The 230,002-nt window shown below is 56.7% G+C and carries 203 protein-coding genes, 2 tRNA genes, 1 pseudogene and 1 riboswitch; of the genes and pseudogenes, 119 read left to right on the top strand and 87 right to left on the bottom strand.

Annotation, left to right across the window (positions count from 1 at the left end):
* The first annotated feature begins 538 nt into the window (after nt 1-538).
* Nucleotides 539-1,357, top strand: coding sequence for a phosphatase PAP2 family protein (locus ACYVHC_RS01030; RefSeq protein WP_460611801.1), 819 nt, complete (start codon nt 539-541; stop codon nt 1,355-1,357).
* Between the two features lie 51 nt (nt 1,358-1,408).
* Here the strand turns inward: ACYVHC_RS01030 and ACYVHC_RS01025 are convergent, their stop codons facing one another.
* The 6 genes from ACYVHC_RS01025 to sdaAB all read right to left on the bottom strand — a co-directional run bounded on the left by ACYVHC_RS01025 (nt 1,409) and on the right by sdaAB (nt 7,498).
* On the bottom strand, nt 1,409-1,837 hold the full coding sequence (locus tag ACYVHC_RS01025; RefSeq protein WP_460611800.1) for an EamA family transporter: 429 nt from the start codon (nt 1,835-1,837) through the stop codon (nt 1,409-1,411).
* A gap of 27 nt (nt 1,838-1,864) precedes the next feature.
* Nucleotides 1,865-2,260, bottom strand: a complete 396-nt coding sequence (locus ACYVHC_RS01020; RefSeq protein WP_460611799.1) for a DUF4259 domain-containing protein — start codon at nt 2,258-2,260, stop codon at nt 1,865-1,867.
* A 151-nt stretch (nt 2,261-2,411) separates the two neighbouring features.
* Nucleotides 2,412-3,401: an NAD(P)H-dependent glycerol-3-phosphate dehydrogenase gene (locus ACYVHC_RS01015; protein ID WP_460611798.1), complete on the bottom strand. Its 990-nt coding sequence runs from the start codon at nt 3,399-3,401 to the stop codon at nt 2,412-2,414.
* A 230-nt stretch (nt 3,402-3,631) separates the two neighbouring features.
* On the bottom strand, nt 3,632-5,038 hold the full coding sequence (locus ACYVHC_RS01010; RefSeq protein WP_460611797.1) for an efflux RND transporter periplasmic adaptor subunit: 1,407 nt from the start codon (nt 5,036-5,038) through the stop codon (nt 3,632-3,634).
* A gap of 114 nt (nt 5,039-5,152) precedes the next feature.
* Complete coding sequence (locus tag ACYVHC_RS01005; protein ID WP_460611796.1) at nt 5,153-6,667, bottom strand: TolC family protein; 1,515 nt, start codon at nt 6,665-6,667, stop codon at nt 5,153-5,155.
* Between the two features lie 150 nt (nt 6,668-6,817).
* Nucleotides 6,818-7,498 carry an L-serine ammonia-lyase, iron-sulfur-dependent subunit beta gene (sdaAB, locus tag ACYVHC_RS01000; RefSeq protein WP_460611795.1) on the bottom strand — a complete coding sequence of 227 codons (681 nt, stop codon included), beginning with the start codon at nt 7,496-7,498 and terminating at the stop codon, nt 6,818-6,820.
* Nucleotides 7,499-7,785: 287 nt separating this feature from the next.
* On the opposite strand from sdaAB, the gene ACYVHC_RS00995 reads away from it, so the two are divergent.
* Both ACYVHC_RS00995 and ACYVHC_RS00990 read left to right on the top strand, forming a co-directional pair.
* Nucleotides 7,786-8,760 carry a tryptophan 2,3-dioxygenase gene (locus ACYVHC_RS00995; RefSeq protein ID WP_460611794.1) on the top strand — a complete coding sequence of 325 codons (975 nt, stop codon included), beginning with the start codon at nt 7,786-7,788 and terminating at the stop codon, nt 8,758-8,760.
* A gap of 51 nt (nt 8,761-8,811) precedes the next feature.
* Nucleotides 8,812-9,546 (top strand): TonB family protein, encoded by a 735-nt coding sequence (locus ACYVHC_RS00990; RefSeq protein WP_460611793.1) that lies wholly within the window; start codon nt 8,812-8,814, stop codon nt 9,544-9,546.
* A gap of 74 nt (nt 9,547-9,620) precedes the next feature.
* Here ACYVHC_RS00990 and ACYVHC_RS00985 read toward each other — a convergent pair whose 3' ends face one another.
* Together ACYVHC_RS00985 and ACYVHC_RS00980 are read right to left on the bottom strand one after the other, a co-directional pair.
* Nucleotides 9,621-10,148 carry a DUF2911 domain-containing protein gene (locus ACYVHC_RS00985; protein WP_460611792.1) on the bottom strand — a complete coding sequence of 176 codons (528 nt, stop codon included), beginning with the start codon at nt 10,146-10,148 and terminating at the stop codon, nt 9,621-9,623.
* Nucleotides 10,149-10,279: 131 nt separating this feature from the next.
* Nucleotides 10,280-10,843, bottom strand: coding sequence for a DUF2911 domain-containing protein (locus ACYVHC_RS00980; RefSeq protein WP_460611791.1), 564 nt, complete (start codon nt 10,841-10,843; stop codon nt 10,280-10,282).
* 238 nt (nt 10,844-11,081) lie between these two features.
* On the opposite strand from ACYVHC_RS00980, the gene ACYVHC_RS00975 reads away from it, so the two are divergent.
* The gene (locus ACYVHC_RS00975) at nt 11,082-11,462 is read left to right on the top strand and encodes a hypothetical protein (protein WP_460611790.1); all 381 of its coding nucleotides are present in this window, start codon (nt 11,082-11,084) and stop codon (nt 11,460-11,462) included.
* Between the two features lie 9 nt (nt 11,463-11,471).
* Here the strand turns inward: ACYVHC_RS00975 and ACYVHC_RS00970 are convergent, their stop codons facing one another.
* Nucleotides 11,472-12,782, bottom strand: coding sequence for an MFS transporter (locus ACYVHC_RS00970; RefSeq protein ID WP_460611789.1), 1,311 nt, complete (start codon nt 12,780-12,782; stop codon nt 11,472-11,474).
* A 120-nt stretch (nt 12,783-12,902) separates the two neighbouring features.
* A riboswitch (cobalamin riboswitch) is annotated at nt 12,903-13,109 on the top strand.
* Nucleotides 13,110-13,313: 204 nt separating this feature from the next.
* On the opposite strand from ACYVHC_RS00970, the gene ACYVHC_RS00965 reads away from it, so the two are divergent.
* The 5 genes from ACYVHC_RS00965 (at nt 13,314) to ACYVHC_RS00945 (ending at nt 17,015) form a co-directional block, all read left to right on the top strand.
* Nucleotides 13,314-13,721 carry an acyl-CoA thioesterase gene (locus ACYVHC_RS00965; protein ID WP_460611788.1) on the top strand — a complete coding sequence of 136 codons (408 nt, stop codon included), beginning with the start codon at nt 13,314-13,316 and terminating at the stop codon, nt 13,719-13,721.
* A gap of 149 nt (nt 13,722-13,870) precedes the next feature.
* Nucleotides 13,871-14,197 (top strand): hypothetical protein, encoded by a 327-nt coding sequence (locus tag ACYVHC_RS00960; RefSeq protein WP_460611787.1) that lies wholly within the window; start codon nt 13,871-13,873, stop codon nt 14,195-14,197.
* A 154-nt stretch (nt 14,198-14,351) separates the two neighbouring features.
* Nucleotides 14,352-15,926: an NAD(P)/FAD-dependent oxidoreductase gene (locus ACYVHC_RS00955; protein WP_460611786.1), complete on the top strand. Its 1,575-nt coding sequence runs from the start codon at nt 14,352-14,354 to the stop codon at nt 15,924-15,926.
* A 100-nt stretch (nt 15,927-16,026) separates the two neighbouring features.
* Nucleotides 16,027-16,386, top strand: a complete 360-nt coding sequence (locus tag ACYVHC_RS00950) for a CoA-binding protein (RefSeq protein WP_460611785.1) — start codon at nt 16,027-16,029, stop codon at nt 16,384-16,386.
* A 194-nt stretch (nt 16,387-16,580) separates the two neighbouring features.
* The gene (locus ACYVHC_RS00945; protein ID WP_460611784.1) at nt 16,581-17,015 is read left to right on the top strand and encodes a hypothetical protein; all 435 of its coding nucleotides are present in this window, start codon (nt 16,581-16,583) and stop codon (nt 17,013-17,015) included.
* Nucleotides 17,016-17,092: 77 nt separating this feature from the next.
* Here the strand turns inward: ACYVHC_RS00945 and ACYVHC_RS00940 are convergent, their stop codons facing one another.
* Nucleotides 17,093-19,405 (bottom strand): gliding motility-associated C-terminal domain-containing protein, encoded by a 2,313-nt coding sequence (locus ACYVHC_RS00940; protein WP_460611783.1) that lies wholly within the window; start codon nt 19,403-19,405, stop codon nt 17,093-17,095.
* Between the two features lie 357 nt (nt 19,406-19,762).
* On the opposite strand from ACYVHC_RS00940, the gene ACYVHC_RS00935 reads away from it, so the two are divergent.
* From ACYVHC_RS00935 to ACYVHC_RS00925, 3 genes are read left to right on the top strand one after another with little or no spacing between them, the layout of a single operon-like run.
* Nucleotides 19,763-20,341, top strand: a complete 579-nt coding sequence (locus tag ACYVHC_RS00935) for an RNA polymerase sigma factor (protein WP_460611782.1) — start codon at nt 19,763-19,765, stop codon at nt 20,339-20,341.
* Complete coding sequence (locus ACYVHC_RS00930; protein WP_460611781.1) at nt 20,322-21,140, top strand: hypothetical protein; 819 nt, start codon at nt 20,322-20,324, stop codon at nt 21,138-21,140. The genes ACYVHC_RS00935 and ACYVHC_RS00930 overlap by 20 nt, the downstream gene beginning before the upstream one ends.
* Nucleotides 21,141-21,166: 26 nt before the next feature.
* Complete coding sequence (locus ACYVHC_RS00925) at nt 21,167-22,312, top strand: porin family protein (protein WP_460611780.1); 1,146 nt, start codon at nt 21,167-21,169, stop codon at nt 22,310-22,312.
* Nucleotides 22,313-22,478: 166 nt separating this feature from the next.
* On the opposite strand, the gene ACYVHC_RS00920 is transcribed toward ACYVHC_RS00925, so the two are convergent.
* Nucleotides 22,479-23,225 carry a TrmH family RNA methyltransferase gene (locus ACYVHC_RS00920; protein ID WP_460611779.1) on the bottom strand — a complete coding sequence of 249 codons (747 nt, stop codon included), beginning with the start codon at nt 23,223-23,225 and terminating at the stop codon, nt 22,479-22,481.
* On the opposite strand from ACYVHC_RS00920, the gene tamL reads away from it, so the two are divergent.
* Nucleotides 23,216-25,831: a translocation and assembly module lipoprotein TamL gene (gene tamL, locus ACYVHC_RS00915; protein ID WP_460611778.1), complete on the top strand. Its 2,616-nt coding sequence runs from the start codon at nt 23,216-23,218 to the stop codon at nt 25,829-25,831. The genes ACYVHC_RS00920 and tamL overlap by 10 nt on opposite strands.
* 97 nt (nt 25,832-25,928) lie before the next feature.
* On the opposite strand, the gene ACYVHC_RS00910 is transcribed toward tamL, so the two are convergent.
* On the bottom strand, nt 25,929-28,058 hold the full coding sequence (locus ACYVHC_RS00910; RefSeq protein ID WP_460611777.1) for an alpha-ketoacid dehydrogenase subunit alpha/beta: 2,130 nt from the start codon (nt 28,056-28,058) through the stop codon (nt 25,929-25,931).
* Between the two features lie 115 nt (nt 28,059-28,173).
* Between ACYVHC_RS00910 and ACYVHC_RS00905 the strand changes: the two genes are divergently transcribed.
* The 4 genes from ACYVHC_RS00905 (at nt 28,174) to ACYVHC_RS00890 (ending at nt 31,030) form a co-directional block, all read left to right on the top strand.
* Nucleotides 28,174-28,719, top strand: a complete 546-nt coding sequence (locus ACYVHC_RS00905) for a GNAT family N-acetyltransferase (RefSeq protein ID WP_460611776.1) — start codon at nt 28,174-28,176, stop codon at nt 28,717-28,719.
* 27 nt (nt 28,720-28,746) lie between these two features.
* Nucleotides 28,747-29,268 (top strand): hypothetical protein, encoded by a 522-nt coding sequence (locus tag ACYVHC_RS00900; RefSeq protein ID WP_460611775.1) that lies wholly within the window; start codon nt 28,747-28,749, stop codon nt 29,266-29,268.
* A gap of 209 nt (nt 29,269-29,477) precedes the next feature.
* Nucleotides 29,478-30,437, top strand: a complete 960-nt coding sequence (hemF, locus tag ACYVHC_RS00895; protein WP_460611774.1) for an oxygen-dependent coproporphyrinogen-III oxidase — start codon at nt 29,478-29,480, stop codon at nt 30,435-30,437.
* The gene (locus ACYVHC_RS00890) at nt 30,434-31,030 is read left to right on the top strand and encodes a phosphatase PAP2 family protein (RefSeq protein ID WP_460611773.1); all 597 of its coding nucleotides are present in this window, start codon (nt 30,434-30,436) and stop codon (nt 31,028-31,030) included. The genes hemF and ACYVHC_RS00890 overlap by 4 nt, the downstream gene beginning before the upstream one ends.
* Before the next feature lie 58 nt (nt 31,031-31,088).
* Here the strand turns inward: ACYVHC_RS00890 and ACYVHC_RS00885 are convergent, their stop codons facing one another.
* From ACYVHC_RS00885 to ACYVHC_RS00875, 3 genes are all read right to left on the bottom strand, one after another.
* Nucleotides 31,089-31,289, bottom strand: a complete 201-nt coding sequence (locus tag ACYVHC_RS00885; RefSeq protein WP_460611772.1) for a hypothetical protein — start codon at nt 31,287-31,289, stop codon at nt 31,089-31,091.
* Nucleotides 31,290-31,345: 56 nt separating this feature from the next.
* On the bottom strand, nt 31,346-31,936 hold the full coding sequence (locus ACYVHC_RS00880; RefSeq protein WP_460611771.1) for a riboflavin synthase: 591 nt from the start codon (nt 31,934-31,936) through the stop codon (nt 31,346-31,348).
* 126 nt (nt 31,937-32,062) lie between these two features.
* Complete coding sequence (locus ACYVHC_RS00875) at nt 32,063-33,478, bottom strand: sugar transferase (protein WP_460611770.1); 1,416 nt, start codon at nt 33,476-33,478, stop codon at nt 32,063-32,065.
* A 208-nt stretch (nt 33,479-33,686) separates the two neighbouring features.
* Here ACYVHC_RS00875 and ACYVHC_RS00870 point away from each other — a divergent pair, with 208 nt between their 5' ends.
* The 3 genes from ACYVHC_RS00870 (at nt 33,687) to ACYVHC_RS00860 (ending at nt 35,895) form a co-directional block, all read left to right on the top strand.
* Entirely contained in the window at nt 33,687-34,340 is a 654-nt protein-coding gene (locus ACYVHC_RS00870; protein WP_460611769.1) for a protein-L-isoaspartate(D-aspartate) O-methyltransferase, read from the top strand.
* Between the two features lie 94 nt (nt 34,341-34,434).
* Nucleotides 34,435-34,956 (top strand): acyl-CoA thioesterase, encoded by a 522-nt coding sequence (locus tag ACYVHC_RS00865; RefSeq protein ID WP_460611768.1) that lies wholly within the window; start codon nt 34,435-34,437, stop codon nt 34,954-34,956.
* Between the two features lie 72 nt (nt 34,957-35,028).
* Entirely contained in the window at nt 35,029-35,895 is an 867-nt protein-coding gene (locus ACYVHC_RS00860) for a hypothetical protein (protein WP_460611767.1), read from the top strand.
* A 109-nt stretch (nt 35,896-36,004) separates the two neighbouring features.
* Here ACYVHC_RS00860 and ACYVHC_RS00855 read toward each other — a convergent pair whose 3' ends face one another.
* Nucleotides 36,005-37,147 carry a redoxin domain-containing protein gene (locus ACYVHC_RS00855; RefSeq protein ID WP_460611766.1) on the bottom strand — a complete coding sequence of 381 codons (1,143 nt, stop codon included), beginning with the start codon at nt 37,145-37,147 and terminating at the stop codon, nt 36,005-36,007.
* Between the two features lie 358 nt (nt 37,148-37,505).
* On the opposite strand from ACYVHC_RS00855, the gene ACYVHC_RS00850 reads away from it, so the two are divergent.
* Nucleotides 37,506-38,114 (top strand): helix-turn-helix domain-containing protein, encoded by a 609-nt coding sequence (locus ACYVHC_RS00850; RefSeq protein WP_460611765.1) that lies wholly within the window; start codon nt 37,506-37,508, stop codon nt 38,112-38,114.
* A gap of 133 nt (nt 38,115-38,247) precedes the next feature.
* The gene (locus tag ACYVHC_RS00845) at nt 38,248-39,225 is read left to right on the top strand and encodes a hypothetical protein (protein ID WP_460611764.1); all 978 of its coding nucleotides are present in this window, start codon (nt 38,248-38,250) and stop codon (nt 39,223-39,225) included.
* A 160-nt stretch (nt 39,226-39,385) separates the two neighbouring features.
* Here the strand turns inward: ACYVHC_RS00845 and gatB are convergent, their stop codons facing one another.
* The 8 genes from gatB to alaS all read right to left on the bottom strand — a co-directional run bounded on the left by gatB (nt 39,386) and on the right by alaS (nt 48,901).
* Entirely contained in the window at nt 39,386-40,843 is a 1,458-nt protein-coding gene (gene gatB / locus ACYVHC_RS00840) for an Asp-tRNA(Asn)/Glu-tRNA(Gln) amidotransferase subunit GatB (RefSeq protein WP_460611763.1), read from the bottom strand.
* A gap of 115 nt (nt 40,844-40,958) precedes the next feature.
* A complete protein-coding gene (locus ACYVHC_RS00835; RefSeq protein ID WP_460611762.1) occupies nt 40,959-41,684 on the bottom strand; it encodes a hypothetical protein in 726 nt (241 codons plus the stop codon).
* A gap of 415 nt (nt 41,685-42,099) precedes the next feature.
* Nucleotides 42,100-42,432 carry a hypothetical protein gene (locus tag ACYVHC_RS00830; protein ID WP_460611761.1) on the bottom strand — a complete coding sequence of 111 codons (333 nt, stop codon included), beginning with the start codon at nt 42,430-42,432 and terminating at the stop codon, nt 42,100-42,102.
* A 293-nt stretch (nt 42,433-42,725) separates the two neighbouring features.
* A complete protein-coding gene (locus ACYVHC_RS00825; protein ID WP_460611760.1) occupies nt 42,726-43,547 on the bottom strand; it encodes a universal stress protein in 822 nt (273 codons plus the stop codon).
* A gap of 494 nt (nt 43,548-44,041) precedes the next feature.
* On the bottom strand, nt 44,042-44,293 hold the full coding sequence (locus ACYVHC_RS00820; RefSeq protein ID WP_460611759.1) for a hypothetical protein: 252 nt from the start codon (nt 44,291-44,293) through the stop codon (nt 44,042-44,044).
* Nucleotides 44,294-44,335: 42 nt separating this feature from the next.
* Nucleotides 44,336-45,304 (bottom strand): LIC11966 family surface protein, encoded by a 969-nt coding sequence (locus tag ACYVHC_RS00815; RefSeq protein WP_460611758.1) that lies wholly within the window; start codon nt 45,302-45,304, stop codon nt 44,336-44,338.
* A 27-nt stretch (nt 45,305-45,331) separates the two neighbouring features.
* Complete coding sequence (locus tag ACYVHC_RS00810; RefSeq protein ID WP_460611757.1) at nt 45,332-46,081, bottom strand: energy transducer TonB; 750 nt, start codon at nt 46,079-46,081, stop codon at nt 45,332-45,334.
* Nucleotides 46,082-46,216: 135 nt separating this feature from the next.
* On the bottom strand, nt 46,217-48,901 hold the full coding sequence (alaS, locus tag ACYVHC_RS00805; RefSeq protein ID WP_460611756.1) for an alanine--tRNA ligase: 2,685 nt from the start codon (nt 48,899-48,901) through the stop codon (nt 46,217-46,219).
* Nucleotides 48,902-49,167: 266 nt separating this feature from the next.
* On the opposite strand from alaS, the gene ACYVHC_RS00800 reads away from it, so the two are divergent.
* The 3 genes from ACYVHC_RS00800 to ACYVHC_RS00790 all read left to right on the top strand — a co-directional run bounded on the left by ACYVHC_RS00800 (nt 49,168) and on the right by ACYVHC_RS00790 (nt 51,892).
* Entirely contained in the window at nt 49,168-49,527 is a 360-nt protein-coding gene (locus ACYVHC_RS00800; RefSeq protein WP_460611755.1) for a MerR family transcriptional regulator, read from the top strand.
* A 335-nt stretch (nt 49,528-49,862) separates the two neighbouring features.
* On the top strand, nt 49,863-50,990 hold the full coding sequence (gene dprA, locus ACYVHC_RS00795) for a DNA-processing protein DprA (protein WP_460611754.1): 1,128 nt from the start codon (nt 49,863-49,865) through the stop codon (nt 50,988-50,990).
* A gap of 65 nt (nt 50,991-51,055) precedes the next feature.
* A complete protein-coding gene (locus ACYVHC_RS00790) occupies nt 51,056-51,892 on the top strand; it encodes an aminotransferase class IV (protein WP_460611753.1) in 837 nt (278 codons plus the stop codon).
* Between the two features lie 809 nt (nt 51,893-52,701).
* Here ACYVHC_RS00790 and ACYVHC_RS00785 read toward each other — a convergent pair.
* From ACYVHC_RS00785 to ACYVHC_RS00765, 5 genes are all read right to left on the bottom strand, one after another.
* Entirely contained in the window at nt 52,702-52,989 is a 288-nt protein-coding gene (locus ACYVHC_RS00785) for a hypothetical protein (RefSeq protein WP_460611752.1), read from the bottom strand.
* 15 nt (nt 52,990-53,004) lie between these two features.
* Nucleotides 53,005-53,799: a thymidylate synthase gene (locus ACYVHC_RS00780; protein WP_460611751.1), complete on the bottom strand. Its 795-nt coding sequence runs from the start codon at nt 53,797-53,799 to the stop codon at nt 53,005-53,007.
* Nucleotides 53,800-53,872: 73 nt separating this feature from the next.
* On the bottom strand, nt 53,873-54,355 hold the full coding sequence (locus ACYVHC_RS00775; RefSeq protein WP_460611750.1) for an SRPBCC family protein: 483 nt from the start codon (nt 54,353-54,355) through the stop codon (nt 53,873-53,875).
* Nucleotides 54,356-54,373: 18 nt separating this feature from the next.
* Nucleotides 54,374-54,817 (bottom strand): DUF4265 domain-containing protein, encoded by a 444-nt coding sequence (locus ACYVHC_RS00770; RefSeq protein ID WP_460611749.1) that lies wholly within the window; start codon nt 54,815-54,817, stop codon nt 54,374-54,376.
* 75 nt (nt 54,818-54,892) lie between these two features.
* A complete protein-coding gene (locus ACYVHC_RS00765) occupies nt 54,893-55,132 on the bottom strand; it encodes a hypothetical protein (RefSeq protein ID WP_460611748.1) in 240 nt (79 codons plus the stop codon).
* A gap of 206 nt (nt 55,133-55,338) precedes the next feature.
* Here ACYVHC_RS00765 and ACYVHC_RS00760 point away from each other — a divergent pair, with 206 nt between their 5' ends.
* Nucleotides 55,339-57,639: an efflux RND transporter permease subunit gene (locus ACYVHC_RS00760; protein ID WP_460611747.1), complete on the top strand. Its 2,301-nt coding sequence runs from the start codon at nt 55,339-55,341 to the stop codon at nt 57,637-57,639.
* A 114-nt stretch (nt 57,640-57,753) separates the two neighbouring features.
* Nucleotides 57,754-58,332 (top strand): hypothetical protein, encoded by a 579-nt coding sequence (locus ACYVHC_RS00755; protein WP_460611746.1) that lies wholly within the window; start codon nt 57,754-57,756, stop codon nt 58,330-58,332.
* 121 nt (nt 58,333-58,453) lie between these two features.
* Here the strand turns inward: ACYVHC_RS00755 and ACYVHC_RS00750 are convergent, their stop codons facing one another.
* Nucleotides 58,454-59,281, bottom strand: coding sequence for a sterol desaturase family protein (locus tag ACYVHC_RS00750; protein WP_460611745.1), 828 nt, complete (start codon nt 59,279-59,281; stop codon nt 58,454-58,456).
* Nucleotides 59,282-59,372: 91 nt separating this feature from the next.
* Here ACYVHC_RS00750 and ACYVHC_RS00745 point away from each other — a divergent pair, with 91 nt between their 5' ends.
* The gene (locus ACYVHC_RS00745) at nt 59,373-59,723 is read left to right on the top strand and encodes a hypothetical protein (RefSeq protein ID WP_460611744.1); all 351 of its coding nucleotides are present in this window, start codon (nt 59,373-59,375) and stop codon (nt 59,721-59,723) included.
* A gap of 139 nt (nt 59,724-59,862) precedes the next feature.
* On the opposite strand, the gene ACYVHC_RS00740 is transcribed toward ACYVHC_RS00745, so the two are convergent.
* Nucleotides 59,863-61,470, bottom strand: a complete 1,608-nt coding sequence (locus ACYVHC_RS00740; protein WP_460611743.1) for a T9SS type A sorting domain-containing protein — start codon at nt 61,468-61,470, stop codon at nt 59,863-59,865.
* 493 nt (nt 61,471-61,963) lie between these two features.
* A complete protein-coding gene (locus ACYVHC_RS00735; RefSeq protein ID WP_460611742.1) occupies nt 61,964-64,570 on the bottom strand; it encodes a M1 family metallopeptidase in 2,607 nt (868 codons plus the stop codon).
* Between the two features lie 49 nt (nt 64,571-64,619).
* On the opposite strand from ACYVHC_RS00735, the gene pxpB reads away from it, so the two are divergent.
* The 5 genes from pxpB to ACYVHC_RS00710 all read left to right on the top strand — a co-directional run bounded on the left by pxpB (nt 64,620) and on the right by ACYVHC_RS00710 (nt 69,972).
* Nucleotides 64,620-65,354: a 5-oxoprolinase subunit B family protein gene (pxpB, locus tag ACYVHC_RS00730; protein WP_460611741.1), complete on the top strand. Its 735-nt coding sequence runs from the start codon at nt 64,620-64,622 to the stop codon at nt 65,352-65,354.
* Nucleotides 65,344-66,351, top strand: coding sequence for a 5-oxoprolinase subunit C family protein (locus ACYVHC_RS00725; protein WP_460611740.1), 1,008 nt, complete (start codon nt 65,344-65,346; stop codon nt 66,349-66,351). The genes pxpB and ACYVHC_RS00725 overlap by 11 nt, the downstream gene beginning before the upstream one ends.
* Entirely contained in the window at nt 66,348-67,127 is a 780-nt protein-coding gene (locus ACYVHC_RS00720; protein ID WP_460611739.1) for a LamB/YcsF family protein, read from the top strand. The genes ACYVHC_RS00725 and ACYVHC_RS00720 overlap by 4 nt, the downstream gene beginning before the upstream one ends.
* Nucleotides 67,124-68,317, top strand: coding sequence for an NRAMP family divalent metal transporter (locus tag ACYVHC_RS00715; RefSeq protein WP_460611738.1), 1,194 nt, complete (start codon nt 67,124-67,126; stop codon nt 68,315-68,317). The genes ACYVHC_RS00720 and ACYVHC_RS00715 overlap by 4 nt, the downstream gene beginning before the upstream one ends.
* A gap of 221 nt (nt 68,318-68,538) precedes the next feature.
* Complete coding sequence (locus tag ACYVHC_RS00710) at nt 68,539-69,972, top strand: amidohydrolase family protein (protein ID WP_460611737.1); 1,434 nt, start codon at nt 68,539-68,541, stop codon at nt 69,970-69,972.
* Nucleotides 69,973-70,177: 205 nt separating this feature from the next.
* Here the strand turns inward: ACYVHC_RS00710 and ACYVHC_RS00705 are convergent, their stop codons facing one another.
* Entirely contained in the window at nt 70,178-71,209 is a 1,032-nt protein-coding gene (locus ACYVHC_RS00705) for an LLM class flavin-dependent oxidoreductase (protein ID WP_460611736.1), read from the bottom strand.
* A 165-nt stretch (nt 71,210-71,374) separates the two neighbouring features.
* On the opposite strand from ACYVHC_RS00705, the gene ACYVHC_RS00700 reads away from it, so the two are divergent.
* Together ACYVHC_RS00700 and ACYVHC_RS00695 are read left to right on the top strand one after the other, a co-directional pair.
* Nucleotides 71,375-71,911, top strand: coding sequence for a peptide deformylase (locus ACYVHC_RS00700; RefSeq protein WP_460611735.1), 537 nt, complete (start codon nt 71,375-71,377; stop codon nt 71,909-71,911).
* 226 nt (nt 71,912-72,137) lie between these two features.
* Nucleotides 72,138-72,500: an Imm51 family immunity protein gene (locus ACYVHC_RS00695; RefSeq protein WP_460611734.1), complete on the top strand. Its 363-nt coding sequence runs from the start codon at nt 72,138-72,140 to the stop codon at nt 72,498-72,500.
* Between the two features lie 171 nt (nt 72,501-72,671).
* On the opposite strand, the gene ACYVHC_RS00690 is transcribed toward ACYVHC_RS00695, so the two are convergent.
* Nucleotides 72,672-75,107: a zinc-dependent metalloprotease gene (locus ACYVHC_RS00690; RefSeq protein WP_460611733.1), complete on the bottom strand. Its 2,436-nt coding sequence runs from the start codon at nt 75,105-75,107 to the stop codon at nt 72,672-72,674.
* A 451-nt stretch (nt 75,108-75,558) separates the two neighbouring features.
* On the opposite strand from ACYVHC_RS00690, the gene ACYVHC_RS00685 reads away from it, so the two are divergent.
* The 4 genes from ACYVHC_RS00685 to ACYVHC_RS00670 all read left to right on the top strand — a co-directional run bounded on the left by ACYVHC_RS00685 (nt 75,559) and on the right by ACYVHC_RS00670 (nt 80,575).
* Nucleotides 75,559-77,991 carry a glycoside hydrolase family 2 TIM barrel-domain containing protein gene (locus ACYVHC_RS00685; protein WP_460611732.1) on the top strand — a complete coding sequence of 811 codons (2,433 nt, stop codon included), beginning with the start codon at nt 75,559-75,561 and terminating at the stop codon, nt 77,989-77,991.
* Between the two features lie 192 nt (nt 77,992-78,183).
* A complete protein-coding gene (locus ACYVHC_RS00680) occupies nt 78,184-79,050 on the top strand; it encodes an aldo/keto reductase (protein ID WP_460611731.1) in 867 nt (288 codons plus the stop codon).
* Nucleotides 79,051-79,279: 229 nt separating this feature from the next.
* Nucleotides 79,280-80,011: a M48 family metallopeptidase gene (locus tag ACYVHC_RS00675; RefSeq protein ID WP_460611730.1), complete on the top strand. Its 732-nt coding sequence runs from the start codon at nt 79,280-79,282 to the stop codon at nt 80,009-80,011.
* Between the two features lie 135 nt (nt 80,012-80,146).
* Nucleotides 80,147-80,575, top strand: coding sequence for a DUF1810 domain-containing protein (locus ACYVHC_RS00670; RefSeq protein WP_460611729.1), 429 nt, complete (start codon nt 80,147-80,149; stop codon nt 80,573-80,575).
* 306 nt (nt 80,576-80,881) lie between these two features.
* On the opposite strand, the gene mgrA is transcribed toward ACYVHC_RS00670, so the two are convergent.
* Nucleotides 80,882-81,874, bottom strand: a complete 993-nt coding sequence (mgrA, locus tag ACYVHC_RS00665; protein WP_460611728.1) for an aldo-keto reductase family protein — start codon at nt 81,872-81,874, stop codon at nt 80,882-80,884.
* Between the two features lie 562 nt (nt 81,875-82,436).
* On the opposite strand from mgrA, the gene ACYVHC_RS00660 reads away from it, so the two are divergent.
* Complete coding sequence (locus tag ACYVHC_RS00660; RefSeq protein ID WP_460611727.1) at nt 82,437-82,979, top strand: hypothetical protein; 543 nt, start codon at nt 82,437-82,439, stop codon at nt 82,977-82,979.
* A gap of 12 nt (nt 82,980-82,991) precedes the next feature.
* On the opposite strand, the gene ACYVHC_RS00655 is transcribed toward ACYVHC_RS00660, so the two are convergent.
* Nucleotides 82,992-83,351 carry a hypothetical protein gene (locus ACYVHC_RS00655; protein ID WP_460611726.1) on the bottom strand — a complete coding sequence of 120 codons (360 nt, stop codon included), beginning with the start codon at nt 83,349-83,351 and terminating at the stop codon, nt 82,992-82,994.
* 109 nt (nt 83,352-83,460) lie between these two features.
* Here ACYVHC_RS00655 and ACYVHC_RS00650 point away from each other — a divergent pair, with 109 nt between their 5' ends.
* Nucleotides 83,461-85,443: a DEAD/DEAH box helicase gene (locus ACYVHC_RS00650; RefSeq protein WP_460611725.1), complete on the top strand. Its 1,983-nt coding sequence runs from the start codon at nt 83,461-83,463 to the stop codon at nt 85,441-85,443.
* Nucleotides 85,444-85,622: 179 nt separating this feature from the next.
* On the top strand, nt 85,623-86,543 hold the full coding sequence (locus ACYVHC_RS00645) for an isoaspartyl peptidase/L-asparaginase family protein (protein WP_460611724.1): 921 nt from the start codon (nt 85,623-85,625) through the stop codon (nt 86,541-86,543).
* Nucleotides 86,544-87,018: 475 nt separating this feature from the next.
* On the opposite strand, the gene ACYVHC_RS00640 is transcribed toward ACYVHC_RS00645, so the two are convergent.
* Nucleotides 87,019-88,155 (bottom strand): SMP-30/gluconolactonase/LRE family protein, encoded by a 1,137-nt coding sequence (locus ACYVHC_RS00640; RefSeq protein WP_460611723.1) that lies wholly within the window; start codon nt 88,153-88,155, stop codon nt 87,019-87,021.
* A 233-nt stretch (nt 88,156-88,388) separates the two neighbouring features.
* Between ACYVHC_RS00640 and ACYVHC_RS00635 the strand changes: the two genes are divergently transcribed.
* Nucleotides 88,389-88,904 (top strand): FKBP-type peptidyl-prolyl cis-trans isomerase, encoded by a 516-nt coding sequence (locus ACYVHC_RS00635; RefSeq protein ID WP_460611722.1) that lies wholly within the window; start codon nt 88,389-88,391, stop codon nt 88,902-88,904.
* A gap of 280 nt (nt 88,905-89,184) precedes the next feature.
* On the top strand, nt 89,185-89,817 hold the full coding sequence (locus ACYVHC_RS00630) for a hypothetical protein (protein WP_460611721.1): 633 nt from the start codon (nt 89,185-89,187) through the stop codon (nt 89,815-89,817).
* A 100-nt stretch (nt 89,818-89,917) separates the two neighbouring features.
* Here the strand turns inward: ACYVHC_RS00630 and ACYVHC_RS00625 are convergent, their stop codons facing one another.
* Nucleotides 89,918-90,526 carry an acyl carrier protein phosphodiesterase gene (locus ACYVHC_RS00625; protein WP_460611720.1) on the bottom strand — a complete coding sequence of 203 codons (609 nt, stop codon included), beginning with the start codon at nt 90,524-90,526 and terminating at the stop codon, nt 89,918-89,920.
* Nucleotides 90,527-90,622: 96 nt separating this feature from the next.
* Here ACYVHC_RS00625 and ACYVHC_RS00620 point away from each other — a divergent pair, with 96 nt between their 5' ends.
* From ACYVHC_RS00620 to leuS, 3 genes are all read left to right on the top strand, one after another.
* The gene (locus ACYVHC_RS00620) at nt 90,623-91,132 is read left to right on the top strand and encodes a pyridoxamine 5'-phosphate oxidase family protein (protein WP_460611719.1); all 510 of its coding nucleotides are present in this window, start codon (nt 90,623-90,625) and stop codon (nt 91,130-91,132) included.
* A gap of 97 nt (nt 91,133-91,229) precedes the next feature.
* Nucleotides 91,230-91,913, top strand: coding sequence for a spheroidene monooxygenase (locus ACYVHC_RS00615; protein ID WP_460611718.1), 684 nt, complete (start codon nt 91,230-91,232; stop codon nt 91,911-91,913).
* 96 nt (nt 91,914-92,009) lie between these two features.
* Nucleotides 92,010-94,790 (top strand): leucine--tRNA ligase, encoded by a 2,781-nt coding sequence (gene leuS, locus ACYVHC_RS00610; protein ID WP_460611717.1) that lies wholly within the window; start codon nt 92,010-92,012, stop codon nt 94,788-94,790.
* Between the two features lie 229 nt (nt 94,791-95,019).
* Here the strand turns inward: leuS and ACYVHC_RS00605 are convergent, their stop codons facing one another.
* The 5 genes from ACYVHC_RS00605 to ACYVHC_RS00585 all read right to left on the bottom strand — a co-directional run bounded on the left by ACYVHC_RS00605 (nt 95,020) and on the right by ACYVHC_RS00585 (nt 98,805).
* Nucleotides 95,020-95,670, bottom strand: a complete 651-nt coding sequence (locus ACYVHC_RS00605; protein ID WP_460611716.1) for an NAD(P)-dependent oxidoreductase — start codon at nt 95,668-95,670, stop codon at nt 95,020-95,022.
* A gap of 66 nt (nt 95,671-95,736) precedes the next feature.
* A complete protein-coding gene (locus ACYVHC_RS00600; protein WP_460611715.1) occupies nt 95,737-96,180 on the bottom strand; it encodes an Rrf2 family transcriptional regulator in 444 nt (147 codons plus the stop codon).
* 98 nt (nt 96,181-96,278) lie between these two features.
* The gene (locus ACYVHC_RS00595) at nt 96,279-96,650 is read right to left on the bottom strand and encodes an MmcQ/YjbR family DNA-binding protein (protein ID WP_460611714.1); all 372 of its coding nucleotides are present in this window, start codon (nt 96,648-96,650) and stop codon (nt 96,279-96,281) included.
* Between the two features lie 86 nt (nt 96,651-96,736).
* Complete coding sequence (locus tag ACYVHC_RS00590; protein WP_460611713.1) at nt 96,737-96,910, bottom strand: DUF6728 family protein; 174 nt, start codon at nt 96,908-96,910, stop codon at nt 96,737-96,739.
* A gap of 128 nt (nt 96,911-97,038) precedes the next feature.
* Nucleotides 97,039-98,805 (bottom strand): AMP-dependent synthetase/ligase, encoded by a 1,767-nt coding sequence (locus tag ACYVHC_RS00585; protein ID WP_460611712.1) that lies wholly within the window; start codon nt 98,803-98,805, stop codon nt 97,039-97,041.
* 224 nt (nt 98,806-99,029) lie between these two features.
* On the opposite strand from ACYVHC_RS00585, the gene ACYVHC_RS00580 reads away from it, so the two are divergent.
* Nucleotides 99,030-99,485, top strand: a complete 456-nt coding sequence (locus tag ACYVHC_RS00580) for a hypothetical protein (RefSeq protein WP_460611711.1) — start codon at nt 99,030-99,032, stop codon at nt 99,483-99,485.
* Nucleotides 99,486-99,495: 10 nt separating this feature from the next.
* Here ACYVHC_RS00580 and ACYVHC_RS00575 read toward each other — a convergent pair whose 3' ends face one another.
* The 4 genes from ACYVHC_RS00575 to ispG form a co-directional block, all read right to left on the bottom strand.
* Nucleotides 99,496-99,816: a DUF6984 family protein gene (locus tag ACYVHC_RS00575; RefSeq protein ID WP_460611710.1), complete on the bottom strand. Its 321-nt coding sequence runs from the start codon at nt 99,814-99,816 to the stop codon at nt 99,496-99,498.
* Between the two features lie 172 nt (nt 99,817-99,988).
* Nucleotides 99,989-100,651: a Rossmann-fold NAD(P)-binding domain-containing protein gene (locus tag ACYVHC_RS00570; RefSeq protein ID WP_460611709.1), complete on the bottom strand. Its 663-nt coding sequence runs from the start codon at nt 100,649-100,651 to the stop codon at nt 99,989-99,991.
* A 32-nt stretch (nt 100,652-100,683) separates the two neighbouring features.
* A complete protein-coding gene (locus ACYVHC_RS00565) occupies nt 100,684-101,199 on the bottom strand; it encodes a hypothetical protein (protein ID WP_460611708.1) in 516 nt (171 codons plus the stop codon).
* Nucleotides 101,200-101,220: 21 nt separating this feature from the next.
* Nucleotides 101,221-103,206: a (E)-4-hydroxy-3-methylbut-2-enyl-diphosphate synthase gene (gene ispG, locus ACYVHC_RS00560; RefSeq protein ID WP_460611707.1), complete on the bottom strand. Its 1,986-nt coding sequence runs from the start codon at nt 103,204-103,206 to the stop codon at nt 101,221-101,223.
* Nucleotides 103,207-103,395: 189 nt separating this feature from the next.
* On the opposite strand from ispG, the gene ACYVHC_RS00555 reads away from it, so the two are divergent.
* The gene (locus tag ACYVHC_RS00555) at nt 103,396-103,884 is read left to right on the top strand and encodes a TlpA disulfide reductase family protein (protein ID WP_460611706.1); all 489 of its coding nucleotides are present in this window, start codon (nt 103,396-103,398) and stop codon (nt 103,882-103,884) included.
* A 185-nt stretch (nt 103,885-104,069) separates the two neighbouring features.
* Nucleotides 104,070-104,696 carry a thioredoxin family protein gene (locus tag ACYVHC_RS00550; protein WP_460611705.1) on the top strand — a complete coding sequence of 209 codons (627 nt, stop codon included), beginning with the start codon at nt 104,070-104,072 and terminating at the stop codon, nt 104,694-104,696.
* Between the two features lie 71 nt (nt 104,697-104,767).
* On the opposite strand, the gene ACYVHC_RS00545 is transcribed toward ACYVHC_RS00550, so the two are convergent.
* Nucleotides 104,768-105,427, bottom strand: coding sequence for a Rossmann-fold NAD(P)-binding domain-containing protein (locus ACYVHC_RS00545; RefSeq protein ID WP_460611704.1), 660 nt, complete (start codon nt 105,425-105,427; stop codon nt 104,768-104,770).
* A 145-nt stretch (nt 105,428-105,572) separates the two neighbouring features.
* Complete coding sequence (locus ACYVHC_RS00540) at nt 105,573-106,547, bottom strand: NAD(P)H-quinone oxidoreductase (protein ID WP_460611703.1); 975 nt, start codon at nt 106,545-106,547, stop codon at nt 105,573-105,575.
* Nucleotides 106,548-106,647: 100 nt separating this feature from the next.
* Between ACYVHC_RS00540 and ACYVHC_RS00535 the strand changes: the two genes are divergently transcribed.
* Complete coding sequence (locus ACYVHC_RS00535; RefSeq protein WP_460611702.1) at nt 106,648-107,148, top strand: hypothetical protein; 501 nt, start codon at nt 106,648-106,650, stop codon at nt 107,146-107,148.
* A gap of 119 nt (nt 107,149-107,267) precedes the next feature.
* Nucleotides 107,268-107,630: a hypothetical protein gene (locus tag ACYVHC_RS00530; protein WP_460611701.1), complete on the top strand. Its 363-nt coding sequence runs from the start codon at nt 107,268-107,270 to the stop codon at nt 107,628-107,630.
* Between the two features lie 202 nt (nt 107,631-107,832).
* On the opposite strand, the gene ACYVHC_RS00525 is transcribed toward ACYVHC_RS00530, so the two are convergent.
* Complete coding sequence (locus ACYVHC_RS00525; RefSeq protein WP_460611700.1) at nt 107,833-110,022, bottom strand: glutamine synthetase III family protein; 2,190 nt, start codon at nt 110,020-110,022, stop codon at nt 107,833-107,835.
* A gap of 294 nt (nt 110,023-110,316) precedes the next feature.
* Here ACYVHC_RS00525 and ACYVHC_RS00520 point away from each other — a divergent pair, with 294 nt between their 5' ends.
* The 3 genes from ACYVHC_RS00520 to mtaB all read left to right on the top strand — a co-directional run bounded on the left by ACYVHC_RS00520 (nt 110,317) and on the right by mtaB (nt 114,121).
* The gene (locus tag ACYVHC_RS00520) at nt 110,317-112,176 is read left to right on the top strand and encodes an LTA synthase family protein (protein WP_460611699.1); all 1,860 of its coding nucleotides are present in this window, start codon (nt 110,317-110,319) and stop codon (nt 112,174-112,176) included.
* Nucleotides 112,177-112,248: 72 nt separating this feature from the next.
* Nucleotides 112,249-112,605: a hypothetical protein gene (locus tag ACYVHC_RS00515; protein ID WP_460611698.1), complete on the top strand. Its 357-nt coding sequence runs from the start codon at nt 112,249-112,251 to the stop codon at nt 112,603-112,605.
* 175 nt (nt 112,606-112,780) lie between these two features.
* Nucleotides 112,781-114,121, top strand: coding sequence for a tRNA (N(6)-L-threonylcarbamoyladenosine(37)-C(2))-methylthiotransferase MtaB (gene mtaB, locus ACYVHC_RS00510; protein ID WP_460611697.1), 1,341 nt, complete (start codon nt 112,781-112,783; stop codon nt 114,119-114,121).
* 91 nt (nt 114,122-114,212) lie between these two features.
* Here the strand turns inward: mtaB and ACYVHC_RS00505 are convergent, their stop codons facing one another.
* Together ACYVHC_RS00505 and ACYVHC_RS00500 are read right to left on the bottom strand one after the other, a co-directional pair.
* Complete coding sequence (locus ACYVHC_RS00505) at nt 114,213-114,872, bottom strand: hypothetical protein (protein ID WP_460611696.1); 660 nt, start codon at nt 114,870-114,872, stop codon at nt 114,213-114,215.
* 903 nt (nt 114,873-115,775) lie between these two features.
* A complete protein-coding gene (locus ACYVHC_RS00500) occupies nt 115,776-117,014 on the bottom strand; it encodes an ABC transporter permease (RefSeq protein ID WP_460611695.1) in 1,239 nt (412 codons plus the stop codon).
* Between the two features lie 263 nt (nt 117,015-117,277).
* Here ACYVHC_RS00500 and ACYVHC_RS00495 point away from each other — a divergent pair, with 263 nt between their 5' ends.
* Together ACYVHC_RS00495 and ACYVHC_RS00490 are read left to right on the top strand one after the other, a co-directional pair.
* Nucleotides 117,278-118,555 (top strand): asparagine synthetase B, encoded by a 1,278-nt coding sequence (locus ACYVHC_RS00495; RefSeq protein ID WP_460611694.1) that lies wholly within the window; start codon nt 117,278-117,280, stop codon nt 118,553-118,555.
* Between the two features lie 147 nt (nt 118,556-118,702).
* A complete protein-coding gene (locus ACYVHC_RS00490; RefSeq protein ID WP_460611693.1) occupies nt 118,703-120,547 on the top strand; it encodes a glycoside hydrolase family 2 protein in 1,845 nt (614 codons plus the stop codon).
* Nucleotides 120,548-120,577: 30 nt separating this feature from the next.
* Here the strand turns inward: ACYVHC_RS00490 and ACYVHC_RS00485 are convergent, their stop codons facing one another.
* The 4 genes from ACYVHC_RS00485 to lpxK form a co-directional block, all read right to left on the bottom strand.
* Nucleotides 120,578-121,054, bottom strand: a complete 477-nt coding sequence (locus ACYVHC_RS00485; RefSeq protein WP_460611692.1) for a hypothetical protein — start codon at nt 121,052-121,054, stop codon at nt 120,578-120,580.
* Nucleotides 121,055-121,294: 240 nt separating this feature from the next.
* The gene (locus ACYVHC_RS00480; protein WP_460611691.1) at nt 121,295-121,891 is read right to left on the bottom strand and encodes a MiaE family protein; all 597 of its coding nucleotides are present in this window, start codon (nt 121,889-121,891) and stop codon (nt 121,295-121,297) included.
* A gap of 87 nt (nt 121,892-121,978) precedes the next feature.
* Nucleotides 121,979-124,006 (bottom strand): putative porin, encoded by a 2,028-nt coding sequence (locus tag ACYVHC_RS00475; RefSeq protein ID WP_460611690.1) that lies wholly within the window; start codon nt 124,004-124,006, stop codon nt 121,979-121,981.
* The gene (lpxK, locus tag ACYVHC_RS00470; RefSeq protein ID WP_460611689.1) at nt 123,999-125,057 is read right to left on the bottom strand and encodes a tetraacyldisaccharide 4'-kinase; all 1,059 of its coding nucleotides are present in this window, start codon (nt 125,055-125,057) and stop codon (nt 123,999-124,001) included. The genes ACYVHC_RS00475 and lpxK overlap by 8 nt, the downstream gene beginning before the upstream one ends.
* A 191-nt stretch (nt 125,058-125,248) precedes the next feature.
* Here lpxK and ACYVHC_RS00465 point away from each other — a divergent pair, with 191 nt between their 5' ends.
* From ACYVHC_RS00465 to groL, 12 genes are all read left to right on the top strand, one after another.
* Entirely contained in the window at nt 125,249-125,929 is a 681-nt protein-coding gene (locus ACYVHC_RS00465; RefSeq protein ID WP_460611688.1) for a uracil-DNA glycosylase family protein, read from the top strand.
* An 84-nt stretch (nt 125,930-126,013) separates the two neighbouring features.
* On the top strand, nt 126,014-127,114 hold the full coding sequence (locus tag ACYVHC_RS00460) for a Nif3-like dinuclear metal center hexameric protein (protein ID WP_460611687.1): 1,101 nt from the start codon (nt 126,014-126,016) through the stop codon (nt 127,112-127,114).
* Entirely contained in the window at nt 127,104-127,853 is a 750-nt protein-coding gene (locus tag ACYVHC_RS00455) for a zinc ribbon domain-containing protein (protein WP_460611686.1), read from the top strand. The genes ACYVHC_RS00460 and ACYVHC_RS00455 overlap by 11 nt, the downstream gene beginning before the upstream one ends.
* Before the next feature lie 57 nt (nt 127,854-127,910).
* Entirely contained in the window at nt 127,911-129,473 is a 1,563-nt protein-coding gene (locus ACYVHC_RS00450; RefSeq protein ID WP_460611685.1) for a tetratricopeptide repeat protein, read from the top strand.
* 101 nt (nt 129,474-129,574) lie between these two features.
* Nucleotides 129,575-130,846, top strand: a complete 1,272-nt coding sequence (gene pabB, locus ACYVHC_RS00445) for an aminodeoxychorismate synthase component I (RefSeq protein WP_460611684.1) — start codon at nt 129,575-129,577, stop codon at nt 130,844-130,846.
* Between the two features lie 185 nt (nt 130,847-131,031).
* Complete coding sequence (gene miaB / locus ACYVHC_RS00440) at nt 131,032-132,492, top strand: MiaB/RimO family radical SAM methylthiotransferase (protein ID WP_460611683.1); 1,461 nt, start codon at nt 131,032-131,034, stop codon at nt 132,490-132,492.
* A 183-nt stretch (nt 132,493-132,675) separates the two neighbouring features.
* A complete protein-coding gene (locus ACYVHC_RS00435; protein WP_460611682.1) occupies nt 132,676-134,004 on the top strand; it encodes a sigma-54 interaction domain-containing protein in 1,329 nt (442 codons plus the stop codon).
* Nucleotides 133,985-134,518: an LptE family protein gene (locus ACYVHC_RS00430; RefSeq protein WP_460611681.1), complete on the top strand. Its 534-nt coding sequence runs from the start codon at nt 133,985-133,987 to the stop codon at nt 134,516-134,518. The genes ACYVHC_RS00435 and ACYVHC_RS00430 overlap by 20 nt, the downstream gene beginning before the upstream one ends.
* A 158-nt stretch (nt 134,519-134,676) precedes the next feature.
* Nucleotides 134,677-136,173, top strand: a complete 1,497-nt coding sequence (locus tag ACYVHC_RS00425) for a hypothetical protein (protein ID WP_460611680.1) — start codon at nt 134,677-134,679, stop codon at nt 136,171-136,173.
* On the top strand, nt 136,174-136,593 hold the full coding sequence (gene secG / locus ACYVHC_RS00420) for a preprotein translocase subunit SecG (protein WP_460611679.1): 420 nt from the start codon (nt 136,174-136,176) through the stop codon (nt 136,591-136,593).
* A gap of 343 nt (nt 136,594-136,936) precedes the next feature.
* Nucleotides 136,937-137,227: a co-chaperone GroES gene (gene groES, locus ACYVHC_RS00415; RefSeq protein WP_045687497.1), complete on the top strand. Its 291-nt coding sequence runs from the start codon at nt 136,937-136,939 to the stop codon at nt 137,225-137,227.
* Nucleotides 137,228-137,267: 40 nt separating this feature from the next.
* Nucleotides 137,268-138,914: a chaperonin GroEL gene (groL, locus tag ACYVHC_RS00410; RefSeq protein WP_460611678.1), complete on the top strand. Its 1,647-nt coding sequence runs from the start codon at nt 137,268-137,270 to the stop codon at nt 138,912-138,914.
* A gap of 261 nt (nt 138,915-139,175) precedes the next feature.
* Here the strand turns inward: groL and ACYVHC_RS00405 are convergent, their stop codons facing one another.
* The gene (locus tag ACYVHC_RS00405; RefSeq protein WP_460611677.1) at nt 139,176-140,600 is read right to left on the bottom strand and encodes a peptide MFS transporter; all 1,425 of its coding nucleotides are present in this window, start codon (nt 140,598-140,600) and stop codon (nt 139,176-139,178) included.
* Between the two features lie 258 nt (nt 140,601-140,858).
* On the opposite strand from ACYVHC_RS00405, the gene pckA reads away from it, so the two are divergent.
* Nucleotides 140,859-142,472: a phosphoenolpyruvate carboxykinase (ATP) gene (pckA, locus tag ACYVHC_RS00400; protein WP_460611676.1), complete on the top strand. Its 1,614-nt coding sequence runs from the start codon at nt 140,859-140,861 to the stop codon at nt 142,470-142,472.
* Nucleotides 142,473-142,533: 61 nt separating this feature from the next.
* Here pckA and ACYVHC_RS00395 read toward each other — a convergent pair whose 3' ends face one another.
* Nucleotides 142,534-143,079 (bottom strand): hypothetical protein, encoded by a 546-nt coding sequence (locus ACYVHC_RS00395; RefSeq protein WP_460611675.1) that lies wholly within the window; start codon nt 143,077-143,079, stop codon nt 142,534-142,536.
* Nucleotides 143,080-143,205: 126 nt separating this feature from the next.
* Here ACYVHC_RS00395 and ACYVHC_RS00390 point away from each other — a divergent pair, with 126 nt between their 5' ends.
* Nucleotides 143,206-143,991, top strand: coding sequence for a S1/P1 nuclease (locus ACYVHC_RS00390; RefSeq protein WP_460611674.1), 786 nt, complete (start codon nt 143,206-143,208; stop codon nt 143,989-143,991).
* Nucleotides 143,992-144,175: 184 nt separating this feature from the next.
* On the opposite strand, the gene ACYVHC_RS00385 is transcribed toward ACYVHC_RS00390, so the two are convergent.
* Nucleotides 144,176-145,276 (bottom strand): SDR family oxidoreductase, encoded by a 1,101-nt coding sequence (locus ACYVHC_RS00385; RefSeq protein WP_460611673.1) that lies wholly within the window; start codon nt 145,274-145,276, stop codon nt 144,176-144,178.
* A gap of 306 nt (nt 145,277-145,582) precedes the next feature.
* On the opposite strand from ACYVHC_RS00385, the gene ACYVHC_RS00380 reads away from it, so the two are divergent.
* Together ACYVHC_RS00380 and ACYVHC_RS00375 are read left to right on the top strand one after the other, a co-directional pair.
* The gene (locus tag ACYVHC_RS00380) at nt 145,583-146,290 is read left to right on the top strand and encodes an RsmE family RNA methyltransferase (protein ID WP_460611672.1); all 708 of its coding nucleotides are present in this window, start codon (nt 145,583-145,585) and stop codon (nt 146,288-146,290) included.
* Between the two features lie 212 nt (nt 146,291-146,502).
* Nucleotides 146,503-147,168, top strand: a complete 666-nt coding sequence (locus tag ACYVHC_RS00375; RefSeq protein ID WP_460611671.1) for a DUF4159 domain-containing protein — start codon at nt 146,503-146,505, stop codon at nt 147,166-147,168.
* Nucleotides 147,169-147,243: 75 nt separating this feature from the next.
* On the opposite strand, the gene ACYVHC_RS00370 is transcribed toward ACYVHC_RS00375, so the two are convergent.
* From ACYVHC_RS00370 to ACYVHC_RS00350, 5 genes are all read right to left on the bottom strand, one after another.
* A complete protein-coding gene (locus tag ACYVHC_RS00370; RefSeq protein WP_460611670.1) occupies nt 147,244-147,816 on the bottom strand; it encodes a hypothetical protein in 573 nt (190 codons plus the stop codon).
* An 87-nt stretch (nt 147,817-147,903) separates the two neighbouring features.
* On the bottom strand, nt 147,904-148,476 hold the full coding sequence (locus tag ACYVHC_RS00365; protein WP_460611669.1) for a lysophospholipid acyltransferase family protein: 573 nt from the start codon (nt 148,474-148,476) through the stop codon (nt 147,904-147,906).
* A 79-nt stretch (nt 148,477-148,555) separates the two neighbouring features.
* A complete protein-coding gene (locus tag ACYVHC_RS00360) occupies nt 148,556-149,323 on the bottom strand; it encodes a patatin-like phospholipase family protein (RefSeq protein ID WP_460611668.1) in 768 nt (255 codons plus the stop codon).
* A gap of 93 nt (nt 149,324-149,416) precedes the next feature.
* Entirely contained in the window at nt 149,417-150,265 is an 849-nt protein-coding gene (locus ACYVHC_RS00355) for an MBL fold metallo-hydrolase (RefSeq protein WP_460611667.1), read from the bottom strand.
* A gap of 123 nt (nt 150,266-150,388) precedes the next feature.
* Nucleotides 150,389-151,336 (bottom strand): acetyl-CoA carboxylase carboxyltransferase subunit alpha, encoded by a 948-nt coding sequence (locus ACYVHC_RS00350; RefSeq protein ID WP_460613117.1) that lies wholly within the window; start codon nt 151,334-151,336, stop codon nt 150,389-150,391.
* A gap of 254 nt (nt 151,337-151,590) precedes the next feature.
* Here ACYVHC_RS00350 and ACYVHC_RS00345 point away from each other — a divergent pair.
* Both ACYVHC_RS00345 and ACYVHC_RS00340 read left to right on the top strand, forming a co-directional pair.
* Nucleotides 151,591-151,664 (top strand) — tRNA-Asp (locus tag ACYVHC_RS00345).
* A 408-nt stretch (nt 151,665-152,072) separates the two neighbouring features.
* A tRNA-Asp gene (locus tag ACYVHC_RS00340) sits at nt 152,073-152,146 on the top strand.
* A gap of 114 nt (nt 152,147-152,260) precedes the next feature.
* Here the strand turns inward: ACYVHC_RS00340 and ACYVHC_RS00335 are convergent.
* Nucleotides 152,261-153,214: an ADP-ribosylglycohydrolase family protein gene (locus ACYVHC_RS00335; RefSeq protein ID WP_460611666.1), complete on the bottom strand. Its 954-nt coding sequence runs from the start codon at nt 153,212-153,214 to the stop codon at nt 152,261-152,263.
* Between the two features lie 255 nt (nt 153,215-153,469).
* On the opposite strand from ACYVHC_RS00335, the gene ACYVHC_RS00330 reads away from it, so the two are divergent.
* Nucleotides 153,470-153,751: a hypothetical protein gene (locus ACYVHC_RS00330; RefSeq protein WP_460611665.1), complete on the top strand. Its 282-nt coding sequence runs from the start codon at nt 153,470-153,472 to the stop codon at nt 153,749-153,751.
* A 144-nt stretch (nt 153,752-153,895) separates the two neighbouring features.
* A complete protein-coding gene (locus ACYVHC_RS00325) occupies nt 153,896-154,132 on the top strand; it encodes a hypothetical protein (RefSeq protein WP_460611664.1) in 237 nt (78 codons plus the stop codon).
* Between the two features lie 298 nt (nt 154,133-154,430).
* Here ACYVHC_RS00325 and ACYVHC_RS00320 read toward each other — a convergent pair whose 3' ends face one another.
* Entirely contained in the window at nt 154,431-155,984 is a 1,554-nt protein-coding gene (locus tag ACYVHC_RS00320) for an ArnT family glycosyltransferase (protein ID WP_460611663.1), read from the bottom strand.
* Between the two features lie 332 nt (nt 155,985-156,316).
* Here ACYVHC_RS00320 and ACYVHC_RS00315 point away from each other — a divergent pair, with 332 nt between their 5' ends.
* From ACYVHC_RS00315 to ACYVHC_RS00305, 3 genes are all read left to right on the top strand, one after another.
* A complete protein-coding gene (locus tag ACYVHC_RS00315) occupies nt 156,317-158,050 on the top strand; it encodes a M28 family metallopeptidase (RefSeq protein WP_460611662.1) in 1,734 nt (577 codons plus the stop codon).
* Nucleotides 158,051-158,093: 43 nt separating this feature from the next.
* Nucleotides 158,094-158,936, top strand: coding sequence for a YwqG family protein (locus ACYVHC_RS00310; RefSeq protein ID WP_460611661.1), 843 nt, complete (start codon nt 158,094-158,096; stop codon nt 158,934-158,936).
* 82 nt (nt 158,937-159,018) lie between these two features.
* Entirely contained in the window at nt 159,019-160,032 is a 1,014-nt protein-coding gene (locus ACYVHC_RS00305; protein WP_460611660.1) for a S41 family peptidase, read from the top strand.
* A 50-nt stretch (nt 160,033-160,082) separates the two neighbouring features.
* On the opposite strand, the gene ACYVHC_RS00300 is transcribed toward ACYVHC_RS00305, so the two are convergent.
* Entirely contained in the window at nt 160,083-162,053 is a 1,971-nt protein-coding gene (locus ACYVHC_RS00300; protein ID WP_460611659.1) for an OmpA family protein, read from the bottom strand.
* Between the two features lie 351 nt (nt 162,054-162,404).
* Between ACYVHC_RS00300 and ACYVHC_RS00295 the strand changes: the two genes are divergently transcribed.
* Both ACYVHC_RS00295 and ACYVHC_RS00290 read left to right on the top strand, forming a co-directional pair.
* Nucleotides 162,405-163,490 carry a hypothetical protein gene (locus tag ACYVHC_RS00295; RefSeq protein WP_460611658.1) on the top strand — a complete coding sequence of 362 codons (1,086 nt, stop codon included), beginning with the start codon at nt 162,405-162,407 and terminating at the stop codon, nt 163,488-163,490.
* 395 nt (nt 163,491-163,885) lie between these two features.
* Entirely contained in the window at nt 163,886-164,446 is a 561-nt protein-coding gene (locus ACYVHC_RS00290; RefSeq protein WP_460611657.1) for a hypothetical protein, read from the top strand.
* Between the two features lie 102 nt (nt 164,447-164,548).
* On the opposite strand, the gene ACYVHC_RS00285 is transcribed toward ACYVHC_RS00290, so the two are convergent.
* Nucleotides 164,549-165,064, bottom strand: a complete 516-nt coding sequence (locus tag ACYVHC_RS00285) for an NUDIX hydrolase (RefSeq protein WP_460611656.1) — start codon at nt 165,062-165,064, stop codon at nt 164,549-164,551.
* Nucleotides 165,065-165,374: 310 nt separating this feature from the next.
* Here ACYVHC_RS00285 and ACYVHC_RS00280 point away from each other — a divergent pair, with 310 nt between their 5' ends.
* Together ACYVHC_RS00280 and ACYVHC_RS00275 are read left to right on the top strand one after the other, a co-directional pair.
* The gene (locus tag ACYVHC_RS00280) at nt 165,375-166,811 is read left to right on the top strand and encodes a DEAD/DEAH box helicase (RefSeq protein WP_460611655.1); all 1,437 of its coding nucleotides are present in this window, start codon (nt 165,375-165,377) and stop codon (nt 166,809-166,811) included.
* 176 nt (nt 166,812-166,987) lie between these two features.
* Nucleotides 166,988-167,467 (top strand): hypothetical protein, encoded by a 480-nt coding sequence (locus tag ACYVHC_RS00275; protein WP_460611654.1) that lies wholly within the window; start codon nt 166,988-166,990, stop codon nt 167,465-167,467.
* A 130-nt stretch (nt 167,468-167,597) separates the two neighbouring features.
* Here ACYVHC_RS00275 and ACYVHC_RS00270 read toward each other — a convergent pair whose 3' ends face one another.
* The 3 genes from ACYVHC_RS00270 to ACYVHC_RS00260 all read right to left on the bottom strand — a co-directional run bounded on the left by ACYVHC_RS00270 (nt 167,598) and on the right by ACYVHC_RS00260 (nt 171,441).
* Nucleotides 167,598-167,768: a hypothetical protein gene (locus tag ACYVHC_RS00270; RefSeq protein WP_460611653.1), complete on the bottom strand. Its 171-nt coding sequence runs from the start codon at nt 167,766-167,768 to the stop codon at nt 167,598-167,600.
* Nucleotides 167,769-168,540: 772 nt separating this feature from the next.
* Entirely contained in the window at nt 168,541-169,116 is a 576-nt protein-coding gene (locus tag ACYVHC_RS00265) for a helix-turn-helix domain-containing protein (RefSeq protein ID WP_460611652.1), read from the bottom strand.
* A 555-nt stretch (nt 169,117-169,671) separates the two neighbouring features.
* Complete coding sequence (locus ACYVHC_RS00260; RefSeq protein ID WP_460611651.1) at nt 169,672-171,441, bottom strand: L,D-transpeptidase family protein; 1,770 nt, start codon at nt 171,439-171,441, stop codon at nt 169,672-169,674.
* A 360-nt stretch (nt 171,442-171,801) separates the two neighbouring features.
* Between ACYVHC_RS00260 and ACYVHC_RS00255 the strand changes: the two genes are divergently transcribed.
* Together ACYVHC_RS00255 and ACYVHC_RS00250 are read left to right on the top strand one after the other, a co-directional pair.
* Entirely contained in the window at nt 171,802-173,622 is a 1,821-nt protein-coding gene (locus ACYVHC_RS00255) for a M1 family metallopeptidase (protein ID WP_460611650.1), read from the top strand.
* Nucleotides 173,623-173,772: 150 nt separating this feature from the next.
* Nucleotides 173,773-174,711, top strand: a complete 939-nt coding sequence (locus ACYVHC_RS00250) for a cyanophycinase (protein ID WP_460611649.1) — start codon at nt 173,773-173,775, stop codon at nt 174,709-174,711.
* Nucleotides 174,712-174,957: 246 nt separating this feature from the next.
* Here ACYVHC_RS00250 and ACYVHC_RS00245 read toward each other — a convergent pair whose 3' ends face one another.
* Nucleotides 174,958-175,947, bottom strand: coding sequence for an isoaspartyl peptidase/L-asparaginase family protein (locus tag ACYVHC_RS00245; protein WP_460611648.1), 990 nt, complete (start codon nt 175,945-175,947; stop codon nt 174,958-174,960).
* A 148-nt stretch (nt 175,948-176,095) separates the two neighbouring features.
* Between ACYVHC_RS00245 and ACYVHC_RS00240 the strand changes: the two genes are divergently transcribed.
* From ACYVHC_RS00240 to ACYVHC_RS00230, 3 genes are all read left to right on the top strand, one after another.
* Nucleotides 176,096-176,521 carry a DUF3127 domain-containing protein gene (locus ACYVHC_RS00240; protein ID WP_460611647.1) on the top strand — a complete coding sequence of 142 codons (426 nt, stop codon included), beginning with the start codon at nt 176,096-176,098 and terminating at the stop codon, nt 176,519-176,521.
* Nucleotides 176,522-176,763: 242 nt separating this feature from the next.
* On the top strand, nt 176,764-177,636 hold the full coding sequence (locus tag ACYVHC_RS00235) for an SDR family oxidoreductase (protein WP_460611646.1): 873 nt from the start codon (nt 176,764-176,766) through the stop codon (nt 177,634-177,636).
* A gap of 85 nt (nt 177,637-177,721) precedes the next feature.
* Nucleotides 177,722-178,348 carry an AlbA family DNA-binding domain-containing protein gene (locus ACYVHC_RS00230; protein ID WP_460611645.1) on the top strand — a complete coding sequence of 209 codons (627 nt, stop codon included), beginning with the start codon at nt 177,722-177,724 and terminating at the stop codon, nt 178,346-178,348.
* Here the strand turns inward: ACYVHC_RS00230 and ACYVHC_RS00225 are convergent.
* Both ACYVHC_RS00225 and ACYVHC_RS00220 read right to left on the bottom strand, forming a co-directional pair.
* Nucleotides 178,336-178,734: a VOC family protein gene (locus ACYVHC_RS00225; protein ID WP_460611644.1), complete on the bottom strand. Its 399-nt coding sequence runs from the start codon at nt 178,732-178,734 to the stop codon at nt 178,336-178,338. The genes ACYVHC_RS00230 and ACYVHC_RS00225 overlap by 13 nt on opposite strands.
* A gap of 278 nt (nt 178,735-179,012) precedes the next feature.
* Nucleotides 179,013-179,546 (bottom strand): DinB family protein, encoded by a 534-nt coding sequence (locus ACYVHC_RS00220; protein ID WP_460611643.1) that lies wholly within the window; start codon nt 179,544-179,546, stop codon nt 179,013-179,015.
* Nucleotides 179,547-180,019: 473 nt separating this feature from the next.
* Here ACYVHC_RS00220 and ACYVHC_RS00215 point away from each other — a divergent pair.
* The 4 genes and pseudogenes from ACYVHC_RS00215 to ACYVHC_RS00200 all read left to right on the top strand — a co-directional run.
* A pseudogene (locus ACYVHC_RS00215) lies at nt 180,020-180,118 on the top strand (YkvA family protein); the annotation flags it as partial.
* Nucleotides 180,119-180,508: 390 nt separating this feature from the next.
* Complete coding sequence (locus ACYVHC_RS00210) at nt 180,509-182,770, top strand: S46 family peptidase (RefSeq protein ID WP_460611642.1); 2,262 nt, start codon at nt 180,509-180,511, stop codon at nt 182,768-182,770.
* A 90-nt stretch (nt 182,771-182,860) separates the two neighbouring features.
* Complete coding sequence (locus ACYVHC_RS00205) at nt 182,861-183,727, top strand: hypothetical protein (RefSeq protein ID WP_460611641.1); 867 nt, start codon at nt 182,861-182,863, stop codon at nt 183,725-183,727.
* Nucleotides 183,728-183,779: 52 nt separating this feature from the next.
* Nucleotides 183,780-185,039, top strand: coding sequence for a metal-dependent hydrolase family protein (locus ACYVHC_RS00200; RefSeq protein ID WP_460611640.1), 1,260 nt, complete (start codon nt 183,780-183,782; stop codon nt 185,037-185,039).
* 66 nt (nt 185,040-185,105) lie between these two features.
* On the opposite strand, the gene ACYVHC_RS00195 is transcribed toward ACYVHC_RS00200, so the two are convergent.
* The gene (locus ACYVHC_RS00195; protein ID WP_460611639.1) at nt 185,106-185,870 is read right to left on the bottom strand and encodes a glycosyltransferase family 2 protein; all 765 of its coding nucleotides are present in this window, start codon (nt 185,868-185,870) and stop codon (nt 185,106-185,108) included.
* 98 nt (nt 185,871-185,968) lie between these two features.
* Here ACYVHC_RS00195 and ACYVHC_RS00190 point away from each other — a divergent pair, with 98 nt between their 5' ends.
* Nucleotides 185,969-186,268 carry a hypothetical protein gene (locus tag ACYVHC_RS00190; RefSeq protein ID WP_460611638.1) on the top strand — a complete coding sequence of 100 codons (300 nt, stop codon included), beginning with the start codon at nt 185,969-185,971 and terminating at the stop codon, nt 186,266-186,268.
* A 135-nt stretch (nt 186,269-186,403) separates the two neighbouring features.
* A complete protein-coding gene (locus tag ACYVHC_RS00185; protein ID WP_460611637.1) occupies nt 186,404-187,255 on the top strand; it encodes a LysM peptidoglycan-binding domain-containing protein in 852 nt (283 codons plus the stop codon).
* Between the two features lie 98 nt (nt 187,256-187,353).
* Here ACYVHC_RS00185 and ACYVHC_RS00180 read toward each other — a convergent pair whose 3' ends face one another.
* Nucleotides 187,354-188,235 (bottom strand): SDR family oxidoreductase, encoded by an 882-nt coding sequence (locus tag ACYVHC_RS00180; protein WP_460611636.1) that lies wholly within the window; start codon nt 188,233-188,235, stop codon nt 187,354-187,356.
* A gap of 537 nt (nt 188,236-188,772) precedes the next feature.
* Between ACYVHC_RS00180 and ACYVHC_RS00175 the strand changes: the two genes are divergently transcribed.
* From ACYVHC_RS00175 to ACYVHC_RS00165, 3 genes are all read left to right on the top strand, one after another.
* Nucleotides 188,773-189,618, top strand: a complete 846-nt coding sequence (locus tag ACYVHC_RS00175) for a Rossmann-fold NAD(P)-binding domain-containing protein (protein WP_460611635.1) — start codon at nt 188,773-188,775, stop codon at nt 189,616-189,618.
* Between the two features lie 51 nt (nt 189,619-189,669).
* Nucleotides 189,670-190,926: a BaiN/RdsA family NAD(P)/FAD-dependent oxidoreductase gene (locus ACYVHC_RS00170; RefSeq protein ID WP_460611634.1), complete on the top strand. Its 1,257-nt coding sequence runs from the start codon at nt 189,670-189,672 to the stop codon at nt 190,924-190,926.
* 148 nt (nt 190,927-191,074) lie between these two features.
* A complete protein-coding gene (locus ACYVHC_RS00165; RefSeq protein WP_460611633.1) occupies nt 191,075-191,521 on the top strand; it encodes a ferritin family protein in 447 nt (148 codons plus the stop codon).
* A 417-nt stretch (nt 191,522-191,938) separates the two neighbouring features.
* Here ACYVHC_RS00165 and ACYVHC_RS00160 read toward each other — a convergent pair whose 3' ends face one another.
* Together ACYVHC_RS00160 and ACYVHC_RS00155 are read right to left on the bottom strand one after the other, a co-directional pair.
* Entirely contained in the window at nt 191,939-193,909 is a 1,971-nt protein-coding gene (locus ACYVHC_RS00160; RefSeq protein ID WP_460611632.1) for a DEAD/DEAH box helicase, read from the bottom strand.
* Between the two features lie 401 nt (nt 193,910-194,310).
* Nucleotides 194,311-194,502 carry a cold-shock protein gene (locus tag ACYVHC_RS00155; RefSeq protein WP_044002346.1) on the bottom strand — a complete coding sequence of 64 codons (192 nt, stop codon included), beginning with the start codon at nt 194,500-194,502 and terminating at the stop codon, nt 194,311-194,313.
* 319 nt (nt 194,503-194,821) lie between these two features.
* Between ACYVHC_RS00155 and ACYVHC_RS00150 the strand changes: the two genes are divergently transcribed.
* The 4 genes from ACYVHC_RS00150 (at nt 194,822) to ACYVHC_RS00135 (ending at nt 200,903) form a co-directional block, all read left to right on the top strand.
* The gene (locus tag ACYVHC_RS00150; RefSeq protein WP_460611631.1) at nt 194,822-195,244 is read left to right on the top strand and encodes an acyl-CoA thioesterase; all 423 of its coding nucleotides are present in this window, start codon (nt 194,822-194,824) and stop codon (nt 195,242-195,244) included.
* A gap of 67 nt (nt 195,245-195,311) precedes the next feature.
* Nucleotides 195,312-196,022, top strand: coding sequence for a hypothetical protein (locus ACYVHC_RS00145; protein ID WP_460611630.1), 711 nt, complete (start codon nt 195,312-195,314; stop codon nt 196,020-196,022).
* Nucleotides 196,023-196,091: 69 nt separating this feature from the next.
* Nucleotides 196,092-199,511, top strand: a complete 3,420-nt coding sequence (locus ACYVHC_RS00140) for a UvrD-helicase domain-containing protein (RefSeq protein ID WP_460611629.1) — start codon at nt 196,092-196,094, stop codon at nt 199,509-199,511.
* A 129-nt stretch (nt 199,512-199,640) separates the two neighbouring features.
* Nucleotides 199,641-200,903, top strand: a complete 1,263-nt coding sequence (locus ACYVHC_RS00135) for a TCR/Tet family MFS transporter (RefSeq protein ID WP_460611628.1) — start codon at nt 199,641-199,643, stop codon at nt 200,901-200,903.
* A gap of 74 nt (nt 200,904-200,977) precedes the next feature.
* Here the strand turns inward: ACYVHC_RS00135 and ACYVHC_RS00130 are convergent, their stop codons facing one another.
* The 3 genes from ACYVHC_RS00130 to ACYVHC_RS00120 form a co-directional block, all read right to left on the bottom strand.
* Nucleotides 200,978-201,481 carry a vitamin K epoxide reductase family protein gene (locus ACYVHC_RS00130; RefSeq protein ID WP_460611627.1) on the bottom strand — a complete coding sequence of 168 codons (504 nt, stop codon included), beginning with the start codon at nt 201,479-201,481 and terminating at the stop codon, nt 200,978-200,980.
* A gap of 84 nt (nt 201,482-201,565) precedes the next feature.
* Entirely contained in the window at nt 201,566-202,789 is a 1,224-nt protein-coding gene (locus ACYVHC_RS00125; RefSeq protein WP_460611626.1) for a hypothetical protein, read from the bottom strand.
* A gap of 10 nt (nt 202,790-202,799) precedes the next feature.
* Nucleotides 202,800-203,483: a hypothetical protein gene (locus ACYVHC_RS00120; RefSeq protein WP_460611625.1), complete on the bottom strand. Its 684-nt coding sequence runs from the start codon at nt 203,481-203,483 to the stop codon at nt 202,800-202,802.
* Between the two features lie 93 nt (nt 203,484-203,576).
* Here ACYVHC_RS00120 and ACYVHC_RS00115 point away from each other — a divergent pair, with 93 nt between their 5' ends.
* Nucleotides 203,577-206,579, top strand: coding sequence for a PD-(D/E)XK nuclease family protein (locus ACYVHC_RS00115; RefSeq protein ID WP_460611624.1), 3,003 nt, complete (start codon nt 203,577-203,579; stop codon nt 206,577-206,579).
* Nucleotides 206,580-206,591: 12 nt separating this feature from the next.
* Here the strand turns inward: ACYVHC_RS00115 and ACYVHC_RS00110 are convergent, their stop codons facing one another.
* Nucleotides 206,592-207,125 carry a hypothetical protein gene (locus ACYVHC_RS00110; RefSeq protein WP_460611623.1) on the bottom strand — a complete coding sequence of 178 codons (534 nt, stop codon included), beginning with the start codon at nt 207,123-207,125 and terminating at the stop codon, nt 206,592-206,594.
* Between the two features lie 95 nt (nt 207,126-207,220).
* Here ACYVHC_RS00110 and ACYVHC_RS00105 point away from each other — a divergent pair, with 95 nt between their 5' ends.
* The 6 genes from ACYVHC_RS00105 to ACYVHC_RS00080 all read left to right on the top strand — a co-directional run bounded on the left by ACYVHC_RS00105 (nt 207,221) and on the right by ACYVHC_RS00080 (nt 215,313).
* Nucleotides 207,221-207,655 (top strand): nucleoside deaminase, encoded by a 435-nt coding sequence (locus ACYVHC_RS00105; protein WP_460611622.1) that lies wholly within the window; start codon nt 207,221-207,223, stop codon nt 207,653-207,655.
* Nucleotides 207,656-207,726: 71 nt separating this feature from the next.
* Complete coding sequence (locus tag ACYVHC_RS00100; protein WP_460611621.1) at nt 207,727-211,749, top strand: DUF7619 domain-containing protein; 4,023 nt, start codon at nt 207,727-207,729, stop codon at nt 211,747-211,749.
* 33 nt (nt 211,750-211,782) lie between these two features.
* Entirely contained in the window at nt 211,783-212,073 is a 291-nt protein-coding gene (locus tag ACYVHC_RS00095) for a hypothetical protein (RefSeq protein ID WP_460611620.1), read from the top strand.
* Nucleotides 212,070-212,450 (top strand): hypothetical protein, encoded by a 381-nt coding sequence (locus ACYVHC_RS00090; RefSeq protein WP_460611619.1) that lies wholly within the window; start codon nt 212,070-212,072, stop codon nt 212,448-212,450. Before ACYVHC_RS00095 ends, ACYVHC_RS00090 begins: the two co-directional genes overlap by 4 nt.
* A gap of 103 nt (nt 212,451-212,553) precedes the next feature.
* Complete coding sequence (locus ACYVHC_RS00085; RefSeq protein ID WP_460611618.1) at nt 212,554-213,381, top strand: mechanosensitive ion channel family protein; 828 nt, start codon at nt 212,554-212,556, stop codon at nt 213,379-213,381.
* Between the two features lie 153 nt (nt 213,382-213,534).
* Entirely contained in the window at nt 213,535-215,313 is a 1,779-nt protein-coding gene (locus ACYVHC_RS00080; protein ID WP_460611617.1) for a chloride channel protein, read from the top strand.
* 373 nt (nt 215,314-215,686) lie between these two features.
* Here the strand turns inward: ACYVHC_RS00080 and ACYVHC_RS00075 are convergent, their stop codons facing one another.
* Nucleotides 215,687-216,874: a cation:proton antiporter gene (locus ACYVHC_RS00075; RefSeq protein ID WP_460611616.1), complete on the bottom strand. Its 1,188-nt coding sequence runs from the start codon at nt 216,872-216,874 to the stop codon at nt 215,687-215,689.
* A gap of 164 nt (nt 216,875-217,038) precedes the next feature.
* On the opposite strand from ACYVHC_RS00075, the gene ACYVHC_RS00070 reads away from it, so the two are divergent.
* A complete protein-coding gene (locus ACYVHC_RS00070) occupies nt 217,039-218,292 on the top strand; it encodes a BaiN/RdsA family NAD(P)/FAD-dependent oxidoreductase (RefSeq protein ID WP_460611615.1) in 1,254 nt (417 codons plus the stop codon).
* 8 nt (nt 218,293-218,300) lie between these two features.
* Here the strand turns inward: ACYVHC_RS00070 and ACYVHC_RS00065 are convergent, their stop codons facing one another.
* Nucleotides 218,301-218,558, bottom strand: coding sequence for a hypothetical protein (locus tag ACYVHC_RS00065; RefSeq protein WP_460611614.1), 258 nt, complete (start codon nt 218,556-218,558; stop codon nt 218,301-218,303).
* A 207-nt stretch (nt 218,559-218,765) separates the two neighbouring features.
* On the opposite strand from ACYVHC_RS00065, the gene ACYVHC_RS00060 reads away from it, so the two are divergent.
* Nucleotides 218,766-220,217, top strand: coding sequence for a diadenylate cyclase (locus ACYVHC_RS00060; protein WP_460611613.1), 1,452 nt, complete (start codon nt 218,766-218,768; stop codon nt 220,215-220,217).
* An 86-nt stretch (nt 220,218-220,303) separates the two neighbouring features.
* Here the strand turns inward: ACYVHC_RS00060 and ACYVHC_RS00055 are convergent, their stop codons facing one another.
* Entirely contained in the window at nt 220,304-221,293 is a 990-nt protein-coding gene (locus ACYVHC_RS00055; RefSeq protein WP_460611612.1) for an aldo/keto reductase, read from the bottom strand.
* Between the two features lie 177 nt (nt 221,294-221,470).
* Here ACYVHC_RS00055 and ACYVHC_RS00050 point away from each other — a divergent pair, with 177 nt between their 5' ends.
* The gene (locus ACYVHC_RS00050; protein ID WP_460611611.1) at nt 221,471-221,941 is read left to right on the top strand and encodes a DUF4112 domain-containing protein; all 471 of its coding nucleotides are present in this window, start codon (nt 221,471-221,473) and stop codon (nt 221,939-221,941) included.
* Between the two features lie 161 nt (nt 221,942-222,102).
* Here the strand turns inward: ACYVHC_RS00050 and ACYVHC_RS00045 are convergent, their stop codons facing one another.
* Nucleotides 222,103-222,654 carry a glutathione peroxidase gene (locus tag ACYVHC_RS00045; RefSeq protein WP_460611610.1) on the bottom strand — a complete coding sequence of 184 codons (552 nt, stop codon included), beginning with the start codon at nt 222,652-222,654 and terminating at the stop codon, nt 222,103-222,105.
* Nucleotides 222,655-222,941: 287 nt separating this feature from the next.
* Between ACYVHC_RS00045 and ACYVHC_RS00040 the strand changes: the two genes are divergently transcribed.
* From ACYVHC_RS00040 to ACYVHC_RS00025, 4 genes are all read left to right on the top strand, one after another.
* Complete coding sequence (locus ACYVHC_RS00040; RefSeq protein ID WP_460611609.1) at nt 222,942-223,349, top strand: hypothetical protein; 408 nt, start codon at nt 222,942-222,944, stop codon at nt 223,347-223,349.
* On the top strand, nt 223,346-224,035 hold the full coding sequence (locus ACYVHC_RS00035) for an SCO family protein (protein ID WP_460611608.1): 690 nt from the start codon (nt 223,346-223,348) through the stop codon (nt 224,033-224,035). Before ACYVHC_RS00040 ends, ACYVHC_RS00035 begins: the two co-directional genes overlap by 4 nt.
* Nucleotides 224,032-224,463, top strand: a complete 432-nt coding sequence (locus ACYVHC_RS00030) for a c-type cytochrome (RefSeq protein ID WP_460611607.1) — start codon at nt 224,032-224,034, stop codon at nt 224,461-224,463. Before ACYVHC_RS00035 ends, ACYVHC_RS00030 begins: the two co-directional genes overlap by 4 nt.
* A gap of 443 nt (nt 224,464-224,906) precedes the next feature.
* Nucleotides 224,907-225,905 (top strand): enhanced serine sensitivity protein SseB, encoded by a 999-nt coding sequence (locus ACYVHC_RS00025; RefSeq protein ID WP_460611606.1) that lies wholly within the window; start codon nt 224,907-224,909, stop codon nt 225,903-225,905.
* 72 nt (nt 225,906-225,977) lie between these two features.
* Here ACYVHC_RS00025 and ACYVHC_RS00020 read toward each other — a convergent pair whose 3' ends face one another.
* Complete coding sequence (locus ACYVHC_RS00020; protein WP_460611605.1) at nt 225,978-226,511, bottom strand: DUF2062 domain-containing protein; 534 nt, start codon at nt 226,509-226,511, stop codon at nt 225,978-225,980.
* Between the two features lie 108 nt (nt 226,512-226,619).
* On the opposite strand from ACYVHC_RS00020, the gene ACYVHC_RS00015 reads away from it, so the two are divergent.
* The 3 genes from ACYVHC_RS00015 to ACYVHC_RS00005 form a co-directional block, all read left to right on the top strand.
* Nucleotides 226,620-227,555 (top strand): YihY/virulence factor BrkB family protein, encoded by a 936-nt coding sequence (locus ACYVHC_RS00015; protein WP_460611604.1) that lies wholly within the window; start codon nt 226,620-226,622, stop codon nt 227,553-227,555.
* A gap of 111 nt (nt 227,556-227,666) precedes the next feature.
* On the top strand, nt 227,667-229,061 hold the full coding sequence (locus ACYVHC_RS00010) for a DEAD/DEAH box helicase (RefSeq protein ID WP_460611603.1): 1,395 nt from the start codon (nt 227,667-227,669) through the stop codon (nt 229,059-229,061).
* Between the two features lie 526 nt (nt 229,062-229,587).
* On the top strand, nt 229,588-230,002 hold a 415-nt coding region (locus ACYVHC_RS00005; RefSeq protein ID WP_460611602.1), incomplete at its 3' end, for a hypothetical protein.

The following is a 230,002-nucleotide window of genomic DNA, read 5'->3' as shown; positions in this document are numbered from 1 at the left end:
GGCAGCAAAACCTTACGAGTACCAACTACATGGCAACGGGCAAAGGCTACTGCTTTTCCGCGCCCTAGCGAATGGAGAAACCTGTAAGCATTACAGATTCACCATGTCACACTTGCAGGTATTTTCTGTTTACAATAGCGCAGGCAAAGGCGTATTTCAACCAATTTATGCAGCTTGCTTCTCATTCTGCAGCAATCTGCTTCCGGATTCTTCTGTCACAAATAGCGGGTAGTTTACCTTGGCTTGTGGCCAGTAGCACCGCACTTTTGTATATCCCTCCGGTAGTAGGAGCACATTGCTTCTGCTGCCACACTCGTCCCCGTTCCCCTTTTCCACAACCAAGCTACCTGAAGGCCGGTGCGTACAGCACTGGCCTTTGCGGTTTTATGAGTTTTGCGCTGGTTTCAGCTGAGTATAAACCTAGGGCGGCAACAAGGCAACATCGCGAAATACAAGTAAACTTGTAGCCAGATAGCGGGCTAGTAGCAATGCTAGCGAAGCACGCCTTCGTTGCTTTCACCTCCAGGTTTTTCGTGTAATGTTTGTTTCTATCCGCAGGGCTACGGTGAGCGTGCTGCTGAGTGCTGCTAGTATGGCGCCTCTGGCCGCTCAGGTACTGCCATCCCCCGCTACCCAACCCGCCGACACCACCCGTAAGTACGAAAACCCGGGCGGCATTCCGGCGGAAGCGAAGCGCCCTTGGTACCAGGGCAAGCTAGTACGGGCCACCATTGTGCCCGCGCTTCTTATCGGCTATGGGGCATCTACCATCAACAACAATGGCTTCTACAGCAGCTTCGATGCGCGCCGCGACATTCAAAAGCAGTTTCCCGGCTTTCATACCCGCGTAGATGATGCCCTGATTTTTGTGCCGTACCTGGAGTTAGCCGCCGCCACGCTGGCGGGCGTGGAGTCGCGCAACGACCGGCTTAACACAGTCCTGGTTATCGTGAAGTCGGAGGTAATCATGGGGGCCCTGGTGTTGGGCCTGAAAAACACCACCAACGTGCTTCGGCCTGATGGCAGCACCCGCAACTCCTTTCCTTCGGGCCACACTGCGCAGGCGTTTCTGGCGGCTAGCATTGTGCACACCGAGTTTCGGCACAAAAGCCAATGGTACGGAGTAGGGGCTTACACTGTAGCAACCAGCGTGGCGGCACTACGCATGCTCAATAACCGGCATTGGCAGTCTGATGTGGTGGCCGGTGCGGGCATTGGCATCTTATCGGCCCACCTGGGGTACCTGACGCACCGCAACCGCTGGGGCCGCAAGCCGCGCCTAGCCGGACTACACGCCAGCCCCATGGCCTGGCCGGGCGGCACCACCGGTTTCTCCCTCACGTGGCGGCCACAATAACCGGTTGCCAGCATTAATCGACCTAGCGGCTCTGCTGGTTTGAAGCGGTACTTAGTGCCCGCGGGCCAGCAGTGCTATGCCCACCACTATGCTCACCAGCCCCAGGGCCTGCGACCAGGATAAGGCTTCGCGCAGCACCACCAGGCCCAATACCGCCGTCAGGAGCACCGAGCCGCCTACAATAACCGGCGTACCTACCGAGGATGGCACGCCGCGGCCAAACACAACAAACGTCAGGATTTCGGCCAGGCCCACGCCTAGCCCCGCTAAGGCCGCCAACCCTACGCCCGTACTACTGATATCCAGCGGCTGGCCCTTCAGGCGAAGCCACAGCAGCCATACGCCGCCCAGTGCCGCCGCTACCAACTGCAGAATCACAGCGCCAGCAGCAGCAGAAATATGGCCCGAAGCCAGCTTGATAAAAAAGTTGTATCCGGCCAAGCACAGGGCCGTGAGCAGGGCTAGCAAAAGCCAGGGCATACGTAGTAACTAAGTTGGCTGAGCGACTTACTTCAGCCGTTCGAGAAGTTCTTTCTGCAGGTGCTGCCAATTTTTGGCGTCATCGGTACCAGTCCAGAAGGCCTGCAATTCCGAGTTGAGCAGGATGCTGCTGACAGCCTGCTGGGCCAACTCGCGCATATATTCCCCCCGTCGGCCATCTATTTTCCCGATTACTAGCAGCAAGTCGGCCGGAAAGTCGCGGGAAGGTTTGCCCAGAATAGCGGCCACAATTTCGGCGGCAGCCAGTGCTTCGCTGGTGTCATCGGCCAGAGTCGAGCCATCTTCGGCCGCTACCAATTCCAGAGCCTGGCGTAGTGCACTATCGTCGGGGTTGTCCCGAAAGCTGCCGGCGAAATCCGCAGCGACATCATTGTCGAAGTTAAAGTAGCCCCAGGTGCTCATAGATGGATGGGTTAGAAGTGAAGCAGTATCTAGCAGACGTGAGAACTACCAATTTGTTCCGCGGTGGCGGTTCGTGGGCAAATGCTACCTAGGCATTTTTCAAGACGCAATTCACTCGTTATGGAGTAATTAGCTCGCCATTTCTGAATCGTTACTTAAACTTTTCCTTTAGCAGCTCCAGCTCAATAGCCGGTGAAATTTTCTCATAGAGAATATGATACGCCGCCATGGTAATGGGCATGTTCACCTGCAGCTTCCGGTTGATTTCGTAAATACTTTTGACGGCATAATACCCCTCGGCCACCATGTTCATTTCCATCTGCGCCGACTTGACGCTATAGCCGCGCCCAATCATGTTGCCGAAGGTGCGGTTGCGCGAAAACTGGGAGTAGGCCGTTACCAGCAAGTCGCCTAGGTAGGCGGAGGCCGACAAGTCGCGCGGCTGCGGGTTGAGGGCGTGCACAAACCGGCGGATTTCCTGCACGGCGTTGCTCACCAGCACCGCCTGAAAGTTGTCGCCGTAGCCCAGGCCGTGCGCAATGCCACAGGTGAGGGCAATGATGTTTTTCATCACGGCGCAGTACTCAATGCCATCCAGGTCTTGGGCGGGGTTGGCTTTTACGTAGCGGTTGCGCAGCAGGCGGCAGAAGTCCTCGGCCAACTCCAGGTCCGGCGAGCCAATGGTGAGGTAGCTTTGCTTTTCCAGCGCCACCTCCTCGGCGTGGCACGGCCCGGCCACTACCCCCACGCGGCTATGCGAGAGCCGAAAGCGCTCGGCCACATAATCCGTCACGAGCACATTTTTGCCCGGAATCATGCCCTTAATGGCCGAAATCACGCGCTTGTTTTTCAGCGTGTCACGGTCCAGCTTATCGAGGGTGCTTTGCACAAAGGCGGCCGGCACCGCCAGCACCAGCCAATCAGCATCCTTCACGGCCTCTTCCAGGTCGGTGGTGGGGTGTACACGGTCTAGGTCAACAGCTACGGAGGAGAGGTAGCGCGGATTGTGGCGGGTGCGCAACAGGTGCTGCACGTCGTCCTTGCTGCGCATCCACCAGTGAATGCGGCTGCCATTTTCAGAGAGAATTTTGGTCAGCGCGGTGGCCCAGGAGCCGCCGCCAAGCATGGCTATTTTTTCCAAGGGTGGGAATTGGTAAAGTACGGAATAAGGGCAAATGAGGCGGATAACTTAGGGTAGCGTCCAGGGCGCAGGCCGCGCGGTGGGCACACGCACTCCCCTTTTGCTAGCCGCCGCATTTCACCAACAGGTCAATCTTAGCCAAAAAAAATGAGAGGCCGCCCCTGCGTGCTGCAGCGGCGGCCCCTGGTTATACGTTACGGGCTCAATCTGAACGAGAAGCCGGCGCTTACTTATTTGTCGCCTTCGTCGGAAGCGTCTTCTTTAAGGGCCGCTTTGTCCAAGGTCTTGGCATCCTTGATAACCACTAGCGCGCCATCTTTCAGCGTTTTGGACACGGCCCGGAACGGTCCGCTCACAATCTGGTCGCCGGCCTGAATGCCGCTGATAATTTCCATGTTCTGGAAGTCGCTAATACCGGTTTTTACCGGCGTCATTACGGCCTTGCCATTACGAATCAGGAAAACTACCTCCTGCACCTCGGCTTTTGGAGCGCCAGCCGCAGCGGCCGGAGCGGCTCCTCCCCGATTCACCTGTACGGCGGGAGTACCAGGTTTGGCAGCCGTGGTAGTGCTGTCGGAGCGCGTGGTTACGGCGGCCAGGGGCACGCTTAGCACGTTGGCCTTGCGGTTGGTAATGATATCCACGGAAGCCGTCATGCCGGGGCGGAACGGTACAATGGTGCGGCCTTTTACGGAGCGCTGCAGCTGGCGGTACGACTCGGGTAGCAACCGGATGCGCACTTCAAATTCCGTCACGGCTTCGGCCGTGAGGGCGTCTTTGGCCGTGTTGGCAATGCTGGTTACTAGGCCGCGGAATTTCTGATCCTGGCTGGCGTAGGAGTCCACCTCCACATCCACGGAGTCGCCGAGGTCCACATTGATGATGTCGTTTTCATTCACGCTCACCCGCACCTCCATGTTGTTGAGGTTAGCAATGCGCATAATCTCGGTACCGGCCATCTGGGAGGTACCCACTACCCGCTCGCCCTTCTTCACGTTGAGCTTGCTTACGGTGCCGCTTACTGGCGAGTAGATGGTGGTTTTATCAAGGTTGCGGCGGGCTTCATCGAGGCTGGCCTGAGCGCTGCGCACCGTGCTCTGGGCCGCCCGAATGCTCTGGCGGGCCGAGTTTACTTCTTCCTGCGAGGCATCGTAGGCAGCCTTGCTGGCCTCATAATCAGCCTGCGAAATTACCTTCTGCTTGAACAGCGAGGCATTCCGACGATACACCAACTCGGTTTGCTTGGCGTTAGCCAGCAGCTGCTGCAAGCGGGCCTGGGTCTGGCCTACGTTGGCGCGCTGCGTGTTTACCGTAGCCGACTGCATGTTCACCATGGCCTGGTAGTTATCGGGCCGAATGCGGAGCAGCAGCTGGCCTTTCTTCACAGAATCGCCTTCCTCCACGTACAGCTCCGTGATTTCGCCCGATACGTCGGGGGAAATTTTCACTTCTGTTTCGGGCTGAATTTTGCCCGAGGCACTGACCTTCTCCACAATAGTGGCGGTAGCGGCTTTCGCCGCCAACACCTCCGTGCCAGGTGGCTTGCCAATCCAACCTTTCTTCTTCGCTACCAAAACGCCGCCAACCACTACCAGCAACACTGCTAGCAAGATGTATATAGTGCGGTTATTTTTCATTTAAACAGACTTAGAAACGTAAAACGTAAGAGCTGATAAAGCAACTTCTGGAAGCCAGGTTACTTCAGGAGCCCGACCACGAAAGTACTAGGTCTTCCGACCGGTGAAACCTACCTACAAGCTAAGCGGCCGGCCCTGGTAGAAGTCAAGCACCTTGCTGCGGAAGATAAACTCATACTTGGCCTGAATCATCGTTGACTCGGCTGCCGTCAGGTTGTTTTTGGCAATGTTGAATTCCGTACCGTTCAGCAACCCGTTGTTGAAGCGGATTTCTGAGTTGCGGTAGGCCGTGGTGAGGGCCTCCACTTGGCGCCGCGCCGAGAGGTAGCGGCGCTGGGCGGCAATGGCATCGGCGTACGCCTGCTGAATGCTCTGGCGCAGCTGCAGGCGGGTTTGCTCGGCTCGTAGCTCCTGCTGCTGAATGGTAATTTGGGCGCGCTGCACGCCGGTGCGCGTTTGCAGGCCGTTCAGGATGGGGATTTGCAGCGAGAACTGCAGGCTCTTACCCAAGTTGTCCTTTATCTGATCCGAGAACTTGGAGGGCAGAAAGTCAGGAATAGCCTGGCTGGGCTGCAGCAGGAAATACTGGCTAGGAGCCGGCAATCCGTTAAGCCCCGGCTGAAACACCGGCACCTGCACCGCATCCGTGGAGTCGCCGTTAAACACGCGTGCCAGTCGCGACGAGGAGAAACCCGTGAAAATGCCGGCTCCGAAGGCCAACCGGGGGTAGTAGGCTCCGCGGGCAATATCGAGGTTGCGCTCGGCGGAGCGTACGCGTAAGTCGGCGGCTTTGATTTCGGGCAACAGGCTTTGCGCCGTTTGGTAGGTTCCGTCGGGGTCAGCCGCCAGCAGCGGTTGGTCGTCGGGGTCAGCCAGCGGCGGCACCTCAATCTGGAAGCCCGTCGGCGACGGCAGGTTGAGTAGCTGCGTAAGCGAGAGGCGGGCCAGGTCGCGCTGGTTTTGGGCCGTAATCACGTTGAGCTCGTCGGAGGCTTGCTGAGCCTGAATATCCAGCAGGTTGCTTTCCGGAACCGAGCCGGCCTTCAGCAGCTTCTGGGTGCGCTCTACCTGGCTTTTGGTGCTGCTCAGGCGCACTTCGTTGGTGCGTACTAGCTCCTCAGCCAGCACCAATTGCAGAAAGGCCGACGCCACGTTCAACGACAAATCATTGCGCGCCTTCTCAATATCCAGCACCGTGGCTTCTGACTCCAGGGCGTTGCGTTTCACCGTATTGCGCAGCTGAAACCCCGAAAACAGCGTTAGTTGGGTGTTGGCTGAGAAGTTGTTGGAGCGGATGGTCTGGCTGACGAAGTCGTTGGTAAGCGGGTCAAGGCTGGTACCGTAGTTCCAAGCCTGCGTGCCCGAAAGGTTGGCCGTGGGCAGCAAAGAGGCGCGGCTCTGGCGCAGCGTGGCGTTCTGCAGCTCCGAGGTTAGCTGCTGCTGGCGCACCGTCAGGTTGTTTTGCAGGGCATAATCAATAGCGCGCTGCAGGCTCCAGGGGCCGCTCGGGACGGCCGCGGCTAACGCTCCTGCCGGGGGCTGATTTGGAGCGGTGGGGGTCTGAGCCAGCACCAACGTTGGCAGCAGGCTCGCTGAGGCACTCAGCAACAGCCAATAAAAACGCTTCATAAGGAGAGGTAGTTGGCGTTAGGATACGGGGCCTTTAAGATGCTGGCGGCGGGTGGCCTAGGCCACCAAAGGTATCTGTCTGCTAGCTCCAATGTTGCTGCAAATCAACCAACCAGCCAAAAAACGCCGTTAACCGGATAGATTCCGCCGCTAGTCGATGGTAGGGATATAGGTTACGCGGTGCACCCAGCGCAATTGGCGCAGATACTCCAGGGTAATATCGCGCAGGCCAGAGTCAATTTCGATAAACTGCCGAGCCGCATCGTGCTTGCCTTTCCTCGACACGAACATGGTAGCAATGTTGCACTCATCGTGGGCAATGACCGAGGCAATAAAGGCAATGGAGCCGGGCACGTCGTCGGCATCAATAATGAGTGTGTGCAGAGAAGCAGAGAAATCAGACGGAAATCCATCCACCTCCACAATCCGGATAACGCCCCCGCCCCGGCTCTGGCCAATCACCTCCACGGCCTGGCCCGTACGCTCGTCGCGCAGCTGCAGCCGGATGGTATTGGGGTGCATGGTAGAAGCATTTCCGACCCCCTGAAAAGTATATTGCAAGCCTGCTTCCTGGGCGTGGTCGAAGGCCTCGCGGATGCGCACGTCATCGGTATTCATGCCCAACAGCCCGGCCACAATGGCGCGGTCGGAGCCGTGGCCCTCGTAGGTGCGGGCAAAGGAATTATAGAAGGTGATGGTAGCATGCGTGGGCGTGCTGCCCAAAATGCGAATTGCGGCCCGCGCAATCCGCACTACTCCGGCCGTGTGCGAAGAGCTAGGTCCAATCATCACGGGCCCGATCATGTCGAAAATACTGGATTTTTCTGCCATATACGCGGTAAAGGTATAGGAAATGATGAGATGGTGTAATATAGATAAGAGGCAATATATACAAGAAAAGACGTGCTGGCTTCCGGGGTAGGGCCTGGCCAGGCAGGTTGGGCTCAGGGGAAGACCTAGGGGGCCAAAGCAGCGTAAGGCAACGCACACCGGCGGCAGCAAGCCAGCCCAGCCGAGACAATGTTTTACTACCCCCTCGTAGCCGCTCAACCCATCGTTGGTATTTTGCCATCTTTGCAACGTAGCACCCACTACGCTCCACCCTCCGCCCTTTCCCTATGACCTCTTTGGAAGATGAATTTTCGCCAGCCGTGCTGGCCCAGCTTCGGCGCCTGCAGGAGCGCTATTCCGCCGATGACCAGGACCTGGCCGGCTACCTTGAAGGCCTCTACCACACCCGCTACTTGGGCTACTGGGACTACATTCAGCTGGATACGCTGCTAAGCCTGCAGCGCCCCCTGACCTCTATCCCCGACGAGCGGATTTTTATCATCTACCACCAGATTACGGAGCTGTATTTCCAGCTGTGCTTGTGCGAGTACGAGCAGCTAGGCAACCTGCAGCAGCCAACCGTGGAGGAAATTGTGCTGCGCGTGGGCCGCATTAACCGCTACTTCGAAAACCTGATCGACTCGTTTGATGTGATGGTGGACGGCATGGACAAGCAGCAGTTTCTGCAGTTCCGGATGGCCCTGATGCCGGCTTCCGGCTTTCAGAGCGTGCAGTACCGCATGATCGAGCTGGCCAGCACCAGCCTCAGCAACCTAGTACCCGAGGAGCGCCGCCGCCTGCTAGGCGAAGCCGCCGCCCACGATGAGCTAATGGGCTGCATCTATTGGAAATCGGGCGCGACGGTAGTTGAAACCGGAGCCAAAGCGCTTACCCTCGTAGAGTTCGAGAAGAAATACGGCGAAAAGCTACTGGAGCACGCCCGCCACTTTGAAGGCCGCAACGTGTGGGCCGTGGTGCAGCGCCTGCCGCCCGGGCCCGAGGGCCAGCAGCACCCGCGCCTGCTGCGCCAGCTTAAGCAGCTGGATGTGTGCGTAAACGTAAACTGGCCCCTGATGCATTACAAGTCGGCGGTGCGCTACCTCGAGCGCCGCCCCGATGCCATTGCTGCTACCGGTGGCACTAACTGGAAGCAGTATCTGCCTCCCAAGTTCCAGCGCCGCATTTTCTATCCTCAGCTCTGGACCCAAGAGGACCTTGCTGACTGGGGCAAAGCCTGGGTAGAAAGCGTGCTGGGCGGATAATAGTTCTTTGCTATTACACTACATACACTTTACTTGATATACGTACCTAGTATGAAAATACCCGGCTTGCTTGCCTCCTTGCTTCTGGTTGCCACTGCGGGAGTGGCCCAGGAAACCAAAAAAGTGGAAACCCAGCTGGGGCGCTACGAAAAGGAAACATACTACGTATTGCGCAGCAAGCCCAACGTAAAACACGGGCCTTTCACCCGAATGCGGGGAGCTCAACCTAGCCTTACCGGGTTTTATAAGCTAGGGCTCCCCGACAGTACCTGGACTGAATACAACCGAGATGGTACGCGGGCGGCCAAGGGCACATTTTCGCGGGGCCAGAAAGTAGGCGCCTGGGACTATTACTCGCGCGGTGATACCCTTATCCAGACCTACGACTACACTAGCCAGCAACTGCGCTATGCCCTCGTAACTCCCAAAGAGCGGGCCACCTTGTACACAGTAGTAAGCGGCTCTGAAACCCAACAGTCGTTGCTGGATCGGCCGGCTATGTACGTGGGCGGGCAGGCGGCCATGCATGCCGCCATGGGCTCCCAGATGAGGTATCCGGTGCAGGCTATGCGCAAGAGAACCCAAGGTGAGGTTCGTATTGAGTTTATTGTGGATGCGCAAGGCCATGCGTCTGGCCATCGGATAAAGTCCGGCATCAGCCCAGAATGCGACCAAGAGGCACTACGCGTGGTAAAGCTCATTCCGGACGCCTGGCTTCCGGCGCTGCTTCAGCAGCAGCCAGTAGCAACGGTAGTTGAGGTTCCTATCAACTTCAGGATGATGTAAAACACTTCGGGCCGCTACCCTTTCACCTTGCGGAGAGGGGTAGCGGCCCGAAGTGCGTTGCGCCGGATTGTTATCTACTTCACCGTGAAGCTAACCTGCGAGTTTTCCCAGGCCATAGTTACCACTCCAGCTTTGTCGGTGGAGATGGTGAACTGCTCCACGGGCTGCAGGGTATTCGTGGGCTTCACCTTCAGCCGAAGGGCGTCTTGTTTGGCATCGTACTTATAGGAGCCCCACTGCTCAGCAGTTTTGTTGAAGATGATGGTCCACTCCTTTTCCGTAGGGATAGTAAACAAGGCATATTTACCAGCAGGCAATGCTTGGCCATTGATGGTAACGGCTTTTTTAGCTTCAAACGTAGTAGCCTCGTTGGCTCCGGTGCGCCACACCTGGCTGAAGGGCACTAGCTCGCCGAAGATTTTCCGGCCTTTCATGGAAGGGCGGCTGTACTCTATAGTAAAGTCGGCTCCCGTCACCGTAGCAGCCGGGCTCGGGCGCTTCGACTTGTCTTCGGCGGGATTCTGAGCAAAAGCCGGTGCCATCAGCACCATCAGGCACAGCCAACTCAGCGTGAAAATAATACGGGCAGGTAGCGTTTTCATGGGCAGTAAGGCTTGATGGATGAACACTTGAGAGTCAAGAGCTAGCTAGTAAAAATTCCGACGCAACGCAATGATTAATACCTAACGCGGAGCTGATTACCGCTTTATAACCAACCAATTACCCAAAGCGACTACTGCGGGGCCTCACGTACCACGAAGCTGACTTGAGTATTCTCCCAGGCCAGGGTTACCTCACCGGCTTGGTTGGCCGTTATCAGAAACTGCTCTACCAGGCCGGTAGTAGGCGCCGGTTTGGCTTGCACACGCAGAATATCTTGCTCCGGCTGGTATTCGTAGGCACCCCACTGATTAGGGGTCTGGTTGAAAATAATTGTCCAGGATTTTTCCGTCGGGATGGTGAACAGGGCGTAGGTGCCGGCTGGCAAGGGCTGGCCCTGCACCAGCACGTTTTCGGTTACGGTGAAGGTAGTAGCCTCATTAGCCCCGGTGCGCCACACTTGGCCATACGGAACTAGGCCCCCAAATATCTTGCGCTCCTTAGCTGAGGGACGGCTGTAGCGAATGGTGAAGGTAGCATTGGTTACGCCGCCAGTTACCGTGGCCTGGGGACTGGGGCGAGTGGGCTTTTCTTCTGGATTTTTTTCTTGAGTACAAGCCGCAACTCCTACCAGTAGCAGAAGCGTCAGCAGATTAAAATACCGCGTGAGCGGGTGCATATAGGACATGAGAGTCATGTAAGAATGAACCGGGAACCTGAATTACAGTCCCGTACCGAGTGTGGATGAGAAGGTGGGAACCTTAGAGCAAGAATTATACCTTAACTACGTTGAGCGGGTTGCTTTCTTTGCCAATGTTGCGTTAAAACGCCCCGAAAAATGCAACCTTTCCGCTAGCATACTCACTCTTACTACGTAATCGCTTTTCATTTACTTACACCGTATGTCCTTTCAGTTTCCTAAAAAAATACAGTTTTTGACACTCCTTGCGCTTCCTATCCTGCTGGGTGCCTGCCAGTCCCTGGAGCAGAAGGAAGACTCCTGCGTCACGAACGTGCTAGCGCCTGTAAGCGCGCTTTCCAGCGTAAAAACCGGCACTACCAGCACCCCGCTGGAAGTATACTACACCATCCCGATTGTGAACAGCTGCGGCCAGTTTGTAAAGCTGGAGGAAAACCGCCAGGGCAACAATATCTACCTGAGCCCGCTGGTTCGGTACGAGGGCTGCGTGTGTGCGCAAACGAAAACCGACTATAAGGGCACGTATACCTTCACGGCGGCGCAACCCGGCAAATACGTGGTCCACTTTCTCAAAGCTGATAATGCCGTGCTCACGGATACTCTCACCGTGAAGTAATTCGCGGCGCTACTCGGCCTCTATGCGGGAGGTAGTGCGGGTGTCGGGCATGCGTAGGTACACGACCAGGGAGGCGGCAGCGCAGGCCGTCACGTACCAGTAAAACCACTGCTCTACCCCGCGCTCCTTGGCCAGGAGGGCAATATACTCGGCAGTACCTCCGAAAATGGCTACCGTAAGCGCATACGGCAACCCTACTCCCAGGGCTCTGATTTCAGTCGGGAATAGCTCGGCTTTCACCACTGCATTGATGGAGGTATAGCCGCTGACTACTACCAGTGCCACCACAAGCAACCCAAACGCCGCGCCGGGCCCGGAAGCATGCTCCAGGGCCTTCAGCAGCGGCACGGTTAGCAGTGTGGCACCTACCCCGAAAAACAACAGCACCGGCCGACGCCCGATTCGGTCGGAAACGGCACCTAGTAATGGCTGCAGCAGCATCGCTACCCCTAGGGCACCAAAGGAAACCAGCGTCGCCTGCCCCTTCGTGAAGCCGGTAGTATTCACCAGAAACTTCTGGATGTAGGTAGTAAAGGTGTAGAACACAACCGTGCCGCCCAAGGTAAGCCCCACCACCGTCAGGACTTCGCGCGGGTGGCGGAGCAGCAAGGTTAGTTGGCTGGGCTTGTTTGCTTGCGCTTCGTCGGTGGTGGCGTGGCGGGTGAAGGCATCGGTTTCTTCCATGGCGCGCCGCAGATACAACGCTACTAGGGCCGCGGCCGCTCCAATACCGAAAGGCACCCGCCAACCCCAGGCGTACATTTGGTCGGAGGTTAAGGCCTGTTGCAGACCTAGCTGCACAAACAGGGCCAGCAGTTGCCCGGCAATCAGGGTGACGTATTGAAAGCTGGAAAAGAAGCCCCGGTTGCGCTGGTCGGCCATTTCGCTCAGGTAGGTAGCCGAGGTGCCGTACTCGCCGCCCACGCTCAGGCCCTGTAGCAGGCGCGCCAGCACCAGCAGCACCGGCGCCGCTACCCCAATCTGCTGGTAAGAAGGCGTGAGGGCAATGAGTAAGGAGCCGCCACACATCAGGAGCACCGAGGCCAGCAGCGCCGCCTTGCGCCCGGCGCGGTCAGCGTACACGCCCATCAGCCAACCGCCCAGCGGCCGCATCAGAAAGCCCACTGCAAAAATGGCCGCCGAGTTAAGGAGTTGCGCCGTCAGGTCGCCCTTCGGAAAGAACGCTGGCGCGAAATACAAGGCAAACGCCGAGTACACGTACCAGTCGTACCACTCCACTAGGTTGCCCACGGAACCGCTAAAAATGGAGCGGATGCGCGAGGCCATGGTGCGCGGCGCCTGAGAAACAGAATAAGCCATAGGAAGGATGCGAGGAAAGCCAGCGGCCGAAAATAGCGGAATACCAGTAAGCGCCGGCAGTGGTCCGCGCATCTGTGCCAGGTTCTGCTACCTTTGGCGAATCGTTCTTTGTCTGTTATTCCAGTCAGACGAGCGGCAGGTTGCTGGCCCTAGGCCAGCACGAAAAGGGAACCGGGTGCAACTCCCGGACAGACGCGCTACTGTAAGTACCGGCGGCCTACGGGCCGCGGCTGCTTTCCGGTTAGCCCATTGCCCGGCATGTACCCGGGTGAGAAGGGCGGAAAGCAGGGTACAAGTCAGGAGACCTGCCTGCCGCTGTTGATGAGAAGGTTCCTTCGCGACTTGAGGGCCTTGTCGGGTGCTGCTATGGAGCTCGTTGAAGTATCCCTCTACCACTACTAGGTATCTGCGGGGGTGAAAGGCACGAACGCACCTAGCACCTCGGTAAGCGCATTTTAGGCTAGCAACAGGACCCCACGGAGGCAGACCAAAGCACTAGCTGTGGTTTCACTTTTCACCTTTCCTGCTCTAATGTCAACGCTTGCCGAAAAAATCAGCCGGGCCGAAACGCGCATTTTTAAAGCCGTTTTTCCCAACACCACCAACCACTACGATACCCTGTTTGGGGGCACTACCCTGCACCTCATGGACGAAGTGGCCTTCATAACTGCTACCCGCTTTAGCCGCCTCAAAATGGTCACGGTGTCATCTGATAAAGTTGACTTTACCCACCCTATTCCTGGGGGTACCTTAGTTGAGCTGATCGGGCGCGTGGAGCACGTAGGCAACACTAGCCTTAAGGTGCGAGTAGAGCTGTTTGTGGAGCAAATGTATTCCGAGGAACGACACCGGGCTGTGTCGGGCTTATTCACGTTTGTGGCCATTGATGAGCACAAGCGTCCAGTCCGGATTCTGAGCCCCGATGTGGCTGCCGTATAGGAAACGGGCCATTACTGCTTGCCGAGATGCTACGAGGTGAGTGCTTCGAAACAAGCGTGTTACGGGTGAGTTACAGGATTATTTTTATAGGAGACTGAACCTTTATTGTCGTGTTTCACGTTTGAAATGCCGTTCCCTTGTCCTATAGTATGGCAACTGAAAAGAATTACTCACCTGAAATGAATGCCCGTTTGGAACAGTCATTTCGGGAAGCGGATGTAGCCCGCGAAGAACTAACCGACTCTATGGCAAATTCAGTGGCCGCTAACTGCGACCTACTTCACCACGGCCTTGTAAGCGCCAAAGGGTTAGAAGTTACAACCGAAATGTACCGGCATCTGCTGGGCAATCTGCTACGCCATCCCTCCGGCGAAGTCCGGACGCAGGCGCTAACGCTCTTCAACGAATCGATGGAGAAATTCTGGCCCCGTTTGCAGTCTTCCTCCGGAGGAACGCCATCCGAGGGGCACTACTAGCCCCACGCCATTTTTCACTGGTTCCGCACCCGTATATAAGCCTCGGAAAGCTCGTTGCAGCTTTTCGGGGCTTTTTGCTGCTTTAGAGCTGCGTATCTTTGCACTTCCGTTACAGTCCTTACGGTTCAAAGGCTAACTCCCTTTCACCTTTAGTATGCCTACTACCCAAGAAATTGAACTGCTGCTCCCGCCGGAGGTAGCTTTCGATGAGCTAGCCCGCTACCGGGCCTTGCTCGATGCCGCCGGCCTAGTGCCTGGCCAGGCCGATTTTGTGCATTTGCGCAAACGCTCCATTGATGCTCGGGGCCGCCAGCCGCTCGTGCGCCTACGCGCCGACATCTACCAGACCCCACCGCCGGCTGAGCTGTTTGGCCCCTGGTTTACGTATCCTGATGTCAGCCAGGCCCGTCGCTCGGTCCTTATAGTAGGTGCCGGGCCAGCCGGGCTGTTTGCGGCGTTGCGAGCTATTGAGCTGGGCATAAAGCCCATTGTGGTGGAGCGCGGCAAAGACGTACGTACCCGCCGCCGCGACCTAGCCGCCCTCAACAAAGAGCACCTGGTCAACCCTGACTCCAACTATTGTTTTGGAGAAGGCGGCGCCGGCACGTATTCCGATGGCAAGCTCTATACCCGCTCCACCAAGCGCGGCGACATCCAGCGGATTCTGCGCCTGCTGGTGCAGCACGGCGCTACCCCCGATATCCTCGTCGATGCGCATCCGCACATTGGCACCAACAAGCTGCCCTATGTGGTGGCCGCCCTGCGTGATAGTGTGCTGCAAGCTGGGGGCGAAGTGCACTTCGAAACCCGCGTGGATGACCTGATTCTGGAGCACAACCACTTACGCGGCGTGGTAACGGCTAGTGGCCAAGCGCTGGAAGCCGATGCCGTGATTCTGGCTACTGGCCACTCCGCCCGCGACATTTATGAACTGCTGCACCGCCGAGGTGTGCTGATTGAGGCCAAGCCGTTTGCCTTGGGTGTGCGCGTAGAGCACCCGCAACAGCTCATCGACCAAGCCCAGTACCGCCGCCAAGACCGGGGTGTACTGCCAGCTGCTTCGTACTCTTTGGTGCATCAAACCCAGTGGAAAAGCCAGCAGCGTGGCGTATTTTCCTTTTGCATGTGCCCCGGCGGCTTTATTGTGCCGGCAGCCACCGCTCCGGGTGAGGTGGTGGTGAATGGCATGAGCCCTAGCCGCCGCGATTCACGCTTTGCTAATTCCGGTATAGTAGCGGCCGTGGAGCTAGAGGACATGGATGTGCGCCAGTACGGGGCCTTGGCGGGCCTGCGGTTTCAGCAGCAGATTGAGCAGCGCGCCTGCCAGTTGGCCGGCAACACGCAGCTAGCACCCGCCCAGCGCCTCGGCGACTTTTTGAAAAGCAAAGTTTCGCCGGAGCTGCTGGAAACTAGCTACCAGCCCGGTCTCGTGTCGGTGCCGATGGACAAAGTGCTGGGTGCAGGACTGGCGGAGCGGCTGCGCCAAGGCTTCCAGAACTTTGGGCGTAAGATTCCGGGGTACGCCACCAACTTGGCTCAGATTGTGGGGGTAGAAAGCCGCACCTCCTCGCCCGTCCGGATTCCGCGCGACCGGGACACGCTGCAACACCCCGTGGTACGCGGCCTGTTTCCGTGCGGCGAAGGTGCTGGGTACGCTGGCGGTATTGTGTCGGCGGCTATGGATGGGGAGCGGTGCGCCGAGGCCGTTTTGGCTTCTATTAGGGCCTAGTACATGGCTGCTAGCCCGCTTTTGCTCGTATAACCTCAGCACTACGTTTTCCTTTCTCACTACAAACAGCCGACGGCCTCAGGCTGAACGCTCGCAGCATATGAAAAAGACCCTTGTTCTTGGGGCTAGTGATAACCCCTCACGCTACGCCTACCGGGCGGTGCATCAGCTTAAAAACCACGGCCACGAAGTGGTGCCCGTTGGTATTCGTAAAGGCCAGGTGGCGGGCCTTGATATCCGGACGGACCGCCCCACGGCTACCGATGTGGATACGGTAACGCTGTACGTGGGCCCGCAAAACCAGCCCGGCTGGTACGATTATATTCTGGACCTAAACCCCAAGCGTATCATTTTCAACCCCGGCACCGAAAATCCGGAGCTAGAGGAGCTGGCCCAGCAGCGCGGCATCCGCACCGAAGAAGCCTGCACCTTAGTTATGCTTTCGGTAGGCCAGTACTAGCCTTCTAAGTATCAGTAACCCTGCTCGCAGCGCCCTACTCTCTGAACCACGTTCAGGCGGTAGGGCGCGGCTTTGTTTTATTCAGGCTAGTTACGATACTAGACCCTCCTATTGATTCAACCCGGCACAAATATTGTTCAATTCAAGAAATCAGATTTTTGCTGCCTTTTTACTTATCCTTTTTTGCTACCTATATGAAAAAAGCTCTCCTCTTGCTTATTCCGGGTGTATTTGCGGCAGCCAGCTGTGTTACGCAAACCGGGGATGTGGCTCCCTCCCATACCGTTCGGGTTAATATCCGGGCCACCAACATGACGAGCGGTTATGCCGCCGATATGCGGGTGCTGATGGATGCGGGAAAAAGCACAACCACGGTATATTCTAAAAACGCTTTTCAGGGCAATGAAACGTTCATGCATGAGGAGAAACCGGTAGCCGCTGGTACTACCTTTACTGCGGAGGTTGGTTTTCAACCCGTTTCAGGCCAGGCCGGCGCCGTCCCGATAAACACGACACTGACGGCTACTATTTTGGTGGATGGCGTGGTAAAAAACACGGTTACGCTTACGGGCGCTACCCCCGTAAATACGGCAGGCGCCCGAGCGGCTACTATTTCGGCAACGTTGTAAGCAGCTACTACCCTTCTTATAAACCGAGAAAGCTAGATCACCTGTGGGTCTGGCTTTCTCGGTTTCAAGCACCTAGGCTAACGGGCAATTTCAAACCAGCCTTTATACGACCTACCGTTATCCAGCGTGAAAAGATAGTAGTACATGCCCGGCACACAGCCCTCACCACCAAAAGTATTCTGGTAGTTGCGGGTGTGGTACACCTGCTTGCCATAGCGGTTGTAAATGGCCAGCGTGTTGCTGGGATAAAGCCGGACATTATCAATGGTAAGCACGTCGTTTTTCCGGTCGCCATTGGGGGTGATGATATTGTAGAAGCCCAGCTTATTCTCAAACGAAACGCAGGCATCGTTGGAGCGGGAGGTTCGCGGGGTAGCATCCGTACTCACTGCCTCTACCCGAAAGCACTGCCCGAAGCCAGCCGGACCGCTAGGTAATACCGCCGAAAGCGTAGTTCCGCTGACGGTAGCTACAATTTCCGGCGGGCCAGTATCGGCTACACGGCTGATGCGGTACTGCTGCACCACAAAGCCTTCGTAGGGACTCCAGCTTACCTGTACCGTGCCGGGCACACGCGTATCAGGAGCTTCGGTGGCGGTAGCCTTGGTTAGGATGGTAGTGTGTTGTTGGCTGCTCAGCACGGTTCCGCAGGCGTTCAGCAACTCCAGTCGATAATGGTAGGCGCTGGCATCGGCGTCTAGGCCCGTATCTAGGAAAGTAGTGGCCGTATTGGCTGCGGTGCCTACGGTGGCAAACGGACCAGTGCTGCCGGCTGCACGCCGCAGTACGCGCACCTGGCTCACATTAACGGCATTGTTCGGTACAGCTAAGCTCAAGGTAATGCTGCGGTCAGATGTGTCAACGGAGGCGGCATCTAGCTGCACCTGGGCGTTATCGGGTTTCAGGGTAAAGCTGGCTGAGCACCCGCCGGTCTGTGCTACGCTCAGCACCGTGTTACTAGCCCCCGGCGGCAGGCTAACCTGCACGGTATTGGTACCCTGCCCCTGCACTATCGCTCCCTCAGCCACAGACCACTGGTACGCTTCACCGGGCAGACCGTTCACGGTGTAGAGAAGGGCGCTAGCCCCTTCCGGGCAGTAAAAGGGCGAGCCGGTGATAGTGAGCGGCACTACAGTTATGCGGAAAACGGTAGCCCCGGTTTTCTTATTGCAGTTTTCGTCGGTGCCAGTTATCAGCACATCATACGGAACGGGGCGGGCATCACCACAACGGGCGTCAAAGCGAAACTGTGCCGTAACTAGGGCAGTACCACTTACGCTCACTACCCCTACGCCACTGCCCACGGGCACTACTCCCGGGTTGTTATTGCAGGTGGCGGCGTAGCGCCCGGGGCCATCAAGCAGCACGCTGCTAGCCCGCAGCGTAAGAGGCAATCCTTCTGGGTCAGTGGCTGATACTCCAAATTCGAGACGCTGTCCTTCCACTACTGTTAGGTTGCGCACATTGCCGGTGGTAGCGGTCAGGGTTGGGGCACCATTGGGCTCGCACAACCGCGTCAGGAGCTGTACATCGCGCCGGGTGGTGCCCAGCAGAACCTCTTGGCCATTCACGGTTCGATATTCTTTTACATCAACGGCCACCACAAACGCCCCACTCAGCGGCGAGTAGTACCGGCTAACGCCCGTGGCGGGGTCAATTTGGGCGCGGCCGCCGACGCCAAACGGCTGCAATACGCTGTAGCCGTTGGTGTAGGGCAATGCAGTGAACGGGTAGCTGTCATCGTCAGGCGCGCTTCCCTGCACCCCGTATGGCGTACTGAAGGAATAGCTAAGCCGGTCGCCATCGGCATCGTAGGCGTTGTTCAAGATCAAGCTGGTATCGCCCCGGCAAATAAACACAACGGCCGTATCCGGAAAAACCGGCGAGGTATTGGGCAGCGCCGTCGGGGCCATCTCCGAAAACAACGTCATGGAGTAGCGGCTCGAGGAAAAAATGTTAGTGATGCCGGCATTCCGCGCCGTAATGTTGCAAACGGCAAAAAAGCCGGCCGCCGATGCAGGCAGGCTTACCACCGTCCGGTACTTGGCCAAGGCCACAAAAACCGCACTACTGTTGGGCAGCGCACACCCACTACCAATGGCCGGATTCACATCTACCAGACTGATGCGTGGGGCTGTTTCCGTGGCAATAGCGCTACTATTGATTGCTTTATCATAAAAGTTGATCAGTACGCTCGCGCTGCCATTGGGAATTGCCGAGTTCTTGTTGATGTAGTGCACCACGGTCACCTCATAGCGAAATGGCGTGCGGCCCGCACCGTTGTTATCGAGGTATCGGTAGGTTATTTCGCCGCCCATTAAGTGAGAGGCCGCAGCCGGAACAGCAGCAAGCAAGCCCAGCAACAGGCAAAACCAGAGTAGAAATTTCATAAGCAAATAGGCGTAGGATAACTCCGCGTAGCAGGTGACTGAAAAGACAACGCCACAATACCGTTTGGGCCCTGACGATACCTAGCAAGCCGCCAAGCCACTGACCTTACTAAAGTACTCTGTAAATCAACGACGCGACTATATAGTTACTATAGCAAACCGCGCCGGGGTCAGAAAGCGAAAGGAAAACAAGAACTTTGCTTTTGGTTCTAGCCGGCTGAGCCCTCCATTTTGTGTTTGAAAAAAGGTTGTAGGCTGCGTTGCTACTTTTTTTTTCTTCCAGGCAACCCTCCCCTGCTAGGCTGCATCTAGCCCCTCAAACAAACTGCTATTGCCCGAACTTTACTCCTGCTTCCCGTGACTGATGCTGACCTCATAGCCGCCTGCCGCCAGGGTAGCAGCCGGGCCCAAAAACTGCTCTATGAGCGGTTTGCCGGCCTGATGCTCTCGGTGTGTCTGCGTTACCTGCGGCGGCGCGAAGATGCCGAGGAAGCCCTTATCGTAGGGTTTACCAAAGTGTTTCGGGCCCTTGATCAATACCGGCACGAAGGCTCGTTTGAAGGCTGGATCCGGCGCATTGTGGTGAACGAGGCCCTCGGGATGCTCCGCCGCAAAGAGCCCATCCACATGGCCATCGACGATTTGACCTACGACACGCCCGCTACCCCCGCCGAGGCCGAAAGCCAGCTCAACGCCGATGACATGCTGGCCCTGCTGGCGGAACTGCCCGCCGGCTACCGCACAGTGTTCAACCTCTACGCTCTGGAAGGCTACACCCACCCCGAAATCGGCGAGCTGCTCGGTATTTCGGAAGGCACCAGTAAGTCGCAGCTCAGTAAGGCCCGGGCCATGCTCCAGCGCCGCCTCGCGGTAGCCAGCACCCAGGCCCGCCCCACCTCCTCAACGAAAGAAGTATATGCAACCGGAAGATATTGATAAGCTGTTCCGCGACCGGCTCCAGGGGCATGCTCCTACACCGCCGGCGTTTATCTGGGCTGAAATAGAAGCCGAAATTCAGCCCCGCCGCAAGCGTCCCGCTATTTGGCTGGCGGCCGCGGCCGTAGCCTTGCTCACGCTGCTCGGTGGCGCTTGGTGGGTGCTTACGGGTGCCAATCCCGGTGGCCTGGGGCAGCCCGAGCTGGCAGCTAGCACGCCCCGGGCTTCGGTCCCCGCTACTACCCCTGAAATAATTTCACCCCCCCAGGCAACCACCCCTAGCGCTTCTCCATCTAGCCCCATAGAAGCCCCGGCCGACGAGCCGGCATCCGTAGTGGCCACTACGGAACCCTCCCTGGAAACCCGGTCTCGGGGTGTACAACCAGACCCCGCTCCAGTGAGTCGCCCCCTCGCCCGGCCCCGCGCTTCGGCACCGCGCCACCTGGCTTTGGCCAGCTCAGACGCACCCCAGGCCCCTAGCGTAGCTTCGGCTACTCCTACCCGGCCCGCGCTTACGGCCCAGCCCCAAGACCCGGAACTGGAGCGCCCTACTGCCTTGCCCACGGCCACGGTGGCTTCCACCGGCCCCATTGAGGTAGAAGTTCGCTCGGCTGCTGAAATGCCCGTTATGGCCGACGCCAATACCGCCCGGCGCCCTCGCCTGACTTCCCTGATTCGGCAGGCCCGTAACGCTGTGAAAGGCGAGCGGGTGAGCCTCACGGACGCTGGCCTGCCGGAATCGGTAACGGTGCAGGCCCGGGTAGCTGGGCACACGCTTACCAAAGTCATTCAACTGTAACTCTCCCCGCTTTTTGCGCCTTTTTTATGAAACGCTACTTCACTTTCCTCGCCTTCCTGCTGCTGAGCCTGGCCACCACCGGCACCTCCCAGGCGGCCTCTGGCACCCCCAACGATGACACCATTCTGGTGAAGCTCCCTAACCAGGCCACCATGACACTGTACGTCAAAGACAAGGCCCAGCTGCGCCAGATGCGCCAGTATAAGCTCGACTCCCTCATCGTACTGCTCGATGCCTACATCACGCAGGCCGAAGCTGCCGGCAAAAACTCGAAGTCGGAGCAGGTGACCATGGAGTTTTATCCGGCCAAGGAGCAGCCCGGCAAGCAGGTGCCCGAGCAGATTCGGATTACGGTGCGCAACCAGGGCCCCGGCAGCAAAACCAAATCGGCTGACCATGTAGACGTAACGCTAGGCCGGGTATTTGGGGTAACCGTTGATGAAAGCACCGACGGCGGCAACGACCACGTTTCGGTTCGGGTGGGCACCTCGGCCAAGTCTGACTCCATTCGTGATGTGGAGCGGAAAGCCAAGCAAGAAGAAAAAGCAAACCGCGCCGTGCATAGCAACTTCAACGTTGACCTAGGCCTGAACACGCTGGTAAACCGCGAAACGCTGGTGGGCGGCGAAGATTTTGAGCTGCGCCCCGTGGGTTCCCGCTACCTGAGCCTGAACTGGCACTACGATATCCGGGTTGGTCAGAAAGGCTCGCCCCTCCACTTGGTTACCGGCCCGGAGCTGGCCTTCAACAACTATATGCTCGATAAAAACTACCGCTTCAGCGACGTGAACGGCCGCACCCTGGTAGTGAAAGACCTGGACCGCGACCTGGAAAAAAGCAAACTGGCCGTGACCACCATCAACCTGCCCCTCATGGCTGTGCTGGACTTCCAGGATAAGAAAGGCCGCGACGCCTTCCGCATCGGGGCCGGCGGATTTATTGGCTACCGCCTGGGTTCGCACACCAAACTGAAGTACGAAGACGAAGGCCGCACCCGCAAAGACAAAGACCGCGGCAGCTACAACCTCGAGGACTTCCAGTACGGCGTGCAGGGCACCATCGGCATCCGCAACATCGATTTGTTCGCCAAGTACAACCTCAACGATACCTTCAAAAGCAATCGCGGGCCCCAGGCTCAGACGCTCAGCTTCGGCATCTCGCTGATCAACTAACGCAGGCTACGGCCCCGCACATTATCAAAAGAGGCCCGGCAGCAGATGCCGGGTCTCTTTTGTTTTTACTAGGTCATCTACCAGCGCAAACCGTGTCAACCGTATCAAGCACTAGCCTCCTGACATGCACAAACCGCTATGGACTGCGCGCTATAATGCCAGCGGCTTACTGATTCCGATAAAAGTTATCCAGCAGGATAGCGGCTGAAACGGCCACGTTGAGGCTTTCGGCCTGGCCGCGACCTGGAATGTGAAGGCGCTGGGTTAGGCAGGCTTCTACCTCGGGCGTGAGGCCGTGGCTTTCGCTGCCCATCACCAACACACCGGTGGGCTGCAATGTCAGGCGGTGCACGTTGTCGCCGTGCAGGTCGGCGCCATATACGGGCAGCGCTGCGGGCAGGGCGCTTAGCCAGGCGGGCAATTCGCGCTGCCACACGGGCACGCGGGTAAAGGAGCCCATGGTGGCAGCCACGGTTTTCGGGGCCCAGGGGTCGGCGCACGTTTCAGAGCACACCACCCCGCCTAGGCCATACCAGTCGGCCAACCGGATGAGCGTGCCTACATTACCGGGGTCGCGCACCTGGTCGAGGGCTAGTAGAAGCTGGCCGGGCGCCGGTTTCAGTGGCGTTTCTTCGGGAAGCTTCGCAATGGCCAGGGCCGTTGTATTGGTGCTGAGCGTACCCAAACGGGTTAGTTCTTCCTCCGAAACTATATCCACAGGAACTCCAATAGGCAGCTCCTTGCGGATTTTCTCATGGAAATCAGCCGTAAGGATGAGTCGTTCCGTTAGAATCCCGGAACTTAGCAGCTCCCGCACGCTTTTGCCGCCCTCCACCAGGAAAGCGCCGTGCCGGAGACGGTACTTCTTCAGGTGCAGCGCGTGCACGTATTTCGCTACTGCTTTTGAAACCATATACGCAGATTAACGGCCGGCCCGCTAACGGGCTGTTTTTAGGAAAATTACCACTCCGGCTGGCGCTCGGCAGTTTGCTGCTGACCAGTGGGCTGAACAGTTGTTCGCCAACCCGCCTGCTGCAGCCGGGGCAGCGCCTGCTGAGCCGGGTAAAGATTGAAGGCGCGGAAAAGGCCGATGCTGAGCGCCTGCAAACCTTGGTGCAGCAGAAGCCCAATAGCACGTTTCCGCTGCCAAAGGTAGCCATCTACCAGCTAGGTCGGTCATTTTATAACCCGGAGCGCATTCAGAAGAAGCTGGAAGAAGAGCGCACCCACTACAACCAGCTCATCTGGGAAGCCGGCACCGACTCGGCCAAAGCCGGCAAGCTCCTGACCAAGCGGGAGCGGCACGTGCGGCGCCACCAGCTAGCCTTGGATAAAGGCAACGCCATTATGCGCCTGGGCGAGCCGCCCGTTATCTACGATTCGTCGCTGACGGCTACGTCTACGGAGCAGCTGGGTACGTTCCTGAAGTCAAAGGGCTTTTTCCGCAACTCCGTCACGGCCACCGATACAGTCCCGACGAAGCTGTTCTCGCCGTTTCGGGTCCTGACGTTTCGCTCCCCCTTTCACTCCGATTCGCAGCGCGTCACCGTCGTGTACCGCATTCACGAGGGCCCGGCGTTCAAGTATTCGCAGCTCGACTACGATGTGCAGGACACAGCCGTAGCGCGCCGGGTACTCGGCAGCCAGCCTCAGAGCCTGCTGCACGTAGGTGACCAATACGATGAAGAAGTAATTGGCAATGAGCGCAGCCGGCTGGAGCTGATGCTTAAAAACGAGGGCTTCTATGATTTTCGGCAGCAGTACATTACCCTGGAAGCCGATACCAGCTTTGCCCCTACCACTGTGCGCCTGCGCACCATCGTGAGCAAACCTACCCGCGGCGAGCAGCACCGGCTCTACACCGTTCGGCACGTCAACTTCATTACCGATGCAGGCCTAGTGCGGTTTGGCCAGCAGCGCGACACGCTTGTCCGCGACTCGGTTTTCTACTTAGCCTATAAGCACCGCTTTTCCACCAAAGCTCTCGACCGCAAGCTGGCCGTGCGCCCCGGTGATAGATACAGCTTGGAGAACACGCAGGTAACCCAGCGCCAGCTGGCAGGCCTTGACATGTTCCGGTTCAGCAACGTAACGTACCGGCGCGACCGGGAGGCGGCCCGCGACTCGGCTAGCGGCGTGCTTGATGCTACCATCAATGCCTCACCGGCCAAGAAGTTTCAGGAAACCGTTGAGCTAGGCGGCACTTACATTGCCCGACTTGCCGGGCCGTTCAGCAACGTACGCTTCAAAATCCGGAATGTATTTGGAGGCGCGGAGCTGTTGGAATTTGGTTTGCGAGCCGGCTTTGAAGGACAGTTTAACGCCATCACCGGCAATCCGCAGCTGACCACGCAGTTGGGCGCCAACGTGAACCTAGTGCTGCCGCAGTTCTTGGTGCCGTGGCGCAGCAGCCGCTGGCTTGCGCGCTACAACCCACGCACCCGCCTCAACGGCAGCTATACTTACGTCGACCGGCCCGAATACACTCGCACGAACATTGAGGCCACGTACGACTACATCTGGCAACGCTCCGTGTACCATCAGTTCGTGCTTACGCCGATTGACGTGAGCGTTATCCGGACGCCGTTTATCACCGACTCCTACTACGAGGAGTTGCGGCGGCTGGCGCTTACGCAGAACACGCCCCTGCTGCGCAGCTTCGATAACCTGTTCATGCCCAGCATTAGCGCTACCTCGCTCTACAATTCCAACGATTTCAACCAAACCCGCGACGGGCGCTACTTCCGCCTGTTTGGCGAGGTAGGCGGCATTACGCGCGGCTTCTATCAGTCGCAACCCCTGGTAGTGAATGCCAAGCCCGGCCAAAACGACCGGCTGAAAATCTACGACTTCGCCAAGCTTACGGCCGATTACCGTCGCTACCACAAACTTTCGCCCGAAACCTACTTTGTGTACCGGCTCTCGGGCGGGGCCGTGCGCGCCCTCTCGCCTACCACCACCCAGACCCGCGGCGAGGATGGCGTCATTATTCCGGGCAGCGACAATACCCAGCTGCTGGTGCCGTATGATAAATACCTATTTGCGGGCGGTAGCTCCAGCGTGCGGGCCTGGAAACCACGCCGCTTGGGCACTGGTAGCGCTACCCAATATGAGCTCGATGAACTAGGTAACCCGGTTATCGGGGAAGATGGGCAACGAGTGCGCAACTACGACTTGGAGCAACCCGGCGAACTGCTGCTGGAGGGCAACGTAGAGTACCGCTTCCCGATTTACAGCTTTATAAAAGGCGCTGTATTTACTGATTTCGGCAACGTCTGGACGCTTCGGGCCGACCCGTTGCGGCCGGGCGCTCAGTTTAAGCTCAACCAGTTTTACCGGGAGTTTGCCGTGGGCTCGGGGTTTGGCCTTCGGCTGGATTTCAGCTTCTTGATTCTGCGCCTCGATATTGCCACCAAGGTGTACGACCCCACCGCCCCAGGCAGCAAGTGGGCCATCCGCAACATCAGCTTCGGCGAAAACCAGACGGCCCTGAACCTGGGTATTGGGTATCCTTTCTAAGCATTACTTCGATACCAGAAGAGGAGGCCGGTTGGTCGTTCGCTAGGCCCTAGCGAACGACCAACCGGCCTCCTCTTCTGGTATTGGTTTAGCTGTTTTACCAGCCTAGCAACTCACTCAGGGCCGTAGCAACTTTCTCGGGGTTAGGCAGCATTTGCTTTTCCAGCTCCACGTTGAGGGCAATGGCGGGCAGGTTGGCGGCTCCCAGCGTAAACACCGGCGCATCCAGCTGCTGGAAGCAGTGCCGCTGAATACGGCCGGCCAGGCTTTCGGCAAAAGAGTTCAGCAAGGGCTCTTCGGTTAGGATAAGCGCTTTACCGTGGCGGCGCACCGCCGTTTGCACGGCCTCCCAATCCAGCGGATTGAGCGTGCGCAAATCCAGAATTTCAACCTGACCAGGAAACTGCTTGCTGGCTGTTTTGGCCCAGTGCACGCCCATGCCGTAGGTTATGACCACGCACGATTCACCATTGCGGAGCTTAGTGGCATCGGCTTCTTGGGCAATGGCTGCTTTCCCTAGCGGAATAACATAGCCCGCCGCGGGCTCCGTGGTTTTGGCATCTTCCGTGCCAGGCACTTTGCTCCAATACAGGCCTTTGTGCTCTAAAAGCACCACGGGGTTGGGGTCGAGGAATGCTGCCCGGAGCAAACCTTTCATATCGGCCGCATTGCTGGGGTACACCACCTTAATACCCCGAATGGTGAGCAGGGCGCTTTCGATGGAGCCGGAATGATAGGGGCCACCACCGCCATACGCGCCCACCGGCACTCGAATCAGGCTTTGCACCGGAAACTTGCCATTAGAGAGGTAGCAGGATTTGCTCAGTTCTTCTACCAGCTGGTTGAGGCCGGGCCAGATGTAGTCGGCAAACTGAATTTCAACAATAGCCTTGGCTCCCACGGCACTCATACCGGCCGTGCTACCTACAATGTACGCTTCCTGAATGGGCGTATTGAACACGCGGGCATCACCGTACTTTTTGGCCAGCAATGCCGCCTCCCGGAAAACACCACCTAGCTCGCCGCCCACATCCTGACCGTAGAACAACGCCTCCGGAAACTCGCGCAGAATGTCATCCACGGCGTGCAGTGCAGCATCCACCATCAGGGCTTTGTCGGCGCCGGCGGGGCTTCGCTCGCCTTGCTCTTCCGTTACAACTGCTGGCGCGAATTCGTGGTCCTGGAACGTAGTTGGATCAGGGTTTGGAGCCTGCAGGGCACGCTCGTAGTCCGCTTGCACGGTTGCGCGGGCCTCGGTGCCTAGGGCGGCTAGCTCCTCCTCGGTAACGCCCCGCTCCAGGAGTTGCTGATGGTAGCGGGGCAAGGGGTCGTTGAGGGTGTGCTGGGCGAGGTTGTCGCCGCGGTACCACTCGCGGCGCACGCCGCTGGTGTGGTGGCCTAGCAATGGGCACTTAGCATGCACCAGCACCGGGCCGCGGCGCTGGCGCACGTACTCAGTGGCTTCTTGCATGCCGGCGTAGCTGGCCAAGAAGTCGGCCCCATCAAACTGCAGGCGGTGCAGTCCTTTAAAGCCGGCGGCAAACTCGTAGGCGTCCATGGCGCGCATTTCGCGGCTGGTGGCTGAAATCCCCCAATCGTTGTCCTGCACCAAGTAAATAATGGGCAGCTGGTGCAGCACAGCCATCTGCAGTGCCTCGGCCACCTCGCCTTCCGTCATGGCACCATCCCCGATAGAGCACAGCACTACCGGCGGCAGAGCGCCAGCCGGTTCTGGTTCGGTTGCGGAGCCCCGGGGGGCTAGTCCCTGGCTTTCCAGATACTTGATGCCGTGGGCAATACCGGTGGCTGGAATGGCCTGCATGCCGGTAGCCGAGCTTTGGTGCGGAATGGTAGGCACGCCCGGCCGCCGCAACGACGGATGGCTGTAGTACGTGCGCCCCCCGGAAAACGGGTCGTCGCGCTTGGCCATAAGCTGAAGCATCAGCTCATACGGCGCCAGCCCCATGCCCAGCAGCATGGCATCGTCGCGGTAATATGGGGCGGCATAATCGGCGCCGGTGAGGTGGAAGGCAGCTGCCAGCTGAATGGCCTCGTGGCCGCGGGCGGTGGCGTGTACGTAGCGGGCCGTCACGGCCTTATTTTCTTCGTAGAGGCGAGCCAACTCATCGGCCGTGCGCATCAGGCGGTAGGCCCGCAGCAGCGTGGCGCGGTCGGGCCGGGTGGTAGTAACTTCGGTTTCCAGGGACGGGGCGGCTTGCGTGAACATGGATGGGTGGTGGGTTCGATGGCGAAATTACAGCATCCGACGCACAATATTTGGGTTAACCCAGAAGTGCACCCTAGTATGCGTACTGGCCTAATCATTTTACCTTCGTGCTACTATGTCTGCTGATCTGATTATCTCCGCTGCCACCGAATCCGACATTCCGGACCTGGTGGCCCTCGTAAACCGCGCCTACCGCGGCGAGGCCTCCCACCAAGGCTGGACCACCGAAGCTCACCTGCTAGAGGGCCAACGTACCGATGCCGACGATCTGCGCGAGGCCCTGAACACGCCGGGTGCTACCATTCTGCAAGCACGCTCGGCGGCTGGTCAGCTGCTGGCCAGCGTGTACCTGAAAAATCAGTACCCCGACCTCTACCTCGGCATGCTTTCCGTTGACCCCGGCCAGCAGGCCCGCGGACTGGGCAAGCAGCTACTAGCTGCCGCCGAGCAGCAAGCCCGTCAGCTTGGCTGTTCGGCCATCCTGATTTCGGTGATATCCGTGCGCACTGAGCTGCTGGCCTGGTATGAGCGCCTGGGCTTCCGGCGCACTGGCGAAACAATGGCTTTCCCCCGCGATACACGTTTCGGCATTCCGCGGCAGCCGCTGGAGCTGGTGCTACTTCGTAAGCCGCTAGGCGAAGATCAAAGCAGCAAATTTTAATTACCTGACCGCTACCGCTTTCTGTGCATGAATCCTAACCAGTATGATGGCCTGCTGCAGAGGCCTTTTTTGGCTGAGCATTGGCATAAAGGAGTAGCTGCTGCTCTGGCGATTTGGCTGCCTGCATTTATGTGCGCTTACTACTTTCTGCACGACTTTGTGGCCGGTGCAGTTGGGTTTGCCACCACAGTTAGCCTAGCCATTATACTCGTTGTAGTAACCCAGTACGAAGGCTTCACACTTAACCTCACATCACTCCGCTACCGACGCTATACCTGGGTGGCTGGCTTGCGGTTTGGCCGCTGGTTGCCCCTACCCCCCATTGTACAGGTAACGGTTCGTTACGTTCAAAAAAATCATCATCTGCCGCTAGACAATCACCCGGCAGCAGTAGGCTTTACAGCTACTGAAAGAGTGTGGCAGGTTTTGCTGCGGGTAGAGCAGTCCCCGATAGGTATCGTTGTTGCAAATACACAGCAGGAAAAGGCACTCCACATCGCAAAAACGCTGGCTACATTACTCCATAGAGAAGTGGTTGTGCACTCCTAGACCAGTGCCACACATACCAGTAGGTTGAATAGCAATGAACGTAGCGCTCTGGACTGCTTTTTGAAGCAAGCATTAGTTGCTTTTTGTACGCGGTATAACCCCTACCTTTGCAGAATTCCTACTAGCGCCGGCCCTACGTTTGGTCAGTTGTTAGCTGATTTCCGGCAGGGCATTGGCTAACAAGCACCCACTCGGCTGTTCTGATTTCCATGCTGTCACCTGCTCTTTCTCCCTTTCCTACGCCTACTAGCTTCCCCCGCTTCCGCGACTCGGTGGAGCACTGGATGCGTCAGTTTCAGGACTGGCTCTGCCAACAGTTGGAAAATGCGGACGGCACCGGCACCTTCCAGGAAGATGCCTGGCAACACCACAGTGGAGGCGGTGGCCGCTCGCGCGTGCTGCTGGAAGGGAACATCATTGAGAAAGGCGGCGTCAACTTTTCAGCTGTAGAGGGCACCATGAGCGAGCACGCTGCCCGCGTGCTACTCATGCCCGACCCCAATTACTTCGCCACCGGCGTATCGGTGGTTCAGCACCCACGCAGCCCTAGGGCACCCATTTCGCACATGAACGTGCGCTACTTTGAGGCCGGCAATGGCGACGCTTGGTTTGGCGGCGGCCTGGATCTGACCCCGATTTACGTGGATCTGGAGCAGGCTCGCTGGTTTCATGAGCAGATTGCCGAAGTATGCGCCCGCCACAACCCGGCCTACTACCAGCGTTTTAAGGAGTGGGCCGATGAGTACTTTTTTGTAACGCACCGCCAAGAAACCCGCGGCGTGGGCGGCATTTTCTTTGACCGCCTCACGGTGGGCAAGGATGGCGACCAGGACGCGCTGTTTGCCTTCGTGCGGGAAGTAGGTGAAGTGTATGGGCGCACCTACACGGAGCTGCTGCGCCGCACTGCCGCGCTACCCTTTACGGAGCGTGAAAAGCAGTGGCAGCTGGTGCGCCGCGGCCGTTACGCCGAGTTCAACCTGGCCATTGACCGAGGTACGCGTTTTGGCCTGGAAACCGGCGGTCGCACCGAAAGTATTCTGATGAGCCTGCCACCCCTGGCCGCCTGGCACTATAATCTGCAACCCGAGCCCGGCTCGCCCGAAGCAACTACCCAACAGTGGTTGCGCAAAGGCGTGAACTGGCTAACCGACCCGCCTACTGCTGCTTGATCGAGCGACTTCAACACCTTGACCGTTGGCTTCTGGTAGCTGCCAACTCCTACCACGCTCCTCGCCTCGATGCCTGGATGGTATTCCTATCGGAACGCTTTGTGTGGTTTCCGGCCTACTTTGTTATTATAGTGGCGCTCTGCTACCTGTATGGCCGCCGGGCCCTGCTCCTGCTCCCAATGATTGGACTGAGTGTAGCCCTGTCCGACAGCATTTCCAGCCGCCTGTTTAAGCCCTACTTCGCCCGCCTACGCCCCTGCCACGACTCCGACCTTTCTACTACTTTGAACTTAGTGAATGGTTGCGGCGGGCAGTTCGGGTTTCTGTCGTCGCACGCGGCCAATGCCTTTTCGCTGGCCGTGTTTCTGTATTTGGTGCTCCCTAGCCGCTACCGCGTGGCCAAGGTGCTGCTGCTGGTATGGGCGGCGCTGGTGAGCTATAGCCGTATGTATCTGGCCGCGCACTACCCGTCTGATGTGCTGGCCGGCGCATTACTAGGGTCGTTGGTGGCCTGGGCCTGCGCCACCGCTTACCACCGGCTGGCAGCACGTTGGTGGCCTCAGCTTATGGCCAAAGAATCGACAGCAATCTGATAACCAAGCCAAAAGCCCCTGGCACCATATGGTGCCAGGGGCTTTTGATAAGCTAGTATTACTTGGCAGGTTTGCGGTTGCCGGTGTGGCCGTCGCCTTGGTCACCTTGGCCGGGCTTGCTGGTTACTTTGGAGTTATGGCGGTCATCTTGGGAAAGAGAGCGGTTCAGGTCCACGGAACTCGTGAACTCGCCTTTCTCATTGCGGCGCACGTAGCGCTTATCACCCGGAGTGGGCTCAACTAATTCGCGTTTCGACATGGCGTTGGGTTGGAAGGTGGATAAAAATCATACGCAACCCAATCCTGCTGGTTTGCCTATTTACCCAGCAATTTTGCCACGTACTTACCCACAATATCAAACTCCAGATTCACGCGGTGACCGGGCTGCAGGTCCTGAAACGTGGTGTGTTCATAGGTATACGGGATGATAGCCACGCTAAAGCCGTCGTCGGTGCTATTAAAGCAGGTGAGACTGGTGCCGTTGATGCAGATAGAGCCCTTTTCTACGGTTACGCGCCCAGGGCCGGGCTCATGCCGGAACCGGTACAGCCAGGAGCCGTTCTGGTCCTCTACTGCTTCGCACTCGGCTGTAAGGTCCACGTGGCCCTGCACAATGTGGCCATCAAAGCGGCCGTTGGCGGCCAGGCACCGCTCCAGATTTACGCGCTTGCCGGGCGCCCACTGGCTGAGGTTGGTTTTCTGCAGGGTCTCGTCGATGGCCGTTACCACGTGCGTACCGGCCATACCGTCTACGGCTACTACGGTCAGGCACACGCCATCGTGGGCCACGCTTTGATCAATCTTTAGCTCTGAGGCAAAGCTGGAAGCTACCGTAAAATGAATGTTGGTGCCTTCGCGCTGCACGTCCCGGATGGTGCCCAGGGTTTCTATGATGCCAGTAAACACGTACTAAATCAACTGAATGTGAAAGATATGCTGAGTACAGAACAAGCAAACAGGCAGGACGAAGAAATTGATTTGAGCGGCGGTCAACAGCAGTTGCTATTGCCCCCATTTCAATGTCAAAAGCCGCTATTTTCCTCGACCTTCGATGATGATTTTGAGCGTGTATAGCACCACCCGAAAGTCCATGGCCAGGCTCATGTTCTCGATGTAGAGGATGTCGTACTTCAGCCGGTCCACCATTTGCGGAACGGTTTCGGCGTAGCCGTATTTCACCTGGCCCAGGCTGGTGAGGCCAGGACGCACGCGGTGCAGATGGCGGTAATGCGGCGCTACCTGCATAATCTGGTTGATGAAATACTGCCGCTCGGGTCGGGGGCCCACAATGCTCATATCCCCCTTAATCACGTTCCAGAACTGGGGCAGCTCATCTAGCCTTACCCGGCGCATAAACCGCCCCCAGGGCGTAATGCGGGGGTCGAAGTCAGAAGACAACGCTGGCCCGGCTTTTTCCGCATCCTGGTACATGGAGCGGAATTTATAGATGAAAAATGGCTTGCCGAAGCGGCCGATTCGCTCTTGAGAATAAAACACCGGCCCCGGCGACGAAAGCCGGACCATAACGGCCACAAAGGCATACACCGGCCAGGCCAGCAGCAGAAACAGCACGGAAACACTCACATCCAGCCCACGCTTCACGGCCCGTTGCCAGGGCGGCAGCAAATCCTGCTTGATTTCAATCAGAGGCGTGCCGAATACATGGCTGACCTTCACGGAGCCCAGCAACAGCTGGTAAAGGTCGGGCAGGATGCTGACCCGGGCGGGCGTGCCTTCCAGCAGCGTCAGAATTTCTTCCGTAATACGATGCTCCGAGGGCTCAATGGCAATGATAACCTGCTCTACCTGCAGCTCCTGAATTAGGCCAGGCAAGTATTGATACGTGCTGCAGGTAGGCAACTCGGCAGCCAGCTGCTCATCTACCGCATCGCCTAGGGGTGAGAACCCAATCAACCGCAGGCCGAGGTGCTTTCCGGTACTGCGCAGCTCCAGGCAAGTGGTGCGGGCCAAGGACCCGGAGCCCACCAACAGCGTGTTGAACGTGATAATGCCACCCCGCACCAGACGCTGAATACTGCTCACGGCCCACACCCGGACAATTGCCGCAATGCTGAAATGCAGAAAGAAATACGCCGTGATGGTTTTGTAGTAGCTGTGGTAGTTCTGCACGCCCTGGTCATCGAGCAGCAGCACAAAGAAGATGATGATGGCGCCCAGCAACGACACGCGCCCTAGGCGGATAATTTCGCCCAACCGGGATTTACGGAAAATGTCGGTGTACTCTCCAATCAGGGCGTAAAGTCCCGTCCAGAAAACGGCAATCATCAGGGCGGAGCCCGAGAGAAACACGGCATCAGCCGAAAAGCGGTAGTCCGGGTTTATTTCGCTCAGTAGGTACTTGCGCAGCAGAAAAAAACATACCCACGCGAACAAGGCTGCACCGAAGTCGGCGGCTATCAGCTTCAGTTTTTGGAGAGTACGAATCAAGGGAGTTAAAACAAACCAGTAAAGCCGGCGCCGGGAATACTTTTGTGGCCCGGAAGCCGTAATTTTGCAATTCATCGGGGCTTTGGTAGCCCGCGGAGCTGATAGGGGGTAGTGGCGCAAAGGTAGAAATTACCCGCAATCTGTGAAGCTGCCGGTTTCCCTCATTTTCAGCTTGCTCCCCCTAGCAACGCCCTAACTTACCTGAACCATGCACGCTGACACGTACCGCCACAGAGGAATGCGCCGCACCCTGGTGGAGGAACTGCAGCGCAAAGGCATCCGCGACGAACGGGTGCTGGCAGCTATTGGTACGGTGCCGCGCCACTTGTTTTTTGAAACCGCTTTCCAGCCCCACGCCTACCAGGACAAAGCTTTCCCGATTGGCGAAGGCCAGACGATTTCACAGCCCTACACGGTAGCCTACCAGACCGAGCTGCTGCAGGTACAACCCGGCGAGCGGGTATTAGAAATTGGAACGGGCTCGGGCTACCAATGCTGTGTGCTGCTGGAGCTTACCCCGAACGTATTCAGCATTGAGTATAATCCGGTGTTGTTTGAGCGAACCGCCCGCCGGCTGGCGGCCATGCACCGGCATGCGCACCTGTTTTGCGGCGATGGCTCGTTGGGCCTGCCTGCACATGCGCCTTTTGATAAGATTCTGGTAACGGCCGGCTCGCCGACCCTGCCCCGCCCGCTTTTGCGCCAGTTGCGGATTGGCGGAGCCCTAGTAATTCCGGTGGGCGACGAGCACTCCCAGCGCATGATGCGGGTAGTGCGCGAAAGTGAGGAGGAATTCTCGCGCCAAGTGCTCGAGGAATTCCGGTTTGTGCCGCTACTGGGCCAGGCCGGCTGGGGAAAATAACTGCAAAAGGTTGCCGGTAGCGTAGCCTCGCTTTCGCTCAATCCCGGGCGACTGCCCTACCTTTGCGGCTCTACTCTCTGACTATACCTAGCACATGCTGCGCAAACAAAAGCCCGTTAAAGACTCGTTCGTCCGGATGACTGAGCTAGTCCTGCCCAACGACACGAACACGCTGAACAACCTGATGGGCGGCCGAATGATGCACCTGATGGACGTAGCGGCCGCCATTTCGGCCCAGCGCCACTCCAACCGCATCGTGGTAACGGCTTCCGTTGATAACGTATCATTTCGGGAGGGAATCAAGCTGGGTAGCGTAGTGACACTGGAAGCCCAGGTAACCCGCTCCTTCAGCTCTTCCATGGAAGTACACATCAACGTGTGGGCCGAAGACATTCCGAGCGGCACCAAAATCAAGTCCAACGAAGCGTTCTTCACCTTTGTGGCAGTAGACCAGTCGGGCCGGCCGATTGACGTGCCGGAAGCCGTACCGGAGACGGAAGAAGAAATCAGCCTCTACGACGGGGCCCTGCGCCGGCGGCAGTTGCGCCTGGTGCTGGGCGGCCGCATGCACCCGCACGAGGCCACTGAGCTAAAAGCCCTCTTTGAACTGGAATAAGCAAAACCAGTAGGGAAAGCAGCGGATTGTTGTATTTTCAGCAACCGATTTTCTGCTCCCTAGCAACGCACTATGGATACCGCCGCCAACCTCGCCTTCTTCCAGAATTTCTATACCGATACGTCGTTATACGTAGTGGCGGAACCGAGTGCAGCTCCGGTGTCCGTGCCGGCTGTAGCAGCCGCGCCAATTGGCGCAGCTGCTGTACCGCAACCCTTTGTGGCTACTACCCCTGCTCCTGCCGCAAACCCCACGCCGGTTGCCGCGGCTCCGGTAGCAAGTGCCGCGGTGGGCGCACCACTTCCGCCGGAACGCAGGCCTAGTGCGCCCGCCGTGCCGCCCGTGGCCGCCGCGCCTCTTCCGGCGCCGGTCGTGGTACCTGCTGCACCTGTGCCTACGCCGCCTCCTGCTCCTACGCCTCCGGTCGTGACGCCGGAGGCGGCACGGCTGCCTACTACCCTCACGCTGGCCGCATTGCCTGCTGCCGCACAGGCTCCGGCAGGCCGGGTGCAGCCTACGCCCACGCAGTCGCCGGTGGCGCACATTCCGTTCTCCACGCTGGGCAGCAACGCCAACGGCCTTATTATTCTGGTACGTTTGCCGGCCGAGCAGTTCCGCAAGCTGCCGCGCAATGTATTCTTGAACAACCTGCTAAAAGCGCTGCGCCTGATTGTGGAAGACGTGGTGCTGGTAAATGTGGAGCATGCCACCTTCCCCGTAGCGTTGTGCAGCCTGCGCCAGCACCTAGCAGCCCGTCAGTTTCTAGCGTTTGGCAAAAACCTGCTCGATGTGGCCGTGTACACCACCCAGCCCTATGAGCCGGTGCTGTTGTACGGGGATACGGCTTTTCTGGGGGCTAGCGAAATCAGTATGCTGGAATACGATGCCGGCCGCAAAAAGCAGCTGTGGCAAGCCGTACAGCGCATGTTTATGAGTTAAGCCAGCCTAGCGCCTGGTTGCCACACCGCACCAGGCGCGCAGCCGGTACTAAGTAAAAAGGCCCGCCATCTCTTGATGGCGGGCCTTTCTGTTACTAAAACCAAGCAGCTTACTTCAGCACGGAAGCCAGGGTGCTTTGCAGCTCTTCGCCGCGCAGGTTTTTGGCGATAATGCGACCTTGCGGATCAAGCAAATAGGACTGCGGAATGGATTTGATGCCGTAGGTTTGGCCGGCGGCACTTTCCCAGCCTTTCAGATCCGAAACGTGCGTCCAGCTCAGGCCGTCGTTCTGGATGGCTTTCAGCCATTTGCCCCGGTCCTGGTCAAACGATACGCTGTAGATTTCAAAGCCTTTACCTTTAAACTTGTTGTAGGCCTTCACCACATTGGGGTTCTCCTGGCGGCACGGGCCGCACCATGAGGCCCAGAAGTCTATGAGCACGTACTTGCCCCGCAGGCTGCTCAGGGCCACGGCTTTGCCATCGGGGCTGGCCAGGCTGATTTCAGGGGCTTGTACGCCAATGGCGGTGGTCCGAAGCGGTTCGAGGCGGGCCACCAAGTTCTTGGTGTAGCGCGACTCGGGACGAGTTTTCTTAACAGCGTTTGCTACGGAATCGGCCAGCGCGAAATGGTCATCGGGGTTTACCACGCTGCTCATCACGAACGCCGATACCACTGAGCCTGGGTTTTGGCGCACTAAGCGGGCAATGGAGGCAGAGCCGGCCTTCTGCATGGACATAGCCTTGGCTTGCAGGATGGCTATTGAGTCAGTGCGGTTTTGCTGGGCAGCTTGGTTAAAGCGCTGCTCCAGGCGCTGCATCTGCTCGCGCGAGGCTTGCAAGTTGAGGCTGAGCTTTTGCAGCATCTCGGAATCAGAGGAGCCTTTCACAGTGTAGCTCTGGCCCAGCTTCTGAGCGTCGCCGGACAGTTCTACTGTAGTGCCGTTTTCCAGGGCCAGCAGCACCTGATTCTGGTCGTTGAGCTTTACCTGATAGATACCCGCCTCGGGCAAGGCGCCTGAGAACCGGAATTGGCCTTTCTCATCTACCGTAGCCGTGTCGCGCGAGACAAACTGCGTTTCACCCAACTCAGCTAAATATACTTTGGTGCCAGCCGTAGCATTCTGCAGTTGGCCGTTCACTTGGTAGGAAGCCGCATCGCCGCCCGAGGCAGCGCTGGTAGTGGGGGTTGTATTCTTGTTGCAGGCGTTGGCCATACCTAGCAGGGCGCCCATGTAGAGAAGGCTCTTCATTTTGTGCATCATTCAGGAAGCAAGCCGGCGAAGGGCCGGCGTATGTTGGCAAAGGACGAGGAAACAGACCGCAAGTTGTCAATTTCAACCGGAATTGCGGACGAGGCAGCGACGTATTGTTACAGGTGAGGTGGCGCTTTGGTTCCGGTAAATCTTTTACTACCCCTCGTACCAGCCCAAACCGATGAACAGGCGACTAGCTGAACGGGTACTCCACCTATCACATGTAAGAAGGTTTCAGGCCGTAGCCACCCTAGCAAAGGCTAGCTACACCAGTAGGAATGCCGCTTTTTACGCATCTTGGCAGCTGAATTGCCGGAATCGGCTTCTTCACTTATACCTATTAGTATAGCTTATTATGGTTTCTGCCGCGCGCATTGTGGCCTTGCGAAAAAACAAAGGAATGTCGCAGGAGGTGCTGGCCGAAGAGTCGGGCGTGAGTTTGCGCACTATTCAGCGGGTAGAGCAAGGCGAAACCGTACCGCGGGGCCACACGGTGCAGGCGCTGGCGGCAGCCTTGGGCGTCCCCATCGAGGCCTTGCTACCCGAACCCGAGCCCAAGCCCATACCTGTTGCGCTTCCAGCCGCTGCTGCGCCAGCTCTTCGCCCCGACCGCTCGTATCTGGAGCTGCTTAACCTGAGCGCGCTCAGCTTCCTGGTTTTCCCGCTGCTTAATTTGGTGGTGCCGTTTCTGCTGTGGCGTAAGCGCCGCCACGATACAGAACTCGTAGCCGAAGTGGGGCGCCGCGTGCTGGGGTTTCAGGTGCTATGGCAGGTAGTGTGCTTCTTTCTGTACCTGCTGGCGGCCGGAGTTCAGGTGGTAGTGTTTCGCTATTTTCAAGTGTCGTTGCGCGGCCTGTTTCTGCTGGTTTTTCTCTTCACGTATACCCTTAATCTGCTCGTGGTGCTCTATAATGCCCGGCAGCTGAAGCAAGGAAACCTTAACCTATATCCTATTCGACTCTAGATGACCTAAGCATAAAATCCTGAATGACAGATAGTTAAATACAATGGCGGCAAAATGGCGGCAAAATGACGCAGGGCTGGAGGGGGAAAGGCCGGTAGTTTAGCACCGTCACATCACCCTACCTCCCTGCTATATGAAAACCGCATCCAAAGTTATCCTCACCGTACTAGGCCTGCTCCTCGTAAGCGGCGTATTCGGCTACGCGTACATTAAAAAGCGCTTCGAGCCCGCCCCCAACCAACTCGTTTTATCGGGCCAGCCAATCACTAGTTCCTTCGTGTGGCTAGCCGACAGCAGCGCCCGGCCCGTTATGCCTCACGCGGCGTTGCTGGTACCAGTTACCGTGCCCGGTTGCTCCCGTACGTGCTACCTGCAGTTTGACACGGGTGCTCCTTCCTCTCTGCTCTATGCCAAGTCACTGGCTGCTCTTCGCACCAGCTTCCCTGCTACGGGCACCACGCTCCTGCCGCAAGCCGATACGCTGCGCAACTTCCAGTTTGGGCTAGGCAATGGGCAGGTACAAGCCCGCTGGATGCGGGTATTGAACTACGGCACGAGCCAAGTGCCCGCTGATAGCACCACTCCTTTTATCCTGGGCACGCTGGGTGCCGACGTGCTGGATGGCCATGTGCTGGTACTCGACTACGCCCGCCAGCAGTTTTGCATTGCCGCAAGCCTAGCGGACAGCCTGCGTAACAGTGCAGTTTTTGTGCCGCTCAAGTTTGAGAGCCGCCGCGTAATGCTGGAGGCCGGGGTTCAAAACCAAACCAAGCCCTTGCTTTTCGACTCCGGTAGCAGCGCCTTTTCCCTGCTTACCAGTGAGACCAACTGGAAGGAACTGGCCCAACCGGCAGCCAAGGTGCGGATTGCCAGCGTGAACAACCTCGGCAAAAAGCTCACGTCCTACACCGTGCCTACTGCTGTAGCCTTGCAGTTCGGCGCTACGGCTTTGCCCCTGGGCACGGTCACCTACATCGAAGGCACCAGCCTGATGGAATCTACCCTGATGCGCTTCTCCGGCATGGGCGGCATGCTCGGCAACGAAATCTTCCGTAACCACACCATTATCCTCGACGCGCCGGGCGGGCGGTTCGGCGTAGTGCAACGCTAGGTCCACTTATGCCTCAAACCGGCTAGCATACTACATAGCTTCACTAGTAAAGCACACCTAGTAATACCGCCCCATAACTCGCTTTTATATAGTCATATATAACACAAAACCCATCAGCTTACAGCTGATGGGTTTTGTGTTAGGGCAAGGGTAGTAACCGTTACGCGTCCAGCTTCTGGCGCAGGAGTTGGTTGGCCAGTTTGGGGTCGGCTTTGCCGCCAGTCAGCTTCATGAGTTCTCCCATGAACATGCCAGTCAGGGATTTTTTACCGGCGCGGTACTCCGCTACTTTGGCGGGGTTGGCATCCAGCACCTGCTGAATTTTGGCTTCCAGCTCCCCGACATCCGACTGCTGCAACAAGCCCTGCGCTTCGGCCGCAGCGGCAGCTGTTTGCGTGTGGTTTTCGAGTAGGTACGGGAACAGCTGCTTGCTGGCAACCGAGTGGCCTACCTTGTTTTCGTCAATCAACTTAATGATGTCGGCCAGATGCTGGGGCGTGAGCGGGAACTGATCCAGCGTGAGGGCACGCTCATTCAGGTAGGCCTTTACGGGGCCGGTTACCCAGTTGGCGGCCGCTTTGGCGTTGGTAGTCAGGCGCGTGAGCTCATCAAAGTACAGCGCTACCTCTTTTTCTGCCGTCAGTACGTTGGCATCATAATCGGACAGGCCTAGCTCGCCGGTAAAGCGGGCATACAGCTGCTGGGGCAGCGCTGGTAGCTCGGCCTGCACGCGGTGCAGCCATTCATCATCGATGATAACCGGGGGCAGATCCGGCTCCGGGAAGTACCGGTAGTCGTTCATGGTCTCCTTGGAGCGCTGCCCGTTGGTAGTACCGGTCGTAGCGTCAAATCCGCGGGTTTCGCTGTCGATAACCTCGCCCGCTTCGGCCATCTGAATCTGCCGCTCAATTTCGTACTCAATGGCCCGCTGCACATTGCGGAAGGAGTTCATGTTCTTGACCTCCACCTTGGTACCGAACTGATCTGCACCTTTCAGCATCACCGAAATGTTGGCGTCGCAGCGTAAGGATCCTTCCTCCATGTTGCCGTCGCAGATGCCCAGATACTCTACCAGCTTCTTGATTTCGGCCAGGTAGGCGTAGGCCTCTTCCGCCGTCCGGATGTCCGGCTCCGACACGATTTCGATCAACGGCACGCCGGCGCGGTTCAGGTCCACCAGCGTTTCTACCTCACCCGCCAAGTGCATGCTCTTACCCGCATCCTCTTCCATGTGGATGCGGGTGATGCCGATTTTCTTCGTTGAGCCATCCTGCAGACGAATATCAACGTGGCCGGCTGTGCAGATCGGGGTTTTATCCTGGGTAATCTGGTAACCTTTGGGAAGGTCGGGATAGAAGTAGTTTTTACGCGCAAACAGGTTGTCGCGCCGGATCTGGCAGTTGGTAGCTAGGCCCATTTTCATGGCAAACTCCACCGCCGAGTAGTTCACGCGCGGCAGCGTGCCAGGGTGGCCTAGCGTGATAACGCTCAGATTATTATTAGGAAGCGCGCCATATTCATTCTCATCGGAAGAATACATCTTGCTGCGCGTGAGCAGCTGGGCGTGTACTTCGAGGCCAATGACGGGCTGGTATTTTGATTTGATGCTTTCGTCCATAGAAAAATTAGGCGGGTATGCCGCCGGGGCTGCAAGATAAACACTATCCGGCCGCCTCTACCAGACAACGAATCTATGAATGGTAAAAAGGCTTTATAACAGCACTGCCCGCATGTTAGTGCTGCCCTAAACGCTCGTCAATCTGCCGGATGAGCCCCCGGCTGTGCTGCATTACGCCGTGGTACTTCTTAATGATGAATGGGATATAATTACCGCGCAACAGGTAGTTCTGCATAGGCACCGTGCTGAGCACGGCCACCAGATTGTGCTGATCTGGTGCTAAATGCTCATCGAGGTAAGCCCCTACATGTTGCTCCTTATAGGAGGCGTAGCTGCCAGATTCCAGTAACAAACCAGGAATCAGCTCCTGATAATGGTCCAGAATACCAGCCTGCAGCTCTTCATTTTCTACTATATCTATTCCGCCAACCGATTTCAACCCTTCAAAGCGTGAGTTATTGGGAATCAGCACGGTAGTATTGCGAAGCGTCCAGTTATAGTAGCCTACGCTATCGGCCTGTTGCTTACCGGCCGCGAAAGCCAGGTAATAACGCATGCCCCGCATCTGGGTCACATACGATGTCGAGTCTTCGCTCATCTCCTTCAGGTCCTGCCGCAAATCCTGGCGCAGGCCCAGCAGAAACTTGCGCTCCTTTTCGCGCTCCAACGAATGCTCGTGCCAGCTGTGAAGCTGGATGGAGAGTGTAATGGCAAATACGATGATGCCGATTTCCAGCAAAATATCGGGTAAGCGCTGCCGCCATGTTTGCGTTGAGTGGCCGTGCTCCTCCATCCCCATGGCTTTTTTACCGTGCTTTTTAATCAGGTCGACTTCAATCATAACAAGATTTTGTCCACAAGGTAAGGTGTCGCCCAGATATGAAACAACTGGCTGCACGATGCTTTATCCGCGTGTGGATTGCTGGTCTGATTACATGTGCGCCTGCTCAAGCAGTTCGATTGCATTATTGAGTAGTAATAGCGGGATGCACGGGGCCTAAAAGTCAGGCTTCGGCCATTTCCTGGAGCTTAAAGTACTGCTCCATGTTCTCGACCGTAGCCGTGCGGGTGGCCGCCAGCAGGTCCACGGCTTTGTAATCCTCGGAGTACACCTTCAGCAACTGATACAGCGCCTCTATGGTCTGCTCCTTGAAGCCTTTGTCATCTTGGAAAGCAGGCAGCTTGGTTACTTTCTGCAGCGAGGCTTCTCTGGCATGTCGCCGGCTCAGGCACTGAGGCTACCCTGCCTTTTCTGGTTACGCGGGCGCTACCAACTTACTGAGCAATAGCTCAGCTACTACGTCGCCTTCGGGCAGGCCGCGCTGGCGCCAGAGCTCCACCCCGCGCTGCACCAGTACAAAACTAGGCAGCTCCACGGCCTGAAAGCTTTGAACTACGGTTGGATGGCTGGCTTCATCAATTCGTAGCACCCGCACAGCCGTACCCAGCCGTTGTTGCAGTGATGCCAGCAATAAGGCAATACCAGCCGGCGAATGGCCTTCCGCCCGGACTGCGGGAGGCAGCAGCACCAGCAACACAGCGGTTTCCGGCGACAGCGAGGTAGGAAGGGAAGACTGGATGGCAGGCATGACAGCAGGATAAGCAAGTAGCTGTAAAATTACTCCTCAAAGGCAGCGGCAGGTATGAGCATCGTCAGCAGCCCCAATGATAAAAGTCATCTGCCCGTGTATCTTACTAAAAATCAATGCTTACCCCTTTGGCACACCCCCTGGGCCCTGCTGGCAGAAGCAACCACAACCGTTGCCGCCGGCCCACATCAGCTGGCCACTAGGTTCACTGGTACATGCAAGGCACCCGGCTACTCAAACGTTTTTCCTGGCAAGGTGGGCGCTCTATAGGGCACTGTGTTACTAGGTCTCCTTTACTCCTGAGCCGGCAACACCATAATGGGTATTTCGCTGTGCAACAGCACTTTTGCCGTAACACTATGATGAAACAATTGCCCTAAGAAACTGCGACGCCTGGCAATCATTATTACTAAGTCAAACGCCTCGGCCCGGGCTTCCTGCAAAATACCCGTGGTGGGATCCACTGCCTCCAGGGTGCGCACCCGAATTGGCTCCAGATCAATACCCAGACCGGTTTGCACCACGGAGTCCAGCGCCTGATCTGCCTGCTGCTGGGTAGCCGGCCCTGGCGTTACGCGCAGCACCGTTACCTGGGCATGCAAAGCCGTGAGCAGCTGCCGGATGGCTCCCGCATGCTGCCCCAGCGTAAATTCATCCCCATCTACGGCCATCAGAATCCGGCGCGGCAGCGCGGGGTTGTGCACCATGTGCGGCACCACCAGCATGGGGTACGGCGCCACCCGCAAAATATCCAACGAGGTTGTCGATATGAGCTCATCTGGAGTACCTTCCGCGTCGGGCCGGCCCAGCACAACTAGGGTTGGCGTATGCCGGCTTACGGCATCGGCTACGGCAAACGCCACGCGCCCGTGCCCCACTTCTGCTACCACCGGCACCGATACGTCGCGGCTAATGCTGCTCAGCGCCATGTCAACGGCCTGTTTGCTCAGGCGGGAAAGCAGGCCCGTAAACATTTCCGCATCCAGCAGCGAGTCGCGGCGCACATGCAGCAGCACCAGCCGAGCGCCGAGCGGCGTGGCCAGGTTGGTGGCGTAGTCGAGGGCCCGATTAGCAGCCTGAAAAAAGTCGGTGAGAATGAGTAATGAAGGGACCATGAGAGCAAGAGCGACGGTAAAACCACAACAAAGAACTGCATCCCACCGGCTACTGCCCATGGGCAAGGTCAGGTAAAGTAACTGATCAATATCATATTCCGGCATGCTGCCTCTACCAGCATTCTAGTTCGGCAGATACATACGCAACGCCGTAGCCTTCCAAAGCACCCAGGCACAGCAACAGGCCGGATTTCTACCAAAAGGTAAACATCCGGCCTGTTGCTGTGCCTGGTATTTCTGTTAGCGGTTGGCGGCCTCAGGCTGACTAGGGCAATACACTAGCTCAGGGTGCGGCCGCAAACCTGCTACGCCCGAACCGGCTTCCTCTTCGGCTTTGCCGCTTGCCGGCACCTAGTACGGCCCCATATAGGCAGGCCCGTACTAGGTGCCGGCAAGCGGCAAACCGGTTTTAGTTAGGCAGTAACACCCAGATTGCCAGTAGGCTGAAAGGCAGTGCCCGCCTGTTAGTAGGCTAGCACAAACTCCCGATTCAGCTACCCAAGGCGGGTTCCATGTGGCTGCGTCCACTGCCGATGGTAGACCCACATAAGCTTAGCCAGCCCTATAAAGGCTACCCAGCGCATCAACATGCCCAGGGTGTGCCCCAGGTTATAGGCCGTAAAATGCCCCTTGAAGAGGGAGGTTGGACCCGTCAGGGCCTCCAGAACAGTTGGTGTGTAAGCCAAGAATTTCAGCAGAACAGTAGCGGCCAAAAACGGCAACAAGTAGCGCGTCAGCTTTTTCATAGATATTCCGGTAAGGATCCGTTGGATGTAGAAATATAGAGGTTAGTCGTTAAACACCGGAATGTACGTGGACTGGAAGTTATTGCCGGCCTGGTTATAAGCCACTACTAACTTCTGGTTTTGTGAGTTGTACATCGTGATAAACCCGTTGAATTTGTCGGCTTCAGCCTTGGTGAGGCGGTCCTTGCGCTCCATCAGGTCCTTCATCTGGGTCGCTTGGTTGGCGGAAAAGGCCGCGTAGAACTTCACCAGATTGCGGGCCGCGTCGCGGTACTGGGCATCTTTACCTCGAAAGGGTTTGATAGCTGTCAGCTCCGTCGTGGCAGTTTGTGCATCCTGCACCAGCTGCAGACGGGCCTGCTCAAACAAGGCCGCATCCTGGGCATTTAGCGCGTCGGTGAGGCGGGCGTTGGCCTTCTCGATGCGAAACTGTGCTAGGTACACCTTGTGTTGGTAGCTGTTCACCTCTGATACCTGGCGCATATAAACGGCCAGGCGTTTGCCCTCCGGGTCTTCTGAAATGGTCATGTTGTGGCGCTGAGCAAACCGCTTTTGCGCTGCATCCACAGAGTCATTCACGACCTGCATCTTGGCTTCGGCCATTTCCTGGAGCTTAAAGTACTGCTCCATGTTCTCGACCGTAGCCGTGCGGGTGGCCGCCAGCAGGTCCACTGCTTTGTAATCCTCGGAGTACACCTTCAGCAACTGATACAGCGCCTCCGTGGTCTGCTCCTTGAAGCCTTTGTCATCCTGGAAAGCAGGCAGCTTGGCGACTTTCTGCAGCGAGGCTTCTGTCTGCTTAATTAGGTCCTGGCGCTTGGCATCAATCTTCTTCGCGTTATCCGAGTGAGCCGATTTGCTGATGTAGCGCAGGTTTTTTTTGAGCATGGCCCGCTGCTCACTCACGATAAAGTTGTTGTAGGCGCCGGGGTCCGTGAAGGTTTGGGCCGAAGCCGAAGTGGCTACGCCAGTCAGCAAGCCGGCGGTAATCAGGAAAGTAGAAATGCGCATAGAATATGGGCAAGGGTGAAGAAAATACTAGCGTAAAGCAAACGTGACAGGAACTGAGTAGAAAACGGGCACGGCTTCCCCGTTCTGGCGGCCGGGCTCAAACCGGGGCAGGCTCTCAATGGCCCGCACGGCTTCCGCATCCAGTTCGGGCGAAACACCCTGTTGCACCCGCACGTAGCGCGCCTTACCCGTTTCGTCTACTACAAAAGTGGTAAATACTCGCCCCTGACGATTGTGCTTACGGGCTTCACGAGGGTAGCGAATGGTAGTGGCAATGTGCCAAAACAGAGCCGGCGCTCCACCGGGAAACTCAGGCATCTGCTCGGTATATTGGTACTGCGGACAGGCCGCCAACTCGCCGCTTTCGGCATAGCACTCGGCGCTGATTTCCTTGCCTTGCTCCCGCACCGATTTCTGCCGCATTCGGCCCTCGGCATCGAAGGTCAGATGCTCTTGGTGCTTTTTGGCTCCGGTACTGGTATTCAGTGCCGACATTTTGCCGTTGGCACGCCAATAAGTTGTCGTACTTAACGTATCGTTTGCGGTTGGCCAGGTAGTAGTGCAGGTGCGCACCAAACGCTTGGTAGTTACATAAAACACGCTATCCAGCCGGGACTGCCCTGGTAGTTCAGTTCGCTTCACCCGATATACTGCCTCCTCCTGTACAATGGCAGAATCAGGAAAGACGGTGTAGAACGTGGATTTAACGGGCAACACTTGCGCGTAACCAGAGGCTGCGCCTAGGCAAAGCCCTAGTGCAATAAGGGAGTACTTCACGAAAAATTAGGCGAACGAATTGTAACTGACAAATAAACGGGCGTTGTGCAGTAGTGGAGTCACTACCGCACAACGCCCGTTGGTCATTGGTCGGATGAACGGTCAAAAATACCGTCTTCCGCTTAAAATATAACTCTAGGCTAGGGCCTTGCTGATCAATTCTTCGGCTTTACCGATGGCGGTACTTAGCCCGGCTACGTTTTTGCCGCCAGCCGTGGCAAAGAACGGCTGCCCGCCGCCGCCACCCTGGATTTCCTTGGCCAGCTCACGCACCAAAGTGCTGGCATTGAGCTTGCCGCCTTTGGCCAGTTCATCGTCCAACATCACGGCCAACTGTGGCTTGCCATCTATTTCGGCACCTAGTACCGCTACCAGGTTGGGCACGGTTTGGCGCAGGTTGAAGGCTAGCGTTTTAAGGCCATCAGCCGACGAGGCCTGCACCTGAGCCGCCAGGAAGTTCACACCGTTCAGCGCTTTTACCTGACCGGCCAGCTGGTCTTTCTGCTGGTTGATGCTCTGCTGGGCGAATTGCTCGATCTGCTTGCGCAAGCCAGCAATTTCCTCGGTTTGCTTTTCGATGCTCGGGATGAGGTGCTGGGGGTTGCCCAGCGCCTCCCGTACCTGACCCAGCAAATCCAGCTGCTGGTTTACGAAGGCTTCGGCTGTCTCGGCAGTTACGGCCTCAATACGGCGTACGCCGGCACCTACGGCACTTTCCGAGGTAATTTTGAAGAAGCCAATGTCGCCGGTGGTACGCACGTGGGTGCCGCCGCACAATTCCACGGAGAATTCCCGGTCAAAGGTGATGACGCGCACGAACTCGCCGTACTTCTCGCCGAACAGGGCCGTAGCCCCCAGGTTCTTGGCCTCATCAATGGGTACGTTGCGGCGCTCATCCAGCGGAATCTGCTGACGGATGCGGGCATTTACTAGGGTCTCCACCTGGCGCAACTGGTCGTCGGTTACTTTGGTAAAGTGGCTGAAGTCAAAACGCAGCAATTTCTCATTCACTAGGGAGCCTTTCTGGGCCACGTGTGAGCCGACTACCTCGCGCAGGGCGGCCTGCAGCAAGTGCGTGGCGGTGTGGTTGCGCTGAATCTGGGCACGGCGGGCGTGGTCGTAGCGAGCCAGGAACTCGCCATTCACATCCTCGGGCAGTTCCAGTACGGTGTGCACGATGAGGTCGTTTTCCTTTTTAGTATCCAGCACGCGCACCTTGCTCAGCGGCGACTCCAGGTAGCCGGTGTCGCCGATCTGTCCGCCCGATTCGGCGTAGAACGGCGTCTGGTCGAGTACTACTTGGTATTCGGTTTTGCCTTTGCGGTCGGTGCGGCGGTAGCGCAGGATTCGGGCCGGAGCCTCCTCCTGGTCGTAGCCTACGAAAGCCGGCTGTTCTTCCGATTCGCGCACAATGGTCCAGTCGCTCTGCTCGGCCTCCTGGGCGTTGCGCGAGCGGTTTTTCTGGGCGTCCAGCTCTTTCTTGAAGCCTTCTTCATCTACCGTCAAACCCTTTTCGCGGGCAATGAGGGCGGTCAGGTCAAGCGGAAAACCGAAGGTATCCGACAGCTCAAAAGCGGTTTTACCATCGATGCGGTTGCCGTTCTGGCGGAAGCCTTCTTCTAGGGTCTCCAGGCGGCGCAGGCCGTTTTCCAGGGTTTTCAGGAAGGCAATTTCTTCCTCCTCAATCACGCGCTGCACAAACTGCTGCTGGGCCTTGAGCTCGGGGAAGATGTTGCGCATCTGGTCGGCCAGCACGGGCACCAACTTGTACAGGAAAGGATGCTTCTGGTTCAGCGACGAGAAGGCGTAGCGCACCGCGCGGCGCAGAATCCGGCGAATCACGTAGCCGGCCTTCACGTTGCTAGGCAGCTGACCATCGGCAATGGTGAAGGAAATCGTCCGGATGTGGTCGGCAATGACGCGGATGGCAATATCCGTTTTCTCGTTCTCGGTGGCGGGCTGGTCGTTCACGGTGGCCGGAGCCGTGCCGTGGTACTCTAGGCCTACCTCCTTGGCAATAAACTGGATAAGCGGCTGGAATACGTCCGTATCGTAGTTCGACTTCACACCCGATACGGCCATCATCAGGCGCTCGAAGCCCATGCCGGTATCTACGTGCTGAGCGGGCAGCTTCACCAGGCTCTTATCGGCCAGGCGCTGGAACTCCATGAACACGTTGTTCCACACTTCCACCACCTGCGGGTGGTCGGCGTTTACCAGCTCGCGGCCCGATTTCTGGGCTACCTCGGCCTCATCGCGGAGGTCAATGTGGATTTCGGTGCAGGGGCCGCAGGGACCGGTATCGCCCATTTCCCAGAAGTTGTCCTTCTTGTTGCCGGGCAGAATCCGGTCGTCGGTGGTGTACTGACGCCACAGGTCCTGGGTTTCGGTATCAGCGCCCAGGCCATCTCCTTTGTCACCTTCGAAGTAGGTCACGTAGAGGCGGTCTTTCGGCAGCTTATATACTTCTGTGAGCAGCTCCCAGGCCCAGGCAATGGCGTCTTTCTTAAAGTAGTCACCAAACGACCAGTTGCCGAGCATTTCGAACATGGTGTGGTGGTAGGTGTCGTAGCCTACCTCTTCCAGGTCGTTGTGCTTGCCCGATACGCGCAGGCACTTTTGAGTGTCGGCAATGCGCTTGAAGGGGGCAGGCTTATTACCGAGAAAGTAATCCTTGAACGGGGCCATGCCCGAGTTGATGAACAGCAGCGTGGGGTCGTCCTTCACCACAATGGGCGCCGAGGGCACGATGTGGTGGCCTTTGGAGGCGAAGAAATCCAGGAACTGCTGGCGGACGTGGCTGGCGGTGGGAAGTGACATGGGCTGTAACGGAAAGCGGGCTTCCCGATTCGTGAGGTTCGTTAAACATGGCCGGCGGAACCATTGGAATTGGCCGCGGCCGGGATTTTGGCTATTTTTCGCAATTAACCAGTAATTGCGCTTCCGGCAAAGGTAGCCGACCTGACTTGGAAAGCGAAACACCGGTGCTGGTGCTATTGCTCCCGCTGGCGCAGGCTCCCTGGGTTTCCGGTGCGGCCACTCTTCCCCCCTCGCGGACACATAACGTCCGTGCTACTACGTATACCATGCCTTACAAAGACCGCGAAATCGAGAAGCAATATTTCACCATTGGCGAGGTAGCGGCCCAGTTTAACGTGGCACCTTCCCTGATTCGCTTCTGGGAAACGGAGTTTGAGGAGCTGCGCCCGCGCAAGAGCAAGAAGGGTAACCGCCTCTACACGCCCCAGGACATCGACATCTTTCGCACGATTTACCACCTAGTAAAGGAGCGTGGCTACACCATTCCGGGTGCCCGCGACATGCTTAAGCAAAAAGGCCCGCAGCTGAAAGAGAAGATTGACGTGATTCAGAGCCTGGAGAAAATCCGCAAGTTCATGGTGACCATGAAGAAGGAGCTGGACGCTATTGGCAAGGCGCAGGGGTAGATGGAAACACCGAGCAGCTTACATAAAACGCCTATACCTAGTGAAACACTAGGAGCTGGGCTGACGATGTTTCTATTTACAATCCTGGCAGACCTAGCAGCTTTCATCTTCTCGTGTTTTCTGGGCAGCATCCATATCAGCCCTACTAACTTCGAGGAGGATGCTATTTACGCTAGATGGGTGGTCGTTTACTTGGCTGTATTCGTGCTGATTGGGCTGTGGATGTGTGTTAAACTAAAACGCCGTTGCTCGCCGCAACGTTTCTTAGGGTTAGTGGCTGGCTTTCTCCCATTACTTGCCCTAGAAAGCTATTTCATTTACTCGATTTATAGGTAATGGCTGACGACACTCTCCTGCACGAAGTCGCACTCACTCTATTTCCTACTATTGGGCCGCAGATGACGCGGCAGCTGATGAGCTACGGCGGCTCGGCCAAAAACGTGCTGCACCTGCCGCCGGGTAAGTTGCGCAAGATTCCGGGGGTAGGGCCGGCAACCGTAGCGATACTCACCGGTTCGGAACGTACAGCCGCGCTGAACCAGGCGGAGGCGGCCGTCAGGAAGGCCGAGAAAGACGGCGTGCAGCTGCTCTTTTACACCAGCAAGAAGTTTCCGGCGCGCCTCAAGCAATTGCCCGACGCGCCTACCCTACTTTACTACCAAGGCACCGCCGACCTGAACCACCCCAAAACCGTGGCCATTGTAGGCACGCGCCAAGCCACCGACTACGGCCGCGAGCAAACCGAACGTCTCATCAAAGGTGTTGTGGCGCATCAGCCGCTCATTGTTAGTGGTCTGGCGTATGGCATTGACATAGCTGCCCACCGCGCGGCCTTGCAGGAGGGCCTGGAAACCGTGGGCGTGATGGCCACCGGCCTTGATGTGCTGTACCCGGCAGCCCACCGCAAAACGGCCGAGAAAATGCTTACGCAGGGTGGTTTGCTTACTGAGTTTCCGTTTGGTACCCAGCCCGACAAGTACAACTTTCCTTCCCGCAACCGCATCATTGCTGGCTTATCCGATGGCACCGTGGTAGTGGAAGCCGCGCGCAAAGGCGGCGCCCTCATTACCGCCGACCTGGCCCAGGGCTACGACCGGGATGTGCTGGCCGTACCAGGCCCACTAGGCTCGCCGGCCTCGGAAGGCTGCCATGAGCTAATAAAAGCTAACAAAGCCGCCCTATATTCTGAGCCCAAAGATCTGGAAGAACTGCTCAACTGGGATGCGGCGCTGCACCTGAACGGCAAGTTCAAAACCCCAACTGCCTATCTGGCCGACGACTTTACCCCGGAAGAATTTAGTTTGATTACCGTACTGCAAGCCGCTCCCAACCGCGAAGAACACCTCGATACCCTATCCTGGAAAGCGCAGGTACCCGTTTATTCCAGCGCCTCGGTGCTCCTGGGGCTCGAGTTTCGGGGAGTGGTGAAAGCGCTGCCGGGTAAGCGGTTTGCGCTGGTATAGTCTTCAGCGAGTAGCTCCTTCTTTTTTCTGGCTTGGCGTTCATCGTGGCGCTTACTTTTGCTTTCGTGCTCCTATCCAACGGCCTTCTCGTTTCTGCTTCCGACTTTTCATTGACACTCCCGAACCGGGGGCTGTTTTTCAATGACGGTTTTTTTGAAACGCTGGTGTGGCAGGATGGCAGCATTCGGTATGGGCGGTACCATGTGCGGCGCATGCAGCGGGCTGCCGCCACGCTGGGCCTGGTGCTGCCCGCGGCCCTAGCAACGGAAGCTACGCTCACCGCTACCCTAGCCCCTCTGGCCGCCGCAACCGCTCCAGAAGCACCACCAGCCGTAGCACGACGGCTGCGTGTGCAGCTTTGGCGCAGCGGCGGTGGCTTATACATCCCCACTACTGATGCTTGTGAGTGGCTGGCTACTGCGCAGCCCTTTCAGGCGCTTGAGACCAGCATTTGTACCGCCGATTTTGCCCAAACCGTGCGCACCCACGCCTCCGCTGTTTCCTTTTGTAAAGGGCCGAATGCGCTTACCTATGTACTGGCAGCCCGCGAGCGGGAACAGCGTGGCCTTGATGAAGTTGTATTGCTCTCCGGCCAAGGCCATGTGGCCGAAACAGTTGCGGCAGCTATTGCCTGGCTTCAGAACGGGACCATTTACACGCCCTCCGAAGCAACCGGCTGCGTAGCCGGAACCCGGCTGGCGCATCTGCGCACCCACGCCCTCCAACTAGGTATCAAGTGGCAGGAAGGCCTATATCAACCCGGAGACCTATTGGCGGCTGAAGCCGTATTTACGGCCAACATTGCTGGTCTGCGCGCAGTGCAACAGCTGGGCTGTGTCCGCTTTAACTCCGAAACGCATCCACTGCTAGTGCAGCTGCGGGCTGCTGAAAAGAATTCCTAGAGCCACGCTGGGATTATACCCGCCCGCTGGGAAGTCGGCAACGCATCTGCAGCCAGCTTTCTTCAAATTCGGCTATATCGGCCTCCGTAACGTTGTTTTGGCACAACACTGACGCCCGGTCCCGATGGCCGGCGTCGAGAGAATACAAAGCAATCCAAACCCGTTGACGTCGGCTCAGCGCTGGCGAAACAGAAGCAGGGACATACAAACAGGATACCGCAGTCATAAACGTGACTGCGAAGTAAGCGCAAAATTGTATTTTATTATACAGCTATAACTATTTTTATTTTCAGGTAGGCGCTTATAGCATACTCACCCGGGAGCGAAACTGCAGCCAACTATCTGAAAACTCGGCCATATCCGCTTCCGTGATGCTGTTCTGCAGCAATACGTCACTCCTATTGGCACCGGCACCGGTACAGTTCAAGGAATATAATGCTACCCAGACCCGCTGTTGGCGGGTTAACGTTGTGGCTTTGATGAAAACGGGGATACTAGTAAATGTTCCATTCATAATCTTCGTACGTAAGCTCGTCAGTAAACAGCTTATACAATAAGTATATTTTTTCGCAAATATTTGTAAAATACAATTTCATAGCCCCCTTGCAAAGCTATATATATCTCACTAAAAGCCTTTTACGTTTTAAAATAAATTACCTAATAGAGAATATTGAGCTGCTACATAGCGAAAATACAGGCTGTATCCCTGTTCTCAGCAACTAGGTGCTCCACAGAACCAAATCCAATTCTCCGCTGGCACATCAGCTGACACCAAACGAGAAGACGGCTTTTGCGCGGCACTAGGCAACTTAGGTAAGCAAAGCCTTCACTCCTTCCCAAATTGCAAAAACAAGGAAAGTGACCAAAGGCAAGGCCACTACCACCGATAGCACATACTGCATATCGTGCGCCGCCTGTTTTCCCTGCTGCCACAACTCCCCTATACCAGCGGAGTGCGGCCGCACCTGCAGCCACCCACGCAGCAGTAGGTACGGCGACACGACAAATAGAAACAGGTACTTTAGCACTGTACCAACTAGGCGGAAAATACCGCCTCCTATTGCATCGGCAAAGGCATCCTCTAGAAAATCTTCCATCCGGCTAGGTCCACTTTACACCGCAACCGGCGCCTTAATAGCAGGCCATGGGTCATAGTTTTCCAGATTAAAGTCATCAAACTGAAAGCCAAAAATATCTTTTACTGCGGGGTTAAGGTGCATTTGGGGCAGCGGGCGCACCTGGCGCGCGAGCTGGGTGCGGGCCTGCTCAAGGTGGTTGCTGTACAGGTGGGTGTCGCCGCCGGTCCAGATGAACTCGCCGGGCTCTAGGCCTATTACTTGCGCCATCATGAGCGTCAGCAGCGCGTAGCTGGCAATATTGAAGGGCACACCCAAGAACACATCGGCGGAGCGCTGGTAGAGCTGGCAGCTAAGCTTGCCTTCGGCCACATAAAACTGCACTAGGGCATGGCAAGGCTGCAACTTCATCTGGGGCAAATCGGCCACGTTCCAGGCTGAGAGCACAATGCGGCGCGAGTCGGGTGTTTCGCGCAGCTGGCGCACAATGTTGCTGATCTGGTCGATGGTCTGGCCGTCGGGGCCGGTCCAGGCGCGCCATTGCTTGCCATACACAGGGCCCAGCTCGCCATTAGCGTCAGCCCACTCATCCCAGATGCTCACACCGTGCTCCTTGAGGTACGCAATGTTGGTATCGCCGCGCAAAAACCAGAGCAGCTCGTAAATGATACTTTTCAGATGCACTTTCTTCGTGGTCACCAGCGGAAACCCTTCCTGCAGATTAAAGCGCATCTGGTAGCCAAACACCGAGAGCGTTCCGGTGCCGGTGCGGTCGGTTTTCTGGGTGCCGTGGTCGAGGATGTGCTGCAGAAGGGTGTGGTACTGGATCATGAGAGGAAGGCTAACCTGAACAAGCTCAAAAGTAAGGAAAGCTGGCCTCTAGGACCCAAGCAGAGCGAATCTTTTACTGTTCGTTTGGCAGAAACTGCTTTCCGGCGTCCGTTTCGGCATAGTGTTTCAGTACCGCACAACGCGCTTGCAGAAAGCCTCGCAGGTAACGCTTCAGCACTAGCGCGTCGGTTAGCTGGCCCAGCCACCCTAGTGGCGACTCAAACTCAAAAACGTCGCGCATCACGGTGGCCGAGCCGTTCCACGTAAAATGATGTTCGTGGCGCATGCGTTTAAAGGCTCCTTGCTGCATCACATCCAGGAAATAATGCGGCGCCTTCAGCTCCGTGACCCGGCTGGTAAGTGTCTGCCAAACTCCAAAATGCCGGGCTCGAAAAGTTACAGAGTCTCCGAGTTTCAGCATGCCACTACGCACGCCGCCCACGATTTCTTCCCTGGTTTTGTGGGTTGATATAGTATGCAGATCTACGCTAAGTGCTAGCTGAAAGCAGATGTGTAAAGGTGCCTTAATTACAGTTTTCACTTCGATTGTGGGCATATATCACATATTTTGACACTACCTAGTATGTGCTAAACAAGCTTCCCTATAGGAAAGCAATTTCTGCTTCTCCGCTTTTTTCAGGTAGCTTTTGATTGGTAGATAGCTCAACTCTGCCGGGACGTTAACAGAGAAATAATTAGGCAAGTGGCTTCCCTCCCAGCTACACCCTAACCTCTCCAATTCCTGCTGTATACTTGCGGTTTGAGATGACTGATAGCATACAATCTGCAAAGTTGAGTTTCCGGATTCTTCCACTAAGTTCTTAACAACTAGTTGCCCAGCTTCATCTTCTGCGTACACTACATCGCCCAAGGCATAACTAGTTAAAAAGAAGGGAATATTATCAAGCTTGTACCATCCTTGCTGCTGGTCCACAATTATGGACCAGCAGCTCTCTACATAGTCAGTGTCAAGAACTGTGTTAAAAAACCGGAAGTGAATCTTGGTTCTATGCACCATTTACATATTGTTAACTATATAAAAAGCCTCATCCAGTGTTATGAATGAGGCTTTTTGATTGAAATAGGCCGTTAACTACAGCGACTTCACCGGCGTAGCGGCCGGAGTTGGCGCTACGGCCGCGGTTTTGGTGTCTTTCTTCATGCAGCACGACGGGGTACCGGTAGTAGCCCCCGTTTTGGCGCAGGTGGCTTTCATCTCGGTGGTGCAGGCTTCTTTCTTGCTTTTTTTGGCTTTGCCATCCTTCGTGCCATCGTGGGCAGCGGCCGAACCAGCAAAGGCAAACAGGGCGAGGGCAAGCAGTGCGTTTTTCATGCGTAGAGAATCAGGAGGTGAAAGAAACAAAAGCGGGAAAATGGCGGTTGGCTTGACGGCAGTTTGCTACCTAGGGCCACCGCCTCTAAGGTAGAAAATTTGGCGCAGGTACTAGCCTGCCTCACACCACAAACCGCCCAGCTCCTATTCTCCCCTCTGAGCTGCCACGGCTCCTGCCTTTTTTAGGCGGCGCTCCATACTTTCCTATGCCCCTCCGCAAACTCGCTCATCTTACCCTTCTTGCCCTTGGCCTACTCACGGGCCTAGCCGTGTTTTTCGTGGCGCAGCTGCGCTTCAATTACAACTTCAACGACTTCTACCCTGCCGGCGACCCCGACCTGGACTACTACCTGCAGTACTCCGGGCGCTTCGGCAACGACAACGACTACGTGCTGCTGGGCCTCGAAGCTCCGGCTGGCCAGACGGTGTTCGAGCCCAGCTTCCTGACCAAAGTTGATTCGCTGACGCGCTTTATTCAGGGCCGGGCGCACGTAACGCAGGTATCGTCGCCGACGAATGCTACCAACCCGGTGGTAGAAGGGTTGGGCGTGTTCAACATTCCGTACCTGCACCCCCAGGAGCCCAGCCGCCGGGCTCAGGACTCCGTGCTGGTGTACCGTACGCCGGGCCTGGTGGGCAACCTCATTTCCAAGGATGCGCGGGCGGCCACCATCCTGTTCCAGACCTCGCCCAACCTCAGCAAACCGCCCGGCGACTCGCTGCTGGCCGCTGTGCGCACAGAGCTTACTAGGCAAGGCTTCGCCGACGACCAGTACCACCTCGCCGGCAAAATGGTGGCCCAATCCGTATTCGTCGACCGGCTTCAGATGGAGCTGATGGTGTTTATGAGCCTTTCCGTGGTGCTCGTGACGGGGCTGCTGTGGCTGACGTTCCGCACGTGGTGGGGCGTGGTGCTGCCACTGGTGGTGGTGCTGGGCTCCATTTTGTGGGGGCTGGGCGTGATGTCGGCCTTTGGTATCAGCATTGACCTCATGACGGCCCTGCTGCCCGTGATGCTGTTTGTGGTGGGCATGTCCGATACCATTCACATCATCACGCGCTACGTCACGGAGCTAGGCTACGGTGCCAGTAAGAAGGATTCGTTGCTGATTGCGCTCAAGGAATCGGGGTTCGGCTCGGGGCTTTCGGCGCTTACTACCAGCATCGGTTTCTTTACCCTGATGACGAGCACCATCCGGCCGATTTACAACTTTGGGCTGTTTACGGGGGTAGCGGTGCTGCTCACGTTTGTGCTTTCGTTTACGCTGCTGCCGGCCATGCTGGTGCTGCTGCGCAAGCCCCAGCTGCGGGTGCCGCGCGAGCAGGGCCACAGCTGGGACGGCGTGCTGGGCCGCCTGTTCCGGACGGTGCTGGCCCGCCGCCACTGGGTAGTAGCCATCAGCGGCCTGGTGCTGGCGCTGTCGGTAGCTTCGGCTTCGCGTATTCGTATCAACTCGGCTCTCCTCGATGACCTCTCGCAAAACGACCCGGTAAAGCTGGATTTCAAGTTTTTCGAGCGGCAGTTTGCCGGCGTGCGGCCCTTTGAGCTGGACCTCAAGCCGGGCGCCGGGCGCGATATTTACAGCCTGGACGTGCTCCGCCAGACCGAGAAAATAGAAGGTTACCTGCAACACCAGTACGGCCTTAACTTCGTGGCCTCGCCGGTTACCATCATCAAATCGGTGCGCAAAGCCCTGAACGGAGGCCTGCTGGAAGAATACCGCCTCCCCGACTCGGAAGCCGAGCTGGCCCGTCTTACGCGCAAAGTCAAGCTGTTTCGTAAGAAACCGGAGTTCCGGGCGCTGGCCCTGCCCGATGGTACCGAGGGCCGCCTCACGGGCCGCATGCCCGACGTAGGCAGCATCCGGGCCGATAAACTGAATGCCGATTTGCGCCGTTTCCTGCGCGCGGAGGTCGACAGCACCGTGCTGCGGACTAGGCTCACGGGCTCAGCCAACCTCATCGATAAAAACAACGAAAACCTCACCCTGAACATGATTACGGGCATGAGCATCGATATTGTGATGGTCACGCTCATTGTATTGCTCCTGTTCCGAAGCGTGCGCATGACCTTGGTGGTGCTCGTACCCAACCTAGTGCCCATCCTGATTGTGGCGGGCGTAATGGGGGCGGCCGGCGTGAGCATGAAGGTGAGTACCAGCATCATTTTCACCATTGCCTTTGGTATTGCCGTCGATGATACCATCCACTTCATCAGCAAACTCAAGCTAGTGCTGCTCGATGAGCCCAGTCTGTTCAAGGCGGTGCGCAAAACCTATCTCATGGCGGGCAAAGCGGTTATTGTCACGTCCCTGATTCTGGTGGGCGGCTTCTCTACGCTGATTTTCTCTTCTTTTGACGGCACGTTTTACGTGGGCTTGCTCATCGGCCTTACGCTCCTGTTTGGGGTAGTAGCTGAGCTGACGTTGCTGCCCATTCTGATTCTGTATTTCTATCGCCACAAGCCCAAGGAAATCAGGCAGCCGGTGCCGGCTTTGGGCGGTTAAGCGACCTAGGAAATGAGCCCCGCAACCCCAAAAGCGGTTAGGCAAAGTAGGCGAAGTGGCGCTATGAAAACGGCCGGGTAAACTACGCAGCTTCCTTCGTCGTTACTTTGCCCTATGACGAAACGCTTCCTGCCCCTTCTTTTCGCCCTTTCCTGTGGTAGCGCCCTGGCCCAAACTCCTGCACCCACCCAGAATGACCCGCTGCCCCGCCTGATTAAAGAGCGGGAACTGATGGTGCGGCAATATGAAGAAGCCAACTCCCAGCGCAACAGCCTCTTCGGCAACAAGGCCAGTAAAAAAGACTTGCAGGAAGTGGTGGATGCCCTGAAAGGCATCATCCGGAAAGACACCGAAATTGTGCGCGCCGTGCAGGATGCCACCCTGCGCCGCACGGCCAGCGTGGTGGCCGAAAACCAGCAGGCCAAGCAACAGGTAACCGTGGCACAAACCGACCAAACCAGCACCCGCCAGCGCTTCTACGACCTGGAAAACCAAATCAGCAACCTGGAGCTGCGCGAGAAGCAACGCGCCAAAAAGCTGCAGGAGTTGCAAGCCGTAGCGGATGATGCTACTGCCGCCCGCACCAGCCGCGAGCTGCTGGCCGCCGGCCTGGCCGTACTCTGCGCCGGCTTGCTGTGGTACATTCTCAAGCTCCGCAGCCGGTTGGCTACTCCGGTGCGCCGCAAGCGGTAAAGGAGCCGGGCCCATAGCTTGGCACTTGGCACCACGCACTAGCCCCTACACCCACGCAAACTGCTGACAACTGCATCAGGTATTACTACCAGGAACTAGCTCCCACAGGAAACCACCTCAACTAAGGTGGCCCGAACAGCAGGCGCCACCGCGCCTGGAAACTGCGGGCGTGGCGCACATCATGCCAGAGGTCGCGCCACTCATGAAAGTTGAGGTAGAGGATGTTGTGTGAGGTTATGGGCTTGGTGAGGCCGTAGCGGGGCCGTTCCACTTCCGGTTGAAAGGTGCCAAACAACCGGTCCCAAAGAATAAGGCTGGTACCAAAGTTTTTATCGAGGTATTGGGGGTTGTGGCCGTGATGCACGCGGTGATGCGAGGGCGTCACGAACACGAACTCAAACCAGCGCGGCAGCCGGCCCACAGATTCGGTATGAATCCAGAACTGATACAGCAGGTTGATTTCGTAGCAGGTAAACAGGATAACCGGCGGAATGCCTGTTAGCCAAGCCGGAATAAAGAAAATGATTTTGAAGTGCTGGGTCCAGGAGCTGCGGAAGGCCGTAGACAGGTTCAGGTGCTCGGAGGAATGGTGCGTAACGTGCGTAGCCCACCAGATACGCTGCTTGTGGGCCAGGTAATGTGCTACGTAATTGCAGAAATCAACGGCCAGATAGCCCAACACCCAGGCCCACCAGCTGGCCGGAAGGCGCCACAGGGCCAGGTTGCAGAAGAACAGCCCAAAGCTCAAAATGGCGGTTTTCAGCCCCAGATTAAGCCCCATATTGCCCACTCCAATACCAAACGACGCCCAGAAATCGGGGGCATCGTAGTGGCGGTGGGCATCATGCCGCGTTAGGTACCACTCCAGCGCCACTGAGGCCAGAATTAGGGGCAGACAGTACGGTACCAACGGCACGAGCTCCTGCTTGAGTTGAGCTACTTCCATCATGCCCAGAAGATAAGAAGCGCTGGCCACAGATGCCAGCCCCCACGCAGCCAAACGCGGGGATGCTTGGCCGCCAACCCGTATTTTTGACGCTATGCTGGTTCCCGCCGCCCAATTCCTGACGTATGCTGAAGCTGTAGCGCTGTACAACCTGCTGCTTGAGGTGGAGGTAGATGCGCTGGTAAAAACTTGTGGCCCACCCTCCTTTCCGTTCGGCGACGGCCTGTATTACCAACTGCTGATTGAGGAAGCCGATGCGCCCGCCGCCCAGGATGTGGTGGATGCGTTTGAGCGGCATCGCACCACGGCCGCCCCCCTGCGCTGCCCCACCTGCGGCACGCCGGAACCTACGCCCGTAGCACACCCGGCCTGGTGGAAACGGCTCTATTACGCGGGTACTACCCTGCACACCTGCCCCAACTGCCATGCGGAGTTCCCGCTCTGAGCTAGGTCTGATTTGGCCTTAAACTTATTGACACCTGGCATAGAAACCGCTTCAAACCGGCTGGCCTACCGACAACAGGAGCTCCTCGGCGGTTTACAGGTGCCGGAGGGCTAGTGCTATCAGTAGGCCTGAGTTACGCTTAGCGTATCTGAATCTGTCGGGTAATGGTTTCGTCAGTGGTTGAGAGACGCAGCAGGTACAGGCCACTAGGCAGGTCACGCACCTCCAAGAGCTGGGTTGCCGGCGCGGTGGATTCGGCCAGTTGCATCGTCCGGACAACGCGGCCGTGGAGGTTCAGCAGTTGCACTTGGGTAGCGGGCAGCGGCGGTAACCGCAGGGTCAGCACGTCGCGCACCGGGTTCGGGAACAGGCTAAACACATTCCAATCGATACTCCGCCGGTTCAGCTTATTGGAAAGCACGGCCAGAAAGCTGGTGGTGCCGTTGGCCTTCACCCGATGGGGACCAAAAGCCACCTGGTTTGTTAGCGTGCCTCCCAGGAAAATACGCAGGTGCTGCAGGCTGGGCCCGGGTGCTACGGCCAGCGCCTTACTGGAGCTCGTTCCATCGGCATTTTCCTCCCATGCCACCGCACCAGTAGGCTGTAGGGCCACCACAGCCGCTTCGCCGGGTGGGCGCGTGAGGCCCACCACAGCGCCCTGCAGCAGCGGCACCGGCGAAAGGTTACATACTGCCTGGGTGGTAAACGGAACCACCTGGCCTATGGAGCGAAGCCATGTTACGGCCCCAGAGGAAGTAAACCGGGCCACAAACCCTTCCGTGCCGGTACCGGCCGTGAGCGTGCTCGTCCCAACACCAATGGTGCCCCTGAAGCTTCCCGCAACGTAGCTATTGCCCAGCGCATCTGCCACCAAGGAGCTAACGCCGTCGGTTGTACCGGTCGTAATCCAGCGGACTGCCCCGGTTTGCTGGCTGAGCTTAGCTAGTAAGCAGTTGCCGCCGGCCGAGCTGGGCAATACGTTGCTGCCCACGGTAAGCGGACCAAAATAGCGCCCCAGCATATACACCCCGTTGCGGGCATCTGCCCCGATGTCAATTCCTGCTGAGCTTAGGGTGCTTCGCGCGCCTAGGCTCCACCGGTACTGGCCAGCATTGTTTAGCGCGAGCACATATAAGCTACGGTTGCTGCTCTGTACGCGGGTGCCATCATCCAGCACAAAGCCTCCATTGCAGATGCCGGTTACGTAAGAGTTGCCCTGCAAGTCAGAGGCAATAGCCGAGCCGAGCGTTGGCACAAACTCGTTTCCGGCCCGAACTCCCCAGCGGATAGCCCCATCGGCTGAAAGCTTAAGTATAACAATGCGGTCCGTGAAATTAACGGCAGCCGATCCGCCGGGCAGGCTGCTGATGTTGCCGGTATACCCTCCTAGCACATACGACTCGCCAGACAGCGGATGAACGCTGATATCGATGCCGGTCACGCTGCTACTCGTTCCCGTTACTACGGGTGTTGCGCCCAGAGTAGTCACCCACTCTGGTTTGCCTTGCGGACTAAACCTAGCTACCAGCAAATCAGTGGTAGTACTGGTAGCGGTGAGGCGTGTTTTGCCCACGGTAATGGTTCCGCTGAACTGCCCCGTAACGTAGGCATTACCGGCCAAATCAGTTGCTACCGCTTGCACCGTGAAGGGTTGGGCATCGGCCCATTGCCACTTTGATTGCGCCAGCATAGGCAGCGCACCTACCAGATAAAAAAAGACGAGCGAAAGAAGTTGTAGTGGTTTCATGGCCTACACGATGAGGAGAACAACAGTCCCTGAATCAGTCATCGAGCGCACACAAAGCCCGCCACACAAAGCCTCTCTTTCCCGCTAGCTTTGCCCCAGATAATACACGTTAGCCATAATAAAGTACAGACTTGAATATAAGCATTATATTAAAATTTATTGCGCAAGGGTGAATCCATGATCTGATGGCCAACTATTACTCAGCCACTAGGTCCCTTTACCAGCGCAACCGTCCGGGCTCCTGCTCAAAAAACGCAGAAACACCCGCCACTACCCGCCAGCCTGCTCCTAGATTTTTACCTAGTGTGCGCATGCTGCCTATGCAAGAATGTCCTGCAAAACAGAAAGACAAGCTATGCTTGCCGAAGCCTCTTGTGCTGATTTTGGGCTAGTATCCCAACGAACGAATCGAGCAAGATGCTCCGGTAAGCGCAGCATGACTATCCTTTTATGATGGGGCCATACAGCCTACCATACCCTGTTTGGTCTGCGCTTACATCATCAGCTTCTCTGCCCTAAATACATCATCGGCGGCTTGCAGGAGCTTGGCGCGCAGCTTCGGGTTGTAGTTCGGATGCGACGCCAGAAACTCCCGCACGGTGCGGGCGGCAGTGGGCGTTTGGTAGGAACCCAGCGTGGCCTGCAGCCAGGAAGCGGGGAAGAAAATGTCCCCGGTTTGCTGAATTTCTTCGAGCAGGGCCAGACTTTGGTGCAGGTACTTTTCGGAAGTAGCGGCCCGCAGCGGGTGGTGCAGGTAGGCAAGGGCGGCCGTTACCCAGGCTTCTTTTTCGCGGTTCTTCTCATCAGAGAGCGAGGCAAAAAAGGCGTCGCGGATTTGCACATCAGGCGAGAGGGCTGGCATCAGGAACTCCATGCGCTTCTTGCGGTCGGGGTTCTGGATGCGGGTGAGTTGCTTCGGCAAGATGGGCGAAGTGGCGGGGTAGTCGCGGACGGCTAGGGCCAGGGCCAGGGCGGTGTAGTCGTCTTCGGTGAGTTTCACGCCCGTAGGCGCCTGCTGCTTATCCCAGATCTGGTAGAGGCGCGTTTGGGCTTCTTTGCTCAGGGCAACGGATTGGTAGGCTTTGAACAGCAGCTTTTTGGAGTTGGCGTCCGGGTTTTGCTGCATGGTCTGCCACAGCTCCCTCTCCAGCGTAGGCGCCAGCGCCAGACGATCAGCCGGCTTCAGCAGCTTCCAGTAGATATCCGTGAGCTGTCCGGTCAGCAGCTTGATGTTCAGCTCTTCTTTCTCCTTCGGCAGCGCCTGCCGATACACCTCTAGCAGTTGGCGTGGCATAATGCTGCGGCCATTGAGCATGTTTTCGTAGAGGTTTACGTAGGCCGAAGCGCGGGCCACGGGGTTCTGCAACTGGCCTAGGCCAGTCGTCAGCTGCTTATCAAGCGGAAACACGCCGTAGCCCAGGCCCGTGGAGTTGAACAGAATAAACGCCGGTGCGGCTTCTCCTTCCGCCTGGGGTAGCAAAACCTGGCGCTGGTTCATGTTCACCGTCAGCTCCTTCAGCTGGCCGCCGGGGTACACCAGCAGCACCTCAAACAACTGGGGCCACAGCCTTTCCGACTTGTCCTCGGCTTGCTGGGTGAGCTGTAGGCTGGCAATCTTGCCGTTGCTGGTTTTCAGATCGTAGTCGAAGATGGGGCGGCCGGGCTGGTTTACCCACACTTGGTTCCAGGCCTGGAGGTCGGCGGGGGTGCGGGCGTCGAGGATCTGGATGAGGTCGGGCCAGGTGGCGTTGCCGAAGCTGTATTTTTTGAGGTACTCCTGCAGGCCTTGGCGGAAGGGCTCCTCTCCCATCAGGCGCTCCAGCTGCCGCATCATAATGGGCGCTTTGTGGTAAATGATGTTGCCGTAGAGCGAGCCGGCATCCTTCAGGTTATCTAGCTCCTGCCGGATGGGGTTGGCCCCGGTAGTACGGTCGACGCCGTAGGCCGCGGGATAATGGTCGATGACGAACTTGAGGTCGTAGTTGGAATTGGCTACGGCCACCTGCGTGATTTTATCGGCCATGAAGTTGGCAAACACCTCCTTCATCCACACGTCGTTAAACCACTGCATAGTCACCAAATCACCGAACCACATGTGGGCGGTTTCGTGGGCAATGAGGTTAGACCGACTGATTTTCTGATCCTGGGTAGCGCCTTCATCCAGAAACAGTGTGCTGGCCTTGTAGTCGATAGCGCCCACGTGCTCCATGCCGCCGTACTGGAAATCGGGCAAGGCTACGAAATCGAACTTGCGGAACGGGTACGGAATGGCAGTGTAGGCCTCTAGAAACTTCAGCGCGTCGGCATGAATCTGGAAGATAGGGCCCAGACTCAGGCGCAATTTATCCTGGTCCGTTTCCCGATGCAGAAACTGCATATCCCGGCCCGCCAATGTGCGCGAAACTCGCGTAAACTTCCCCGCCGCAAACGAGAACAAGTAGGTGCTGATGGTATCCGAAGGCGCGAAGCGCAGGGTTTTGCTCGTGGCCGTGGTGGTGGAATCGAGCAGCGGGCCGTTGGCCAAGGCCTGCCACTCGGGCGGCATCGTGAGCGTGAGCTGAAAGGATGCCTTCAGATTAGGCTGGTCGAAGACCGGAAACACGGTGCGGGCGCGGTCAGGCACGAGCAGCGTGTAGAGGAAATCCTCGTTGCGGTTGAGGCTCTGATTGCCGGCCGTAAATTCAATTTGAACTTCGTTCGGGCCGGCTTTTAGGCTTGTGAGGGGTAGTACCAGGTGCTCTTGCCGGAAGTCAATCGTTACGGGCTTGCCATTCACCGTGAGGCTTTTCAGATGGTCGGCCTGCTCCTTGAAATCGAGCTGTACAAGCTGGCTGGCATCCGTGAGGTGAAACCGGACGGTTTCGGTGGCCGCAATAGGCTGGTCTTTGCGCGCCGGCACGAATAGCTGTAGTTCGTAGCCCAGGCGGGAAAGGCGGCGGGCACGGTCTTCCGCCAGTTGCTGGCTTACGCCAGGCACCACGGCTACAGGCACCGAAGGTGGGGAGGCATCAGGAAACATGAGCTTTTTAGAGCAGGACAACAGGCCTAGGGCAAGCAGCAGCGCGCTTGTGCGCACACTAGTAGTATATTGAAGCTTCATTCCAGAAAATTCCATCAGGTCGAAGACCCAAGGTAAAGCAAACCAGCCGATGGCCCAGCCTTTGCGGAGAAACTCAGAGCAGCCGCCCGTGCAGCTGTACCCGCTCGGCGATGCCGCCATTGTGCTGCAGTTCGGCACTACCATCGAGGAGGCCACGCACCGCACCATTCAGGCCCTAGGCCACTACCTGGACCAGCATCCATTTCCGGGCTTTCTCGAATACGTGCCCGCTTTCACCACCCTCACGGTGTACTACGACCCGTGGGTGGTCAGCCGGGCGGGCCAGCAAGATCCCTACAAAAGCGTGGCCAGCGCCTTGCAGCATTTGCTCCAGAAAGCCCCCACGGCTGCTGCTGAGGCAGCAACTGATGTAGTAGAAATTCCGGTGTGCTATGGCGGACGATTTGGACCCGATCTGGAGCTAGTAGCCCGCCACATTGGCCTAGCGCCCGCCGAGGTAATTGCCCTGCACACTGCGCCCGACTATCTGGTGTATATGATTGGCTTTGCACCAGGTTTCCCGTACTTGGGCGGCATGAATGAGCAGCTGACAACGCCCCGCAAAACCCAGCCACGCGCCCTCGTGCCGGCGGGTTCCGTGGGCATTGCCGGCGGCCAAACGGGCGTATACTCGATGCCTACACCGGGCGGCTGGCAGCTGATTGGGCGCACGCCGCTCCGGCTGTTTACGCCCGAAGCAGCATCGCCGAGTCTGCTGCACGCGGGCCAGCGGCTGCGGTTTGTATCCATCTCAGCGGAGCAATACCAGCAGTATGAGTTGTAGCATTCTTCGCCCCGGCCTGCTTACTACCCTGCAAGATGCTGGCCGCTTCGGCTATCAGCAGGTGGGCGTCATTGTGAGCGGCCCCATGGATGCGCGCGCGCTGCGGGTGGCCAACCTACTGGTCGGCAACCCGGGCGGTGCGGCGGCGCTGGAAATCACCCTGCTCGGGCCCAAAATCCGATTCGAAGCTGACCACCTGATAGCTCTCACGGGCGCAAACCTGTCGGCCAAGCTCGATGGCAAGCCTGTTCCGCTTAACCGGCCGATAGCGGTAAGGCGTGGCTGCGAGTTGGCCTTTGGCTCGGCGCGCATGGGCTGCCGGGCTTACCTGGCCGTTTCGGGCGGGTTTGAGGTACCGGCAGTGCTAGGAAGTCAGTCTACCTATCTGCGGGCAGGCATTGGTGGCCTAGAAGGACGGGCTTTGCGCGCCGGCGACGTGCTGCCCGCCCCCGGCCTCACTCCTGCCGGAAAGCGCCTCCATCAGCAGTTGCTAGGCCACTCCTCGGGCCAAGACTGGGCCGCCAGCACCTGGTATCCTGACCCGCAGCTTACGCCTGTACCCAGCAGCAGTCCACTCATACGGGCCATGCGGGGGCCGGAATACGCGCTGTTCACGGAGGAAAGTCAGCAGGTCTTTTGGCAGGAAGAATTCACCGTTACACCGAACTCCGACCGCATGGGTTTCCGGCTGGCTGGCCCGGTTCTGCAGCTGCAAAATGAGCTGGAAATTCTCTCCACGGCCGTTACCTTCGGCACGGTGCAAGTGCCGGCCGCGGGTGAGCCCATCGTGCTCATGGCCGACCATCAAACCACGGGCGGCTATCCGCGCCTGGCGCAGGTGATGACGGCCGACTTGCCTCGCCTAGCCCAGGTGCCGCCCGGCGGACGCCTGCGCTTTCAGGAAATTAGTCTTTCGGATGCCCAATACTGGTATCTGCACCAGGAACAAGCACTTCAGCAACTCCAACGGGGCCTTGCCCTATTTCACTTTCGATGAACCCACCCTACTCCGTCGACCTGAACTGCGACATGGGGGAAAGCTTCGGCGCCTACTCCCTGGGCCACGACGAAGCCATCCTGCCGTTTGTTACCTCCGCCAACATTGCCTGCGGCTACCACGCCGGCGACCCGGCCGTTATGAAGCGCACTGTGCGACTAGCCCTGCAACACGGTGTCGCCATCGGCGCCCACCCTGGCCTACCCGACTTGGTGGGTTTTGGACGGCGCGAAATGGCCATTTCTCCGGAAGAGGCCTACGATATGACAGTGTACCAACTGGGTGCCCTGGCGGCTTTCGTGCGGGCGGAGGGCGGCACCGTACACCACGTAAAACCACATGGCGCGCTCTATAATATGGCCGCCGTCAATCCTGGCCTTGCCGAAGCCATTGCCGAAGCCGTGTACCGCGTGCAGCCCCAAGCCTGCCTCTACGGGCTGGCCGGTAGTGCCCTTATCAGCGCGGGCCAGAAGCTAGGCCTGTCCGTGGCCCACGAGGTGTTTGCCGACCGTACCTACCAACCCAATGGCACACTCACGCCCCGCCGCCAGCCCAACGCCCTGATTACAGAAGCCTCCGCTTCCATTGCGCAGGTGGTGCGCATGGTGAAAGAAAGCCGGGTGCGGGCCCTTTCCGGCGAGGAAGTAACCATTCAGGCGGATACCGTGTGCCTGCACGGAGATGGGGCCCACGCCCTGGAGTTTGCCCAGCAGATTCGGGCCGCGCTGCGCGAAGAAGGTATTGCGGTGCGGGCTCATCAGCCGGTTTCCGCGTGAGGCCGGCGCGCAACTGGGGCGTCCTGATTGGGGCGGCCTTCCTGATGGCTACCTCGGCCGTTGGCCCCGGCTTCCTGACCCAAACTACCGTTTTTACTCAATCGTTGGGGGCCAGCTTCGGCTTTGTTATTCTCACCTCAATTCTCATTGATATTGGGGTGCAGCTCAACATTTGGCGGGTTATAGCCGTGTCGGAAATGCGGGCCCCAGATATTGCCAACCGCGTGCTGCCGGGCCTGGGCGGCTTTATTTCGGCGCTTATTGTACTAGGTGGCCTAGCGTTCAACATCGGTAACGTGGGTGGCGCTGGCCTAGGCCTACAGGTGCTAACCGGCCTACCCGTTACGCTCTGCGCCGTAGTGGCGGCGGCTTTGGCCCTGCTGGTGTTTGTGGTGCGCGAGGCCGGCCCCGTCATGGACCGCTTTGCACAGCTTATGGGGCTAGTCATGATTCTGATAATCATTTACGTGGCCGTTACAACGCACCCACCCGTTGCGGAAGCGGCCCTGCGCACCTTCGTACCTTCTCGCATCGACCTCACGGCTATTATTACCCTAGTGGGCGGCACCGTGGGCGGCTATATCACGTTTTCCGGCGGCCACCGCCTGCTCGATGCCGGCATCAAAGGCACCTCGGCACTGCCCCAGGTGACGCAAAGCGCCATCATGGGCGTTTCCGTCGCCTCCCTGATTCGGGTGTTTTTGTTTTTGGCAACGCTTGGCGTGGTGAGCCGGGGCCTGGCCATCGGAACCGAAAACCCACCTGCGTCGGTATTTCAGCTGGCGGCGGGCCAAGTGGGCTACAAACTGTTTGGCGTGGTGATGTTTGCGGCGGCTATTACGTCCATCATTGGCTCGGCCTATACTTCCATCTCCTTTCTGAAGTCGATGGTACCCAGCGTAGCGGCGAACGAAAACCGCTGGATTATCGGGTTCATCGTTCTATCCACCCTAGTCTTTGTCACGATTGGCAAGCCTGTAAGCCTACTGGTGTGGGCCGGGGCCCTGAACGGGTTTATCCTGCCCATCACCCTAGGCACCCTGCTCGTCGCGGCCTACCGCCCCAGCGTCGTCGGCACCACGTATCGCCACCCGCTGTGGCTCGCGCTGTTTGGAGGCCTAGTGGTACTCGTCATGACCTGGATGAGCGGAACCGTGCTGGTGCAGCAAGTAGCGGCTTTGTTAAAGTAAGTTTGGTTGGGCCCAGCTACCAGAACGTAGCTCCCCTCCTCAGATGAGGAGGGGTTGGGGGTGGTTGACAATCGTTGTTTACCCAGCCGATCATTATTCAACTTCCCTCGGAATGAAGATCAAGTATAGGTTGTTCTAGGCCGCTTCAACCACCCCCAACCCCTCCTCATCTGAGGAGGGGAGCTACGTTCTAACTTCCAGTCTTCAGATATCACCGGTTTATGAATCTCCTCTCCCGCTTACTTGCCTGCTCCTTCCCCATCCTGGCAGGTTGCGCCACGCAACCGCCCCAACAGGCCTACGACCTCGTTATTACGCACGCCAATGTGGTGGATGTAGAAACCGGGCAGGTTCGAGAGAACCAAACCCTAGGCATCACGAACGGGCAAATCCAGCGGCTGGAAAAGTCGAGCGGGCGCACGTTATCGGCCAAGCAGACCCTTGATGCCCAGGGCAAATACCTGATTCCGGGCCTTTGGGACATGCACGTGCACTTCCGGGGCGGCGACTCGCTTATTACGGCCAACCGCAACCTGCTGCCGCTCTACTTGGCTCACGGCATCACCACGGTCCGCGACGCGGGCGGCGACCTGACCCCAGCCGTTTTTGAGTGGCGCAAACAGATACGGGCCGGGCAGCTCGCGGGGCCTACCATCTTCACCTCTGGCCCGAAAATCGATGGCCCGAAACCAACTTGGGCTGGCTCTTTGGCAGTAGAAAACCAAGCGGATATCGACAAGGCGCTTGACTCCTTACAGGCTTTGAAGGTCGATTACGTCAAGATTTATGAGAGTACCATTTCGCGGGATGCTTTCCTCAACACCGTTTCCTCCGCCGAAAAGCGCGGAATGCTGACCACCGGCCACATGCCCTACACCGCCACGCTTCGCGAAGCGTCGGATCGGGGACTGGATGCCTCCGAGCATCTGTATTACGTGTTCAAGGCCTGCTCCAGTAAGGAAGACAGCATCACGACGGCGGTGCAGCGCAGCTTGAGCACTGCTAAGCCCCTAGGCCTATTTGCCGTGCTGCCAGCCATTTACCGCACTTTCGATGCTGGCGCCGAAGCAAGCATCTACCGCACACTGGTCAAAAACAAGACGGCCGTGGTACCCACGCTCTACATTCAGAAGCTCCTAGCCGAACTTCCCGAAACCGACCACTCCCGCGACACGCTACTGGCCTACATCGACCCCAAGATTCAGGCAACTTATGCCGGACGCTTAAACGGTGCCCGCCGACAATCAGCCGCCACCCGGGCCTTTAATAAACAGCTAGGTGCAAAGTTCATGACCCTGATTCCGGCTATGCAAAAGGCGGGCGTGACGATGCTGGCTGGCTCCGATAGTGGGGCATCCAATTCCTACGTCTACCCCGGTACCTCCCTGCTGGGCGAGTTGGAACTCATGGTGCAAGCCGGCCTTACGCCAGCCCAAGCCCTACAAACCGCCACTATCAATGGGGCCCGGTTCCTGAAAGCCGACCAGCATTCTGGCACCATCCGGAAGGGCAAAGATGCTGACCTCGTATTACTGGATCAAAACCCACTGGAAAACATCCGTAACCTGCGTCAAATCAATACCGTGATTTCGCGCGGCCGGGTGTACACAGCCTCCGACTTGCGCCAAATGCTACAAGCTGTTAAACACCGCTAGGCCAGGCGTTATATTCAACTGTTGAATACGCTAAACCGTCATGCTGAGCGGAGTCGAAGCATCTCTACCGCTTTGTAGCAGTTCTAGGCCAGTAGTTAGCCAGAGGTAGAGATGCTTCGACTCCGCTCAGCATGACGGTCTAAATGCACGCTATCTATACCCTTTATTCATTACAGCAACTGAACCTTACTAGCAACTCTTGGAGTTAGCCAGCAGCGTGCAAGAGCGGTGCTACACGGGTACCGAGCAGCTCGATGGACTGCATGATTTTCGAGTGTGGCAAGGTCGCAACATCCTGCTGAAAGGTCACGCGCGAAACCCCACCCAGTGCCTCACTGTGCCGCAAGATTTTAGCAGCTACTTCCTCAGGGCTACCTACCAATAGAGCCCCTAGTGGCCCAGCCTGCATATCGAAATGGGCGCGCGTGACGGGTGAGCCGCCCCGCTCCCGTGCCCGGCTCGTGAAGGTGCGGGCATATCCTGGAAAGAATTCTTCCTGTGCCTGTTTAGTGGTTTCGGCTACGTAGCCGAGCGAATGCAGGCCTACTTTCAGCTGCTCTGGCGCGAACCCAGCCCGGCGGCCCGCCTCCCGGTACAGATCTATCAGAGGCCGAAAACGGTGGGTGTCGCCGCCAATGATGGCTACCATTAAGGGCAGGCCCAGCATGCCCGCCCGCGCAAACGACTGCGGCGTGCCGCCCACACCCAGCCAGATAGGCAGTTGCGGCTGTACTGGCCGGGGGTAAATGCCCTGCCCCGTAAGAGTCGGCCGAAACTTCCCCGACCAGTGCACCTGCTCCTGGTCGCGCACTTGAAGCAGCAACTCCAGCTTTTCGGCGAATAGCTTGTCGTAGTTATCCAGGTCGAACCCAAACAGCGGGAACGCCTCAATGGAGGAGCCGCGGCCTACCACCATTTCGGCCCGGCCCTGCGAAATCAAGTCGAGTGTAGCATATTCCTGAAACACCCGCACCGGGTCGGCGGCGCTTAGTACTGTTACGGCGCTGGTGAGGCGGATGCGCTTGGTACGCGCGGCCGCCGCAGCCAAAATAACGGCGGGAGCTGAATCGAGGTACTCTGGACGGTGATGCTCGCCCATACCAAATACATCAAGGCCCACCTGGTCAGCCCACTCAATCCGGTCGAGCAGCTCGCTCATGGCCTCTACCCCACTTGGGGTTTTGCCAGTACCATTATCCAGCAAAGCAGCAGCGAAACTATCTATTCCAATTTCCATAATTCATTGATTAACTAGCAAATACAACTTCAGGTGAAACTTCTACTGCTTAGGCACTACTTCTGCCAAAAGCATCTAGGTAGCAAGTCACAACAGCAAACATACAATTAATGTACGTACATAGTTTACTTATTAAGTAAATTATGCTTTGCCATCTGACTTGCTATGCCCATCCGTGAAATCCTGCAGCTAGGCCACCCCACGCTTCGTGCTGTGGCTCAGCCCGTTCCCGACCCCACCGCGCCCGCCATTGCGGCCCTCGTCGCCGACCTTACAGACACCGTAGGCCACTGGCGCGAAACCACCGGCTACGGCCGCGCCATTGCAGCACCTCAGATTGGGGAGTTGCACCGCGTGGTACTGCTCCGGCTGCCGGGCAAGCCGGTTTGGCCCTTTATTAACCCTAGCATCGTGGCGCACAGCCCCGCGAAAATGGTGGTGTGGGATGCCTGCCTGTCGTTCCTCTCCATCTTTATGCAAGTAGAACGCTACGAGTGGATTACGGTACGTTACCAAGACTTGCTAGGCCAGTGGCACGAAACCCACGCCGGCGCCGAAGACGACCTGGCCGAGCTGCTCCAACACGAAATCGACCACCTCGACGGCATCCTATCCATCGACCGCATGGTGGACGTGAAAAGCCTATGCTCCCGCGAAGAATTTGAGCGGCAACATCGCGCTGATAGCCCGTACGGGAGATGACGAGGTGATGAGGCAAAAGAACGTCATGTCGAGCTTGTCGAGACATCTCGCGTGCTGATGTTGTGTTACTATTCCATTATAAACGCGTCATCCTGAGCTTGCGAAGATTCTTCTCACAACGGAACGACTGGCCTAGCGCCTCGTGCTACGGTGATAGGATCCTTCGCTGAGCTCAGGATGACGGGCTTTTTCAACCTTATGGTTTACTAGCTCTACCTTTAGGCCAATGGCAAATACCTATTACCCCTTCTTAATCTACGATCTTCAGGAGAATGCTACCCCGGAGCGGCAGTACCGCATTGTAGTTGACCTATCGGAGATGGACGACTATTACGCGGTGTTTGAGAAGCACGGCTTCGGTGGTGGCGGCGCTTCCTGGGCTGAGCACATCGAAACGATTCTGGAAGAGCACGACCCCGAAATCCTAGACCACGTAGAGCTAGCTGGTGAAGGCGAAATCTTTCGGGCCTACACGGATAGCCGCGCCACCACCGAGCAGTTCTTGCGCCTCATCCACCCCATCTTCGCCGACCTGGGCAGCCTCAACAAGTACCTCAGCCAAGCCGACCCCGGCGACTTTTTCGAGTAAGGTGGCCTAGGAATTCTCTATAGGTTAAAAACAAGAACGTCATGCTGAGCTTGTCGAAGCATCTCTACCGCTTTGTCTAGGCCAGTCGATTAGCCAGCGGTAGAGATGCTTCGACTCCGCTCAGCATGACGTTCCTTTTTGCCTTCCGCGAAGCCCTAGGCCACTAATTACCTAAAACCCCTCACATCCATCATCCCCAATTGGGGCACCATCGGGCATGGGCAGGGCGGGTGCGGCTTGGAATTTTTCGGGGGTAGATTCAAACTGTTCGATCATGCGAACCGCGGCGAAGGCGGTGGCTTTGCGGCCCTCGTCTTTACCTGATTTCTGCTCTTTTTTTAGCTGCTTTTTCAGCTCTTCTACTTTCAGAGCGGCTAGGGCTTTTACATTCACGGGAGCTTGCGGAGCGGCGGCTAAGGCCAGCAGCTTTTGTAGGGTGAGCGTGTTTACTAGGCGCTGCAACTCTCCGACATAGCCACTTTCCGGCTTGCTGCGCCAAGTTTGCTCCAGCAGTTTATCAAGCACGGCGGCTAGGCCAGGTTGCTCCGTGTGCCGGGCGTGGTATTCTTCTAGGCGGGCCGCACGCTGGGGGTTCAGCAGAAACTCTAGGGTAGTAGCTGCGGCCGATTCGGCGGCGCTAGTGGGGTCGAAGGTAAGGCCGGTGCGGCTGGGGAAGGTTTCGCGAGAGCGGCCGTAGTTCACGGGGCGCGGCGGAATCTTAGCCAGTAGCTCTTCGGACAGGGCTAGCTCCCGCGGTGAAATCGTGCGCATGAGGGCATCAAAGGCTTTCCACTGCTCGGCAGGCTCCACAAACTTAGTGATAGTCTGCCCGTCGCCTTTCACGGCATAAGTGTAGTAAAGGCCACCTATTTCCTTGGAGGCCGCTTCTACCTGATAGCGCTGCAGCAGATACATGGGCACCAGCACTTCTTCCAGCATGGCCATAGGCTGACCGGGAGCCAGGGCTTTCTCCGAGAAGCGGGCGAGTAACTGCTTGCGCACGTCCATCAGGCGGTTCAGCTCATCGGCAGCATTGGCGCCTTCATCCCAGAGGTGGGCATAGGGGTGGGCCCCGCCGGCGGCGCGGGCATCAGCATCCGAAATAAACACATAGCCATCGGCCAGGGTCTGCTTCATAATGGCGTTGAGGCCCGTCTTTTCATCGGCTTTCGGGCCGAAATCCTGGTAGCCATACAGGATAGCTCGCTTGTCCCACGTCCCGATACCTACGCCGTAGGCCTCACTGAGGTCGATGCTGCCGTCGGGGCGCATCTTGATGCGGGGCATGGGGTAGTCCATCACCGACGACCGGTCTTTGGTGCTGGCTGAGTAGTTGTGGTAGAGGCCTAGCGTGTGGCCTACCTCGTGGGCCGCCAGCTGGCGCAGGCGCGCCACGCCCATCTGGAGCATTTCGGGGCTGGTGGGCTTGCCCTCTTCGTAGGGTTGCAGTAGGCCCTCGGCAATCAGGAAATCCTGGCGCACCCGCAACGAGCCTAAGGATACCTGCCCCTTAATGATTTCGCCGGTGCGTGGGTCCATGATGCTGGCACCATAGGACCAGCCCCGGGTGGAGCGGTGTACCCACTGAATCAGGTTGTAGCGGATGTCCATCGGGTCGGCGTCTTCGGGCAGCAGCTTTACCTGGAAAGCGTTGCGGTAGCCGGCTGCCTCAAAGGCCTGGTTCCACCACGCGGCACCTTCCATCAGGGCTGAGCGGATGGGCTCGGGCGCCCCCCTATCCAGGTAATACACAATGGGTTCCACGGCCTCGCTGACGGCTGCCGTGGGGTCCTTTTTCTGGAGCCGGTGCCGCACGAGTTGCCGCTTCATGATGGGCTGGTCGATGGGCGTGGCGTAGTCCATGTACTCGTTGGCGTAGTAGCCGGCCCGCGGATCAAAAGCGCGGGGCTGGTATTTATCGTCGGGGAGCTGAATGAACGAGTGGTGCATGTGCACCGTCACGGCATTCGGGTCGGGCGTAACCGATTGAATTTCGCGACCTTTGGCTTTGCCCGTTAGCGTAATCACGGCCTCAAACTCCGAGTTTTCGGGAAAGGCCTTGGTGTTGGGCATAAACACCGCCGAGCGGCTTTCATCGGCCTTGTAGGCCCCTTGCTTCAGGTCTTCTAGCTTGTCACCGATCTGGTGCGAGTCGCGCATCAAAAAGGGCGTCAGGTCCACCAATACTTTGCCTCCCTCCTGCGCTTCCGCCTTGAAACCCCAGATCACCGACTGCGCAAAGGCCTGCTCCACGGATTTGCGCTCGTCGGGGTTTTGGCTCACGGCCCGGAAATCGTAGTTGGGCTGCAACAGCAGGATTTTGGGGCCGCTCTTCACAAACTTTACCACGCGCGTCTGCCCGATCTGGCCCCGATCGAGGCCCAGATCGTTGGAGCCGACCCCGTTGGGCAGCGTACTGACGTAGAGGATTTCCTTATCGAGCTTATCGATTTCCAACAGAATGCGCCCGCCTTTTTCATCCCAGTAAAACGGAAAGAAGCCCGAGAACTTTTGCATTCCCTTGGTCTTTTCAGCCAGGGTTTGGGCCGAAGCCAGATGCGAGCCGACTAGCAGAGAGCCAACCAGTAAGGAGTAGATTTTTTTCATGCAGGGAGACGTGTGAAATCGGCATAAGGTAGAAACTGCAGCGGTTTATGTAACATCGGACGCCGTAAGTTTTTACAGCTGGCAAAAGCATAGTCCTATCGGGACCATCCATACACGATAAAGTTATCCATAACCTACCCCCGTAGATCTGCCTGGTTTGCTTGGCGTATCTCAAAGCGTACTTGCCGTTCCCTACATAAGCCTTCCTACTCAGCAGAACCGTTCTTCAAGTTATGTCAGCCAAGCAAGACGCTTCGGTCGTTGGCTTGGTGCGCTACCTGCTGAGCAGGATGTTCTACCTGCTTACCCTTGCAGCTATTGCTCGAATTCCTACTGGGTTGCGTGCCCTATTACTAGGTAGCTAGTCGGCTCAAACTGTTTAGTAGGACTTTACTTATTGAAAACTGCACAAAGATTACCAAGTTGCCAACGTATTTCACTTTATCCATTTATGAAGAGAATTTTTCTTCTCGGTTTATTACTAGTGGTCGGCTGTCATCAATCAGATATGACGATTGCCATGCAAACCAACACGATAGCCCCAAAAACGAGCCTGTTTGATGCGGGCTGGCGCTTTCACCGGGGCGGAGCCCAAGGTGCGGAAAAGGCAGAGTTCGACGACCAGCATTGGCGTCCGCTTGATCTGCCGCACGATTGGAGCATTGAAGATGTGCCGGGCACTACCTCCCCCTTTAGCCCCGAAGCCATCAGTCAGGCTAACGGCGGGTTCACGATGGGCGGCACGGGGTGGTATCGAAAAACGTTTGAGCTACCCGCAGCCCAGAAAGGCAAACGAATTCAGCTGCAGTTTGATGGCGTATACATGAACGCCGAGGTATGGCTGAACGGCGAGCTATTGGGCACGCACCCCTATGGCTACACCAGCTTTTGGTATGATGTAACGGACAAAGTAAAGTTCGGGGCCCGAAATGTACTGGCCGTGCAGGTCCGGAATGAAGGCCAGAACAGCCGCTGGTATTCCGGCTCGGGCATTTACCGGCATGTGTGGCTCACGGTGCAGGCGCCACTCCATGTGGCGCAGTGGGGCACCTACCTCACCACGCCTGCGGTAACGGCCACAGCCGCCCAAGTCAAAGCCCAGACTCAGGTAGTAAATCAAACCGGGCAGACCGCCCAATTTACGCTGGTTACTAGCCTACGCGGCCCCAAAGGCCAGCCCGCCGCCCGCACGGAGTCCAGCAAAACCATTGCCGCCGGCGAAACTACTACTATTGACCAGCTTTTATCGGTTAAATCACCCGCGAAATGGTCGGTGGAGCGGCCTACACTCTACACGGCCATAACGGAGATTTATCAGAATCGGCAACTGATTGACCAGGTAGAAACACCGTTTGGCATTCGTACAATGGCCGTTGATGCCGCCCACGGATTTCAGCTGAATGGCCAAACGGTGAAGCTGAAAGGTGGCTGCATCCATCATGACAACGGCCCACTGGGCGCCAAAGCCTACGACCGGGCCGAGGAGCGCAAAATTGAGCTGCTGAAAGCCAGCGGCTACAACGCCATCCGATGCTCCCACAACCCGCCCTCCCCAGCCCTGCTGGCAGCCTGCGACCGGCTGGGCATGCTGGTGATTGATGAGGCCTTTGACAGCTGGCGCGAAAGCAAAAACACCTTCGACTACCACCTCTACTTTGATAAATGGTGGCAGCAGGACATAACCAGCATGGTACTTCGCGACCGAAACCACCCTAGCATTATCTTCTGGAGCATCGGCAATGAAATTCCGGAGCGCGGCACCCCTGCGGGCGTGAAAACCGCCCAGGAAATAACCAATTATATCCGGACGCTAGACGCCACGCGGCCCATTACAGCCGGCGTGAATGGCCTGGCGCCCGATAAAGACCCGTATTTTGGCGTGCTGGACATAGCCGGTTACAACTACGCCGCCGGCGGCGACCATCATCAAGCCGATATCTATGCCCTGGACCATGTCCGCCTGCCTCAGCGGGTTATGTTTGGCTCGGAGTCGTACCCACTGGAGGCGTTTGGCAGCTGGATGGCCGTGCAGGATCATCCGTACGTAATCGGCGACTTTGTCTGGACGGCGGTTGACTACATCGGGGAGGCTAGTATTGGGTGGCTGGGCTACTGGCAGAAGCAGGAGTTTTACCCCTGGAATCTGGCTTTCTGCGGCGATATTGACATTTGCGGCTGGAAGCGTCCGCAGTCCTATTACCGCGATGCACTTTGGAAAGAAAACCAGGTTTCGCTGTTCGTGAAGCCTCCTACCCCTTCCTTTGCCTTGAACACACAGAAGGAAGACTGGAGCAAGTGGGAATGGCACGATGTGCTGGCCGACTGGACGTGGCCGGGCCAGGAAAATAAGCCGCTTACCGTGGAGGTGTACTCTTCGTGCGAGGAAGTGGAGCTATTGCTGAATGGCAAAAGTCTGGGCCTGAAGCCCACCACGCGCGCCACCCAATACACGGCCACCTGGAGCGTGCCTTACCAGCCCGGCGAGCTAAAAGCCGTAGGGCGCAACGGCCAGAAAACGGTAAGTACCGCTGTGCTGCAATCGGCCGGGCCGCCTAGCCGCCTAGCGCTTAAGCCAGACCGCTCCACCCTGCGGGCCGATGGGCAAGACCTGAGCTATATAACCATAGAACTAGAGGACAAGAACGGCATCCGCAACCCGAAGTCGGAGCAGGCGCTGACGTTTGCGCTAACGGGTCCGGGCACCATTGTAGGCGTAGGAAATGCAAATCCGCGAAGCGTGGAAAGCTACCAAAGCCCGCAGCGCAAAGCCTGGCAGGGCCGGGCCATGGTTATCGTGAAGGCCAGCAACCAGCCCGGGAAGCTAACCTTGCGAGCTACTGCGGATGGCTTGCCGGCCGCCTCAGTATCCTTGGAAACTCGCTAGGCAGGAAAAAGCGGCAAACCGGTATCTGCAGAGTGTAAGCCAACAGCGTCGAAAAGATGCCTGACCACCCTAGCCCCTCTCCGCACGCCAACCCATACCGCTAGTAGTTTACCGCCCACTCGCGCGGCACCTACGTATAAGCAGGCCCAACCTGCTTGGGCGATTTCCTCTACTACTTTCCTTTTTTTGCGAATGGCTAACACACCCACCACCGCGCCCGCCAAAACCTTTACGCTTGGCGGCGACCTGACCATCAACCGCATGGGCTACGGCGCCATGCGCATCACCGGCGAAGGAATCTGGGGGCCGCCCCAAGACCACGAGGAATCCATCAGGGTGCTGAAGCGGGCCGTGGAGCTAGGCATCAATTTCATTGATACCGCCGACAGCTACGGCCCCCATGTTTCAGAAGAGTTAATTGCAGAAGCCCTGCACCCGTACGCGGCGGGCCTTGTAATTGGCACCAAAGGCGGGCTGCTGCGCACTGGCCCCAACCAGTGGCCCATTGATGCCAGCCCGAAGCACCTGCGCGAGGCGCTGGAAGGCAGCCTCACGCGCCTCAAGCTCGACCAGATAGACTTGTACCAGCTGCACCGCATCGACCCGGAAGTGCCCTATGAACAAACGCTGGAGTTTTTGCAGCAGGTGCAGGAAGAAGGCCTGGTGAAGCACATTGGTCTTTCCGAAGTCACGGTGGAAGAGATTCAGAAAGCGCAGCAGTACGTAAAAGTGGTATCGGTGCAGAATATGTACAGCGTAGATAACCGCAAGTGGGAGGCGGAGCTGGAGTTCTGTGAGCAGCAGGGCATGGCCTTCATTCCGTGGTATCCGCTGGCCGGTGGCAATGAGCAGGCCTTAAGCAAACTCACCGAAATCGGGCAGAAGCACAATGCCAGCAAGCAACAGATAGCGTTAAGCTGGCTCCTGCACCGCTCGCCTAACATCCTGCTGATTCCGGGTACATCCAAAGTAAAGCATCTGGAAGAAAATGTGCAGGCGGCGTCCATTTCCCTTTCGGCCGAGGATATGGACCAGCTCAATAGACTCGGCAACGCCTAGGTTGAACCCTTACGGCAACCTAGTACTACCTCAGCCCGGCACGAATGGCAGCGCAAAACCAGCCGCCACGTGCCGGGCTTTTTTGTGGCCATGGAGGTGCTGGAATCGGCCACCGGAAAGCTAACTTGCGTTACTGTCTGGGTGTCATTGCTTCGCCTCCTGCCCCTTTTGGCTTCTTGCCGGGGTAGTACGTGCCGCACTCATCTGGTGGCCGCACTACCTATAGTTTATGAGTACAACCGTACAGATTGGCGACCTGGCCGTGGAGGTGGTGCGCAAACCCATCCGGACCATGCGCGTGACCATTTACCCACCCGCTGGCCGCATCCGGGTGGCCGTGCCGCTTCGCCTGCCCGAAGAAACCATTCATCAGTTCGTGCTATCCCGCCGCGACTGGATTCAGAAGCACCAGGCGCGGTTTGCCGCCTTACCCCAGCCAACCCCGCGCACCTACAGCACCGGCGAAACGCACTACTACCAAGGCCGCCCGTACCAGTTGCGGGTGCATACTACCCTAGGCCGCGCGAAGGTGGTGCTCCTAGATGACCAATTCCTGGACCTCTATATCCAACCCGAAAGCACTCTTGCCGAACGCGAGCAGGCCCTGACGGCCTGGTACCGGGCGCGGCTGAAGGAGCAGATACCTGTGCTGCTGGCTTACTGGGAGCCGATTGTGGGCGTGCAAACCCTAGCCTGGGGCGTGAAGCAGATGAAAACGCGCTGGGGTACCTGCAGCATCCGGGCGCGCCGCATCTGGCTGAGCCTGGAATTGATTAAAAAGCCGATTTCCTGCCTGGAGTACGTGGTAGTGCACGAGCTGGTGCATCTGCATGAACGGCTGCACAACGCCCGTTTCTGGGGCCTGATGGACCAGTTCATGCCCGACTGGCGCCAGCACAAAGTCCTGCTGCAAGCCCACCCCACCGGCACTGAGCCCACTGGCGCTACCGATGCAGATTAGATTGCTACCCTGAGTGAACCTGTAGCACGTGCTTCGCTATCCTTTTGTCTGCCTCGGCCGAGCAACCTAGCCTTGGTTTCAGAACAGCCGTAAGAAATCACGACAGCCTAAGTTTCGGATAAACGCAGCAACAGAATGACCAGACAAAGTGATCTAGCACGATTCATTCATGCCCAGGAAGCGGATTACGCGGTGGCGCTAGCTGAAATCAAACGCGGCCGCAAGCAGAGCCATTGGATGTGGTACATCTTCCCGCAAATCCAGGGCCTAGGCTACAGCGAAACCTCCAAGTTCTACGCCATTCAGGATGTGCACGAAGCCGAGGAATACCTCAACCACCCACTACTAGGCAACCGATTGGTGCAAATCTGCCAGGAGTTACTAGCTCTGCCTACTTCCGACGCCCACCGCATCTTCGGCAGCCCCGACGACATGAAACTCAAGTCCTCCATGACCCTGTTCGCGGCTGCCAGCAACAACCCCATTTTCCAACAAGTACTAGACAAGTTTTTCAACGGCGCGCCAGACACTAGGACCCTACAACTCATCAACCGCCCGCGTTAACTAGGCCCAGGCTGAAAAGTGGTTTTAACCATTGAACGTCCTGCTCCATCTGGCGTCCGTGCAGCCGAAGCATCCCGCGTGCTGATACTGCTATTACCTACTAGAACGGCATGCTGAGCGGCGCCGAAGCATCTCGCTCGAATCGTTAAATTCCCGTGGCAACGTCAGCACGCGAGATGCTTCGGCGCCGCTCAGCATGCCGCTTTGGTGTATTTGAGCAAAGCAGTACTAGCTAACCTCCCTACCTAGCAATCTACGTCTATTGTGGGCTTGGCTCACCACACTGCTGCGTATCAAAAAGCTGGATCATCCTTTCAAAATCAGGTCAATCCGTTCTAGTTCAGGTTCGCTGAACGCGAGGTTTTCCAGGCAGCGCAGGGAATCGGTTAGCTGGTCGGGTTTGCTGGCTCCGATGAGCACGGAGGTCACTCGCTCGTCGCGCAAAATCCACGACAGGGCCATTTGGGCCAGGGTTTGGCCGCGTTCCTGGGCTAGGGCATTCAGCTGCTGCACTTGGCTGAGGCGCTCCGGCGTCAACTGCGTTTCGGTGAGGAAGCCCACGCCTTTTGCCACTCGTGAGTCGGTGGGGATGCCGCGCAGGTATTTGTCGGTGAGCAGGCCCTGGGCCAGCGGCGAAAACGGAATGCACCCTACCCCTTCCTCGCCGAGCAAGTCCAGCAGCCCGTCTTCTACCCAGCGCTCAAACATCGAGTATTTGGGCTGGTGAATGAGGCAGGGCGTGCCCAACTTCCGCAGAATCTTGATGGCCTCGGCCGCCTCGGTGGGCTGGTAGTTGCTGATGCCCACGTACAAGGCCTTGCCCTGGCGCACCACCTGGTCAAGCGCCGACATGGTTTCTTCCAGGGGCGTATCGGGGTCGGGCCGGTGGTGGTAGAAGATGTCCACGTACTCCAGCTTCATGCGCTTCAGGCTTTGGTCGAGACTAGAGATGAGGTATTTACGGGAGCCCCACTCGCCGTAAGGCCCTTCCCACATGTGGTAGCCGGCCTTAGTGGAGATAATCAGCTCGTCGCGGTAGCCCCGGAAATCCTCTTTCAAAATACGGCCGAAGTTGGTTTCGGCAGAGCCGGGCGGCGGTCCGTAGTTATTGGCCAGGTCAAAGTGCGTTACGCCACTGTCAAAGGCGCGGTGCAGGATGGCGCGGAAGTTACTGAGCACATCCACGTCGCCGAAATTGTGCCATAGCCCCAACGACACGGCGGGCAGTTTCAGGCCGCTGCGGCCACAGCGGCGGTATTGCATGGAGGAATAACGGGCGGGGTTCGGTTGGTAGGACATTTACTGGCGAGTAGAACTAAGTATGGTGGGGAAATCTAGGATTAGTGCTCAATATAGAAACCTACTAAAATCCTGCTGACTTTCGCAGGACCGTTACCTCTTTACCCTATGGCATCCTACAGGTCCGTATTTAAGATTAATTCTTATACCCTCAGAGTAGTGCGTTTACTAGGAGCCAAGAATGTATTTTTTATGGGTGTTGGATGGGCAGTGCTTTTCTCCCTACTAGGGTTAGCTCTTATTCTATTTACCGGCCTAGTGCTCTATTTACAAAAGCGCATGTCAGATCTAAAAATTTCTGACCGCCTAGAGGCAGCAGCTATATGGTCTGTCATATTACTTCACGAGTTGTTCTTTATCTGGATCTGTTGGATGTTGCTGTCTCCTGAGGGATTAGAACAATGGAGCTGGTTTCCGCTGTGCCTATTAGGGTTTCCCTTGGCCCTAGTTGCTTGGTGGAAAACTATATTTTCTAGCTCACCATCTGATCCAGATAGAACTCGTCCACAGCCGTAATCTGAACGGCGGAAGATTTGCGGACTGCTACTTAAGTGTGTTTTCTATGAGGTTATTTTTTGCTTTTGCTCTGGCTCTAGCTCCACTCTTTGCCGTTTGTCAGTCGCCATTGCCTAGGCCAGAAAGTTTATACCGAAAAGCTTTCCAATTCATCAAGGCCGATCCTGAGTTCCTCAAGATGCGCGGCAACAACGGCCGCGTAGCTGTTTTTGATAGTATAGTTCACCAGAATCAGTCTACTTTTCTGGAAGACCTCGGGAAACAATGGGGCTATGCAGGCGCAACCGATATGGCCCGTTTACTCGACTCGCTAGGGACGCTGGACCGCTCAACGTATCATACACCCTACTATTCCCGCGCAGTCGCCAAGCTTACCACAGCTTATGGCAGCAAAAAAGGCGACATGGTTGTTCTGTTTTCACCGCTACACAACAATATGCTGCTGGCAGAAGTGAGCGACAACCAGGAAGGTGGCCCCGGCCTGCGTGCTATTCTTTCCACCTTCGACCAATCAGTATGTTACCTATTCGTGTTCGGGCCAGATGGTCGAATCAAGCAGCACTACAGGAGGGTTGTGAGCTATGATTAATCTAGCATTCTACTAGGTGCTGGTAGTGCTCAAAGCCGCTTCCGTCACGATGCGAGTAAGAATAGGCATGAGGTGCGGACGGTATAAATCCGTCAACTCTTTCAGTTCTGCCTGTTTTCTCTGTAAGGCAGCTGGTGCCCAAATATGTTGCTGCTTTTCATCTAAAGGGTAATTCATAATCTGAGCATAATAGGCCTCTACTATTTTTAACTCTTCGTCGGTTAAAGGCTTGATTTTGTGCCATTTGAGCCAGTATACGTTTTTATTTAGGCGTGAAATTCCAAGAGGCAATGCTACCTGCCCGGTAGTTATTGAACGGGCCGTAGATACAAACTTGCGAAACAGACCAACGGATTTGGGAGGATCAGGCACTAAGTACAGTATAGATGGCGGATGAGCCGCCAAAGTTAAATTTCTCTCCGACCTTCGGCCACCAATCTGCCCTTTTCGTTGTTATCAACGAATCCCAAATTCCAATCTGTTGGCTGAACAACCTACCTATACCGACCCTTACGCACTGGAAAAAGAGCTGCGCAAGGTACAGGCCCTCATGAAGCTCGAGCAGCAGGAGGACCTAGAACAATTTAAAATCAAAAGCGCCCAGGCTAGCATTGCTGAGCGTCAAAAGCGTGGCCTGACGTGGTATCCCGTCAAAATCACGAAGGAAGATATTGGCTTTGGCGGCAAGCTCGTCATTGAGTTGGAGCGCCCCTCTGGGGCCAATGGGCTCCACCTGTTTCAGGTGGGCAAAAACGCGGCTCTTTTCGGTAATATCCCCGGCCGCTCGGCCTCCGACCGGCCCACGCTTTCGGGCGTTATCACCAGCGTAAAGCGCAATAAAATTCTGCTGGCTACCACCAAAGAGGACCTTCCTGATTGGGTAGACGAAGGCAAGCTGGGCGTGGACCTGACCTTTGATGAGGTAAGCTACCGCGAGATGGAGTACGCCTTGGGCAAGGTGATGGGCGCCTACGGTACGCGCCTGGCCGAGCTGCGCGACGTGCTGCTCGGGGCCCAGCCGGCTCGGTACAAACCTGAGGCCGAAGCGCAACTGTACTACCCCTCTCCGCTTAATGAAAGCCAGCTGGCAGCCGTGCGCCACGTGCTGGCTGCGCAGGATGTGGCCATTATTCACGGCCCTCCCGGCACCGGCAAAACCACTACGCTGGTGCAGGCTATTCTGGAAACCATTCGGCGGGAGCGGCGGGTGCTGGTGTGCGCGCCCAGCAACACGGCCGTTGACTTGCTCACGGAAAAGCTGGCCGAGCGCGGCGTAAACGTCATCCGGATGGGCAACCCCTCGCGCGTGTCGGATTTGCTGTTGCAGCACACGCTGGACGCTCAGATCATGAACCACAAGAGCTACGCTGAGTTGCGCAGCTTGCGCCAAACGGCAGAGCAGTACCGCGAGCAAGCTGGCAAGTTTAAGCGCCACTTTGGTTGGGAAGAGCGCGAGCAGCGCCGCCACCTCAAGGAGCAGGCACACCTGTTGCTGCAGGAGTCAGACCAATTGGAGCGCTATATCACGGAGGATCTGTTGGAGCAGGTACAGGTAATTACCTGCACGCTGGTAGGCGCCGGTAACCGCGCCATTCGCCACCTCACCTACGAAACGGTATTTATTGATGAGGCGGCCCAGGCCCTGGAGCCGGGCTGCTGGATTCCGATTACCAAAGCCAACCGCGTGGTGCTGGCCGGCGACCATCAGCAGCTGCCGCCCACCGTGAAAAGTGATAAAGCCGCTAAGGACGGCTTGCGCGAAACCCTGTTCGAGAAGTGCATCAAGCGTCAGCCCGAAACCGCCCGGATGCTGGAGGTGCAGTACCGCATGCACGAGCAGATTATGGAGTTCAGCTCGGAGCAGTTCTACGAGGGCAAGCTGAAAGCCGCGCCTACCGTGGCCCACGCCGATTTGCCCGACTACGACCTGCGCTTTGCCCCCGATATGGCTGTGGAGTTTCTGGATACGGCTGGTTTTGGCTTTCAGGAACTGGGCCTCGATGAAAGCCGCTCCATTGCCAACCCCGAAGAAGCCGATCTGCTGCTGAAGCGCTTAGCCCAGCTGCTGGAGCCCTATGATGCGGCCGATCACACCGAGGATTTGCTCACTATTGGCGTCATTGCCCCCTACCGCGCCCAAATCAACTACCTCAAGGACGCGGTGGAAGAGAATGATGAGCTAGCCGGGCTGTTGGAACACCGCATGCTGAGCATCGGCACCGTCGACTCGTTTCAGGGCCAGGAGCGCGACATTATTGCCATCAGTCTTACGCGCAGCAACCCCCAAGGCGACATTGGCTTTCTCTCAGACATTCGCCGTATGAATGTGGGCATGACCCGCGCCCGCCGCAAGTTGCTCCTCGTCGGCGACTCCAGCACCTTGGGCTCTCACCCCTTCTACAAGGCGTTTCTTGATTACGTTGAAAGCATTGGGGCGTACCGCACGGCCTGGGAGCTGCAATAGTACTCGTTGGTTTACTAGCCCTTGCTCCTGCTTAAACCCCTGAAAATCACCGCTACCGGCCTTAGTATCCGTATTTATTGGTAGGCCGCGTACTAACACTGAAAAGCCCCTTCACCACGAACGGGGCTTTTTTTTGTGCGTAACAGGGCAAGATGTTTCGTCTCTAAACTACCCTAGTCATGCCTACATATGCCCTAGTACTTCACGGTGGTGCTGTTACGATGGACCCCAGCAATATTCCGCCGGAAAAGGAAGCTGCCCTGCGCGAAGGCCTCCAGAATGCGCTGAATGTAGGGTGGGAAATTCTGCACCAGGGCGGTACCGCCTTAGATGCCGTGGAAGCCACCGTCAACAGCCTTGAAAACAATGAGAACTTCAACTCGGGCCGGGGCAGCAGCCTCAACCTGCAGGGCGAAGTGCAGATGGACGCCTCTATCATGGATGGACGCACCCTGCAAGCCGGAGCCGTAAGTGGTGTACGCTACGTGAAGAACCCCGTTAGCTTGGCCCGCACCGTCATGGAGAAATCAGAATATGTGTATCTGTCCGGCGACGGGGCCATTGAATTTGCCCTAGAGCATGGCCTGACGATGGAAGCCGTGCATTACTTCGAGACCGACAAAACGCGCGAAGAATGGCTGGAGATAGTGAATGAACAAGCGAAAGTGCCTCAGAAGGATACCGTAGGCGCCGTAGCCCTCGACCAAGATGGCAACCTGGCCGTAGCAACCAGCACGGGCGGCATTGAAGGCCAGCGCAAAGGCCGCGTCGGCGACAGTCCCGTACTGGGCGGTGGCTCTTACGCTGCCAACGAGGCCTGCGCCGTATCCTGCACCGGCGACGGGGAAGTGCTGCTGCGCGGCGCCCTGGCCCATGAGGTGTATGCCTTAGTCAAATACAAAGGCCTAGGCGTACAGCAAGCTTGTCAAGAAGCCGTACGCCTCCGCGAAGAAGACCTGAAAGGCGACAAAGGCTTTATTGCTATTGACCAGGAAGGTAACGTAGCCATTGAGAGTAATACCAACGTAATGCGCTGCGCTTACCGCGTGGAGGAACAGGAGCCGTTTGTAGCCGTCTGGCGCGAGGAGCTAGACATGTAGGCCAGTGCATCGGGCTGGCAAAGTGGGGCCCTAGGCAACTCAGCCAAAGCAACTTTGCTACTGCCGGCACCCTAGTCTTTTGTCGTTCGTCGCCAGTAAAAAAGCCCGTCATTTTGGGTGGAGCGCAGGGCCTTATTATACAAGCACGAGCAGTTACACCTGCTTATTCTGACGTGATAAGGTCCTTCACTCCGCTCAGGATGACGGGCCATATTAAAAAAGCTGACCTAGGTTGTACCTAAAAAATGAGGAACGGTCATGTTAAGCTTGTCGAAGCATCTCTACCGCTTCGTTGCTGTTCTAAGCCCTTAGTTACCCAGATGTAGAGATGCTTCGGCTCCGCTCCGCATGACGGTTAGTTTGGCAACCTCAGCACTTAGGGTACTTCACCCCTAGTTTGATGCACCACGTGCTCAGCAGGACGGTCTGGAGGATCAACACGACTGTTCAGATACAGCCTAGCTTCATCGCTTTGCTAGCCCTGTTTCAGGTCAATAACCGACATAGTGTGCGGGGCATCGGACTTGATGTTGACGAAGTTTTTTTCCGGCTTATCGAAGTCAGAAATATAGAGGCGGTTGCCTTTGAGCAGGACTTCGGCTGGTTGATCGAGCAAGCCTTTACGGCCGTCGGTGTCGCCGTTTTGGGCGAGGGTGGTAACGGAGTTATCCTTCAGATTTACTACCTCAATAGCATTCTGGCGCGAGTTGCAGAGGTAGGCTTTGTCGGTAGCGCGGTCAATGATGAGGCCATCGATGCAGAGGATTTGCTTGCCGGTGAGGGCTAGGGTCTCCTGTTTGGCCAAGCTGCCGTCGGGCTTAAGGGTAATGCGGTAGAACTTGCCGTCGCCGAAGGAGCCGGTGTACAGGCGCCCCTGGCTATCATAATCAAGCCCGTCGGCACCATTGTCGAGGCCGGTTTCATTGACAGTCGTGGTGAACAAGGCCAGTACGTGCGGGTCCTTGGTTTTGGGTTTCAGATGAATGGGCCCTTTGTTGAGCTCATCGAGGGTGAAGTGAAAAATAGCGCTACCCTTGTCGTTACCGGGAAGGTCCCACTGGCTATCCGTGACGTACAGGGTATTGCCTTTCCACACCACGGCGTTGGCCAATGCAAAGTGGTCGACCACGGTTTCTACTTCCCCGGGCTCGCCGTTTTGCACCCGCACGCGCATCAGCCGCGATTTAAAGTTCTTGTCGTTTTCGTACTGGTTTTCGGCATAATACAGATTGCCATCGGGCCCGAATGCCAAATCCATGGGCGCGGCCTTCTGGGTGCTGGGTTCCACGGGCAGGGTGGTCAGATAAGGCTTAAGCGTGGTATCGGTCATTTCCATCAGCACGGCCGGATAGGTGTTATCGGCCAGGTTCGGGACTGACAGGATGATGCTCCCATTGGGGGCTAGCGCCAGGCCATCGGGCGTGTTGTGCGCCTCGTCCAGGGTGTGCAGCAACTTGGGCGCGCCAATCTTCGCTACGGTATCCGCCGCAGTAGGCACCGCTGAACCCGTGGCCAGGCTGTCAGATGCAGCAGTCTCAGGGTTAGATGAATTTGACTGGCAGTCGGCCAGCAGCGCGCCGCTCAGCAGTAATGTTGGCAGATACGATTTCATAATACAACAAAACAGAGCCGCAGCCGGCAGTACAATACAAAGGATATCAGCAGGGTTAACGCGTTGCCTATGCTTGAGTTAGCTTAGGCCAAAATTTTACAAAGCCCTGTATACCTGCCTGAAGAGGGTTCTCTGCCCTACCCACACCGACAAATCCGACCTATTTCCGTAACTAGCCTAACGAAACCCAATTCTCCACTTCCAGCCCCGGACGCCATCGTCCACCCCGAAGTATGGCCCAAATCAGCGAAAACAAAGTCGTTACCATCACCTACGACCTGAGCGTAACCGACGAAAATCAAGAGAAAGTCCTCGTAGAATCGGCCGAGGAAGATGCGCCGATGGTATTTCTGTTCGGCCAGAGCGGTTTGCCCGAAGAGTTTGAGCGTCAGCTCGATGGCAAGCAAGCCGGCGACACGTTCACCTTCTCGCTCACGCCCGAGCAAGCCTACGGCGAGTACGACCAGCAAGCCGTAGTCGACATTCCGAAGAACGTGTTCGAAATTGACGGGCAAATTGACAGCGAAATGCTGCAGGAAGGCAACTTCCTTCCCATGGCCGACAACCAAGGCCACCACATGCAGGGCAAAGTAGTTGAAATCGGAGCCGACTCGGTGAAGATGGACTTCAACCACCCCCTAGCCGGTATGGTCATGCATTTCGATGGCAAAGTGGCCGCCGTGCGCGACGCTACCCGCGAGGAGCTCGACCATGGCCACGTGCACGGCGAAGGCGGCCATCAGCACTAGGTCTTACCTAGCTCTCAAATAGTAAAAACGGGGCCTTAGGGTCCCGTTTTTGTGTTTTATTCCTATTTATAATCATATAACTAATTATATTTTTACTCTTATAATTCTTTGTTTGGCCTTCGGAGTAAGTCTTAGCTTGTAAGAATCCGCTAGCATAGCAGGAAATACGGTCTGATATATTAGTCCTCTGCTTTCAATAAAACGGGACTATAACAGCCTAATAAGCGGAGTAAATACAACTAGCTTTGCGGCATTATCTATTTTTTGATTTAGCAGAACTATGCTTCTTCGTGCATCGCTCACTTTTATGTGTGCAACCCTTCTGTTTGCGGGCCGCGGTCATGCGCAACAAACCAAGGAAGAATTGAAAGCAAAACTGGCCAGTTCAGTTTGTGTTTCTCTCGAAAAAACCATGGCTGAGAAGCCTACTTCGCTTACCCGCGAGCAGTACAACAAGTTAATTGGACAAAGTTTTGCGCCTGCATTGGGCAAGGATGTCACAGCCTTTCAGCGCCTTTATGGCAAGGACGCATTCAGCAACAAAGAACTTATGCATGACTTAGGAGTAGAAATAGGTGCTATTCTACTACAGGACTGCCCAGCATTTATGGCGCTGACTTCTTTAGTTTCTGAAGGCCCTGCATCTACGGCATCTACTACCGGAAAATCAACTGGCAAACTAGGTGCACTAAAAGGCACAGGCTTGGGCATGCTACAACTGGCCATTAGCAAATCAGAAAATGCTGAATTTGCTTGGCTAAGCCGCTTCCAGGGGGCAGATGAATTGTTACCTAAGCTGACAACACTCCAAGGCCGCCCAGTTCGGATCAGCTGGCAGGAGGTTGAAATTTTCCAACCCGAAAAAAAACAATACCTCAAACTCCGCGAGATTACAGCAATCGAGCTTTTGTAGGGCATATTTTATCAAAACAAGAAAGGCGTGGGATAATTTTCCATGCCTTTCTTGTTTCAAAAACTCAGTTCATTCTAAGCACGAGCCCAAAAAACGTTTGCTATATACTAGCCTTCACCGCCGCTCGAAGCTCCGGCCAAAACTCCCGGAAATCGGCCTCATAGGCTGGCAGCTCCGCCAGAAATGCTGCCGCGCCGGTGCTCAGGATGGCCGCCGCAGGTACGCGCCGAGACAGACCTAGCAGGGCCCGCTCCAGCCCAGTTGGTTGTGCATACCCCGTCAGCCAGTCGCCTTGGCGCATGTAGTGCAGCATTTCCCGCAGGCGCTCGGGCAGTTCGTGGCGGCGAGCGTGCAGTAGGGCGTATAGGCGTTGGGCAAAGGCCGGTAGCGGTTCAGAGCGGTTATCGTGGTAGTGGGCAAAGTCGCGGGCCAGCAGGTGGTCGTAGGCCACGTCGGCTACTACCCCTGCCCACTTGCCCAACCCTGCTTCGCGCAGGCGGGCGGTGCTGCGGCGTACAAGGGGGTGTGCGTCGGTAAAGCTGTCGATAAAGCGGTGCAGCCGGATACCGCGCTGCACGGCAGGTGGGTATGTCAGCAGGCCGGCACGGCCGCGCACAGCCTCAGCGGCAAAGTTACCCACCACGATATCCTCGTAGTCAGGAGTGGTGGCAGGCGAGCCGGAAAGCAGCAAGTGAGCAAGAAAATTCATAGCGCCGGAAGGTACTGCGAAAACACCGAGCTGAACCTTCCGGCCGACCAGCCGTATTTTCTGAACCATTCTTACTACCACCAAAACCCGACGATAATGGCTGAGCATGTTGCCGAAAGTCACGATGTGACTAAGCTGATTGATAGAATCAAGGATATTAAGATTGCCATGCTAACCACCGCCGATACGGAAGGTGGCCTGCATAGCCGCCCGATGTATACCCAAAAGCCTGAGCAGGACGGCACGCTGTGGTTTTTTACCGAGAAAGATTCGGCCAAGATTTTCGAGGTGCGCAAAGATCAGCACGTAAACCTAGGGTACTCTAAGCCTGATGACAACCTGTATGTATCCATTTCGGGCACTGCTACGGTTGTCACTGACCAGAACAAAATCAAGGAGCTGTGGTCGGAAGGCCTGCGCGCTTGGTTCCCAAAAGGCCAGGAAGACCCCAACATTGCGCTGCTGAAAATCAACATCGACCGTGGCGAGTACTGGGACCAGCCGAGCAATGTGCTGGTGCGGGCTTTCGGCTACGTGAAGGCCGTAGCAACCGGCGAGCGGTACCAGCCCACCGGTGATGAGCATGCGAAGGTGAACCCTAGCTAAGCATCCGGAAAGGAAATATTAAAAAGGGCCGGAAAACATCCGGCCCTTTTTTGTGGATATAAGCATAACCTTTGCACCCCACTCTTCCTTAGCTCCTTTGGCACTCACCACCCTTTCCATCTTAACCCTATTACCCGATCAGAAGCGTTGGGGCTTTGCACAAATGGGCGCCGCCCAGCGGCCTTTGCAACGGGTAGCCGGCCTGCGGTTTCAGAAATTGCTAGGTAGCGGCGCGGGTGGTTTCGGGGCGCTGCCTAACCTGCGGCGCTATGGCTTTATGGCGGTGTGGGAGTCAGAAGGGGCCGCAGCTGAGTTCTTTGCGCAGCATCCCTTGTGGCAGCAATACCAGCAGCGCACCTCCGAAATCTGGACGGCCGAGCTAGCCCCTGTTAAGTCGCATGGGCTGTGGGATGGCGTGAACCCCTTCGACTACCCCTGCGAGGACAGTAAAGCCGACGGGCCAATGCTCGTGCTTACCCGCGCCTCTATCCGGTGGCAGAAAACGCCGCGTTTCTGGCGCTACGTGGCCCCTACCAGCGCCACGGTAGCACAGGCTCCGGGGGTACGGGCCGCTATTGGGTTAGGTGAACTGCCCGTAATTCGGCAGGCTACGGTCAGCCTCTGGGACTCGGCGCAGGCCATGCAGGATTATGCCTACCGCAGTGAGAAACACAAGGAGGTTATTAAGCTTACCCGTCAGGAGAAGTGGTACGGGGAGGAGCTATTTGCCCGGTTTCGGGTACTAAGCAGCCTAGGAACCTGGGACGGTAAGGCACTCTAGTACCAATGCTGTTCAACAGCCCTACAGAAAAACCCCGGCCTCACCCCTGTTTTTCTGTAATTTCGCCCGTTCCGAACAACTGTACCCCGACTGCCCATGCCCGGCTACCATCCCCAGGATATCGAGAAAAAGTGGCAAGCCCACTGGAAAGAGCACAATACCTTCAAGGCTGATAACGCCTCCGAGAAGCCCAAATACTACGTGCTGGACATGTTCCCGTACCCCAGCGGCGCTGGCTTGCACGTAGGTCACCCCCTCGGCTACATTGCCTCCGATATTGTAACGCGCTACAAGCGCCTGCAGGGCTTCAACGTGCTGCACCCCATGGGTTTCGACTCGTTCGGCCTTCCCGCCGAGCAGTATGCCATCCAGACCGGCCAGCACCCCGAGAAAACCACGCGCGAAAACATTGCCCGTTACATCGAACAGCTTAGCTCCCTGGGCTTTAGCTACGATTGGAGCCGTGAAGTGCGCACCTCCGACCCCAGCTACTATAAGTGGACGCAGTGGATTTTCCTGAAGCTGTTCAATAGCTGGTATAACCTCGATACTGACCGCGCTGAGCCCCTGAAAACCCTCCTCGATAAGTTTGCCGAGAATGGTAGCCAAGGCGTACGCGCCGCCGGCGACGAGGAAGAGCGCCATGAGTTCACGGCCGGCCAGTGGCAGATGATGAGCGAGAAGCAGCGCTTATTGGCAGTACACCCCTACCGACTGGCTTATCAGTCAGACACCTACGTAAACTGGTGCGCTGGCCTCGGCACGGTGCTCTCGAACGACGAGGTGAAAGACGGCCTTTCTGAGCGCGGTGGGTTCCCCGTGGAACGTCGGTTGATGCCGCAGTGGAACCTGCGCATCACCGCCTACGCCGACCGCCTCCTCCAAGGCCTCGACACCATTGACTGGCCTGAGGCCGTGAAAGAAATGCAGCGCAACTGGATTGGCAAGTCCATCGGGGCCGAAGTAACCTTCTCGGTGCAGGGCCATGAAAGCGCGCAGATCAAGGTCTATACTACCCGCGTCGACACCATTTACGGTGCTACGTTCTTGGTGCTAGCACCTGAGCACGAGTTGGTTAAAGAACTAACTACGCCGGAGCAGCAGGAAACCATTCAAGAGTACATTGACGCCACCAAGCGCCGCTCGGAGCGCGACCGGATGGCCGATACCAAAACGGTTTCGGGTGCTTTTACCGGTAGCTTTGGTATCAACCCGTTCAGCGGCGAGCCTATCCAGATTTGGATTGCTGACTACGTGCTGGCGGGCTACGGCACCGGCGCCGTAATGGCCGTACCCTCCGGCGACCAGCGCGACTACGTCTTTGCCAAGCACTTCAACCTACCTATTGTGCAGGTGACGGATGCTCAGCAGATCGATGAGCAGGCTGACCCGACCAAAGAAGGCCGCTACATCAACTCAGAGCTGATCAATGGCCTGGGCTACAAAGAAGCCACCCAACGCCTGATTCAGGAGTTAGAGACGCGCGGCATCGGTAAGGGCAAAACCAATTTCCGCATACGCGACGCCATCTTTGGCCGCCAGCGCTATTGGGGTGAGCCGCTTCCGATTTACTACAAAGATGGGGTAGCCTACGGCGTGGCCGAAGCCGACCTCCCACTAGTGCTCCCGGAAATTGATGAGTACAAGCCCACTGAAACCGGCGAGCCGCCCCTGGGCCGTGCCAAAGACTGGAAGTACAAAGGTCAGTACGACTACGAGCTGAGCACCATGCCCGGTTGGGCCGGCTCCTCGTGGTACTACCTGCGCTACATGGACCCTCAGAACCAAGAGCGTTTCGTGGGTCAGGAAGCCGAGCAATACTGGCAGAATGTAGACTTATACCTCGGTGGTGCAGAGCACGCTACGGGCCACCTTCTCTACTCCCGCTTCTGGCACCTCTTTCTCAAAGACCTAGGCCTAGTAACCGCCAATGAGCCCTTTCAAAAGCTCATCAACCAAGGCATGATCTTGGGTCGCTCGAATCTAGTATACCGTATCCAAGGCACCAATACTTTTGTAAGCGCAGGCAAAAAAGAGGAGCATAAAACGACAGAATTACACGTTGATGTCAACTTCGTTGAAAACGACGTACTCAATGTGGATGCGTTTAAACAGTGGCGTGAAGAATATAACACGGCAGAGTTCATTTTAGAGGATGACGGCACCTACGTTTGCGGTACGCTGGTGGAGAAGATGTCGAAATCGCTCTACAATGTAGTGAACCCGGACACACTCATTGAGAAGTTTGGGGCAGATGCACTACGCTTATACGAGATGTTCTTGGGGCCGCTGGAGCAGTTCAAGCCTTGGAACACTAACGGCATGAGCGGTGTGGCGGGCTTCCTCAAGAAGCTCTGGCGCCTCTACCACCCCCAGGATGGCGACTTCGCCGTAACTGACGAGGGTCCAAAACCCTCCGAGCTGAAGGCCCTGCATAAAGCCATCCGGAAGGTGGAAGAGGACATCGAGAAGTTCTCGTTTAATACCACCGTCAGTGCCCTGATGATTACGGTAAACGAGCTAACGGCCCTCAATACGCACAACCGCGCTATTCTAGAGCCGCTGGTGGTGCTGGTGTCGCCGTACGCGCCGCACCTGGCAGAGGAGCTGTGGCAGAAGCTAGGCCACGAGGCCGGTAGCATCAGCTCAGCAGCCTACCCTGAGTTCAAGGAAGAATATCTGGTAGAAGATACGGTGAACTATCCGGTAGCCATCAACGGCAAGGTGCGCGAGCAACTGCAATTCCCTGCTACTGCCACAGCGGCTGAAATTGAAGCCGCCGTACGTGCTACGGATATTCTGGCCCGTTACGCCGAAGGCAAAGAAGCCAAGAAGATCATCGTGGTACCCGGCCGCATGGTTAACGTGGTAGTGTAAGTGGCCTAGGCCACACGTGCATAGAAAAGGCCCGCGGGATGATTCCGGCGGGCCTTTTCCTGTTTTAGAACTCAGGCTAGTTCCCTCCTTGGAAAGGAGGCGGTTGGAGTGGTTGATCAATCGTCGAACATCTACTAGTGCTAGTATCGTTCTAGGCAGTCAACCACCCCTAGCCCCTCGCCGCTTGATGCGCGGAATCATCTGAAGAGGGGAACTAGCTGCTAGTTTCTTAGTACGCTGCGGTAAAGCGCTGACGGATATGCTTAGGCGCTTCTACTTCATCTAGAATTACTACAGCCAGATCTTCGCCGGAAAGAATGCTACGACCCTCTTCGTTGAATACTGGGTTTTCCAGCCCTAAGCGGTACTGACCGGTGCGGCCCGTACTGATGCCTTGGTGCATTTCAATGGCTGGGCTTAGGAAAGTCCAGTCTAGGATATCGTTCTTTTTCAGCTCGTTGAGGTAGTCGCGGGCGGCGGTAGCGCCGGGCTTGATATCAGCTGGAAACTGGGGTCCATCTACTAGCTGCTGCCCATTGATATACAGGCTGCCGGCGCCCCCAATAGCAATCAGACGCTTCACGCCCGATTTAAGGGTAGCAGCCTCAATGTCGCGGGAGCCCTGCAGAAAGTCGTGGTACAGGTTGGGGTTAGTCCAGCCGGCATTGAATGAATTAATGACTACATCGTGGCCACGTAGCTGCTGGGCTAACTCCTCAACGTTGTTTACGTTGCCGGTTACAACCGTCAGGTTTTCATTGTGTTCCGTAAGCTTGCTGGGGTCACGCACAATGGCGGTAACGTGGTGGCCACGGGTTAGGGCTTCGCGGAGCACTTTCGAGCCAACAAAACCGGTGGCTCCAATGAGGGCAATTTTCATGGTGTTAAAAGTAAAAGTGAAACAACCTGCTGTAACCACGATGGCTACAATTAAGGGCAAAAAAATTTAGGTACGTGCGTTAGCCTGAGTTAGAATATCAGTAGTTACGTGTTGTAGGCTTACACCCGCCAGCACCTGCTCCAATGCCGTTTGCGCCTGTTGCAGGGTAGCATCTAAGGCCGTCTGGATGTTACGCCCCACCAAACAGGCAGGGTTAGGTTTCTCATGCACACTAAACAGCTGACCTTCTTCGACTACTTCCACGGCGCGGTACACCTCCAGCAGCGTGATGGCGGCGGGTGTACGCGTCAGGAAGGTGCCACCGGAAGCAGGCCGCACTTCTACCAGCCCCGCTTTCTTGAGCTGCCCCAACAGCCGCCTAATTACAACCGGGTTGGTGTTCACGCTGCCAGCCATGCGCTCTGAGGTGAGCAGCACGTCGTCTACCTGCTGGAGAGCCAGTAGGGAAAGTACATGCACCGCCACCGAAAAACGACTACTAATCTGCATAGCGCAAAGGCAAGCAAGGCATGAAAGAATTTTACTAGGTGCTTTGCTACGACAAAGGTAGCATTGTAACAACAATAGTTACAACTAAAGCTTGCTTTTTATTTGCTTTCTGTTTGTTCAGCAGCGGTAAGTTCTTCGCGCTGCTTTTTGGGCAGAGAAGCGCGTACTAGGTCGTAGGAATGGTCAATCCAGGTACGCAATTGATTCTCGGTAGCTCCGGTGCCAATGAGCACGGTGTTCCAGTGCTTTTTATTCATGTGGTAGCCGGGCAACACGTACTCGTGCTGTTCGCGCAGCTCTTGGGCACGCTCTGGGTCGCACTTGAGGTTGATGCTGCCAAATGTGTCGATATCGGTGAGGGCAAATACTTTACCACCCACCTTAAACACCAGGGTTTCGGGGCCGAAGGGCGTCTCTTCAGTTACGCCTGCTTTCAGCAAACAATAGTCGCGGAAGTCTTCAATGTTCATGGCCCCTAAGTAACGCTATAAAGCAAAAAAGACCGCCATGCTGGAGAGAGGAGCATGACGGTCTTCTGTATAAACAAGGCTAGTACCTAGCGTAGGAACCAGCGGTAGAGCAGAACAATAAACCCCACCAGGAACATGGCCATGCTCAGCTTATTGATGAAGTGCATGGTGCGCAGGTTGAAGTTGGAGTGGCGGGTAGGATCAGACTTGCGGAAAAAGTAGCCGAGAGCCGGACCGAAGTTAAACAGGTCTTTGCGCATGATGTGAGTGCTTTCTGGTACGCTATGATAACACCCCAACGGGCGGAAAGATTTACAATCTGCAAGATATTCATCCTGCTATATCCAACCCAATTTGGCTGGTTTGGGCCTTTGCTGTTCACTAGCCCCTAGCGAAACAACGACTCTATGCGCTGCTGGTTGTTCTGGCTGATAATCTTGCGTTTCACCTTCATAGTCGGCGTCAGCTCCCCTGATTCTACACTCCAGGAAGTGTGAAGCAAGGCCACTCTTTTGATTTGCTCCCATTGGGCAAAGGCGGCGTTGGTTTGCTGTACCAGCTGCTCATACAGCTGCTGTACTTGCGTGTGAGCGGCCAGGGCTGCATCGGAAAGGTCGGTGGGCAAGTTGTGGTTTTTGGCCCAGGCGCGCAGCTCCGCAAAAGCCGGCACCAGCAAGGCGGCCGCAAACTTTTCGCCCTCGCCCACTACCATCACCTGCTCCACCAGCGGCGACTCCGAGAGCTTAGATTCCAGCGGCTGCGGGGCCACATACTTGCCGTTGGAGGTTTTAAACATTTCCTTTTTACGGTCCGTGATTTTCAGGAACTTGCCTTCCACAAACTGGCCAATATCCCCGGTGTGCATCCAGCCGTCGGCATCAATTACTTCGGCCGTGAGGTCAGGCCGGTTGTAGTAGCCCTGCATCACGGAGGGCGAGCGGGTTAGGATTTCACCGTCGGGGGCCAGTTTTACTTCCACGCCCGGAATTACAGGGCCCACGGCGCCAATAAAGTTGCCTTCGGCTACGGGCTGGCTGGCGGCAATTACGGGCGAGGTTTCCGTCATGCCGTAGCCTTCCATCACCCGGATGCCTGCCGCCCAGAATACGCGGGCTAGGCGCGGTTGCAGGGCTCCGCCCCCGCTCACAATGTAGTGCACCTGTCCGCCCATAGCCTCGCGCCACTTACTGAACACTAGCTTGTTGGCGAGGGCCAACTGGGTGTTATACCAGAAACCCTGGTCTTTTTGCGTGTCGTAGCGCAGGCCCAGGTTCAGGGCCCAGAAGAACAGCTTTTTCTTGGCCCCCGTCAGCTCTTGGCCCTTTGCTACAATCTTGTCGTAGATTTTTTCGAGCAAACGCGGTACCGTGGTAAACACCTGGGGCTGCACCTCACGCAGGTTGTCGGCGATGCGCTCCACGCCCTCGGCGTACCAGATGCTGAACCCCAGCAGCAGATACAGGTAGGTGGCCGTACGCTCGAAGATGTGGCTCAGGGGCAGAAAACTCAAAGCTTTCTGGCCGGGAGGCAAGGGCAAGTATCCGGTTAGGTTTTCGCAGTTATACAGGATGTTGCGGTGACTGAGCATTACGCCTTTGGGCCGACCGGTAGTGCCCGAAGTATAGATGAGCGTGAGCAGATCATCGGGCTGCACGGCGGCCTTGAGGGCATCCAGTTCGCCGGCGGTATGGACTACGCCGAGGGCTAGCAGCTCTGAGAAGTGCGGTACACCGTCGAGCTTATCAAACGTGAAGATGTGCTCGGGCCCTTGCTCTAGCCCTGCCACGGCTTGCTGCACCCGCGCCAATAGCTTTTTGTCTTCCACCAGTACCACGCGCACACCCGCATCCTGAAAAATATGGCGGTAATCTTCCACCGTAATGGTGGGGTACATGGGCACGCTCACGGCTCCGAGATGGGCAATGCCAAAGTCGGCCACCATCCATTCGGGCCGGTTTGTTGAGATAATCGCCACTTTGTCGCCGCGCCCGATGCCAAGCTGCCGCAGCCCTAGGCTCACTTGGTCACTGAGCTCCTGCACCCGCGAGGTACTGAGCGGCTGCCACTGGCCGGCTTTCTTTTCTACCAAGCAATCGGCCTGGGGCGAGGTATTTACTAGGTGGGAAAGCAGGTCGAAGGTGCGGGTGATTTTCATGGGGGCAGAACAAGAAACGTGGCCTCTTCATTCGAAGGCCGGCGCAAAAATAGCTCACCTAGCAGGCAGCCACGTGTAAGGCCATAATTTTACCGCTACTGTGCAGCAGCAAGCAGCGCCGGTTACCTTTGGTTTGGGTGAATTGGTAGGCTAGTAGAGAGCCGGGGTAGCAGCAACGCTGCCTCACCCCGCGTGTCTGTATCTTCACCAAACTTCCTACCCCTATGAAATACCTGCTACTCCTGGCTTTGCTGCTGGCCACTACCCCCCTGCTCGCCCAAAAGCCCACTGCTGAAACCGAGGCGGTCAAGAAAACCATCCAGACGTTTTTTGAGGGCATACGCAAGGCCGACAGCGCCCTGGTGCGCTCCACACTCGCACCGGGCGCCGTGTTCCATACCCTCAGCACCCGCAACGGCCAAACGCAGCTGCGTCCCGAAAACCCCTCTGAATTTGTGAAGGCCGTGGGCACCCCGCACCAGGAGGTGTGGGATGAGCGCATCACCTTCGATAAAGTGCTGATTGATGCCAACCTGGCCAGCGTCTGGACGCCGTATGAGTTCTACCTCGGCAGCACTTTCAGCCACTGCGGCTACAACTCGTTCCAGCTGGTAAAGCTCACCGAAGGCTGGAAAATTGCCCACATCATTGATACGCGACGCAAGGAGAAGTGCAAGTAACCAACGCGGGCTAGAAGGCCGGAATCCGGCGCACAGGCGAATCATCTACCTTCCAGCAATCGAGCTCATACAGGTTTCCTTCCTGATCCAGGTACAACGAAACGAGCACCACTACCCCATCCAGATCCAGAAACTGGGTGCTGGCAATTCGCTCGCCTAACCGCCGGTTGGGTTCTCGACTAAGAAAGCGCAGACTGCTGGTTTCGCCCGTCTGCAGCTCGGCCACTTCTGCGGTGTGCAGTGCCGCCAGCAGGGGCTCAGCACCCGGCGCGCCACGCAGCATATAAATTAGCAAGCCCAGTTCTGCCAAGTTCAGTGTGCGTTTGTTCATCGGTTCCGGTCTGCCTACCGCTAGGCCACATCAGGCAGCAAACCAGAGAGTATACGCCCAGTGTGCCCTTTCAGGCACCCAAACCCCGGAATTATTGCGCCGGAAAACTAGCCCGAGCCTACGATGAGCTATGCCCTGAACCCTGCTGAGGGGCTTCCACTCTTTGCTGTGCCTAGACTTTTGCCAGCGCCACAATGTCGGGCACTTCCAGCACGTGCTGGGGGTAGCCCACGCGCGCGGCGTTGATCATGGCCAGCCCCAGTTCCTGCAACGTCGAGACGTACTTAGGCAGGAACCGGCGCAACGCCGGATACATCCAGTTGAAATACTTGTAGTAGGGCAGCACGTTTTTCAGACCGGGCGTGGCTTTCATGAAACCGGGGCGGAACATATACGCCTGCGCAAAGCCAAGTTCTAGCAATGCATTTTCCGTCTGGCCTTTCACGCGGGCCCACATGCTGCGGCCATGCCCGGTGCTATCGGTACCAGCGCCCGATACGTAGCAGAACGTCAGGCCGGGGTTGCGCGGCAGCAGCGTTTGGGCAAAGTGCAGCGTGAGGTCGTAGGTGAGGCGGCGGTACTCCGGCTGCTTCATTCCCACCGACGACACGCCCAGGCAGAAAAAGCAGGCATTGTAGCCCGCCAGCTGGTCCTGAATCGGTGATACATCCTGAAAATCAGCGTGCAGAATTTCCCGCAGCTTCGGGTGCGTGATGCCGCTAGGCTTGCGGCTCACGGAAAGCACCTGCTCTACATCGGGGTGGTTCAGGCACTCATACAGCACGCCCTCTCCCACCATGCCGGTTGCCCCGGTTACTATTGCGCGTAGTTTCATAGCTAGGCAGACGGATGAGCGGCGCGAATATTTCAAACTCCTTCTTCAGGACTCCAATAACCCGTGAATTCTGATTTCATATAGGCTGCTGCTTCGTAAGCATCTATTGGGTAATCATCTATAGTTGCTGAGTTCAGAAAGAACTGTCCGAGCGAGCAGTTCATCTTGATTAAATACTTTCTGAGACCTTGGTCTTCGCTTTCCCAGAAGTAATCCTGAAACACAATTCCAGCCTGATAATCATCTAGGTCCAGCACAACAGGGTCACCACTGATACCACTTCCTACTATAAGTAAATTAGACGCAAGTGCCCATTTAAAATCATCTTCCCAAGTAAATTGCTTCTTAAATTCATTCGCCTCATTGAAGTTAAATTTTCCAATTTCGGCTGCAGTATTGAAGGAATATTTGGTGAAGAAATTTAAAAACTCTACTTCCGAGCAAATACTCTTCAACACCTCTACATTTTCACTCCGTAGATTCTCGAAGTGTTTAGTATAATTAAATGCGGCTAGCTCCAAAGCCAGCCGCATTTTTTCTATCTCCATCTTCATAAAAAGAATTGAGGGCTACCCTACCACCGGTTCTTCCAGCACCTCCTTCTCAATCCAGCGGCCGTCTTCGCGCATGAGTTCGATGAGTTGGTCCACGGCTTGTTCCTCGGGCACCGATTTCTTGATGACCTCCTGGCCGCGGTAGAGGGCAATTTTGCCTTTGCCTACGCCTACATAGCCGTAGTCGGCATCGGCCATTTCGCCGGGACCGTTCACAATGCAGCCCATAATCCCGATTTTCACGCCCTTTAGGTGGTCGGTGCGCTTGCGGATCATGGCGGTGGTTTCCTGCAGATCGAACAACGTACGCCCGCAGCTAGGGCAGCTGATGTACTCCGTTTTGCTCATGCGAGTGCGCGCCGCCTGCAGAATGCCGAAGCTGAGTTGGTTAAGCTGATCCAGCGTTTGGAGCCACTCCGCTTTCGGGCGCTCCGGCAGCAGCTCGGTGCTCAACACTACCCCGTCGCCGAGGCCATCGAGGAGCAAACCGCCGACGTCGGTGGCGGCGTAGAGTTGGGTTTGCTCGGGGGTGAGCTCGGGGTATTGGCGGTTGATGATGACCGGGTTGGTTATGCCGTGGTTCATCAGCTCGAAGAACGCACGCCGGATTTCCGGCATGGCGTGGGCATTATCCGTGTACAGAATGATAACTGCCGTGGCGTCTTCGCGCAATTGCTGAAGCGCCGTTGCCGTGAGCGAGGCGAAGTTATGAAACACGAAATTGAGCTCGGGGTGGCGCGAGCCGTCGGTGGCGTACTCGGCTTGCGTAAGCACCGGGTAATGCTCCAGACGCTTGCCGCCATCCAGCCAGGCGTTGTAATCTACTACCTCTTTCAGGCCGTTGGGCAGCATGAACGGAATAGGTTGCTGGCCCGAGTACACGTAGTCGGCCCCGAGGTCGTTCATCTGGAACTTGTCGAGGAACGCAGAGTACAGGTGGCCGGCTGCGCGCAGGTCGGCGTACTCCAGGCCGGGCACCCGCGACAGGTCCACCATTACGCGGGGCACGTTCTGGCCGCCCAGGTTCAGTACCTCGCGGGTAATGCGGCGGTGATACTGAAACGGGTCGATAGGCACTTTCAGCACTGGCGCAATAGCCTTAGCATCGGCGGCACGGGTAGTGTAGCGGTCAATGAGGGCTTTGGCCACGGGGGCTTCGGCTTCGGGCGCTTCGGTGAGCGAAACGCGCACGGTGTCGCCGAGGCCATCTTCCAGCAGCGTGCCAATACCCACGGCGCTTTTGATGCGGCCGTCTTCGGCCTCGCCAGCTTCCGTAACGCCCAAGTGCAGCGGGTAGGGCTGCAAGCCTTCTTCGTCCAGCTTCTGCACCAGCAGGCGGTAGGCCTGCACCATTACCTGGGTGTTGCTGGCTTTCATGCTTAGCACCACATCATAGTAATTTTCCTCCTCGCACAGCCGCAGAAACTCCAGCGCCGACTCCACCATGCCCAGCGGCGTATCGCCGTAGCGCGACAAAATCCGGTCAGACAACGAGCCATGGTTGGTACCGATGCGCATGGCCGTGCCGTACTGCTTGCAGATCTGGACCAAGGGCCGGAACCGCTCCCGGATGCGGTTTACCTCATCCTGATAGCTAGCATCGGTGTACTCAATGATGTCGAACTTCTTCTTATCAGCGTAGTTGCCGGGGTTCACGCGCACTTTTTCTACAATGCGAGCGGCTAGCTCGGCAGCGTTGGGCGTGAAGTGGATGTCGGCAATAAGCGGCACATTGCACCCACGCTTGCGCAGCTCCTTCTTTATTTCCAGTAGGTTTTGGGCCTCCTTCACGCTAGGCGCCGTGATGCGCACATACTCGCAGCCCGCCTCCACCATACGTAGCGTTTGCTCTACTGAGCCCAGGGTGTCCATCGTATCCACGGTGGTCATGCTCTGCACCCGAATAGGGTTAAGTCCACCCATGGGCAGGTCGCCGATTTTCACTTCCCGGCTAAGGCGGCGCTTGTATTCAGTGAGGCTGGGGCAATAGTGTTTATTCATAACCCGATGGGGAGGCGTGTTTCAGAGGAGTAACAAAGGTACGGAAGGTTTGTGCTCAACATATGTGCCAGTGCTAGGATGCGGGGAGCAATACATCGACCGAATGGGTGTTGCGTTACTAGGCACCATGGCTCCCGCAACTTCCTGGCCCATTGCCTGTCTATAGCACAACTACTGCTTTTCTACTTCATGAACTACTTGAAATTCATTGCGCTGGCGGCGGTTCTGCTGCTAGCCCTACCTAGTAAAGGCCAGCAGGTAGCGGTTATTAAGCTGCCGGAGCTACAAAAGCGCCTGAGCCAACCCAACGACACAACGTACATCGTGAACTTCTGGGCTACGTGGTGCGCGCCCTGCGTAAAAGAGCTGCCGCACTTTGATCAGCTCTCGACCACCTACGCCAAGCAGAAAGTGAAGGTGCTGCTAGTTAGCATGGACTACGCCTCGCAGCTGGACAAGAAGGTGAAGCCCTTCGTGACCAAGCGTGGGCTGAAATCAGAGGTAGTACTGCTGAACGAAACCGACCCAAATACCTATCTTGATAAAATAGATGCCAAGTGGAGCGGCGCCTTGCCCTTTACGCTTTTGCTGAATAACTCCCGGAAGAAACGCGCCACCTTCGAGCAGGAATTCACGGCCGCTGAGCTCAACAAGCAGGTGCAAGCGTTTCTGCCGTAACCTTCCTAAGGTACCAGGTCAGGCCACCCTTCTGGTTAGGTTAGGCTAGGCAGCGGAAGCTTTTGTAACGGTTTTTTGCTAGGTATCTTAGGTAGCTCAAGCCCGCTAGTATTCCAACGGGCACAACAGGGCTTGCCGAATGATTCGACGTTTTTCTGTTTATTCTTCACGTTTTCCTCGCTCACATGAAAAAGCTCCTTCCTTTTCTGGCTTCCTGCCTTATGCTGGCTTTGAGCAGCTTTGTTTTGTTCCGGCCAGATGCAGTAGCTGGCTATCAGGTCGGCGACAAGGCTGCGGACTTTAAGCTCAAGAATGTTGATGGCAAGCTGGTGTCGTTGGCCGATAACAAGACCGCCAAGGGCTACATCGTGGTGTTCACGTGCAATACCTGTCCGTACGCCAAAGCCTACGAGAGCCGCATTATGGCGCTGCACCAAAAGTACGCCGGCAAGGGCTACCCTGTAGTAGCCATTAACCCCAACGACCCCGCCGTAGCCCCTGGCGACTCTTTTGCCGAAATGCAGAAGCGTGCCAAGGACAAGAAATACGCCTTTCCCTACCTGCAGGATGAAGCCCAACAAGTAGCCAAAACCTTCGGCGCTACCCGCACGCCTCACCTGTACGTACTCACCCGCCAAGGCTCCGACTTTGTAGTAAGCTATATTGGCGCCATCGATGATAACTCGGAAGATGCTACTTTGGTGAAAACCAAGTATCTGGAAAACGCCATGACCGACATCATCGCCGGCAAACCCGCCAGCGTTAGCTCCACAAAGGCTATTGGCTGCACCATCAAATGGAAAAAAGCCTAGGTCTAGTTTCTGTTTAAACCCAAAAAAGCCCGCTGCTGAGCGGGCTTTTTTATTCAAACTATACCAACCACTTAAGCGGCTTGCCCAGCCCGCCGGAAAACTCCATCCAGCGTATCGGTGCTAAGGCCCGGCGTTTCATCCAGGGCAGCATTGACCATGGCCTGCGCCACAATTCGGGCATGCACGGGGCGATACGCGCGCAGCGGCGGCACGGCCCCAACTAAAGACGAAAGCACTAGGCCTACTTTTTCGCCAAGCCTCGGCTTTGGGCGGCTTCCGGCCAATACGCCAGGCTGCAAAATACGAATATGCCGGAATGGCAACCGCTGAATATCCCGCTCCAGCTCTCCTTTCATGCGGTTATAAAATACAAACGAATCGGCATCGGCCCCGGCCGAGGACACGAGCACGTAGGTGGGCACGCCATTTCGAGCTGCTGCCTGCGCCGTGCGATACTGATAGGTATGGTCGACTTTGTATTGCGCCTCCTGACTGCCGGCTTGGCGCAGCGTGGTGCCTAGTGAGGAAAAAAGCACGTCGCCGGTAAGCAAGTTGCTCCAGCTCTCGGGGTGGTTGAAGTCTACCACGTGTTCTTCCAGCTTGGGGTTTTGATAGCCCGTGGGGCGCCGAACAAACACTTTGAGCCGGTCGAACCGCGAATCAAGCAGGAGTTGCTGAAGCAACAAGTCGCCCACTAGCCCAGTGGCGCCAATAAGAAGAGCAGTGCGCATATCGAAGAGAAAGGAAAATAAGGGAAGAACAGAATGTCAGCAAGCTACCTGTAGTAAGCAAAACGGCTCGGAAACTAGCTTCTATTATCCATCAAAGTCATGAACAAGCCTGAGCATTTTGCCGCCCATTTGACAACACGGCTGCTTACGGTAACGTCAGAACAATTTTGCCAATGTGGGCGCTGCTTTCCAGCAGGCGGTGAGCTTCCGCCGCTTTGGCTAGGGGCAGCGTGGCATACACTACGGCGCGCACCTTTTTATTGTTGAGCAAGGGCCACACATGGCGCTCCACCTCGGCCGCCAAAGCGGCTTTAAAATCAGCCGACCGAGGCCGTAGCGTGCTACCCGTGATGGTCAGGCGCCTCGACATAACCTCCAGAGCATTGAAGTTAGCGGCTCCGCCCTGCATGGCATTAATGAACACCAGCCGCCCATCGTCGCGCAGCAGTCGCAGGTTTTTAGCGGTGTAGTCGCCGCCTATCATGTCCAGCACCACATCTACTCCGCCCGCAACTGCCAACACTTCTTCAAAATCCTGCTCTCGGTAGTCTATGCTCCAGTCGGCCCCTAGCGCTTTCACGGCAGCGCATTTTTCGGCGGAGCCGGCGGTTGCGGCCACGTGGCTGCCTAGGGCATGGGCCAGCTGAACCGCCGTTACGCCTATGCCGCTGCTGCCGCCGTGCACCAGCAGAGTTTCGCCGGGTAGCAACTGGCCCCGCTGAAACACGTTGTGCCACACGGTAAACACGGTTTCGGGCAGGCTGGCAGCCTCGGTCATGGTCCAGCCAATGGGCACGGGCAGGCAATGGCGAGCATCCGCCACGGCGTACTCGGCATACCCGCCCTGGGCCAGCAATGCACAAACGGTGTCGCCGGGTTGCCAGCGGGTTACGGCCGCCCCGCACTTCTCCACGGTGCCTGCTACCTCTAGTCCGGGCACCAAGCCGGTTACATCCCCGCTTCCCCGGTACTTGCCCTGGCGCAGCAGCACATCGGGCCGGTTGACACCTGCCGCCGCCACTCGAATTAATACCTCATGGGCGTCCGGAGTGGCCTGGGCTACGTGGAGGAGTTCCAGCACCTCGGGGCCACCGGGCTGGGTAATGGTAATTGCCTTCATATGGAAGTTCCTATTCGCGCCAGCAGCAGCGACTTTGCCTATTCGTTGGAGCTAGTACGTAATTGGGCACCCAAGGCTTCGTTTTTCCGTTTCTTGCAGTATGAAAAAGATTTCTTTGCTGCCCCACTTCCTGCGCACGGCAGGCCAGCTCACTGGCCTGGCCGCCTGGCAAACCGGTCGCCTGTTTCGGAAAGCAGCCCAATCGGCACTGGAATCGGTACAGGAAGTACTACGGGCGGAGGTAAAGAAGGGAAATATGCAGCTAGTGCGCGATTTTCTGACCAATAAAGCTGTGCCTGCCGCCCGTGCCTTACTGCTGGAGCGTATGGCTGCGCGACTATTGGTGCGCCTGGGTTTGCGCGGAGTACTGGCCTCTAGTGTGGTTGGTTGGATTTTGCCCCTGGTTCTGGAACAGCTCATCAAAGTAGGTCACAAAACTGGTCTTTTCGACAAGCTTCGCGAGCACGCTACCGTGCAGGACACCCTGCAGCGCCTCGATGAACTCAAGCGAGCTACCTGGAAGCGCTTGGTCCCCGATCATGGTTCCAGCGCTGAACTCCTCCCCGACGACACCGAATTGCCCCGCCAGCTACCCGCCTAAACTTGCTGTAAACCCGCTTTTTTAAATAAGAATTCACTTTTGCGTTTTTATTAGCCAGTAGCACTTTTTCAATCATTTCAATAAATCCAAAGTCCGTTTTGCCCCCGTACGTGGGCACTATGAAAACAAAATTCAGTTGGCTTCGGGGACCGTCCACTTCTCCTGATACTACCCAAACGGCACTTCGTGACTTATATCGGGCGGCGCACCGACTTCATTTCTCCGAGCCATACGCTCCGGCCCGGCTAGCTCGCTTAGCCGACCAAGCCGAATATTTCCTGCAGGAGTGGCCCGCCGAACGATGGCCGGCCGGGCTACACTCCGGACAACCGCTCCCGGCTCGTGAGGAGTTGCTACAGCTGGTACATGAGACCATGCGCATCAAGGCCGTCTATGAGCACACCTCCGCTCAACGCTGGTCGCACACGCACTGGCACCAAGCTATTACGTCGCTTTTGGCTGCACTAGCACCTTTTGCTTAAGGTATAAACCTGAGCTTGGAGTGAAAATACAACCTAGGTAAAACAAGCACTAGCCGCATACTGTATTGGCATCGGCATACCCCAATAGGCAGCATGTTATATATAAGCACAAAAAAAGCCGTCCCCACCCGGAAACGGCTTTTCTGAAATCGGGGCGCGGAGAAAATTCCCACCCAACTCCGGCCCGATTCTGACCTTGGACTTAGTGCCGGAACAACAGTTCGCGGTACTTTACCAGGGGCCAGTCCTCATCGGCTACCATCAGCTCCAGCTTGTCAGCAGAGCGGCGAATGGCATCGAAATGTGCTTTAACGGTGTCGCAGTAGGCTATGGCCCGCTCGCGTGTATCGTCAATCTTGTTAGCTACTTTCCGGGCGTTGGTCATCTCATCCACCTGTGTTTTGATGGTAGAGATATGCCGCGAAATAGCTTTGATGGTGTTTACCGTTACCTCCGAGTTTTCATCGTCGAGGCCAAGCTCACGCAGGCCGCGCACGTTGTTTACTAGCTTGGTTTGGTAGGCAACCGCCGTGGGAATAATATGGTTCACCGCCAAATCACCCATTACGCGGCTTTCAATCTGGATTTTCTTGATGTAATCTTCCAGCAGAATGTCGTGGCGGGCGTGCAGCTCTACGTGCGAGAAAATTCGGTGACGCTCGAACAGCGAAGCGGCATCTTCTCTCACAATGGCATCCAGCGCCTGTGGCGTGGTCGGCACGTTTGACAGACCGCGCTGCGCCGCCTCTTCTTTCCACTCGTCGGAGTAGCCATTGCCTTCAAAACGAATGTTTTTAGAGGTGATAACATACTCGCGGAGCACGTCAACAATAGCAACTTCTTTCTTCTTACCCTGCTCAATGAGCGAATCAACCGACTTTTTGAAGTCTATGAGCTGCTCGGCTACAATGGTGTTGAGCGTGGTCATGGCCGAAGAGCTATTGGCTGAGGAGCCCACGGCGCGGAACTCGAACTTGTTGCCGGTGAAGGCGAAAGGCGAGGTCCGGTTACGGTCGGTGTTATCGAGCAGGATAGCGGGAATCTTGTCAATGCCCAGCTTGAGGTAGATATTGTCGCCTTTGTCGAGGGGCAGCTTGGCAGTGCGCTCCAACTCATCTAGTACCGAGTCCAGCATCGAGCCGACAAACACCGACATGATAGCAGGCGGCGCTTCGTTGGCTCCGAGGCGGTGGTCGTTAGAAGCGGAGGCAATGCTGGCGCGCAGCAGGTCGCCGAAGCGGTGCACGGCCTTAATGGTGGTGATAAAGAACGCCAGGAACTGAAGGTTCTCTTTCGGACGACGACCGGGAGCCAACAGGTTCACCCCGGTATCGGTGCTCATAGCCCAGTTGTTGTGCTTGCCCGAGCCGTTCACGCCCGCGAAAGGCTTCTCGTGCAGCAACACCTTGAAGTTGTGCTTGTCGGCCACGCGCTCCATGATGTCCATGAGCAGTTGGTTGTGGTCAACGGCCAGGTTGGCATCCTCGAAGGTAGGAGCACACTCGAACTGGTGCGGGGCTACTTCGTTGTGGCGGGTGCGGAGCGGAATGCCCAGTTTGTTGGATTCCTCTTCGAACTCCAGCATGTAAGCGTGTACACGGGCCGGAATAGAGCCGAAGTAATGGTCTTCCAGCTGCTGGCCTTTGGCCGGAGCGTGGCCGAACAACGTGCGGCCGGTCATCACTAGGTCGGGGCGCGCGTTGTAAAGAGCACGGTCGACGAGGAAGTATTCCTGCTCGATGCCGAGGGTAGTGTGCACGCGCTGTACATCTTTATCGAAGTACTGGCATACATCCACTGCTGCCTTTTCCAGAGCGGCCAACGACTTCAGCAACGGGGCTTTGTAGTCGAGCGCTTCGCCGGTGTAGGCTACGAAGATGGTTGGAATGCACAGCGTTTTGGCGCCGGCCGTTTCAATGATGAATGCAGGCGAGGTAGGATCCCAGGCGGTGTAGCCGCGGGCCTCGAAGGTATTGCGGATGCCGCCGTTCGGGAACGACGACGCATCGGGCTCCTGCTGCACCAGGGCCGAGCCTTTGAAGTTTTCAATCGGCCGACCATCGGAGTTCAGGTCGAAAAAGGAATCGTGCTTTTCGGCAGTTGCGCCGGTAAGGGGCTGGAACCAGTGCGTGTAGTGCGTGGCACCTTTCGCCATGGCCCAGGTTTTCATAGCTGAAGCTACGGCATCAGCCACGCTGCGCTCTACCGGAGAGCCCTGCTTAACGGCGGCCTGCAGCTTCTTGAAGTACTCACCGGGCATGGTAGCCCGCATGGCATCAAGATTAAAGACGTTTTTACCGAAAGTATCGGAGCGGCGCTCACCGGTGGCCTCTACGGTCAGAGGCTTACGCTGATCAACTAACTCCAGTGCTTTAAAGCGAAGAATTGCCATGCTATTGTTGAGCGTGAGATAAAATCAGGATTGATAGGGCAAAGTTACAGGTTGTATTCATCGTTTTCCAAAAGACACTATATTTTTTCACCCCATTTTCGATAAACACACTTGTTTACTCGATTACCCCAGTCAATTTTGATACACATTTGCTACAAACTGCTTGCTAAGACTGTCACTACCCCTAATAACTACACCTATGCCTTATAGCTTACGGAAGTTGTTGGCTGTTCTGGCCGGCACAAATGCGGGAGTGGGGACCGGTGGTTTGGGCGGGCTACCTACCTTTGCGGGGTGAGAAGTCGCTTTGCCTTCCAGCCGCGCTATTTTTTGTTTTGGCTGGTGTATTTCGTAGCTACCAAGCTACTGTTTGTACTGTACCATTGGAGTCAGACCAGCACTCTTTCGGGGCGCACGGTGCTACGTATATTTGGATATGGCTTGCGGCTGGATGCCTCGGCCGCCGCCTATTTGAGCGTACTTCCTTTCCTGCTCTTTATAATAGGAAGTCTGGCTCCGGCCCGGTTTCCGATGGAGCGCCTGATTCGCTTTGTCACGGCGGTAATGGGCGTTGTGGTCGCGGCGGGTACGGTAGCGGATCTGGAGCTATACCGCGCCTGGGGCTTTCGACTCGACGCTACCCCGCTGCAATACCTAAACACGCCCCGCGAAATGCTGGCCTCGGCGGGCAGCGCGCCGGTGCTGTTGCTGGCAGCCCTCTTTGTTGGTTTGCTTGGCCTGGGGTTTGTGTTGTATACAAAGGTAGTAGGACGGCTTCCGGCGCTACCGCCTGGCTTCAGCAAGCTGCGGGCCGGGTTAGTAGGCTTGCTGTACCTAGCGTTGCTGGCCGTGCCCTTGCGCGGCGGATTGCAGCAGATACCGATTAACCAGAGCGACGTTTATTTCTCTAACCAACCCTTTGCTAACCACGCGGCTATTAATGTACCCTGGAATGTAGCCAACTCCTTGCGGCTGCAGAATACGGAGCCCAGCGTCTATAATTTCCTACCTGATTCCACGGCCCACCGGCTAACCCAGCAACTGTACCCGCCCACGGCGCCTGATACTGCGACGCTGTTGCGTACTACTCGGCCCAACGTGCTGTTTATCATTCTGGAGAGTTTTACGGCCAAGCTGGTGGGGCATTTGGGCGGCGAGCGAGGTGTTACGCCTACTCTGGATAGCCTGAGCCACGTGGGAGTGTCGTTTCAGCAACTATATGCCGCCGGCGACCGAAGCCAGAAAGGACTGGTGGCCTTGCTTTCAGGCTACCCCAACCAGCCGGCCACCAGTATTATCAAGTACCCGCGCAAAACGGAACGCCTCCCCCATCTGGCGCAGGAGTTTAAAGCTCTGGGCTACAGCACAGCGTATTACCACGGCGGCGAGCTGGCCTTCGCCAACATGAAAAGCTACCTCGTGACGGCCGGCTACGAGCGGTTTACGGAGCGGACCGACTTTGCCCGACAGGACCAAAACTCGAAATGGGGTGCCCACGACCATGTGCTGCTCAACCGGATGCTGCGCGAGCTTCCAAGCCAGCGCGTGCCCTTCTTCGTGACGGCCTTTACGCTTAGCAGCCACGAGCCATTTGATGTGCCCATGCCGCCGCGGTTTACGGGCGCCAGCGAAGCCGACCGGTTTCGCAACTCTATGTTCTACACCGACCATGTACTAGGTCAGTTTCTCAATAAAGCCCGGCGGCAACCGTGGTGGGATAATACGCTGGTGGTGGTGGTAGCCGACCACGGCCATCCGGAGCCCGGTAACACGCCCAACGACGCGCCCGCTAAATTCCGGATTCCGCTGCTGCTCACCGGCGGCGCTCTGCGGCCAGCCGCGGCCGGGCGCAGCATCAGCACCTACGGCAGCCAAACCGATGTGGCTGCTACCCTCCTCCATCAGCTAAACCTGCCCAGCACCGCCTTTCCCTGGAGCCGCGACCTGCTGGCGCCTCCACCTGCCTCCTGGCCTCACGGAGTAGCGTTTTACTGCTTTACCGATGGATTTGGGGTAGTAACGCCCGCAGGTACCGTCACCTACGATAACATTGCCCGCCGCGTAATCAGGCGCAAAGGCCAGCCCTCCGGCGCCCAGCTGCAGTTTGGCCAAGCCTATGAGCAAACATCGTTTGCCGACTTTCTGCGGAAATAGTGTACTCCTTTAGTTGTCATGGCCGCTAGGTGCTGATTGTGCCACAAGCTGCTACATGATTTTTTACTTCTGATGCCCGAGCTGCTTTTTGTTTACAATGCTGATTCCGGCCTCGTGAATGGCCTGCTCGATACACTGCACAAAACGTTGTCGCCGGCTACATATGCCTGCTCGTTGTGTGCTGTTACATATGGTGCCGCCACCATGCGGCCCGAGTGGCGGGAGTTTATCCAGAGCCTGCCAGTTCACACCTCCTTTCTGCACCGCAACGAACTACAGCAGCAACATCCGGAACTAAGCTCCTACCCTTTGCCGGCCATATTCCGGCGCGCCACGGCTGAGCAACCGTGGCAACTGGTAGCCTCAGCGCAAGAACTTCGCCCCCTTGACTTGCCGGCCCTGATAGACCTAGTAAAACAACACGCGTAAAAGCGGCACGTTTACTTGGTTGCTAAGTGCCAACTATAGGCCGGTTTGCCTTCTATTGGCACCTAGCAACAGGCCGCTTTGAGCAGTACGAACCGGGCGTTAAGGGGCTGGGGGCGTGAACTTGTCGGAATCTTTCCGCAACCCACAACTAAGCAGTATCTTTGCGCCCTTGCTTATGGATACCAGAAAAGTTGCCTTTTATACGCTGGGCTGCAAGCTCAACTTCTCCGAAACGTCGGCTATTGGCCGGCAGTTTGAGGATCATGGGTTCGTGAAAGCAGCCTTTGAGGATGCCGCTGACATCTACGTTATCAATACCTGCTCCGTCACGGACCACGCCGACCGCAAGTGCCGGAAGGTGGTGAAAGAGGCATTGAAGCATAATCCGGAGGCGTTTGTGGCCATCGTAGGTTGCTACGCCCAGCTCAAGCCCCAGGAAATTGCCGAGATTCCCGGCGTACATGCGGTACTGGGCGCCGCCGAGAAGTTTCAGCTCGTGGAGACCCTAGCCGGTTTCCAGAAGCCCGCCGCCGGGCAGCCGGGCCATGTGTTTGCTTCGCCTATTTCTGAAGCCACAGAGTTTCATGCCGCCCACTCCTACGGCGACCGGACCCGCACCTTCTTGAAAGTTCAGGACGGCTGCGACTATTCCTGCTCGTTCTGCACCATTCCGCTGGCCCGCGGCAAGAGCCGCTCCAACTCCGTGCAGAGCGTGGTGGAGCGTGTGCAAAAGCTGGCCGAAACTGGGGTAAAGGAAATTGTGCTGACCGGCGTAAACCTCGGCGACTTTGGATTGCAGGGGCCGGAGCGCGAGCGGAAAGAAGATTTCTTTGACCTAGTGCGTGCCCTTGATGAGGTAGAAGGCATCGAGCGGTTCCGCATCAGCAGCTGCGAGCCCAATCTGCTTTCCGAAGAAATTATACGGTTTGTAGCGCAATCGAAGCGGTTTATGCCGCACTTCCACATTCCGCTGCAGTCGGGCTCCAACAAAATTCTGGGCCTGATGCGCCGCCGCTACCGCCGTGAGCTGTATCAGGAGCGCGTTGCTCTTATTAAGGAGGTCATGCCCCATGCCTGCATCGGGGTAGATGTAATTGTAGGCTTTCCCGGCGAAACGGAAGCCGACTTCCTGGAAACCTATCAGTTTCTGAACGAGATGGATGTAAGCTATCTGCACGTATTCCCGTACTCAGAGCGCGAAAACACCCTGGCCCCAACCCTGCCCGGCCGCGTGCAGGACCGCCACCGCCACGAGCGCACTACGCAGCTGCGGGGCCTTTCCGAGAAGAAGAAGCGGTATTTCTACGAGCAGCACTTAGGCACTGAAACTGCTGTGCTGTTTGAAGATGATGTAACCAATGGCCATATGGAAGGCTTTACACCGAACTACATCCGGGTTACGGCTAAATATGACCCCTTGCTGGTTGGTGAACTAAAGCGCCTTCGTCTGACGGCTGTGAATCCGCAGAACCTGATGGAGGCCGAAGAGCTAGGCATTGAGGTGTTTCAACATTAGACTTCGGGCACTTTGCCAGGCTAGCAAACGAAAAGGCCCCTGCATCCTAGCGGGGGCATTTTCGTTTCTATAAAGAAGAAGATGATAATTATCAGCGAGTCAGCTGGCGCTGCATCAGGTCCATCATTTGCTGCATTAGCCGCTGCTGTTCTTGCAAGTGTTGGTTGCGCAGTTCAGCCAACGCCAGCTGATGAGCCATTTGCTGAGTGTACAAAGCGGTCTGCCAGCTTGCGTCAGAAGCGGCAGGCGCAGCGGGTGTGGGTGCAACGGCAGCTACGGTGGTTGGTGCGGCAGTTTCCAGAGGCGCAGCAACAGCTTGCGGCTGGCTAGCGGCCACAGGGACGGAAACTGGAGCGAGCTCCGGAACTGGTGCGGATATACTTGCTGTAACTACTGCTTCATTAACGGCCGCAGGCCTTTCAGTTGGCTGCTTTTGTTCTTGAACTGGGCTAGTAATTTCAGCCGCCGGTTGACTGGCGGGCTGGTTTTTACTAGAATTCGCAGGTGCTACAACAGGTGAATTCTGTTGAGAAAGCATAGGGCCGTTTCCCTGCAAAAGCCATTCCTTCGAAACATTTGGATATACTTCAAATACCTTACACAAAAGGTCAAACCCGGGTTTATTCCTCTCATCAACAAGGTGTTGGATGACTGTAGCTGTCTTGTCAAGGGACGCTGCAAACGCATTTTTGCTTATGCCCAAATGAGCAATAAGCTGCACAAACCTTTCGCCGACTGTTGACTTTTCCATTGTTACCAAATGGGTTATACTTCTTTATCACCTCAAATATAACCCAAATGTTTAACAAACAACGCGCTTCCTTGCTCCTTATGTTTGGTCGATGCTAGTCATTTCAATGCTCCCCTCTTCGGGATATTGCGCTGGCTTTTACATGTGAGGGCTTTACTTGTTTGCACGTTCGCTTACACTCACGCCACGCCTTATTACAGCTTCGTTTCAAAAAATCCATTTTCGTCTCTCTGCTCTATTTTTTCTGATTTACTCTTGCCCGTGAAGTCTATGCTGCTGCCACGAGCTTACGTGTTCGTCTCTTTGAATTTTTATTTCGGAGCTAGCTCAGACTAAAAGCCCAGACTTGATTGTCGCATGTGAAAATCTCGAGAAAATGTTCACTACAAGTCACTGAGCCGGGACGAGAGGAAGAGGAATCAAAAATGAGTGTTTATGTAATGGCCTACCCTCTGGCAGAGCCGTCAGCGAATCAAAGGTCAGCGTAGCCAAGCGGCTTGCTAGGTTAACTCAAGCAGTATTTGAATACTCAAGTACGACGGTTCAGGAAAAGCACAGTGTCTTTTCAGATACAGCAACGCATGGCAATATCCGCACGCGAGATGCTTGGCCTCGGCGCCCTTTGGCTCACCCCTGGCCTGATGGTCCCCATATGCTGAGCATGATATGCTTGATGATAGAGGACACTACGCACCCTAGTAAATTCGCCACCTGTTGGGGCGCTAATACCAACTCTAAGCGGTGTCTGAAATCTCAAGAACGGTAATGATGATTCGGGCAAGCGGACGCTAGATCAAGCATGACCGGCAGGAGAATCAAAACGACTTTTCAAACATAACCTACCATAGCCTTGAAAAGGCACAAGTACCTGGCAGACTTTGCAGCAATGTAAGGCCTAGTATTCTACTCGAAGCGTAGCGACTCAATTGGATCGAGGGCGGCGGCTTTGCTGGCCGGATAATAGCCTGAAGCCAGCCCCACCGTCACGCAAATTAGTAGGCCTACCATCATCCAGAGCCACGGGATAATAAAGCCACCGCTACCGACCAACAGCGAAACGCCATTGCCCATACCCACCCCAAGCAAGATGCCGAGCGTGCCGCCCATTACACAAATCACAATGGCCTCAATCAGGAACTGCTGCCGGATTTGAAGCGCCGTGGCACCTAGTGCCTTCCGAATTCCAATCTCCCGCGTCCGTTCCGTCACGGAAACCATCATGATATTCATGAGGGCAATACTAGCTCCAAGCAGGGTAATGAACCCCACCAGGAAGCCCCCCATGCGCAGATTTCCCGACAAGGAATCGAGCTTACCCGCTAGCGAGTCGCTGCGTTCCAACTCGAAGCTGTCTTCCTGGCCAAGCGCATCGTGGCGCACGGCGCGCATGATACCCGTGGCCTCACCCGTCAGGTAGTTAAGGTAATTGGCATCGGGCGTGGCGGTTTTGATATCGTAGGTGAGGGCGCGCTGCCGGGGCAGTTGGTTGCCGGTTTCCAACGGAATCAGCAGAAGGCGGTCGGCACCACCACCGCCCATGCTACTGCCACTTTTCTCTAGCTCGCCAATCACCTGAAAGCGGCGGCCAAGCATGTATACGTATTTGCCCAGGGGGCTTTGTTGCGGAAACAGCTTGTCTTTGATTTCGCCTCCCACAATCACCACGTTAGCGCCGTTATCAAGCTCCGTAGCCGAGAAGGTGCGCCCGCCCTGCAGGTTGTAGTTCTGAATCATGAGGTAGTTTTCGTCGCCGGCAACTACCTGCATGTTGGGGTTGGTTTTCTTATCGTTGGCCTTTACCTCAACGGCGCCGGCTATAAAAGCCGAAATACCCACTTTGGCGTTGTCTCCGAGCTCCGACTTGTACTGGCGGGCCTGCAGGTACGAAATCACCGGATACGTTTTGCCCTGAATGCCGCCTCGGCGGGAGCGATTATTGTAGCCTTTTGCCTTGATTTCAAAGGAGTTGGCTCCCAAGCTAGCAAACGTAGTGTTCAGAGAGGCCTTAATGGCGTCGATGGCCGTTAGGATGCCTACCAACGACATAATGCCGATGCTGACAATAAGCGCCGTTAGAATAGTGCGCAGCAAGTTGCTGTGGATGGAACGAAACGCCTCTTTGATGTTTTCCAACAGGTGCATAACGGCAGCAGGTAGACGCGAAAACGAAGAACCCACACTTGGGCTGACTAGGCCACACCGGTAGCTGGGCAACACCGGCCGGTACCGCAAGGTAGCGGGTTTCAACTAAACTCCCACCTGCTTTCGTTACCTTTAGAAGCAGGGAGTAACTAGCTGTTTTAGCCTACGCGGACGATGGTTTCTGTCTACTTTCACGGCTTTGCCTGTCTCTAGGGCCTAGTCGTTTGTGTAGTTATTGGAGTAGTTGATTTGCCATTTTCAGTATGAGCTTTCCTCGCCTGCTTACCTTATTTTTCCTGTTGGCGGCTGGCCTCTTGCAGCCAGTTAGCGCGTGGGCCAACCACATCCTCATCCCGATGGATGAAACTCAAAAAGAGCACCTGAAAGCGTACGGCGTAGCCTATTGGCTGCTAGGCAAACAGGTAGAGGTTGATTGGCTGCTAAACTACCGCGGGGGCTCCTTTGCCTGCGAGGTGGCCGCCGGCGCTGAAAACGAGTTGGCCGTGCGCGGCGTGAGCTACCAGATTATCAGCGAGGCACAGTACACGGGCATTCTGTCGGAAATAGCCGACCCCAACGCCAACATGGACGTGATGAAGCTGGAGAAGGTGCCCAAAATTGCGGTGTACACGCCTAAAGGCAAGCAACCCTGGGACGATGCCGTGACCATGGTGCTCACCTACGCCGAAATTCCCTACACCCAGATTTACGACGACGAGGTACTGCGCGGCGACCTGCCGAAGTACGATTGGCTGCACCTGCACCACGAGGACTTCACGGGCCAGTACGGCAAGTTCTACGCCACGTACCGCAGCCGCCCCTGGTACCAGCAGCAGCAGCGCGATGCCGAAGCCACGGCCAAGCGCAACGGTTTTGCCAAGGTAAGCCAGATGAAAGGCGCCGTGGTGGTGAAGATGCAGGAGTTTATTGCGGGCGGCGGCTTCCAGTTTGCCATGTGCTCCGCCACCGACTCCTATGATATTGCCCTGGCCGGACTAGGCCTCGATATGGTAGAAACCATGTACGATGGCGACCCTGCGGATGCTACGGCCCAATCCAAGCTCAACTTCAACCGGACGCTGGCCTTCCAGAACTTTCAACTCCGCATGAACCCGTTTGAGTACGAGTACTCTAACATTGACATGGACCCGCGCGAACGGGGTGTGTACGAAGACAACGACTTTTTCCAGCTCTTCACGTTCTCGGCCAAGTACGACCCGGTACCGACCATGCTCACGCAAAACCATGTGCGCACGGTGCACGGGTTCATGGGCCAGACGACGGCGTTCCGTAAGCAGCTAGTAAAACCCGATGTAGTAGTAATGGGCGATAATAAGGCCTCGGGTGAGGTGCGCTACATGCACGGAACGCTGGGCAAAGGCACCTGGACGTTTTATGGCGGCCACGACCCCGAGGACTATCAGCACTTGGTAGAAGAAGACCCTACCGATCTTGCCTTACACCCCAACTCACCCGGTTACCGCCTGATATTGAACAACATCCTGTTTCCGGCAGCCAAGAAGAAGAAACAAAAAACCTAAGGGCAGCGGCTGTGCTGGTTAGCGCAGCAGCCCTACTGAGAAACCCGTTGCACCCATTTTGCATCGGGTTTTTACGTTTTTATGCCCTAGCAAAGTATCCGCAGGCGCATAATCCTCGTTTGTAGATTTCACACCAGTAATGCCCACATGACTGCTCCTGAATCAAATTCCAACTACGGGTTTTCGACTAGCGAACGTAATTTCAGAGCTGCCAATCCGCTTCCTAGGGCGGTATTGCGCGCCAACAACTACTTGCTGCTGGATGGCGAATGGAAATTTAAGCTGGACTCCGACGACGTTGGCTTGCGCGACGGCTGGCACCTAGCTCACAACTACGAGCGCACCGCCAGCTGGCCGGGCTCGGTGGAGGAACACTTAGCCAAGGACGCTCCCCTAGCCCCCGGCTGGAAAGACAAGGTTGTAGCCTGGTATGAGCGGGAGTTTATCTTGCCTGAGCGCGACGACGACGACAAGAACTCTATGTTCCAGATCACCTTCGGCGCCTGTGGCTACGAAACCCGGGTCTGGCTCAATGGCTTCCCACTCCGTACCGTAGAAGGCGAAGACGTGCATTACGGCGAGTACACGTCTTTTTCCTTTGAGCTACGCGAAGAGCACCTGCGGCCGGTTAACCGCCTCACGGTCCGCATTGTAGATACCATGGACGCCGAACGGCCACGTGGCAAGCAGGAGTCGCATGTGTACAAGCGCGGCGGCATTTGGTACCAGACGTACACTGGCGCCGTCCGGAGCATCTGGCTGGAAATGGTGGAACGCAACCGTCTCCGTTCCCGCGTAGGCGTCGACAGTGTGATTGAAGACAAAATGGTGCGCTTCAATATCACGACGCGCATCCATGACCCCGGCCTGTACACACTGCGCCTGCAGGTATTCGATAAAATTGCGCCCACACCCAAGCCCCTCGCTACCTCTGATTTTACCTTGAAGCTGGAAGCAGGTGAGCGGCAACAGCGGGTAGTAATGGAGCTGACCGGGGCTGAACTTTGGCAACCAGGCTCCCCTCACCTCTACCGGCTGGTAGCCCAACTTGTTGATAGTGAAGGCTACACCGCCGAAATAGAAACCCACTTCGGGCTGCGCAAGATTGAGTCGAGAGGAAAGTTTGTATACCTCAACAACGAGCCCATCTACATTGATGGTATTCTGTACCAGCCGGGCACGGCCACCTATGAGGAGATGCAGCGCCACATGCACGCCATGAAAGCATTGGGGTGCAACCTAGTACGGGTGCACATTGCTGGCGTCGACCCACGTATTTACAACCTGGCCGACGAGTTGGGCTTGCTGCTGTGGGTAGAAGTACCTAGCCCGCACTCCTCCACTGCCAAAAGCCGAGAAAACCACCAGGCCGAGCTGCTGCGTATGCTAGCGCACATTGAGTCTCACCCCTCCGTAGTCATCTGGAGCCTTTACAACGAGGACTGGGGTGCACAGGACATTGCCACAAATCCGGAAACGCGCCGGTATATCGTGGACATGTATCATTACATGCTTATAAACCATCCCCAGTTTCTGGTGGTCGATAACGATGGCTGGCAGCACATTTCTGTGAACGGACGGCTGAAGTCGGATCTGCTGACGGCGCACGTGTATACCCCGGAGCTCAGTCGCTGGTCGGAGCTGCTGGACCGCATGGTGCAAGGCGACTTAAATAACGTAGCTGTACTGCCGCTGGTCATCGGCGACCCGTTCTTCTATGCCCGCCAAAAGCCGCTGATCATCAGCGAATGGGGCGGCTTTGGCTTTGCCGATTATGGCGGACCGAAGGACTCGGCAGAGCGTACGGAGCGCATTCAGCAATTCAAGCAGGAACTTCGCAAACGTCCCATTGCCGGCGACGTGTACACGCAGGCAACCAACATTGAGGATGAGCGCAATGGCCTGATTGATGCCCACACCGGCGAGCTTTCCGTGCCGGAAGGCCTACTAGCTTCCAAACCCCATCAAACCGACGCCACGAGCGAAGCATAGCGTCGGCTGTGACTGCCTAAGTGGCCCCGGCTACTTAGGCAGTCGCAGAATCTGGCGGGCGGCGGCCGGAAGGTCGGCCGTTTTTTCCGGGTCAGTGGGCAGCACCAGGTCAATTAATACCGGCTGGCCCTTGGCAATACCATAGGCAATAAGCTGATACGCAATGCCTCCCTGCTCCGTGGGGTAGCTCAGCCGGAAACCCTTGGCGGGCGTGTCCAGAATAAAACAATCCAGAGGCTGACGCTCCACGTTCTTGTGCTTTTTCTGCATCTGACGCGCGTACTGCTCCGGATACGTTTTCAGGAAAGCGAAGTCGAGGTACATCCACGTCAGCTGGTAGTCAGTACACGTCAGCTGATTTTTGGAGCTGGGGGCGCAACCAGCCTCCACCGGCACATTAAGGCCGCAGAAGTTCAGCACCACCGGATCCGAAGCGGCTGAGGCTTGGGCCAGCGCCCCAAGGGGCAAACCAACAAGTAAAAGAAGCAGAGTAAAGGTGTGTTTCATAGACCGCTATTGAAGATGCCAGCGACGAAACTACAATTACTTTTCAGACAACAAAGCCCTCTTGAAAAAATAAGATTTGCGGCCGTAAGTCTCACTTTCACAATTAGGTAGCCTAGCACCTGAGTAAAGCAAAGCTAAACTGCCAGGTGCCGCTTTTATGCGCCCTAGAACTGGTGGTTACCCAGCCGGCAAGCCACACACAAACTACGTAGCAAAGGCCGGTTCGGCCACCAAGCCGGGCTAGTGCATCCGGTCGTCGCGGACGGGAAGGTTGGTTACGATTTCGCCCTCAATTTTCAGCAGCTCCTGCAGGCGGGCATCTACCTCCTCTGCGTTGCAATACTCCTTGGCCAAGTCTACGTAGCTCACGAAATGCCCCGCCTCTGATGCCATCAGCTCATAGTAGAACTGGCTGAGCTCGGGGTCCGGAATGTGCTTCCACAACAGCTTGAACCGTTCGCAGCTACGAGCCTCTATCAGAGCACTTACCAACAGCTGATCCATTAGCTGCCGCTCCCGGGCGCCGCCTTTGCGCACATGGCTCATTAGCTGCACCACGTACTCATCGTGGCGCGGACGGCCCAGCTCGTGGCCTCGCTTGCGTAGCTCCTGCAACACCCGCGCAAAGTGCTCCCACTCCTCGGCTACCAGGGCAGTCAGCTCTTCAACCAGTCGCGTTTTTTCGGGGTATTTTACGATGAGTGAAATACCAGTGCTGGCTGCCTTCTGCTCGCAATAGGCATGGTCCACGAGGATATCCTCGATGTTTTTACTGGCAATATCAACCCACCGTGGGTCAGTGTTCAGCTTCAGCTTGAGGATAGTTTTTTCTTTCATGAGGAGAAGCAAAATTGGCCTAGAACCCGAGGCAAACAAGTGTATTGCACGAGGGGCACGCCAGGGAGGTTTGACGGGCAGGCAAGGCTAGTTAAAAAACTGCCAACGAATACCGAACTGAAAGCGCCGGGGCAAAGCCGCATAATAGGGCGCCGTGAAATAGCCCGACTGCGGCAAAAACTGATTGATGTACGCCATCTTCAGAAACACATTCACCGTTTTGATATCGGCGCTCAGGAAGGCGTCTACCACCGGAATATTGCGGCTGGTAAAGTGATTCTGAACAAAGAACTGCTGCGTGCTAGGGCTGTAGTCATAGGGTTTCCAGCGTGACTGGAAATAACCTTGCACCCCCACCTGCCCTAGTAACGCCTTCTTAAACACAAACCCCTGGAAGTACAGCCGGGCGTCGCCAACAATCTTGGGCACGCGCAATCCTTCCTTATCGTCTTCGCCCCCAATAGTGTACGTGGCTTGGTTGTCAGAATAGAGCGGCCCAAAATTAACGCGGTAGCGCGCCGAAAGTGTGGTTAGCTGGCGGGTGCCACTGAGTTGACGAGGCGCACCACCCGCCTGTTCCTCGCTGTAATAGATCAGATCAATGATGTTAGCTATTGTACCACCTGCCTCCAGATAATGCCGGCCTAATTGCTGCGCTACCCGCACCCGGAGCTGCTGCACATCGGTGTTGGAAAACGCATTGGAGCTGCTGCCCTTGTGGTCCCATTCATAATGGTTGCCTCTGAATTCCAGTTCGGTAAGGGTAGGTGCGTAGCTGGCTACCAGCAGTTCGCCGCTTAGTGGCCCCAAGCGCGTGCCGCCGCGCAGCCAATATTCGGTGTTGTTTAACTGCGCGGAAGGCTTGAACTCGCCGGCTGTTTCAATAGCAAACTGACGGTAGCGAAACGCCGCCGTACCGCCTACAAATAACTGATTGAACGTACGACGGGGCAGGGCCTGCATCAGTACGGCGGGCTCCCCATCAGCAGCACGGGTTTCTAGGGAAGCATTACGGTGACGCCCGTACAGCCGGTACTCAATAGTAGTAGTGCGGCCCATCACACCCACCGTATTTTCCAGCTGCCGGAATTCGGCCCGGTCGTCGGTAGCGGCGGTGCTCAGTCGGAATTCGGGGTAGAACACCGGCGTACTTCCGTTCGGTTTTAATTCGGTATCGTTGAAGCGGTTGTTTTGCCGACGCCAATCAAAGGTGTGAAATGCGGTAAGCCCCCGACCCAATAGCCGGTAGGTATGCGTAAGCCGAACCTGGTCGCGTGCTTCTCGGTTAAGGGCATTTGTCAGGTTTACTACCTCCCGCTGATAGTCAAACAGGCCTTTTAAATCTACTTTTCCCGTCGCATCAAAGTCAGAAGTTTGAGGCTGAATACCGCCTTGCTCAGCTACGCGGTGGCGGGCCGTGCTGAAGTTAGCCACAGCATTATAACGGTCATCGGGCGAGTGGTAGCGGGCAAAAAACAGGAAGTTGCTGTGCTCTGTCTGACCCTCACGGGTATTGGTTACGTCTACGGCCTTGTTGGCCCCAAACCGCTCGTAGGCAAAGCCCACGTTAAAGTTCTTTTTCAGGCTTCGGGCATACGAGAGCTCGAAAATCTGTTCGTAGGGGTTGCCTTGGTGAAAGCGAAAGAATGTGTAGGGCGAGCGGGTATCGTAGTAGGGAATGGTGGAGGCGTTGCGCGCGTACCGGTCAAACACGTTCCGGCCTAGGCGGGCCCCCAGCTGCAGGTTTGGCTCCCAAAGCAACGGCCGCGAGGCGGTTCCGAAGTTGCCCAGGTCCTGCTGATAGGTAGAGTCGTGGGTCCAGAAGCGGTGCTGAGGCAGGCGGGTCAGGGTGGTGTCAATCATGCGCCCTACCGTATCCTGCCGCATAATATCGGCCTCCCGCAAAATGAAAGTAGTGCGGGCGCCGTAGATGTTTTTAGTGGAATCGTCGACGATTTGGGCGTGGGTTGTGCTAGGTAAGAGGCATAACGTCAGCAGCAACAGGGCCGGCAACGCGGCCATGAGCAGCCGGCGCGCCCGGCAGCCTCGGCCGCCAGAACCAACAGAACGGGGCACCAAAGCCTTCAACAAGGAATACAGCAGCGAATCAGACAACAGCGTGGGGCTGAAAGTACGGGGTCAAGAAGTTGGCTAATCGGGTTTCCCCATCGGCCATAAACCGAACCTTAATCGGAATGTAAAATACGGGCAAATCGGCCACAAGTGCAGCCAAGGCTGGCTCCAACAGGCGGGCGGCATCTTTCTGCGTAGTCAGAACGCACTGGCCGGGCCGTAATTGCGCCGCCAGCGCCCGAATCTCATCGGGCTGAAAGGCGTGATGATCTGGAAAAAGGGTATGAGTAAGCACGTGAAAGCCCGCAGCCTCCAGATGCTGGTGCAGCGGCTCGGGGCGGGCAATACCGGTAAGTAGCAGAACCTCAGCGCCCGGCTGCCCCCTAGTAGCTCCCAACGGCACGGGCATACCATAGTCGTAGCACGAGAACAACACCGGCACAGCAGGGCTGGCATAGCGCCTGATGTGGTTTGTAATGGTAGTTTGCTCTTTCTCTGATAAATCGGGTTGGCACTTGGTTACAATCACCACATCGGCGCGGGCAGCCCCAGCACGGCTTTCGCGCAAGCGACCAGCCGGCAGCACGTAATCCTTGTAAAATGGCCTTTCCTGCTCGGTAAGCAGGATGTTCAGGGTGGGCTTTACGCGGCGGTGCTGGTAGGCATCATCGAGCACTACCGCGGTGGTAGCCGGCACTTCGCGCAAAAGCCGTTGCAGCCCAGCTACCCGGCCTTCACTCACGACTACGGGCACTAGCCCCCCAAACTGCCTGAACTGCTGCAACGGCTCGTCGCCGATGGTAGCGGCAGTATCCGTTGCATTGGCTAGGCGGTAGCCGCGGGTACGGCGGCCGTAGCCGCGGCTGAGCAGGGCTGGCTGCTGGCCATGTTGCTGCAGCCAGCTCACGAGCCAGGCCACGTGCGGCGTTTTGCCAGTGCCCCCTACCCGCAGGTTGCCCACGTTCAGAATGGGCAGCGGCTCAAACTGCGTCTGGGGTTTCCAGCCCGCCTCGTACAGCCAGTTGCGTACGGCCATCACGCCGGCATAGAGCCAGCTTAGCGGAAGTAGCAACAGGGTAAGAATAGGAGGCATAGTGAGCGGCCAGATAGCGGAAGGCACAAAAGTAGCGGGTTGCTGCTAGGTTGCGGCGCCCTCCCATTACATTCGATAGGGGCCCTACCAGAAATTTACCCGCCCACCACCCTCAAGAGCTATGAAATGGCTTCTCTCAAAGCTATCCTACCAGCCGCCCCGTACAAGGCCCTCCGCTAGTTTGCCCTCGTATGTTCTCCGACCGCCTGTTTCGCTTTCTTACTGAGTTTCCTCTGCCTGCTGCGCTGCCCGAAGGGGTAGAAGCGTATAGTCCGTTCCAAGATCCTACGCCGCGCGGCTTGTTTCAGCAGTTTGCGCAGCGCTACTATACTGGCAATCAGCCGCGAATTGCGTTACTAGGTATTAATCCGGGCCGGCTGGGCAATGGGCGCACCGGTGTGGCCTTCACCGACCCCACGGCCCTAGCAGCCTGGGGCATCCACAACGAGTTGCCGCGCCGCCGAGAACCATCCAGTGAGTTTGTGCAGGCCGTGGTGCTAGCCATGGGCGGGCCTGAAGCCTTCTATCAGCATTTTTTCCTGGGCTCCCTGTACCCGCTGGTGTTGCTACGCAACGGGCTGAACTACAATTTTTATGATTCGCCGGCCGTCACGCAGGCGCTGTGGCCCGCTATTCAGACCGGGCTTCAGCAGCAGGTAACGCAGGTAGGATTGGCGCGCCATGCGGCCATCTGCCTAGGCCGGCGCAACGGGCTGTATTTCATGAAGCTCAATCAGGAGCTTCAGCTCTTTGATCAGATCCATATCCTGGACCACCCGCGCTACCTGATGCAGTACAAGCGCCGGGCCTTGACCGAAAATGTAGCGCGCTATGTGGAGATGTTACATAGGGTGAGCAGCAACAACGCGTAAGGTTAAGACTTGGGTGCCACTGCTGCTTTCCGGATTTATTCCCCACATTCCGCACATTTGCCCTGCTTACTAGCCCTATACCCCATGCCAACCGTCCAAGACCTTGCCCGCGTGCTGGAGCGGGCCGCTCCCCTGGCCTACCAAGAATCATATGATAACGCCGGTCTGCAGTGCGGCGACCCCGCCATGGAAATACGCGGCGTGCTGATTGCCCTTGACTGCACGCCAGCGGTAGTGGATGAAGCCCTGCGCCGGGGCTGCAATATGGTAGTGGCGCATCATCCGGTGGTATTTCGGCCGCTTAAACGCCTGACGGGAGCTAGTGAGGTAGAGCAAACGCTTATCAAGGCCATCAAAAACGATGTGGCCATTTACGCCGCCCATACCAACCTCGATAATATATACCACGGTGTAAACCGCAAGCTGGCCCAGAAGCTGGGCTTGCAAAACCTGCGCATCCTTGACCCGAAGCCGGCTTTACTGGCCAAGCTCATCACCTACGTGCCCACCACGCACACCGAGACTGTTCTCCAGGCGCTCTACCAGGCCGGGGCGGGGCAAGTAGGCAACTACTCGGAGTGCAGCTTCCGCTCCGAAGGCATGGGCACCTTCACGCCGGGCGCGGCCACTGACCCGTTTATTGGGCAACCCGGACAGCCCGAGCTGGTGCGCGAGGACCGGGTGGAAGTACTGCTACCCCTCCACCAGCAAGCAACCGTGCTGCGGGCCCTGCGCGGTGCTCACCCCTATGAAGAGGTAGCGTATGAAGTAGTGAAGCTCGAAAACCTGCACCAGGAAGTAGGCTCCGGAATGATAGGGGAACTACCCGAAGCTCTGAGCCCGCAGCAGTTTCGGCAGCAGCTGAAGCACGCGTTGCTAGTGCCCGTGGTAAAACATACTGCCTTCGAGCGTCCCATTAAGAAAGTGGCGCTATGCGGCGGAGCCGGCAGTTTCCTGATCAGTAACGCCCGCCGCGCCGGGGCCGATGCCTACGTAACCGGCGACCTGAAATACCACGAATATTTCGGGGCTGAGGGCCAGCTACTGCTCTGCGATGTGGGCCACTTTGAAAGTGAGCAGTTTACCGGCGAAATTTTCCAGAATTTGCTTGCCGACAACTTTGGGAGTACTTTTGCGCTCTTAATTGCTGAGACTTTTACCAACCCCGTCCGTTATGATTTCTAATCCCTCCGCGGAAACCCCCGTTGCCAGTAAGCTGGAAGCCCTTCTGAATTTGCAGCGCATTGACTCGCAACTGGATGAAATCCGGCGTGTGCGCGGCGACCTGCCCGAAGAAGTTCGGGACCTGGAGGACGAAATTGCCGGGTACGAGGTTCGGGTAGGCAAATTCGACGAGGAAATCGCCTCCCTTAACGACCAGATCAAGCAGCGCAAGCAAAACGCTAAAGACGCGGATGGCCTGATTAAGCGTTACGAAGATCAGCAGACTAACGTACGCAACAACCGTGAGTACGAGGCTATTGCCAAGGAAATCGAGCTGCAGAAGCTGGAAATTCAGATTTCGGAAAAGAAAATCAAAGAAGCGCAGTACCAGATTGAGCTGAAGAACAACGAAATCAGCGGTACCAAGCAGCGTCTGGAAGAGCGCAAAAAGGACCTCGACAACAAGAAGGTAGAGCTGCAAACCATTGTAGGTGAAAGCGAAGCCGATGAGAAGACGCTCATGGATGAGCGCTCTAGCGCAGTGAAGCCCGTGGAAGAGCGCCTTTTGATGGCATATACCCGTATCCGGGGCAACGTACGCAACGGCTTGGCTGTGGTAACGGTAAAGCGTGACGCCTGCGGTGGCTGCTTTAACACGGTGCCGCCCCAGCGCCAGGCCGATATCATTGCCCACAAGAAAATTATCGTGTGCGAGCACTGCGGCCGCGTGCTGGCCGATGTAGAAGCCCGCATTGCGTAAGTTTTTGCCCTAGCAACTTTAAAAAAGAACGGCCCTAGGGCCGTTCTTTTTTTGCTTATGATAGTTTCTGCCGAACCTGCCCTACGCCTTTTTCCTGCGTTGCTTCGCATCGGGCGGAGGGTCGCGCTACAGGGGTGGGGCTTGGTAGTGCTACTAGCCCTGAGTATAAGCAACAGCTTAAGTGCGTTGCCCTTAGCAACGCGTGAGTTTGAAGCGGGCGCCAAATTCAGCCTTACTCCCACCCAGGCTCGCGCTTATGCGGAAGTGCTGAAAATGCGGCCCGAGGCGGCCCGCACCGCACTTCGGGGGGCAGATGCCACTGCGGCTGGCGCACTGCTAGTGCAAGACTGCCTGGCCATTACGGAACTGCTTGTCAGTCAGGATGCCGCTCGCTATGAGGCAACGGTTACAGCCCAGGACCAACGCTTGAAAACTCTGGAAAAATCGTCGGAGGCAAGCGCCTTGCGCGACTATGCCCAGGCCGAAATTCGGTTGCATCAGGCAGCAGCGCAGGTGGTGTTCGGCCACGAAGTGCAGGGCGCCTGGAGCTTGCGCCAAAGCTACCTGCACATGCAGCAGGTGGTGCGCCACTACCCTAGTTACTTGCCGGCCCGCAAAACACTGGGCATGATGCAGTTCTTTATCGGTTCGCTGCCCGAGTCGTACCGCTGGTTTCTTAAGTTGCTAGGGTTGCCGGGCAGCGTAACCGCCGGGCTGCACAACCTGCGCCTAGCCGCAACCCAGCCCAACGACTTCCAGCTGGAAGCCCGCTTGATTCTGGCTCTGCTAGAAGAAACCTACTACAAACAGCCCGAGGCGGCGCTGAAACTGGTAGAGACGCTACGCCACCAGCAGCCCGATAATTTGCTGCTGAGCTACTTGGTTATCAGTCAGCATAAAAAGCAACACCACACCGATGCCGCGCTGGCAGCGTATCGGGGCCGACCAACTGGGCCGGGTTATCTGCCGCTGCCCTACCTGCACCACATGGCCGCCGACCTGCTGCTGTACCAAGGGCAGTATGCGGCCTCGTTACGGACCAATCAGCAGTTTTTGCAGGAATACAAGGGCCAGCATTACCGCAAGGATGCCGCTTTCAAGCTCTATCTGGCCGCCTGGCTGAGTGGAGATGCAACCGCGGCCGAGCAGTACCGCCGCACCATTGCGCCGCGGGGTCGCACCGTGCTGGAAGAAGACAACTATGCCCAGCGCTTCTTCGCCGATAATCTGCCGCTCAACAAGCACCTCACGCTGGCTCGCCTCCAGATTGATGGAGGATACTATGGCAAAGCCCTGACCACCCTACAAAGCTTCCGGCCACTGGCCACCACGCCCCTGCGCGACCGGCTGGAGGAGCCCTACCGGCGGGCCCGGGCCTGGCACCTGCTCGGTCGGCTGGACTCGGCGCGCCTGTTTTATGCCCAAACCATTGCGCGGGCCGGTTCGGCGCCGTATTACTTTGCGCCCCAGTCGGCGCTGCAGCTCGGCTACCTCTACCAGGCTGAAGGACAAACTCATACGGCCAAAACCTATTTTCAGAAGGCGCTGTCCTATTCCAAACACGAGTACAAAAACAGCACCGATACAAAAGCTAAACTGGCCTTAAAAGAGTTGGAGTAACTAGTTGACTTAGGGAGGCTGCTTAGCCACCGCGGTTTCACCTTGCAGCCGGGCTAGTACTTGGCCTGTATTACGCCGCCGGCCCATTGTACCTTTGCTTCGTGCTCACCATTCCGCTCACCGACCTTCCTGCCCAGTTTCGCGCAAAAGCCCTGCAGTGGGCCGCTAGCTTTCCGCATTGCGCCTACTTTGAACCCAACGACCTCTCCTATCCGCACGGCCCGTTTTCGAGGTTACTTGCGGTGGCGGAGCAAGCCCCGGCCGCACCAGCTACCCTAGCGGAGCTCCAGCAGTGGGTTCCTACGAAAGAAGAGAATGCGCCCGCCTGTGGCTTCATCACCTACGACGTTAAAAACGAGATTGAGGCCCTGCATAGCGCTAATTTCTCTGGTTTTAACTGGCCCCAGCTGCACTTCTTCACCCCTACTACGTGGCTGTATTGGCGCGAAACTACACTTGAAATCAACGCACCGGAGCCGGCGGTCGTACTGCGCCAGATTCAGGACCTGCCACTATCTGTGGTGGCGGCCCCGACGGTACCGGCCATGCAGTCCCGCATGTCGCGCCCCGCGTATTTGGCTGCGGTGCAGGCCGTGCAGGAAGACATTCTGAACGGCGAGGTGTACGAGCTCAACCTGTGCCAAGAGTTCTTCGCGGAGAACGTACACCTTAACCCTGTTGACGTTTTCCTGCGGCTCCAGGAGGCCTCGCCTACACCTTTCGCGGGCTTCTACCGTCACCACGACCATTTCCTGCTGTGTGCCTCGCCGGAGCGCTTTCTGCGATGGCAAGGCAGCACGCTGCTTTCCCAACCTATCAAAGGCACCATTCGGCGCGGCGCTACCCCTGAAGCGGATGAGCAACAGCGCCTTACGCTGCTCCAGGATGAAAAAGAACGCGCCGAAAACCTGATGATTGTGGACTTGGTGCGCAACGATCTGGCCCGCGTGGCACTGACCGGTACCGTGCAGGTTCCGGAGCTGTTTGGTCTCTACCCGTTCCGCCACGTGTGGCAAATGATTTCTACGGTCCAGGCTCAGGTTCGGCCCGAAGCCGACCTAGTAGACATCCTGCGCGCCGCCTTCCCGATGGGCTCGATGACCGGGGCCCCAAAAATCAGGGCCATGCAGCTGATTGAGCAGTATGAGCACACCCGGCGCGGCCTCTACAGCGGCAGCATCGGGTATGTGCTGCCTAACGGCGACTTCGATTTCAATGTGGTGATACGAAGCCTACAGTACCGGCAAGATACCGGCTACCTCTCCTTCCAGGTCGGCTCGGCCATCACCTACGACTCGGTGCCGGAGCGTGAGTATGAAGAGTGCCTGCTTAAAGCCCAGGCGCTGCTGGAAGTACTAGGGGTAAAATTGTGAGTAAGTGCCGGAAGGGGTTTGCGGTTTCGGCAGGCCTAGCCAGATGCTAAACAGGCCAGCTTCTGCTTTCACTTACCCATAATTTCACTTGTACGCTCTTCTGACATTCTGTCATTTTCAGCCTAAAACAGCTACCTTTGCTGTTCTCTGAATCGTGATGCTGCTGTCTCTTTGAGGCCTTTCCCATGTCCCAACCGCTGATTACTCTCGACTTTCTCGATACCCCTGCGCTGCCCACGCCCGCCGTTGATGCCGCCACGCACGAACACGAGCCCTCGGGCGAGGTACGCGTGAATCCGGCTAGCCGCACGGGCCGCACCCGGAAGCTGTACATTGAAAGCTACGGCTGCCAGATGAACTTCTCCGACTCCGAAATCGTGTCGAGCATTCTGTTTGAGCAGGGCTTTGACACTACTGAGGAGCTAGAAGGCGCTGATTTGGTACTGCTCAATACCTGCTCCATCCGGGAAAAGGCCGAGCAGACAGTCCGCATGCGCCTCTCCCAGATCAACAGCCACAAAAAGCGCAACCCCGGCCTGCTGGTGGGCGTGCTGGGCTGCATGGCCGAGCGCCTGAAAAGCAAGTTTCTGGAAGAAGAAAAACTGGTAGACCTGGTAGTGGGCCCCGATGCCTACCGCGACCTACCCCAGCTGATTCAGCAGGTTGATGGCGGGCAAAAAGCCGTGAACGTGCTGCTCAGCCGCGAAGAAACCTACGCCGACATCACGCCCGTGCGCCTGAACAGCAACGGTATTACGGCTTTCATTAGCATCATGCGTGGCTGCGACAATATGTGCTCCTTCTGCGTGGTGCCCTTCACCCGGGGTCGCGAGCGGAGCCGCGACGCGCACAGCATTGTGCAGGAAGCCCGCGACCTGGTGGCGCAAGGGTACAAAGAAGTTACGCTACTGGGCCAGAACGTTGACTCTTACAAATGGGCTAGTGAAGATGGCACTGAGCACGTCAACTTTGCCCAGTTGCTGGAGCGCGTGGCCCTCATCAGCCCCGAGCTGCGCGTCCGCTTCTCCACGTCTCACCCCAAGGACATCACCGACGAGGTGCTGTATACCATGGCGCGGTACGAGAACATCTGCAAATACATTCATTTGCCGGCCCAAAGCGGCAACACTAGGGTGCTGAAGCTCATGAACCGCACCTACGACCGGCCCTGGTATGAGGAGCGCGTGCAAGCCATCCGCCGCATCCTCGGCGAAGACTGCGCCATCAGCACCGATATGATTTCAGGCTTTTGCTCGGAAACGGAAGAAGAACACCAGGACACGCTGAGCCTGATGGAGCTGGTGAAGTACGACATGGCCTACATGTTCTTCTACTCGGAGCGCCCCGGCACCCTAGCCGCTCGCAAGCTCGAAGATGACATTCCGCTGGACGTGAAAAAGCGCCGCCTAGCCGAGGTGATTGCCTTGCAACAGGAGCATAGCCGCTTGCGCAACTTGCGGGGGGTAGGCAAAGTGCATAAAGTACTGGTAGAGAACTTCTCGAAGCGCAGCCAGGAGCACCTCAGCGGCCGCAACAGCCAGAATCAGGTTGTCATCTTCCCCCGCAAGCACTACAAGAAAGGCGACTACGTGGAGGTGCTCGTGCACGAATCCACGACCAATACGCTCCTCGGCGAAGCGCTATAAAATATTCTCATCCTAAGCTTGCGAAGAATATTCTTCCTCTCAGGACAAGGCTTTTGTTCACCGCAAGAGCTAGTCCAAAATGAGTAAGACGCTTCATGGGCTTAGGATGAAGATTTTTATTCTGCGCCGCTCAAAATAAACTGCCCCGCTTTTCGTCTTTCCCACGAAAACCTACTTCCGACCTTGACTCCTTCCGAAATACAATCGATTAAACAACGGTTCAGCATCATCGGTAATGCGCCGTCGCTGAATTACGCTATCCAGGTGGCCGCGCAGGTAGCCCCTACGGATATGACGGTGCTGATTACTGGCGAGAGTGGTTCTGGCAAGGAGTCGTTTTCGAAGATTATTCATGCCCTTTCACCCCGCAAACACGGCCAGTTCATTGCCATCAACTGCGGCGCTATTCCTGAGGGCACGATTGACTCAGAGCTATTTGGCCACGAGAAGGGCTCGTTTACTGGTGCTCAGGAGGCCCGCAAAGGCTATTTCGAGGTAACCAATGGCGGCACCATTTTCCTGGATGAGATTGGAGAAATGCCGCTCGGCACGCAGGCGCGCCTGTTGCGCGTGCTGGAAAACGGGGAGTTCATTCGGGTTGGCTCCTCCAAAGTACAGAAGACCGATGTGCGCGTGGTGGCCGCTACCAACGTGAACCTCTTGGACGCTGTGCGCGAAGGACGCTTCCGCGAAGACCTCTATTACCGCTTAAACACGGTGCCCATTACGGTTCCACCATTACGTGAACGAGGCGATGATATCTACTTACTGTTTAGAAAGTTCGCTACTGATTTTGCCGACCGTTACCGCGTAAAACCCGTCAGCCTTTCTCCGGATGCGGTGCAGGAGCTGCAGCGCTTTCGGTTTCCCGGCAACATCCGCCAGCTCAAGAATGTGGCCGAACAAATGTCGGTGCTGGAGACCGACCGCGAGGTAGACTCGCGACGCCTGCGCGGCTACCTGCCCGCCGATCAAAGCAGCCGCCTACCCATGCTGGTACACGCCGCCGGCTCTGCCACAGATGGGGCCGGCAATGCCTACTCCGAGCGAGACCTTTTGTACAAGGTGCTGTTTGATATGCGCCGCGACATGACCGACCTGAAAAAGCTGGTGCTGGACCTAGCCGGCGGACAGCGGCCGCACGAAACGCAGGAGCTGCTGCGCCAAAACAGCCACCTTTTCTCCAACGTGAACGTGGCTCCCTACGAAGGCCCGGCGGGCCGCCCCCTACGCCAGGCTTCACCGGACGGCAACTCGGAGTACATCCTGAACTCGCGCGATTTGAGCATGGATGATGCGACGGATTATGAGGAAGAAGAGGTGCAGCGTGTAGAAGACATTCCGCACGAAACGGAAGAGGAAACCCTTTCCCTGGAAGCCAAGGAGAAGGAAATGATTATCAAAGCCCTCAAAAAGCACAACAATAAGCGTAAGTATGCCGCTCACGATTTGGGCATTTCGGAGCGCACCCTCTACCGCAAACTAAAGCAGTATGACCTGGAACAAGCGTAAGTGGATAGGCGGGCTTCTGCTCCTGTTGGTATTACCCCTCTTTAGCGGCTGCGGCATCTATTCCTTTAGCGGTACTAATATTGACCCGTCAGTTGAGACGATATCTATAGCCACCTTCGCCAATAACGCCAACAATGGCCCTTCCTTTCTGGCGCAACGCTTTACGGAGGATTTCAAGGACTATTTCCAGCGCAACACTACCCTGAAACTGGTACCCCGCGACGGCGACCTACAGTTTGAGGGTCAGATCATTGCCTATGATTTTGCCCCCGCCGCCATTCAGCAGCAAAACGGACAAGACCAGGCCGGCGCCAACCAGCTCACCATTCAGGTGCGGGTAAAATTCACGAACAGCAAAGACCCGAAGCAGGACTTCGAGCAGACACTGCAAACTACCCGCCCCTTCCCCGCCACCCGCGACATTACCAGCATTAACAACGACCCGACGGCTCTGCGGGAGCTATTTCGCAACATCATTACGGATGCATTCAACAAGTCGGTAGCCAACTGGTAGCACGTTAAAAATCCAGGACAGAAGCTCGTTATTTCCCGCTGTGATTCTTTGATCTGGCGCGAAATTGCCAAGATTACAATCGGTTTCCTGCCTAAATTCACGCACCTTTGTCGCCCCTGTTTTACTAGGCAGGCTTCACTTCTAAAGTACCCTTTTCAATGACCCGCGCGTCGCTCTTACACATCCTGGACCATGTAAACGGAATTTCGGAAGCCGAAGTCCGGGAGCTGGAACAGCTGGCGGCCGCGTTTCCGTATTGCCAAACTGCGCACATGCTGCTGGCCAAAGCTGCCCACGACCGGGGCAGCATGCTCGCCAGCCAGCGCCTGCGCCGGGCCGCCACCTACGCGCCCGACCGGGAGTTGCTGCGCCAGCTGCTGGAGCAAACGGCGGCCCCCGTCTCTACCGTTGAAGCCGCTCCGGAGCAGCCCCTTAGTGCACCCGAAAAAGCAGTAGCCTCCGTAGCGGCAGCCATTCCGGCCGCTCCAATTGTGGCCGAACCAGCTACCATAGTTACTACCCCCGAGCAGGAGCCAAACCTACCCAAGGCAGTTGCTCCCGATTCAATAGCTAGCGCGGAGACAATCACCGACGCGGAGCCTGAGGCAACATATAACGACACGACCGTTCAACTTACTGAACCGGAGCCGGTTGAACAGGCAACAGAAGAGCCACAAATTTCGGAAAGTGTAAATCCGCTAGCCCTTTCTTCCTCTGAAACTGAAACGACTGAAGAGGAACCAACGGTTATAACCCCCATAGAGCACAGTGCACTTCCAGAGGCAAACGAGGAGCCCGCAGACTTCCCAACCGAAGAGCACCTAGCAGATCTTCCTGGTGCTACGCCTGTTGAATCTGAGGTTGAAGCTGCAACTGATGCACAGACATCGGATGAGCTTTCGATAGTGCTTCCCGGCGACGAGACACTAGCCCCCGCTACGTCCGAAACCTCAGCGCCGACGACGGAAAGCAGTACGCTCGAGCAGGATAGTGAGAAGCAAGCAGCCGATGACGATATACTGCCTGCTATGGCGCCGCCTATTCGGCCGCCTGCTGAAGCAGGTATTTCCCGCTTTGAATTTGGCTTGACTGAGCCGGCCCTACCGGAGCCTTCCAGCTATCAGTTGCCTGAACTGAGCGAAGACCCAGATAGCCTGGAGGCGCTACCCAGTGTTATCAAGGACATTCCGATTCCAATAGTAACGGCGCCGTTTCATGCCGATGAGGACCTAGGCTACGCCCTGGCCGCCGGCAGCCGGCTGGGCTACGACCTGCAACCGCACGACGGGTTTACGCTCGATTTGCCCTTGACCGCTTTCTTCGAGCCCGATGCACTGCTGCTGGCCCATATGGCCGCACACCGTCCAAAACCGAAGGCGTCGTCGCTGGACTTAATTAACCGCTTCCTGACCAACAAGCCGCGCATCAAGTCGCCCGCCGGTGTGCCACTGCCCGCCGATGAGCAAACCGATTTATCAGTGCGCAGCACCAGCGTAGCTCCCGCGCTGGCCTCCGAAAGTCTGGCCAAAATCATGGTGCGCCAGGGCAAGAAGGATAAAGCTATTGAAATATATGAGCGCCTAATGGAGCGTCAGCCCGAAAAAAAGGCGTATTTTGCCGAGCAAATTCAACAACTGCAACAACTTTCCGAGTAGATGTACTACGCTCTTATTGCCCTGATTCTTTTCATTTGCCTGCTGCTGGCGTTAGTAGTATTGGCCCAGAACCCCAAAGGCGGTGGAATTTCCAGCCAATTTGGCGCTGGCGGTGCTGCTCAGCTCATGGGCGTGAAGCGCACCGGCGACTTGCTGGAAAAGCTCACCTGGGGCTTCGCTATTGCTCTCATGGTACTTAGCTTGGGCACGCACATCGTTGGCGGTGCCTCTGAAAACGGTCCGATTCGGAGCGTTAACCAGCAGAAAGCCCTTGAAACCCGTATTCCAGCTACACCTGCTCCGGGTGCTACGCTTCCGGGTGCTCCGGCAGCCCCAGGCGCTGGCGCTCCAGCAGCTACTCCTCAGGCGGTTCCTGGCACCGCTCCGGCTACCCAGCCTGCACCGGCTCCGGCCCAGTAAGTAACACGTTCTCTTTGGCATACAAGCCGGTAGTTCCTTTTGCAGGAGCTACCGGCTTTTTGCTGTAGCGGCATCCAAGGCAAGGCAGGCATTAGGTACGTAGAATGCCCAAATTTTCATCTGCATTAACTTAACTAGTCCTACCTATTGGGCGTAATAGCGGCGCGGGCTACCGACCAAGGAAATGCATATTCTGACATTCCTGACAGGGTTACGGTGCAAATCTGACGTTTAGCTGGCGGTTAGGCGTCCATTCTGTCAGGTTTCTGCTAGCTGGCACAAGAAGTGTAGCACCGCATGCACCGTCTTACCACAAGTAAACCTTTCAACCAAAACGTACAATATGTCGCTTAGCATCAAACCGCTGGCTGACCGCGTTATCATCGCGCCGGCCGCTGCCGAGGAGAAAACCAAATCGGGTATTATCATCCCCGACACGGCCAAGGAAAAACCCCAGCGTGGCGAAGTAGTTGCCGTAGGCGAAGGGAAAGTTGCCGATAACGGCACTACCATCAAGCCGCAGGTAAAAGCCGGCGACCAAGTGCTGTATGGCAAATATGCCGGCACTGAAATCACCGTAGATGGCCAGGACTACCTCATCATGAAGGAGTCAGACATCTTCGCCGTACTGTAAGCTTTTCTCTCCTCTCTGATTTCCACTATCCGAACCCAAGATGGCTAAGAACATCCAATTCGATACCGATGGCCGCGACAAGCTGAAGCGCGGCGTTGATAAACTAGCAAATGCAGTGAAGGTAACCCTGGGTCCGAAAGGCCGCAACGTGGTTATCGATAAGAAATTCGGCGCCCCCACCATCACCAAAGACGGTGTGACGGTAGCTAAAGAAATTGAACTGAGCGACCCGGTTGAAAACATGGGCGCCCAGTTGGTAAAAGAAGTAGCCAGCAAAACCGCCGACCAGGCTGGTGACGGCACTACGACTGCTACCGTGCTGGCCCAGGCTATTTACGCTGCCGGCTCGAAGAACGTAGCTGCTGGTGCTAACCCCATGGACCTGAAGCGTGGTATCGACAAGGCGGTGAAAGCCGTTGTGGAGAACCTGAAGCAGCAGTCTAAGAAGATTGAAAACTCTTCAGAAATTGCGCAGGTAGGCGCTATTTCGGCCAACAACGACATGGAAATCGGCAAAATGATTGCTGATGCCATGGACAAGGTTGGCAAAGAAGGTGTTATCACGGTAGAAGAAGCTCGCGGCACCGAAACCGAAGTAAAAACGGTGGAAGGCATGCAGTTCGATCGTGGCTACCTCTCTCCTTACTTCGTGACCAACCCGGAGAAAATGGAGGCGGAGTTCGACAACCCCTATATCCTGATCTACGACAAGAAGGTGAGCACCATGAAGGAGCTGCTGCCCGTACTGGAGCAGGTAGTTCAGACTGGTAAGCCCCTGGTTATCATCTCGGAAGATGTGGACGGCGAAGCTCTTGCTACTTTGGTAGTGAACAAGCTGCGTGGCTCGCTGAAAATTGCGGCCGTGAAGGCTCCTGGCTTCGGCGACCGTCGGAAGGCGATGCTGGAAGACATTGCCGTGCTGACGGGTGGTACCGTAATTTCAGAAGAGCGTGGCTACAAGCTCGACAGCGCTACGCTGGAGTACTTGGGTCAGGCCGAGAAAGTTATCATCGACAAAGACAACACGACCATCGTAAACGGCCGTGGTGAGAAAGACACGATTTCGGGCCGTATCAACGAAATCAAGTCGCAAATCGGCACCACTACTTCCGACTACGACAAGGAGAAACTGCAGGAGCGTCTGGCCAAGCTGTCGGGCGGTGTAGCTATCCTCTACATCGGTGCTTCTACGGAGGTAGAGATGAAAGAGAAGAAGGACCGCGTTGACGATGCTCTGCACGCTACTCGCGCTGCCGTTGAGGAAGGTGTGGTACCAGGTGGTGGCGTTGCGCTGGTGCGTGCGCTGGAGTCGTTGGAAGCTGTTGATACCCTGAACGGCGACGAGCGCACGGGTGTAAACATCATCCGCACGGCTATCGAAGCTCCGCTGCGTACCATCGTGGCCAACGCTGGTGGTGAAGGCTCAGTAGTGGTACAGAAAGTGCGCGAAGGCAAAGGAGACTTTGGCTACAACGCCCGCGAAGACCGCTACGAAAACCTGATGGCTGCTGGTATTCTTGACCCAACCAAAGTAACGCGTCTGGCCCTGGAGAATGCCGCTTCTATTGCTGGCCTGCTCCTGACCACCGAGTGCGTGATTTCGGATGAGCCGGAAGACGATAAAGGTGCTGCTGGTGCCGGTGGTGGCATGGGCGGTATGGGCGGCGGCATGGGTGGCATGATGTAATCAGCCACTTGGCCAGCGTAGCTGACCTAGTAAAAATCCCCGCCGGACATTGCTCCGGTGGGGATTTTTTTGTGTTAGGGTTTGGTGTGCAAGGAGACCTAGTCTTTTCTTAGTTTACAGAATATTCCACCGCCACTTTAGCTTAGAATACGCCGCTCTACCTATGGCGCTGCTAACTGGTACTAGCCTCGTGTATATATAACAAAACGCCCCGCCGAACATATATTCGGCGGGGCGTTTTACGTGTAATGACAGACGAAATTAGCCGCGTCCGTGCATCATGTGGAAGAGCTTCTTGGCAATGGCAATCAGAATCAGGCCGGCCAGAATCACGAAGCCGGCAATCAGGCCGAATACCTTCAGAGCACCCAGTTCTTCCACGTAAGCGGCAATGTAGCCACCGGCGATTTGCGCCACGAAGGGGGCTAGGAACCACACGCCCATCAACATGGAGGTAAGCGCGGCCGGCGACAGACGCGACACCATGGAAAGGCCCACCGGCGACAGGCACAGCTCGCCAATGGTATGAAAGAAATAGGTAGCAATCAGCCACCAGATGCTGGCTTTAATGGTTTGATCGGCTACGTCGCCGCCACGCTCCATTACGGCGCCCACCATGAACAGGAAGCCTACGCCCAGCAACACCATGCCTAATCCCATTTTCACGGGAATGCTCAGGTCTTTGCCACGGCGGCCCAGATACACCCACAGGGCTGCTACTGGTGCGCCCAGCAATACAATGAAGCCGGCGTTTACGGACTGGAACCATGAAGTTGGAATCAGGAAGCCGCCAACCTCACGGTCGATAAACTTATCAGTATACAGCGTGAGGGAAGAACCGGCCTGCTCGAAACCAGCCCAGAAGAACACCACAAACAGCGTGATAATGAAGATTACGGCCATACGGTCGGTTTCTTCTTTGGTTAGCGGCGCTTTCGTTACCGTTTTGTCTTCGTTACGGCCCTCGGGGTACATGCCTACGTCGCCGAGGTAGCGCTTGCCGAGCAGGTTAAAGGCCAATTGGCCCAGCAACATGCCCACACCAGCGGCCAGGAAGCCGTAGCGGAAACCGTAACTAGCCACCTGCTCCACGCCGTTTACTACCGTTTTGGCGGCAAACAGGTCTTCGGCAAAGTAGCCGCACACCAGCGGGGCCAGGAAGGCGCCCGTGTTGATACCCATGTAGAAAATGGTAAAAGCGGCATCCCGACGTGGGTCGCCTTGCTCGTACAGTTTTCCTACAATGGTCGAGATATTAGGCTTAAAGAAACCGTTGCCCAGGATCAGCATCGACAGGCCAATGACCGTAGGCCAAGGCAGCCCAAAGAAAAACGCCTCTTTTGACAGGGCAGGCTGCATGAACAGGAAAAACTGTCCCAGCGCCATGGTCAGGCCGCCCATAAGGATAGCCCGCCGCTGCCCGATATACTTGTCTGCAATCCAGCCCCCGATAATAGGGGTCAGGTACACGAAGCCGGTGAAGTAACCATAGATAAGGGAAGCGCTGGCAGCATCAATGCCCAAGCCACCTTCTATAGCTGTCTTCGAGAGGTAGAGCATGAGCAGGCCCCGCATACCGTAGTAGCTGAACCGTTCCCACATTTCCGTGAAGAACAAAAGATAGAGCCCCGGAGGATGCCCCTGCTGGGTACTAGGCTGCTCCTGAATAGCGGAGGTGGTTTGCATGAAAGGTGAATGAAAAGAAGTGATTGGGAAACACCCGCGGCTGCAACCGCATGGCAGGTTGGTAAAGCTACAAAAGTTTCCTAACCCTGTTGTGCTAACAAGCGTTAGGCGAAGTACCCGGCTTAGCTGATATGCGCCCCTAGCGAATTTTCGCTATTTTTTCACCCAAACGGTGCTCCCATCAGGTTTTTGTCTATTTTTGTTTCTGAATTCCCCCATTTCCCACCCAACCCCAACCCACGTTTTCGGCCCTTTTTTATGATGGACTCTGCCGCCAACGCCCGCCTCGCCCCTCTGGGTATTTCCCACGCTGCCCAGGTACACCTCAACCTCACCCCAGCCGAGCTGGTGGAAGAAGCTTTGCGCCGAGGCGAAGGCACTCTCACCGACACCGGCGCGCTTATGGCCGATACCGGTGCTTTCACCGGCCGCTCGCCCAAAGACCGCTTTGTGGTGAAAGACGCCAACACTGAAGACAGTGTATGGTGGGGCGACATTAACATTCCCTTCGACGCCGACAAGTTCGACCAGCTACACCTGAAAATGGTGAAGTACCTGGAAGACAAGGAGCTGTACGTGCGCGATGCCTACGCTGGGGCCAACCCCGACTATGAGCTGAAGCTGCGTGTTGTGAACGAGCTAGCTTGGCACAACCTGTTCTGCTACAACATGTTCCTGCGTCCCAGCGAGGGAACCGACACCAGCTGGACGCCTGATTTCAGCATCATCTGCGCCCCCGGTTTTGAAGCCGACCCAGCCGTAGATGGTACCCGCCAGAAAAATTTCGCTATTCTGAACTTCACCAAGAAGATGATTCTGATTGGTGGCACCGGCTACGCAGGTGAGATGAAGAAGGGCATTTTTGGCGTGCTCAACTACCTCCTGCCCCACGAGCGGGAAACGCTGCCCATGCACTGCTCTGCCAACGTGGGCAAAGACGGTGACACGGCTATCTTCTTCGGCCTCTCGGGCACGGGCAAGACTACCCTCTCCGCCGATCCAAACCGCGGCCTGATTGGAGATGATGAGCACGGCTGGACACCTAATGCTGGTATTTTCAACTTTGAAGGTGGCTGCTACGCCAAGGTAATCGACCTGTCGGCGGAGAAAGAGCCGGAAATCTGGAATGCCATCAAGTTTGGCTCTATCGTGGAGAACACGCGCTTTGTGCCCGGCACCCACACGGTAGATTACGCTAACAAGTCGGTAACGGAAAACACCCGCACGGCTTATCCAATCAACTTCATTCCGAACGCCATTGAGCCCTCCGTGGCCGATGCGCCCAAGAATATCTTCTTCCTGACGGCCGATGCTTTTGGCGTATTGCCTCCCATCAGCAAGCTGGATAAGTGCCACGCCATGTACCACTTCATGTCGGGCTACACGGCGAAGGTAGCCGGCACTGAAATGGGCGTAACCGAGCCTCAAACTACTTTCTCGGCGTGCTTCGGCGCCGTGTTCCTGCCCCTGCACCCCACCAAGTACGCGGAAATGCTAGGTAAGAAAATGGACGAAAACGAGGTGAACGTGTGGCTGGTGAACACCGGCTGGACGGGCGGCTCGTACGGCGTAGGCTCGCGCATGAAGCTAAGCTACACCCGCGCCATGATTACGGCCGCCCTCAACGGCGAGCTGAACGACGTGGAGTTCCACAAACACCCCGTCTTCGGTGTAGAAATCCCGACTTCCGTTCCTGGCGTGCCGAGCGAAATTCTGGATCCGCGCGACACGTGGGCCAGCAAAGAGGAGTACGACCACACGGCTGCCGATCTGGCGCAGAAGTTTGTGGCCAACTTTAAGAAATACGCCGATTACGCCAATGAAGAAATTCTGGCGGGCGCCCCCAAAGCAGAAGTAGCCGCCAGCGTTTAGCTGCTTTAGCTACCTAGTAAGATCCCTGCTGGTTTCGGTCAGCAGGGATTTTTGCTTTTTATCACAACTCTTGTATCTCATGCCCCAGCCCGCACAACAGGTGTTGCAGCCTGGGGTACACTGCTACATCGGCGGTTATCTCTTCGCCAGTTTCGGTTTGCATAATGCTGCACTGAAAACAGATATTCAGCACGCCTACCAGCTCATCTTGGGCACTGTAAAAGGCTAGCGCATCTCGAAAAACAGGCGCGCACATCCAGGAGTCGCGGTCTCTGTAAGGGGTCAGGAAGATTCGTTCCAGCCCAGTGACAGCCTCAGAATCGCGGCGCAACGTAGCTACCGGACTGGCCGTGATATTATAGCTGTTGTTTTCGTCTGTCAGCCGGGGGCCTACACCGTTTTGGCGCTCAATTTCTTTAAGCCGGGAGCGCAGGGCAGCTAGCTGAAATGAATCAGCCGATACAAGCAACCTTCGATTGACTTGCTTCTCTTTGGCCAAAACAGCCAGCAGCTGGTCCCATTTAGGCCCACGGTGTAGCGAATAGGTGATGATGTAGTCAAACGAAAGCCCAGACCAATACTCGCTTGTTGCTTTCACCGAAATCATCTGAGAGCCGTCTGGTTAGGGTGCTCAAGTAAACTTTTACGGTAGGATACCTGAAGCACTAGCCCCAGCCTTTCGCGAAACGCAGTAATTTTACCCAAAATAGTTTACCCTTCTTCTTCCATTTGTATGCGTAAGCGTCTTCTTCCGCTGTTTCTTCTGCTGCTCTCCCCGCTCACACTGTGGGCTTGGGGCGCCGATGGGCACCGCGCGGTTGGCAAAATTGCCGAAAATCACCTGAGCCGGAAAGCCCGGAAGGAAGTACAGCGCCTGCTAGGCACCGAAACCATGACGCTGGTGAGCACCTGGCCCGATGAAATCCGCTACTACCCGGAGTTCAAGGATACGGCCCCCTGGCATTACGTAAATACGCCTTCGGGCCTGAACCACGACCAGTACGTGCAGGCAATCAAGACGCAGACGACGGCCAACGCCTATACGGCTCTGGAAACCAAGCTCAAGGAACTAGCCGACCCAACCAAAACCCGCGAGGAGCGTGTCGCGGCGCTGAAATTCGTCATTCACATCGTGGGGGATGTGCACCAACCCATGCACACGGGCCACGCCGAGGATAAAGGCGGTAATGACATCAAGCTGAAATACCGCGGCAAGGATACCAACCTGCACAGCCTCTGGGACAGCGGCCTGCTCGATTACCAGGGCCTGACATACACTGAAATGGCGACGCAATACGACCAAAAGCTAAAGCGCAGACAGGTGCGGGAGTTGCAGAGCGCGCCGGCAGAACAGTGGCTGTGGGAATCGTACTCGGCCTCCGAGAAGCTTTACCAAGAAACCCCGGCCGGCACCGACGTAGATTACAAGTACTACCCAGCTCACGCTGACCTGATGCGCCAGCGTATTGTGGAAGCTGGAGTGCGGCTAGCCGGCCTGCTGAACCAAGTGCTGGGATAATCAGCCACAGCACTTTATTAGGTCTTGCTACAGCACAAAGCCCCGATACATCTGCGTATCGGGGCTTTGTGCTGTATTCGTCTGTAGTACAACTCTGCACTAGGTCGCCCGAAGGCTACAGAGGTGCGGTTGTGATATGGAATGCGAGGTAGTACTAGCCGTACGGTTTGGCGACTAGAAAGGCCTAGTTATCATGATAAGCGAGGGTGTGGCTGTAGTCTTTATCTGCCGCCGCTGGCGAAGAGACAGATCCGTTACCGTTGCTATTGCCGCCTTTGCTTTTGGTTCCTAGCCAAGTAGCCAGCGCTACCCCAGCACCTACCAATAGCGCGGTTCGGAGGGCGGGGCTACCTAGCGTGGTGGCTTCGGTATAGTAGCTGGTTTCGCGTGTGTGCCCGGGGTAGTTGCCGCGCTCCTCTAAAGACCCCATAGGCCGGTCGAGGGCGTTCTGCGGTAAGGGCCGGGGCGCGTAATCTGCCTTTTCCTGCTTAGAAAACGACTTCTCCATGAATTTATCGAGCAGTCCGGGGGTCCAGTGCTCCATGCCAATCATGGCCTTGCCCCCCCCGCCTACTACCACCGAGCGCTCAGGCGTAACGGCACAATGCAGAATAGCGCGGGCCACAGTTTCGGGCGCGTACGCGGGTGGTGCGTGCTGGGCTTCCCGCTCCATATAGTTTTTGGAGTGAATGGGGTATGGCGTGTCGATGGCGGCGGGCTGGATTAGGGTAACGGAAATGGGCGCGTTGTCCATCTCCAGTTCCATCCGAAGCCCATCAGTAAAGCCTTTCACGGCGTGCTTACTGGCGCTATAAATGGTTTGCAGAATGGCCGTAACATCTGAGAGAATACTGCCCACATTGATAATGGCGCCGCCCTTGGATTTCAGATGTTTAGATGCTTCCAAGGAGCCGTTTACCAAGCCCCAGAAATTTACCTCGAACAGCTGACGCATATCTTCCAGCGGCACCTCTTCCACCTTGCCATAAATGGACACGCCCGCATTGTTAATCCAGGTATCGAAGCCGCCGAACACAGTAGAAGCTTCATGCGCCAGGCGCTGTACATCTTCGGTTTTGCTTACGTCGGCCACCACGTAAGTAGCACGGCCACCGGCCTGGTTGATTTCATCGGTGAGTTGGCGCAGGGCGTCTTCGCTACGAGCGGCCAATATAAGCCGAGCACCAGCTTTGGCTGCCATGCGCGCCGTTACCAGCCCAATACCCGACGAAGCACCCGTGATGACTATGGTTTGATCCTTGAGTTTTTTCAGTTTAACTGCCATACCGGTATCAGATTAAAAGTAAGTGATACCCTACAGTACGCGGATAAAAACCCGGGGGCCAGAACTGGACAATTAAAATTTTGGCCTTTTCAACTCCCTGAATGAACGAAAGTTTGAGCGTATCTACCTGATTTAAAATACCTTATACTCTATTTCAGCGACTTTGCCAACAATTTCCTAATCCATGAAAGAAGCAGGGTTTAAGCTGATTTGCTAGCTAGTAGATTCAATAAAACGCTTGCTTGTACAGGAGCCCAACGCACTTGCGAGCAGGCAAACCTCTTGGTTTCAGCGTAGCTTTGCCGTATGCCGCACACCTTCTTCGCCCCCGACCTTACGCTCCCGACCTACACCTTACCCGAAGACGAAAGCAAGCACGCCGTGCGGGTGCTACGCCTGACAACCGGCGACGCGGTGGTGCTGGTGAATGGGCGCGGCGGTGTGTACCAAGCTGAGGTAGAGACGGCGGACGCAAAGCGCTGCCGGCTGCGGGTTGTGAGCGAAGAACAAGTGCCACGCCGCGCCTACCACGTGCATGTGGCTGTAGCGCCCACCAAAAACCTCGACCGAATGGAGTGGCTGGTAGAGAAAGCCGTGGAAATGGGCGTCGATACAATGACGTTTTTGCGGTGCGCCCGCTCTGAGCGGCGCGAGCTGAAGCTGGAGCGGCTTCAGAAAATTGCCGTCAGTGCCCTGAAGCAGTCGGGGCAGGCGTGGCTGCCGGAGCTCACTGAACTCACCGATTTTACTAGGTTCCTGCCCACCGCAAACCCAGCCACCACGTTTATTGCCCACCTTGAGGATGGCGAGCGGACGCCGCTGGCCCGCGTGGCCGCTGCCGCCGACGGCTGCTGCGTGCTTATTGGCCCCGAAGGTGATTTTACGCCCCAGGAAATTGAAGCGGCCTTTGCCCTGGGCATCCGGCCGGTTACGCTAGGTGCCTCCCGGCTCCGAACCGAAACTGCCGCGCTAGCAGCTGTGCACACGGTGCATATTGCCCGGGAACTGGCATAAGCAATACGGCAACAGGCACCATATAAGGCTGTTGAACTTCAAAAGCAGACCACTTACAAAAACCGGGAGTGTACCGTATGTGAGAGTTGGTTGTTCTTAAAAACTAGTATACAGCGGTTCGCAGCACTACCCGTGCCCACAGCCGGAACCTGCCAGGCAACCGCTTCAGTTATGGCGTAGCTGCTTACCCCATTTTTGCGCATCTTTACTCTATGATGAAGTTTCTGCTTCCGGCCCTGCTCCTGCTCGTGCTGCTTACTGCCGCCGCACCGGTGGCGCCCAGTTTCCGCATTGCCAAGCTGCACTATGGCGGGGGCGGCGACTGGTACGCGAATAAAACGAGCTTGCCCAACCTCATCCGCTTCTGCAACCAGACGCTAAAAACCAACATCAATCCCGAGGAGGCCACCGTGGAGCTGGATTCGCCGGAACTGCTCACGTATCCTTTCATTCACATGACGGGGCACGGCAACGTGTCGTTTACGGATGCGGAGGCGCGTAATCTGCGGCGCTACCTTATTGGCGGCGGCTTTCTGCACATCGATGATAACTACGGCCTTGATAAGTTTATCCGGCCGGAAATGAAGAAGGTATTTCCGGATCTGGAGTTTGTGGAGTTGCCATTCTCGCATCCGGTGTACCACCAGAAATTTCAGTTTCCGCGCGGCCTGCCCAAAGTGCACGAGCATGATGGCAAGCGCCCCCAAGGCTTCGGGCTGCTGTACAAAGGCCGCCTGGTATGCTTCTATAGCTATGAGTGCGACTTAGGCAACGGCTGGGAAGACCTCGGCACCTACCCCGAAGACACACCTGCTACCCACGAAGCAGCGCTGAAGATGGGCGCCAACTTGGTTACCTATGCTTTAACGCAGGACTAAGCCTAGCAAACCACAGTAAAAGCCAAACCCCGCTGCCCCAGTTTAGAGGCAGCGGGGTTTGGCTTGAAAGAGAGCCTAGAAGCGCCGCTGCAGAATTTCGCTGAGCACAAAGGCAGCGCGCACGCTGGCGGGGTTCCGGAGCGAGTCAGCAACGGTAGCGCGCGTAGAGGTTTGCGCAGCCACTTCTGGCCGGCTCCAGTAATCCTCGTTGCGATGCTGCGTGGTTGTTCGGGGAAGCGTAGAGGCTAGGCGCGCTTCTTTTCGGGTGGTCTCCAGCGAGCGGGCGGTAGTGGCTTGCCGCTCCAGGGAGCGGGCATTGCGCTGCTCCATTTCCAGACTACGTGCGGCCGGCGCCCTCTCCTGCGGCATAGGCCGGCCGGCTGGAGTGGTTTCGGGCAGAAAAGTAGGTACTGGCGTTGAGGCGGGCGGCGTGCTTTTGTTTTGATTTTGCATTTGCCGAAGCAACTCCTCAAAGGAGGTGGCCGGCAAGCCCGGCGCTACAGGGCGTGGCTTTCCGGATGGGTCGGGGCGGGAAAAGCGCCGCTCCTGCTGCTCCCGAGCCGTGGTGGCTTTGGCCTTCTGCACCATGCGCCAGACGAATACCGCCAGACCAACTAGAATCCAGACCAGAGTTTGCACCTTTTCCATGAGCAGTAGCAGGTAATGAGGCTTTAAGGTAAGCGGTAATCCGGACTTCGGAAGCCAGGCTACCCTATAGTTACTAGCCTTTGTGTATTACCGAACCCCTTTTTCCGGAAAGCGCCCCTGCTTGGTGCGGTAAAATGCCTTTATTTCCTCCAGATCCTTTTCGTAGTCGCCGGTGGGCCAGAAGGCCGGCCCCACGCCTGCTTCCTTATTCTTGTAGTCGAGGTAACCAAGCAAAATAGGCACTCCGGCACCCATAGCGGCGTGGTAGAAGCCTTTGCGCCACTTGGGCTGGTAGCTGCGCGTGCCTTCCGGCGTGATAAGAATCACGAGCTCGTCGCGCTCATTAAAGAGCTGCACCATGCCATCGACGAGGCTATTGTTTTTGCTACGGTCGACGGCTAGGCCGCCTAGGCTGCGCACCAGCCCCCCTAGCAGTGGAATAGTAGTCCACTCCTTTTTAATGGTTAGCCGAACATCGACATCCATCAGGAAAAAGGCGGCCCGGGCAAACATAAAGTCCCAGTTGCTGGTGTGCGGGGCCGCAATCATCATGCTTTTCTTGATGTTTGGCGGCACTTGCGGACCCAGGTGCCACCCAGTAATCCAGAACCAGAACTTTGAAAACAGATACCAGAAAGTAGAGGTTTTGCGTGCAGCCATGCGGGAAGTAAGTGGTAGCCGGGTACTAGGGGGCTACTGCAGCTCAAAGCTAGAGAAATGTTACGGAAGCGCCGCAGCCCTACTCCTGCTCCAGTAACGCTTCCAGTTCTTTGGCTTTGCTTAAGGTGTAGCGGTATCCTATTTCAAACAGCTCAGGGGCCCTTCGGTACTGCGCCATCCGGTAAGCACCCAGCTCTGGCGGCTCCAGCAATAGGTGGCAGTGCTGTTTGCTAGGGTAGGTATTGGCCCCAACTGCCAGGTTTAGCGTCCGCTCAATAAGGCCCCGCAAGGTGCTAATTCGCGCCTCTTTGTGCGGTGGGTTACAGTGCACACCCACCACTTTCAGGCCGGGCTTGCCTAGTAAGGCCTCTACCGGCAAGTTATTCAGCAAGCCGCCATCCACGAGGTGCCGCCCTTGGTATTCCACGGGCCGGTACAACACGGGCACCGCCGAAGAAGCCAGCAGTGGCGGAATCAACAGCCCCTCCGAAAAGCGTACCGACACGCCTTCCTTGATATCGGTAGCTACTAGGGTAAGCGGTAGGCGCAACTGCTCAAACGTCGCATCGGGGCCCAAGTGCAGTTCGAACAGCTTTCCTACCCCATCAATGCGCAGCAACCCGTAGCTGCTGAGTGCCAGCCGAGTAATCTGACCCAAGCTAACCTCCTGGAACAGACGCAAGATTTCGCGGGGAGGAAAGCCGGCAGCATAAAACGCCGCCACAATGGCCCCTGAGGATACTCCGGCCAGCTCCCCTATGGGCAGGGCCAGCTCATCCAGGGCGGCCAGCACACCCAGGTGCGCAATTCCGCGCGCGCCGCCGCCAGAAAAAGCCAGTCCTAGCATTGGTTAATGGTCATGAGTTTTTCAGGTTTAGCCTTTAACGAGACCTAGGCGCAAGGTTGCCCCACTTGCAAGGAGTATTTGCTGGCGTAGCTCCTACAGGTCTGCTAGCCGAAACGATTCGGCAGCCCTGATGCCGCGCTCAGTGTGTTGCACGGTTATGCACTCAGTCTGGGCATCGTGCTCCAGTACCAGCACCCAATTTTCGTCGGCAGCCCGGCGCAATAGGCGCTCCTTTTCATCCATGGTCACCAAGGGGCGCATGTCGTAGCCCATTACGTAGGGCAGTGGCACGTGCCCAGCGCTTGGTATCAGGTCGGCGGCAAATACCAGCGTGCGGCCCTTGTACTCCAGCACCGGCAGCATCATTTTCTCGGTATGCCCGTCGGCATAGATAATTTCACGCAGGCCGCCCAGTTCCGCCGGCAATGCGGCGCCCGGCTCCAGGAAACGCAGTTGGCCGCTTTCCTGCACGGGCAGGATATTTTCTTTTAGAAAGCTGGCCTTCTCGCGCGGATTGGGTGTAACGGCCCAGTCCCAGTGCGCCTGGTTGCTCCAGTACGTGGCATTCGGGAAGGCTACCTGCAGCTTTTCATCGGAGGTGCGCACTACTGCCCCGCCCACGTGGTCGAAGTGCAGATGCGTTAGAAAAACGTCGGTGATATCGGCGGCGGTGAAACCGCGCTGGCGTAGGGAGTTTTCCAGCGTGTCGTCGCCGTGCAGGTAAAAATGCCCCCGAAACTTGGCGTCCTGCTTATTGCCAATACCCGTGTCCACTAGCATGAGCCGGTTGCCGTCTTCTATCAGCAGGCAGCGCAACGCCCAGGTGCACATGTTATTTTCATCGGCGGGGTTGAGCTTCTGCCACATGCTCTTGGGCACCACGCCAAACATAGCGCCGCCATCAAGCTTAAATAGGCCGGTATCGAGGGTATGAACGGTCATCTTTTCAACAAGCAATTAACAGTGAAAAATGAGCAATAAACGATCTGAAAAGCAAAAGCGCAGTCAGCTGGAAGTACCCGCCTGACTGCGCTTTTTCATACAATTTAGAGAGTGCTTATCCGATTATTCTGCTACCACCCCCATGTTCGAGAACTTATCAATCCGCTGACTGATGCGCTCTTCGTGGGGCAGGGCCTCCAACTCGTCGAGGGTTTTAAGGATGGTCTTTTTCAGAGTCTTGATCATGGTGGCGGCATCAGTATGCGCGCCGCCGAGGGGCTCTTTCACGATGCCGTCTACGAGGCCAGCCTTTAGCATATCAATAGCCGTGAGCTTAAGGGCTTCAGCGGCCTGCTCTTTGTAATCCCAGGAGCGCCACAGAATGCTGCTGCATGATTCCGGCGAAATAACGGAGTACCACGTGTTTTCCAGCATCATCACCCGGTCACCGATGGCAATACCCAACGCACCACCCGAAGCACCTTCGCCGATGATGATGCAGATAACGGGCACCTTCAGCAGGAACATTTCCTTGAGGTTGCGAGCAATAGCCTCGCCCTGCCCCCGCTCCTCGGCCTCTAGGCCCGGAAAGGCGCCGGGCGTGTCAATCAGCGTTACGATGGGGCGGTTAAACTTCTCGGCCAGCTTCATCAGGCGCAGGGCCTTGCGGTAGCCCTCGGGGTTGGGCATGCCAAAGTTGCGAAACTGGCGCTGCTTGGTGTTGCGACCCTTCTGCTGCCCAATAAACATTACGGAGCGGCCATCAAGCTCGGCAAAACCACCTACCATGGCTTTGTCGTCGCCTACGGTGCGGTCGCCGTGCAGTTCAATAAACTTTTCGGTCATGCCCTCAATGTAGTCGAGGGTGTAGGGCCGGTCGGGGTGGCGCGAGAGCTGCACGCGCTGCCAGCGCGTGAGGTTGGCGTAGGTCTCTTTCTTAAGCGCCTGAATTTTCTCTTCGAGGGCCGTTACAGCGGCTGAAACGTCTACCTGGCTATCGAGGGCCAGTTGTTGCATTTCACGGAGCTTGCCTTCGAGAGCGGCAATTGGTTGTTCAAAATCGAGGAGCATCGCCACGGGCAGGGTGCGTGTTGAGGTTGCGAGGGGGAATTGAGAAGAAAGCAAAGGTAAGCGACGAGGTCGAAACCGCGCACTGCCCACTCCTTCCGAATTTTTGAAAAATTTTTCTGCCTGAGCAGCAGCCTGAAACAATTTAAGCTACTTCTTTTTTCATCTTTTTTTAGAGGTAGTGTTGCGCAGTCCAATTCGTCCCTCTACTTTTGCACCACTTCAACGCCACTAGGGCAGCGAAGTAGAACAACCTTGGTTCGGTAGTTCAGTTGGTTAGAATGCCGCCCTGTCACGGCGGAGGTCGCGGGTTCGAGTCCCGTCCGGACCGCAAAGGCCCTTCAGCATCGCGCTGAAGGGCCTTTTGCTTTCCCCCTACCTCGTCTTTTCATCAGTGGCAACGGCAGCCGGCCGTTTTCTGTGCTGCACTGCTGCAAGTTGCTACCTCCACTCCTGCTCTAAACCTCCTCATGGGTCTTACTCGTTGCTGTCGGGACAACCCACACGGGAATACACATCAGTGAAGGTCATGAAGCGGTAGTTTTCCGTCGAACCATACAGAAAGCGCTTCCCTTGAAAAAAAATTACGCACTCTATCCTGTTTAGTAACAGAACAATATCGTTTAAAAAAGCCCGTATGTGCCTGCCAGGGCAATTTTTTGTTTGCACGGTCAGAATCGACCTTCTATATTTGCATCACAATAACGGAAAGCACACGGCTTTCTGGTTAGTGTAAAACGGTTCGGTAGTTCAGTTGGTTAGAATGCCGCCCTGTCACGGCGGAGGTCGCGGGTTCGAGTCCCGTCCGGACCGCAAAGGCCCTTCAGCATCGCGCTGAAGGGCCTTTTGCTTTCCCCCCTACCTCGTCTTTTCATCAGTGGCAACGGCAGCAGAGGGGTTTCGGCCTATTCCGCCCCTAGTAGGTCTTTACAACGCCACCGCCATGCGCCGAGCTAGGTCCTCGATATCGGGGCGCCGGGCTAGTACCTGCAGCCAGTCGGCGGGAATGGCTTCTTCTCCATAGTAGAGTCCGGCCAGGCCGCCGGTCACGGCACCGGTTGTGTCGGTATCATCGCCGAGGTTCACGGCGGCCAGTACAGTTTCAGTATAGGTTTCGTGGCGCAACAGGCACCAGAGCGCCGCTTCCAGGGTGTGCAGCACGTAGCCGCCGCTGCTAATAGCTGATTGGGGCAGATCAGGCAGGCGCCCACTCAGGATGCGCTCAAAGTGCTCGGTTTCGTGGACCGGAATATGTAGTTGCTGCAGCTGCGCGGGCACTTCTGTGCACAAGCGGGCATAGGCTTGCTCAATGGTGCAACCCAGGCGCAGGTGGTGGCAATACTCCAGATACAGGAAGCACGCTACTGCCGAGCGGATATGCCCGTGCGTAACGGCAGAAACCGCCTGAATAAGCTGGAAACGATCTTGCAGCAAGGCATCAGGCTGATAAAAGGCTAAGGGCAGCATGCGCATCAGTGAGCCATTACCATTGCTGTACTCATCCTGGCCGCTAGCCTGCAAAAGCGTGTGGTCAGCTGCCAGTTGAATAAGCGCTTCCTGAGTGGTTACCCCAATGTCGAATACAGTACCATGCGGCGTCCAGAAACCTTCGAGGTACCAGCGGCAGCAGGTTCGCACCAGCTTCGGGAGGCTGAAGCCGCCCGCTATGGTTTCGGCCAGGCAAAACGTAAGCGACGCATCATCTGACCAAGTACCGGCCGGTTGGTTGTGGGTACCATATGCCCGCATATGTACCACCGGATCCTGGCGACGGGCGGCGCGGCTTTTAAATTCGACCGGGACGCCCAAGGCATCGCCCACGGCAAGGCCTAACAGGGCAGCACGCAGCTGCGGTTCAGCTGATAAGATAGAATGCAGCATAGATGAATAGGGAAATGCAAGTGCCGTGCAAACGGTAGCCAAAGCTACCAGATCTAAAAACACACGAAGGCACAAGGGGTAAAAAACTAGTAAAGAAGCCCGTGAAGGCACATTTTTGTTGCCCTGGCAGGAACTTTTTTATTCGGCTGTAGATCCTTCGGCTGACTTTTTTTTCAACCACGTTCTATTCTGGCCGAACATTTGCCTCCGGGTTTGGTACTTTCGCGTTCCATTTGGCGGCTTCACTTTTTATTTATGCCTAGATTTCTTCTAATTCTCTGGCTGATGCTGATGGCATTGGTTGATATTAGCCCGGCGTTGGCCCAGGGCGGACCGGCGGCCCGCGCCAAGATGCGCGGTAAAGTATACGTACACCGCCCTAACTACCGCACGTACAAAGGCGGCGGCAGAAAGGCCCGCAAGAAGCGCACTATCCGCTACCGTCAGAAGTGGTTCCAGTTCTGGCGCAAGAGAAAGAAAAACAACAACACTACCCCCAGAAGACCGTCGCGTAACCAGACGATTGGTGGGGAATAGAAATACCCTTGATAGGTAAAATTCAGCGGCCTCCTTTGCCATTTGGCAAGGGAGGCCGTTTGGTTTGAGCCGGCAGCAGGGCTAGTAGCTCCACAATTTTTCAGCGCAAACGGAGTTTAGACCCCAAACAACCCCTATTGGAGTATGATCCGCATTCTGATCTTGATTTTTGCGCTGTTGATGGTAAGCGGCCCGGAGCCAGCCGAGGCTGGGCGGCCTACGCGGTACGCCCGCGCTAAAATGCGGGGCAAATCGTACACGCACCGCCCATTTTATAAGAAATACAAAGGCCGCAAATCCAGCAAGAAGCGCACTTCCCTGTTCCGCAAAAAAGCTAGCGCCAAGCCAACCTACAAAGTAGGCCGCCACTCAACCCGGTAAGCAAGGGGTAATACGTGTCACGAAAGGATACGCGCAACAGCGTCCCGGCTCCCGGCGGCTTCCGGCAAACTACTACCTAGCAACCTAATACCCGGGCTCACCGCGCCGAAGTAGCAGTAGAATGGCAGGCTGTGCGTCGCTGAATATCTACTGGGCTTGCCAAATGATGTTACCAAAGGAACGACTATGCGGAGCAAGTGGCTTGATGAGCTACCTGCTCCGCATAGTCGTTCTGAAGTTTTCAGACGCTGCCTGCCCGACTTGTGCGATTTCCACTACATCTGGAATAGCTTTGTTACTAGTCTAGGGAAGCGGGTACCAACAGTACAATCGTATTTTGCAGATAGGCAGGCCGGGCATTCTCTGTGTTTCGCTCGGCAAACGCGGCCAGCCGGATGCCCTGTTGTTGTAGGCTGTGGTATTCTTGCTCCGTGGGCCACCCCTCGTACACGTTGCGCTGCGAGTAAAACATGGCATCGATGTTTTCCAGAGGCGGCACATTGAACACTACATAACCCGGCGGCACCAACTGATTCAGCTGGCTGTACACCTGTTTATGCTGCTTCCGGCGCTGCCGCTCCTGCTGCCGCTCCGCAGAAGCGAAGCTATCTACGTGGTTTTTCAGCAGGGTCCAGGGCTGCAGGCAGGCTAGCACAACCAGCACCGAGAAAATACTTGCTGCTATGCGGCGCCCTAGCCCTGGCCGCTGCCGCAACCATTGCAGTCCTGCCACCCAGGCCACAGCCGCCAACACCAGCAGCAACGGAGCCACCACGTAGGTGTAAGAAGGCATTTTGGTAGCCGCCAGCGAAAAGAACCCGAATATGGCCCCGCAGCACACCAGCAGCGCCCGCCGCGGCCGCCCCCGCCAGGTGGGCAGCAACTGCAGAAGTAGTCCGGCGCCTATCAGCAGCACCAGCCAATGATACTGGCTCCATAAGGTATTGGTAAAATAGGTATGCCACGCCCCGCCTTTGTCTTCCAGCGCCTGCGTGAAATGCAGGGCGGCATACTCCTGCTCAAAGGCGCTTTCCAGCGGAAATGTACGGTGCGTGTATAGCTGCCACGGCAGCACCACCAACACCGTCAGGGCAAGGGCCGCCAGCAGCCGGCCATAGGCAGCGGGATGCGTGCGGCGTTCGGTATGCAGCACGATATCCAGCCCCCAGGCGGCGTACACTACCAGGCCGGGCAGCCATTTGCACAGCACGGCTGCGCCCGCAAACAGCCCCGTCAGGCCAATCCAAACCCAGGTGCAGGCGCCCAACTGCCGGCTTTCATAGTAGGCCCAGATGCTGCTTGTGACGTACACCATAAACGCCACGTCGCTGTGGTCGACGCTCTGAAAGCCAATGGTAAGCTCCAACTGATAACAGGCAAACGCCAGCAGTAGCGCCGCATGGTAGCCAACGGCCGCGCTAAACGCCAGCCGGCCAATCCGGTACACGGGCCACACAAGCAAGCTCCCAAGCAAGGCACTGGGAATCCGGAGGGCTATTTCATTTATCCCGAACACCTTCAGCCCCAGGGCCAGCTGCCACAGAAACAAGGGCTGCTTATGGAGCCAGACGTGGTTGCAGCACCAGTTTCGGTAATCGTAGCCCAGTACAGGGTTGGCGCGCAAAACTGGGCGCAAGGGGTCCAGGAGCATGTTTTTGGCCACCAGCGCATGAAACCGCTCGTCCCATTCATGTAAAAACGGATCCAGGCAAACCAGCACCAGCCGCAACGCCAGAGCCGCTCCCATCAGCAAAACTACAGCCGCCCCCGTACGCTTGCGCTGGTAAAAAAAGATGCTTCCTGCCGTAAGCCCCGCGCTTAGTAAGAGCACCAGCAAAAGTGTTAAGGGCATGCCATTGAGGGTAAGGATAAAACGAATAACCCGACAAAAAACGGTGGTTTGAGCTAATGATGAAGCTAGTGCGCCCGGAATTCCCTAGGCCTTCGCCATAGCCAAACCCCATCAACATGGTTATCAACCTATTCGAAGTACACTACTGACTGCATTGGAGTAGCCCACCAGGTAACCTAGCGTGCAAAGTGCGCCGCACCCGCGTTCCTTTTAGCACTTTCACGAATATCTGGCTACTATTGAGAAATCGAATGGTATCTGTCAGGTTCCTAGGTGGGTTACTGCGCTCAAGTCGGGTCCCACTGGCCACCACCTCTTTCCTTCCACTGTGTATGCCTTTTTCTACTTGTTTCTCCTCTGTTTTATCGGTTCCGGTTTGGCTGCTGGGCCTGGCGTTGGCCGGCTGCCAGTCGAAGTCAGATAACACCGCCGACTCTGCGACTACTACCGCCACCACCTCCGATTCAAGTGCAGTTTCCACGGATACGTCTGCCTCTGGTGGCGCTATCAGTGCGGCCAGCATCAGCAAGTATTTGCAGGCGGTTTCTTCGGATGAGATGATGGGCCGCAAGCCCTTTACCATCGGCGAGGAGCGCAGCACAACCTACCTGGCCGATGAATTCAAGCGCCTAGGCCTTCAGCCGGGCCCAAATGGCACCTATTTTCAGCCGGTGCCGCTGGTTGAAATCACGGGCACCCCTTCCGCTACCCTGCAGATTAAGGGCGGCGGGCAGCCGCTGAGTCTGCAATACAAAACTGATTTTGTGGCCTTCACGCAGCGCGAGCAGCCCGAGGTGAACGTGAGCAACTCGCCGCTGGTGTTTGCCGGTTATGGCGTGGTGGCCCCCGAGTACGGCTGGGATGATTACGCCGGCCTCGATGTGAAAGGCAAAACCGTGGTGGTGCTGGTAAATGACCCCGGTAATGCCGGCAACGACACGACTCTGTTCAACGGCAAGGCCATGACCTACTACGGCCGCTGGACCTACAAATACGAGGAAGCTGCCCGCCACGGCGCCGCCGGCCTGCTCATCGTACACGATACCAAACCGGCCGCCTACCCCTGGTCGGTGGTGCTAAGCGGCGCCATCAGCCCGAAGCTGCGCGCCCAAACTCCTAACAAAGGTGCAGACAAATGCGCCCTGGAAGGCTGGCTTACGCTTGATGCCGCCAAAAAGCTATTCTCAGCGGCCGGCCAGAACTACGACCAGCTCTACACCGCTGCCAACACCAAGGGCTTCCGGGCGAAGCCACTAGGTAACCTCACGCTCACGGCCAGCATCCGGAACACAATGCGCCGCCAAACCTCGCGCAACGTGTTGGCCGTGCTGCCCGGTACCACTCGGCCCAACGAATACATCATTTACTCCGCGCACTGGGACCATTTTGGAGTAGGAAAAGCCATTGCCGGCGACTCCATTTATAACGGTGCCGTGGATGATGGCACAGGCTTGGCCGCGCTGCTGAGCATTGCCGAAGCGTTTCAGCAGGCCAAGCAGAAACCAGCCCGTAGCATCGTGTTCCTGGCCGTAACGGGCGAAGAGCAAGGCTTGCTTGGCTCAGCGTACTACGCCCAGCACCCGCCGTTTCCGCTCAACAAAACCGTGGCCGACCTGAATATGGACATGCTCTGGCCCTACGGTCAGATGAAGGACCTCACCGTTATTGGCTACGGCCAGTCGGAGCTGGAGGACTATGCCCGCGCCGCTGCCAAAGAGCAGGGCCGCTACCTACTACCCGACCAGACGCCCGAAACCGGCATGTTCTACCGCTCCGACCACTTCAGCTTTGCCCACGTAGGCGTGCCCTCGCTCTATGCCAGCGGCGGTTTTGAGAGCCGCACCGGCGGCAAAGAAGCCATTGCCAAGCAGCGCCAGAACTACACCACCAACATGTACCACAAGCCCGCCGACCAGTTTGACCCCAGCTGGGACCTAGGCGGCATTGCCCAAGATGCCCAGCTGTATTTCCGGGTAGGCCAGCGCCTGGCCAATGAAACCACCTTCCCCAAATGGCGCGCCGGCTCCGAGTTTAAAGGAGCGCGGGATAAGAGTATGAAACGGTAGCTAATCATTTTAAAAGCTACATTCTATCCCTTTAACCACACATATGATAAGAAGAGAGTTAATTGAGAAGCTGAAAGAATTAGACCTTATTCATCATTGGGGCAAAATCAAATCCGTTACTCGGCCGTCTATACGATTGCATCTATCCGCTAAAGCGGATAGAGATATTCCTGTTGGCAGCTCTAAAATGGGAGGTGCCCCAGACCTACCTATTGGCAGACAATGGCCCACCGAATCAAGTCCGGAGGTGCCACTTGCTTTCGTTGCCCAGATTAGTTTAGCTGATATAACTGCTGCCGACGAGGAGGGGTTACTGCCTCGACAAGGGCTTTTATCCTTCTTTTACTCGGCCGAGCAGGAGGCTTGGGGATACGACAATAAAGACAGCGACAAATTCAAGGTCCTGTTTTTCGAAGGATTACCCTGTGAACTTCACCGCTTACCCTTTCCCAGTACGCTGGAAGCAGAAGCTAAATTTGAAGTTTGCGCCCTCGTTTCACAACTGGAAATTAGCCTGCCCTCCTGGGAAAGTACTCTGCTCGATTTTTTAACGGAGAGCGAACAAGAAAACCTGTATGCGTTGGAAGAAAGCAATATAAATAAATTGCTTGGCCATGCTGATACCATTCAAGGCTCGATGGAATTACAGTGTGAATTAGTGACGAATGGTCTTTACTGTGGTGATTCATCGGTTTATAATTCTACGCAGGCAAAAATATTAGAACCAAATGCCGCTAACTGGATCCTTCTATTGCAGGTTGATAGCAATGAGGACGAATGCCGCATGATGTGGGGCGACGCTGGCCGACTATATTTCTGGATTAAAGAGCAGGATTTAAGAAGCAAGAACTTCGATGCTACTTGGGTAATTCTGCAGTGTTACTAGGTGTGGATATCTTCACAAACAACCCTTTGCCAGCAAGGCGCATCTTGCAGACATGAAGAAATTAGGATTACTCGTGCTACTTATGGCTACCGCTCAGGTGGCCCAGTGTCAAACTACCACTACGCCTCTCCCCGATTCGGTTAAAACGTTTTTGGATAAGAGCTTAACGCTTCTAGAAACTTATTCGCTGGAGCGCAATACCGTGGATTGGCCACAACTACGCCAGACGGTGTATCAAAAAGCGCAGGGGGCACAATCGGTGCGGGAGCTGCTCCCGATTTACCCCTATGTGTTTGAGCAGTTGAAGGACGACCACGGCTGGCTCACCTACAAGGGCAAATCCTACAAGTGGCGCAACCCGGCCCGCAAGGTGTACGCCAACGTCGCCGTGAAGGAAGCCCTGGCGAAAAAGCCGGGCGTGCTGGTTAAGATGCTGCCTGGGAACGTAGGCTACGTACAGCTGCCGGGCATCAATGCCGGGGGCAGCCTGCAAGCTATGCGCGACGCGGCCAAGGTGGTGCAGGACTCCCTCTGTCGCATCAATCCCGATAAAGCCAAAGCCTGGATTATTGACCTGCGCCTGAACGACGGTGGCGCAATGGCTCCTATGCTGGCTGGCCTTGCGCCACTTATCGGCGACGGACACCTAGGCGGTTTCGTGGATAAGGACGGTAAGCCTGATCAGCAGTGGTATCTGCGCGAGGGAAACTTCTACATGGATACCATGCAAGTAACCACCCTGGAAAACCGCTGCCCTGTACGCCGCACTGATAAGCCCATTGCCGTGCTGCTCAGTGGCATGACGGCCAGCTCGGGCGAAATAGTGGCTATTAGCCTGCGCGGCCGGCCTGTTACCCGCTCCTTCGGCGAACCCACTTACGGCGCCACTACGGCCAATGAAAGCTACCTAATCAGCGGTACTTCTTACCTCACGATTGCCGGGCTGCAAGACGCCGACCGCAACCAGGTAGCCTACAAAACCCACCTAACCCCCGACGTGCTCATAACCAGCGGCGACAACTTCACTGACCTTACCAAAGATGCCAAGGTAGCGGCGGCGCTGAAGTGGCTGAAGAAGCCGAAGCAAAGCAAGTAGCCACCGCCAGGCCGGGTAGCAGGCAGTCGCCGGCAAGGGCGCTCTGGCCGTTACCGTCCTGTCACCCGGAACTCTACGCGGCGGTTTAGGCGACGGGTGGCTTCTTGGGTATTGCTGGCACTAGGCTCCGTGCCGCCCAACCCAATACCCGTGATGCGGGCAGCACTTATGCCATGGTTGACCAGATACAGCTTCACGGCGTCCACTCGCTTTTCACTCAGTACCACATTCTTATCCGCGGCCCCTACGTTGTCGGTGTGGCCGCGCAGCTCAATGGTCAGGGCCGGGTTCTTGCTCAGCAGATCTACTAGCTTGCGAAGCGCGGGGTAAGAAGAAGGCAGCAGCCTCGATTTACCCTGTTCAAACTGCACATTCTTTAGACGCAGCGTGGTGCCAATAGCCAGTGGCTTCAGCAGAATGTCCTGCACGTACGGGCCCGCCAACGGCATATAGGTGCTGTCGGTGGGCAGATACCCCGGTAGCTCCGCGCGGGCGGCAGTAGCATGGCCCGGCTCCACCAGAAACGAAAATGCCCCTTGAGCCGTGAGCGAGACGGTGGTTTCGGCTCCGGTAGGGCCTAGGCGCAGCTGGGCTTGGGGCAATGGCTGGAAGCTAACCGCATCGAGCACCCGGCCCCGCCAAGTGCTAGCCGCCACCGCTGCGGCGGCCGGGGCGGGCAGTGAGGGTGCCCGAAACACATTGCAGCCCGCCAGATCGGTATAAATACCGCGCCGTACCTGACTTGCCTGCCGGCGCTCCAGATCCACCTGATAAATGGCTTTGGGGCCCGCCAGATACAGACGCTGCTGGCCGGAATCATCGTTCTGCAGTAGCAGGTCGCTGTAGCCGCCGCGTTCCGGCAGCCCACTAATAGGCGTCAGGTTGGGGGCGGGCTGCCGGGTTTTCAGGTTGATGCTCAGCAACGAACCATCGGTGCTGTATACCTGGTATAGTGTGTGGTCGGGGGCAAGGCAAAAGTTGCCGTGCGTGCCGGCACCCGCAAACCCGATGGTGGAATAGAAGGGCGCCTTTCGCAATGGGTCTGATGCCCAGACTAAAGTTACGGTGCTGTCAGTGGGGCTGACTTTCACGAGCTTGTTGGCATCGGAAGTCATGAAATAGAGGTCGCCCTGCTCATCCGTAGCCGCCGAAATCCAGACGTTTTCAGGTCCCTGAGCAGGCAGCTTCCAGGAGGTGTATTGGCCCTGGCGCGTAGCTGGGTTGTAGCGGTACACGTATTCGGGCGCGTTGGTAGGTGCCTTCGTGACGGCATACAGGCAGTTGTCGAAGCCCTTAGCCAGCGCATACGACTGAAAGGGCAGCGCCCGCCGATGAATTTTGGGGGGCCGGGTCAGGTCAGCTGCCGAAAACTCATGGATTGTACGGCAGTCGTCTTCCCACAGCTCATTGTCGTAGCGCAAGGCCGCAATGCCGTACATCTTATCATCGCATGGCTGCGCAACATAGCCGGTGCGTGGCGGGCTGCTGCTTAAGCGAAACGATTTCACCAGTTCCTCGCCGGCAGCCAGGTAGCGTGCGTCCAGGGCAGTGGAAGCCTGGTACTCCACCTGATAAATATAAGTACTACCCCACAGCTGGCGCCCAAGTACCCGAGTTCTTTCAGTAGCAGCGGGGCGGCTAGCGAACGTATACTGGTAGCTTATCTCCTGGCCCAAGCCGGTGGCGTGCTGCTGAAGGCGAAGCACCTGGGCCTGCGGCTGCTGTAGCATATGGCTCCAGACGGAATCCTGCTGACCGGCGCCCGGCCGGCCGACACTACCCTTCTGGGCAGTAGAAAGCGGCCGGACGCTTACCGTTACAGTAGCCTGGTTTTGGGTTGGCCCGGCCGTAAAAACTACTCCCAGCTTGTCCTCGCTCAGGTGTTGGCGCCACGCGGTGTCCGGCAAGGTGAGATGATACTGGGCGGTAAGGTTGGTGTACACGTTGGCCCGCGGCGGCTCCTGCGCATACAATGCAAGCCAGCAAAGCGCCAGAACCAGCGTCAGCAAAACCTTCATCATAGCGGAGCAAGCAAAGAAAACAGCCTTAAATATAGGGAAGCTAGCGTCACGACGCTTGCCAGTAGCGAGGAGCAAGAAAACTGTTTTTTCGTTGGGGGTACCCAAACGCAAGCGGCAAAGTGAAGCGGTTCAGACTTGAATATGACCTAGGATGCCACGGGGAAGGTAGGGGCCGATGAAAAGGCGTGGCATACCCGACTACATAGCTCGAATGGAATACTTTTTGCTACCCCTGCTTTTAATCCCAACCCGGCTCTCCCTGTACCCTGCCTGTGCTTCTCTCCGAAAGCATTTTCGGATTCTGGCTGCTTAGTAGCGTGTATTGTGGAAGTGTATTAAACCCTCCTATTTGTGCGTATATATTTACTAGGTACCTCTCTGCTGCTAAGTGGCATTTTATCGGTTCAAACCAGCGCGGCGCAATCTGTGGAAGCTGTGCGCGAGTTTGATGGCCCCATTCAGGTTGATCCTGATTCGCTTACGCGCAACCTGTTCCGGCAGGCCAAAGTCCGCTCCGTACACACAGTACGCCTCACGGAAGAGGGTGAAGTGCGCGACACGGTTACGTATCAGGAAATCGACCGATTTGGCCGCTATACGAGGGTAGACAGGAAGCTAAGCCCGGAATTGCACCGGCAATGGAGCTACGACGCGCAGGGCCGCTGTACGTCCCTGATTACGTATCCAACCTCTAGCTGGCGCCATACGGTAATTTATACCTACAACCCCGACCTGCACCGGGGAATTCAAGAGGTGATAAAGGCCAATGGTACCCGCACTACCATCAGTGAAGTGAAGCTGGAGCAGCGCGCCGACACGCTCCTGACGGAGTTTATTTCACACGGTATACCGCTCGGCAACAGCACCATCTTGAACCGGGAAAGCCGCGATCTTACTATGCGCTATACCCCCCACCCGGATACCGTACTGGTTCTGAAGTACAACTACAATGGGCTGGGGAAGCTGGAGTGGTCCGGGGCGTTGTACAACTTTAGCCGGCGAGGCCGCCTCCTAGAAGTTGGGAGCCTTGATTTGCGCGATGTTGCCAAAGTCCAGAAGGTAAAGTACGAGGCCGGAAACGTGGCCCCGCTGCTTTCCTACGCTCAGGTTTTGTCGGCGCTCCGGCATAAACAGGGCTTTTACAGTTACCCCCGGCAACGCTGGACCTATGACAGCAACAATAGGGTAGCGACGCAGCAAACCTGGACCCGCATAAATCGGACGGGGCAGTTTGCTACTACGATAGTGAAATACACCTACAACTCAGCCAATCAAATTATTTCTCACGAGCAAAGCACATCCTCTGTGTATAGTCCGGCCAAGAAAACCTACTCAGTATTTTCTTATTTACCCAACGGACTATTGCTACGCGAAACATCTGATGCCCGCAGCGAAAAGCCCGCCTTTTACCGCTACGAGTACCAGTACTATGAGTAAGAGACTACTACCCAGAGTCGTATTACTCATTTGGATTAAACAAGCAACTGACTCATTATCTGTTTTATACAGCAATTATATTATCAGCTGTTAATCCTCACGCACCTAATTAAACAAATGGTTATTTTTAATAAAACACAGAATCAACACATACGCCCATTTGTTTAAACACAAATTTGACTGTTATGCTGAAGCTACTGGTTGACTGTTTAAGCTGGTATAATCATACTTGGCCTACAGCAGCAAGAGCTGCTAGGCAGCCCGGACAGCACAACCTCTAGTTCTGTCGGGGGAAATGCAACACTGGCCGAAACCCCGCCGGAGCGGCCGCCGGATTTCCTATCTTTGCCCCGTCGAAATCCGGCCATACCTGCATCAGGCTTTTACTTTCTATTATGAAGAAATTTTTCCTCCTCTCCTTTCTGCTACTAGGCACGCTGGCTGCTTCGGCCCAATACATGCCAGGCAAGCCCCGCAAGAAATACACGTTCCCTAAAAAGGATGAGGAAAGCCCCTACGTGCTCAACGTGACCAAGAACACCGATGAGGATGCCGAAGTAGACGCCTGCGTTACGCGCGTGGCCTACCGCCCGTATGCCGAGCTGCTGGTAGAAATCAATGAGCTCAAGCGCATGAACAACTGGGCCGACAGCACCTACCAGCGCCGCTTCGACCACCTACCGGCCGGCGGACAACTGACGGTTACCATGTATCGCAGAGGGGCTCAGAATGCCGATCCAGCCTACCTCAGCCTGGTAGCCAAAACCAAGGAGGGCAAAGAAGTACTGAATCTGGCGGAGCTGCCCGCTGGCCAGGGCCGTTTCTGGAACCGCGACCTGTACATGAGCAAGCGCACGATTCCGTTCACGAAGGTAGAGGCGCCCCAGGATGTAACACTGGTAATCAACGACGCCAAGACCAAGCAAAACTTCGAGTACATCATCAAAGCCCAGTAGCCCGAAGGCTTTCCGGCTAAGAGATACCTAGTAGCAACGCCCGCAAGGCCTACCCCAACATGGGTACGTCTGGCGGGCGTTGCTGATAGTAGATACCGGGGCTTAGCTGCGCCGCAATTGGGCCCACTGGGCCGCAATAATAGTTTTCCCATCCTGGAAAGAAGCAGCCGCGAGTTGCCCGGGAGTGAAATACACCGCTTCTATCTTCTCGTGCTCTTCGGCCAGGCCCCCGCCCTCGCCGGATTTGTGCTTTACCTCGGCATAAAACACAGTAATAATTTCAGAGCTGGTGCCCGGCGAAGGGTACATGCGCGCAATTTGCTCCAGGTACTCTACTTCATAGCCCAACTCCTCCTGAATTTCGCGCCGGATTGCTTCTTCCGGTTCCTCGTTGCCATCTATCATTCCGGCGGCAAGCTCCACTAGCTCGGCTTCGGGACCAATGCGGTACTGGCGCGTCAGGATGTACTGCCGGGTTTCGGTGTTCCACACCAGCGCCGCTACCGCAGTTCCGGGCTCAAACCGTTCCCGGTGCAGCGTATCGGCGCCATCCTGCACTTGCAGCTGGCTAAGCTTATAATGACCATTGTAAGCAACTTTACGGTCGGTGATTTTCATACGGCGACTAACTAAAAGACAACATATTTACGAGTAGAGTAAACGGAATTACACGTGAATAGTGTTGTACTAGCTACCGCCGCCTGGCCCATACCCACGCGTTTTCGCTGGCCGAGCACCACGTAAAAGCCTGTAAACAAGGCCTGGTAACCGCTGTTATACTGCTTGCTATCAGCATAAAAGTCGCTCATATTTTCCCATACCAAGTTCAATATCCGGCAGTCGGCGTAAAAAAGCCGACCTTTGCCGTAGCAAGTATTGTTTTGCCATTTCTACTGCCCGTTTGGCAGCTGTTTTTTCTTCTCTTTTGATGTCGTTCGACGAACTAAACCTTATTGAACCCATCCTGCGTGCCTTGCACGAGGAAGGGTACACTACCCCTACCCCCATTCAGCAGCAGGCTATTCCACAGGTGCTGGAAGGCCACGACCTGCTAGGCATCGCCCAGACGGGAACCGGCAAAACGGCCGCTTTCACCGTACCTATCCTTCAGATTTTGCACCAAACGGCCCAGGTAGAGCGTCATGCTCCCGGGCGTATTCGCTGCCTGATTCTTACGCCTACCCGGGAACTGGCTATTCAGATCGGCGAAAGTTTTCAAGCATATGGCCGGCATCTGCCCAAGCTGCGCTCCACGGTTATTTTTGGCGGCGTAGGCCAGCACCCGCAAGTGCAGGCGCTCAAGCGCGGCGTTGAGGTACTTATTGCTACCCCCGGCCGCTTGCTCGACCTCATGGGCCAGGGCTTCGTTGACCTGCGCAACATCGAGGTGTTTGTGCTCGACGAGGCCGACCGTATGCTGGACATGGGCTTTATCCATGACATCAAGCGTATTCTGCCCAAGTTGCCCACCCGGCGCCAGACGCTGTTCTTCTCGGCCACCATGCCCGGCCAGATTCAGGAGCTGGCCAACAGCATCCTGCGCCCTAATCCGGTAAAAGTGGCCGTTACGCCCGTATCAAGTACTGCTGATACCGTAACGCAGGCCGTGTACATGGTCGAGAAAAACGACAAGGCGGCCTTGCTGGAACACGTTCTGACGGACAGCAACATCCGGCGGGTATTGGTATTTACCCGCACCAAGCACGGAGCCGATAAAGTGGTTCGCACGCTGGCCAAAGCCGAAATTCCGGCGGAAGCCATCCACGGTAACAAGTCCCAGAACCACCGGCAGCGGGCACTTAGCAGCTTCAAGGCAGGTAGTACGCGGGTACTAGTAGCTACTGATATTGCGGCGCGCGGTATTGATGTGGAGGAGCTGACTCACGTTATCAACTACGAAATTCCGAACGAGCCGGAAACCTATGTGCACCGTATCGGTCGTACGGGCCGGGCTGGCGCCGATGGCACGGCCCTATCCTTCTGCGACGAAGAAGAGCGCGCTTACTTTCAGGATATCCAGAAGCTGATTCGTCGGCAGGTACCCGTGGTGCAGGCGCATCCCTTCGTAACGAACATGGTGCCGCCAGTACCGCTTTCGGGCGGTCCGGTTATTAAGCGGCCGAAGGGCCCGGCTGGTCGTCCGGCCCGCCCCGGACGCGGCACCCAGCCCGCCGATTCTGGTCGGGCAGCAGGTTCGGGCCGTCCGCAAGGGCAGGCGCCAAGCCGGAACGACCGGGGCGCCGGACAAGGCCAGCGCGGCGGGCATAGCTCCGCAGGCCGGGCTGCCGGGGCTCGTCCGGAAGGCAGTGGCGGCTCAGGAGGCAGCGGCCAACGCCGGCGCTTCCGCGGCGACGGTAGCCGGTAAGTAGGTTGCGCTTTTGCGCGAAAATCGATGCTTCTTTACTTGGTAAGGAAGCATCGATTTTTTTATGACCTAGCCCTTCCGGCAAGCTCCTCTTTGCGCTAAAAACAAAAGGCAGGCCCTGCAACTTATTCACAGGATAAGTCCTTCTTTCTGCGTCACATTTCTCTTGTTTTGTTATGGCTCAACGCACTCTTCCCGTTATTCAGGCACTGCGCGATACGGCACACCGCCTAGCTACCCAAGCTCCTTACCAATGGGGGCATATGGGTAGCTGCAACTGCGGGCACCTGGCCCAAACGGTAACCAAGCTCACTAAAGGCGAAATCCACGCGCGCGCCATGCAGCGCTACGGCGACTGGGAGCGGCAGCTAACCGATTACTGCCCTACCAGCGGCCTGCCCATTGATGAAACCATTGATGAAATGCTCGCACTGGGCTTCACCCGCCAGGACTTGGCTCACCTAGAGCGCCTCTCTGACCCCACCATCCGTATGGCCATCCCCTTTGAGCGCCGCGATGCCCTTCGGCACAACCAGCGCGATGATGTAGTACTATACCTACGTACCTGGGCCGATCTGCTCGAAAATGAATTACTGGCCGGTATTTCCCTGCCTTCGTTGTTGCCATCCGCCACCCTGCAGCCAGTGCTGCGCTAGGGTCAGCCGCAACCCCAACCCTTGCAGAACGCAGAAAGCCCCGCCGGCCATAGCCAGCGGGGCTTTTTTATGGGGCAGAAGCAGCGACTAAGGAGCTAAGCCCCCTTGGTGCACTACCTAATTGCTAGTACTAGTAATTAACGTTGCTACGCTGTGCTTCGCGGTATTGCTCCGTGCGGTGGCTACGCTTATAGGCCGCATCCGCGTTGGGGTCTTTCTCCGCATCGGGAGCTTGCGAGCAGGACGAGAGGAACAGCGAGGCGCAGGCGGCAAACAGGAAAGTCAGACGAAGATTTTTCATGCGCCAAAGGTAAGCACCGACCCGAAAACTCCCAAGCACTTCCTTCGGAATCGAAAACCACCGGCCACTACTTGTTGCATGATAGGCCGGCAGTGTTGTTAACAAATAGCAACTCCTATCAGGAGCACATGGTTTTCGGGGGAGCTAGCAGGAGCATTTACAATTCTATCAACCGATAGATAGCGTGTATTTGTAGGCAGTATTGCTTTGCTAGAGTACACAGCTCCCGCTCAATAGGTACTCTGCAAAGGGTGAGTTCACCGGCCTACCCAACCAGGGCTGCTAACGAATAGTTTAAACCTCACTTTCAGTTTCTCTCACTAAATGTATTAGCGAGGTCATGCATAGTGCATGTATGACTTTTCAGGTCTTTTCAGCAGTCAATACGATTAGCAAGCATAGCATATTAAGGCTACTATAATTGCTTAACCAAAGCACCCCACTACGATATAACTTTACCAAGTAAATAATAACAGCATTACTAAGCACTTTGATGTCAAGAACAAGTTGACTTACGTCATTATAAATTCTTGATAATAAGTTATTTATCTTATACAAAAATTATGTTCTATCAATAGGATTAGCAAATAATAATATGTTGTTTTACCCTATACATAGACAATATATAATAAAGCAAATTTACTACTTAGCACTCTTACTATCTACCTCTATTTAGAGGACTAAAACTGATACTGACAAATTGTATTAATGCGGTAAATAACATAGCATTTTGATAATATAAAACATACACCATCACATGGCTAACTAAGAGCTACTCAGGCCTAAAGTCAGAGAAGGTACCGTCCTGATAAAAGATTACTATACGGCGAATACGCTTCTCCGGATTGGCCAACCCGAGGGCAAAGTCCGATGGCTGTGAGGGTTGGGCCGCCACAACGGCAGCTCTGGCGGGGGGCACCACTGCAGCAATAGGCTGAGTCGCCATGGGAGCCTCCACTACCTTTTCAGGCGCGGCCACGGAGGTAATTTCTGCGACAACCGGAGCCATCACCTCCAGCGGAGTTGTAGCAGTTGCTCTCGGAGCTTCTACAGCCTCTACTGGTGGTGCAGATGACGCAAGGGGTTTAGCGCTGCTTACAGGCTTCTCAGGGCCCGGATTAGCGTCATCAGAGGGAACCTGTGCTTGCATGGGGCCAGTACCCAGCAGTAGCCACGACAACGATAGGCCTGGGAAGGCACTTACTATCTTCTGCACTACCTCTAAGCTCGGCTTATTGCGCCCGCTTAGAATATGGCTGACAATAGGCCTAGAAACCCCTATGGCATCAGCAAACTGAGTAGGGCTTAGCTTTTGGGTGCTTATAATCTGCTTTATTCGATCAAGCATAGTGGCAGTAGCAGTGATTTACAAATGTACTGGCTTTCCAGCACCTCAATCGCATACTCTACTTAGTTTACTTTTATTAACAAACGACTTTTCAGACTAATTCTACGGTTGACAATTGTATACAACAGCCATTGATTTACAATTGTATTACTTATGTAAACCATGCTTCATCTGTCGGCTCGAAAGGACGTGATATTGCTGAAGTATGGTTCGTCATTCTTTACCCGAGGCAAATAGCTCCTCTGTTACTCAAACGACACCCATCTAAGTTTTTCCAGAGGTCTACTAGGGTAGCTTAGCAACAAAACCTTACCAACTCGAAATCGGCCGCCTTCCCACCCTAGCCTCTCTTTGGTTACGCCTGATACTTGAGCTTCAGGCTAGGGCCGTGTTTTTACTGAACTCACTTGAGCGCTCGGTACTACTAGGGTGGCTGGAAGCACTAACCGTAAGCAGATCGAAGCATAGCATCTCGTGAAACGAGCAAAGCCGCCGGCCTACCTTTGCAGGTAGCCGACGGCTTAGTATTGGAAGGCAGGTGGGCGTGGTTAGACGCTAGTTGAAATACTCTTTAGCCAGAGCTTTGTCGTGGCCGTAGATGTCGTCACGGAAGTGCAACTTGCCATTTTCATCGGCCCAGGTAGTGAAGTACACCAGATAAACTGGCAGCTTTTCTGGCAGCGTAATGTACTTTTCGCGCCCCCCCGCAATGGTGTCCATGATGGTAGCTCTGTCCCAACCGGGCTTGTTGCGAAGCAGGTATTCCGCCAGCTTGATGGGCTCAGCTACCCGAACGCATCCGTGGCTAAAGCCCCGCTTGGTCTGGCTGAATAGCTCGTCGTGGGGGGTGTCGTGCAGGTAAATATCGTTGGAATTAGGGAAGATAAACTTCACATCTCCCAGGTCATTCTTAGGCCCCGGACGCTTTCGTAGCGTGTACTTCCACGTCTTCTCAGTCAGATTACTCCAGTCAATGGAGGTAGGATCAACGGGGGTGGCCTTGGCTCCCCACCCTTTTACTACCTCCATGTTGAGGCGCTCCAGGGTACCATAGGCATCGGCGGCCAGCTTCGGACGCAGCTCTTTATCGATGATGCTGTAGGGCACATTCCAGTACGGAGCCAGCACTACAAACTCCATTTTGTCGCTGAAAATAGGCGTTGCGTTCAACGTCTTGCCAACGATTACGCGCATCGTAAACGCCTCCTTGTTATCTTCTACTACGTGCAGCGTATAGTCCGGAATATTCACGAGCAGATAGTTCGGCTCGAACTTTTTCGGGATCCAGCGCCAGCGCTCCATGTTCAGAATGATCTGGTCAATGCGCTCCGACACCGGAATGTTCAGCAGTCGTACCGTTTCGCCGGCCACAATCCCGTCGGGCTTCAGGCCGTTTTGCGTCTGGAATTCTTTTACCGCCGCCACCAATTCCGGATCGTAGGTTGGAGCTGGGGCCGTACTTGCAGCGGGCTGCGTACCGCCCCCCGTATTGGATACGGCTACGGCCGGAGTTGCAGTCGATTCAGCAGCGGCCGCGGGGCCTCCTAGCAGGCGTGCCCGCAAGGCCGTAACGGCCGGTGAGGCAGCGCCCGGCTTCAGGCGCGTACCTGCCGGAACAGTAGCCCAGCCGCCGTTCCGCTGAATTTCGCGGTAATCAGCCAGGGCCTTTTTCAGGCGGTCGTACTCAGGGTGCAGCGGTTCGAAATCATAGTAGCCATAGATGCTTTCCCGCTCTTTCAGGATCGTCATCAGGGCCTTATGCAGCTTCACTTTGTTGCGTTTCACCTGCCAATCAATTGACTTGACAGCGCGTGGATCTACGGTGCCCCGATAGAAGTCGGAAGCATAGTTGAAGTAGGTACCCGATAGCGCTACGTCAATCTCCTTTTCCAGCGCATTGCGCTTGGTAGAGTCAGATTTAGCAGCCTCAAAATCAGCAAAGAGCTTATCGAAGTCCTTGGTTTTGTATTCTTTAGGGTCGAGTCCTTCGTCAGCGGCTTTGTTGATAACGCTGAGCAGCGTCTTGGCCTGGGGCACTATTTCGTGGTTCCGAAACCAGCCCAACCGGAAGCCACGTTCTTTGTAGAACTTCTTGGCCCAATCAATCTGGTCTTTAAACTTAGGATCAGCACTCATATACTTAACAATGTACACACTGTCGAGCGTGGGCTGAGCGCCACCAGCCTTGGTTAAGGCATCAGGTAAAGCGTCTTTGATCTGAGCTTTCTGATCCTGGCTGCACGACGCGGTAGACGTGAGCAGCAGCAGACCGAAAAGCCAGCAGCAAAGTGAGTAAAAAAAAGTAGGGCGAGCAGTTTGGATCATGTGCAAAGCGGAGAGAAAAACGAGAAGAAGCCAAATTCCGAGCCAATAGCGGCCGGGTTTAAGATCTGGGCGTTTTACTGAATTCGGAACCTATGAGTTGCCGCCTTCAGCTTTCTCTTACAGCCGATGCAAGTTAGCAGATTTACGATGATGCACCCCTATTAAGGCCGCATCAGATGTCTTGGTAACAAGACGACTGCTGAAACTTAGCTTGCCGCTTCCCAACCACTAGGGCCGAGTTGGAGTTAAATGCCGAGTGTTCCGGTATCTGGCTTTCACCTCCCGACAGAGCTAGTAGTACCAGCGGCACCTTTGTATCATTGGCCGGCTTGCGGCCAGTCTTTGCTTTACGATTTGCTTATGTCTCATCCTGCCTTGGCCTCCCCACTGGCTGTCACGCCCGACCCGCATAGCTACGCCCGGCCCGCCGAGGTCAGCGTGCACCACTTGGCGCTGGCCCTTACCGTTGACTTCGATGCTAAAACTTTGGCCGGCCATGCCACCTGGCTTCTCACCAATCATGCGGCGGCCGCCGAGCTGGTACTTGATGCCCGGGGGCTGGCAATAGAAGCCGTGCTGCTGGGTGGCCCTGACGGGGAGCCCACGGAGTTTACTCTTGGCCCCGAGGAGGCAGTACTAGGTCAGCCATTGCGCATAACCCTGCGTCCCAACACGAGCTCGGTCACGATCCGCTACCACACGACCCCGGGCGCGGCGGCGCTCCAATGGCTACAGCCTGAACAAACAGCCGGCCGGCAGCAGCCGTTTCTCTTCACCCAGTCGCAGGCTATTCTGGCGCGCACCTGGCTGCCGTGTCAGGACTCGCCTGGGGTTCGGTTTACCTATGAGGCTAGTGTGCGCGTGCCCGCGCATCTACTGGCCCTGATGAGCGCCGAAAACCCACAGACGCGCAACAGCAGCGGCAAGTATACCTTCCGCATGCACCAGCCCATTCCGGCGTACCTGATGGCCCTAGCCGTAGGCGATGTCGAGTACCAGGCGCTGAGCCCACGCACCGGCGTGTATGCTGAGCCCGCTACGCTGCCCGGTGCCGCCGAAGAGTTTGCTGACCTGGAAAAGATGGTAGCTGCCGCCGAGGATTTGTACGGCCCCTACCGCTGGGAACAGTATGATTTGCTGGTGCTGCCTCCCTCCTTTCCGTTTGGCGGTATGGAAAACCCACGTTTAACATTTGTTACACCCACAATTCTGGCCGGCGACCGAAGCCTTACCAGCCTGATTGCGCATGAGTTGGCGCATTCCTGGAGCGGTAACCTAGTTACGAACGCCACCTGGAACGACTTCTGGCTAAACGAGGGCTTCACGGTGTACTTCGAGCGCCGCATTATGGAAAAGCTATACGGCCGCCCCTACGCCGACATGCTGCAGGTGCTGGGCCATACGGCACTGTTGCATACCATCGAAGAGCTTGGCGCTACTAGCCCCGACACTCACCTGCACCTCAACCTGGCCGGCCGCGACCCCGACGAGGGCCTGAATGAAATTGCCTACGAGAAAGGCGACTACCTCCTACTCACTCTTGAGCACCTAGTAGGCCGCGAGGCGCTCGACACGTTTATTAAGGAGTACTTTGCTCGCCATAGTTTCCGCAGCATGGACACCGCTTCGTTTGTGCAGTACCTACGGCAGGAGCTTCTGGCGCAGCACCCGGGTCTAGAAGAACAGCTTCAGCTTGACGCCTGGATTAACGGCCCCGGCATTCCGGCGGTAGCCCCACCAGTTAGCGCCAGCCGCTTCGAGGCAGTAGACGAAGCGCTCCGGCTGTGGCAGGCGGGCACTCCGGCTGCGGCCCTCCTTACCTCCTCGTGGTCTAGCCATGAGTGGGTTCATTTCTTGCACGGCTTGCCTGCAAGTCTTCCCGCTGAAAAACAGGGCGAGCTAGATGCAGCCTTTCAGCTGACGAACTCCGGCAACTCAGAAATACTAGCGGCCTGGTTTCCGCATACTATTCGGGCGGGCTACTCCGCGGCTGATGCGGCGCTGGAGCAGTTCCTTACCCGGGTTGGCCGGCGCAAATTTCTGGCACCTCTCTATAAAGCCCTGCTTGCAGTTCCGGGAGGGACAGCACGAGCCCGCCGCATATATGCTACGGCCCGCCCAAACTACCATGCCGTTGCGACTGTTACCTTTGATGCGCTGCTAGGTGCCCCTTTGCCGTAAGCAGGTTGTGGCAGTAGCTTACCATAGCGCTGCTCCCAACTTTTTCGCAGACCGGGGCAGGGACCTGTTCCCCTGGCCTGCGCGTGGCCCGAACCTTGCTTGTGAGGCCCGGGTCTTTCCCTATTGTATTGCTTTAGCTGATCTTTCGAATTGAAAAACTCCAAACCGCTCGGTAAGCTCATTGCCATCGGAGGTAACGAAGACAAGGGCACCTACCCTAACCCCCGTACCAAAAAGAAATACTACCTCAACTTTTTCGAGCTGGGCATCCTGAAGCGGGTGGTGCTCGAATCAGGCAAGGAAGATCCGCGCATCGAGGTGATTACTACTGCCTCCATGATTCCGGCCGAGGTAGCGCGCATCTATATTTCCTCGTTCACGATGCTTAACTGCAACAACGTGAGCATCATGGATATTCGCACGCCCGAAGACGCCCGCCAGCCGGAGTATGTCGAGCGCCTGCGCCTGGCCGATGTGGTCATGATTTCAGGCGGCAACCAGTCGAGGCTGGTCGAAATGTTTGGGGGCACGGAGTTCCTGCGGGTACTGCAGGAGCGCTACTACAACCAGCCCAACTTCATCATTGCCGGCACCTCGGCCGGGGCCATGGCTATGTCGAAAACCATGATTATGGGCGGCAGCGTGCCCGATGCTCTTATGAAGGGAGCCGTGAAGATGGGTCACGGCCTGGGCTTCATCGATAATGTGGTCATCGACTCGCACTTTGTGAAGCGCGGCCGTTTTGGGCGCCTCATCGAAGCCGTAGCCCTGCACCCCAAGCTCATCGGGATTGGCCTCGGCGAAGATACGGGCGTGCTTATCACGGAAGGCAACCATTTGGAAACCATCGGCTCCAATCTAGTTATCATCATGGACGGGCACCAGCTGGAGCACAACAATGCTGCCGCCGCCAAAAAAGGCGAAGCCATTTCCATTGAAAGCATGCTGCTGCACGTGCTAGTGAAAGGCAACGTGTACGATATCAGCCAGCGCGCCTTTTACCCCGACCTCAAGCTCCGCGAGCAAGCCGCCGAGTCAGTACGCCTTACGGCCGGCCAAGATGCCAACACGCCCGCAGAGGCAAGCTAGCCGGTTACTACCCCCTACTATAAATCAAAGCCGACTCCTTATTCAAGGAGTCGGCTTTGTTGTTATTGGTTCTGGCTTGGGTGCTAGGTTTACTAGCCTTCTAAAACAGGTAAACCGGCTCCATTACCCAAGAAGAGCTTCTTAGCAGCATAGCAGCTCATCTACAGTAAGTTAGCGGCTTTAGGCAACCTAGTGACATATGTGCAGCTACTCCTTGTATATATGGTGCTTAAAAAGCAGCCCACGCTACTCCTTGTAAATAGCCACAAACGGAGCGGCATCGGTGGCCGACTGGCTGGCCCGATACATGCCTTCGGAGTTGAAGGGTAGCGCGATGTTGCCGGCCGCATCAATTGCCACCAGACCGCCCTCTCCCCCTAGTGGCGCGAGCTTCTCGTGCACCACGATGCGGCAGGCTTCGGCCAGACTTAAGCCCCGGTATTCCATTAGGCAGCTGATATCATGCGCTACCACGGCCCGCATGAAAAACTCACCGTGCCCGGTGCAGCTAATGGCACAGGTGCGGTTGTCGGCAAACGTACCCGCCCCGATAATGGGTGAGTCGCCGATGCGGGAATACTGTTTGTTGGTCATGCCGCCGGTGCTGGTGGCGGCTGCCAGGTTGCCGTGCTGGTCGCGCGCTACGGCTCCTACGGTTCCCATTTTCTTTTTGGGGTCCTCGTTCGGAAATACCCCGGGCTCTTCAAGCGGTGCGGCCGCAGGCTCGGCGGTGCTGTGGTCGAGGCGCATACGGCCTTCGGCCAGGGCTTCCTGTAGCTGGTCGTATCGTTGCTGGGTGAAAAAGTACTCGGCGGGTTGGGTGGGCAGGCCATGCAGCTGGGCCAGCTTATCGGCGCCGGGGTAAGCCAGCAGCACGTGTTCGGTTTTCTCCATCACCAGGCGAGCGGCCCGAATCGGGTTTTGCACGCTCCGGACTCCGGCTACGGCTCCGGCGGCGCGGCTGCGGCCATCCATTATGGCGGCGTCCATTTCATGATGGCCTTCGTGGGTGAACACGGCTCCGCGGCCGGCGTTAAACAACGGGCAGTCTTCGAGGCTGCGCACGGTTAGCTCTACGGCATCAAGCGCTGAGCCTCCCTGGCGCAGTACGGCGTACCCCACAGCTAATGCCTCAGCTAGGGCCAGCCGATAGGCAAGCTCTTTTTCCGGCGTCATGAACTTGGGAGATATAGTGCCGGCACCACCGTGCAAGGCTAAAGCGAAAGGAGCAGTCATAGAGCGAAAAAATATCGGGTAGGCGCAAAACGCAAGACAAAGGTAGGCAAGCATCTGGCCCGGGCGCAGCGGAACTGACCCGAACGAACCGCGTTTTTTTTCGTAGGTTTGGTTTACTGTTTTCAACTCCCCAAACATATTCATCCTTATGGCTTACGAAGCTACCGGCCGCCTGCACGAGATTTTCGACGAACAGCAGGTGAGCGAGAAATTCCGCAAGCGCGAGTTCGTGCTGGAGGTCGTAGACGGCCAATACCCCGAGCATATCAAGTTCCAGTTGGTACAAGATAAAACGGCCCTCATTGATCCGTATAAAGTAGGCGACGAGGTAAAAATCTCCTTTAACCTGCGGGGCCGTGGGTTCAACAAGAACGGCCAGATGCTGTACTTCACGAACCTGGAGGCTTGGCGCATTGAGGCAGGTAGCGGTGCTGCCGCTGCTCCTCAGGGTGGTGGCTACCAGCAGCCTGCTGCTGCTCCGCGCGCTGCTGCTCCTGCCCAAAACCAAAACCCGAACCTGCGTGCCTCGGCGGCTCCTATTGCCTCCGACGACGACAACGACCTGCCCTTCTAATCCGGCCTCCGGACTAGGTCTTCCTGTATGCAAAGCCGCTTCCGGATTCCGGGAGCGGCTTTTTGTTGGCGGCTGGCAGGAAGTTTGCTGCCCTTGCCCGCCGATTAGAGCACTATATTGGTGCCTTTGCAATTTTTCCGCACCACCAGCCCTTATTTTTCGTAGGGCTTTCCAGCGCCTTTCCTTGTACGCTCAGGCATGCGCCGGTACCTTTCGTTTTTCGCGTTTGCCCCTCTTTCCTTATGAAATCTGCTGCTCTTCCGCTTACCGGCAAAACGGCCCTCGTCACCGGCGCGACCAGCGGTATTGGCTTAGTCACGGCCCGGGAGCTCGCCCGGCAGGGAGCCCGCGTGATTATGGTGGGCCGCGACACGGACAAGGCGGCCCGGGCGCTAGCGTCCATTCAGCTAGCCGTTGGCACCGATGCCCCAGTGCACGTGAAATGCTACGACCTTTCTTTGATTCAGAATGTGCGCACGCTGGCCGAGGAACTGGAGCACGAGCTAAGTCAGCTGGATATTCTGGTGAACAATGCCGGAATTATGCCGGGTCGGCTGATGCTCACCGAAGAGGGCCATGAGCTGAGCTGGGCCACCAACCACTTGGCGCCGTATGCCCTCACCAACTTGCTGCTGCCGTTGCTGGATGCCGCTGGCCAGGCCCGGGTAGTCACGGTATCATCGGTGGCGCATTGGGTGGGCGAGATTGAGCCCGACCGCGAAGTGCGCAACTCCCCTGATAAATACAGCTGGCTGACGGCCTACGCAGACTCCAAACTGGCCAATATTTTATTTACCAATGAGCTAGCCCATCGACTGGACCTAACGGGAATTACGGCCAACTGCCTGCACCCCGGCATGGTGGACACCGGCCTGATGCGCCCCGACACGTCGCCTGTGATGAAGGCCTTGTGGTGGACGGCAAAACCGCTGATGAGATCACCGGAACGTGGGGCCCAAACCACCTTGTATCTGGCCACTTCCCCGGAGGTAGCTAGTGTTAGTGGGCGCTACTTCGCTAACGCCAAACCAGCCCGCACCTCAGAGCGGGCGCAAAGCCGGGCTGAAGCTAGCCGGCTCTGGAAGATTTCCGCCGACGAAACCGGCATTGAGTAGCGAGCCTCGCTGGATACTTTTTGGGGTGGAGCACGTTTAGTACTAGGTAGCAAGCAGCAGTGAACCTGCCTGAACCGGATGGCATATGACTGACTTATTAGAACTGATCCGACAGGGTGAGGGCGAGCGGCTCGAATTCAAGAAGCGCACTACTCATCCTACCCGTATTGCCCGCACGCTGGCCTCCTTGGCTAATACGCGGGGTGGCCGCGTGCTGGTGGGCGTTGATGATGATGGCCGCGTGGTGGGCGTGCGCGATGCCGAAGAAGAAATTTACCAACTCCGTGAAGCGGCCCAGCATTACATTGATCCGCCGCTGGAGTTGCGCTTCAAGGAAGTAGAAGAGGATGACCGGGTGGTACTGATTGTGACAGTGCCGGAAAGCCCACTGAAGCCACACCGCGCCCAGGTAGCCGACGGCGACTGGCGCTCTTATGTGCGTGTGCGCGACGAAAGTGTGCAAACCAGCCAACTCACCGAGAAAGTGCTGGAGCGCTCCGACCCTAGTCCGCAATTCGAGCGCATCCCCCTGAACCGCGAGGAGTTGGCGGTGCTGGACTACCTAGGGAAAAATCCGCGCATTACGCTGGCGCAGTATATGAAGCTGCTCAACATTGGGGAACGGCGGGCCTACCGCACACTCATTAAGCTCACGCTGCACGGCTATATCAAGCACCACAATAAGCAGAAGGAAGTGTATTATACGCTCTGATTGGGCTCCAGCAAGTCCCAGAGATTACCATATAAATCGGCAAAAACCAGCACCTCACCGTAAGGCTCTACCACTGGCGGCCGCACTATAGTAACGCCTTGTGCCAGTAAGCGCGCATAGTCGCGGGCCAAATTATCGGTGTACAGAAACAAGGCTACCCGGCCGCCCGTCTGGTTACCGATGCAGCGGACTTGCTCTGGTGTAGCGGCCAGGGCCAGTAGCAGCTCGGCGCCGGCTTGGCCGCAGGGCGCCACCCGCACCCACCGTTTTTGCGGGCTCAGCAGGGTGTCCTCCACTAGCCGAAAGCCCAGCTTATGGGTGTAAAAAGCAATGGCCTCGTCGTAGTCGGCTACCAGCAAGGTAACAAGGGCAATTCGCTGATTCACGGGCACTAGCACAATAACCTACTACGCAAAACAGCCGGCCTCCGCTGTAGAGCGAGCCGGCTGCTTTTCCAATTTTTCTCGTTAATCAAATTAGTCTTGCTGACGAGATTTTAGCGCTTTCTTTTCTTCTTTTGCGGCCTTTTTCTCCTTAGTGGTTTTGGCAGGCTCTTTCTTTTTTTCCTTGCGGGGTTCTTGTGCTTTAGCCATGATGGTGCTGATTGGAAGGGAAGATAGTACCCATAACGAAACCGCGCTGGGAGGTGTTGTCTGCAAGTACGCTAATTGGCCAGCAAGGGCAAATACCGTTCGCGCAGCAAATTGATATGATGCGCCTCGTGGCCGGGCAAAATGTAGGCCATGCCCCGTACGCTCACGGGTTGTCCGCTGGCTGTGCCTAGGCGCTCGTAGTCTTCCGGCCGAAACGATTGGAACAGGCTGAGAGTGGCGGCACGCACCGTATCGTACTCACGCAGAATATCTTCCAGGGCACGGGCATCGGCTCCGGAAGCGGGCACGTAGTCGTCCTGCTCAAAACCGGGCAACGGAGTGGTGTCGCCGCGGGCAATGCGCAGGGCCCGGTACGCAAAAATGCGTTCTGTATCCATCATGTGCACCAAATTCTCCTTAATGCTCCACTTGCCGGGTGCATAGCGGAATAAAGCCTGCTCATCAGACAAGCCAGCCAGCAAATGGCGAAGCTCAGTTGGTTGGTGGCGCAAGGCTTCTAGCGGGTCGCCGGTAATCAGGCGCACGTAGGTATGGTAGTACGGAGCGTACTCCGTGGCGGTGGGGGTAGTCAGCAGGAAACTCATAAGTGCGAAGCTACAGGAAACATGCAAGTTTCAACCGTACCCGCGTTTTGCTGGCGCACCACTAGGTGCTCATGAACCTGAAACCTCCGCCGAACGGTTTAGTGCTGAGCTTTTTGCCAGGTGAGCAGGTTAGCAGCAGAACAGTACCTAGGGAGAAAGGGCAACAAGGGCCCAGCTGCAAGCGTAGAGAAGGCACACTCCTACTTCACTCATTTTATATGTCTTCTCTCGTCGAAAAAGGCTTATCCATTTCCAAAAACGCACTGTTCAGCGTATTTCTTAACCGTGCCGGCAAGCTGCTGGGCCGCCCATTTCGGGTAGTGATGGTGCTGAACGAAGTCGCCAACAAGCTGGCCAGCAAAGAAAGCAAAGACAACAAGTTCAAGCAGGTTTTCGACGTCGGGTTTACGCTGGTGCGCTTGGTACGCAACTACGTGAGCGGCAACTACCGCCAGATTGATACGGGCACCATTGTGTCGGCGCTGGGCGTGCTGCTCTATACTCTCTCCCCCGTGGATTTGGTGCCGGACTTTATTCCGGTGGTAGGCTTCCTGGATGATTTGGCCCTGATCAGCTGGTTTATCGAGAAATTCCAGGGCGAGATTCTGCGCTTCCGGGAGTGGGAGCAAACGCATGCCGCCGAGGAAACCAACGATATTCCGGCCGCCACTGCCAAGCCAGTGTACGCCGCCTCCAACACCAACACCGAGAATGCTCCGGCCGTGGCGGAGTTGGGCCACTCCTAACACCTAGTACTTCTGCTCTTTTTTCGCTGATTCGCTTGCGGTTCGCATTGTGCTTCGGCCCTGGCCACTTGGTCGGGGCCGTTTGCTTGCTTAAAGGTTTGCGCGCCGCCGGTCCCTAGTACACACCAGCGCCCGGCCCTCCGCAAGCAGCCTGATGCGTATTTTCGCGTCATGGTAGCACAGCTGCCCACTACTCCGCACTCAACTCTGTAGGTTATGTCTTTACTTTCCCGGCTGGCACTGCTTGCCTTCACGTTCCTTTCTTGCCTGCCCCAGGCTCGTGCCGATGAAGGCATGTGGCTGCCGCTGCTGCTCAAGCAGCTCAACGAGGCCGATATGCAGAAAAAAGGCCTCAAGCTTACGGCCGAGCAGATCTACTCCGTCAACCAGGGCAGCCTCAAGGACGCCGTGGTCCAGTTTGGCGGCGGCTGCACCGGCGAAATTGTCTCGAACGAAGGCCTGCTTCTGACCAACCACCATTGCGGTTACAGCCAGATCCAGAGCCATTCTTCGGTGGAGAAAGACTACCTCACCAATGGCTACTGGGCCATGAGCCGCGACCAGGAACTGCCCAACCAGGGCCTGACGGCCACCTTTATCGTGCGCATGGAAGACGTGACCAGCCAGGTGCTGGCGGGTGTGCCCACTGCCAATATCTTGGAGGCCGAGCGCGAGAAACTAGTGCAAGTGAACAGCCAGCGTGTAGCCCAAGCTGCCGTGCAGGGCACGCATTACCAAGCCTTTGTGCGGCCGATGTTCAATGGCAACGAGTATTATCTGTTCGTGACGGAGGTGTTTCAGGATGTGCGCCTGGTGGGCGCGCCGCCGAGCAGCATCGGCAAATTTGGGGGCGACACCGATAACTGGGCCTGGCCCCGCCACACTGGCGACTTCAGCATCTTCCGCATCTATGCCGGCCCCGACAACAAGCCCGCGCCGTATTCAGCAGCTAACAAGCCCTTTAAGCCCCGTCATTACCTGCCCATTTCCTTGAATGGTGTACAGCCCGGCGACTTCACCATGGTGTTCGGTTTCCCGGGTCGCACCAATGAGTACCTCACCTCGTGGGGTGTAGATGAAACCTACTCGCTCTCGAACCCGGCCAAAGTGAAAGTGCGCGACGCCAAACTCCGGATTCTGGATGCCGATATGAAGGCCTCCGACAAGGTGCGCATTCAGTACGCGGCCAAGTACGCCAGCATTGCCAACTACTGGAAAAAGTGGATTGGCGAAACCCGGGGCCTGAAAAAGCTCGACGCTGTGCGCGTAAAACAGCAACAAGAAGTCCAGTTTCAAAAGTGGGCTGAAAGCGGCGACCAAGCCCGCCGGGCTGCCTACGCCGGCCTGCTCCCGGAGCTGCAGAAAAACTACACCGCCGTGCGCGACTACACCCTGGCCCGCGACTACGTGACCGAAGCCGCCCTGGGCGTGGAGCTGATGCTGTACGCCAATAGCCTGCTGCCCCTGCTGGACATGACCGACAAAAAAGCGCCAGCTACAGAAATAACCGCCGCCGTAGAGAAGCTAAAGAAAGGAGCGGCCGGCTTTTTCCGCAACTACAACGCCCCTACTGATCAGAAAGTGGCCGCTGCGCTACTACCCCTCTACGCTAACGGAACCCCCAAAGCTCTGCTGCCGACCTACGTCGCCAACCTTCAGAAACAATATGGGGCTAGCGGCGGCTGGAGCGCTTACGCGGCGCAACTCTACAGCAAGTCGCGCCTGACCTCGGAAGCCAGTGCTTTGGCCCTGCTAGATGAGGTAGCCAAAGGTAACTCCACCGCGCTCCGCACTGACCCCGCGATGCAGTTGGCCTCGGCCATCGTGAGCACCTACCGCCAGCAGGTATTGCCCACCTATACCGCTGCCACCGATAACATTGCCCTGCTCCAGCGCACCTACATGGCCGGCCTGCGCCAGCAGCAAACCGACCGCAAGTTCTACCCCGATGCAAACCTTACCCTTCGGGTAGCTTACGGCCAAATAGCTGGCTACGAGCCCGCCGACGGCACTAAGTACGACTTCTACACCACGCTCGATGGTATCATGGAGAAGGCCGACCCCACTAACCCCGATTTTGAAGTTCCGGCCAGGCTCACCGAGCTGTACCAAAATAAGGATTTCGGGCCCTACGCCTATAAAGGTTCAGTTCCGGTAGCCTTTATTGCCACCAACCACACCACCGGCGGCAACTCCGGCTCGCCCGTTATCAATGGCAGCGGCGAGCTAATCGGCATCAACTTCGACCGCAACTGGGAAGGCACCATGTCCGACATCATGTTCGACCCTGATCGGGTGCGCAACATCACGCTGGATGTGCGCTACATGCTGTTTGTAGTAGATAAGTATGCCGGCGCTGGCCACTTGGTAAAGGAAATGACCTTAGTAGGCGGCTCGAACGGCGCTGCTACCCCCGCCAATGGCAAAAAGCTGGAGAAGATGAAAGTGAAACGCAAGCCCGCCAAGGTAAAAGCCTAGCTTTTCTGATTCAACACAAGGCTACGCCCGCCGGAATTTCTACCTTCCGGAGGGCGTAGCCTTTTTTACGTGCATTCACCTTATTTCTTTATGAACTATACCTTTCTGGCAGGGGCTGTGCTCGGGCTTCTTACGTTTCAGCGAGCTAGCGCCCAAGCCTCCAAAACCCAAGCACTGGAACAGGAAATTCTCCGTGAGGGCTTGGCTTTATACGAATCGGAGCGCGCCTCCTGGGTAGCCACAGATGTACTGATGGCGCAAAAACCTGATGTGCAACACCTCATCGGTTATTTCTCCTACGCCGATGGAGACTCGGTGCGTACTGTTTTTATGCAACAAGAGGGAAACACCTTCTCGGCTAGGCACAGCTTCAGCTTTAACCGGGCCGCCATTACACCTGCAGCAGTCCGGCAGTTCGCGGCCCGGCCGGCTTCCGAGCGGGAGCAGAAGCTATTTGCGTTACGGTTGCAGGTAATGGAAGAGTTGGAATCGAATAAGGTACTAGGCACGCCGTACCGGTTTCCAGAGAATACCCGGCCCAATGTGGTACTCCTTGACCAAGGCCCCAGTGTGCGGGCCTATGTGTTGACTGGGCCCCAGGAAGGCGGGATTTTGCCCCTTGGAAACGATTTTCTATTCCGCTTTACAGAACGCGGAAAGCTTAGCAAAGTAGAGCGGCTGCACAACAGCTATATAGCGATGCGTTTGCCGGAGGGCTACACCACAATAGAGGCAGGTATGCATAGCCATCTGCCGGCCCATCCTTACATTACCCCTACTGATATCTGCTCTCTACTGCTGTACCGTGAGGCCGTTCCGGCCCCTCAACACTATGTAATGGGGAAGGAGTATGTCTCGCTATTTGACCTTGAAAAGCGGCAGCTAGTGTTTCTGACCAGAAAAGCTTTTGATAAAATCCAGAAAAGCCGAAAGGAAGCCACAACATCGAATGATTGATAGGCTCATCCCGAGCTGTATAGTTTGCCGTTTTCCTTTGTCTCTGCTTTGTATGCGCCTTTCGCTCTTTGTTTCACTGTTATTTTCAGGTCTGACTTGCTTGGCCCAGTCTCCTGCTACTCTGCTCCTGCGGCCGGCGGCTGTGTTCGATGGCGAAACGATGCACGCGGGCTGGGCCGTGCTGGTAGAGAACGACAAAATCAAAGCTGTAGGCCCCGCCGCCCAACTTACGGCCCCGGCCGGCGCCCGCACCCTAGAACTGCCTGGCCTTACGCTGCTGCCCGGCCTGATTGAAGGGCACTCGCATATGCTGCTGCACCCCTACAATGAAACCACCTGGAACGACCAGGTGCTGCTGGAATCGGAGGCGCTACGGGTGGCGCGGGCCACGGCTCACGTCCGCGCCACGCTGCTGGCTGGCTTTACTACCGCCCGCGACCTAGGCAGCGAGGGCGCCGGCTACGCCGATGTGGGCCTGAAGCAAGCCATCGACCGGGGTCTGATTCCGGGGCCGCGCCTGTTGGTGGCCACGCGCGCCCTAGTGGCTACCGGCAGCTATGGTCCTAAGCTCTCGGTGGATGTAGACGTGCCGCAGGGTGCCCAGGAAGCCGATGGTGTAGATGGCATCATCCGGGCCGTGCGGGAGCAAATTGGCAAGGGCGCCGACGTAATTAAAGTGTACGCCGACTACCGCTGGGGCGCTAATGAGCCTAGCCGCACCACGTTTTCGCAGGAAGAGCTGAACCTGATTGTGCAAACCGCCCGCAGTGCCGGCCGCCCCGTGGAGGCCCACGCCAGCACCCCCGAAGGCATGCGCCGCGCTACCCTAGCTGGCGTACAAACCATTGAGCACGGCGACGCAGGCACCCTAGAAGTGTTCCGGTTAATGAAGCAGCGAGGGGTAGCGCTCTGCCCCACCGTAGCCGCCGGCGACGCCGTTTCGCAATACCGCGGGTGGCGCCGGGGCCAGGACCCTGAGCCCGAGCGCTTGGTGCAAAAGCGCCAAAGCATGAAAGCTGCTTTACAAAGTGGCGTGGAGCTGGCCATCGGCGGCGACGTGGGCGTATTCACGCACGGCGACAACCTCCGCGAAGCCGAACTACTGGTGCAGGACTACGGCCTCACCTCTCTGCAAACGCTACGCGGGCTCACCAGCACCAACGCTCGTCTCTTTCAGCTCCCCGACCGCGGCCGCATCCAGCCTGGCCTCTTAGCCGACCTAGTTGCCGTAGCCGGCGACCCTAGCAAAGACATAAAGGTGCTCCGCCAAGTGCGGTTGGTAGTGAAAGGTGGGGTAGTAATAAAGGAGTAACGTGCACCGGGCGGTTTGCAAGATGTACAACCGCCCGGCGTCTGACACTTTACCCAACTTCCAGGCCTAGGCGCCCGGCCGCTCAATACCTAGCTGCTGCAGCTGCTCAGCGTATTTATCGTAAATCACCTGCAGATCCTGGCCGTGCTTGTCGGCATCAACGCCGATGCTGACGTTGCTGGTGTGGAACCGGTGCAGGTGGCTGACGTGGGGGCAGATGACAGGCAAGTGGCCCGCCAGCAGAAAGCGCACGTACAGGTCCAGGTCTTCGGCCATTTCAATTTCTTCGTCGTAGCCGCCTACTTCCTCATACAGCGCGCGGGTGTAGCATACGTTGCCCTGAATGAAGTGCTCGGCCCGAAAAATGGCCCGTAGCATATCAGCAGGCGTTTCAAACTTCCAGGCGTAGTAATCTTCATTCGGCAGGTAGCGCCGCTCCTCATCTACGCGCAAAAAATCGGCTACCAGCCAGGGCTGGCCGGGGTTCTGCTGAATTTGAGCGCCATAATGAAACAAGGCGCGCTGCACCAGAATATCGTCATCGTCGAGGGGCACAATCCAGCCCTCGGTGGGCACATACTTTCTGATAACACGATTACGGGCCGGGCCGGGCAGCAGTTTACTAGCTTGGTTTAGCACCCGAACCGGTACACCTTCCTGGCGGCTGGCTTCCTGCAGCCATTCTTTGGTGCCATCGGTGCAGGCGTTCTCGCAAATGAGGTGGTCGAAGGAGAAATCAAGGGGAGCAGACACGCTGGCGCGTACGCTGGCCACCGCCTCCGGCAGAAACTGCTGCCGGTTGTGGGTTGGGGTAATTACAGAGAAGTGCATGCTCCCTATTCTGGCAGTAGCCGGAAAAAGTTACACCCACGCCGATACTCAACCTTAACGGGCCACCTGGCGTTATTCCGATGTCAGTAGCTAAATCCATGGCCAAGTTTGTCGTATCCATGCGTCTGCCGGATTTTTTCGATGAGGATTTTGTCGCCCTCATCCCGCGCCACCGTGCCTTCATTAACCATTTGATTGAAGACAACATCGTGGAATCCTACGCTATCAGTGCTGACCGCAGCCGCGGCTGGGTAACCATGAACGGGCAGAGTACGGCCGCTATCAAAGCGGTAGTGGAGCAGTTTCCGCTGTACCGGTTTTTGCGGGAGGTAGAAATTGATGAGCTTTTCATCTTCGATAGCACTGCCAGCCGCTTTCCACGTATCAGCCTGAATTAAGTGAAATATCTTTCTTCCTGGTAGATTTAAGCCTACGACAGCACATCTGCCCGCTAGCCTCTACCCACTTCCCACTCCGGCCTGGTTTCTGCATACCGGCCAGTACTCCTTTGTACTGCTACCGCTTACGTTTTCATGATTCGTTATTTTCTGCTTTTTCCCGTAGCGGCCCTGCTTTTAGGTGTTAGCGCCGCTACCCTCCCCGCTGACCCCAAGCCCACCACCGAACAGCTTATTACTAGGCTCACCGCTTCTATTGAAAACCTGAAAACGTTGCGGTGCAATGTGCGGGCCAAGGAGCGCATTGGTGGCGAGTACCAACTGGCCCAAACCAGCATGAAAATGACCTTCAAGCCGTACAAAGTGTACTTACGCAACCAGAAGGGCATTGAGGTGCTGTACGTAACGGGCCAGAACGACGACGATGCGTGGGTGTACCCCAACAGCTTCCCGTACGTAACCGTCAGCCTTGATCCGCTGGGCTCCCTGATGCGCAAAAACCAGCACCACAGCGTGCTTGATGCTGGCTATGGCACCATTGCCGAGCTGCTGCGCGGCTCCAGCAACCGCCTCGACCACAGCTTCGAGAAGACCTTTCGCTACACCAGCGACACCATCGTGCAAGGCCGGCCGGCGCATGTGCTGCGGGCCAACTACCCCCAGTTTCGCTACGTGAGCTACAAGCCCAGCAAGCCCGAAACGGTATCATCTATTGCCGAGCGGTTTGGGTGCGGCGAGTACCGCATTCTGGAAAAAAACAACTTGACTACAGGCGCCACCGTGCCCGCCGGCCGCACCCTTCAAGTACCTAACGCCTATGGACGCAAGGTGGCTATTGTAGTAGATCAGAAGCTGACGCTACCCCTCGTTATCCAGGTCAACGATGATAAAGGCCTGTTCGAGAAGTTCGAGTTCAGCGACATAGTAGCCAATCAGCCCATTCCGTCCCAGGAGTTCACTAAGGATTTCAAAGGATATAAACTATAAGGATTAGGCTTGGCAGGCCCCGCAGCCCTAGCATAGAAACAGAAAAAGCTTGCCACACGGCAAGCTTTTTCTGTTTCTATGCTAGGGCTGCTCCAACCTTAACGGCGCATGGTTTTTTCAATTTGATCCCACATGTCGGAGCTCAGGAGCTCAAGCTTGTTGAATTCGCCGGCTCCGTTCAGCCATTCGCCGCCGTCGAGCGTTACGACCTCGCCATTCATATAGGCAGCAAAATCCGAAACCATATAGGCAGCCAAGTTGGCTAGCTCCTGGTGGTTGCCCACCCGCTTGAGCGGTACCGAGGCGGCTGGGTCGAGTTTGGAGGCTAGTGGCTCGGGAAACAGGCGGCTCCAGGCGCCTTCCGTCGGGAATGGACCGGGGGCAATGGCGTTGGAGCGGATACCGTACTTGGCCCACTCCACGGCCAATGAACGGGTCATGGCCAGCACACCCGCTTTGGCTGCGGCCGACGGCACCACAAAGGCCGAGCCTACGGAAGCGTATGTCGTCACGATGTTGAGGATAGTGCCGGGCTTTTTCTCGGCAATCCAGCGCTTACCGAAGGCGAGGGTGCAATTGTAGGAGCCTTTCAATACAATATCTACAATCACATCGAACGCCTTGTGGCTCAGGCGCTCGGTGGGGCTGATGAAGTTGCCGGCCGCATTGTTGAGCAGCACGTCCACGCCACCAAAGGTGTCGATGGTTTTCTGCAGCATGGTCTCTACCTCATCGTATTTGCGCACATCGCACTGCACGGCCAGCACGTTCTGGTTGCCGGTCTGTTCGCGTAGTTCACTGGCCGTCTGCTCCAGCACATCCAGCTTCCGGGAGCTGATAACAACGTTGGCGCCGAGCTGCAGGAAGTAGGTAGTCATGGCACGACCAAGGCCGGTACCACCACCCGTCACAACGATAGTTTTACCCTGGAGGGCGTTGTCGCGGAGCATGGGCTGGGCGTAAGGATGAGAAGCAGACATAAGATGGCTTGGTGGGAAAGTGGAGGAATAGGGCAAAGGTAGAAACTACTGCCGCGTCTCAAATAAACCAGTTATTCGGGTAACTGTGCCTTTCGCTACAATTCTGTTTCCTTCCACGCAGTAAAAAGATGTGCCCGAGCACACAAATTTCTGGTGCACTCTCAGGCGGGATTCAGGGAAGGGGCAGTATATGAGGGAGTACAGCCACTCCTCTACTGGCACTGCCAGCTTCTGCCAGGAATTGCCAGTTTCGGGGTCATAAAAATCGGGGCAAAGCATAAAACACAGGGTGGCGTTTTCGCCAGAGGCATACCGGAAATCCCAGCGTATGCCGTTGTAGGGAGGCAACTTACAACCACCTTCTTTGAAGGCAGTATCCGAATCCGAGCCTCGAAACGTCGTCGAGGTCAGCATAGAACTAATAAGCCATGGAGTAAGCAGATAGCAACAATCTGGACCGTAATAAATGTACAAGGTTACTAGATTGCAGGGCCGGCAACTTGCTTGAGCAGGATTTTTTGCCACCTTTACCACCCCATGACCGACGCTGTTTCTACTGCTCCTCTTCCTACTATTGCCGTGCTGGGCTGTGGCTGGCTGGGCCTTCCATTGGCGCTGGCCCTAGTAGCGGCTGGCTACAGCGTAAACGGTACCACTACTACGCCGGGCCAATTGCTCACGCTGCGCGACGCCGGCATCCGCCCCTTTCTGCTACGCTTAGCCCCTACTCTTTCCGCTACCGATGCCGACACGCTACAGGCCCTGCTGCACGGAGTGGAAACCCTGGTTCTGAACGTGCCGCCCTCCCGGGGCGCCAGCACCCCTGATGCCTACCCCACGGTGGTTCGGCATGTGGCGGCCGCCGCCAAGCAAGCCGGCGTCCGGCATGTGCTGCTGGTCAGTTCCACCGGTGTGTACCCCGATGAGCCCCGCTTGATGCGGGAGCCCGATGCCCAGGCCAGCCCCGATGCCACGCTACCCTTACTGCAGGCCGAAGCCCAGTTTCAGGGGCCTCAGAATACCATTGTGCGGCTAGCGGGTTTGTTCGGGCCGGGCCGAGCGCCGGGTCGGTTTTTGGCGGGCCGGGCGGGTGTACCCCACGGCGAGGCTCCTGTCAACCTGATCCACTTGCAGGATTGTATCAGCTTGCTGGTTAATATCATAGAGAAAGATCTGTGGGGACATACGCTTAATGCCAGCGCGGCTACGCACCCTACCCGCCGCACATTTTACACGGCCGCTGCTACCCGCCTGGGCCTGGCACCTCCTACGTTTCAGGAAGAAACCAGCGGCGGCAAGCAGATTGATTCTTCTCGGATCCGAGAGCTGACCGGCTATCAGTTCCGGCACGAAGATGTGGTAGCGGCCCTGGAGTACTGCTGATTTCAGGGCGGTTTGCCCGGTAGTACGGCCTAGGGATAGTACCTTTGCAGGGTGAAGGCAGATCAGAAAACAGTGGTGGTAGTGGGCGGTGGCGCAGCAGGTTTCTTTGGGGCCATTGCCTGCGCTGAAGCCAACTCGGAGGTGCGGGTAATCCTGCTTGAAAAAACCTCAAAGCTGCTCAGTAAAGTCCGGATTTCGGGGGGTGGCCGCTGCAACGTAACGCATGCCGCTGAAACCGCAGCCCAACTGGTGCAGCACTACCCCCGCGGCGCCCGTCAACTCAAAGAGTTATTCAAGCAATTTGGCGCCCTCGATACGGTTCGGTGGTTTGAGAAGCGCGGCGTGCAGCTCAAAACGGAGCCCGATGGCCGCATGTTTCCCGTTACTGATTCGTCGGAAACCATTGCCCGGTGCCTGCTGGATGCTGCCCAAAAAGCCGGCGTCAGTATCCTGACCCAGACTACGGCCGAGCACATTGAGGTTCTGCCTGAGGGTGGCTTCCGGCTGACACTTACTGGCGCCCACACGCAATATGTAGTGGCCAACCGGCTGCTGATTGCCACTGGTGGCGCGCCCAAATCGGAGCAGTATGAGTGGCTGCGAAAACTAGGGCATACCGTGCAGGAGCCTGTGCCCAGCCTGTTCACCTTCAATGTACCTAACTCGCCGCTGCGCGAGCTTCCGGGCGTGAGCGTGCCTAGGGCCCGCGTGCGAGTGAGTGGCGAAAAGCTGGAGTATGAAGGCCCGGTGCTGGTTACGCACTGGGGCGTGAGCGGGCCGGCGGTGCTCAAGCTTTCGGCGTGGGGCGCGCGCCGCCTGCATGAGCTGCAATACAAAAGCACGGCCCTTATCAACTGGATTCCAGAGTACACAGAAGATACGTTGCGCCAGTATTTGCTGGAGTTCCGGGAGCAGCACGGCAAGAAGGGCGTGGCCGGCAATCCTTTGTTTGGGCTGCCCCAGCGCTTGTGGCGCACGTTAACGGACCAGGCCGGCATCGGGCCGGAAACGAGGTGGAATGAGCTGCCCGCCAAACTACAGAACCGGCTGATTGAGAGTCTGCTCCGGACGGCCTTGCCCATGCACGGCAAAACCACTTACAAGGATGAGTTTGTGACGTGTGGCGGCATCACGCTAGGTGAGATACAGATGCAAACCCTGGAGAGCCGCCACGTGCCCGGCCTGCACTTTGCCGGCGAAGTGCTCGATATTGATGGTATTACCGGCGGCTTCAACTTCCAGGCCGCTTGGACTACGGGCTACCTCGCCGGCCGAGCCATGGCAGCCAGTTTGGGTTTGAGTAGCTAACCTCCTTACCTTCTGCGAGTCAGAGAGTTCCAAGCCGCAATCTGCACAGTAGTTTTGCTATTTGATTGGTACTTATCGAAACTTGAATTGGGTTTTGGCAGTAAAGAGAGACATTGCTACCTTTTGTCAATCTTAACCTACTCTCCTTATGGATGCCAAAGCAACCCAAGCCGCCCTTAATGAACTTCTAGAAACCCTGAAAGACGGCCAGCGCGGCTACACCGAGGCCCTCACTGATGTGGAGGACGCTGATCTGAAGCAGATTTTCAAGAAATACGCCGCTCAACGTTCCGAATACATTACGGAGCTAGAGGACAAGATGCACAAGCTAAACCTGCATCCTAAAGAAGAGTCGTCTATTACGGGTACGGTACACCGGGCCTTCATCAACCTGAAAGGCCTAGTAACTGGCAAAGACCGCCACAGCATTCTGGCGGAGTGCGAGCGGGGCGAAGACTACGCCAAGAAAGCGTACGAAACCGCCCAGAAAATCGAAGGCCTCCCCGGCGACCTGCACTCTCTCATTACCAAGCAGGCAGCCGGCATCAAGCAAGGCCACGATGAAATCCGCGACCTGCGCGACGCTTCCAAATAAACTACAACGCCTTTGTGAAATGCCAGCCAACGTGGGCCGGCTACTTACTAGGTTGTTTTTAACGTGAAAGGTGCTCCGTTGTTTAAGCTTGGCTTAGCGTAACGGAGCACCTTTTTGCGTTTGCAATTCCCTAGCCTCTAGCTAGGCTTAAACTTAAACCGAAAATCAATTCACGCTCACCTTTTCATGAGCTTGCGTTACTAGGCTGCATCTATACACAAACCGCTCAAGCTCAGCGAACTGCAGTATTTTAGCCACTATCCTGAGTTTGCGTGGCAACTCAGCACACAAGCTGCTTCGGCAGTTTCAGCATACCTAGGTGGTATGCTGCCAAACAAAAAGACCACTCAATTGAGTGGTCTTTTTGTTGACTAGTATGTTCTACTGATGAGCGAGTAGCCAATCAGCTGGAGCTGACTATTCGCCGTCGTTGTCGCGCTTGCCTTTGTAGCCGCCACCGAAGCTTCCGCCACCGCGGTTGCCACCGTAGCTGCTACCGCCTTCCCGACGGTCGCCGCCGAAGGAGCCACCACCACGGTTACCGCCGTAGCTCCCGCCGCCGCGGTTACCACCGTAGGAGCTGCCACCTTCGCGACGCTCGCCACCACCGTAGGAACTGCCGCCACGGTTGCCGCCGTAGCTTCCACCGCCGCGGTTACCACCGTAGGAGCTGCCACCTTCGCGACGCTCGCCACCACCGAAGCCACCTGGACCCCGACGAGGACGCTCGCTGCCGCCGAAGCCGCCGCGCGTATTACCTTCCTGCTGGGCATCACCTTCCTGACGTGGGGTAGCAATGTTGAAGGCAACCGGACGACCCTGGATGCTGCTACGGCCCAACTGAGCAATAACTTCCTCCACAAACTCATTCGGCACTTCCACGAAGCTAAACTTATCGTAGAGGGCAATATCACCTACTTTACCAGCCGTGAGGCTCGTGTTTTCGGCAATCAGGTCCACGATGTCGCGGGGATGCAGACGGTCTTTCTTGCCCATCGTAACAAACAGGCGGGTGAAGCCGGCGCGGGCGGCACCTTGGGTGCGGCTGGCGTCGAGGCTTTCCTGCGCACGCTTGTCTTCCTTCATCGTCATCTTGAGCAGAGCAGCGGCCACGTCCAAAGACGTTACTGCCTCTTCCTGGTCCTGATCGATGAGGCGCTGCACGCGGGCAATGTACTTGTCGAGGTTGCCCTTTACAATTACCTCCTTGATGGAGTTCAGCATCAGCGTGGTTTTCACCTCCGATACATCTTCGAAGGACGGCACGCGCTCCTGCTTGATGGTGGCTTTAGTGAAGCGCATGATGTCGCGCAGCTTGTAAATATCGCGGCCGCTCACGAAGGTGAAGGCTTTGCCCAGTTTACCAGCGCGGCCGGTACGGCCAATGCGGTGTACGTAGTATTCCTCGTCGGCGGGCAGGTCGTAGTTTACTACTACTTCCACGTTGTCCACGTCGATGCCGCGAGCAGCCACGTCAGTAGCCACCAGGATTTCCAGCGTGCCTTTGCGGAATTTATCAAGGGTATTCTGGCGCTGCTGCTGGCCCATGTCGCCGTGCAGACCTTCGGCGAAGTAGCCTTTGGCTTGCAAATCACCTACAATCTCGTCAACCATGCGCTTCGTGTTAGCGAAGACGATGCCCGACTTAATATTGTACATGTCGATAAGGCGCGTCAGAACGTCTTTCTTCTGCGGGCCACGCACCTCGAAGTAGCTCTGCTCAATGTTGGTAACCGTCATTTCCTGATGGTTTACCTTCACAATCTGCGGATCCTTCTGGTAGCGCTTGGTCATCTCCATGATCGGCTTACTCATGGTAGCCGAGAAGAACACCGTCTGGCGCTCTTCAGGCATTTTCTTGAGCACCGTCTCGATGTCGTCGCGGAAGCCCATGTCCAGCATCTCGTCAGCCTCATCGAGGATGATCATTTTGCAGTTGTCCAGCTTCAGGGTACCACGCTCAATGTGGTCCATTACGCGGCCAGGCGTACCAATTACGATTTGAACGCCGCGCTCCAGAGCCCGGAACTGACGGTCGTAAGAAGAGCCACCGTAAATCGGCACTACGGCCAGACCACGCTTATATTTGCCTAGTTTCTGGATTTCACCTGAAACCTGCACCGCCAGCTCGCGGGTAGGGCACAGCACCAAGCACTGCACTTCGCGCGAGTCGGTGTCGATACGCTCAATAGCTGGGATAGAGAATGCGGCAGTTTTGCCGGTGCCCGTCTGGGCTTGGCCGATAACGTCGCGGCCGGCGAGCAGGGCTGGAATGCCGGCGGCCTGAATCGGCGAAGCCTCTTCATACCCAACTTCGGCAATAGCACGCTGCATTTCTTCAGAGAGGGTCAGCTCACTGAACTTCATTTTTTCCTTTTCGTTTTCCATTTTGGTGTTGATGGAGTGGAGACAATAGCTCTGAAAACAGCGGATTCAGCGACGCTCTTCTCCCACTCAACAACAACGACAAGTGACGGAAGCAACGGACGGAAGACAAAGCCGGCCCAACAAGTTTCTTTAAGGCAGCTCTCAAGCTGCGCGGAACGTGGCCGTTCTCAAATGCGGCTGCAAAGGTAGGGAGAAATAATGATATTTGCATAACTCCTGCCATAATCAGGCTAGCCCCCACCGGGTGGTGAAGTGCTTGCCACTTAAACGCCGCGTGCCCAAAACAGGTTGAACCTGATACATGGCCTAGGCAATTCCATCTATATAGGCACCATCAGGGCACAAAAAAAGCAGGCTCGTCAGGAGCCTGCTTTTCTAAGATATCCGAGAAGGATACTGGACTAAGCCAGCTTCACTTTCACGGCGTTGGGGCCTTTTTTGCCCTGAGCGATTTCGAATTCAACCTTGTCTTTGTCGCGAATCTCGTCGATGCACTCGGTTACGTGAACGAACACGTCCTCGCCGGTTTCGTCAACTTTGATAAAGCCGAAACCTTTGGTTTCGTTGAAGAATTTTACAGTTCCTGTCTGCATGGTACTCTGGTGATGATGGATGTTTTTTCGGAAAGCGCACTCAACTCTGCTTTCCCTCCCAAAAGGAAGTACTCAACAGGACGGTGAAACCGCGTTTTCTTAATGTGATTCAAATATACACGGATATTTTAGATGTGGAATAGCTAGCAGTTAAAGTCACGTAAATCCTCTGCGGAAGCTCAACAACGCCATAAATGCATTTAATCCCTGATTGTCAATCAATTGAATAGCTTCAAATAGCATCTTATTTTCTTTTTCTATCACCCTACTTCTTTCGGCTAACCCCATATTTTGTTGTGAGCCCGATACCTTTGCTCTGATGCAAACATCTAGTCAGCCCGCCTTCCGCTTCTCTCGCCTTCTTACGGTTCAGCCTCAGGACATCGATGAGCTCGACCACGCCAACAATATACAGTACGTGCGTTGGGTGCAGGACACGGCCGGAGCGCACTGGAATACAGCCTACCCTGCCGGTGAGCGGGAACGCTACATTTGGGTGGTACGCGAACATAGGGTGAAGTATCACCACCCTGCCTTATTAGGCGAGGAACTGCGTTGCACTACCTGGATTGGAGAAGTACGCGGCGCTCAGTGCCAGCGGTTTGTGCGCATTGAGCGGGCTAGTGATAACAAGCTGCTCTGTGAGGCCGAAACCCAGTGGGTGCTACTGGACCCAACCACCAAACGACCTGTACGCGTGGAACCAGAGGTAATAAATCGGCTGTGGGGATCGGTGGAGTGAATTGCATAGTGCCTCACTACCTTAGTGAACTCCTTTATCTTCCTGCTTAACTAAGATTATTGCTGTCATGCGTCCCCTCTCCGCTCTGCTACTTACTAGCCTTTTGGCCAGCTGCAACTATGCCAAATCAAACCAACAGGTGTTGGTTTCTAATGATTGTGGCATGCAATGGAGCAAAATTGCGGCGGGTGACGCCGTCCCGAAAGGCACGATGAATCCGTGCTACATGAAAGTGGTTATTCCCAACTTTCCAATGCAGGGGGATAGCCGGTTCATTACCAACCTCAAGGATCGGGTCCGGGCCTCGGTACATATCGACTACGACTACTCGATTATTGATCCACTGGCGTTTATCCGGCAGGCAAAGTATTTGGGCAAAGCCAATGCCCACGCCGACAGCAACGATGCACTCAGTCCAGCTGCATTTGAGGGAGCCGAAAACATGGTTATCGACAAGCGGATCCGAGACGTGAGCAAAGCGCTGTTTCTCACAGAAGATATAGTAGAGCTGGACCAGGCCGAAATCGAGAACAGCTTGTTAGTGCAGTCGAATAAGGTGTTGGAGCCGTTAGGGGTGCACCTGAACTTTATTACACTCACCTTCGATCTGGATGAGCAGACTCGGCAGGCCATCGATATTTCTACGGCCATGAAGATTTACGAGAGCCGCAACCTCACGGAAGTAGGCAAACAGGTAATGATCCAACGCGCCGGCGCTACCAAAATTACCGTCGAAAACCAAGCCCCTTCGGCCCCCACCAACAAAGAGGAAGAATAGACTCTAATTCTACTAGATACGGCTATTCACCTCGGGCAAACTTCTTCATTCGCACCCGATTATCCTCCAATGCCCGCCACATTCCGCATTTACTCATCCTCAGCCGGCTCCGGCAAAACCTACCAGCTCACCAAAGAATACCTGAAGCTGGCTCTGGGCACTGATGAGGCGGCGTACTTCAAGCGGATTCTGGCCATTACGTTTACCAATGATGCGGCGGGTGAGATGAAGGAGCGCATTATTGGGGCCTTACGCCGGTTTGCACAACTAGCAGAAGGAGAACAAGATGAGCTGCTCACCGAAATAGCGGAGGAGTTGGCCGCTGAAGGTCCCCTGGCCCACCTCGAAACGCCTGAGGAACGGCAACGGGTACTGCGGGAGCGGGCGGCGCATACCTTTCGGCTGGTGCTCTACCACTACGCCGATTTTGCGGTCAGCACCATCGACTCATTTGTGCAGCGCATTGTTACTGCATTTACCCGCGAGCTAGGGTTGCCCGCAACATTTGAGGTAGAGCTGGACAGCGCCACCGTGCTGCAAAGCGCCGTAGCCCTGCTCCTCGACCGCGTAAACCGTGACCCCAACGCGGCTTTACTTTCGCGCACTATCTCTGATTTCGCCCTCAACAAAGCCGACGAAGGCCGCAGCTGGAACAACCTGCCGGAAGAGCTCGTCGAGTTTGGGCAGTTTCTGCTTAGTGAGCCGGTACACGAAGCGGTGGAGCAGCTCCAGAAGCTGAGTATGCAGGATTATCGCCGCCTGCACGAGGCCCTGCGCCAGCGCAAAGCCGAAATTGAAGATGCCTTCCGGCAGGTGGCGCAGGTTGCCCAGGAAGCCGTGGACACGGCTGGCGTCGCGGATTCCGACTTGTACCAGGGCCGAAGTGGCCTACTAGGCTACCTTACTAGGTGGGAAGAACGCCTGCAAGCCGATAAAGAAGCCAACTCCTACGTGCGCGCCACCGTGGAGCAAGACAAATGGTATAGCAGTAAGGTGAAAACCGCAGCCGACAAAGCGCGGGTAGATGCCGTGAAGCCGGCTCTGCTCTCGGCCTACGAGCTAGTGGAGAAAATGCGCGCTACCCTCCTACCCGACTATCTGCTAGTAACGGGCATGCTACCCTATCTTTTTCAGGTAAGCCTGCTCAGCGAGCTAAGCAAATCAGTAGACCAGTTGAGCCGCGACCGGGGGGTAGTACTGATTGCCGAATTCAACCGCCGCATTGCCCAAATTGTGCTGCGCGAACCCGTGCCGTTTCTGTATGAGCGCATGGGCGAGCGGTATCTGCATTTGCTGATTGATGAGTTTCAAGACACCTCCGTATTGCAATGGAATAACCTGTTGCCGCTGGTAGAAAACGCCGTGGCTGGGGGCAACCTCAGCTTGGCCGTAGGCGACGCCAAGCAGGCCATTTACCGCTGGCGCGGGGGTGAGATGGAGCAGATCCTGCGCCTATACCAGGGCCAGACCGAGCAGCTGTATTTGAAAGCTACCGATGAAGAGCTGCGCAATTTGCTGGCATCCCGTTATCAAACTTTGGATCAGAGCCTGGTAGCGGCCAACTTGAACACTAACTACCGCTCGGCTCCGGCCATCATCCAGTTCAACAACAGCTTCTTCACCCAAATCAGCGCCACGCACGCCTCCTTGCCACTGGTGCAGGGTATCTATGATGCCGACTTTACGCAGCAGGCGCCCGCAACGGCCTTGGGCACGCCGGGCCACATAGAGCTGCTGTTCACGGAGGATGACGCGCCCGCCTGCCGCTACGATGCAGCCATTGGCACGTACACGCCCGAGCACCTGCCGGGCTACACCACCGGCCAGACGCTGGACTACAACGAAAGCACCCTGTACCTCACGCTGCAGCTGGTGGAAAAAGCCGTGGCCGATGGGTTTCGGCTGCAGGATGTAGCCGTGCTCTGCCGGCGCCGCGACCAGAGCCGCCGGGTAGCTAAGTTCCTGAAAGAGCGTGGCTACGATATTATTTCCGCCGACTCACTTTCCCTGGAGTTTGCTGAGGTGGTCAACCTGCTGGTGGCCCTATTTCGGGTGCTAAACCAGCCCGCCGATACCCTGGCCCGGGCCGAGGCTTTGCTGCTCGTAGACAGGGTAGTACGCGGCCAAGACCCTACCCCGGAGCGCGCCCGCCGCTGGTCAGAGCTGGCCAACAACGAATCAGTACAGCCTTTTTTTGACGAGCTACGCACCCTAGGCTATGATGTGCAAGAGCGGGAAACCGGCAACCTGGGGTTGTATGAGCTGACAGAGCGCCTTATCGGGCTGTTTGGGCTGCTGCACAGGGTAGCGGAGCAGGAATACCTGTTCCGGTTTCTGGACCTGACCTTGGAGTACAGCCTGCGGTTTGGCAACAACCTCAACAACTTCCTGGCCTACTGGGACCAGCGCAAAAGCAGCCTCAGCATCAACGCACCCGCCGGCCGCGACGCCATCACCATCACCACAGTGCACAAAGCCAAAGGCTTGGCCTATGGAGTAGTGATTGTACCGTTTGCCGACTGGTCGTTGAGGCCGTACATGGGCACGCTGCTGTGGGGACGCCTAGCTAATACCGCCGATAAACCCCTTGCCGACATGCCTGCGGTGGCTGTGCTGCCCCAAACCCAGGCGCTACTGCGCACGCCGCTGGCCACGCAATACACTGAGGAAACCGAAAAGACTTTCTTGGAAGGCCTGAACATGCTGTACGTGGCTTTCACCAGGCCGCGTCACCGCCTGTACGCCATCAGCCGCAAGCCCAAACCCACCAAGGCCGGCAAGGATAGTGAAACAACAGAAGTGATGGAGCCGGCCAAAACCGTGGCCGAGTTGCTGCACCGCTACCTTGTCAGTACCGTGCTCTGGGACGATGAGCAGATGGCCTACGTGCTGTCTGATGCGCACGGCTTCGTGCCCACACCCAAAAACCAGGAGCCACAACCTAATACGTCCCTACCCCTCTACAACCTCGTAAGCACTCCGTGGGAAGAACGCCTGCGCCTAAAGCGCCACGCCAACACCGTCTTCGATTTCGATGACCAACAGGCCCAACGCGAGTGGAACCGCAAGCTGCATTACGCCCTGCGCCGGGTAAAGCGCGCTGCGGAGATTGACCGGGTAGCGGCCCAGTTAGTAGCAGAAGGCCTAGTGAGCACGCGCGAGCGGCCGGAGCTGCTACGCCGCCTGCATGAGGTAACGGAGCATCCCCAAATGAGCCATTATTTCAGCGCACAGGTAGAGGCCGAGGCCGAGCGAGAAATTCTGGTGGGCGGCACGCGCAAGCAGGACTACAAGCCCGATCGTATCGTCTTCGAAACGACCAGTGGAGCAGGCCGCCGCGTTACGCTCATTGACTTTAAAGTGCCGCCGCCCGAGCCGCGCCACCGACAGCCCCTACAGCGCTACGCCCAGCTATTTCGGCAGCTAGGCTACGAGGAAGTATACTGCGTACTTTACTACTTTGACACGCAAGAAGTGTTTGTGTTTTAGGTTGCGGCGTAGGCATGCAACACGCTGCCAGCGCTAATCAGTTATACAAAGCGAAGCGGAAGGTTTCCTGGCCCGTAGGCTAACGGAAAGGCTACCTTTGCAACTCGTACCTTTTATCTGCCTTCTTCTATGGCTGCTCCACGCAAAGCCGCGCTTGGCTTCATTTTCCTGACGCTGTTGCTGGATGTCATCGGTATTGGAATTATTGTGCCCGTAATTCCGGCACTGATCCGCCACCTCACCGGTGGCACTATCAGCGACGCGGCTCGCGTGGGCGGTTGGCTGGTGTTTGCCTTTGCCGTAATGCAGTTCTTGTTTTCGCCGGTAATGGGCAACCTCTCTGACCGGTTTGGGCGGCGGCCCGTGCTGCTCCTTTCCTTGCTGGGGTTTGGGCTTGATTACATCCTAGTAGCCTTTGCTCCCAACATCGGGTGGCTGTTTGCCGGACGCCTGATTGCAGGCGTTATGGGGGCCAGCTTCACCACCGCCTCCGCCTACATTGCCGATATATCAGCCCCGGAGGAGCGGGCCCAGAATTTTGGGATGATTGGTGCTGCCTTCGGTCTGGGGTTTATTATCGGCCCTGCCCTAGGCGGCGTACTAGGCAAATTTGGCCATCAGGTGCCGTTTTTAGCTGCCGCCGCCATCACGCTCCTGAATGTGGTGTATGGCTATTTTGTGCTGCCTGAGTCGTTGCCTGTGGAGAAGCGCCGCCCCTTTGACTGGAAGCGCGCTAGCCCCCTCGGCTCCCTGAAGATGCTGCGGCGCTACCCCGTTATCACGGGACTAGTGGCCTCTATGCTACTTATTTACGTAGCCGCCCATGCTACGCAATCCACGTGGTCGTACTATGTAATTGAGAAGTTTAAGTGGGACGAAGCTTGGATTGGCTACTCGCTGGGGGCATTGGGCTTACTGGTAGCCCTAGTACAGGGCATCCTGATTCGACGCATCAATCCGCTGCTGGGCCCGAAACGGTCGGTATTTTTGGGCATGACGCTGTATGCCGTTGGCTTCTTGCTCTTTGCCTTCGCTTCCAAAGGCTGGATGATGTTTGTTTTCTTGGTGCCCTATTGCCTGGGCGGTATTGCCGGACCGGCGCTGCAAGGCATCATTTCCGGCCAAGTGCCGCCCACCGAGCAGGGCGAACTACAGGGTGCCCTCACTAGCCTGATGAGCGTAACCTCCATCATCGGCCCGCCCCTGATGACCAACCTATTTTCGTACTATACTAGCCCCGGCGCGCCCATTTACTTCCCCGGCGCGCCATTCATTCTGGGGGCAGTTCTTATTCTGGTGAGTTTACTGCTACTGGTCCGCTCCTTGTCTTCCTACGTAGTGCCCACAACCCAACCCGACGCAACGGAACCTCTTGTGAATGCCGGTCATTAGCTTACCTCAGCTTTCTAGAAGCCATAAAAAAGGCCTGCGCTACGGTAGCACGGGCCTTTTTTATGGAGGAAAGCTTAACGCTTGCCCAGCAACTTCCGAGCGCCTTTCAGGGCTTCCGGTACGGCGAGGGCTAGGGAAGCGAACGAGGCCACAGTGGCGACTTGGCAGTAGAAACACAGAGCCTTATTCTCCTGCCACTCTTCCTGACCCAGCTTCACGGTAGTCAGCGAATCGAACAGGGTTTTGAGGCCCATAGCCACGGGCAACATAGGCTGGGTAGTGGCTCGGTGCAAGCCGCCGGCTCCGGCCAGAGTGGCCGTAAGGCCATAAGTCACAATCATGGGCAGCGCGTCGGGCGTATCCATACGCTTGTAGGCGTAGTCCGAGGCATCTACTTTATCGGAGTCAAACGGACCCACGGGCGGATCGGGGAGGTGCTTGATGATACCGGTTTGGTAGAGGCTCACGATTTGGCCCGCCACCACCCCTAGCAGGGAGAGGCCAATAATCCAGCGGCGGCGTTTGAGGTCGGCGCTTTTGCCATGACGTAGTTCAAGGCTGAGTTGGGTAGGATCCATCAGAAAAGAATAGCAGGTGGTTAGTGCTACCGGGTTACGTGTTTCTGAGGGGGTAGGGTTTAGGAACAGCTTGCCGCTAGTGCACTAGCTTGCCAGTTTTACCCGACGGTAGCGCAGCTGCTCGGGGTGGTCCTTTTCCGCGTAGAATTCAAAACGTGTCGCTTCCGCGTCGATATAAAACTGAATTTCGGATGGCCGGACCGGCGGCCGGAATTGGGTCATTTGCCGAAATTTTACTTCCTGTGTGGCCGCTGGTCTCTGCTTGTTCAGCAGGCGTAGACATCCTCCCTCCTCATCCAGCAGGTAGTAGGTGTTAGTAGCAGGCACGTAAGTTCGCGGCACATAATACCCGAGGTTGCTGGCAAAGCCATTGTACTGAAATTGGGCTACTTTCTCGCCTTGTAGGGTTAGCACAAAGGCATTGGGTTTGTTGCGCATGTGGGGCGGCACTTTCCAAACCATACTTTCCGCGTTGCCAAGACTATCATTCGTCACGATGTATTCGCCGTACTGATAGATGGTTAGCAGCGTACTATCAGAGAGAAAGCGAGCCAGAACGAGGTTGGCGTGCGGTTTTCTTAGGGGTAGTGCTGCGCGGCCCGCCCGCAAAAGCTGCTGGCAGCTGATAAAAGCGCCGCCGTGCGGGGCGGGCAGCGGGTCACAATCTGCTTGGCCTTCCCCAAAGTGGTTTCCAAAGGACAGGTTATGGACGTTGCCTTGCATATCCAGCAGGAAGAAAACGTAGCTACCCACGTCGCTGCCCGGAATTGCAATTTCCTGCCAGAAAGCCAGCCCACCTAGTTCCGGATAATAGCCCAGAAAGCGGGGCGGCATTGGGGCGCTTACCACAACGATATCAGCCCCAACCACTTTAGAGAAATCTGATTTTCGAAACTCCTTTCGCATCACGGGTTGGCCGGCTGCCGTGGTCAGCACAACGCGGTAGTAGCCCGTGGGCCCTTGCACTAGCTGGTTGGTGGCAAAGTTGCTATCAGCGGCCAGAGCGGATCCTACAATGCCGTCTGTCTCGACGCGCAACATACGCGTTGAGTCGGCCTCGGCACTCAGGCGCAGGCGGTATAGCTTCCCGTCAATTTGGAAGGTAGTGTCCGTGGTAGCCTTTTCGGGTAATCCCTTCCCCATCCAGTCTACCGCATCGAACGCCACTGGAGCAGGAGAAGCCACAGCTGTTTGCAGTGAGTCGGGCGCCAGCGGCGGGGCAGCAACTTGCTCGGCGGGTTTTTCCGGCTGGCAGGCGGTAGCAAGTGCCAAGCTCAAAAACAGAAAGCGCCACGAGATGTGAGCCATAAAGATTTTACTAAATAACAGGAGAAGATAAGAACGCCTCTTCAATACCTTCTACCCGAAACTGCACGGCCGCCCCATTAGCATCTTTACCTTCAAACAGACCGTGTTCCGTGTATTTCGCCGATAAGTAGAAGCCGCCGACTTCTTCCAGCTTATGCAAGCTCAGGGTAGCAAGTTCCAGATATACTAGCCATGAGGTTCCAGCTGATGGCTGATTGAAAGTAGGCTCAAACAGTTGGAGAAATATACCGTCGGGCCATTCCCGACACAACGCACCCACCAGTTGGCTGTGCAAGCCAGGAATTTCAGGGGTTGTAATCAGCCGCCTAACTCCAGGTGAGTAGGGCCCCAAAACATCGTAATTCCACTCCGAAAAAGCCTCTCCAACTTCATCTTCTAGATCTACCGCCATGCTGCTCAGGTTAAGCTGAGCAGTAGTAAACACATGCTGTGGAGGTGGTTTTGTTGCCGAAGGTGGGGTAGTAGATTTAGGCAGGCCAAGTACTTGTTTAAAACCTTCCAGCAGCCATACCCCTGCTCCGACCAGCACGCCTATCGTTCCCACCACGAGCAGCACAGGAATGCCAACGACCAGTGCCAAGCCAATATGTAGCCCATGCTCCACCCTGCTCCCGACAGTTGCCGCAGGTAAAGCAGGTAGTGGAATACTGGTTTTCTGGATACTGAATTTCACTTGAATAACTGCGTATAGCTATACAACGAAGGTAACAACTGGCCGCTGTCAAGAAACCGTTTCCAGCGTTGCTGGCGTTATCTTTACCTCTGTATGATTACCGCCCCCGACGCCGCTACCCTCGCCCCGCTCCTGAACCGCCCCGATACCACGCCTTTCCTTACTCGGATGGCGCGGGAGCTAGTGGCCAAGTATGGGCCTAGCGGGGAGTTGTCGGACTTGGTGGTGGTGGTGCCTACGCGGCGGGCGGTGGTGTACTTGCAGAATGAGCTGAGCTTGGCCGCCGAAGCCGGGGTAGCGGTCTGGAGCCCGCGCATTGCGGCCATGGAAGACTACATGGTGGAGCTGGCCGGCGTGCAGGTAGAGGAACCCATTGCCCTGCAGCTCCTGCTCTTTGAGATTCTGCGCGACATCGACCCCAAGCTGGATTTTGACCAGTTTGTGGGCTGGTCGGGCCTGCTGGTGCAGGACTTCTCCAGCCTCGATCAGAACCTGGCTTCGCCTAAAAAGGTGTTTGAGTACCTGAGCCAGGCCAAGGCGTTGGAGCGCTGGGACTTGGGTGCTGAGCCCGCGCCCCAAAGCACTACGGCCGCCTATTTCCGCTTCTGGGATGACCTCGAGAAAGTGTACTGGCGCCTGCGCCGGCGTATGGAGCAAAGCCACCTCGCCTACCCGGGCCTAGCCTACCGCCTGGCCGTAAACCGCGTGCAGGACCGGCTGGAAAAAGATGAAACGCTGCCCCAACATGTATTTATCGGGCTGGGTTTGCTCTCGAAGGCTGAGGAACGCCTGATCCGGCTGCTGCGCAAAGCTCACCGAGCGGAGGTGTTCTTCGATGCCGACGCATTTTACCTGGAACGCGGCTCACCCAACCGCGCCGGTCAGCACTTGCGCGAGTACCAGGAGCTGTTTGATTTGCCGTGGGAGAACTTCGGCGGTCCGGCCGAGTTGCTGCGCGGCTTGCCGCGCGAGGTGCGGTTTGTGGGCGTGGCCAACGCCAGTATGCAAGGCAAAGTAGCGGGCCAGTTGCTAGCCGAATCACGGCGGCTGAACCCTAAGGCCAAGGTAGCGGTAGTGCTGCCCGACGAAACCCTGCTGCTGCCCGTGCTGCATGGTTTGCCCCTGGATGCTGTGCCGGAGTACAACGTAACCATGGGACTCAATTTCCAGAGCACGCCCTTGTTCAACCTCGTCGATTTGCTGTTTGAAGTGCACCTGACGGGTGTACGGGAAGGCTCGCCGGAAACCGGCTATGGCATTCCGCGCTACCACCACTTGGCCGTCAGTAAGCTGCTCCAGCACCCGTTTTTGCGCCGCTATCAGCAGTGGCTCGATAAACAAGAAGACCCCACATACCACGGCCTGCTCGACCACGTGTGCCGCACCATTGTGAAGCGCCACGCCGTGTTGCTGCCGGCCGAGGAGCTAGTAGAGCTGGGTCGCGGCCACGAGCTACTGCACGCCCTGTTTGCCACCTGGAACAACTGTGACGATATTATTGCGGCCTGCTATACCCTTATCAACCTGCTCAAGCAAGCCTACCAGGACCAGCATTCGGCTATCGAGGCCGAGTACTTGTACCTGTTTTTCACCCTAGTAAAGCGGCTCGATTCGGTGTTCGATTGCCGAGAGCAGCGCCTGTCGGTGCGCTCGTTCCGGCGGTTTCTCTACGAGCAGATGAAGGCCACCCGCCTACCCTTCAGCGGCGAGCCCATTGCCGATGTGCAGGTGATGGGTCTGCTGGAAACCCGCGCCCTCGACTTCGACCATATCATTATTCTGAGCTGCAACGAGAACGTGCTGCCGGCCCCCAAACGCCACAGCTCCCTGTTCCCCTACGACGTACTCACCACGTTCCAGCTCCCCACCTACGCCGACCACGAAGCCGCCACGGCCCACCAGTTTTGGCGCCTGTTGCAACGCGCCCGCCAGATTGACCTGCTCCATATTCTGCCCGGCGCCGAAGGAACCCGCACTGGCGAGCGAAGTCGCTTTCTGCTTCAGATTGAAAACGACCTGGCCGTACAAAACCCCGGCCTAGTACTACGCGACCTGACGGTGACGTCGGCGGAGCCGGAAGCCACGGAGCCACCAACGCACGCGGGCGCATCGGCCCTGGAAGCATCCAACGAAACCACTGACCTAGTATTGGAAAAGGATGCGGGCATGCTGCTGGCCCTGCGCGGCGTCCTGACCAAAGGCCTGTCGCCGACGGGCTTAAACCAATACCTGAACTGCTCCCTGCAGTTCTATTTCCAACGCGTAGCCCGCTTCCGCGAAAACGACGAGGTGGAAGAAGCCCTAGGTCCCGATGGATTCGGAACCGTGGTGCACGAGGCGTTGGAAGACTTGCTTGGCCCCTTCCAGCAGAACCAGCAGCCCATAACGGCCACCGACATACCAGGCCTGGTGAAGCTGGCTCCCATCATGGTGGCCAAAGCGCTGCGCCGAGAAGAAGACGGCCGCCACGCCCGCGCCGATGAGGGCCTGAACCATGTGCTGGGCCAGGTGGCCAGCCAGCTCGTGCGCCGCTACCTCGAAAGCCTGCTCGAACAGCCTGATGCCTTACCCCTGCTCATCCAGAGCCAGGAAGAAGCCCTGCAAACTACCGTGTACGTGCCCCTGCCCAGCGGCGAAAAGCTACCCGTGAGCCTGGTGGGTTTCGCCGACCGTGTGGACCAGCTACCCGATGGCCGCCTGCGGGTTGTAGACTACAAAACGGGCATGGTAGAAAAGTACCACCTGCAACTGCTCAAGCGCGGCGAAGGCCCTGCCGAGGCCGTGCAGCGCCTGCTCACCGACGCTACCCCGGCCGCCGATAAAGTGCGCCAGCTCTGGCTCTACCGCTTTTTGCTGGCCCAAGGTGGCCGCCCCGCCGCCGATGCCGCCATCATTTCCCTGCGCAACCTCGGCGCCGGCCCCATGTCGGCGGATATGAGCTTTCTGACTGCCGACGGGCAAGATTTTGTGCAGCACAGCGAGCAACTGCTCAGTCAGCTCGTCAACCGCATCCTCGACCCTGAAGAACCTATCCGTAAAACCGACGACCAGGATAAGTGTCAGTATTGCCCCTACAAAGGCATTTGCGCTAGGTAAGCACGTTTTTAATTAAGCGGGCCATTGTGCCCGGCGTCGGCGCCATTCGGCCCAAAAGAGCTCGTAGCCCTTTGCGTCCTCTTCATCCTCAGAAATCTCTTTGGGCTCGCTATTAAGATAAAATTGCTCTACTTCATCAGCAAACCGCAGCACTTGCGTCTGATATTCAGCTAGTGGAATAACTATAGTCGGGCCAGCCGCCGCGCATAGCCGCACTTCATTTCCTTGATGCTCTACGCTCCAATCTACCCCATTTGGGCACCCCAGCACTAACACGTTGTCACTGGTTACGTCCGGCCACATCGTGAAGCCACAGCATGGCAAGAGCTGGTCGCCGACTGGGTGTTCCGGTGTATGATTGGTGGTTAATGTTCGGAGAAGGAACAGGGCTGCCGCGCTTACCGTCCAGCTGGTGCTGGTGCTATCCGACAATACCTCGCCGCCAAGGATAGCCTCTACTTTACTATGCGCACAGTGGTCCTCCGCCGCCGACAGGGTTTCGAGCCAGTGCAGGCCTAGCAGGCGAAGGGTAAATTGTTCTTGCATAACTCTAGTGTGCACAGCTCTTATTGCCCCATAAAAAATACCTTTGCAAGATTACTAGCTTCCCTTCAAGCCTGTACCTCACTACGCACGATATTATGGACAAATTCATGCAGGCCGCCATTGAGGAGGCCCTTCAAGGACGAAAAGAAGGCGGTATTCCGATTGGCTCAGTGCTGCGCCGTGGCGACGAAATCGTAAGCCGCGGCCGCAACAAGCGTGTGCAGGAAGATAACCCCATCAAGCACGGCGAAATGGATGCGCTGTTTAACGCCGGCCGCCAGCGTTCCTACCGCGACACGGTGCTGTACACTACCCTGATGCCCTGCTATATGTGCGCCGGCACCATCGTGCAGTTCAAGATTCCGAAGGTGGTAGTGGGCGAAGCCCGCACGTTCGGCGAGTCCAAGGAATTTCTGGAGTCGCATGGGGTGGAAGTAGTAATTCTGGACCTACCGGAGTGCGTGCAGATGATGGAAGACTTCATCCGCGACGAGCCCACCCTCTGGAACGAGGACATTATGGAGCTGTAACCCAGCTTTACTAGGCTGTTTATTCATCTGAACCTATCCTATCGATTCGACTTCTATCCGCCTGCCTTTAGATGCGTATTTTTTATGTAGTGTGCTGCTTGCTGCTGTTGCCGCTTGCCAGCTGGGCGCAGACGCCTTCTACTTTTCAGTTAAACACAGTTTTCGGTACGCCGCTTGAGAACCCGCAGGATGTGGCCGCGGCGGCGCACCGTTATATCTATATTCTCGATGACGGGCTTGTCACTCAGCTGGATGCGGAAGGCCGCTTCGTAGCCCAGCTAGATCCCAAAAGTCCCAACGCCAACAAAGCAAAGTTGGCAAATATCAGGGCCATTGGCGCCGACGCAGCGGGCAACCTGTATGTGGCCGACCGAGGAGCCCGCGAGGTCCGCAAGTTTAGCCCCAGCGGCCAGTTGCTGCTGACGTTCACTCATCCGCATTGGGTTTCTGATGAGTATGCCTACCGCGACAATTATCCGATCAGCCTAACAGTGGATGCGGCCGGCAATGTGTACGCTCTGGAATATACTCGAACGCTTAAATTCAATACTCAAGCTCAGTTGCAGTGGGTGTATGACCCCAGAGACTATTGGACGACAGGAGGGGTATTCGGTATATCAGGTGGCCGAGACATAGCTATTAATTCGCAAGGGCTCGTTTTTTGTCTGGATTACGGGCATACTGTTACAGTTCTCGACGCAGCTACGGGCAAAAAGCAACGCTCCTTTTCTGTAAAAGACCAATCGTACACGGACAGTGCGCATCCAAGCCTAGCGGTTGATGCGGCAGGCAATGTGTATACGTTAAATGGTATTGCCATCAGCAAATCTGACTCGAACGGGGTTTATCAGAATCTACTACGTCTGAGCGTTGAGGCGGAAACCTATGCCCTGACGTTTGACCAGGAAGACAACCTTTATGTAACTACTGCTCGCGCCACCAACCGCTACGACTATACAGGAGGCTCCCGGCTTTTCAAGCTGAACACTGCAGGGCAGCAGCTAGCCCAATGGGGCAACCAAACCAGCCAGAACTGCCTTACCCAGGACAAGCTGGGCAACTACTACGTGTATGAGGCTCTGCAGAGGCAGCTACGAAAATATGATGCCGCTGGGCAGGAAATCAACCGGTTTCCAGAAGCAGGCGCAGCCAAGCAGTTTTCAATAAATGACCGAATGCTGACCCTAGCTACGGACATTAGCGATAATGTGTATGCGTTGTATTTTGATTATGATGCTCAAAAGGTTGCTATCAACAAGTTCAACGCCCAAGGACGCTACATAACAACCATCCCGATTCCGATTTCTAATGACTACATGTGGCCAGCGAGCCTGGCCATTAGCCCTGCCGGCGACCTGTACATCACGAACGGCTTTGAAGGTCTTGTCTATAAGTTCGATTCCTCCGGACGGCAGCTGCTTCGATTTGGGGCCAAAGGGCGCGGGGCGGGGCAACTGGAGTTTCCGATGGCTTTGGCCGTGGATATCAGGGGGTATGTATATGTGGCGGATATCAACGGACACCGCCTGCAAAAATTCACTTCGGATGGCCGTTTTTTACGTGAGACGAAAAACCTCAGCGCCATTGATGACACGTACCCAAGGTGTACGGTTGGGCTGAGCGTAGATGCCAAAGGCACAGCATTTCTGGGCTCTACCCTTGATGCTTTTGTGCAAGTGTATGGCCCCGATGGCCAGCCTGGGCAGCGCATACCGGGCATGTTTTGCTACCCCTCCGTGAACCTCAAAGGCACCCGCCTGCTAGCCCTCAATAAAGACCGGGATGCCGTACACCTCTTCATGGCACCCAGCCCAACCGCTGTCACAGAAGCCCTGATATCCGGACGCGTTTTTCAGGATCAGACCTTTACCTGCGCCAGCCAAACCGCCCCCGGCATGAAGGGGATGCTAGTGGTAGCGGAGCCCGGCAACTACTACGGCCTCACCGACGAGAATGGCACCTATACTATGGCCGTCGATACCGGCACGTACACCGTGCGGCAGTTAGTGCCCACTGAGCCCGGCCGCCAGATTCAGGTGACGTGCGCTACAACCCAGAAGGTGCGCGTGGGTGCGTACAACACCACCGTAGCCGGGCCGGACTTCGGCAACTTTGTTTCTGCTACCCCGCATCTGACTGTTAACGTTGCTTCGAACCGGCGCCGGCGGTGCTTCCGCAACCTCACTACCGTATCGTATGGCAATAGCGGGTTTGCGGCCGCCAACAATGCCAAAGTGCTGGTGGAGCTACCGGAGCATGTGGTGCTGGTAGCAGCCAACGCGCCCTATACCCGCACGGCGAAGGGCTACTACCAGTTTGAGGTGGGCACGCTCACACCCAATCAGCACGGCACCATCCTGATTCAGGACTCCGTAGCGTGCGGCAACTCCGCCATCCGGGGCCTGACGGTTTGTACCAAAGCTTGGATTACCCCGGCCAATACATATTCCGGCTCACCGAGCTGGAACGCGGCCTCCATCACGGTTAGTGGCACCGGGGAGGCTAGTAACCAAGCGCGCTTCACGGTAACCAATACCGGCAAAGCCGCCACCACCGATAGCCTCAGCCTGCGGGTGTACCAGGATGCGCAACTGGCGTTGGTGCATCGGTATTCCCTGGCTGCCGCCGACAGCCTAGTGCTGCGGGTGCCCGCCACCGGCCGGGTGGTGCGGGTGGAGGCCGACCAGCCCCAGGGCCACCCGCTGAAAACGATGGCCAGCGCCAATGTAGAACTGGCCAACCGTGTGACAGATGGTGTTCCGAGCGCCAGCATGCAGGCATTCCCACTGGATGATACCGAGCCGGAAAAAGCTGTTGACTGTCAGCCTATCGTGGACTCCTTTGACCCCAACGACAAGCAGGTAGCTCCCGTTGGCCTCACTGCCGAGCACTACACGCCTACTAACACGCCCTTGCGCTACCAGCTCAGGTTCCAAAACACCGGTACGGATGTGGCCTACCGCGTAGAGGTAGTGGATACCCTAGCCGCCGACCTCGATGTAAGTACACTGAAACTAGAGTCTTCCTCGCACCCCTACCGCCTGAATGTATCCGGTAAGAACCGCCCGGTCCTGACGTTTACCTTCGATAACATTATGCTACCCGACAGCACCCGGGATGTGCTGGGCAGCAACGGATTTGTACAGTTCAGCGTGAAGCCAAAAGCGGGTCTGGCACCTAAAACCCGTATTGAAAACGTAGCGGACATCATCTTCGACTACAACGAGCCCGTCCGGACCAACACGACTGTAAACCGGATTTTTGATGTTCCGCCCACTGTTAATCCGGCCATTCAGCTCCAGCCCCAGCAGGTTATCGTAACGCCTAGTATCCTGAGCTTTTCGCCGGTGCAGGGCCGCGTGGGCACCTTGGTTACGCTTACGGGAAAGCATTTTTCGCCAACCCCAGCCAGCAACCGCGTGCTATTTCAGGGAGTGGCGGCTCCGGTTCTGAGTGCTACCTCTACTTCGCTTACTGTGCGCGTTCCGGCTAATGCCGCTACGGCTCCCATTCAGCTACTCACCCCCGAAGGCGCCACCAAAAGTGCGGGCATCTTTACCTTTATTCCGGCTCCCGTACTTACTAGTTTCAGCCCTTCAGTAGGCAAACCTGGCTCTTCCGTTATTATTACGGGGCGAAATTTCCGGGCTGGTGGGGCCACCGATACGGTTTATTTTCAGGGCACCGCCGCTACTGTTCTCAACGCCAGCGCTGAGCGCCTAGAGGTGCTCGTACCTGAAGGGGCACGCTCCGGACCTATTACTGTATCGGGGGCCGGTGGAACTGTCCAGTCTGCCACGGCCTTTACCGTCTCGGTTCTGACGCCCACTACTACTGCTGATGCCTTTTCAGCGATTCAGGTGTATCCAAACCCTACAGCCGGCCTGTTTACCATCGACTGGCAGAAGGCGGATGTTGCGGTGCAGCAAGTACGGGTATTTAATGCTGTCGGGAGCCTGGTTTTCCAAGAAAATATGCGGCGCAATTCGCCTGCAGCCCTCACAGTAAATTTAGCGACCAACCAGCCTGGGCTGTATGTAGTTGTGCTTCAAACGGCCACGGGCACCATTACAAAACGCGTTACTTTGCACTAGAGCGTCCAAAATCCCTGCGTTCTTGCTTTGCCTATGACTGCAACCAAAAAATGTCCGCATTGCGGCCAATGGACCGAGTGGCACCAACAGCCCACCGACCTGTGCCAGCACTGCGGGCAGGTCTTGGAGCCCTATCGGGTAGCCAGCAACGAGGAGCGGCAGCAACTGGCCGATGAACCGGTTTCGCCGCTGCTGCTCATCGAAATCAAGCCCGACGACAATGCGGTGGTGAAGTTTTTCAAGTACATCGTGCGGGGCGGGCAGTTGGCGTTTGCGGCCATCGTGTCGTTTTTGCTTTGGCTGGTGGCGGCCGCGGCCGGATGAGGAGCCGCTGGCCCGCGGAGCTGCGGCAGCCGCTGTTTGTGGCGGGCGCAGGACTGTATGTGGTTTTGCAGGGTAACCGCCGCCTAGTGCAGGTACCATTGCCCTCATTACTCAACTCGTACCTAGCTGATGTGCTAGCCCTGCCGCTGCTGCTAACCCTGGCACTGTGGTATATGCGGCGGGTCTATTTCCGGAAGCCCAGTTTTGTGCTGCCCGGTTCCTGGGTTTTCAGCACGTGGCTGGCCGTGGTGGTGGGGTTTGAACTGTTGCTGCCGATATGGCGCCCCAGCGCCACGCCCGACCCCTGGGATGCGGCGGCGTATGCTGTAGGCGGCCTGGTTTTCTGGCGCTGGATGAACCGCCCGGCCCACGCGTAACCCCAACCTTGCCTCCCATTTGGCGCGTATACCCCCTCGTGCCGCCCCGCTGCCCCCGTGGTTGCGGGGCTTTGTTTTGTACTGTTGGAGTTTTTGAGTGCGTATGTTGCTAACAGATTTAACTCGGGTGCTGTCCAGCTACTGGGAGCAGTTTTTGTATTTGTTGCCGAAGCTGGCCGTTGCGCTAGTACTGCTGTTTCTGGCGGTTTTCGTGGCGAACCGGGCTAGTGCCTTACTAGGCAGCCGCCTGCGTAGTCGCTCCTCCGACCCCTTATTGCCTGATTTTCTGGCCAACATCAGCAAGTGGTTGGTGGTGCTAGTGGGTATTGTCGTGGCCCTCAACATTCTGGGCTTTTCCGGGATGGTGGGCAGCATAGTAGGGGCCGCAGGAGTATCGGCGTTTATTGTGGGCTTTGCCTTCAAGGACATTGCCGAGAACTTTCTGGCCGGCGTCATTCTAGCGTTCAACCGGCCCTTCCACATCAACGACACTGTGCAGATAAAGGACCTCATTGGGCACGTAGAGGCGCTTAACCTGCGCACTACCCTCGTTCGCACCTTTGATGGCAAGCATATCTTCTTACCCAATTCCATGGTACTTAAGGAGCCCCTGATCAACTACACCCGCGACGGTAACCTGCGTCAGGACTTCCTGGTGAGTGTAGAGCTAGGGCCTGATGTGATGCCAGATGTCGCCATTAACCTTATTCTGAACCACCTGCGCACCATTCCTGACATTCAGCAGAGCCCGCGGGCCCCGTATGTAAACCTGGAAAAGGCTACCAGTACCGTGGCTGACTTGCGGGTGTATTTCTGGGCTGACTCGGAGGATTACCGCCGGGGCGTGCTGCAGCAAAAAAGCCGCGTGATGCAGGAAGTAAAACAGGAGTTGCTGGGCGCGGGCCTGGGTGTACCTACCCTGGGGCAGTAGGCAGGTTGGTGCGGTTGTTGGGGCTAGTACACTAGCGGGCGTTAGCTGCCGTTGCTAAGTCAAGGAAAAGTTATTGCCCTAGCGGCTTTTTCGCTAGGTTGCAGCGTCAGGCAGCGGCAGCGTAAATTCGCTTACTGCTGAGGTTATTTGCCCATGCCCCAAAACACCATTCACCGCCTGCTTCGCCCGTTGCTGCTGTGGCGCCTGCGCCACGTCAGCGACCGGGTGTACATTATCCTGGTGAGCATTGTGGTGGGGGTACTGGCGGGCCTGGCGGCAGTATTGCTCAAAACCCTGGTCCATGACTCGCAGAGCCTGCTCAATGCCTGGGTTCCAACGCAGTATCGGGTGTTTTCCAGCTCCTTCTACCCCATCATCGGTATTGCTCTCACGGTGCTTTTTACTAGGTACTTTCTGGACGGCAACCTGGGCCGTGGTATTGGGCCTATCATCTACAATATTGCCCGGCAGGGCAGCGTGGTTCCGCGCAGCAAGCTCTATTCTCAGCTGGTTTCGTCTTTCCTGACGGTTACGTTTGGCGGATCGGCGGGTCTGGAGGCTCCTATTTCTGTTACGGGCTCGGCCATTGGCTCCAACGCTTCGCGCATCTTGCGTATTGGGCGGCGGGAGCGGCGCCTGCTCACGGGGTGTGGGGCCGCGGCGGGGGTAGCAGCCATCTTTAACTCGCCTATTGCGGGGGTACTGTTTGCCGTTGAGGTCATCCTTTCCGAGCTGTCGGCGGCGTACTTTGTGCCGCTGCTCATCTCGTCGGCTACGGCTACTGTGGTATCGAAGGCACTGTATGCGGGCCAGCCCTTCGTGCTCATTACTACCAGCTGGCCCGTTGATGCCGTGCCGCTGTACCTGATGCTGGCCGTGTTTACGGCCCTGCTGTCAGTGTACATGATCCGGGTGTACTTCTGGGCCGATGCGTATTTTGAGCATATACCGGGCAGCTTCCGTAAGGTGGTGCTGGGCGGCCTGGCCCTGGGCGGCCTGGTATTTCTGTTTCCGCCGCTGTATGGCGAGGGCTACAATATTGTGCAGCTCCTGCTAGGTGGCCGCGCCGAGCAACTCGTTGATAACTCGCTGTTTGATGTATTTCATGAGCAGAGCGTGTGGTTGGTGCTACTGGTGGCCACGGGCAGTATGCTGCTGAAAGTAGTAGCTACTACCATTACCATTGGCTCGGGCGGCAACGGGGGCATGTTCGGTTCCTCGTTGTTTGCGGGGGCGTTGTGTGGTTTTGTGTTTGCCCGTCTCATCAACATGAGCGGCCTCTACCCTATTTCCGAAGTACACTTTATTGTGCTGGGCATGGCCGGCACCCTGGCCGGCGTTGTGCACGCGCCCCTGACGGGCATCTTCCTGATTGCCGAAATTACGGGCGGATACGCCTTGTTCGTTCCGTTGATGGTAGTCACGTCGGGCTCGTACCTGATTACGCGTTACTTCGAGCCCTACTCAGTATATACCCGTAAGCTGGTGCAGCGCGGCGTGTACGTAAACCAGGACCGCGACCGAAGTCTGCTGGCGCAATTGGATGTAACCACGCTCCTGCAAACCGATTTCTTGCCGGTGCATCCGGATGATACCCTCGGTGAGCTGGTGCAAACGTTCCGCCACGCTACCCGCAATCTGTTTCCGGTGGTTGATTCGGAGGGCCATCTGCACGGCATCGTGAGCCTGGACACAGTGCGCGACGCCCTCTTCGACGATGTGCATTACAACACCACCCGCGTACGCGACCTAATGAGCGATGCGCCGGCCATTGTGCGCCCCGATGATACCCTGCTGGACACCTTGCGCTGCATGGAGCAGCTAGGCGCCTGGGCCTTACCCGTCATCAGTCTCGACGATCGGTACCTGGGCTTTCTGCTCAAATCCACCATATTGGCCAACTACCGCCGCCAGCTGATCAAAGACAGTTAATGGAGGTAGCAGACCTAGCCCTTTTTTGACTTGCCGACCTGTCTCTGTTTAACAATATCCGAAAACCAAGAACGTCATGCTACGCTTGCCGAAGCAGCTGGCTTGCTGACGGTGCGCGTTGACGCTAACTGAGGAAGTATCCGAAAACTGAAGAACGTCATGCTGCGCTTGCCGAAGCATCTCTACCGCTGGCTAACTCAACTGGCCTAGATGAATCGGTAGAGGTGCTTCGGCAAGCTCAGCATGACGTTCTATTTGCTAGGGTAACGCACTAGCCCAACCTCAGTTAGGCGAGTTGCGTCAGCTGCGTAAGCACCAGATCAAGCAAGTTGGTTTGATTCTTCCCGGACACACCTTTGCCTCAGTAGCGCACCTAGTACTCGCCTATTTCGGGTTCCTCTTTGGCCATCAGCAGGCCGATCATCATCAGAATTCCGGTTAGCAGAATTACCACAAACAGGATTTTCTCACTGACCTGCCCGATAAGGTGCTGCTGCGGAATGCTGTAGAATAGCAGGATCGTAATCAGGCCTTTAGGAGCAATAAACAGCTCGGGTACCAGGTCGGTGCGGGCAATGTAGCGAAGGTAAAAGAAGCGGATAGCAGTGAGGGCGGCCACAATTAAAATGCCTTGCCCAATCAATGCCGGACTCAGAACACTGTTAAGCTCAATGCTGAATCCGAACAGCAGAAAGAAGAACGTACGAATCAGGAACGCCGACTCAGCCGTGATGCTGCGCAACTGGTGCACCTCCTCACTGAGGCGCTCCGGATGAAACCAGCGCCGCAAGGGGCCTTTCAGAAACTGCTCGGCGTTGCTTACGGCTAGGCCAAAGGCTAGTACCAGCACCAACGACGACAAATGCAGCTTCTTGGCCAGGCTATACAGCAAAATCAGGAAGGCCAGAATAAGGAAGAACTTGACGTGCAGCCGGATTCGGCCGAGCAGGAAGGCTAGCGCAGCTGTGCTGAGTACCGCCACGACCAGCACCGCCAGCACATCGGCCCCAAATGTGAGGACCGAGGCTCCCTGAGCAAAGTTTTTTTGAAGGGCGAAGTTAAAGAACATAATGCCCAGAATGTCGGAAAACGTGCTTTCGTACACGATAAACTCCTGCTTTTCGCCGCGCAGGTTGGCTACGCTGGGGATGGCAATGGCTGAGCTGATAACGGCCAACGGAATGGCATTTACCAGGCAGCTCTGAAAACTAACCTGCAGCCACAGATGCAGAATCAAGGCAATAACCAGGGCTTGCACCACCAGTATCAGAATAGCCGCGAAAAACGAACGCCGAATAAGGGGCGCTTTGTCCCGGCTGATTTTCAAATCCAGGGCGCCTTCCAGCACAATCATGATCAGTCCTATTATGCCGAATATTTCCAATACCACCTTCGGAATGCCCAAGGCAATATCGAAGTAGTCGGCGGACTGGCGCAGCGCAATGCCCGCGAGCAGCAGCATCAGCACCGATGGCACTTTGGTGGCCCTGGCAGCCAGATCGAAGAGGTACGAAAGTATAACGGCCAGACTCAGGCCGATCAGAATGGAATAAGGACCCATGCAGCAGAATGTAAGCCAAACACTAGCCCGGCACCCACCTCAAAGGCAGATGCACCACGGCTCAAGCTGCCCAAGATAGGGAGCCCGCGGCACCTAGCGCGCCGCCAGGCCTTTCTGCGGGCCGTGGTAGCCTAGCTCTGGCGGCGGCATTCTACCTTTGCACGATGGATCAAACGGCTGAGCTGGCACCTGCTTGGATTGCAATTATTGGGGGCGGCCCGGCCGGCCTACTGGCGGCCCAGCGCCTGGCCGAAGCGGGCTGCCGCGTGACGGTGTATGAGGCCCAGGCCACGGTAGGGCGTAAGTTTTTAGTGGCCGGCCACGGCGGCTTCAACCTGACCAACAGTGAGCCCCTGCCGGCCTTCGCGCCGCGCTATGCCCAGCGCCAAGCTGAGTTTGCCCGCTTTCTCGAGCACTTTTCTCCCGCCGACCTGCGCGCCTGGACCCAGGACTTGGGCATTGCTACCTTCATTGGGACCAGCGGACGGGTGTTTCCGCTGGAAGAGCACAAGCCGGCGCACGTGCTGCGGGCGTGGTTGGAGCGGCTCAGTGCCCTAGGCGTTATCATCCGAACGCGCCAGCGCTGGCTGGGCTTTGTGGGGCCACATGGCCTACGGCTGCGCGATGAAGCAACGGGCACCGAAACTACGGTGCAGCCTACCGCTACCGTGCTGGCTTTGGGCGGAGCTAGCTGGGCTAAAACTGGCTCCGATGGCAGCTGGGTGACAGCGTTAGAAGAAATTGGGGTTACGTGCGTGCCCTTCGCGCCCAGCAACTGCGGAGCGGAAGTAGCATGGTCGACTTTTTTTAAAGAGAAAGTGGGCCGTCAGCCGCTCAAAAATGTGGCCCTAAGCTGCGGGGCGCAAACTGTTCGGGGCGAACTGATGCTTACCGATTACGGCCTGGAAGGAACGCCTGTGTACGCCCTTACGCCGGCGCTGCGCGCGGCCCTGGCTATGGGAGACTCCGCTACCCTACGGCTCACCCTCAAACCCGACCTAGCACCCGAGGCATTGCTGGAGAAGCTGGCCCGGCGTCGGGCGGAGAAATCACTAGCCTCGTTTCTGGCCGATACGCTAAAGCTAAAGCCACCGGTGCCTACTCTGCTGCGGGAGCTACACCCCGGCCCGTTACCCACTGAGCCCACCGCTCTGGCTCACCTGCTCACGCACCTGCTTATTCCGGTTACGGGCCTGCGTCCGCTTGATGAGGCCATCAGCACGGCGGGTGGGGTGGCGTGGGAAGCGGTAGATGAGCACCTGATGCTGCAGCAGCGCCCCGGCACATTCGTGGCCGGCGAAATGCTGGATTGGGAGGCACCGACAGGGGGCTATTTGTTGCAAGGCTGCTTTAGCACCGGGGCCTGGGTGGCACGCGGAGTACTAGCTAGCCTTGGGCAGCCAACCGGCAGCAACTAAACGCTAGGTTACCGTTCGTTCTGAATGCGTTCGGCTTCCTCGGCAGCAGCCAGAATGGCCTTGGCTTCGGTAAGCAAATTCTGGCCATGATCGAGCTGCTGACGCAGGATCAGAGCAAACAGCACGAAGTAGGAAATTATGGGCAGAAACAACCCGAGGGCAAACCACAACCAAAACGAGCGGCCGTAGCTATAGGCACAGTACCCCGTGGTCATCGGTAGCAACGACATGGCAAAAATGCCGGCAATAAGTAAATCTACGAACATGACACGACGGGGCAAAGGCGTGAAACTTCCTGAAGATACGCCCCACCACACCAACTGTCAAGCAGTAGCTTACGAACGGGCTTGCTGATAACCCGGAAACAGGGAAAAGGTTGAAAAATCAGGCTTTTCTTTTTAGGTTTTCGATCATTCGGCTGATTTTTTCGTAATTCCTGCTTTGCGTTCCCCTCTCGCCCGCCCTTCGCCCCTATGTGGGAAAATCAAAGTCTATTCCGCGTTTCAGCTCAGCTCTCGGCTGATGGTGTCTTTAATCTGCTGGACCGAAGCCTGAAGCCGGAGGTGTTTCTGCTGGGGCTGGCCGCGGTCCGCGAAGCCGATGTGCCGGAAGGTGTGGTCATTGAGCCGGCCGCGCACCGCTACCGTCCGCATGAGTTTGCGGCCGTAAAGGAACGAGCAGCTTCTCTGGAGCCGGATGGCCCGCGGGAAGTGGTGTACCATCTGCACCCCCTCGACCACGATCAGTACGAAAAACACCGCTGGTACGAGCTGCTGCGCCGAGCCACCGAACATACCCTCAACGACTTAGTAGTTACGCACCGCGAGGAGCGCGTTACCTTTTGCTCGCTGCCCGTTGGGGTGGGCAACTACCTGGTAGTGGTAGTGTTGCAGCTTTCTTCGGAGGCGTACCACAGCTATTATGCACTTCCGGGCCCAGCGGGGCCTAGTCGGCCGGCGTCGTTGCTGGCGGCTACTATTCAGGAGTTTCTGCAGGATGCCTCACGGGCCCTGCGCGAATCGGACACTACCGACGACCGCCCCGTGCTCGACCGCGACTACAACGAGGTGCTGCGGGCGGCGGGTCGGCGCTTTATGCTACGGGCCGCGGCGGGCTCACATGGCCTCTATGACGCCTGCAACGGCATTGCGGCTTTGCGCCATGAGGGCGACGAAGGCGTGGGCACCATGATTATCTCCAGGCGCAACCACCCGGCCGTAGTGCCCATCCTGACGCTTGACTCCCCCATTCCGTTGCGCGACTACCGCCGCATCCGGAAACTGCTCGAGCTCAGCGAAGACCGCAATGCCCTACTGACCGATGCCACCGATGTGTTCGGCCTAGGGTACCTGGTAGAGCCAACCGACCCGCAGTACGAGGCCCTGTTCACGGTGCACTTCACCAAGCACTACAGCTGGGAGCTTAGCCACAACGCCCAAATCATGATGAAAGTGGTGTCGAACACACCACGCCTGCCCCAGGGCACCGTTGATGAAAACAACTTCGCCGATGCCATTCGGCGCGTATTTCCGGCCACTGACGCGGCTGGGGCGGCCTATTTGTGGGAACTCACCCTGAAAGCTACCGCCCAAACCAACGGTACCATTCTGGTAATTTCGGAAGGAGCGGCTCAGGAAGCGGCCCGCCTCACGCGGCAATGTTTCCGGGTTTCGCCGCGCCTCATGACACCCTCCGTACTGCGTCTGGTCACGAACATTGACGGGGCCGTGCTCATTGACCCGGCCGGCACCTGCTACGCCATTGGGGTGATTCTGGACGGGCTGGCCACGGCCAAAGGCGACTCTTCGCGCGGCTCCCGTTATAACTCAGCCTTACGTTACGTAGAAAGCAGCCGCTACCCAGTGCTAGCCATAGTGGTCAGTGAAGACGGCTGGATCGATTTGCTCCCGCCTGTACGCCGCTAACACCCAGGCCAGTGGGTGGGTTTGACGGGTTTTTAGGCCTAGGCCCACCACCGCATCAAACCTACCTGCTGGGCTGTTTTCTTTTGCTATCCGTTCACCGATTTCATCATGGCATCGGGGTAGCGCTGTCCGGCGGCCGCGTGCTGGGGCGCAATTTGGTTGATGCGAGCCAGGTCCTCCAGCGACAGCAGCAGTTCGGCGCCGCCTATGTTTTCTTCCAGATACGTTACGCGCTTGGTACCCGGAATTGGCACGATATCCTCGCCCTGCGCCAGCACCCACGCCAACGCCAACTGGCTCGGGGTGCAGTCCTTTTCATTAGCCATTTCCTTGATGCGTGCTACTAGGTCCAGCTTTTTCTGAAAGTTCTCGCCCTGAAAGCGTGGCGTGTGACGACGGTAGTCATCAGGGGCCAGGTCTTCAAACCGTTGAATCTGCCCGGTCAGGAACCCGCGGCCTAGGGGCGAATATGGCACAAACCCAATACCCAGCTCGCGGCAGGTAGGCAGAATCTCATCCTCCGGGTCGCGGCTCCACAACGAGTACTCGGTTTGCAGCGCCGAAATAGGATGGATGTGATGGGCGCGGCGAAGTGTGTCGGGCGCGGCTTCCGAGAGGCCCAGGTACCGGACCTTGCCTTCCTTCACTAACTCGGCCATAGCTCCCACCGTTTCCTCAATGGGTGTGGCGGGGTCTACGCGGTGCTGGTAGTATAAGTCAATGTAGTCGGTGCCCAGGCGGCGCAGGCTGGCTTCGCAGGCCTGGCGCACATACTCGGGGCGGCCACTGATGCCGCGCTTGGTAGGGTCGTTCGGGTCGCGCTGAATCCCGAATTTGGTAGCCAGCACTACCTGCGGTCGGTGTCCTTTCAGGGCCCGGCCCACCAGTTCCTCGTTGGTATAAGGCCCGTACATATCGGCCGTATCGAAGAAAGTTATGCCCAGCTCAATGGCCCGATGAATGGTGCGCGTACTTTCCTCGTCGTTGGGCTGGCCGTAGAAATCCGACATGCCCATGCAGCCAAGGCCGAGAGCAGAAACTTGCAGGCCTTCGCGGCCCAGATTGCGTGTTTTCATAGCGTGAATGCGTGTGGTACGGTATACATGAGCTAACCTGAGTTGGCAGCCACCAGCTTCATCCGGTCCGGGAATTGCCTAATCTGCGGCTCCTACACTGCAAAAACCTGTACGCGCCGTATAACAGGCCTGTTGCCGCTCCGGCTATTCTTCTCTCTCCCGTTCTGCTTCTCTCCCATGTCTACTCCTTTTGATCAAGATGAACGCCTGCGCTGGGTTGAGCGCATTTCACACCTGCTCGACAGCCAGTTTCGGGTACCGGGTACCAACTGGCGTTTCGGCCTCGACCCCCTAATGGGCCTGATTCCGGTGGTGGGAGGCCTGCCGTCCCTGGCCGTTTCGGGCGCCCTCATCCTGACGATGATGCGCCACGGCGCCAGCGGTCAACTGGTGGTGCGTATGGCCTTCAATGTGCTCATCGACACACTTATCGGCGCTATCCCGGTGCTGGGCAACATCTTCGACTTCGCCTATAAAGCCAACAACCGCAACGTGCGGCTCCTGCGGGAGCACTACGCCGAGGGCAAACACCAAGGCAGCGGCAAAGGCATTTTGCTCCTGTTGGCCGTGTTCTTAGCAATCGTGTTCGGGCTAGTCGGCTGGCTGATTTTCCTGCTTTTTGAGTGGGTGTGGCATGCCCTGAGCTAGGTACCGCGCAGGCGGTTTGTGCCCCGTCAGTGCCTAGGCTCTTTAGACAATAGACAGCAAATGAAAAAGAACGTCATGCTTCAGCTTCGCTTAGCATGACGTTCTTTTTTAGTAAACGAGCGGTTTAAGCCCCATCGGCACCTAGTACAAAGCAGCCTCAGTTACTTGCCTGAGGCCTTAATGCTGGTGGTTACTTCTTCGCTAAGCGGTGATACGGCGGGACCGAAATAGTGCGTCAGCTGGCCATTTTCACTGATGAGGTACTTGGAGAAGTTCCAGTCGGGGGCCTGCTCGTTCCAACCGTTTTGCTGGGGGTTGCTGAGCCACTGATACACCGGGTTTTGGTTGGGCTGCTTCACTACCACGCTCTTTTTCATGAGCGGGAATGATACACCGAAGTTGACTTGGCAGAACTGCTGAATGGTGGAGTCGTTGTCTTTTTCCTGCTCCGCAAAGTCGTTGGCCGGAAACCCGAGCACCACCAGTTTATCGGCATATTGCTCTGAAAGCTGCTGCAGCTCCTCGTATTGGTTGGTAAAACCGCAGTTAGAGGCCGTGTTTACCAGCAGCACTTTCTTGCCCTTCAAGTCATCAAACGATAAGTCCTGGCCGCTGTTGAGCGTACTACCGAGCGTGTAGAACGGAACCGGCGCGGGTGTTTTCTTCTTGTTTTCCAACACCTTGCCTTTACTGCTTGACTTAGAAAGACGCATAATAAGCGGGTAAAGCAGTTTCATTGCCTTTTGGCGAAATGTGGCCATAATGAGGGAGTTGGTTTAGTGAAAGGAGGCCTTCCAGTGCCGAATTGCTGGCTGAGAAGCAGCCTTCAAAGGTAGAAGACTCGGGAAAAGTGTAACAGGGAAGGACGAGCCTAGTACGCAGAAGTTACTGCCGAGGTGCTTTCCTAGGCTGCTTGCGAGCTTCAACCGTTTCCTGCCGCATTCTGTTACGGTTTTCATCCGTTCCTCACCTAATCGCGCCTTACCTTTGCGGCGTGAAAATGCTCCGATTCCTTCCGTTGCTCGTGCTTTTTTCGGGTTGCCTCTCGCTGCAAAGTGATGAGCAAAAGGCCGAAAACGCCGAGAAGGCGGTGCTAGCCCGCCATGATGAGCTGATGGCCCAAATGGACCAGCTCTACACCCTGCGCCTTAAGCTCCAGAAAACCCCTCCGGCCGATACCGTGGCCGCGGGCCGCCAACGCCGCGCGCTGCTGGCCGCCGAGGCTGGCATGATGTTCTGGATGCACAACTACCGACGCCCCCAGGATACTGTGGCCGTAGCACGACGCTTGGCCTATTACGCAGCCCAACAACAGCGAATTGATTCTGTTGGTCGTTTGTTTAGAAGTAGTCAGGACTCCGCTAAGCTGCTCCTGACTACCACCGCCACCCCATCTTCAGCCCAATGATCCGACCTATTTTGCGCCGCACTAGCTTCCTGTTACTCAGTACCCTGGCTAGCATATCCTTGCTACTGAGCAGCTGCACCGAAAAGCCCGACCAGGCCAAGCTGCCCTACCTTGGGGAGCCTGATGTGGTGCGCAACGCCTCCGGGGCCGCCCCCGATACCATTCCGTTCACGGTGCCAACCTTCACGCTCACCAACCAGCTCGGACAAACCATCACCGACCAAACCTTTGCGAACAAGGTCTACGTGACAGATTTCTTCTTCGCAACCTGCCCCAGCATTTGCCCCAAAATGCAGAGCGAGCTATTGCGCGTGTACAAGGCCTACGAGAAAAACCCGAACGTACTGTTCTTGAGCCATACCATCGACCCAGCCCACGACTCCATTCCGGTGCTGCGGGACTATGCTGAGCGCCTGGGCATTCAGGACGCCTCGCGCTGGCACTTCGCCACGGCTCCGCACGACACCATTTTTGGGCTAGCCCGCGCCTACATGACGGGTGCCGAAGTAGATAAGCAGGCCGAAGGCGGCTTTGCCCACAACGGTACCTTCGCCCTCGTTGATTCGCACCGCCGCGTGCGGGGTTTGTATGATGGCATGGTGAAAGAAGAAGTAGACCGCCTGATTAAAGATTTGCCTGTGCTGTTGAAAGAAGAAGCAGAACAGCAAAAAGTAGCCACTAAATGAGCCGCCCGTGGTGGCGCGGGTTGGGCCGCGGGCTGGTGGCTGCGGCCGTGGGCAGCACCTTGTTAAGCAGCTGTTTCACGGAGCGCAAAAACGAAGGCGCGAAGCTCTATGCCACACATTGCGCCAGCTGCCACGGCGACCAGGGCCAGGGCCTGCAACGCCTGATTCCGCCCGTAGCCAACGCCGACTACATTGCCAAGTACCGGGCCGAGCTGCCGTGTGTTATTCGGAAGGGCCTGAAGGGGCCGCTGGTGGTGAATGGGGTTGACTACAACCAGGTAATGCCCGGCCACGAAGACCTCACCGACTCGCAAATCACGAATCTGCTGAACTTCCTGCAAACCAATTGGGGCAACAAAAACCAACCCTATACCATCCGCGAAGCTTCCGAGCTGCTGGCCCGCTGCAATGGCTCCGATGGACAATAATGCTGGTTGTTAGCTACTAGACTGTGTTTGAATAGTGCTTTTGATCATCTTGAACAGTCATATGTAATCTAGCGCCCGTCGGCCGAGGCATCTTGCTCGCATCGTTGCGTTACTAGCCTAACATCAGCATGAGAGAAGCTTCCTTCTCTGCTTGATGCGCAGAATGCTCAGCATGACGGGCTAGAGCGTTCAGACACAAGCTAGTCTTACAGAAAAAGCCGCGGGCAGCTTTCGGGCTGCCACGGCTTTTTCTGTTTCGGAGGATTTAGGCTGCCGCTGCGCCTAGTGCGTTGTGCGGCACCTGAGCCGCTCGCATTTCTACTAGCCTGCCGCCACCGCAAAACCCCTGAATTATTTTGCGCGGGCTGTCGGGCCGCTGGTGGTTTAGGCGTGCATCTTCCCGTAAACCTGATTAGCTTGCAGCTTCATCTGCTTGTTTTGTTATGGGTCTGTTTGACTTCCTGAAAAAGAAACCTGAGGACGCTCCGGCTCCTGCTTCCACTCCTACCCCAGCCCCCGATCAGGGCGCTGCCACTACCCCTGCTGAATCGGCAAAGCCGTCGGGCCCTCGCTATAAAGGTGCTAATTATCAGGCACCTGCTACGCCGGCTCCGGCCCCGGCTTCTATGCCGTTTATCCCCCCAGCGCCGCCTATTCCGCTGCCCGGCACGTATGAGGGTGAAGTACCCACGCCACAGGTTCCTGATTTTCAGCCGCTCAATATTCTGGAGCAGTTGCTGATGCAGGCGGCCATGGACCCGCAGTTCCGCTCACCCTTCTACCAAGCGTTGCTCGGCGAAGAAGTATATGTGGTAATGGCAGCCGCCGAAGGCCAGGAGCCCGGCGAGGTTACCCCTACCGAAGGCATGGAAATTCAGCTACAGGCTTTGCACGATGGCAAAATTGCTGTGTTTACGGCAGTAGAGCGCATCTTCGACAACGGTGCCGTACCCCAGGACAGCGTGGCGTACATGCGCCTGCGCGGCCACGATTTCTTCACGATGACCCAAGGCGCCGACTGCGCCCTGAACCCGTTCTCGTCGGTGGGCAAGCTACTGCCTGTTGATGAAGTTCAGGCCCTGCTGTCGGGTCAGTTGTTCGAGATGCCGCCTCAGCAGGATATGCAAGTGTCGTTGCACCAGCCGGAGCCAGAGCCAACCGAGCTACTGGAAGCCCTGCGTGAGTACAGCGCTGGCCAAGACCACATCCGCAACGTGTACCTCACCGAGATGCGTTTGCAGCAGGATCCGCAGCAGGCCCGCTTACTTCTCGCCTTCGACACCGAATCGCAGGACCCCGCTTTCCTGCAAGATTTGGGCCCGATCATCCAAGGAAAAATCGGCAGCGCGCAGTTCGTAGACCTCATGCTGGTTGACCCGAACTCCGAGGAGCCTCTCATCCAGTACCTGCTTACTACTACGCCCGTTTACCAGCGCGCGTAGCAGGTACTAGGCACCCCACTAGTAGAAACCCTGACCAGCGGCCCAGTGCCGTAGGTCAGGGTTTCGGCCTTTTCAGGGGGTAGCAGTTTCCGTGGGAGCCGGGCGCATGGTACGGCGCAAAATCGGGCGCAGCAGAAAGTACAGGATGGGGCATAGCACGAGGCACCCCACGGCCCAAATGGCCAGCGCCCCCAGCATAGCATACCACAGCAGTTGCAGCGCCCCCACCCAATCAGAGGCAAATAGCTGCTTGAGTTTCTCCAGCGTCAGCTCCGGGCCGTGGCTTCCCCACAGCTTGGCTCCTTGGCGCATCAGTGGAATAAGTAGCAGCAGCTGCAGCGGGCTCCACAGATGCGCAATGAGCAGGATGGCCGCTACATTCAGCCGAAGCCGCACGGCCGCAAACGTAGCCGACAGCGTGGTTACGCCCAGCACGGGCACCATCCCGAACGCCGTTCCGAGCGCGGCCGTGAGGGCCAGCTGATGCGGCGTGAGCCCCTGCCGCAGCAGGTTAAGCACGGGCTGCACCAAGCGCCGCCGCAGCCACCCGGGGTTAGGAGCAGGCGGCGGGCTAGTAAGAGGCGGCGGAACAGAAGGTTGAGTCACAGCACAGTAAGTTAGCACCCGGAAGCTAGTGGAAGCGGCGCTCGGACATTACCTTCGCAACTCGTTCGGGGTTCCGGCTGGGTGCCGCCGGATGCCTACGCGCCTCTAATGACAAAAGTACGTGAGTCCGGCCACGCCGGGCGCAACCCCTGGACCGATTTCCTGATTTTGCTGCGCCGCGCCGCCCGCGAATTCGGTGCCAATGACCCGCTGCGGCTTGGGGCGGCCACCGCCTTCTTTACCACCTTTGCCCTACCTCCCATCCTGATCATTCTGATTCAGGTGCTGGGCTCCCTGTATTCCACCTCCCAAGTGCATAAGCTGCTGCTCACCAAGCTGGCGCAGCTACTGGGTGCCTCAGCGGCGGGGCTGGTAGAACAGATTCTGCAAAACGTAGGCAACATTGAGCGCAGCCGCTTGGTCACGTGGCTAGGCTTTGTGTTTCTGCTGTTCATTGCCACTACGTTGTTTGGCGTCATCCAAAGCTCCCTTAACCAGCTCTGGCAGATTCGGCCCAAGCGCCATACGGGCCGTTTCTCCAAGGTGCTGAAGGCGCGGGCCCGCTCCCTGGGGCTTTTGCTGGCTACCGGCATCCTCTCCATTATTGCCTTTCTTTCCGACGCGGCTCTTTCTTTCGTGTCCGACTACGCGCGCGACTTTGATCCGACGTTTGGCTACGTCGTATTTCAAATTGTCAACCAGCTGGTTTCCCTCCTGATTCTGGCGGCGTGGTTTGCAGCAACGTTTCGGAACCTGAGTAGCGCCAAAGTGCCTATGCAGGCCGTTTTGCGCGGGGCGTTGCTTACGGCCCTGCTCATTGACCTCGGCGAAAACCTATTGGGCTTTCTGCTGGTGCCGCGCAACCTGGGCCCGATTTATGGCCCCGCCTCCAGTGTCGTACTGGTGTTGCTGTTCGTATTTTATTCGGCCATGATTTTCTACTTCGGGGCCTGTTTCACGAAAGCCTACGCCCACTACGCTGGCCATGACATCCGACCCAAAGCCTCCGCGGTGCGCTACAAGCTTGTTGATATCGTGGAGTAAGGCCGCGGAATGCAGGAATGAGGTGCCCAACGCTCGGCAAACGGGCCATTTCAGCCCCTTCTCCTTGCTCCACTTAAAATACGGCTACCTTTGCAGGAGAAATACCGTTTTATGACTTCGACTACCCCGTCCTTCGCCGACCTCGGCCTCGCTCCCGAACTGCTGCAAGCCCTGGAAGAACTGCAATTCCAGACTCCTACCCCCGTGCAGGAGCAAGTAGTGCCCATGGCCCTGGCCGGGCAGGACGTAGCTGGGCAGGCACCTACCGGCTCGGGCAAAACGGCCGCTTATGGCCTTTCCGTGCTGCAACTCATCGACCTGAAAACCGATGCCGTACAGGTAATTGTGCTGGTACCGGCCCGCGAACTGGCCTTGCAGGTGCGCGATGCGCTCAAGAAGCTCGGCAAGTTTCTACCCAATCTAAGGGTAGCTGCTTTCTATGGTGGTCACGCTTTCCGCGAGGAAACCGCCTCCCTAACCCAGGCTCCGCACATCGTAGTGGCTACTCCCGGCCGCCTGCTCGACCACTTCGAGCGCCGCAGCATTATCCCGAACCAGCTTAAAACTCTGATTCTGGACGAAGCCGATAAGCTGCTGGAGTTGGGCTTTCAGGATGAGCTAGTAGAAATTGTGAAGCGCTTGCCCCGCCGCCGCCAAACGTTGCTGTTCTCGGCTACGATGTCGGATAAAGTGGTAGATCTGATTCGCAAAAACCTCACGCGCCCCCGGGTTGTAAACGCCGGCCAAGACACCGACGAACTACCCGAGAATCTGAAGCTTCTGGGCCACGTGGGCACCGTGGAGAAAAAGCCGGCCGCACTGCTGCATATCCTGCGCCAGCCTGAAACGGGCCGGGCCCTGATTTTTTGCAACACCCGCGAGCGGTGCATGGAACTCACCCGCTTCCTGGTAGGCCGCGACATTGCCGCTGAAGTGCTCCACGGCAAAATGCCCCAGCCGGAGCGCGACAAAGCCTTGCTAAAGCTACGCAACGGTTCCAGCCAAGTGCTGGTAGCCACCGACGTAGCGGCTCGCGGCATCGACGTAACCCTGCTCGATACCGTAGTCCAATACGACGTGCCCGATAAAGCCGATGGCTTCCAGCACCGGGCTGGCCGTACGGCCCGCGCCGGCGCCGAGGGTACGGCCCACATTCTGGCCACCGAGAAAGAGCAGGCACACGTAAAAAAATGGCCGGTTGCTGCTTCCATTCAGTGGAAGGAAATGCACGCACCCAAGCTGCCCCCAGCCTCCCCCAAAGCGCCGCGCCCCGAAAACGTGACCCTGCATGTATCGGCCGGCAAGAAAGATAAAGTAAGCGCCCACGACTTAGTAGGGGCCTTTGTGAACGTGGGTGGGGTAGCCCGCGACCAGGTCGGACACATTGAGGTATTTGATTACTACAGCTACGTGGCCGTGCCGCGCCAGCAAGCCCACGAGGTAGCGGAGAAGCTGGCTGGCGCCAAAGTCAAAGGCAAAAAAGTCCGGGTTTCTATCGTGGAATAACGAAGAGCCTTACTCTAAAAGAAACACCAGGCCCGCGCAGAAGAGCTCTTCTGCGCGGGCCTGGTGTTTCTGGCTTGTTCCCACAAGGCTGCCTCTAAAAAAGGGGAAGCTACTAGGCCCCTAAAGTCCGCAAGGTTGCCGGTTTTGCAATAGCCGGTTTAAGCTCTATTGGCTGGTTTTTTTCTTGTTTCTTAACTGCTTTTGCTCGCGTGCTCCACCTAGTGTTCTAGCTTCGTGATGCACGCGCATCCCTAATAGCAGGTGTGCAGTAAGCGTATATCGGGGCTAAATAGAGCTACCGAAGGGAAGTGGCGTGGTTTGGTTTGTGCGCTGGCTGACCGATATATTTGATCAGGGAGCCACCTACGAGTACCCACTCCTGCCTGCACTACTACCCCTGCCAGGCGCCTAAAGCCGCTGTGCTGCTACCCCCAGTTCCTACTTAAACCGCCATACCTACGTGCAGCCCACGCCCCAGTAGCTGGGCGCAGCGGCACATCGGAATGGTGAATCTATGCCCTTGCACATGCACAAATCCCTCCTCCTCTGCCTGCTGGCTTCTGGTGTCAGCACCGCTTCTTTGGCCCAGAAAAAAACCACTCAGCTGGCGGCCAAACCGGCTACTTCCACTTCCTACTCAGCGGCCGGCCGGCAGGTGCAGGTCTACACCACCGCCGAGAACACCCCGCTGCGCCTGGCGGCCGCCCCCCAGAAGCTTGCCTTTCAGGCCCAGGCCCAGCCGCTGGAAACCCAGCCCACCGTGTTTGTGGACCCCACCCACGCCTTCCAGACCCTGCTCGGCATTGGCGGGGCCCTGACCGATGCCGCAGCCGAAACGTTTGCTCGCCTGCCCAAGGCCCAGCAGCAGGAGCTGCTGCAGGCCTACTACAGCCCTACGAAAGGCATCGGCTACACGCTGGCGCGCACCTCCATCCACAGCA

This window comes from Hymenobacter seoulensis (assembly GCF_054780535.1).
Note: the sequence above shows the minus strand (reverse complement) of the source record. Positions and strands in the feature narration are given on the sequence as shown.

Coding starts and splice junctions, on each gene's coding strand:
- ACYVHC_RS00920 (WP_460611779.1), bottom strand. CDS start 23,225: ATGGTTTCAAAAGCAGTAGCGAAATACGTGCACGCGCTGCACCTGAAG.
- ACYVHC_RS00745 (WP_460611744.1), top strand. CDS start 59,373: ATGCTGGTTCCCGCCGCCCAATTCCTGACGTATGCTGAAGCTGTAGCG.
- ACYVHC_RS00270 (WP_460611653.1), bottom strand. CDS start 167,768: ATGAAAAATCTTCGTCTGACTTTCCTGTTTGCCGCCTGCGCCTCGCTG.
- ACYVHC_RS00455 (WP_460611686.1), top strand. CDS start 127,104: ATGATTTCTAATCCCTCCGCGGAAACCCCCGTTGCCAGTAAGCTGGAA.
- ACYVHC_RS00245 (WP_460611648.1), bottom strand. CDS start 175,947: ATGACTGCTCCTTTCGCTTTAGCCTTGCACGGTGGTGCCGGCACTATA.
- ACYVHC_RS00195 (WP_460611639.1), bottom strand. CDS start 185,870: ATGCACTTCTCTGTAATTACCCCAACCCACAACCGGCAGCAGTTTCTG.
- pxpB (WP_460611741.1), top strand. CDS start 64,620: ATGGCCCAGCCTTTGCGGAGAAACTCAGAGCAGCCGCCCGTGCAGCTG.
- ACYVHC_RS00980 (WP_460611791.1), bottom strand. CDS start 10,843: ATGACTCTCATGTCCTATATGCACCCGCTCACGCGGTATTTTAATCTG.
- ACYVHC_RS00360 (WP_460611668.1), bottom strand. CDS start 149,323: ATGCTAGGACTGGCTTTTTCTGGCGGCGGCGCGCGCGGAATTGCGCAC.
- hemF (WP_460611774.1), top strand. CDS start 29,478: ATGCTGTCACCTGCTCTTTCTCCCTTTCCTACGCCTACTAGCTTCCCC.
- ACYVHC_RS00370 (WP_460611670.1), bottom strand. CDS start 147,816: ATGGAAAAGGTGCAAACTCTGGTCTGGATTCTAGTTGGTCTGGCGGTA.
- leuS (WP_460611717.1), top strand. CDS start 92,010: ATGCCCGGCTACCATCCCCAGGATATCGAGAAAAAGTGGCAAGCCCAC.
- ACYVHC_RS00390 (WP_460611674.1), top strand. CDS start 143,206: ATGCGTAAGCGTCTTCTTCCGCTGTTTCTTCTGCTGCTCTCCCCGCTC.
- ACYVHC_RS00640 (WP_460611723.1), bottom strand. CDS start 88,155: ATGAAATCGTATCTGCCAACATTACTGCTGAGCGGCGCGCTGCTGGCC.
- ACYVHC_RS00775 (WP_460611750.1), bottom strand. CDS start 54,355: ATGCCCACAATCGAAGTGAAAACTGTAATTAAGGCACCTTTACACATC.
- ACYVHC_RS00845 (WP_460611764.1), top strand. CDS start 38,248: ATGAAAACCGCATCCAAAGTTATCCTCACCGTACTAGGCCTGCTCCTC.
- groL (WP_460611678.1), top strand. CDS start 137,268: ATGGCTAAGAACATCCAATTCGATACCGATGGCCGCGACAAGCTGAAG.
- ACYVHC_RS00990 (WP_460611793.1), top strand. CDS start 8,812: ATGAAAATACCCGGCTTGCTTGCCTCCTTGCTTCTGGTTGCCACTGCG.
- ACYVHC_RS00085 (WP_460611618.1), top strand. CDS start 212,554: ATGTTGCTAACAGATTTAACTCGGGTGCTGTCCAGCTACTGGGAGCAG.
- ACYVHC_RS00330 (WP_460611665.1), top strand. CDS start 153,470: ATGCCTAGATTTCTTCTAATTCTCTGGCTGATGCTGATGGCATTGGTT.
- ACYVHC_RS00870 (WP_460611769.1), top strand. CDS start 33,687: ATGCACGCTGACACGTACCGCCACAGAGGAATGCGCCGCACCCTGGTG.
- ACYVHC_RS00700 (WP_460611735.1), top strand. CDS start 71,375: ATGCCCATCCGTGAAATCCTGCAGCTAGGCCACCCCACGCTTCGTGCT.
- ACYVHC_RS00350 (WP_460613117.1), bottom strand. CDS start 151,336: ATGCTCCTCGATTTTGAACAACCAATTGCCGCTCTCGAAGGCAAGCTC.
- ACYVHC_RS00720 (WP_460611739.1), top strand. CDS start 66,348: ATGAACCCACCCTACTCCGTCGACCTGAACTGCGACATGGGGGAAAGC.
- ACYVHC_RS00125 (WP_460611626.1), bottom strand. CDS start 202,789: ATGGCTCACATCTCGTGGCGCTTTCTGTTTTTGAGCTTGGCACTTGCT.
- ACYVHC_RS00160 (WP_460611632.1), bottom strand. CDS start 193,909: ATGGAAAACGAAAAGGAAAAAATGAAGTTCAGTGAGCTGACCCTCTCT.
- groES (WP_045687497.1), top strand. CDS start 136,937: ATGTCGCTTAGCATCAAACCGCTGGCTGACCGCGTTATCATCGCGCCG.
- ACYVHC_RS00465 (WP_460611688.1), top strand. CDS start 125,249: ATGTTCTCCGACCGCCTGTTTCGCTTTCTTACTGAGTTTCCTCTGCCT.
- sdaAB (WP_460611795.1), bottom strand. CDS start 7,498: ATGGCAGAAAAATCCAGTATTTTCGACATGATCGGGCCCGTGATGATT.
- ACYVHC_RS00645 (WP_460611724.1), top strand. CDS start 85,623: ATGCCTACATATGCCCTAGTACTTCACGGTGGTGCTGTTACGATGGAC.
- ACYVHC_RS00540 (WP_460611703.1), bottom strand. CDS start 106,547: ATGAAGGCAATTACCATTACCCAGCCCGGTGGCCCCGAGGTGCTGGAA.
- ACYVHC_RS00585 (WP_460611712.1), bottom strand. CDS start 98,805: ATGAAAATCACCCGCACCTTCGACCTGCTTTCCCACCTAGTAAATACC.
- ACYVHC_RS00495 (WP_460611694.1), top strand. CDS start 117,278: ATGAGCTTTCCTCGCCTGCTTACCTTATTTTTCCTGTTGGCGGCTGGC.
- ACYVHC_RS01030 (WP_460611801.1), top strand. CDS start 539: ATGTTTGTTTCTATCCGCAGGGCTACGGTGAGCGTGCTGCTGAGTGCT.
- ACYVHC_RS00710 (WP_460611737.1), top strand. CDS start 68,539: ATGAATCTCCTCTCCCGCTTACTTGCCTGCTCCTTCCCCATCCTGGCA.
- ACYVHC_RS00190 (WP_460611638.1), top strand. CDS start 185,969: ATGGCCAAGTTTGTCGTATCCATGCGTCTGCCGGATTTTTTCGATGAG.
- ACYVHC_RS00015 (WP_460611604.1), top strand. CDS start 226,620: ATGACAAAAGTACGTGAGTCCGGCCACGCCGGGCGCAACCCCTGGACC.
- ACYVHC_RS00725 (WP_460611740.1), top strand. CDS start 65,344: ATGAGTTGTAGCATTCTTCGCCCCGGCCTGCTTACTACCCTGCAAGAT.
- ACYVHC_RS00140 (WP_460611629.1), top strand. CDS start 196,092: ATGCCCGCCACATTCCGCATTTACTCATCCTCAGCCGGCTCCGGCAAA.
- ACYVHC_RS00550 (WP_460611705.1), top strand. CDS start 104,070: ATGAAAAAGCTCCTTCCTTTTCTGGCTTCCTGCCTTATGCTGGCTTTG.
- ACYVHC_RS00580 (WP_460611711.1), top strand. CDS start 99,030: ATGAAATACCTGCTACTCCTGGCTTTGCTGCTGGCCACTACCCCCCTG.
- ACYVHC_RS00705 (WP_460611736.1), bottom strand. CDS start 71,209: ATGGAAATTGGAATAGATAGTTTCGCTGCTGCTTTGCTGGATAATGGT.
- ACYVHC_RS00625 (WP_460611720.1), bottom strand. CDS start 90,526: ATGAATTTTCTTGCTCACTTGCTGCTTTCCGGCTCGCCTGCCACCACT.
- ACYVHC_RS00620 (WP_460611719.1), top strand. CDS start 90,623: ATGGCTGAGCATGTTGCCGAAAGTCACGATGTGACTAAGCTGATTGAT.
- ACYVHC_RS00985 (WP_460611792.1), bottom strand. CDS start 10,148: ATGAAAACGCTACCTGCCCGTATTATTTTCACGCTGAGTTGGCTGTGC.
- ACYVHC_RS00885 (WP_460611772.1), bottom strand. CDS start 31,289: ATGTCGAAACGCGAATTAGTTGAGCCCACTCCGGGTGATAAGCGCTAC.
- ACYVHC_RS01025 (WP_460611800.1), bottom strand. CDS start 1,837: ATGCCCTGGCTTTTGCTAGCCCTGCTCACGGCCCTGTGCTTGGCCGGA.
- ACYVHC_RS00155 (WP_044002346.1), bottom strand. CDS start 194,502: ATGCAGACAGGAACTGTAAAATTCTTCAACGAAACCAAAGGTTTCGGC.
- ACYVHC_RS00365 (WP_460611669.1), bottom strand. CDS start 148,476: ATGGCTGCACGCAAAACCTCTACTTTCTGGTATCTGTTTTCAAAGTTC.
- ACYVHC_RS00630 (WP_460611721.1), top strand. CDS start 89,185: ATGCTTCTTCGTGCATCGCTCACTTTTATGTGTGCAACCCTTCTGTTT.
- ACYVHC_RS00035 (WP_460611608.1), top strand. CDS start 223,346: ATGATCCGACCTATTTTGCGCCGCACTAGCTTCCTGTTACTCAGTACC.
- ACYVHC_RS00750 (WP_460611745.1), bottom strand. CDS start 59,281: ATGATGGAAGTAGCTCAACTCAAGCAGGAGCTCGTGCCGTTGGTACCG.
- ACYVHC_RS00515 (WP_460611698.1), top strand. CDS start 112,249: ATGCCCGAGCTGCTTTTTGTTTACAATGCTGATTCCGGCCTCGTGAAT.
- ACYVHC_RS00375 (WP_460611671.1), top strand. CDS start 146,503: ATGATGAAGTTTCTGCTTCCGGCCCTGCTCCTGCTCGTGCTGCTTACT.
- ACYVHC_RS01010 (WP_460611797.1), bottom strand. CDS start 5,038: ATGAAAAATAACCGCACTATATACATCTTGCTAGCAGTGTTGCTGGTA.
- ACYVHC_RS00530 (WP_460611701.1), top strand. CDS start 107,268: ATGAAAACAAAATTCAGTTGGCTTCGGGGACCGTCCACTTCTCCTGAT.
- lpxK (WP_460611689.1), bottom strand. CDS start 125,057: ATGCCTCCTATTCTTACCCTGTTGCTACTTCCGCTAAGCTGGCTCTAT.
- miaB (WP_460611683.1), top strand. CDS start 131,032: ATGTCCCAACCGCTGATTACTCTCGACTTTCTCGATACCCCTGCGCTG.
- ACYVHC_RS00575 (WP_460611710.1), bottom strand. CDS start 99,816: ATGAACAAACGCACACTGAACTTGGCAGAACTGGGCTTGCTAATTTAT.
- ACYVHC_RS01005 (WP_460611796.1), bottom strand. CDS start 6,667: ATGAAGCGTTTTTATTGGCTGTTGCTGAGTGCCTCAGCGAGCCTGCTG.
- ACYVHC_RS00355 (WP_460611667.1), bottom strand. CDS start 150,265: ATGACCGTTCATACCCTCGATACCGGCCTATTTAAGCTTGATGGCGGC.
- ACYVHC_RS00065 (WP_460611614.1), bottom strand. CDS start 218,558: ATGTTCGTAGATTTACTTATTGCCGGCATTTTTGCCATGTCGTTGCTA.
- ACYVHC_RS00685 (WP_460611732.1), top strand. CDS start 75,559: ATGAAGAGAATTTTTCTTCTCGGTTTATTACTAGTGGTCGGCTGTCAT.
- ACYVHC_RS00430 (WP_460611681.1), top strand. CDS start 133,985: ATGACCTGGAACAAGCGTAAGTGGATAGGCGGGCTTCTGCTCCTGTTG.
- ACYVHC_RS00740 (WP_460611743.1), bottom strand. CDS start 61,470: ATGAAACCACTACAACTTCTTTCGCTCGTCTTTTTTTATCTGGTAGGT.
- ACYVHC_RS00770 (WP_460611749.1), bottom strand. CDS start 54,817: ATGGTGCATAGAACCAAGATTCACTTCCGGTTTTTTAACACAGTTCTT.
- ACYVHC_RS00825 (WP_460611760.1), bottom strand. CDS start 43,547: ATGGTCCCTTCATTACTCATTCTCACCGACTTTTTTCAGGCTGCTAAT.
- ACYVHC_RS00380 (WP_460611672.1), top strand. CDS start 145,583: ATGCCGCACACCTTCTTCGCCCCCGACCTTACGCTCCCGACCTACACC.
- ACYVHC_RS00130 (WP_460611627.1), bottom strand. CDS start 201,481: ATGGATCCTACCCAACTCAGCCTTGAACTACGTCATGGCAAAAGCGCC.
- ACYVHC_RS00570 (WP_460611709.1), bottom strand. CDS start 100,651: ATGAAACTACGCGCAATAGTAACCGGGGCAACCGGCATGGTGGGAGAG.
- mgrA (WP_460611728.1), bottom strand. CDS start 81,874: ATGTCCTACCAACCGAACCCCGCCCGTTATTCCTCCATGCAATACCGC.
- ACYVHC_RS00565 (WP_460611708.1), bottom strand. CDS start 101,199: ATGGAGATAGAAAAAATGCGGCTGGCTTTGGAGCTAGCCGCATTTAAT.
- ACYVHC_RS00850 (WP_460611765.1), top strand. CDS start 37,506: ATGGTTTCTGCCGCGCGCATTGTGGCCTTGCGAAAAAACAAAGGAATG.
- ACYVHC_RS00135 (WP_460611628.1), top strand. CDS start 199,641: ATGGCTGCTCCACGCAAAGCCGCGCTTGGCTTCATTTTCCTGACGCTG.
- ACYVHC_RS00150 (WP_460611631.1), top strand. CDS start 194,822: ATGCAAACATCTAGTCAGCCCGCCTTCCGCTTCTCTCGCCTTCTTACG.
- ACYVHC_RS00165 (WP_460611633.1), top strand. CDS start 191,075: ATGGATGCCAAAGCAACCCAAGCCGCCCTTAATGAACTTCTAGAAACC.
- ACYVHC_RS00280 (WP_460611655.1), top strand. CDS start 165,375: ATGTCGTTCGACGAACTAAACCTTATTGAACCCATCCTGCGTGCCTTG.
- ACYVHC_RS00265 (WP_460611652.1), bottom strand. CDS start 169,116: ATGCTTGATCGAATAAAGCAGATTATAAGCACCCAAAAGCTAAGCCCT.
- ACYVHC_RS00670 (WP_460611729.1), top strand. CDS start 80,147: ATGACCAGACAAAGTGATCTAGCACGATTCATTCATGCCCAGGAAGCG.
- ACYVHC_RS00315 (WP_460611662.1), top strand. CDS start 156,317: ATGCCTTTTTCTACTTGTTTCTCCTCTGTTTTATCGGTTCCGGTTTGG.
- ACYVHC_RS00925 (WP_460611780.1), top strand. CDS start 21,167: ATGAAACGCTACTTCACTTTCCTCGCCTTCCTGCTGCTGAGCCTGGCC.
- ACYVHC_RS00695 (WP_460611734.1), top strand. CDS start 72,138: ATGGCAAATACCTATTACCCCTTCTTAATCTACGATCTTCAGGAGAAT.
- ACYVHC_RS00080 (WP_460611617.1), top strand. CDS start 213,535: ATGCCCCAAAACACCATTCACCGCCTGCTTCGCCCGTTGCTGCTGTGG.
- ACYVHC_RS01020 (WP_460611799.1), bottom strand. CDS start 2,260: ATGAGCACCTGGGGCTACTTTAACTTCGACAATGATGTCGCTGCGGAT.
- ACYVHC_RS00680 (WP_460611731.1), top strand. CDS start 78,184: ATGGCTAACACACCCACCACCGCGCCCGCCAAAACCTTTACGCTTGGC.
- dprA (WP_460611754.1), top strand. CDS start 49,863: ATGGCTGACGACACTCTCCTGCACGAAGTCGCACTCACTCTATTTCCT.
- ACYVHC_RS00095 (WP_460611620.1), top strand. CDS start 211,783: ATGACTGCAACCAAAAAATGTCCGCATTGCGGCCAATGGACCGAGTGG.
- ACYVHC_RS00555 (WP_460611706.1), top strand. CDS start 103,396: ATGAACTACTTGAAATTCATTGCGCTGGCGGCGGTTCTGCTGCTAGCC.
- ACYVHC_RS00025 (WP_460611606.1), top strand. CDS start 224,907: ATGGGTCTGTTTGACTTCCTGAAAAAGAAACCTGAGGACGCTCCGGCT.
- ACYVHC_RS00275 (WP_460611654.1), top strand. CDS start 166,988: ATGGCTCAACGCACTCTTCCCGTTATTCAGGCACTGCGCGATACGGCA.
- ACYVHC_RS00995 (WP_460611794.1), top strand. CDS start 7,786: ATGACCTCTTTGGAAGATGAATTTTCGCCAGCCGTGCTGGCCCAGCTT.
- ACYVHC_RS00090 (WP_460611619.1), top strand. CDS start 212,070: ATGAGGAGCCGCTGGCCCGCGGAGCTGCGGCAGCCGCTGTTTGTGGCG.
- ACYVHC_RS00105 (WP_460611622.1), top strand. CDS start 207,221: ATGGACAAATTCATGCAGGCCGCCATTGAGGAGGCCCTTCAAGGACGA.
- ACYVHC_RS00600 (WP_460611715.1), bottom strand. CDS start 96,180: ATGCAGATTAGTAGTCGTTTTTCGGTGGCGGTGCATGTACTTTCCCTA.
- ACYVHC_RS00545 (WP_460611704.1), bottom strand. CDS start 105,427: ATGCGCACTGCTCTTCTTATTGGCGCCACTGGGCTAGTGGGCGACTTG.
- ACYVHC_RS00635 (WP_460611722.1), top strand. CDS start 88,389: ATGGCCCAAATCAGCGAAAACAAAGTCGTTACCATCACCTACGACCTG.
- pckA (WP_460611676.1), top strand. CDS start 140,859: ATGATGGACTCTGCCGCCAACGCCCGCCTCGCCCCTCTGGGTATTTCC.
- ACYVHC_RS00045 (WP_460611610.1), bottom strand. CDS start 222,654: ATGCGTCTTTCTAAGTCAAGCAGTAAAGGCAAGGTGTTGGAAAACAAG.
- ACYVHC_RS00145 (WP_460611630.1), top strand. CDS start 195,312: ATGCGTCCCCTCTCCGCTCTGCTACTTACTAGCCTTTTGGCCAGCTGC.
- ACYVHC_RS00605 (WP_460611716.1), bottom strand. CDS start 95,670: ATGAAAATTGCCCTCATTGGAGCCACCGGTTTTGTTGGCTCGAAAGTG.
- ACYVHC_RS00050 (WP_460611611.1), top strand. CDS start 221,471: ATGTCTACTCCTTTTGATCAAGATGAACGCCTGCGCTGGGTTGAGCGC.
- ACYVHC_RS00490 (WP_460611693.1), top strand. CDS start 118,703: ATGACTGCTCCTGAATCAAATTCCAACTACGGGTTTTCGACTAGCGAA.
- ACYVHC_RS00205 (WP_460611641.1), top strand. CDS start 182,861: ATGAACTATACCTTTCTGGCAGGGGCTGTGCTCGGGCTTCTTACGTTT.
- ACYVHC_RS00900 (WP_460611775.1), top strand. CDS start 28,747: ATGAATCCTAACCAGTATGATGGCCTGCTGCAGAGGCCTTTTTTGGCT.
- ACYVHC_RS00255 (WP_460611650.1), top strand. CDS start 171,802: ATGTCTCATCCTGCCTTGGCCTCCCCACTGGCTGTCACGCCCGACCCG.
- ACYVHC_RS00115 (WP_460611624.1), top strand. CDS start 203,577: ATGATTACCGCCCCCGACGCCGCTACCCTCGCCCCGCTCCTGAACCGC.
- ACYVHC_RS00500 (WP_460611695.1), bottom strand. CDS start 117,014: ATGCACCTGTTGGAAAACATCAAAGAGGCGTTTCGTTCCATCCACAGC.
- ACYVHC_RS00075 (WP_460611616.1), bottom strand. CDS start 216,874: ATGGGTCCTTATTCCATTCTGATCGGCCTGAGTCTGGCCGTTATACTT.
- ACYVHC_RS00405 (WP_460611677.1), bottom strand. CDS start 140,600: ATGCAAACCACCTCCGCTATTCAGGAGCAGCCTAGTACCCAGCAGGGG.
- ACYVHC_RS00780 (WP_460611751.1), bottom strand. CDS start 53,799: ATGATCCAGTACCACACCCTTCTGCAGCACATCCTCGACCACGGCACC.
- ACYVHC_RS00060 (WP_460611613.1), top strand. CDS start 218,766: ATGTGGGAAAATCAAAGTCTATTCCGCGTTTCAGCTCAGCTCTCGGCT.
- ACYVHC_RS00660 (WP_460611727.1), top strand. CDS start 82,437: ATGAGGTTATTTTTTGCTTTTGCTCTGGCTCTAGCTCCACTCTTTGCC.
- ACYVHC_RS00930 (WP_460611781.1), top strand. CDS start 20,322: ATGCAACCGGAAGATATTGATAAGCTGTTCCGCGACCGGCTCCAGGGG.
- ACYVHC_RS00955 (WP_460611786.1), top strand. CDS start 14,352: ATGCCTACTACCCAAGAAATTGAACTGCTGCTCCCGCCGGAGGTAGCT.
- ACYVHC_RS00260 (WP_460611651.1), bottom strand. CDS start 171,441: ATGATCCAAACTGCTCGCCCTACTTTTTTTTACTCACTTTGCTGCTGG.
- ACYVHC_RS00240 (WP_460611647.1), top strand. CDS start 176,096: ATGGCTTACGAAGCTACCGGCCGCCTGCACGAGATTTTCGACGAACAG.
- ACYVHC_RS00785 (WP_460611752.1), bottom strand. CDS start 52,989: ATGGAAGATTTTCTAGAGGATGCCTTTGCCGATGCAATAGGAGGCGGT.
- ACYVHC_RS00910 (WP_460611777.1), bottom strand. CDS start 28,058: ATGTTCACGCAAGCCGCCCCGTCCCTGGAAACCGAAGTTACTACCACC.
- ACYVHC_RS00185 (WP_460611637.1), top strand. CDS start 186,404: ATGATTCGTTATTTTCTGCTTTTTCCCGTAGCGGCCCTGCTTTTAGGT.
- ACYVHC_RS00300 (WP_460611659.1), bottom strand. CDS start 162,053: ATGATGAAGGTTTTGCTGACGCTGGTTCTGGCGCTTTGCTGGCTTGCA.
- ACYVHC_RS00450 (WP_460611685.1), top strand. CDS start 127,911: ATGATAGTTTCTGCCGAACCTGCCCTACGCCTTTTTCCTGCGTTGCTT.
- ispG (WP_460611707.1), bottom strand. CDS start 103,206: ATGAATAAACACTATTGCCCCAGCCTCACTGAATACAAGCGCCGCCTT.
- ACYVHC_RS00175 (WP_460611635.1), top strand. CDS start 188,773: ATGACCGACGCTGTTTCTACTGCTCCTCTTCCTACTATTGCCGTGCTG.
- ACYVHC_RS00535 (WP_460611702.1), top strand. CDS start 106,648: ATGAAAAAGATTTCTTTGCTGCCCCACTTCCTGCGCACGGCAGGCCAG.
- ACYVHC_RS00230 (WP_460611645.1), top strand. CDS start 177,722: ATGACTGACTTATTAGAACTGATCCGACAGGGTGAGGGCGAGCGGCTC.
- ACYVHC_RS00970 (WP_460611789.1), bottom strand. CDS start 12,782: ATGGCTTATTCTGTTTCTCAGGCGCCGCGCACCATGGCCTCGCGCATC.
- ACYVHC_RS00055 (WP_460611612.1), bottom strand. CDS start 221,293: ATGAAAACACGCAATCTGGGCCGCGAAGGCCTGCAAGTTTCTGCTCTC.
- ACYVHC_RS00765 (WP_460611748.1), bottom strand. CDS start 55,132: ATGAAAAACGCACTGCTTGCCCTCGCCCTGTTTGCCTTTGCTGGTTCG.
- ACYVHC_RS00310 (WP_460611661.1), top strand. CDS start 158,094: ATGATAAGAAGAGAGTTAATTGAGAAGCTGAAAGAATTAGACCTTATT.
- ACYVHC_RS00335 (WP_460611666.1), bottom strand. CDS start 153,214: ATGCTGCATTCTATCTTATCAGCTGAACCGCAGCTGCGTGCTGCCCTG.
- ACYVHC_RS00865 (WP_460611768.1), top strand. CDS start 34,435: ATGCTGCGCAAACAAAAGCCCGTTAAAGACTCGTTCGTCCGGATGACT.
- ACYVHC_RS00800 (WP_460611755.1), top strand. CDS start 49,168: ATGCCTTACAAAGACCGCGAAATCGAGAAGCAATATTTCACCATTGGC.
- ACYVHC_RS00945 (WP_460611784.1), top strand. CDS start 16,581: ATGAAAAAAGCTCTCCTCTTGCTTATTCCGGGTGTATTTGCGGCAGCC.
- ACYVHC_RS00305 (WP_460611660.1), top strand. CDS start 159,019: ATGGCTACCGCTCAGGTGGCCCAGTGTCAAACTACCACTACGCCTCTC.
- ACYVHC_RS00590 (WP_460611713.1), bottom strand. CDS start 96,910: ATGCGCAAAGACCTGTTTAACTTCGGTCCGGCTCTCGGCTACTTTTTC.
- ACYVHC_RS00180 (WP_460611636.1), bottom strand. CDS start 188,235: ATGTCTGCTTCTCATCCTTACGCCCAGCCCATGCTCCGCGACAACGCC.
- secG (WP_460611679.1), top strand. CDS start 136,174: ATGTACTACGCTCTTATTGCCCTGATTCTTTTCATTTGCCTGCTGCTG.
- ACYVHC_RS00675 (WP_460611730.1), top strand. CDS start 79,280: ATGAGTACAACCGTACAGATTGGCGACCTGGCCGTGGAGGTGGTGCGC.
- ACYVHC_RS00110 (WP_460611623.1), bottom strand. CDS start 207,125: ATGCAAGAACAATTTACCCTTCGCCTGCTAGGCCTGCACTGGCTCGAA.
- ACYVHC_RS00290 (WP_460611657.1), top strand. CDS start 163,886: ATGAAGAAATTTTTCCTCCTCTCCTTTCTGCTACTAGGCACGCTGGCT.
- ACYVHC_RS00220 (WP_460611643.1), bottom strand. CDS start 179,546: ATGAGTTTCCTGCTGACTACCCCCACCGCCACGGAGTACGCTCCGTAC.
- ACYVHC_RS00100 (WP_460611621.1), top strand. CDS start 207,727: ATGCGTATTTTTTATGTAGTGTGCTGCTTGCTGCTGTTGCCGCTTGCC.
- ACYVHC_RS00835 (WP_460611762.1), bottom strand. CDS start 41,684: ATGATTGAAGTCGACCTGATTAAAAAGCACGGTAAAAAAGCCATGGGG.
- ACYVHC_RS00030 (WP_460611607.1), top strand. CDS start 224,032: ATGAGCCGCCCGTGGTGGCGCGGGTTGGGCCGCGGGCTGGTGGCTGCG.
- ACYVHC_RS00070 (WP_460611615.1), top strand. CDS start 217,039: ATGGATCAAACGGCTGAGCTGGCACCTGCTTGGATTGCAATTATTGGG.
- ACYVHC_RS00940 (WP_460611783.1), bottom strand. CDS start 19,405: ATGAAATTTCTACTCTGGTTTTGCCTGTTGCTGGGCTTGCTTGCTGCT.
- ACYVHC_RS00285 (WP_460611656.1), bottom strand. CDS start 165,064: ATGAAAATCACCGACCGTAAAGTTGCTTACAATGGTCATTATAAGCTT.
- ACYVHC_RS00480 (WP_460611691.1), bottom strand. CDS start 121,891: ATGAAAGAAAAAACTATCCTCAAGCTGAAGCTGAACACTGACCCACGG.
- ACYVHC_RS00235 (WP_460611646.1), top strand. CDS start 176,764: ATGAAATCTGCTGCTCTTCCGCTTACCGGCAAAACGGCCCTCGTCACC.
- ACYVHC_RS00395 (WP_460611675.1), bottom strand. CDS start 143,079: ATGATTTCGGTGAAAGCAACAAGCGAGTATTGGTCTGGGCTTTCGTTT.
- ACYVHC_RS00325 (WP_460611664.1), top strand. CDS start 153,896: ATGATCCGCATTCTGATCTTGATTTTTGCGCTGTTGATGGTAAGCGGC.
- ACYVHC_RS00460 (WP_460611687.1), top strand. CDS start 126,014: ATGCCAACCGTCCAAGACCTTGCCCGCGTGCTGGAGCGGGCCGCTCCC.
- ACYVHC_RS00905 (WP_460611776.1), top strand. CDS start 28,174: ATGTCTGCTGATCTGATTATCTCCGCTGCCACCGAATCCGACATTCCG.
- ACYVHC_RS00760 (WP_460611747.1), top strand. CDS start 55,339: ATGCCCCTCCGCAAACTCGCTCATCTTACCCTTCTTGCCCTTGGCCTA.
- ACYVHC_RS00820 (WP_460611759.1), bottom strand. CDS start 44,293: ATGAAAAAGCTGACGCGCTACTTGTTGCCGTTTTTGGCCGCTACTGTT.
- ACYVHC_RS00690 (WP_460611733.1), bottom strand. CDS start 75,107: ATGAAAAAAATCTACTCCTTACTGGTTGGCTCTCTGCTAGTCGGCTCG.
- ACYVHC_RS00485 (WP_460611692.1), bottom strand. CDS start 121,054: ATGAAACACACCTTTACTCTGCTTCTTTTACTTGTTGGTTTGCCCCTT.
- ACYVHC_RS00860 (WP_460611767.1), top strand. CDS start 35,029: ATGGATACCGCCGCCAACCTCGCCTTCTTCCAGAATTTCTATACCGAT.
- ACYVHC_RS00815 (WP_460611758.1), bottom strand. CDS start 45,304: ATGCGCATTTCTACTTTCCTGATTACCGCCGGCTTGCTGACTGGCGTA.
- ACYVHC_RS00595 (WP_460611714.1), bottom strand. CDS start 96,650: ATGAACATTGAAGACTTCCGCGACTATTGTTTGCTGAAAGCAGGCGTA.
- ACYVHC_RS00200 (WP_460611640.1), top strand. CDS start 183,780: ATGCGCCTTTCGCTCTTTGTTTCACTGTTATTTTCAGGTCTGACTTGC.
- ACYVHC_RS00855 (WP_460611766.1), bottom strand. CDS start 37,147: ATGAAGAGCCTTCTCTACATGGGCGCCCTGCTAGGTATGGCCAACGCC.
- mtaB (WP_460611697.1), top strand. CDS start 112,781: ATGGATACCAGAAAAGTTGCCTTTTATACGCTGGGCTGCAAGCTCAAC.
- ACYVHC_RS00010 (WP_460611603.1), top strand. CDS start 227,667: ATGACTTCGACTACCCCGTCCTTCGCCGACCTCGGCCTCGCTCCCGAA.
- ACYVHC_RS00960 (WP_460611787.1), top strand. CDS start 13,871: ATGGCAACTGAAAAGAATTACTCACCTGAAATGAATGCCCGTTTGGAA.
- gatB (WP_460611763.1), bottom strand. CDS start 40,843: ATGGACGAAAGCATCAAATCAAAATACCAGCCCGTCATTGGCCTCGAA.
- ACYVHC_RS00505 (WP_460611696.1), bottom strand. CDS start 114,872: ATGGAAAAGTCAACAGTCGGCGAAAGGTTTGTGCAGCTTATTGCTCAT.
- ACYVHC_RS00950 (WP_460611785.1), top strand. CDS start 16,027: ATGAAAAAGACCCTTGTTCTTGGGGCTAGTGATAACCCCTCACGCTAC.
- ACYVHC_RS00755 (WP_460611746.1), top strand. CDS start 57,754: ATGACGAAACGCTTCCTGCCCCTTCTTTTCGCCCTTTCCTGTGGTAGC.
- alaS (WP_460611756.1), bottom strand. CDS start 48,901: ATGTCACTTCCCACCGCCAGCCACGTCCGCCAGCAGTTCCTGGATTTC.
- ACYVHC_RS00385 (WP_460611673.1), bottom strand. CDS start 145,276: ATGGCAGTTAAACTGAAAAAACTCAAGGATCAAACCATAGTCATCACG.
- ACYVHC_RS00525 (WP_460611700.1), bottom strand. CDS start 110,022: ATGGCAATTCTTCGCTTTAAAGCACTGGAGTTAGTTGATCAGCGTAAG.
- ACYVHC_RS00965 (WP_460611788.1), top strand. CDS start 13,314: ATGTCAACGCTTGCCGAAAAAATCAGCCGGGCCGAAACGCGCATTTTT.
- ACYVHC_RS00210 (WP_460611642.1), top strand. CDS start 180,509: ATGTCTTTACTTTCCCGGCTGGCACTGCTTGCCTTCACGTTCCTTTCT.
- ACYVHC_RS00040 (WP_460611609.1), top strand. CDS start 222,942: ATGCTCCGATTCCTTCCGTTGCTCGTGCTTTTTTCGGGTTGCCTCTCG.
- ACYVHC_RS00320 (WP_460611663.1), bottom strand. CDS start 155,984: ATGCCCTTAACACTTTTGCTGGTGCTCTTACTAAGCGCGGGGCTTACG.
- ACYVHC_RS00425 (WP_460611680.1), top strand. CDS start 134,677: ATGACCCGCGCGTCGCTCTTACACATCCTGGACCATGTAAACGGAATT.
- ACYVHC_RS00735 (WP_460611742.1), bottom strand. CDS start 64,570: ATGAAGCTTCAATATACTACTAGTGTGCGCACAAGCGCGCTGCTGCTT.
- ACYVHC_RS00830 (WP_460611761.1), bottom strand. CDS start 42,432: ATGCCTGCCATCCAGTCTTCCCTTCCTACCTCGCTGTCGCCGGAAACC.